The 230,686-nt window shown below is 54.7% G+C and carries 177 protein-coding genes, 6 tRNA genes and 3 pseudogenes (1 of these 186 running past the window's edge); 37 read left to right on the forward strand and 149 right to left on the reverse strand.

All coding sequences use genetic code 11. The features are described from left to right. The 29 genes from infA to PT275_RS05115 all read right to left on the reverse strand — a co-directional run bounded on the left by infA (window position 1) and on the right by PT275_RS05115 (window position 19,288). Entirely contained in the window at window positions 1-219 is a 219-nt protein-coding gene (gene infA, locus PT275_RS04975; RefSeq protein WP_003808114.1) for a translation initiation factor IF-1, read from the reverse strand. Window positions 220-420: 201 nt separating this feature from the next. Next, complete coding sequence (locus PT275_RS04980) at window positions 421-981, reverse strand: adenylate kinase (RefSeq protein ID WP_277152909.1); 561 nt, start codon at window positions 979-981, stop codon at window positions 421-423. 150 nt (window positions 982-1,131) lie between these two features. After that, window positions 1,132-2,469, reverse strand: coding sequence for a preprotein translocase subunit SecY (secY, locus tag PT275_RS04985; protein WP_277152911.1), 1,338 nt, complete (start codon window positions 2,467-2,469; stop codon window positions 1,132-1,134). Window positions 2,470-2,953: 484 nt separating this feature from the next. Next, window positions 2,954-3,415 carry a 50S ribosomal protein L15 gene (gene rplO, locus PT275_RS04990; protein WP_277152913.1) on the reverse strand — a complete coding sequence of 154 codons (462 nt, stop codon included), beginning with the start codon at window positions 3,413-3,415 and terminating at the stop codon, window positions 2,954-2,956. Window position 3,416: 1 nt separating this feature from the next. Continuing rightward, window positions 3,417-3,596: a 50S ribosomal protein L30 gene (rpmD, locus tag PT275_RS04995; protein WP_277146295.1), complete on the reverse strand. Its 180-nt coding sequence runs from the start codon at window positions 3,594-3,596 to the stop codon at window positions 3,417-3,419. Next, window positions 3,596-4,366, reverse strand: a complete 771-nt coding sequence (rpsE, locus tag PT275_RS05000; protein ID WP_277152915.1) for a 30S ribosomal protein S5 — start codon at window positions 4,364-4,366, stop codon at window positions 3,596-3,598. Before rpsE ends, rpmD begins: the two co-directional genes overlap by 1 nt. Then, a complete protein-coding gene (gene rplR / locus PT275_RS05005; protein ID WP_277152917.1) occupies window positions 4,363-4,734 on the reverse strand; it encodes a 50S ribosomal protein L18 in 372 nt (123 codons plus the stop codon). Before rplR ends, rpsE begins: the two co-directional genes overlap by 4 nt. 1 nt (window position 4,735) lies before the next feature. After that, window positions 4,736-5,275, reverse strand: a complete 540-nt coding sequence (gene rplF / locus PT275_RS05010) for a 50S ribosomal protein L6 (protein WP_277152919.1) — start codon at window positions 5,273-5,275, stop codon at window positions 4,736-4,738. A gap of 17 nt (window positions 5,276-5,292) precedes the next feature. Continuing rightward, window positions 5,293-5,691 (reverse strand): 30S ribosomal protein S8, encoded by a 399-nt coding sequence (gene rpsH, locus PT275_RS05015; protein ID WP_277148871.1) that lies wholly within the window; start codon window positions 5,689-5,691, stop codon window positions 5,293-5,295. Window positions 5,692-5,779: 88 nt separating this feature from the next. Further along, window positions 5,780-5,965, reverse strand: a complete 186-nt coding sequence (locus PT275_RS05020) for a type Z 30S ribosomal protein S14 (RefSeq protein ID WP_091847705.1) — start codon at window positions 5,963-5,965, stop codon at window positions 5,780-5,782. 1 nt (window position 5,966) lies between these two features. Next, the gene (gene rplE, locus PT275_RS05025; protein WP_277152921.1) at window positions 5,967-6,539 is read right to left on the reverse strand and encodes a 50S ribosomal protein L5; all 573 of its coding nucleotides are present in this window, start codon (window positions 6,537-6,539) and stop codon (window positions 5,967-5,969) included. Then, window positions 6,536-6,871 carry a 50S ribosomal protein L24 gene (gene rplX / locus PT275_RS05030; protein ID WP_277152923.1) on the reverse strand — a complete coding sequence of 112 codons (336 nt, stop codon included), beginning with the start codon at window positions 6,869-6,871 and terminating at the stop codon, window positions 6,536-6,538. Before rplX ends, rplE begins: the two co-directional genes overlap by 4 nt. A gap of 1 nt (window position 6,872) precedes the next feature. Continuing rightward, complete coding sequence (gene rplN, locus PT275_RS05035; RefSeq protein ID WP_091847708.1) at window positions 6,873-7,241, reverse strand: 50S ribosomal protein L14; 369 nt, start codon at window positions 7,239-7,241, stop codon at window positions 6,873-6,875. A 74-nt stretch (window positions 7,242-7,315) separates the two neighbouring features. Further along, complete coding sequence (gene rpsQ, locus PT275_RS05040) at window positions 7,316-7,582, reverse strand: 30S ribosomal protein S17 (RefSeq protein WP_277143842.1); 267 nt, start codon at window positions 7,580-7,582, stop codon at window positions 7,316-7,318. 2 nt (window positions 7,583-7,584) lie between these two features. Beyond that, window positions 7,585-7,842 carry a 50S ribosomal protein L29 gene (rpmC, locus tag PT275_RS05045; protein WP_277152926.1) on the reverse strand — a complete coding sequence of 86 codons (258 nt, stop codon included), beginning with the start codon at window positions 7,840-7,842 and terminating at the stop codon, window positions 7,585-7,587. Beyond that, on the reverse strand, window positions 7,842-8,261 hold the full coding sequence (rplP, locus tag PT275_RS05050; RefSeq protein ID WP_277152929.1) for a 50S ribosomal protein L16: 420 nt from the start codon (window positions 8,259-8,261) through the stop codon (window positions 7,842-7,844). The genes rpmC and rplP overlap by 1 nt, the downstream gene beginning before the upstream one ends. Before the next feature lie 6 nt (window positions 8,262-8,267). After that, window positions 8,268-9,104, reverse strand: coding sequence for a 30S ribosomal protein S3 (rpsC, locus tag PT275_RS05055; protein ID WP_277152931.1), 837 nt, complete (start codon window positions 9,102-9,104; stop codon window positions 8,268-8,270). Window positions 9,105-9,106: 2 nt separating this feature from the next. Beyond that, on the reverse strand, window positions 9,107-9,466 hold the full coding sequence (rplV, locus tag PT275_RS05060) for a 50S ribosomal protein L22 (protein ID WP_277143833.1): 360 nt from the start codon (window positions 9,464-9,466) through the stop codon (window positions 9,107-9,109). A 15-nt stretch (window positions 9,467-9,481) separates the two neighbouring features. Next, entirely contained in the window at window positions 9,482-9,760 is a 279-nt protein-coding gene (gene rpsS / locus PT275_RS05065; protein WP_277143831.1) for a 30S ribosomal protein S19, read from the reverse strand. Window positions 9,761-9,774: 14 nt separating this feature from the next. Next, window positions 9,775-10,605: a 50S ribosomal protein L2 gene (rplB, locus tag PT275_RS05070; RefSeq protein WP_277148880.1), complete on the reverse strand. Its 831-nt coding sequence runs from the start codon at window positions 10,603-10,605 to the stop codon at window positions 9,775-9,777. 35 nt (window positions 10,606-10,640) lie between these two features. Next, a complete protein-coding gene (gene rplW, locus PT275_RS05075; protein WP_277143827.1) occupies window positions 10,641-10,937 on the reverse strand; it encodes a 50S ribosomal protein L23 in 297 nt (98 codons plus the stop codon). 5 nt (window positions 10,938-10,942) lie between these two features. Next, the gene (rplD, locus tag PT275_RS05080) at window positions 10,943-11,602 is read right to left on the reverse strand and encodes a 50S ribosomal protein L4 (RefSeq protein ID WP_277152933.1); all 660 of its coding nucleotides are present in this window, start codon (window positions 11,600-11,602) and stop codon (window positions 10,943-10,945) included. 6 nt (window positions 11,603-11,608) lie between these two features. Further along, window positions 11,609-12,262, reverse strand: coding sequence for a 50S ribosomal protein L3 (gene rplC / locus PT275_RS05085; RefSeq protein ID WP_277148886.1), 654 nt, complete (start codon window positions 12,260-12,262; stop codon window positions 11,609-11,611). 14 nt (window positions 12,263-12,276) lie between these two features. Continuing rightward, window positions 12,277-12,585, reverse strand: a complete 309-nt coding sequence (gene rpsJ / locus PT275_RS05090) for a 30S ribosomal protein S10 (RefSeq protein ID WP_277143821.1) — start codon at window positions 12,583-12,585, stop codon at window positions 12,277-12,279. 429 nt (window positions 12,586-13,014) lie between these two features. Further along, window positions 13,015-15,753, reverse strand: a complete 2,739-nt coding sequence (gene adhE, locus PT275_RS05095) for a bifunctional acetaldehyde-CoA/alcohol dehydrogenase (protein WP_277152935.1) — start codon at window positions 15,751-15,753, stop codon at window positions 13,015-13,017. A 476-nt stretch (window positions 15,754-16,229) separates the two neighbouring features. Further along, complete coding sequence (locus PT275_RS05100) at window positions 16,230-16,628, reverse strand: VOC family protein (protein ID WP_277153669.1); 399 nt, start codon at window positions 16,626-16,628, stop codon at window positions 16,230-16,232. Window positions 16,629-16,820: 192 nt separating this feature from the next. Continuing rightward, entirely contained in the window at window positions 16,821-17,312 is a 492-nt protein-coding gene (rpsI, locus tag PT275_RS05105) for a 30S ribosomal protein S9 (protein WP_277148890.1), read from the reverse strand. Window positions 17,313-17,333: 21 nt separating this feature from the next. Then, window positions 17,334-17,783 carry a 50S ribosomal protein L13 gene (gene rplM, locus PT275_RS05110; protein ID WP_277143808.1) on the reverse strand — a complete coding sequence of 150 codons (450 nt, stop codon included), beginning with the start codon at window positions 17,781-17,783 and terminating at the stop codon, window positions 17,334-17,336. 194 nt (window positions 17,784-17,977) lie between these two features. Beyond that, window positions 17,978-19,288: an InlB B-repeat-containing protein gene (locus PT275_RS05115; RefSeq protein WP_277152937.1), complete on the reverse strand. Its 1,311-nt coding sequence runs from the start codon at window positions 19,286-19,288 to the stop codon at window positions 17,978-17,980. Window positions 19,289-20,075: 787 nt separating this feature from the next. Between PT275_RS05115 and PT275_RS05120 the strand changes: the two genes are divergently transcribed. Further along, a complete protein-coding gene (locus PT275_RS05120) occupies window positions 20,076-20,288 on the forward strand; it encodes a hypothetical protein (protein ID WP_277152939.1) in 213 nt (70 codons plus the stop codon). A 649-nt stretch (window positions 20,289-20,937) separates the two neighbouring features. Here PT275_RS05120 and PT275_RS05125 read toward each other — a convergent pair. Together PT275_RS05125 and PT275_RS05130 are read right to left on the reverse strand one after the other, a co-directional pair. Next, on the reverse strand, window positions 20,938-21,588 hold the full coding sequence (locus tag PT275_RS05125; protein WP_277153670.1) for an AbrB family transcriptional regulator: 651 nt from the start codon (window positions 21,586-21,588) through the stop codon (window positions 20,938-20,940). Window positions 21,589-21,897: 309 nt separating this feature from the next. After that, a complete protein-coding gene (locus PT275_RS05130) occupies window positions 21,898-22,500 on the reverse strand; it encodes a YigZ family protein (RefSeq protein WP_277153671.1) in 603 nt (200 codons plus the stop codon). A 595-nt stretch (window positions 22,501-23,095) separates the two neighbouring features. Here PT275_RS05130 and PT275_RS05135 point away from each other — a divergent pair. After that, on the forward strand, window positions 23,096-23,734 hold the full coding sequence (locus PT275_RS05135; RefSeq protein WP_277152941.1) for a GNAT family N-acetyltransferase: 639 nt from the start codon (window positions 23,096-23,098) through the stop codon (window positions 23,732-23,734). A 110-nt stretch (window positions 23,735-23,844) separates the two neighbouring features. On the opposite strand, the gene PT275_RS05140 is transcribed toward PT275_RS05135, so the two are convergent. The 4 genes from PT275_RS05140 to PT275_RS05155 all read right to left on the reverse strand — a co-directional run bounded on the left by PT275_RS05140 (window position 23,845) and on the right by PT275_RS05155 (window position 32,945). Beyond that, window positions 23,845-30,486, reverse strand: coding sequence for an FctA domain-containing protein (locus tag PT275_RS05140; RefSeq protein ID WP_277152943.1), 6,642 nt, complete (start codon window positions 30,484-30,486; stop codon window positions 23,845-23,847). Between the two features lie 665 nt (window positions 30,487-31,151). Continuing rightward, entirely contained in the window at window positions 31,152-31,598 is a 447-nt protein-coding gene (locus tag PT275_RS05145; RefSeq protein WP_277152945.1) for a DUF2165 domain-containing protein, read from the reverse strand. Between the two features lie 77 nt (window positions 31,599-31,675). Continuing rightward, window positions 31,676-31,762: transfer RNA gene (locus tag PT275_RS05150), tRNA-Ser, on the reverse strand. 289 nt (window positions 31,763-32,051) lie between these two features. Further along, the gene (locus PT275_RS05155) at window positions 32,052-32,945 is read right to left on the reverse strand and encodes an EamA family transporter (RefSeq protein ID WP_277153672.1); all 894 of its coding nucleotides are present in this window, start codon (window positions 32,943-32,945) and stop codon (window positions 32,052-32,054) included. 435 nt (window positions 32,946-33,380) lie between these two features. Between PT275_RS05155 and dinB the strand changes: the two are divergent. Beyond that, window positions 33,381-34,547: pseudogene (gene dinB, locus PT275_RS05160) on the forward strand (DNA polymerase IV); the annotation flags it as partial. 957 nt (window positions 34,548-35,504) lie between these two features. Here the strand turns inward: dinB and PT275_RS05165 are convergent. Then, window positions 35,505-36,485 carry a CPBP family intramembrane glutamic endopeptidase gene (locus tag PT275_RS05165; protein WP_277152947.1) on the reverse strand — a complete coding sequence of 327 codons (981 nt, stop codon included), beginning with the start codon at window positions 36,483-36,485 and terminating at the stop codon, window positions 35,505-35,507. Window positions 36,486-36,966: 481 nt separating this feature from the next. Between PT275_RS05165 and PT275_RS05170 the strand changes: the two genes are divergently transcribed. Beyond that, window positions 36,967-37,947, forward strand: coding sequence for a hypothetical protein (locus tag PT275_RS05170; protein ID WP_277152949.1), 981 nt, complete (start codon window positions 36,967-36,969; stop codon window positions 37,945-37,947). A 164-nt stretch (window positions 37,948-38,111) separates the two neighbouring features. On the opposite strand, the gene PT275_RS05175 is transcribed toward PT275_RS05170, so the two are convergent. Further along, the gene (locus PT275_RS05175) at window positions 38,112-39,533 is read right to left on the reverse strand and encodes an aminotransferase class I/II-fold pyridoxal phosphate-dependent enzyme (RefSeq protein WP_277152951.1); all 1,422 of its coding nucleotides are present in this window, start codon (window positions 39,531-39,533) and stop codon (window positions 38,112-38,114) included. A 538-nt stretch (window positions 39,534-40,071) separates the two neighbouring features. Next, window positions 40,072-40,395: a ferredoxin gene (gene fdxA / locus PT275_RS05180; RefSeq protein WP_277152953.1), complete on the reverse strand. Its 324-nt coding sequence runs from the start codon at window positions 40,393-40,395 to the stop codon at window positions 40,072-40,074. A gap of 237 nt (window positions 40,396-40,632) precedes the next feature. Between fdxA and PT275_RS05185 the strand changes: the two genes are divergently transcribed. Beyond that, window positions 40,633-40,785: a hypothetical protein gene (locus tag PT275_RS05185; RefSeq protein WP_277152955.1), complete on the forward strand. Its 153-nt coding sequence runs from the start codon at window positions 40,633-40,635 to the stop codon at window positions 40,783-40,785. Window positions 40,786-40,798: 13 nt separating this feature from the next. On the opposite strand, the gene PT275_RS05190 is transcribed toward PT275_RS05185, so the two are convergent. The 13 genes from PT275_RS05190 to PT275_RS05250 all read right to left on the reverse strand — a co-directional run bounded on the left by PT275_RS05190 (window position 40,799) and on the right by PT275_RS05250 (window position 51,798). After that, window positions 40,799-42,418: an amino acid permease gene (locus PT275_RS05190; RefSeq protein ID WP_277152957.1), complete on the reverse strand. Its 1,620-nt coding sequence runs from the start codon at window positions 42,416-42,418 to the stop codon at window positions 40,799-40,801. Between the two features lie 104 nt (window positions 42,419-42,522). After that, entirely contained in the window at window positions 42,523-44,112 is a 1,590-nt protein-coding gene (locus PT275_RS05195) for an amino acid permease (protein ID WP_277152959.1), read from the reverse strand. A gap of 193 nt (window positions 44,113-44,305) precedes the next feature. Then, on the reverse strand, window positions 44,306-45,706 hold the full coding sequence (locus tag PT275_RS05200) for an FAD-binding protein (RefSeq protein WP_277152961.1): 1,401 nt from the start codon (window positions 45,704-45,706) through the stop codon (window positions 44,306-44,308). Window positions 45,707-45,985: 279 nt separating this feature from the next. Further along, the gene (gene rpmG, locus PT275_RS05205; RefSeq protein WP_277143788.1) at window positions 45,986-46,156 is read right to left on the reverse strand and encodes a 50S ribosomal protein L33; all 171 of its coding nucleotides are present in this window, start codon (window positions 46,154-46,156) and stop codon (window positions 45,986-45,988) included. Window positions 46,157-46,205: 49 nt separating this feature from the next. Then, window positions 46,206-46,279 (reverse strand) — tRNA-Met (locus PT275_RS05210). Window positions 46,280-46,283: 4 nt separating this feature from the next. Continuing rightward, window positions 46,284-46,355: transfer RNA gene (locus tag PT275_RS05215), tRNA-Thr, on the reverse strand. 1 nt (window position 46,356) lies between these two features. Then, window positions 46,357-46,438 (reverse strand) — tRNA-Tyr (locus tag PT275_RS05220). 121 nt (window positions 46,439-46,559) lie between these two features. Then, a complete protein-coding gene (locus PT275_RS05225; protein WP_277152963.1) occupies window positions 46,560-46,724 on the reverse strand; it encodes a hypothetical protein in 165 nt (54 codons plus the stop codon). Window positions 46,725-46,745: 21 nt separating this feature from the next. Continuing rightward, window positions 46,746-47,828, reverse strand: coding sequence for a histidinol-phosphate transaminase (locus PT275_RS05230; protein ID WP_277152965.1), 1,083 nt, complete (start codon window positions 47,826-47,828; stop codon window positions 46,746-46,748). Between the two features lie 407 nt (window positions 47,829-48,235). After that, the gene (groES, locus tag PT275_RS05235) at window positions 48,236-48,529 is read right to left on the reverse strand and encodes a co-chaperone GroES (protein ID WP_277152967.1); all 294 of its coding nucleotides are present in this window, start codon (window positions 48,527-48,529) and stop codon (window positions 48,236-48,238) included. Between the two features lie 529 nt (window positions 48,530-49,058). Next, window positions 49,059-50,678 (reverse strand): hypothetical protein, encoded by a 1,620-nt coding sequence (locus PT275_RS05240; RefSeq protein ID WP_277152969.1) that lies wholly within the window; start codon window positions 50,676-50,678, stop codon window positions 49,059-49,061. Window positions 50,679-50,733: 55 nt separating this feature from the next. Continuing rightward, on the reverse strand, window positions 50,734-51,324 hold the full coding sequence (locus PT275_RS05245; protein ID WP_277153673.1) for a GNAT family protein: 591 nt from the start codon (window positions 51,322-51,324) through the stop codon (window positions 50,734-50,736). A gap of 165 nt (window positions 51,325-51,489) precedes the next feature. Continuing rightward, window positions 51,490-51,798 carry a hypothetical protein gene (locus tag PT275_RS05250; RefSeq protein ID WP_277152971.1) on the reverse strand — a complete coding sequence of 103 codons (309 nt, stop codon included), beginning with the start codon at window positions 51,796-51,798 and terminating at the stop codon, window positions 51,490-51,492. A 165-nt stretch (window positions 51,799-51,963) separates the two neighbouring features. Here PT275_RS05250 and PT275_RS05255 point away from each other — a divergent pair, with 165 nt between their 5' ends. The 3 genes from PT275_RS05255 (at window position 51,964) to PT275_RS05265 (ending at window position 54,109) form a co-directional block, all read left to right on the forward strand. Further along, window positions 51,964-52,662 (forward strand): 5-formyltetrahydrofolate cyclo-ligase, encoded by a 699-nt coding sequence (locus PT275_RS05255; protein ID WP_277152973.1) that lies wholly within the window; start codon window positions 51,964-51,966, stop codon window positions 52,660-52,662. A 177-nt stretch (window positions 52,663-52,839) separates the two neighbouring features. Further along, window positions 52,840-53,040 carry an FmdB family zinc ribbon protein gene (locus PT275_RS05260; protein ID WP_277152975.1) on the forward strand — a complete coding sequence of 67 codons (201 nt, stop codon included), beginning with the start codon at window positions 52,840-52,842 and terminating at the stop codon, window positions 53,038-53,040. Between the two features lie 262 nt (window positions 53,041-53,302). Continuing rightward, window positions 53,303-54,109, forward strand: coding sequence for an SAF domain-containing protein (locus PT275_RS05265; RefSeq protein WP_277152977.1), 807 nt, complete (start codon window positions 53,303-53,305; stop codon window positions 54,107-54,109). Between the two features lie 54 nt (window positions 54,110-54,163). On the opposite strand, the gene PT275_RS05270 is transcribed toward PT275_RS05265, so the two are convergent. The 13 genes from PT275_RS05270 to PT275_RS05330 form a co-directional block, all read right to left on the reverse strand. Further along, window positions 54,164-54,388, reverse strand: a complete 225-nt coding sequence (locus PT275_RS05270) for a hypothetical protein (RefSeq protein WP_277152979.1) — start codon at window positions 54,386-54,388, stop codon at window positions 54,164-54,166. Window positions 54,389-54,415: 27 nt separating this feature from the next. After that, complete coding sequence (locus tag PT275_RS05275; protein WP_277152981.1) at window positions 54,416-54,622, reverse strand: hypothetical protein; 207 nt, start codon at window positions 54,620-54,622, stop codon at window positions 54,416-54,418. Next, complete coding sequence (locus tag PT275_RS05280) at window positions 54,622-58,239, reverse strand: helicase (protein WP_277152983.1); 3,618 nt, start codon at window positions 58,237-58,239, stop codon at window positions 54,622-54,624. The genes PT275_RS05275 and PT275_RS05280 overlap by 1 nt, the downstream gene beginning before the upstream one ends. After that, window positions 58,236-60,293 carry an FHA domain-containing protein gene (locus PT275_RS09220; protein ID WP_277152985.1) on the reverse strand — a complete coding sequence of 686 codons (2,058 nt, stop codon included), beginning with the start codon at window positions 60,291-60,293 and terminating at the stop codon, window positions 58,236-58,238. The genes PT275_RS05280 and PT275_RS09220 overlap by 4 nt, the downstream gene beginning before the upstream one ends. A 273-nt stretch (window positions 60,294-60,566) precedes the next feature. Beyond that, complete coding sequence (gene rplL, locus PT275_RS05290) at window positions 60,567-60,950, reverse strand: 50S ribosomal protein L7/L12 (RefSeq protein ID WP_277152987.1); 384 nt, start codon at window positions 60,948-60,950, stop codon at window positions 60,567-60,569. 124 nt (window positions 60,951-61,074) lie between these two features. Further along, complete coding sequence (rplJ, locus tag PT275_RS05295) at window positions 61,075-61,596, reverse strand: 50S ribosomal protein L10 (RefSeq protein ID WP_277152990.1); 522 nt, start codon at window positions 61,594-61,596, stop codon at window positions 61,075-61,077. A 669-nt stretch (window positions 61,597-62,265) separates the two neighbouring features. Continuing rightward, entirely contained in the window at window positions 62,266-63,660 is a 1,395-nt protein-coding gene (locus tag PT275_RS05300) for an NCS2 family permease (RefSeq protein WP_277152992.1), read from the reverse strand. Window positions 63,661-63,906: 246 nt separating this feature from the next. Further along, on the reverse strand, window positions 63,907-64,686 hold the full coding sequence (gene pstB / locus PT275_RS05305; RefSeq protein WP_277152994.1) for a phosphate ABC transporter ATP-binding protein PstB: 780 nt from the start codon (window positions 64,684-64,686) through the stop codon (window positions 63,907-63,909). A 202-nt stretch (window positions 64,687-64,888) separates the two neighbouring features. Then, window positions 64,889-66,019 (reverse strand): phosphate ABC transporter permease PstA, encoded by a 1,131-nt coding sequence (pstA, locus tag PT275_RS05310; RefSeq protein ID WP_277152997.1) that lies wholly within the window; start codon window positions 66,017-66,019, stop codon window positions 64,889-64,891. Continuing rightward, window positions 66,016-66,915 (reverse strand): phosphate ABC transporter permease subunit PstC, encoded by a 900-nt coding sequence (gene pstC / locus PT275_RS05315; protein WP_277153674.1) that lies wholly within the window; start codon window positions 66,913-66,915, stop codon window positions 66,016-66,018. Before pstC ends, pstA begins: the two co-directional genes overlap by 4 nt. 412 nt (window positions 66,916-67,327) lie before the next feature. Then, window positions 67,328-68,452, reverse strand: coding sequence for a phosphate ABC transporter substrate-binding protein PstS (gene pstS, locus PT275_RS05320; protein ID WP_277153675.1), 1,125 nt, complete (start codon window positions 68,450-68,452; stop codon window positions 67,328-67,330). Window positions 68,453-68,905: 453 nt separating this feature from the next. Next, window positions 68,906-69,598, reverse strand: coding sequence for a 5'-methylthioadenosine/S-adenosylhomocysteine nucleosidase (gene mtnN / locus PT275_RS05325; protein ID WP_277152999.1), 693 nt, complete (start codon window positions 69,596-69,598; stop codon window positions 68,906-68,908). A 162-nt stretch (window positions 69,599-69,760) separates the two neighbouring features. Further along, complete coding sequence (locus PT275_RS05330; RefSeq protein ID WP_277153002.1) at window positions 69,761-71,008, reverse strand: 3-deoxy-7-phosphoheptulonate synthase; 1,248 nt, start codon at window positions 71,006-71,008, stop codon at window positions 69,761-69,763. Between the two features lie 177 nt (window positions 71,009-71,185). On the opposite strand from PT275_RS05330, the gene PT275_RS05335 reads away from it, so the two are divergent. The 6 genes from PT275_RS05335 to PT275_RS05360 all read left to right on the forward strand — a co-directional run bounded on the left by PT275_RS05335 (window position 71,186) and on the right by PT275_RS05360 (window position 80,240). After that, a complete protein-coding gene (locus tag PT275_RS05335) occupies window positions 71,186-71,935 on the forward strand; it encodes a hypothetical protein (protein ID WP_277153004.1) in 750 nt (249 codons plus the stop codon). 92 nt (window positions 71,936-72,027) lie between these two features. After that, a complete protein-coding gene (locus tag PT275_RS05340; protein WP_277153006.1) occupies window positions 72,028-72,801 on the forward strand; it encodes a VWA domain-containing protein in 774 nt (257 codons plus the stop codon). Next, window positions 72,798-74,234, forward strand: a complete 1,437-nt coding sequence (locus PT275_RS05345) for a protein phosphatase 2C domain-containing protein (protein WP_277153008.1) — start codon at window positions 72,798-72,800, stop codon at window positions 74,232-74,234. The genes PT275_RS05340 and PT275_RS05345 overlap by 4 nt, the downstream gene beginning before the upstream one ends. After that, on the forward strand, window positions 74,225-75,319 hold the full coding sequence (locus PT275_RS05350; protein WP_277153011.1) for a hypothetical protein: 1,095 nt from the start codon (window positions 74,225-74,227) through the stop codon (window positions 75,317-75,319). The genes PT275_RS05345 and PT275_RS05350 overlap by 10 nt, the downstream gene beginning before the upstream one ends. A 33-nt stretch (window positions 75,320-75,352) precedes the next feature. Then, the gene (locus PT275_RS05355; RefSeq protein WP_277153013.1) at window positions 75,353-77,074 is read left to right on the forward strand and encodes a hypothetical protein; all 1,722 of its coding nucleotides are present in this window, start codon (window positions 75,353-75,355) and stop codon (window positions 77,072-77,074) included. Window positions 77,075-77,096: 22 nt separating this feature from the next. After that, window positions 77,097-80,240 carry a DUF3825 domain-containing protein gene (locus PT275_RS05360; RefSeq protein WP_277153015.1) on the forward strand — a complete coding sequence of 1,048 codons (3,144 nt, stop codon included), beginning with the start codon at window positions 77,097-77,099 and terminating at the stop codon, window positions 80,238-80,240. 89 nt (window positions 80,241-80,329) lie between these two features. On the opposite strand, the gene PT275_RS05365 is transcribed toward PT275_RS05360, so the two are convergent. The 9 genes from PT275_RS05365 to PT275_RS05405 all read right to left on the reverse strand — a co-directional run bounded on the left by PT275_RS05365 (window position 80,330) and on the right by PT275_RS05405 (window position 94,103). Then, complete coding sequence (locus PT275_RS05365; RefSeq protein ID WP_277153017.1) at window positions 80,330-81,814, reverse strand: protein kinase; 1,485 nt, start codon at window positions 81,812-81,814, stop codon at window positions 80,330-80,332. Between the two features lie 34 nt (window positions 81,815-81,848). Next, complete coding sequence (locus PT275_RS05370) at window positions 81,849-83,378, reverse strand: Hsp70 family protein (RefSeq protein ID WP_277153020.1); 1,530 nt, start codon at window positions 83,376-83,378, stop codon at window positions 81,849-81,851. A 283-nt stretch (window positions 83,379-83,661) separates the two neighbouring features. Then, the gene (locus PT275_RS05375; protein ID WP_277153022.1) at window positions 83,662-84,801 is read right to left on the reverse strand and encodes a 3-deoxy-7-phosphoheptulonate synthase; all 1,140 of its coding nucleotides are present in this window, start codon (window positions 84,799-84,801) and stop codon (window positions 83,662-83,664) included. A 613-nt stretch (window positions 84,802-85,414) separates the two neighbouring features. Beyond that, complete coding sequence (locus tag PT275_RS05380) at window positions 85,415-86,752, reverse strand: C1 family peptidase (protein WP_277153024.1); 1,338 nt, start codon at window positions 86,750-86,752, stop codon at window positions 85,415-85,417. 210 nt (window positions 86,753-86,962) lie between these two features. After that, window positions 86,963-88,603, reverse strand: a complete 1,641-nt coding sequence (locus tag PT275_RS05385) for a cell division protein (RefSeq protein WP_277153025.1) — start codon at window positions 88,601-88,603, stop codon at window positions 86,963-86,965. A gap of 188 nt (window positions 88,604-88,791) precedes the next feature. Then, window positions 88,792-89,505: a pyroglutamyl-peptidase I gene (locus PT275_RS05390; RefSeq protein WP_277153027.1), complete on the reverse strand. Its 714-nt coding sequence runs from the start codon at window positions 89,503-89,505 to the stop codon at window positions 88,792-88,794. 136 nt (window positions 89,506-89,641) lie between these two features. Next, the gene (locus PT275_RS05395) at window positions 89,642-90,886 is read right to left on the reverse strand and encodes a polyphenol oxidase family protein (RefSeq protein ID WP_277153029.1); all 1,245 of its coding nucleotides are present in this window, start codon (window positions 90,884-90,886) and stop codon (window positions 89,642-89,644) included. 338 nt (window positions 90,887-91,224) lie between these two features. Beyond that, complete coding sequence (locus PT275_RS05400; RefSeq protein WP_277153676.1) at window positions 91,225-92,715, reverse strand: U32 family peptidase; 1,491 nt, start codon at window positions 92,713-92,715, stop codon at window positions 91,225-91,227. Window positions 92,716-93,230: 515 nt separating this feature from the next. Beyond that, complete coding sequence (locus PT275_RS05405) at window positions 93,231-94,103, reverse strand: aldo/keto reductase (protein ID WP_277153031.1); 873 nt, start codon at window positions 94,101-94,103, stop codon at window positions 93,231-93,233. A 356-nt stretch (window positions 94,104-94,459) separates the two neighbouring features. Between PT275_RS05405 and PT275_RS05410 the strand changes: the two genes are divergently transcribed. The 7 genes from PT275_RS05410 to PT275_RS05440 all read left to right on the forward strand — a co-directional run bounded on the left by PT275_RS05410 (window position 94,460) and on the right by PT275_RS05440 (window position 109,275). Continuing rightward, window positions 94,460-95,926 (forward strand): serine/threonine-protein kinase, encoded by a 1,467-nt coding sequence (locus PT275_RS05410; protein WP_277153033.1) that lies wholly within the window; start codon window positions 94,460-94,462, stop codon window positions 95,924-95,926. A gap of 80 nt (window positions 95,927-96,006) precedes the next feature. After that, entirely contained in the window at window positions 96,007-102,192 is a 6,186-nt protein-coding gene (locus PT275_RS05415) for an Ig-like domain-containing protein (protein ID WP_277153035.1), read from the forward strand. Between the two features lie 143 nt (window positions 102,193-102,335). Further along, complete coding sequence (locus tag PT275_RS05420; protein WP_277153037.1) at window positions 102,336-103,481, forward strand: MoxR family ATPase; 1,146 nt, start codon at window positions 102,336-102,338, stop codon at window positions 103,479-103,481. 10 nt (window positions 103,482-103,491) lie between these two features. Further along, a complete protein-coding gene (locus PT275_RS05425; protein WP_277153039.1) occupies window positions 103,492-104,835 on the forward strand; it encodes a DUF58 domain-containing protein in 1,344 nt (447 codons plus the stop codon). Beyond that, complete coding sequence (locus PT275_RS05430) at window positions 104,832-107,417, forward strand: transglutaminase-like domain-containing protein (RefSeq protein ID WP_277153041.1); 2,586 nt, start codon at window positions 104,832-104,834, stop codon at window positions 107,415-107,417. The genes PT275_RS05425 and PT275_RS05430 overlap by 4 nt, the downstream gene beginning before the upstream one ends. Window positions 107,418-107,419: 2 nt before the next feature. Then, window positions 107,420-108,277 (forward strand): serine/threonine-protein phosphatase, encoded by an 858-nt coding sequence (locus PT275_RS05435; RefSeq protein ID WP_277153043.1) that lies wholly within the window; start codon window positions 107,420-107,422, stop codon window positions 108,275-108,277. A gap of 143 nt (window positions 108,278-108,420) precedes the next feature. Next, window positions 108,421-109,275, forward strand: a complete 855-nt coding sequence (locus tag PT275_RS05440) for a hypothetical protein (RefSeq protein ID WP_277153045.1) — start codon at window positions 108,421-108,423, stop codon at window positions 109,273-109,275. A gap of 198 nt (window positions 109,276-109,473) precedes the next feature. Here PT275_RS05440 and PT275_RS09225 read toward each other — a convergent pair whose 3' ends face one another. From PT275_RS09225 to PT275_RS05465, 5 genes are all read right to left on the reverse strand, one after another. Then, window positions 109,474-110,244, reverse strand: a complete 771-nt coding sequence (locus PT275_RS09225) for an FHA domain-containing protein (protein ID WP_348519507.1) — start codon at window positions 110,242-110,244, stop codon at window positions 109,474-109,476. A 167-nt stretch (window positions 110,245-110,411) separates the two neighbouring features. After that, window positions 110,412-114,494 carry a DNA-directed RNA polymerase subunit beta' gene (locus PT275_RS05450; RefSeq protein ID WP_277153047.1) on the reverse strand — a complete coding sequence of 1,361 codons (4,083 nt, stop codon included), beginning with the start codon at window positions 114,492-114,494 and terminating at the stop codon, window positions 110,412-110,414. Between the two features lie 125 nt (window positions 114,495-114,619). Further along, window positions 114,620-118,186 (reverse strand): DNA-directed RNA polymerase subunit beta, encoded by a 3,567-nt coding sequence (gene rpoB, locus PT275_RS05455; RefSeq protein WP_277153049.1) that lies wholly within the window; start codon window positions 118,184-118,186, stop codon window positions 114,620-114,622. Between the two features lie 267 nt (window positions 118,187-118,453). Further along, window positions 118,454-119,290, reverse strand: coding sequence for a hypothetical protein (locus PT275_RS05460; RefSeq protein WP_277153051.1), 837 nt, complete (start codon window positions 119,288-119,290; stop codon window positions 118,454-118,456). A 61-nt stretch (window positions 119,291-119,351) separates the two neighbouring features. Then, window positions 119,352-120,227 (reverse strand): A/G-specific adenine glycosylase, encoded by an 876-nt coding sequence (locus tag PT275_RS05465; RefSeq protein WP_277153677.1) that lies wholly within the window; start codon window positions 120,225-120,227, stop codon window positions 119,352-119,354. Between the two features lie 388 nt (window positions 120,228-120,615). On the opposite strand from PT275_RS05465, the gene fucO reads away from it, so the two are divergent. Next, entirely contained in the window at window positions 120,616-121,773 is a 1,158-nt protein-coding gene (gene fucO / locus PT275_RS05470) for a lactaldehyde reductase (RefSeq protein WP_277153053.1), read from the forward strand. 158 nt (window positions 121,774-121,931) lie between these two features. After that, window positions 121,932-122,591, forward strand: coding sequence for a tRNA (cytidine(34)-2'-O)-methyltransferase (locus PT275_RS05475; protein ID WP_277153055.1), 660 nt, complete (start codon window positions 121,932-121,934; stop codon window positions 122,589-122,591). 236 nt (window positions 122,592-122,827) lie between these two features. Here the strand turns inward: PT275_RS05475 and PT275_RS05480 are convergent, their stop codons facing one another. The 13 genes from PT275_RS05480 to PT275_RS05540 form a co-directional block, all read right to left on the reverse strand. After that, on the reverse strand, window positions 122,828-124,192 hold the full coding sequence (locus PT275_RS05480) for a PFL family protein (RefSeq protein ID WP_277153057.1): 1,365 nt from the start codon (window positions 124,190-124,192) through the stop codon (window positions 122,828-122,830). 253 nt (window positions 124,193-124,445) lie between these two features. Beyond that, complete coding sequence (locus PT275_RS05485) at window positions 124,446-124,718, reverse strand: ACT domain-containing protein (RefSeq protein WP_277153059.1); 273 nt, start codon at window positions 124,716-124,718, stop codon at window positions 124,446-124,448. A 135-nt stretch (window positions 124,719-124,853) separates the two neighbouring features. Continuing rightward, window positions 124,854-126,053 (reverse strand): hydroxymethylglutaryl-CoA synthase, encoded by a 1,200-nt coding sequence (locus PT275_RS05490; RefSeq protein ID WP_277153061.1) that lies wholly within the window; start codon window positions 126,051-126,053, stop codon window positions 124,854-124,856. A gap of 32 nt (window positions 126,054-126,085) precedes the next feature. Then, window positions 126,086-127,480, reverse strand: a complete 1,395-nt coding sequence (locus PT275_RS05495; RefSeq protein WP_277153063.1) for a hydroxymethylglutaryl-CoA reductase — start codon at window positions 127,478-127,480, stop codon at window positions 126,086-126,088. Then, window positions 127,477-128,652, reverse strand: a complete 1,176-nt coding sequence (locus PT275_RS05500) for a thiolase family protein (RefSeq protein WP_277153065.1) — start codon at window positions 128,650-128,652, stop codon at window positions 127,477-127,479. Before PT275_RS05500 ends, PT275_RS05495 begins: the two co-directional genes overlap by 4 nt. Window positions 128,653-128,949: 297 nt before the next feature. Next, window positions 128,950-130,215 carry a galactokinase gene (gene galK / locus PT275_RS05505; RefSeq protein ID WP_277153678.1) on the reverse strand — a complete coding sequence of 422 codons (1,266 nt, stop codon included), beginning with the start codon at window positions 130,213-130,215 and terminating at the stop codon, window positions 128,950-128,952. Window positions 130,216-130,275: 60 nt separating this feature from the next. Next, window positions 130,276-131,529, reverse strand: coding sequence for a galactose-1-phosphate uridylyltransferase (galT, locus tag PT275_RS05510; protein ID WP_277153067.1), 1,254 nt, complete (start codon window positions 131,527-131,529; stop codon window positions 130,276-130,278). Between the two features lie 123 nt (window positions 131,530-131,652). Further along, entirely contained in the window at window positions 131,653-132,450 is a 798-nt protein-coding gene (locus tag PT275_RS05515) for a DeoR/GlpR family DNA-binding transcription regulator (RefSeq protein WP_277153069.1), read from the reverse strand. A 230-nt stretch (window positions 132,451-132,680) separates the two neighbouring features. Then, window positions 132,681-135,047 (reverse strand): transglycosylase domain-containing protein, encoded by a 2,367-nt coding sequence (locus tag PT275_RS05520; protein WP_277153071.1) that lies wholly within the window; start codon window positions 135,045-135,047, stop codon window positions 132,681-132,683. A gap of 184 nt (window positions 135,048-135,231) precedes the next feature. Then, window positions 135,232-135,945, reverse strand: a complete 714-nt coding sequence (locus PT275_RS05525; protein ID WP_277153073.1) for a Crp/Fnr family transcriptional regulator — start codon at window positions 135,943-135,945, stop codon at window positions 135,232-135,234. An 85-nt stretch (window positions 135,946-136,030) separates the two neighbouring features. Then, complete coding sequence (locus PT275_RS05530; protein WP_277153076.1) at window positions 136,031-137,104, reverse strand: lipoate--protein ligase family protein; 1,074 nt, start codon at window positions 137,102-137,104, stop codon at window positions 136,031-136,033. A 119-nt stretch (window positions 137,105-137,223) separates the two neighbouring features. Beyond that, window positions 137,224-137,943, reverse strand: coding sequence for a TM2 domain-containing protein (locus PT275_RS05535; protein WP_277153078.1), 720 nt, complete (start codon window positions 137,941-137,943; stop codon window positions 137,224-137,226). 200 nt (window positions 137,944-138,143) lie between these two features. Continuing rightward, the gene (locus PT275_RS05540) at window positions 138,144-139,187 is read right to left on the reverse strand and encodes a 3-isopropylmalate dehydrogenase (RefSeq protein ID WP_277153080.1); all 1,044 of its coding nucleotides are present in this window, start codon (window positions 139,185-139,187) and stop codon (window positions 138,144-138,146) included. 419 nt (window positions 139,188-139,606) lie between these two features. Here PT275_RS05540 and PT275_RS05545 point away from each other — a divergent pair, with 419 nt between their 5' ends. Further along, window positions 139,607-140,332 (forward strand): ATP-binding cassette domain-containing protein, encoded by a 726-nt coding sequence (locus tag PT275_RS05545; RefSeq protein WP_277153082.1) that lies wholly within the window; start codon window positions 139,607-139,609, stop codon window positions 140,330-140,332. Window positions 140,333-140,522: 190 nt separating this feature from the next. Beyond that, entirely contained in the window at window positions 140,523-141,446 is a 924-nt protein-coding gene (gene fetB, locus PT275_RS05550; RefSeq protein WP_277153084.1) for an iron export ABC transporter permease subunit FetB, read from the forward strand. A gap of 330 nt (window positions 141,447-141,776) precedes the next feature. On the opposite strand, the gene PT275_RS05555 is transcribed toward fetB, so the two are convergent. The 7 genes from PT275_RS05555 to PT275_RS05585 form a co-directional block, all read right to left on the reverse strand. Then, complete coding sequence (locus PT275_RS05555) at window positions 141,777-144,641, reverse strand: prolyl oligopeptidase family serine peptidase (protein WP_277153087.1); 2,865 nt, start codon at window positions 144,639-144,641, stop codon at window positions 141,777-141,779. A 58-nt stretch (window positions 144,642-144,699) separates the two neighbouring features. Then, window positions 144,700-145,932: a phosphatase domain-containing protein gene (locus PT275_RS05560; protein ID WP_277153089.1), complete on the reverse strand. Its 1,233-nt coding sequence runs from the start codon at window positions 145,930-145,932 to the stop codon at window positions 144,700-144,702. A gap of 183 nt (window positions 145,933-146,115) precedes the next feature. Beyond that, window positions 146,116-146,592: a glycine cleavage system protein GcvH gene (gene gcvH, locus PT275_RS05565; RefSeq protein ID WP_277153092.1), complete on the reverse strand. Its 477-nt coding sequence runs from the start codon at window positions 146,590-146,592 to the stop codon at window positions 146,116-146,118. Window positions 146,593-146,852: 260 nt separating this feature from the next. After that, window positions 146,853-148,382 (reverse strand): L,D-transpeptidase, encoded by a 1,530-nt coding sequence (locus tag PT275_RS05570; RefSeq protein ID WP_277153094.1) that lies wholly within the window; start codon window positions 148,380-148,382, stop codon window positions 146,853-146,855. Window positions 148,383-148,564: 182 nt separating this feature from the next. After that, window positions 148,565-149,845 carry an NAD(+) diphosphatase gene (nudC, locus tag PT275_RS05575; RefSeq protein ID WP_277153096.1) on the reverse strand — a complete coding sequence of 427 codons (1,281 nt, stop codon included), beginning with the start codon at window positions 149,843-149,845 and terminating at the stop codon, window positions 148,565-148,567. 139 nt (window positions 149,846-149,984) lie between these two features. After that, the gene (locus tag PT275_RS05580) at window positions 149,985-150,839 is read right to left on the reverse strand and encodes an alpha/beta hydrolase (RefSeq protein WP_277153098.1); all 855 of its coding nucleotides are present in this window, start codon (window positions 150,837-150,839) and stop codon (window positions 149,985-149,987) included. 151 nt (window positions 150,840-150,990) lie between these two features. Next, entirely contained in the window at window positions 150,991-151,623 is a 633-nt protein-coding gene (locus PT275_RS05585; protein ID WP_277153100.1) for an NUDIX hydrolase family protein, read from the reverse strand. Window positions 151,624-151,793: 170 nt separating this feature from the next. Here PT275_RS05585 and trxA point away from each other — a divergent pair, with 170 nt between their 5' ends. Next, window positions 151,794-152,144 (forward strand): thioredoxin, encoded by a 351-nt coding sequence (trxA, locus tag PT275_RS05590; protein WP_277153102.1) that lies wholly within the window; start codon window positions 151,794-151,796, stop codon window positions 152,142-152,144. Window positions 152,145-152,557: 413 nt separating this feature from the next. Further along, window positions 152,558-153,559, forward strand: coding sequence for a G5 domain-containing protein (locus PT275_RS05595; protein WP_277153104.1), 1,002 nt, complete (start codon window positions 152,558-152,560; stop codon window positions 153,557-153,559). A 145-nt stretch (window positions 153,560-153,704) separates the two neighbouring features. On the opposite strand, the gene PT275_RS05600 is transcribed toward PT275_RS05595, so the two are convergent. From PT275_RS05600 to PT275_RS05625, 6 genes are all read right to left on the reverse strand, one after another. After that, window positions 153,705-154,991: a Fic family protein gene (locus PT275_RS05600; protein ID WP_277153106.1), complete on the reverse strand. Its 1,287-nt coding sequence runs from the start codon at window positions 154,989-154,991 to the stop codon at window positions 153,705-153,707. Window positions 154,992-155,279: 288 nt separating this feature from the next. Next, the gene (gene galE / locus PT275_RS05605; RefSeq protein WP_277153108.1) at window positions 155,280-156,299 is read right to left on the reverse strand and encodes a UDP-glucose 4-epimerase GalE; all 1,020 of its coding nucleotides are present in this window, start codon (window positions 156,297-156,299) and stop codon (window positions 155,280-155,282) included. Window positions 156,300-156,529: 230 nt separating this feature from the next. Next, on the reverse strand, window positions 156,530-158,266 hold the full coding sequence (locus tag PT275_RS05610; protein WP_277153110.1) for a polysaccharide deacetylase family protein: 1,737 nt from the start codon (window positions 158,264-158,266) through the stop codon (window positions 156,530-156,532). A gap of 182 nt (window positions 158,267-158,448) precedes the next feature. Next, window positions 158,449-159,471: a dTDP-glucose 4,6-dehydratase gene (rfbB, locus tag PT275_RS05615; protein WP_277153112.1), complete on the reverse strand. Its 1,023-nt coding sequence runs from the start codon at window positions 159,469-159,471 to the stop codon at window positions 158,449-158,451. Window positions 159,472-159,631: 160 nt separating this feature from the next. Then, the gene (locus tag PT275_RS05620; RefSeq protein ID WP_277153114.1) at window positions 159,632-160,357 is read right to left on the reverse strand and encodes an NUDIX domain-containing protein; all 726 of its coding nucleotides are present in this window, start codon (window positions 160,355-160,357) and stop codon (window positions 159,632-159,634) included. A 161-nt stretch (window positions 160,358-160,518) separates the two neighbouring features. After that, window positions 160,519-161,985 carry a hypothetical protein gene (locus tag PT275_RS05625; RefSeq protein WP_277153116.1) on the reverse strand — a complete coding sequence of 489 codons (1,467 nt, stop codon included), beginning with the start codon at window positions 161,983-161,985 and terminating at the stop codon, window positions 160,519-160,521. Window positions 161,986-162,608: 623 nt separating this feature from the next. Between PT275_RS05625 and PT275_RS05630 the strand changes: the two genes are divergently transcribed. From PT275_RS05630 to PT275_RS05640, 3 genes and pseudogenes are all read left to right on the forward strand, one after another. Next, window positions 162,609-163,796 carry an acyltransferase gene (locus tag PT275_RS05630; RefSeq protein WP_277153118.1) on the forward strand — a complete coding sequence of 396 codons (1,188 nt, stop codon included), beginning with the start codon at window positions 162,609-162,611 and terminating at the stop codon, window positions 163,794-163,796. A gap of 271 nt (window positions 163,797-164,067) precedes the next feature. Continuing rightward, window positions 164,068-165,141, forward strand: coding sequence for an acyltransferase (locus tag PT275_RS05635; RefSeq protein ID WP_277153120.1), 1,074 nt, complete (start codon window positions 164,068-164,070; stop codon window positions 165,139-165,141). A 178-nt stretch (window positions 165,142-165,319) separates the two neighbouring features. Continuing rightward, window positions 165,320-166,527: pseudogene (locus tag PT275_RS05640) on the forward strand (IS256 family transposase). A gap of 125 nt (window positions 166,528-166,652) precedes the next feature. On the opposite strand, the gene PT275_RS05645 reads toward PT275_RS05640, so the two are convergent. The 4 genes from PT275_RS05645 to PT275_RS05660 all read right to left on the reverse strand — a co-directional run bounded on the left by PT275_RS05645 (window position 166,653) and on the right by PT275_RS05660 (window position 171,389). After that, window positions 166,653-167,645, reverse strand: coding sequence for a glycosyltransferase family 2 protein (locus PT275_RS05645; protein ID WP_277153122.1), 993 nt, complete (start codon window positions 167,643-167,645; stop codon window positions 166,653-166,655). Between the two features lie 86 nt (window positions 167,646-167,731). After that, window positions 167,732-168,850, reverse strand: coding sequence for a glycosyltransferase family 1 protein (locus tag PT275_RS05650; protein ID WP_277153124.1), 1,119 nt, complete (start codon window positions 168,848-168,850; stop codon window positions 167,732-167,734). 61 nt (window positions 168,851-168,911) lie between these two features. Next, entirely contained in the window at window positions 168,912-170,072 is a 1,161-nt protein-coding gene (locus PT275_RS05655; protein ID WP_277153126.1) for a glycosyltransferase family 1 protein, read from the reverse strand. Window positions 170,073-170,348: 276 nt separating this feature from the next. Then, a complete protein-coding gene (locus PT275_RS05660; protein WP_348519508.1) occupies window positions 170,349-171,389 on the reverse strand; it encodes a glycosyltransferase family 2 protein in 1,041 nt (346 codons plus the stop codon). A 148-nt stretch (window positions 171,390-171,537) separates the two neighbouring features. Here PT275_RS05660 and PT275_RS05665 point away from each other — a divergent pair, with 148 nt between their 5' ends. After that, window positions 171,538-172,980 carry a flippase gene (locus tag PT275_RS05665; protein WP_277153129.1) on the forward strand — a complete coding sequence of 481 codons (1,443 nt, stop codon included), beginning with the start codon at window positions 171,538-171,540 and terminating at the stop codon, window positions 172,978-172,980. A 389-nt stretch (window positions 172,981-173,369) separates the two neighbouring features. Here the strand turns inward: PT275_RS05665 and PT275_RS05670 are convergent, their stop codons facing one another. The 3 genes from PT275_RS05670 to PT275_RS05680 all read right to left on the reverse strand — a co-directional run bounded on the left by PT275_RS05670 (window position 173,370) and on the right by PT275_RS05680 (window position 180,305). Further along, entirely contained in the window at window positions 173,370-174,614 is a 1,245-nt protein-coding gene (locus PT275_RS05670) for a nucleotide sugar dehydrogenase (protein ID WP_277153131.1), read from the reverse strand. Between the two features lie 456 nt (window positions 174,615-175,070). Beyond that, complete coding sequence (locus PT275_RS05675) at window positions 175,071-176,612, reverse strand: MATE family efflux transporter (RefSeq protein ID WP_277153133.1); 1,542 nt, start codon at window positions 176,610-176,612, stop codon at window positions 175,071-175,073. 1,860 nt (window positions 176,613-178,472) lie between these two features. Further along, a complete protein-coding gene (locus PT275_RS05680; protein WP_277153135.1) occupies window positions 178,473-180,305 on the reverse strand; it encodes a DUF4012 domain-containing protein in 1,833 nt (610 codons plus the stop codon). Window positions 180,306-180,553: 248 nt separating this feature from the next. Here PT275_RS05680 and PT275_RS05685 point away from each other — a divergent pair, with 248 nt between their 5' ends. Both PT275_RS05685 and PT275_RS05690 read left to right on the forward strand, forming a co-directional pair. Continuing rightward, window positions 180,554-182,293 (forward strand): sugar transferase, encoded by a 1,740-nt coding sequence (locus PT275_RS05685; protein WP_277153137.1) that lies wholly within the window; start codon window positions 180,554-180,556, stop codon window positions 182,291-182,293. Window positions 182,294-182,662: 369 nt separating this feature from the next. Next, on the forward strand, window positions 182,663-184,426 hold the full coding sequence (locus PT275_RS05690; RefSeq protein WP_277153679.1) for an MFS transporter: 1,764 nt from the start codon (window positions 182,663-182,665) through the stop codon (window positions 184,424-184,426). Window positions 184,427-184,507: 81 nt separating this feature from the next. On the opposite strand, the gene PT275_RS05695 is transcribed toward PT275_RS05690, so the two are convergent. The 18 genes from PT275_RS05695 to PT275_RS05780 form a co-directional block, all read right to left on the reverse strand. Continuing rightward, window positions 184,508-185,185 (reverse strand): HNH endonuclease family protein, encoded by a 678-nt coding sequence (locus PT275_RS05695; protein ID WP_348519515.1) that lies wholly within the window; start codon window positions 185,183-185,185, stop codon window positions 184,508-184,510. Window positions 185,186-185,566: 381 nt separating this feature from the next. Continuing rightward, a complete protein-coding gene (rplA, locus tag PT275_RS05700; protein WP_277143605.1) occupies window positions 185,567-186,262 on the reverse strand; it encodes a 50S ribosomal protein L1 in 696 nt (231 codons plus the stop codon). Between the two features lie 13 nt (window positions 186,263-186,275). Then, window positions 186,276-186,704, reverse strand: coding sequence for a 50S ribosomal protein L11 (gene rplK, locus PT275_RS05705; RefSeq protein WP_277153139.1), 429 nt, complete (start codon window positions 186,702-186,704; stop codon window positions 186,276-186,278). A gap of 391 nt (window positions 186,705-187,095) precedes the next feature. Next, window positions 187,096-188,067, reverse strand: coding sequence for an amidohydrolase family protein (locus PT275_RS05710; RefSeq protein WP_277153141.1), 972 nt, complete (start codon window positions 188,065-188,067; stop codon window positions 187,096-187,098). A gap of 88 nt (window positions 188,068-188,155) precedes the next feature. Then, entirely contained in the window at window positions 188,156-188,944 is a 789-nt protein-coding gene (locus tag PT275_RS05715) for an IclR family transcriptional regulator (RefSeq protein WP_277153143.1), read from the reverse strand. Between the two features lie 311 nt (window positions 188,945-189,255). After that, entirely contained in the window at window positions 189,256-190,026 is a 771-nt protein-coding gene (locus tag PT275_RS05720) for an HpcH/HpaI aldolase/citrate lyase family protein (protein ID WP_277153145.1), read from the reverse strand. A 63-nt stretch (window positions 190,027-190,089) separates the two neighbouring features. Continuing rightward, the gene (rhmD, locus tag PT275_RS05725) at window positions 190,090-191,316 is read right to left on the reverse strand and encodes an L-rhamnonate dehydratase (RefSeq protein ID WP_277153147.1); all 1,227 of its coding nucleotides are present in this window, start codon (window positions 191,314-191,316) and stop codon (window positions 190,090-190,092) included. A gap of 280 nt (window positions 191,317-191,596) precedes the next feature. Continuing rightward, window positions 191,597-192,499, reverse strand: a complete 903-nt coding sequence (gene nusG, locus PT275_RS05730) for a transcription termination/antitermination protein NusG (protein WP_277153149.1) — start codon at window positions 192,497-192,499, stop codon at window positions 191,597-191,599. Window positions 192,500-192,529: 30 nt separating this feature from the next. Continuing rightward, on the reverse strand, window positions 192,530-192,757 hold the full coding sequence (gene secE, locus PT275_RS05735) for a preprotein translocase subunit SecE (protein ID WP_277153151.1): 228 nt from the start codon (window positions 192,755-192,757) through the stop codon (window positions 192,530-192,532). 29 nt (window positions 192,758-192,786) lie between these two features. Continuing rightward, window positions 192,787-192,862: transfer RNA gene (locus PT275_RS05740), tRNA-Trp, on the reverse strand. 173 nt (window positions 192,863-193,035) lie between these two features. After that, window positions 193,036-194,241, reverse strand: a complete 1,206-nt coding sequence (locus PT275_RS05745) for a pyridoxal phosphate-dependent aminotransferase (RefSeq protein ID WP_277153153.1) — start codon at window positions 194,239-194,241, stop codon at window positions 193,036-193,038. A 362-nt stretch (window positions 194,242-194,603) separates the two neighbouring features. Continuing rightward, the gene (gene proB, locus PT275_RS05750; RefSeq protein WP_277153154.1) at window positions 194,604-195,737 is read right to left on the reverse strand and encodes a glutamate 5-kinase; all 1,134 of its coding nucleotides are present in this window, start codon (window positions 195,735-195,737) and stop codon (window positions 194,604-194,606) included. 400 nt (window positions 195,738-196,137) lie between these two features. Beyond that, window positions 196,138-197,838, reverse strand: coding sequence for a GTPase ObgE (gene obgE, locus PT275_RS05755; protein ID WP_277153157.1), 1,701 nt, complete (start codon window positions 197,836-197,838; stop codon window positions 196,138-196,140). Window positions 197,839-198,173: 335 nt separating this feature from the next. Next, window positions 198,174-198,425: a 50S ribosomal protein L27 gene (gene rpmA / locus PT275_RS05760; RefSeq protein WP_277149079.1), complete on the reverse strand. Its 252-nt coding sequence runs from the start codon at window positions 198,423-198,425 to the stop codon at window positions 198,174-198,176. Window positions 198,426-198,464: 39 nt separating this feature from the next. After that, window positions 198,465-198,773 (reverse strand): 50S ribosomal protein L21, encoded by a 309-nt coding sequence (rplU, locus tag PT275_RS05765; protein ID WP_277153159.1) that lies wholly within the window; start codon window positions 198,771-198,773, stop codon window positions 198,465-198,467. Window positions 198,774-198,982: 209 nt separating this feature from the next. Continuing rightward, the gene (locus PT275_RS05770; RefSeq protein ID WP_277153162.1) at window positions 198,983-202,135 is read right to left on the reverse strand and encodes an Rne/Rng family ribonuclease; all 3,153 of its coding nucleotides are present in this window, start codon (window positions 202,133-202,135) and stop codon (window positions 198,983-198,985) included. Window positions 202,136-202,633: 498 nt separating this feature from the next. Further along, window positions 202,634-203,821, reverse strand: coding sequence for a succinyl-diaminopimelate desuccinylase (gene dapE / locus PT275_RS05775; RefSeq protein WP_277153164.1), 1,188 nt, complete (start codon window positions 203,819-203,821; stop codon window positions 202,634-202,636). After that, the gene (locus tag PT275_RS05780) at window positions 203,818-203,976 is read right to left on the reverse strand and encodes a hypothetical protein (protein WP_277153166.1); all 159 of its coding nucleotides are present in this window, start codon (window positions 203,974-203,976) and stop codon (window positions 203,818-203,820) included. The genes dapE and PT275_RS05780 overlap by 4 nt, the downstream gene beginning before the upstream one ends. Before the next feature lie 179 nt (window positions 203,977-204,155). Between PT275_RS05780 and PT275_RS05785 the strand changes: the two genes are divergently transcribed. Continuing rightward, the gene (locus PT275_RS05785; protein WP_277153168.1) at window positions 204,156-205,097 is read left to right on the forward strand and encodes an AEC family transporter; all 942 of its coding nucleotides are present in this window, start codon (window positions 204,156-204,158) and stop codon (window positions 205,095-205,097) included. A 244-nt stretch (window positions 205,098-205,341) separates the two neighbouring features. Here the strand turns inward: PT275_RS05785 and PT275_RS05790 are convergent, their stop codons facing one another. The 5 genes and pseudogenes from PT275_RS05790 to PT275_RS05805 all read right to left on the reverse strand — a co-directional run bounded on the left by PT275_RS05790 (window position 205,342) and on the right by PT275_RS05805 (window position 209,272). Next, complete coding sequence (locus PT275_RS05790; RefSeq protein ID WP_348519516.1) at window positions 205,342-206,742, reverse strand: Maf family protein; 1,401 nt, start codon at window positions 206,740-206,742, stop codon at window positions 205,342-205,344. Between the two features lie 240 nt (window positions 206,743-206,982). Continuing rightward, window positions 206,983-207,189: pseudogene (locus PT275_RS09230) on the reverse strand (Maf family protein); the annotation flags it as partial. Window positions 207,190-207,408: 219 nt separating this feature from the next. Next, entirely contained in the window at window positions 207,409-207,621 is a 213-nt protein-coding gene (locus tag PT275_RS05795) for a type II toxin-antitoxin system PemK/MazF family toxin (protein ID WP_348519509.1), read from the reverse strand. A 48-nt stretch (window positions 207,622-207,669) separates the two neighbouring features. Then, entirely contained in the window at window positions 207,670-207,948 is a 279-nt protein-coding gene (locus PT275_RS05800) for a type II toxin-antitoxin system RelB/DinJ family antitoxin (protein WP_277153172.1), read from the reverse strand. A 181-nt stretch (window positions 207,949-208,129) separates the two neighbouring features. Further along, window positions 208,130-209,272: an ATP-binding protein gene (locus PT275_RS05805; RefSeq protein WP_277153174.1), complete on the reverse strand. Its 1,143-nt coding sequence runs from the start codon at window positions 209,270-209,272 to the stop codon at window positions 208,130-208,132. Window positions 209,273-210,073: 801 nt separating this feature from the next. Between PT275_RS05805 and PT275_RS05810 the strand changes: the two genes are divergently transcribed. Beyond that, on the forward strand, window positions 210,074-211,507 hold the full coding sequence (locus tag PT275_RS05810; protein WP_277153177.1) for an ATP-binding protein: 1,434 nt from the start codon (window positions 210,074-210,076) through the stop codon (window positions 211,505-211,507). A gap of 82 nt (window positions 211,508-211,589) precedes the next feature. On the opposite strand, the gene PT275_RS05815 is transcribed toward PT275_RS05810, so the two are convergent. From PT275_RS05815 to PT275_RS05860, 10 genes are all read right to left on the reverse strand, one after another. Next, complete coding sequence (locus PT275_RS05815; RefSeq protein ID WP_277153179.1) at window positions 211,590-212,768, reverse strand: InlB B-repeat-containing protein; 1,179 nt, start codon at window positions 212,766-212,768, stop codon at window positions 211,590-211,592. A 974-nt stretch (window positions 212,769-213,742) separates the two neighbouring features. Next, window positions 213,743-214,057: a hypothetical protein gene (locus PT275_RS05820; RefSeq protein WP_277153181.1), complete on the reverse strand. Its 315-nt coding sequence runs from the start codon at window positions 214,055-214,057 to the stop codon at window positions 213,743-213,745. A gap of 215 nt (window positions 214,058-214,272) precedes the next feature. Beyond that, on the reverse strand, window positions 214,273-214,524 hold the full coding sequence (locus PT275_RS05825; RefSeq protein WP_277153183.1) for a type II toxin-antitoxin system YafQ family toxin: 252 nt from the start codon (window positions 214,522-214,524) through the stop codon (window positions 214,273-214,275). After that, the gene (locus tag PT275_RS05830; RefSeq protein ID WP_277153185.1) at window positions 214,517-214,786 is read right to left on the reverse strand and encodes a type II toxin-antitoxin system RelB/DinJ family antitoxin; all 270 of its coding nucleotides are present in this window, start codon (window positions 214,784-214,786) and stop codon (window positions 214,517-214,519) included. Before PT275_RS05830 ends, PT275_RS05825 begins: the two co-directional genes overlap by 8 nt. A gap of 337 nt (window positions 214,787-215,123) precedes the next feature. Beyond that, window positions 215,124-216,431 (reverse strand): homoserine kinase, encoded by a 1,308-nt coding sequence (locus PT275_RS05835; RefSeq protein WP_277153682.1) that lies wholly within the window; start codon window positions 216,429-216,431, stop codon window positions 215,124-215,126. A gap of 248 nt (window positions 216,432-216,679) precedes the next feature. Further along, window positions 216,680-218,071 (reverse strand): homoserine dehydrogenase, encoded by a 1,392-nt coding sequence (locus PT275_RS05840; RefSeq protein WP_277153187.1) that lies wholly within the window; start codon window positions 218,069-218,071, stop codon window positions 216,680-216,682. Window positions 218,072-218,180: 109 nt separating this feature from the next. Then, window positions 218,181-219,899 carry a diaminopimelate decarboxylase gene (locus PT275_RS05845; protein ID WP_277153189.1) on the reverse strand — a complete coding sequence of 573 codons (1,719 nt, stop codon included), beginning with the start codon at window positions 219,897-219,899 and terminating at the stop codon, window positions 218,181-218,183. Between the two features lie 195 nt (window positions 219,900-220,094). Beyond that, window positions 220,095-220,505, reverse strand: coding sequence for a GNAT family N-acetyltransferase (locus PT275_RS05850; protein WP_277153191.1), 411 nt, complete (start codon window positions 220,503-220,505; stop codon window positions 220,095-220,097). Window positions 220,506-220,615: 110 nt separating this feature from the next. Further along, window positions 220,616-222,550 carry an arginine--tRNA ligase gene (gene argS / locus PT275_RS05855; RefSeq protein ID WP_348519510.1) on the reverse strand — a complete coding sequence of 645 codons (1,935 nt, stop codon included), beginning with the start codon at window positions 222,548-222,550 and terminating at the stop codon, window positions 220,616-220,618. 11 nt (window positions 222,551-222,561) lie between these two features. Continuing rightward, window positions 222,562-222,635, reverse strand: a tRNA-Arg gene (locus PT275_RS05860). Window positions 222,636-222,780: 145 nt separating this feature from the next. Here PT275_RS05860 and PT275_RS05865 point away from each other — a divergent pair. Beyond that, on the forward strand, window positions 222,781-223,431 hold the full coding sequence (locus tag PT275_RS05865; RefSeq protein ID WP_277153193.1) for a hypothetical protein: 651 nt from the start codon (window positions 222,781-222,783) through the stop codon (window positions 223,429-223,431). 385 nt (window positions 223,432-223,816) lie between these two features. Here PT275_RS05865 and PT275_RS05870 read toward each other — a convergent pair whose 3' ends face one another. The 3 genes from PT275_RS05870 to PT275_RS05880 form a co-directional block, all read right to left on the reverse strand. Further along, complete coding sequence (locus PT275_RS05870; protein ID WP_277153195.1) at window positions 223,817-224,815, reverse strand: tetratricopeptide repeat protein; 999 nt, start codon at window positions 224,813-224,815, stop codon at window positions 223,817-223,819. A gap of 106 nt (window positions 224,816-224,921) precedes the next feature. Beyond that, entirely contained in the window at window positions 224,922-225,926 is a 1,005-nt protein-coding gene (locus PT275_RS05875) for a hypothetical protein (RefSeq protein ID WP_277153197.1), read from the reverse strand. Further along, a complete protein-coding gene (locus PT275_RS05880; protein WP_277153199.1) occupies window positions 225,923-227,773 on the reverse strand; it encodes a hypothetical protein in 1,851 nt (616 codons plus the stop codon). The genes PT275_RS05875 and PT275_RS05880 overlap by 4 nt, the downstream gene beginning before the upstream one ends. 224 nt (window positions 227,774-227,997) lie before the next feature. On the opposite strand from PT275_RS05880, the gene PT275_RS05885 reads away from it, so the two are divergent. Next, window positions 227,998-228,972: an FKBP-type peptidyl-prolyl cis-trans isomerase gene (locus PT275_RS05885; protein WP_277153201.1), complete on the forward strand. Its 975-nt coding sequence runs from the start codon at window positions 227,998-228,000 to the stop codon at window positions 228,970-228,972. A gap of 160 nt (window positions 228,973-229,132) precedes the next feature. Here the strand turns inward: PT275_RS05885 and PT275_RS05890 are convergent, their stop codons facing one another. Continuing rightward, window positions 229,133-229,990: a hypothetical protein gene (locus PT275_RS05890; protein ID WP_277153203.1), complete on the reverse strand. Its 858-nt coding sequence runs from the start codon at window positions 229,988-229,990 to the stop codon at window positions 229,133-229,135. Window positions 229,991-230,159: 169 nt separating this feature from the next. After that, window positions 230,160-230,686, reverse strand: partial view of an AAA family ATPase gene (locus PT275_RS05895; RefSeq protein ID WP_277153205.1) — the 3' end only. The gene runs 1,336 nt beyond the window's last position; 527 of the gene's 1,863 nt are visible here — the last part of the coding sequence; its start codon lies off the right edge, out of view; it ends in the stop codon at window positions 230,160-230,162.

Raw genomic sequence — 230,686 nt, forward strand, 5'->3', positions numbered from 1 at the left:
TTACTTATAACGGTACGTAATACGACCACGGTTCAGATCATAAGGGCTCATTTCGAGGACCACACGGTCCTGCGGGAGGATACGAATATAATTCTTGCGCATCTTGCCCGAAATCGTGGCAAGCACGATGTGCTTGTTTTCAAGTTCCACGCGAAACATCGCGTTCGGTAGTGCTTCCACTACCTGACCTTCGACTTCAATCACACCGTCTTTAGCCATGAGCCTCATTCCGTTCTTTGGCCGATATTACATTGGTGGCGCATCCGAAAACACACCAACTTATTACTATAGCAAAAGTAGGGACCAAATTCGACACGGCGTGTTGCATTCAGCCCCTACTTGTGGTAATGAGCAAAAATGGTCTTCAATCACCTGATTGCATATCCGGCAGCGAGCAGATTGAAGACCCTACTCGTCCAATCAATCCAAAGCGTCGAAAATGGCCTTCGAAATATCTTCGATATCGCCTTCGCCATCGATGGGCACCAGACAGCCGCGTGACTTGTAGGTATCAAGCAGCGGTGCGGTTTCTTCGTCGTAGGTCTTGAGACGCTGGGCAATGGCTTCGGCATTGTCATCAGCGCGCCCCTCTTGCTCAGCGCGCTTGGCGATGCGACCCATGAGGATATCGCGGTCGGCGTCAAGAGCCACCACCTTGTCGAGCGGGGTGCCGAGTTCTTCAAGCATCTTGTCAAGCGCCTCGACCTGGACGGCATTGCGAGGATAGCCATCGAGAATCCAACCGTTCTTGGCATCGTCCATGGCCAAGCGATCCTTGACGATCTTGTTGGTCAGCTCGTCAGGAACGAGCTTGCCCTTGTCGGTATAGCTCTTGGCTTCCTGCCCCAGCGGAGTGTTGTTTTTCATGTTGTAGCGGAAGATATCCCCCGTCGAGATATGCGGGATGCCGTAATGCTCGGCGATCAGCTTGGCCTGTGTTCCCTTGCCCACTCCTTGCGGGCCCATGATGAGAAGACGCATATTGCTTCCTTTTGTAGTTGTGATTTTCTTATTGCAATTTTAGATTCGGCAAGTGCTTGCCTGCCAGACAGCACTTAATACGGTTCATCCGCCCACTGCAAAGCAGCAATGGACGGATGAATCATCAGAGGTAACCAAGAGCGCTCGAATCTACTTGCCCTCGACATGATCGGTGTCTTCAAGCAGGAAACCAGTGTACTGGAACTGCTCGGTCTGGGCCTTTGCCTGGCGCAGGGTATCAAGGCCGACGCCTGCGATAATCAGGATGGTTGTGCCACCGAACGGAAGTCTGTTGTTGAGCTTCAGCATCATGATGAGCATGGTCGGGATCAACGCGACAAAAAGCAAGTAGATGGCGCCGACCGTATTGAGCCTGTTCATCACGTAGCTCAGGTAGCGGCTGGTGGCACTGCCGGCACGAATGCCAGGAATGAAGCCACCGTACTGTTTCATGTTGTCGGCCGTCTCGTCCGGGTCGAATGTAATCGACGTGTAGAAGAAGCAGAAGAACACGATCATCACGGCATACAACGCGATGTACCAGATCGAGGTCGTATTGGCCAGGTTCTTGTTGATCCACTTGACCCATGACTGATCAGATTTGCCGAACTGCGCGATCAACGTAGGAATCGCCAGAATCGAGGAGGCGAAGATCGGCGGGATGACACCGGACATATTGATCTTCAACGGAAGATACGTGGAGGAACCGCCGTACATCTTGCGGCCGATCATACGGCGCGTGTACTGCACCGGAATGCGGCGCTGGGCGAGTTCGACGAAATCGACGAAGATGAGGATGACGATGAGGACCGCGACGACGATGCCGAAGTACTCCCAGTTGCCGTTCTTGCCGTTAGTGCCCCAGCCGATTTGCCACAGCTGCGGAAGGAAGCCGGAGCAGATGGACATGAAGATCAAGACGGACATACCTTGGCCGATGCCCTTGTCGGTGATCAACTCGGCCATCCACATGATCAGGCCCGTGCCGCCGGTCATAATCATCACCATGACCGCAAGGTTCCATACGGAACCGTCAGGCACCACCTGGCCACACTGGTAGTTGAAGAGTGCACCGGAACGAGCCGTGACCAGAATGGTAGTGGACTGCAAAATCGCCAGGCCGATGGTCAGATAACGTGTGTACTGCGTCAGCTTGGTCTCACCGGACTGGCCTTCCTTGTGCAACGCCTCGAAACGAGGAATGACCACACGCAACAGCTGAATGACGATGGATGCCGTGATGTACGGCATCACGCCCAACGCGAAGATTGACAGCTGGAGCATGGCGCCGCCAGAGAAGAGGTTGACCAACCCCACGAAGTTCTCTTGTGCCGTCTTCATGGTGCCTACGCATTGCTGGACCACCTTGTAGTCCACTCCCGGGGTCGGTATGAACGAACCGATGCGGTAGATGACAATGATGCCGAGCACGAAGAGGATCTTATGGCGAAGTTCCTTCGTCTTCAGGGCCTGGATTAACGTCCTCACCTGGATTTCCTTCCCTATTCGGTACATCTCATGTACCGATGCAAACACACTAAGCAATAATCTTAGCGTCAAGCGTCTACCAAACGCGGGACACGACATTAGCCGACACGAAGCCGACGCCAATGCCCATCAGATTATCCGACTTTCGCAACCTCATGAACACTGCATACGGCGATGTGCCAGCATACAGCCTTTACAGCCAAACATCCAACATCCATAACACTATCGTTTTACCAGTTATCTGAGGATTTCTGGCGCACATTCTGCTCAATTCTGTGCTTGAATTCATGCTTGTGCATCAATCAAGAAATTCAAGCACATCTTTCGGCTTATTTTATGCTTGGATTCTCACACTGATCGTATAGCCAAACGATTTGTTCGATCTGGTTTCAGACATTCCCGCAAAACAAGTGGTCCCTTCCGCTAATGCGGAAAGGACCACCATCAGTGTAAACGAAATCCGTTCACACTACAGACATCCGAATTACTCTTCGGAAATGGAGCCGCCAGCGGCCTCGATCTTGGCCTTGGCGGACTTGGAAGCCTTCACACCCTTGAGCGTGAACGCAACCTTGGTCTCACCATCGCCGAGAACCTTGACAGGGTATCCAGCGCGAACGGCACCGGCCTTGACGAGATCCTCGACGCTGACCTCTCCACCCTTCGGGAACAGCTCAGAGAGAGCAGAGACGTTGATGACCTGGAACTCCTTCTTGAAGGGGCTCTTGAAGCCGCGAAGCTTCGGCAGGCGCATGTACAGAGGCAGCTGGCCGCCTTCGAATCCAGGACGAACCTGATAACGCTTCAACGTGCCCTTGGCGCCACGGCCCGAGGTCTTACCCTTGGAACCTTCACCACGGCCCACGCGGATACGGTTCTTTTTGGAACCAGGAGCGGGGCGCAGATCATGCATCTGCAAAATCGTGTTTTCTTCTTGTTCTGCCATATCAGGCCTCCTCAACCGTGACCAAGTGGCGAACCGCATTGATCAGACCGCGGGTTGCAGGGGTGTCTTCACGGACAACCGTCTGACCGATCTTGTGCAGGCCGAGCGTGCGAACAGTGTCGCGCTGGGCAGGCTTGCGGTTGACCAGACCTTTTGTCAGTGTGATCTTCAGATCTGCCATTACTCTTCACCATCCTTGGCTTGTTCGGCTTCGGCCTTGGCATCCTCACGGGCCTTTCGGGCCTCGGCAATGCCTTCGGCGCGAGCACGGAGCAGGGTGTCGGGAGCGACTTGTTCAACGGTCAAGCCACGGCGTGCCGCGATCTCTTCGGGCTCCTCGAGCTGCTTCAACGCATCCACGGTGGCGCGAACCACGTTGACGGCGGTGGCGCTGCCCATGGACTTGGTGAGAATATCGGAAATGCCAGCACATTCCATGACGGCGCGGACTGCACCACCGGCGATTACACCGGTGCCGGGAGCGGCGGGACGCAGCAGGACAGTACCTGCAGCGTCATGGCCGATGACCGGGTGGGTCACGGTGCCACGAACGCGCGGAACGGTGAACATGTGCTTCTTGGCGTCAAGCTGGCCCTTGGCGATGGCGGCAGGAACCTCACGGGACTTGCCATAGCCCACACCAACGGTACCGTTGCCGTCGCCGACCACCACGAGAGCGGCGAAGCTCATGCTGCGGCCACCCTTACGGGTCTTGGAAACGCGGTTGATGGTTACGACGCGATCGAGCAGCTCATCGCCACGATTTTCCTCGTGACGGCCACGGCGTTCACCGCGACGCTCCCCTCGACGGCCTTCACCGCGGCCCTCGCCACGTCCGCCACGGCGTGAACCGCGACGGTCCTCGTTGCGCTGACTCTGGTTATTGTCGTTGGACGCCTGCGTGTTCTGATTGTTTTCAGCCACTTGGGTTTCCTTTTCGTTGTCGCTCACAGTGCAAGACCTCCCTGACGGGCGCCCTCAGCAACGGCTGCGACGCGACCATGATACTTGTTGCCGCCACGGTCGAAGACGACGGAATCAATACCCGCGTCCTTGGCCTTCTTGGCAATCAGCTCGCCGACCTTCTGCGCGGCTTCGGTCTTGGTGCCCTTGAACCCATCGAAATCGTGGGTGATGGTGGACTCGCTGACCAAAGTGATGCCCTTGGTATCGTCGACGATCTGAGCGACCATGTGGCGATTCGAACGAGTGACGACCAGACGCGGACGCTCTGCAGTGCCGGTGAGGTGCTTGCGCAGACGTGCGTGACGGCGAAGCCTTGCGACTTTCTTGCCTTTACCGAAAATCTTGACTGTCATATCACTTACCAGCCTTTCCAGCCTTGCGCAGGATGTGTTCGTCGGTGTACTTGATGCCCTTGCCCTTGTAAGGTTCCGGCTTGCGAAGCGCACGGATATTGGCCGCGGCCTGACCGACCGCCTGCTTGTCAATACCCTTGACGACCACCTGGTTGGCATTCGGCAGCTCGAAGGTGATGCCTTCGGGCGGGTTGACGGTGATGGTGTGCGAATAGCCGAGCGAGAACTCAATGCCCTTGCCCTTCATCTGCGCACGGTAACCGGTGCCGACGATGTCCAGCGTCTTGCTGAACCCTTCGTGCACACCCTGAACCATCGAAGCGACGATGGAACGGGCCAGACCGTGGTCTGCGCGGGTCTGCAGCTGGTCATCGGCCGGATCGAAGTAGATGGTATTGTCTTCGACGCGAGCGGTGATGCCGTCGGGGATAGTGTAGGAATCAGAACCCTTGGCGCCTTTGACGCTGAAGTTCTGTCCATCAATCTTGACTTCCACGCCTGCCGGAATGGTGACGGGGAGCTTACCAATATGTGATGCCATGTTTTAGCTCTCCTTCCTCACCAAACGAAGGCGACGATTTCGCCGCCGATGCCCCGGTCGAGGCAATCTTTCTGGGTCAACAATCCTGCACTGGTCGAAATGATCGCGACACCCATGCCACCAAGTGGCATCGGCAGCGCGTCCGACTTCGCATAGCGACGCAGGCCGGGCTTCGAGATGCGCTTGATGCCCTGAATGGCACGCTCGCCATTGGGACCGTACTTCAGCGTGATCTCAAGGTTCTGGCCGACGCGAGCATCCGTAGCGGTGAAGTCTTTGATATAGCCTTCGCGTTTGAGGATCTCGGCAATCGCCGCCTTGAACTTGGAGTACGGCATGGAAACGGTCTCATGCTTCGCCGCACTCGCATTACGCAGACGTGTGAGCATGTCTGCGATTGGATCTGTCATTGTCATGTGGGCTAACGCCCTTTCTCGCCGTGGTTTCCTCCGCCGGAGCAAGTCGATATGACCTGCCCCGGCCGAGGACCTTCAGCGTCGATGTTTACCAACTGGACTTCGTAACTCCGGGCAGCTCGCCACGATGAGCCTTCTCGCGAAGGCAGATGCGGCACAGGCCGAACTTGCGATATACGGAGTGGGGACGGCCGCAAACCTGGCAGCGCGTATAGCCGCGCACCTTGAACTTTGGTTTGGCAGCAGCCTTGTTTCTAAGAGCGGTTTTTGCCATTTCAGTTCTCCTTGAAGGGGAAGCCAAGGTGCTTGAGCAGTGCCCGAGCTTCCTTGTCATCCTTGGTGCTGGTCACCACGGTGATGTCCATACCACGCTGATGATCGATCGCATCCGGATCGATCTCGTGGAACATGGATTGCTCGGTGAGACCGAAGTTGTAGTTGCCCTGGCCATCGAACTGCTTGCCGCTGATACCACGGAAATCGCGGATACGTGGCAACGCGAGAACGAGCAGCCTGTCGAGGAACTCCCACATGCGGTCGCCACGAAGCGTCACATAGGCGCCGATGGCCTGGCCTTCACGCAGATGGAACTGGGCGACGGACTTCTTGGCCTTGGTGACCTTCGGCTTCTGGCCGGTGATCGCGGTGAGGTCGCTGACGGCGCCCTCGATGAGCTTGGAGTCACGGGCCGCAGCGCCGACGCCCATGGAGACGACGACTTTCTGAACCTTGGCGACCTGCATCGGGTTGGAATACTTGAATTCCTTCTCGAGCTCGGGCACGATCTTGTCGATGTACTGCTGCTTCAGGCGCGGTGTTGCCGGCGCTTCGACTGTTGTATCGCTCATGCCAGCTCCTTTCCTGATTTCTTGGCGATGCGGGTGCGCACGGTCTTGACCTTGCCGTCCTGGGCCTTGGTCGTGACCTTGACACCAACGCGGGTCGCTTCCTTGGTCTCGGGGTCAATGACCATCACATTGGAGCGATGAATCGGCGCCTCAACCGAGACGATTCCGGACTGCTGACCCTGCTGAGTGGCGCGCACGTGCTTCTTGACGATCTGCACGCCCTCGACGATCAGACGGTCGTTGGCAAGCACCTTGGTGACTTTGCCTTCCTTGCCGCGATCCTTGCCGCGAATGACCCTGACCTGGTCGCCGGTCTTGATCTTGGCTACCATCTCAGATCACCTCCGGGGCGAGGGACACGATCTTCATGAAGCGCTTGTCGCGCAGTTCACGTCCGACCGGTCCGAAGATACGAGTGCCCTTGGGCTCATGGCCGGAGCCAAGAATAACCGCAGCGTTCTCGTCGAACTTGATGTATGAGCCGTCTTTACGACGATGCTCTTTTACCGTACGGACGACAACGGCCTTGACCACGTCGCCCTTCTTGACCGACCCGCCAGGGATCGCGTCCTTGACGGAGGCGACGATCACGTCGCCGATGCCGGCATAGCGTCGCTTCGATCCGCCGAGCACTCGGATGGCCAAGATCTCCTTGGCACCCGTGTTGTCGGCGACATGAAGCCGCGTTTCCTGCTGAATCATTGATTCTCCTTAGCCGCGCTGGTTCTCCCCTGCCACCCGTAGTAAAGGTGAGCAGCGGAGCCTTGCCGAACTTGTTACTTGGCGCGTTCGACGATGGAGTCGAGACGCCAACGCTTGGTCTTGCTCAAAGGCCGGGTTTCCATGATACGCACGAAGTCGCCATTGTGGGCATCATTGTGCTCGTCATGAACCTTAACCTTACGAGTGGAGCGGACGACCTTGCCGTACAGCGGGTGGGTCGAACGCTGCTCGAGCTCGACGGTGATCGTCTTGTCCATTGCGTCGGACACGACGTACCCGCTACGAGTCTTGCGGAAGTTGCGCTCTTGCTTTTCAGCCATGCTTACTTCTCCTCAGTCTTCGTGTCGCCCGACTCAGGCTCCTGGCTGATGCCGAGTTCACGCTCACGCAGGACAGTGTACATCCTGGCAATGTCGTGCTTCACGGCCTTGAGCCTAGAGGAGTTGTCAAGCTGACCAGTGGCGTTCTGGAAGCGCAGGTTGAAAAGCTCTCCCTTGGACTTCTTGAGGAAGCCCTCGATTTCGTCATTGGTCTTCTCGTTGAGATTCTTGATGCTGTAGTCTGCTGTTCCGACTGCCATCAGAGATCACCGCCTTCACGTGCGATAATACGGCACTTCATCGGCAGCTTGTCGATGGCGCGACGAAGGGCTTCCTTCGCGGTTGCCTCGTCGACGCCGCCGATTTCGAACATCACGCGTCCAGGATGCACATTGGCGATCCAGGACTCCGGGGTGCCCTTGCCGGAACCCATTCGGCTTCCGAGCGCGTGCTTGGTCAAAGGACGATCAGGGAAGATCGTGATCCACACACGGCCGCCACGCTTGATGTAGCGGGTCATGGCGATACGAGCAGCCTCGATCTGACGGTTGGAGATGTAGGCAGGGGCCAGAGCCTGAATGCCATAATCGCCGAACGCGATCTCGTTGCCGCCCTTGGACATGCCGCGACGCTTCGGACGCTGCTGTTTACGGTACTTAGTCCTCTTTGGGATAAGCATATCTGCTCACTCCTTTGCTTCCGAGGCGGCAGGTGCTGCGGCTGCTGCGGGCTCGGCTGCTGGTGCCGCCGCAGCCTCAGGGGCCTTGGCTTCCGGCTTGGAACCGCGAGCACCGGACGGACGGCCACCACGACGCGGGCGACGATCGCCGCCACGGCGTCCACGGTTGTTGTCCTGCTGGGCCTGCTGCTCATCGAACTGACGTTCGGTCATATCGCCCTTGTAGATCCAGACCTTCACACCGATACGGCCATAGGTCGTACGGGCTTCGAAGAATCCATAATCAATGAGAGCACGGAGGGTCTGCAGCGGAACGCGACCTTCACGATAGAACTCGGAACGGCTCATCTCGGCGCCTCCAAGGCGGCCGGAGAGCTTGATGCGGATACCCTTGGCGCCAGCACGCATCGCGTCCTGCTGAGCCTTGCGCATGGCACGACGGAACGTGACACGGTTGGTCAGCTGCTCGGCGATGGACTGAGCGACAAGCTGGGCGTCCAGAGCGGCGTTCTTGACTTCGAAGATGTTGAGCTGAACCTGCTTGCCCGTGATCTTCTCGAGCTTGGCGCGAACACGTTCGGCCTCTGCTCCACGACGGCCGATGACAATGCCCGGGCGGGCGGTGTGGATATCCACACGCACACGGTCACGGGTGCGCTCGATGATGATGCGGGACACGCCTGCACGCTCGAGGTCCTTGTTCATGGCCTTGCGAATCTTGTCGTCCTCGAGGACGAAGTCGCTGTAACGCTCACCAGGCTTGTTGGAATCGGAGAACCACTTCGAACGGTGGTCTTCAGTGATACCCAGGCGGTAGCCTAACGGATTGATCTTCTGACCCATCTTTAGCGGGCTCCTTCCTTGCTGGCGACAACGACGGTGATGTGGCTGGTGCGCTTGTTGATGCGTCCGGCGCGGCCCTGTGCACGAGCACGGAAACGCTTGAGCGTCACGCCTTCATCCACATAGGTCTCTTTCACATACAGGTCGTTCTCACGGAACGCTTCGCCTGCCTTGTCGGCCTTGACGCGCGCGTTCGCGGTGGCGCTCTGCAGAACCTTGAGCACTGGCTCAGAGGCGTCCTGCGGGGCGAATTTCAGGATGGTGACGGCTTCGCTCACTTTTTTGCCTCGGATGAGGTCGACCATGCGGCGAGCCTTGCGCGGCGTCACACGGACGTGACGTGCGATTGCTTTAGCTTCCATAATCTTTCTCTTCCTTTAGCGGCGAGCTTTTTTGTCGTCATGAACGTGACCGCGGAAGGTCTTCGTCGGGGCAAATTCACCGAGCTTATGGCCGACCATGGCTTCGGTCACGAAGACCGGGACATGCTTGCGACCATCGTGCACGGCGAACGTGTGACCGATGAAGTCCGGGGTGATCATCGAACGGCGCGACCACGTCTTGATGACGTTCTTCGTGCCCTTCTCGTTCTGTTCGTCGACTTTCTTCTGTAAATGGGCGTCGACGAAGGGGCCCTTCTTGATGCTACGTGACATCTATTCGACGCTCCTTACTTACGGTTCTTGCCATTGGGACGACGACGAACAATCATCTTGTTCGAAGCCTTCTTCGGACGGCGAGTACGAACTTCGCCCTTGCCCCACGGCGACACTGGCGGCTTACCACCGCGAGTGGTACCACCATGCGGGTGGTCGACCGGGTTCATGGACTCACCACGAGTGATCGGGCGCTTGCCCATCCAACGGGCGCGACCAGCCTTGCCGAGCTGAACGTTGGCGTGATCGGAGTTGCCGACCTCACCGACGGTTGCGCGGCAGCGTGCGTCGACGTTGCGGATTTCTCCGGACGGCATACGCAGCTGGGCGTAGGCACCGTCCTTGGCGACAAGCTGAACGCCTGCACCAGCGGAGCGCGCGATTTTGGCGCCGCCCAAAGGACGGAGCTCAATGGCGTGGACGATCGTACCGGTCGGGATATTGCGCAGCGGCAGATTGTTGCCAGGCTTGATATCGGCATTTTCGCCGGTCTCGATGACGTCGCCCTGCTTGACACCCTTCGGCGCCACGATGTAGCGCTTCTCGCCATCTGCATAGTGCAAGAGGGCGATGCGGGCGGAGCGGTTCGGATCATATTCGATCTCAGCAACCTTGGCGGGCACGCCGTCCTTGTCCCAACGCTTGAAATCGATGAGACGGTACTGGCGCTTGTGGCCGCCACCGCGATGGCGGGAGGTCACACGGCCGTAAGAGTTACGACCGCCGGTGCTGTTGAGTTTGCGTACCAGCGACTTCTCAGGCGTGGAGCGCGTGAGGTCGGAGAAATCCGACACAGACGCGTTGCGGCGGCCCGGAGTCGTCGGCTTATATACGCGGATAGCCATAATTAGTTCTTCCTTTGACTTTTTCGGCTATTGCTTCAGTTGCCGAAGATGTCGATCGACTGGCCCTCGGCGACCGTGACGATCGCGCGCTTCTGATTGACGCGCTGACCGAAACCGGTACGGGTGCGCTGGCGCTTGCCGGCGCGGTTGAGGGTGTTGACGTTCGTCACCTTGACGTTGAAGATTTTTTCGACGGCCTGCTTGATCTGAACCTTGTTGGCATCAGGAGCGACCACGAAAGTGTACTGACCACGGTCGCCGGCGGCGTAGCTCTTTTCGGAGACTACCGGCTTGATGATGACGTCGTGGGCGGGATTGTGAATAGCTACCATATCGTTCAGGCCTCCTTGGGCTCAGTCTTGGCGGCGACGAAGGCATCGAAGCCTTCCTTGCTGAAGACGACATACTGAGCGGTAACCACATCGTAGGTGTTGAGCTGATCCGCGAAGATCATGTGCACCGTCGGAATGTTGCGAACGGAAAGCCACAGGTTGACATCGTCACGCGAGAGCACGACGGTGGTGAACTGATTGTTGCTTACCGGGGTCAACGCAGCGATGGCGGCCTTGGTGGACGGAGTGTCCTTGATGCCAAAGTCGACAACGGCGACGCGACCGGCGTTCGCACGGTTGGAAAGCACATAGCGCAGTGCGCCGGCCTTCATCTTCTTGGGAGTGTGCTGGGAATAGTCACGCGGCACTGGGCCGTGAGCGATACCACCGTGAACCCACTGAGGAGCGCGGATCGAGCCCTGACGAGCGCGACCGGTGCCCTTCTGCTTCCACGGCTTCTTGCCGCCGCCGGATACAGCTCCACGGTTCTTGACCGCGTGAGTGCCCTGACGAGCAGCAGCGAGCTGAGCGATGACCACCTGATGAATCAGCGGAACGTGAGCCTCGACCTCTTCATTGGAGATGCCGAAGATATCTGCAGGCGCCTCGACGGAGCCGGCAGACTTGCCCTTGGCATCGGTGACATTGAGTGTTACGTTAGCCATGATTTATCAGGCTCCCTTCACAGCCGAACGAAGCAGGACGATGCCACCCTTGGGCCCTGGAAGAGCACCCTTGATGGCGATGACGCCGTTCTCCTTATCGGAGGAAACGACCTCAAGGTTCTGCACGGTGGAAGTGACATGGCCCATACGACCGGCCATACGCTTGCCCTTCAGAATACGGCTCGGCGTAGCGCATGCACCGACTGAGCCGGGGCGACGCTCGTTCTTGTGAGAGCCGTGAGTACGACGATAGGACTTGAAGCCCCAACGCTTGATGGTTCCGGCGAAGCCCTTGCCCTTGGTCGTACCGGTGACGTCCACTTCCGAACCATCGGCGAACAAGTCGGCGGTCAGTTCCTGACCGGGCTTGAAATCGTCGACGTTGTCCGTGCGGACCTCGACCAGATGACGACGCGGGGTGACGCCCGCCTTCGCGAAATGACCAGCCATGGGCTTGGTCACCTTGGTGGGATCAATCTGACCGTAGCCGAGCTGAACGGCCTTATAGCCGTCACTCTCTTCGGTCTTGACGCATGTGACCACATTCGTGGACACATCAACGAGCGTCACGGGAACGAAGAAACCCTGCTCGTCCCAAACCTGCGACATACCAAGCTTGCGGCCCAGCAGTGCAGAACGATTTGCTTTCTGCAACGACATGCTTCTCCCCTCCTTTACAGCTTGATCTCGATATTGACATCCGCAGGCAAATCGATATGCATCAGTGAATCCACGGCCTTGGGAGTCGGGTCCACGATGTCGATGAGGCGCTTATGAGTGCGCATCTCGAATTGCTCGCGAGAATCCTTGTATTTATGAGGAGAACGAATTACCACAAAGACGTTCTTCTCAGTAGGCAGAGGAACCGGGCCCACCACAGTGGCACCCGCGTTCGTGACCGTCTCGACGATTTTCTTCGCCGATTGGTCGATGACCTCATGGTCATAGGACTTAAGCCTGATGCGGATTTTCTGTCCCGCCATTGCCGTCCGCCCTTTCTAGCGATTGTTGACATTACCAACCCATTTTAAGGACACCGGCGCGTACGACCCCCGGGAAATCCCGTGGCCGAACCACATCAGTGTGCAGCACTACAGCGCCTTCGAGAGGACGGCACCGGGCTGCACTCGCTCTTTTTCTTACAATTTGCGAGCCCAAAACAGGCAACTGTTCTATTAAAGCATCGGGGGGCTACTAGAAAAATTCGGGCGTGTCGTTGACATTGCTTGGTTTACAGGACATTTGCATACTACTTCCATGTAGTTTTCATCACTTCAGAATAGTTCAAATTTTTTAAAAAAAGTCCTATACAATAATTACATTTTCGGCAATAAATCATACAAATTTTTAAAAAAATAATTATGCCCACCGTCACGTAAACGGCAGGCATAATCAACTTTTATTTGAAGCTGTCAGCTTTCAACCACTTCCACTTCGGTGACCGACGTGGTCGCTTCGCGTTCCTGGCGACGGGCGTGGCCCTCGGCCTGGGAAATGCCGTAATAGGCGGCAATGGCGATGTCCTTCATGTCCTCGATCTGCGGAATGCGAGGATTCGCGGGGGTGCACTGGTCTTCATAGGCGCGCATGCCAATCTGGTCGAGAATGCTCCAGAAATAGGTCTCATCGACGCCGCACTGCTGGAAACTGGAATCCATGCCGAGCTTGTTGTCACGGTAGTCCTCCACCGCAAGCGCAAGGTTCTCCACTCCTTCTTCCGGGCTTTTGCCGGGGTCGACGCCGAGCACACGGGCGAATTCCTGGTAGCGCTCGGGCGCAACGTACTTGTCGTACTTCGGCCAACTCGTGGGCTCCTGCGGAATCGAGCCGTTGTAGCGGATGACGTACGGCAGCAGGATTGCGTTGGTGTGCCCGTGGGCCACGTCGCAGAGCGCACCGATGGTGTGGGCCATGCCGTGGCACATCCCCAAGAATGCTGAGCCGAAGGCCATGCCGGCCATCGTGGCGGCGTTGTGCATCTTCTCCTGGGCCTTGATCTTGGCCTCACCGGGCTCGGCGCAAACCGAGGTGGCGAGGTTGTCCCAGATGAGCTTGGCGGCGTGCAGGGCCATGCCGTCGGTAAAATCGTTGGAGTAGACGGAGACGTAGGACTCCATGCAGTGCGTCAGCGCGTCGAAACCGGTGTTGCTGGCCAGCGTCGGCGGTTGGGTGCGGGCCAGGACCGGGTCGACGATGGCAACGGACGGGGTCAGTGCATAATCGGTGATCGGGTACTTGTAGCCGGTCTTGTGATCGGTGATCACGGCGAAGGGCGTGACCTCGGAACCGGTGCCGGAAGACGTCGGGATGCACACTAGCTTGGCCTTGCTCCCGAGCGGCGGAATACGGAAGGCACGCTTGCGAATGTCGAAGAACTTCTCGCGAACGTCGTCGAAGGAGATTTCGGGGTGCTCGTACAAAAGCCACATGATCTTGGCCGCATCCATCGGAGAGCCGCCACCCACCGCGATGATGGTGTCGGGGCGGAATTCGTCGCGCATCATGGCCGCGCCGCGCTCCACGGTCTCGACGGACGGTTCCGGCTCGATGTAATCGATGGTGCGGAACGTGACCGGTTCCGGGCGAGAACGCAACTGGTCGATGACCTTGTCGACGATGCCAAGCTGTTCCATAACCTTGTCGCAGACGATGACCACCCGGCGGATGTTGTACATGTCATGCAGATACCGGATGGCGTTGGGCTCGAAATAGGTCTTCGGCGGGACTTTGAACCATTGCATATTGTTGTTCCTTCGCGCGATGCGCTTGATGTTCAGCAGGTTGACGGCCTGGACGTTGCCGGAGACGGAATTGCCGCCGTAGGAGCCGCAGCCGAGCGTCAGGGACGGGGCGATGGCGTTGTAGATATCGCCGATGCCGCCCAGTGCCGAGGGCTGGTTCCAGACGATGCGGCAGGCGTGCATCTTCAGGCCATACCGCTTCACGAGGTCGTGATCGTCTGAGTGAATGACAGCGGTGTGGCCGGCGCCGAACTTCAGCATGCCTTCGCACATGTTGAAGCCCTGTTCCTCGGTCTCAAAACGCAGCATGGCGTGGACCGGGCAGAGCTTTTCGAGCGTCAACGGCTCCTGCTCCCCCACTTCCTTGCATTCGGCGACCAGAATCGTGGCGTCATCGGGAACAGTGAAACCGGCCTCACGGGCGATGTACTGTGGGGATTTGCCGGGGACGACGGAGTTGAGCTTCGGTTTGCCACCGGAATAGGCCGTGCAGCCGAACATGTACTGCTCAAGCTTGGCCTTCTCATCGGCGTTGACGAAATAGGCCTTGCGACGCTTCAATTCGTCGGCGAGACGCTCGTAGATGTCGGCGTGGGCGATGATGCCCTGTTCGGTGGCGCAGATCATGCCGTAATCAAAATGCTTGGAAAGCACCAGATCGTTGGCCACGCGCTTGACGTCGACGTTCGCGTCCACATATGCAGGCGCATTGCCGGCACCCACGCCGAGCGCGGGCTTGCCGGAGGAATACGCGGCCTTGACCATGCCGGGGCCGCCGGTGGCGAGAATCGTGGCGACATCAGGATGCGTCATCAGTGCGCCCGTAGCCTCAACCGAGGGGTGTTCGATCCACTGGATGCAATCCTTCGGGGCGCCGGCCGCCACCGCCGCGTCACGCACGATGCGCGCTGCCTCAACCGAACACTTCTGGGCGAACGGGTGGAACCCGAAAACAATCGGACAACGCGTCTTCAAGGCGATCAACGACTTGAAGATCGTGGTGGACGTCGGGTTGGTGACTGGTGTGACGCCGGCGACCACGCCAACCGGCTCGGCCACCTCGTCGATGCCCATCACGTCGTCTTCGCGAATAATGCCGACAGTCTTCTGCCCGGCCAGATAGTGGGTGACATGTTCGCAGGCGAAGATGTTCTTGGTGGCCTTGTCCTCCACCAAGCCACGGCCCGTCTCATCGACGGCCATCTTTGCCAGCACCAAATGCTTGTTCAGGGCGGCGACCGACGCCTTGGCGACAATGCGGTCGACCTGCTCCTGGTTGAGTTTCTCGAATTGGTTCAGCGCCTCGACCCCGCGTGCGACCAGTTCGTCGACCTCGCGTCTGACATCGGGCGTTTCGTTCGTTGCAGTTTTCTTGGTGGGTGAAGTCCCAGCATTCTTTTGTGCCGTCATGACTTCCCTTTCTATTCGCAGTCATATCGTGCTGCACATCGTTACTTCAATGTGACTCAGGTCACAATATAACAGGCAATGCTACGTTTGCCGTTTTGTTTCGGCTTGAAATCTTAAGTCGTACATTATGTTCGTTTTTGCGCAGAACCGTATGCGAACTTGCGCAAATTTTGTTCGAAATCAGCATTATCGTGTTCAAACGAACAAAACAAAACATTCCACTATATAAAAATCAAGGTTACGTTAGCGTTCACATACCCATCAAATAGCCAATTCTCCCGGCGTCTATGCTGTGAGCCGATAAGCAAGCCAATATAAAGAAACATCAGTATTTGCAAAACAAAACAAAAACCGGCGGCAACCATGAACATGCATCATCATGATTACCGCCGTCACAGATAAGCCAGCACGTAAGCCGAACCGGCCGCCTAGGTTCTTGGACGCTAAGAATGCGTTACGCGCAGTGAACCATCGTCTCAGACGATCTGGCAGAACTCGATGGTCTCGCGGTTGGGGCCGTAAACGTTGAAGTAACGGATGCCGTTCTTCCAGAACGTGGAGATCGACTGAATCTCCTTGTCCTTAAGTTCAAGGCCAATCGCCTTGGCATTTTCGAACGCGGCCTCGATGTCGGGGGTGTCGAATGCCCAGTGGTTGATGGCGCCATCCTTCATCGCCACCGGATCGCCTTCCCAAGTCTCGATGGTCAGGTGGCCATAACGCAGGAACGCGCAACGGTTCTTGCCGTTCGGGAAAACGCCGACCAGCTCGAATCCCATTTTCTTGGTGTAGAACTCGATGGTTTCGTCAAGATCCTTGGCCGGCATGCCGGAATGTTGCAGATCGGTGGTGAAATCGGACATTGGTTTCATGATGGCTCCTTTGAGCTTGTTAAATGTCGTGAAGCTGAATCTACTTGCAGACCTTGACTACCGGCACGAGCGGTTGATCGGCTGATTTTCATCGCATACCAGGCAGAAATCGCGTCCACAGACCGCCAAGAATACAAAAATCCCTCCACAACCATTCGGGTTGGGAGGGATTGAAAACAGCTTTGAAGACGAAAATCAACGCTTCGAGAACTGAGGCGCACGACGTGCCTTGTGCAGGCCTGCCTTCTTGCGCTCCACGACGCGGGCGTCGCGAGTGAGGAAGCCGGCCTTCTTGAGCGCGGCGCGGTTGGCGTCACGGTCAATGGCATTCAGTGCACGGGCCACGCCGAGGCGGATGGCGCCGGCCTGACCGGTGGTGCCGCCGCCCTCAACGAGGACGATGACATCGAACTTGTTCTCAAGCTTGAGCAGAACGATCGGGGAGTTGACCTCACGCTGCTGCAGACGGGAGGGGAAGAACTCCTCCAGGGTGCGGCCGTTGATGGTCCACTTGCCGGAACCAGGAACCAAACGCACGCGGGCGATGGCTTCCTTGCGACGACCCGTGCCGTAGCCCGGGGCGATGGTGGAAGCACCGGTGCCAGCACCGGCGTTGGTTTCAGTAGTAAATGAAGTAAGTTCCTCTTCGGTCTCTTGAACCGCGGAGTTATTGGTATTTTCAGCCATGATTCGTTATCTCCTCTCGGTTCACTTGGCCTGCTGCGAAACCGCAGCGATCTCAACCGGCTGGGGCTTCTGCGGGGTGTGCGGGTGATCGGGACCAGCGAAAACGTGGAGACGATCGAGTTCAACCTTGGACAGGCGGTTCTTCGGCATCATGCCCTTGACCGCTTCGCGGACGATGCGCTCAGGATTGCGCTTGAGCAAATCGGCGTAGCTATCGGCGCGAAGGCCGCCGGGACGACCGGAGTGCGCATAGAGCACCTTGTCCATCTTCTTGCCAGTCAACGCGATCTTCTCGGCGTTGATGATGATCACGTGATCGCCCAAATCGGCGTTGGGAGCGAAAGTCGGCTTGTTCTTGCCGCGCAGCAAAAGCGCTGCCCTGGTTGCAAGCTTACCCAGCACCACGTCGGTGGCGTCAATGATGTACCAGTCGTGAGTCAGATCAGCTGGCTTCGGTGTGAAAGTTTTCACGAGTGTACCTTTTCTTTATATTGTGTTCCCGGCCAAATCGGCAAAACCTTGCGATGATGCCTTTCCGACCGCTTTATCCGTGGGCTCCCTGAAAGTCCTAGTGCGAGTGGGAAAGCGCTTTGAAGGACCCCTCTAGGGAAACACAACAACTCACCATTGTACCTAAACCCCCGACTAACTGCAACACGGAGAAATCAGCGCTTCATGGCGAGGCGCCGACGGCGAGCGCCGACCACCATTGCGAGCATGCCGGCAAAGATCGCGGGGAGCAGGATGTGGTGCCACCACGCGGTTGGGGCATCGCCACCGGTCATGGGCAGCGAGCTGACCACGGGCAGCGTGGTATCGAACGTCACCGCCGCTGAGACGTTGGGCTCGCCAGTGCCTACCAGCGTCGGCTCGGCGGCGGCAGGGGCGTCCTTCGCCTGCATCTGCGAATTGCCGTTGAGCACTACACCATCACTGGGCACCGGCAACATGAAAGTGCCTTCACCGGAACCTGAAGTTGGACAGGTCGCACCTGAAACGGACGCGGTTCCATCGGTACAGGTCAACGTCGTGGATGAAGTTGACGAGCCGGTCGGCCAAGTCACCGTCACAGTGAACTTCGTTTCCTTGACACGACTGGTCTGCTTGATGGCATCACCACTCCACACCACGCCCGACACCGTGCGCGCGTTCTTGTTGAACGTCGTATCCGCAATCACAGGAGCGACCACATCAGCCTGCTTGCCCGCAGAGAACGCGTAATCCGAATTACCGGCGGACCCTGTCACCAGCAGTGCGCGGAACACATACGACATACCTTGGCCGACATGATCGGCATCAGATAAGGCTGACATGGGGAATGTCGCCGACCAATTGCATGCGGTCGACGTACACAATGTCGTGTTCAGAGTCACGTCATTCGCCGCCGCAGCAGTACCTACACTCGGCGTAGTCGAGCTCGGGCTGTCTTTCGGCATCAACGAAACTTCGATCTTGTCGCTTGCCTGCAAGGCATAAATATTGGCCCCTTGCGGAACGGTTCCTAAAACCTTTACCTTGTCAGCAACACCGCCGTTCATCCAGGGGAACACCAGATCATTCGACACGGTGGGAGTAGGCATCCACACTGCATAAAGTATCCGGTCTGCTACTCCGCCCAAAGGCAAGTCCACTACTTGTCCGGCCATGTAATCAGCACTTGAAGGCGTGGAAGTCTTGCTCCACCCGGAAAAGCGATAACCTGAACGAGACATTACCGAGGCTGCCGGCAACGTTACTGAACTGTCAACCTGATCCGGCCAGTTAATCTGCAAACGTGTTGGGACATCAATCGTCGAACCACCATTGACATCAAAAGACACCGATGGCGAGGACACAAGCCCATACCACTGCTTGGGAGAACCAGCATTGGGATGGATACCGTCAGAAAAAGGCTGACCTTTCCACAGACCATCTTGTGAAATCCACTGCTGGTTGTTCCAAGTTTGATCATCACCGTGCAGATATGAATTTTTCAATGGCCGCAGCCAGATGTTTGGATTTAGCTTCAAAAAATGAAGATTCCCACCACAATGTTCAAAAACACCTTTAAAACCAGTATCCGGAACATTCCTGATATCCCAAGACGACAAATCCAGTTGTGTCAATGAGGTATCCTCTCTAAACATAGTCTGCATATCCCCAAACTTGGAAGTGTCCCATTTATCCAAACCGATAATCTTGGTAAGAGATGACATCGTATCGAATAGACCCATGGTATCGATACACTGCAATTGGGAAAAATCCAATTTACCGACATCGGCAACGCGAACTCCCGCCAATCCTAGAAACAGAGACCATGCATCTAGAACCTTGATATTCCCAGTCACTTCAATTTTCGTAATGTCGTACCGCTTGTACCAAGCCCATTGACCTCCATTACTGACCCACGGCGCGAAATATCCTTGATTCCCAAAATTTGGAATGGTTCCGCTTTCAAGCTCAAGTACGCAATCATTGCCGTCACTACTAAGTTGAATGTTATAAAGTAACGTTCCTCCAGAACCTGACCACGGATGATGTCGCGGAACCGTATTGCATGTGACCCCTTGTGGTGAAACCACTGTTGTACTTTGCGGCGGATCAGATTGGGGACCTACCTGCGGAGAAGTGTCAGTGGCCGGGGAATCGGGCTGATTAGCAGCCCCCCCCCGTTCGAATCTTCATCTGCAGAAGACGCATGATTCGAATCAGATGAAGTGGAAGCCGTTGACGAGGAACTTGAACCGAGCGAAGCATCGTTTTCAGACACCGAAGCAGAGGAAGATGCTCCTGAAGATGAAGGGGCCTTCGCCGACGAAGGATCTTTTTGACCAGAATCTGAGGAACCGGGCTTTTTACCATCCGCGACATCTTTCCTGCCTGAACTCGAAGCACCAGAAGACGCGGATGAACCAGCAGGTGCAGCTGGTATCGAAGATGGAGACGTCTGATTCTGAGATGAAGAACCCTGTTGAGGTGCGGATTGTGAAGGATTAGATACCGTTGACGAATTTGCAGCCGTACTTGTAGTCCCTGTAGCAGACGGATTTTGTGCCGAAGACTGGGAAGTAGTGGAGACATTAGGGATTTCCGACGCGAACGCAGCTGGCTGGGCGACACTGAACGTGACAGCCAGGGCGACAAGCCCCGTCAGCAATTTGCCAGCCATTCTACGCACACCCATATCAGACTCCCCTTGTACACACATCACGACTACAACACCAAACAACTCTGTAATAAGTATCTAACTAATACAATACTGCACATGCCTATCACTTAAATATACACAACCGTGGGCATATTTTGCCATACGCCTTTTTAATCAAAAAAGACCGGTAACTGATTAACAAAACATCAGAAAAATTATCCGATACAACCTACTCCTCTTGTACCAGCAATCGGCGGAATCTAATACTTCTAAACTTTCAAATACAAAAGCATGCGCTCCTATGCGCAACCCATCATTCATCACACAACAACACAAGCAACACGATTAAACGTTTCGGCACTCCTCTGGGCGAACCTTTTAATCAGCGATTATGCCGCTCACAAGACAATCCTGCTGGAAAACATATGTTTTGAAAATTCAACACATACGAAAATCAGGGGGAAATATCTTGCCGTCAGTATTAATAATGCACTACCCTCAAGCGAGGCGTTTCTGGGCGGCATGCTGGACATCGACGGAGGGATCCTGCGCAAGCTTGGACAAAGTGGCCTGCGAGCAGTTCGGGTTGAGCGCGACGGCACGACGGACCATTGCCGAAAGGATTGCTGGGGCGTCCGGCTCTGATTCGACGCCGAGTTTGCCTAGGAAATCAAGCGTATCGGACGTGGTTTCAGGGTTCTGCGCGCCCTCAAGTCGCATCTTCCACGAGGTCCGTGGATTACGCAATGCGGCCTCACAAACCTCGCTTACCTTGTCTTTGGTAAGTCTGCCGACCAGCCAGTTCTTGTCGGCGGTATTGGCGGCGACGGCCTTGCGGACCTCATCGTTCTCGTCTTCGGAAAGCTTGACCAGAATGTTCGGGAACGGCATGGTTTCTGCCAGGAAAATGCGGTCTTCAAGCGGGGTGTGCTGGTTGCCGGCCACCGCCTCAAGCAATGCCGTGGCACGGGAGAATGCTGCCTGATCGGACTTCGGAGGCAGCGGCTTGCGGGCGGCAGCGCTCAATTCGGCGGAATCCTCCGTATGCCGGAGTTCCTCGTAGCTGTCGGTCAGCGGCTCGAAATCGACATTATCAGCCCCATCATCACTGCCGGAATCGTTGGAATCATCGGAATCACTGGAATTCAAAGTCTCGTCGGAACCGGAATCATCCAAATCCGATGAATCATCATCGTCATCGTCGAAATCATCCGAGGTATCGTCAAAATCGTCGTCCTGCCCGTCCGAAAATTGCTGCTCGTCGTCGCTTCCGGCCATATCCGACTCTTCCGAAGGCTCTGCCCCACCAAGTGAAGCCTCATCAACCGGCGTTTCGCCCGTCTCTTGACCCATATTATCACCCTGTTCCATTTCACTCATGGCTCCAGCTTAACGCGAGGCGGAGAGCCCTTATCAAGACAGAAACAAAGTTCGCAACAATAAAATAGGCATCGTGCGCTAAAGACGCAACAATCTTGCGCGGGCGTTGAACGCCTCGCGGACGCGCGCCTCAAACGCTTCTGCCGCGGCCGATGGAATCGCAAAACGCATGGTTACTCGGTCGGTGAATTCCCTGGATTCCTCGTTGCCGCCGACCTCTGCCAGCAACTGCTCGAAACGGCCCAGCCACGGGTATTCCAGCACGACGCGATAATGCTGCATCGGCACGATCCGCTCAATTTTTGCCGCCTTGACCGCCATCGAAGCGGCTGTGGAATAGGCGCGGATCAGGCCGCCTGAACCCAGAAGAATGCCGCCAAAATAGCGAGTGACAGCGATGACGCAATCGGTGAGCTTGCCCATGCGAATCACGTCAAGAATCGGCTTGCCCGCGGTACCGCTCGGCTCCCCGTCATCACTCATCCGTTCCTTGGCCGAACCTTCAGTAGCACCGAGGATCGCTGCGAAGGCGACGTGACGGGCCTTGGGATGCTTCTCACGCACGGATTGCACGAACGCGAGCGCCTCGTCGAGGGTCTCGATATGGCAGGCATCACCGATGAATTCGGACTTCTTTTCGATGAACGAATCCTCTGCGGGTGCGCTGGTGGGATTGTCAATCGTGGAAAACCCATCGATGATGTCGTTGTGACTGCTGCCCACCAATGCCCCTTCCGGTTCCTCAAAATGAAAAATACCGATAATTCCACTTTACTTTTAGGCTCGGGCACAATGTCAAAATTTTTCCATTACCGCACTATGAGCCGCTACCGGCCTACGAAACCGCGGATTGACGCCGTTTGTGCCGTCAAACGCGCACCCAATCCAGATAAGTCAAATGTGAAAGTTTCTAATCTAAGATATCAAACCATGGATTTTGAACCGCTGCGGGCAAAACGTCTGCTAGACTGGCCGACTAAGGAGCAGAGGACAAGGGTGTACCTCAGCTCCCCATACAACCCAGCGACACCGGCGGAATCCTTCGACTTCCATGAAAACTGTCAGTGTTTTTCAATTGCCGCGCTCCCCCAATTCCCGCGGCTGCAAACTGCGACTTGCGTGATTACCGCTTTGCCGCTTAAGGTGAATCGCTTCCATGGTAAGTGACATCCCGGCCACATCCCAACCGCTGCATTTGCCGTTTACCTTAAAACATTCCCAGGGTAAACGACATTCCGGCCATTCCCAACCTCACGTTTGTTCCTATAATAATGCTATGCAAATCACCACCGAACGACTCATTCTGCGTCCTTGGAAACATGACGACCACGCCGAGGCCGAATCTCTGTTCCGTTATGCCAGTGACCCCGAAATCGGGATTCGCTGCGGGTGGATGCCACACCGCAATGTCGAGGAAAGCCTGAACACTCTCGATAACGTCTTCACCGGCGACGAAAACTATGCCATCACTTTGCGCGGCAACGACAGCCCGATCGGGGCCATCGAACTCAAGAAAGCCGAGCCCGGCGACCATGCCGGCGAATTCGTGCGGGAAGCCATTGACGGACATAGCCTCTTCGAAGGCGTTGACGAAAGCAAGCTGGAACAGGCACTCGCCCACGACGACGGCGACCGGGTGCTCGGCTACTGGATCGGACGGCCGTTCTGGGGGCAGGGCATGATGACCGAAGCGCTGCAGGCGATGATCCGGCACGCGTTCGTAGACCTAAAATGCAACGCCGTGTGGGGCGGGCACTATGTCGAGAACCCCGCTTCCGGCAAAGTGATGGAGCATTGCGGGATGCGGGCAGTGTGCCGCAAGGACGGCGACTACTTCCCGCTGATCGACCGCAGCTACGACGCCATTTTGCGGGTGATTACGAAAGATGAATGGGAACAATCTCAAAACGCATAGCGTCGGCCAGTTTGCATCATTTTATTGTGCAACAGGCAAAACCCTCAAAACGTATAGCGTCGGCTCTCAACGGCAGCGGTCGATGAGAGCCGACGATGATCAATGAGCTACTATTGATCGGCGTGTTTTCTGCGCAGGATGATGGAAATCCCTCCCAGTCCAAGCGAAAACGCAGTAACCAACGCAATCAAAACCGCTTCACTTCCAGTGGTGGCCAATGCCGTATCCAGATGCGAAGCTGTCACGTTCTGATTGCCGCTAGGAATTCCGTCATTGCCCGGAAGCCCATTGCCACCAGGAATCCTGCCATTTACCGGGAGACTACCGGCGCCAGGAATCTTGCCAAGCACAGAGAGTCCGCCATTGCCGGAAACCCCACCATTGCCGGGTTTCTCCCCGGAACCTGGAGCCTCACCGCTGCCAGGCGTCTCACCTGTGCCGGCCTTGATATACTCGTCGACAAATACCGGGTACTTGCCGTCTTTGGTGTCGTACGCAACCGAGGCAACGTAACTGCGAGAAGCTGAGTCATACTTGACCCTTACCGTAGCAACGTACTGGCGATTGTCATACATGACATGTTCCTCGTTGCCGGCAACGTTGGAGATGGTGTATTTCCAAACGCCCCCATGCGTAAACCGGATACTGCCGAACTCGGCATGACCATCGGGAACGCCAAGCGCACCTCTGAGCGACACCGGATTGGCATCCACAAAATACTTGGAACCGTCAACCGCGCTGCTACCCTGCGGATTGGCCTTATCCCCGACCAGCCGGACAGAGTACTTGTTGTTCTCCATCATCATATTATGAAGCACCAAATCGGCAGGCAACGTGACTTCAGCGGCCTTGGGAACATATTTGTCGACCATGTCCAGAGTGTCCTTGTCCGTATCGTACTTGGCGGATTGCACGGTCAATACTCCGCCGCTGTCGGCAACCACCACGGTAAGCGTGTGGTCGGCGGTGTCGCAGGTCAAGGTGTCGTCCGTGCAATGATGCTGGCGGATAATGTAACGGTAAGTGCCGCCATGATCAAACTTGATACCGGCAAACTGGTATTTGCCGTTGCGATCGTTGTGCTTCGTCTCAAGACGATTACGAGAAGAATCCAGCAGATCAAAACCGAATTCGCCGTTTTCGGGGTTTCGCTTGGCATCGTCGGGAGAGCCGATGGACACCGAGCCGGAAGGCGTGTAGGTCACCGAAGAAGGATCGTAGACGTTAGTGAACGTGATGCCGCCGACAGGGACGCCGGTACGGGTCAGCGACAGATGGCCCTGCAGGTCGTCGGTCACCACATCCCGTACGTCGAATGTCTGCGGATCGCAACTGATGCCGGGAACCGAATTCACCATCTCGGAAACCCGGTACTCGCGCGTGCCCGCGGTGGCATAGGATATGGTGCCCAGATCGATACGACCTGCGGCGTCGTTGGAGGCCGTCCGGTCATAGGACGTGCCGTTGACGCCTTTCATCGCGAAGGTGAAATCATTGCCTTTGAGGTTATACGTACCGATCCCGCGATTGCGAATCAGCTTGTGCGCGATCAGAGCGACGCTCACGGGAGTCGGCACATATCTGTTGTTGAAGGTGGGGACGTTGCCACCACCGTCATTGGTCGCGCGGGCCACGAGAGCATGTGTATCGGGATTGTAGGTGACGGTCACCGTCTGGGTCACGGTCTTGCCGTCATACGTCACGCCGCCTAGGGAACCTTGGGTTTCGGTGTAGGTATACGTATGGGTACCCAAGTCCGTATACGTTTCGTTGGCGAACTTCACGCTTCCGTCGGCGTCATTGGCCTTGGCTGCCGCGACTCCGCCGTCGTGCTTGACAACGGTGAACTCATCGCGGTTCAAGTTCCTGCCCGTCAGCGTTACCTTAGCAGTGGGCGTGAACGAGGCAGGAGCCGGCGTGAAGCGATTGACGAAATGCGTCTTGGCGGGAGTGGTGGCGACGAGATTGCCGTTGCCGTTATCGGTTACCGTTACCGAATAAGTCTCGGTATGACTGTCGTAAGTCAACGTGGGATCCGGGTGCGATGGAATCGTCTGACGGAACGTATACGTATAGGTCCCGGGGTCGGTAAAGGTGATGACGCCGATGCCTATACTGCCGTCAGCGGCATTGGAGCTATGGGACGCGGAACCCGGACTCGTCGTGCTGGGCATTGGTTCCGTACCGGTGTCACCGGTCAACGCGAAATCGAACTCATTGCCCTTGACCGGACGGCTGACCGAACTCAGCGTGGAATCGATCTTGACATCGGACTGAGGAGTAACCGACACGGGGGCGGGAGTATAGACGTTCTCGAAATAGTTCCCGGTCCTGCCGGGCGAGGCGCTTGTGGTTTGCGTATCGTGGAGCTGACCCATACCATCATCCGTTACGTGGTCGTGAACGGTATAGACCGTATTGTCCTTGCTCACCCCGCCAAAGGAATTATTCTCCTGTTTCAGCGTGCATTCATAATCCCCGGCCGAAGTAAACCAGGTGGTCGGGAGGGTTATGTCGTCTTCGTAGGAATAGATGGTATCTGGAGCTTCCTGCCCACAAGTGAAGGTGTACGCGAATTGTTTGCCGTCAAACGGCCTGTCGGTGCCATCGGCATTCTTGAACTTCTGGGTAAAGTGCAGCCGATTGCTTTCAACCGACCATGCCTCATAGGTGTTGGTGAATGCAAGCACTGAAACCGGATTCCCGTCAGAATCTTTACAGCTGACGCTGACGGCTCTCTTGAATGTGGAAAGATCGTCGGTAATCTTTACGGCCACATAATAATTTGAACTATCAGAGGTAATTCCATGTTCGTAATACGAAGCTTCCGAAACCGTATAGGTGTAATAACCCGTACCGGGATACTTGGAAACATCAATGGGAATATCCTTCTTATCACCGTTGGTCACGGTAACCGTTGAAGGTATGGCATCGTTATCATAATCACCAGTGCGTTGGAAGTTGAAATCAAATGAATCGCCAGGTCTCCAGTCCCTGCCCTTCAACGTCTTGCGAATGAAAAGACTATATGATCCATCCACAGTAAACGAGGCCTTAAGGGCGAGATTGACATCGTCGACATGGAATTGGGAATCATACATGGTATCTACCGTTGGGAACGTTTCGGAAAGATCCATATACGGGGTGTGGTTGTAGCCGAACCTTGCAGGTTTCGTATATTCACTTCCCGTTGCGCCCAGAGAAACGTTGGACGGCACCTGGAATGTCTTCACCGAATACCCGGAACCTGGCGGAATATTGCTGAAACTGTACTCTCCGTCCTCATCGGTGGTGGCGGTCTCGGGGGCGCCCAAGGTTGAGCGCACGGTATTGCCGGTGTCGTCGACCAATGTGACGGATCTATGGGACATCACTTCGTCATGGCCATAATCGAATGTGCCATCGTCATTGACATCAACCCAGATTTTGCCAGAAACCGTACGATTGACAAAGTCATAGTCCGCCTGGGAATCATTCAGATTGTCATACCAATAAAAAGTACCTGTCTGGCTTGCCCGATTGGTGTTGTATTCGATGGAGACGTTGTACCTGCTATTGGGAGACATGGTGGGAGGAACAATGCCTATCACCACGGGATTGAACGATGCAGGGACAGTGACCGTCCCGTCAGGATTGACCGGCAGGGTATCCCAGCTTTTGATGGTTGCTTCACTGAATTGAACATGGGTAGTCCACTCGTCACATTGATAAGACTGATCATTGGAATAATAGATCTTATCGACAAGAGAACCACCTGTATTACTGATACGAAGCGACCTGACCTTGTTCAACTTGTCATAAGGAAGGCCCTCAACAGCGTAGGAGCTTTCGTTGGTTCCGGTGAAATTGCCGAACATCGTCTGGCTTTTCACCGTGCCGTTGTACTCATTGATGGGACTTGCCTCGATTCCTATGGCTGACTGCGAGGTCTTGGAAACCTTTTGATCGGCGCCTCCACAGTGTGCTGAAGTACCGGAATCATCTGTCAGATCGAAAGAGATGCCGGAAAGGGAGTCCGCATTATTCACATCTTTATCAGGATCAAGAACACTGCCTATTTTCAGTGCGACTCCCAGGGCAATGCCATAATGACCAGAATTGCCTATCTCTCCTATGGACTTGTTGAATTTCCATGTCAGGACCGTCGCGGTATCAGCGCTGTTCCTCGACTGACTGAATTGGTAATCCATGCTCATCGGGTCAAAAGAATGTTCCCCATAATCCCAGCATCCCCAACTGGACGAAACATAACAATCATGGGAATAGAATTTGGTGGAATTGGGCTGGTACGACAGCTTCACGCTATCAGGCAACGTCAGCTTAAGCGTGAAGGCCCTCGTGATATCAGGGGAAGAACGAGGTACTTCGATACTGAGCAGATGGTTGGATGTTCGTTCCCCATTATCGATGTCATACACCCCGTAGTAGTTATCTACATCTCCCCTATCATTGATCCGAAGTTCTTCCTGATATCTTTTAAAAGTGTTCGTCGCTTTGCAAACGTCGGTGGTGACGCTCGGAGTGCTGGAGAGCATCTTGTCGACATTATCGGACAGATACGAATACCATGCCGAATGTTCCGTAAGGCTTGAATCGACCGCTTGCAAATCCGGCAGTGACCACACAGCGCCGAAATCCCCAACTGTAAATGTATCGCCTACATGCAAAGAGGCATTCTTGGTATACGCTGTTTCGGCGTGCAAATCATTCGGGCTATAAGACACACCATACATGTTGTCGTAGTGAAAAACAGCCTTGGCGACGACAACGCCATGGCTCTTGGCATCAGCGAAATTGGCGTACCAATGATACCCGGAAATATCCGTGGAGGCAGCTTCTGCAGACGATAATCCTTTGCCATTTGACTGAACACCATAAAAATCAGAATGGTCTGCGACAAAAGGAGTCATCATATGAGGATTTGCGTCCACCATATCGATATTTTTGCTGATTTTAGTGACAATCACCGCCAGAGGAGGCTTATCGCCATGATAGGTCATATTGAGACTGCACATACTGGAAACATATCGGTCAGTCGAATACTCCGGTATCGCTTGAGCAGAGCAGCCAGCAGTGGCAAACTGAAGATTGGGCTCAGGCTTCTTTTTAATCGTGACGGTTATCGAGTTGCGCTCACCGTCATACATATCGATGGTTCCATTAACCTTTCCGGAAAAGCCCCAGGAATCTACAGTATTGGATGAAGCCTCCGGAGTCGTCAGATCCGGATTCAACTCGACAAACATCCTATATTTTGTATGCATCTTGGATGCGGTATCGCCTTCGCCTTCAGAGGTATCGCTCATCCTCAGATTCGTAACGGTAATACTCGTGGCCCCAATGGAATAAGGATTGGTATGATCAGCAATGGAATCCTGATTGTTCTCAAGTACCTCCGTCAGGTATTCATATCTGACATCCATCGTGGAAGGCTTGTTCCGATTATCAAAATCCCTGGAAAAGGTCGCCGTATAATTTTCATCGCTTTGAGGCTGATATGCCCCGATCGCATTGGTATTAAAAGTAACGGTATTGGTGACATCTACGAAATACCCATAAACACTGGCGCCCTTTTCCGGGTGAAGCGTGTGGGACAGATCATGATACCCGACCTCAGATTGGTTGTCGAGATTGGCATTGGCAAACACACTTTTTAGACCTGAGCTGACCTTAAACGAGGCGACGGTATTCGATATGTAGCGCGAATCGTCATTGTTTTCCAGCTTGACGGAAACCTTTGGCGTGATGACAGTCCCGTTTTTATTGGTCGAATCAGGCTTGTAGTTGATGTAGAACTTGCCATCGCCCGGAATGACATTAGGGATGGTGTCCGTGTGCTTGATGTACTTTTTAATCAGATACGTGTCAATCCCATGAGAACTGGATGCCGGACGTTCCTGCCAATCCTTGGCAGCAGCATCAGTGGCCCAGAGCATGCCGCCGATTGTGACTGAACTGGGAACCTCAATCTTGACAACCAAAGTCGCATCCTGATACGAATCCGTATTGTCGTGGGGCTGCATGGCGAACTTATAATTTACCGTAACAATGTCATTGGTGCGCACGGTGCCATTGGTGTAACTGCTATCGTGACCAGGATTGTCATCCGAATCCAGGGCAGCACTGCCATCGTGCATAGGCAAATCGCTATCGTAGGTAAACGAAGAAACGTACGCATAGTCTTCGCCATAATATCGCAGTAGCGGAGAATTGCCGGATCGCTGGGACTGTGCGCTGACGCTGCTGTCCCTGCTTTTCAATGAAGGATAGACGGGAGAAATGGCGGACGACGCTGTATCGCTGGCGGGAGCGCTCCCTGTCTTCTGACCCTGAACCTTCACTGCGCTGGAGGCATCCTTGCTGGCACCAGCATCCTTACTACCGTCAACATTCTTGCCGCCAAAGGTGTCTTTATTGTTGGTCTCGCTGTTGCCGGCACCGGTTTTGCCGACAACAGCATTTTTATTGCCATCATCGCTTCCATTACCCTGGGGCTTTACGGCATTGCCAGCGTCCTTGCCGCTGCCCGATGGACTTTCGCTGTTTTGAATCTTCGCAGAACCGGTAGCGGCACTTTCCCTATTTTGAATTGTTGTTGAATTGGCAGCGCTATCACTGCCGACCTTCCCCGTATTGCTATCCTGAATCTTGGTACTGCCAGCAGCAACCTCACTGCTCATACTGGATTGAGACTCGGGAACCGCTGCCGGTTGTGCGGCAGAAGCAGACGAAACACCCAATCCCATAGCCATTGCGGACGCAATAATTACAGCTAATTCCTTACGGAATCTCATTTTTCCCCCAATTAAACCACCAAAATAAATTAATCCCCTTAATTTATTGGCTTTTCCTATCTTATATGTTGAAAAATATAAAAGGGTTTATTGTGTAGAAATAGATAAAAGTATTGCAGATAGCTGAAATATATGACAACTACAGAATTATTATAGACTAAAGTTTTAATAATCAGATTAAAGAATTGCTGTTCTCGCCATTTTAAAAAGCCTTCGAAATGACCAACAATCTTCAAAATGAGATCATACTTCTGATCTTCAACGAAAATCCCAGCTTCCAATGCTTGATATAACGGGCCTAACCCCACGAATCTAAAACAAGCCCCCACTTACACACGTGGTTCATGGATTGAGATGCAAAAATCGCATAGAAGCTTTAAAGAATGTTCACACTCGCTTTGAATCCACCGCTTCATGGTTAGAAAAAAGCGGCCATGCACAAAGCCATTTTTGATTCAGCAAGCCTTCGGTCCAATCGGTATTCTCACTCCATAATCTCAATGAAACGAATGCAAAGCGCGGCTAACCAATGCAGGGAAATCCAACAGGGATGCGATTAAACGCAATGTGCGCGAGGCATAACTTGTAAGGAACAATCTTATAAACGAAACCTGTAGGTCAAATCAAGATTCAGCGTTTTTCTCAGCCTTTTCCGCCATTCCGGATTCTTCAGCATTTTCGGCCTTCTCTCCGCCGCTAGGTTTGAATACCGGAAGCGTATAGAAAATAAGGAAACCGATCATGATATTGGTAATTTCCATCGCGATAGGCTGGCCGTTCCACGTTTTCGACTGCCACATATCGAACCATTCCGAACCGATGATTTCGAATCCGCCATACCAAATCAGAATGGACAGAATGAACATGATATAACCGCAGGTCTTGGCTTTCGAAAACTCGGCGTCGCTCTTGTTGACCGCGCGGATCAATTTATAGGTACCGATGAAGCCAGTGATCGTAATGGCAAACTCGCAGCAAATCAGGAAAAGATACGAGACAATCCAAAGCGCAGGATACGGCAGCGCTCTCCACAAGACGGTATTGGTTGGAGGAAGCGTGTCCATCGACATAATGGGGTTATAGGCCAAAAAGACAGGCAAAACGGCATGAAAAAGGCTCCCAAGGAAATCCTTGAAAGCCCTGTTCGCGGAGCCGGAGAGATTCGAACTCTCGAACCGCTTGCGCAGTTAACACCTTAGCAGGGTGCCCCTATCGGCCACTCAGGCACAGCTCCGAGCTGCGGACGCATGCGCGAACGCAACATTTCATTACTATAACAGCATCCGGCGACTCGCGCCACCCCGAATTTCGCTCGTGTCTTCTTCCTTCGTGGTTTCCAAGTCCATGACGACAACGGATGCGACCGATGACACTGCATGTGCACCTCTACATCATTTCTCGGGCAAGCAAGACGGACGAACGCCTGTCAGCACACTTGGCGTCCCAGTTTCCTGCATCACTCCATCATTCCCACCGCCAGCAACGGCGATAAACTTGACTGTCAAACGTACGGCGCCCGACTCTCACATCGTTTCCGGATCAGGCACGTGGTGGCCGGAGAACGTAATCACCACGGCGACAATGACCAGCGCGACGCCTGCCAAATCCCCCAACGTCGGAATCTCGCCAATGATCAGGCCAACAAGCAGAGCCATCACAGGATTGATGGCCTGAATGACGGAGTATCGGGCAGAACTGACCCGGCGCATGATGACCTGGTCGATGATATACGGCACGAATGAAGCGAAAACAGCAACCACCATCATCACGCCGAGCAACTTCAACGCACCAAACCCACCGCGTGCCCATGTCGCACTTGGCTTGGGACTGATGACGCCTTTGACTGCCGGAACGGCAAGGAAAACGGACTGCACCAGCCAGCCAATCAGCATGCTTACGGTCAAGGAATCGAGCGGATTTGAGCGCCGAGCGACCATGCGGCCGAAAATGATATACCACCCCCACATCGCGCCATCAATAAGAATGGCGATGAGACCGATCATAAAGTGCGGATATTTAGCGGGATTTGAGAACGATACGCCAGCCAGCAGCACCACGCCGCCTGCCGCGAGAAGGATACCAACACGTTCACGCCAGCTATGGCCGGTGATGACGGCGACGCCAAGCGGGCCGACGAACTCGATGGAGACGGCGATGCCCATATCCATGTTGCTCATGCCCAGATAAAACAGCGTGTTCATCAGCATCACGGAAATGCCCGCGAGCGCGACAATCCACCACTCGCGCGAAGTGTGCGGCAGGCCGCCGCGTTTCGCTTTCGAAAACGGATGACGCCAAATCAGCATCAGAATTGCCACGAAACCGACGCGGTACCAAGCCGCAAGCAGCGGGTCGAGCTGGGTAAACGCCAGTTTGGCGACCGATGTGGCCAGGTAAATCATCAGGCCTTCGCCCATAATGATGAGAACCACCGGAATGCGATTGAACACGACATCCAGGCGGGAACCGGGAGGTTCGATACGCGCGGATCTCGGCTTTTCGGATTGTTCGGACTGCTTAGACTGTTCAGACGGGTTTTGAGACGAAACTGATGAGGGCGGCATAATCATCTAAACTACACCACGTTGACTAATAGTTGAAGTGTGTTTTACCGCACGGTGACAACGAAACGAACCGGCTCAAACCAGGTGGATTCATTATGTCGCAATGCAACAATCCTGTTTTGATATTTTTTATAACATAGCAGGACCATTGCTTACACGACAATGACGTTGCTTGTCCAATTCCCTTTCGAACGACTACGATTGCCGTTGCCCTACTTTCGGTATGCTATCGAGCATAGAATTTCACGGCCAGAAAGAACCGTGCCACCCCGCAATTAGAATGGGGGCATGAGCACAGCACCAAGAAACGCCGCCGCGAAACGCGACTGGGGTCACGACGAGACCGGTTGCACGGTGCTGCATATCGACATGGATGCCTTCTACGCCTCGCTGGAAACCGCGCGACACCCTGAGCTGCGCGGGCGGCCTGTCATCATCGGTTGGCCGGGTCCGCGAAGCGTGGTGTCGGCGGCCAATTACGAAGCGCGAAAATACGGGGTGAACTCGGCAATGCCGATGGTGCGGGCGCGGCAGCTTTGCCCCGGCGGCGCGTACGTGCGGGTTGACATGGCCTATTACCGGATGATGTCAAAACGTATCTTCGACGAAGTGTTCCGGCAGGTCACCGACCAGATCGAGCAGGTTTCCGTCGACGAGGGCTATATGGACGTTTCGAGCGCACTGCTGCGCTGGAAGTCGCCGAGCGTCATCGGGGCCTGGATTCGTGCGCAGGTGGCGGCGCGGTTTGGCATCACCTGCTCGGTGGGCATCGCGGCCAACAAACTGGTGGCGAAAATGGCCTCGACCAACGCCAAACCTGACGGGATGCTGCTAATCCCGAAGAATCGGCACGCCGAATTCGTGCAGATGATGCCGTTGCGCGGGATTCCCGGCATCGGGCCATCGCTGGAGAAACGGCTCAACGAATGGGGTGTCAAAACCGTCGCCGATCTCGCCAAAATGGACGAGACCGCGCTGCTGCAGGCGACGCGTTCGAAAATCACCGCACACAATCTCTATCTCGCCGCTCGTGGTCAGGACGAGCGGCCCATCGTCACCCACGCGCCGGAAAAATCCATCGGCGCGGAAATCACGTTTGAACAGGACACGCGGGATGCTTCACAGGTTCGCGAACTACTCCATCACTGCAGCAACGAGGTCACGCATACCTTGCGCAAAAAGGGTTTGGTGGCGCGGACGGTGACCGTAAAACTGCGGTTTGCCGACATGAGCTATTCCACCAAAGCGCATACGCTCGGGCGACCTATCGATACCGCAGCGGCGATGTATCCAGAATCCGTGGCGCTTTTGAAGGCCATGCTCGGGATGGCGGCCGATGCCGGCGACGACACTCCCCTGCCGCGCGAAATCCGTCTGGCCGGTGTCAGCGCCAGCTCCCTGAGCGCCAAAGGTTCCACACCTGTGCAGCTCACCATTGACGATTTGCTGGATGATACTGGTGGCGATGGCAATAGTGGCAATGAAGCAGCCGGCGGCAAACGCGACAACGCCAGCGATGACAACAATGTCAGTGATGGTGCACTTAATAGCAATGGCGAGGTGCAAAGCGACAAACACAACACTCCCCACACAAGCAACGGCTATGGCATGGCTCAGGGCGACAATCGCAATAACCTCAACGCAAGCGACAACAACAGCCGGCAAGGTAATGACTCCGGCAAACGCGGCAATGCGAGCAACGCGGACAACGCCAACCACAACGATAATGATTACGCCGATACTTCTGGAAGCGATAACAACAAGCCGAAACACAGCATAGCCGCAGATACCTCCGATGGCTCCCGCCAATGCAAATTACCCGATAACGGGAATATCCAAAATCATAGTAACGTAATATTGAATGCAAGCGTTCCAATAGGCGCTAATTCAGCTGCGGGAAACGCCAATTCAAATGGTGGCCGCCAAGCACTAACCGGGATTAAACCCGAAGAAAACCGTGTCAAGCGTGAAGAGCGCATTCGCAGTGCCGAAACCGTACTGGACGCCGTGCGCGAGCGCTACGGAACGGGCGCGGCCACCCTAGGACTGGAGCACGGCGACTGGAAGGCCAAACAGATCGCCAACGACAGCAAACCGGAGCAATAGCAGACCACATTCTTGCATAAGATGCGACGAAAAGCACAAAAATCGAGGCTAAAACGTGCTTTTCGTCGCAGCAAACTCGTAACCGCGACCAAAAGCACGGAAACGCATGCTTTTGGTCGCGGTTAGGAGTTTGTGTTATGGGTTGATCGCACCTTCAAAGGCACTTCGTGCAGACTGGATCGCAAATATCGGCTTCCGGACATCATGCAAGTTCGAAGACATACTACACAACCCACAGCTCGCTCCCAAACGACATGCAATGAAAATCAGCTTTTACTCGTGATTCTTTTGACTTCTATCGCATCTTCAGCAATCCACCATATGGCGTTTGCGCACCCACGCCGGTCGAACCAACATACCCTTGCGCTGGGCATAGACCATCAGCGCGATGCCGGCGACACCCATAAGAATCACCGGAACGATGCTGGCTTCGAGACCGAAACTGCCGCCAGTTATGATGTCGGGACCGGACCATTGAGCCACGAGCCATGAATCCTGCTTGCCATTGCCGGAGACGATGGATCCAAAAATCGGACCCTCAGCGATGTTCCACATCGCATGCTCCCCTATGCACACCCACAGTGAACGGGTGACAAAATACAGCGCCGCCGCCAATATCCCGTCTTCGATGGCAATGGCCAGCCCGCCCCATAGCGAGCCGTCCTGATTGGCTATGTGCATCAGCCCGAACACTAATGCTGAAACCGCAAGCGCACCCCATGAGCCAAGCCACTCCTCGACCAGACGAAGCAGCATGCCTCGCATTATGATCTCCTCGGCGATGCCTGCGCAAATGCCCATGGAGATGATATCGATCCACGGATTGTAACGTGTGGCAAAGCCCGAAACTCTATAGTTTCCCGTCAGAGCGAGGACTCCAACGCATAGTGCAATGGCGGCAAAACCTATGAGGCCGCCAACAATCAGCCCTTTCCACCTGACAAGCCGAAACTCGAGCGGACGGGAACGGTGTTCCATGCCGTAAACAACGACCAGATAACCGGCAATCGCAGCCGCAACTTCAGCCAACATCTCAAAAAACGTAACAGGAGAATGGACGTTGGGCGTTTTCACGGCTTTCAAATTGCCGGTCGTCAAGAGGTATGCGACAGCAATGACCAGCGACGCGACAATCTCCACCAAAACAAATACGCTGAGGAAAGCGAGTCCGCGCAGCAGCGGGTTGAGCCTGCGAGGTTCGGGCGTGCCAATTTCCGCAGCCCGCATACGCTCAGGATGATCTTCAGTAAGTAGATCGCTGGTTCTTATTCTCTGTTTGATATGCATATTCCATAGAATAAAACCACGGATTTACCGACATTATCCGATGCCACGTATGCCCAGAAATCCCCTCATCGAACTGACTCCTCACGAAGCATAGCCGAAGTTGCGACGAAAAGCACGTAAACAGGGTTCTAAACGTGCTTTTCGTCGCGTTGATGGATTGACTGCGACCAAAAGCATGCGTTTCCGTGCTTTTCGTCGCAGTTATGAATTAACACTATCGTTGAATGCGCGTTCAAAGGCACTTTTGCGGTCCAGATAGCAAATATCAGTTCCTGTCCATCGATCAAGACATAAAATTAAACCATCGCTCAATCCAATTCTCGAAGCGTCCTTATCGTTATCCACAACATTGTCCACAGTGGCCGAAGTTTTCTAAGAGTTATCCACGAAACGCCCGGATAATCGTAAAAGAGGCATCATCCGACCACATAACCCCGATTGAGTTGACACCGCCCCCATAGTGCACTTTAACGTGGTGTTCATGAAAATAAATTCGCACCTTTCCGAATTACTGAGACAAACAGAAGCCCATCATCGCTGTCTTCACGCTTGCGAACATCGAGATCAGCAGCGGCTCAGGGTCTTGGTAAAATCCGGCGAACTAACCAGACCGTGGCATGGACTTTACGTACGTACAGCAATCTGGCAAGGACTTGACTCCAATGAACAGTATTTGTGGATAATCAGAGCGTTACACGATTGGCATCCGGAATGGGATTTTGCTGGAATCAGCGCCATAAGCGTTTACGGAATCGAACATCCTTATTGGTTGCACGATCATAAAGAAGTGTTCCTAGCCACCGCCAAATCGATGAGTTCCAGAAAATCAAAAGGGATTCGATATATTCATGTTCCTGAAGTCGTTACGATTCAGTCATCTCAGACTTCGATAACATCCGTTGCAAGATCATTATGCGATTGCGCGACTAGATATGAGTTTCATGAGGTGCTGCCAATGTTCGATTCCGCAATGAGGAAAAATCTGGTCAATGAACAAGCCATCATCAAAGCCAGTGCGAGTGTACGGGTCGCTGACAGTAAAATCCAATCGCTTCTGCACTTTACCGATTGGCACAGCGAAAACTGCGGCGAATCAATATGCCGTGCAATTATGCTCGAAGAAGGATTCAATAAGCCCGATCTACAGAATGAATTTCGAATTCCAACCGTCAATGGAGACATACTTACTTACCGAGTCGACATGACATACCGTTTACCGAACAATGCGCTTATAGGAGTGGAATTCGACGGAATGGACAAATACATCAACCCCGACATGACAAATCATCACAGTATCCGCCAAGTCGTATATGAAGAAAAGGAACGCGAGCACAATCTGCTCACCGCGACCCCAATCCAAAGAATAGTCAGACTCGATTTTAACGATATGATGCAACGTACACCACTAATAAAGAAGCTCAGCGATGCAGGGGTGCCACGCAGCTTTGATTACAAACACTAATGCGACCAAAAGCACGAAAATCACGGTTAAAACGTGCTTTTCGTCGCAGCGAAATCGAAAACGCGACCAAAAGCATCAGAATACGTGCTTTTGGTCGCGTCGGAAAGGCTCCTCTACGAGCGACGGCCCAAGTAGTCGACCCATTCCGGCGTGAGGCCCCTTCCTCAGCCACGCAGACGGGCGACGACCTCGGCGATGGAGGCATCGGTGGCGGTAGAGGAGAAACGAAGGTGGGTGGGGTCGCCATAGAACTCGCCGGGACTGGCAACAATACCCAGACGCGCCAAATCGGCCATGTCCTGCCAGCAATCGCCGCTTTTCGCACGAACCCAGACGTAGAGCGCGCCTTGCGGCATGCGTGCGTCGTAACCATTGGCACGCAGCCCGTCGACGAGTTGGTGCAAGCGCTTGTCGTAGCGAGCCTGCTGCGTCTTGACGGCATCGGAATCCTGCAAAGCCACCGCCATCGCAGCCTGAACCGGACCGGGGATGATTTCGCCGATCTGCTTGCGATAGACCGTCATCGGACGGACAAGATCGGGGTCGCCGGCAATCAGTGCGGTGCGGTAACCGGCCATGTTGGATTGCTTGCTCAGAGAATAGAGCACAAGAATGCCTTTGGCGCTTCCGTCACAAACATCCGGTTGCAGCATGCAAGGAGCCGGCGCGGAGAAGCAAGACATCGAATCTTTCTCATTGGTGTCGTTAGATTGCAGCGCATAAGAGGCGAAAGAGAACTCACCACCATCTGACAAATCACGCACGCCGCCTCTACCGTGCTGCAGCACGCACGAAGTGGGTTCGGAATCAGCGTCAGAACTGGAATTACGCTTCTCACCATCGTTGGACTGTAAGCTGCGCGAGACTGAGCTCGCACCTCTGGAAACAACGTTTTCAAACGACTCATCATTCGGCTGCTTGGCCGGCTGACCGTTATCCGCAGCAACATTGACACCATCAGCGGCATTATTATCCGCCCACGTCAGCAGGCCGTAACATTCGTCGGAAAGGACCACAGCACCGATTTCGCGGGCGGCAGCGACGATACCGTGCAGCTGCGAGGCGGAAAGCACTTCGCCGGTCGGATTGCTTGGGGAATTGACCCAGATCGCCTTGACCCCAGGAACGCAACGCCACGAATCGACGTCGGCGATATCGGCGGCTTTGTAGGCCTTGGCACCGGCCAGTTGTGTGCCGATCTCGTAGGTCGGGTAAGACACCGCGGGCTGCACGATGACATCGCCGGGACCAAAATGCAGCAACGAGGCCATCAGGGCCACGCCTTCCTTGGAACCGACCGTAGGCACGAAGTCAGCGTCAATGGCCTCGAAATCGACACCACGATTGGTACGGAACCATCCGGCAATAGCGTCACGTAAGGCCGGCATACCGACCACCGTGGGATACCCGTATGCATTAGGGGCATCGGCGGCATCGGCAAGCGCCCGCTGCACGCTGGCCGGCACCGGGTCGACCGGCGAACCGACGGAGAGGTCGATCATTCCACCGGGAGCCTTTTTCGCGGTTTCCTTATAAGGCGCGACGCGATTCCAATCATAGGGAGAATCAAATCTGTAAAAACCCATTGCCGTCGCCTTTCACGTCGCTTCGGTCAAAGAAAGATACCTAATAGCGATAATACCGACAGCAGCGCCAAAACGACATGCAACGTGTAGCGGATTCCCCAGGTACACGGACTTTCGGATAACTCTCGGCATGGCAAGGATCAAGAGATATTGGCTTTTCAAGGAAGAAATGGATGGATAGATGGAGTCAAAAGACGAATAACCATCGAGGATACGGAACGTTATGTCGTTGGACCCGACGAACTTTTGAGGCATATTGTCGTCATTCCAGAAATCGCCCGGAAAACGTCCTAGTCACCGAATCACAATTGTTGCAGCACAAGTCCCCGCTATATTTAGGCCGGCATGCACGCCTGGTACGTAATACAGCATTGCTATGGCTCCATCCCAAGTAAAACGACAAGACAAGCACATAGTCATCAACATACGTGCACCGTAAATAGAACGATGTAAATAGTACGATACGACAAAACCCACGAAGCTCACTCGATAAAGTGAAATTCGCGGGTTTGAACGTCTTAAACGCGAGGTCTGAGAATCAGTCCTGATTCTGCGGGGGAAGCGCGGCGATACGGGCCTCGTCCTTGCCGGACGGGCCTGCGGCCTGAGCGCCGCCCAGATCGCCGATATCGTTGAAATACGTGACCGCAGCATCCTTGTACCAAGCCCATTCCTCAGGCACGTCGTCCTCGTAGAAAATCGCCTCGGTGGGGCACACGGGCTCGCAAGCGCCGCAATCCACGCACTCGTTGGGATTGATGTAGAGCGTACGATCTCCCTCGTAAATGCAGTCGACCGGGCATTCGTCCACGCACGCCTTGTCTTTGACGTCAATGCAGGGCTGAGCAATCACATAAGCCATTGAGGAGGCCTCCTTACAACCTTCAAGTAGTATCAGCCTACGTTGGAGCAACGACGGGCCGAATTCGGCCATAGGCACGACAAAATGTCGAAATACCCATACCCCGCGTTTACCGGTGGACACCGTCACCATGAAATAAAGAAACCTTGCTCTTTCCATAGCGATGAACACCATAGAAAACTGCCAAAACAAGAACATGTCCAATCATCAAACTGATTTACACGCCAGCTTGAATGTTTGAGCAAAGGTGCAGACAAATCTGTTCCGCAAGCCTTTCAGATACGCGGTCTTCATCACCATTGTTTGGCTACGCATGAAGAAAAACTCAAACGCAAAGAATTCATTCTTTGTTCAAAATCGGTTGCGGCAAAAGATGTCACAATACAATGACCTCGAAGTAGGTTCAGGCCCGTCGGCTTTCGGTGTTCTCTTCCGTCAAGCCGGCCAAATCCAGGTTTTCCTCGCCCTTCTGCGCATCGGCCTTCTGCACGTCCGCCTTTTGCGTATCCGCCTTTTCCTCCATGGCCTTTTCCATATCGGCATCGAGCTGGCCTGTGCCGAGAAGCGAGTGGCGGTAGGAATAGCCGAAATAAACGCAGAAACCGATCAGCAACCAGACCACGAAACGAATCCAGGTCAAAACCGTGAGATTGAGCATCAGCCAGAAATTGGCCACGGCGATCAGGATCGGAACCCATGGGCTACCAGGAATCTTGAAGGAACGCGGCAGATCCGGGCGCTTCCTGCGCATGATTGGCACCGAAATCGCAACCAGCGTGAAGGCCGAAAGCGTGCCGATATTGACCATGTCGGCCAGAATCGAAACATTGAAGCAGGACGACACGATGGCAACGAGCACACCGACGGCGATCTGCAGCTTGGCCGGCGTGCCGTGCCTGCCCACTTTGGACAGGCCGCGCGGCAACAAGCCGTCACGGCTCATCGCAAAGACCACGCGGGTCAGACCGAGCAAAAGCACCATGACCACGGTGGTCAGACCGATGACAATGGCGAAGGAGATGATCTTGGCCGCCCAGGTCGCCCCCGCAAGCTCGAAACCGGTGGCGAGCGACGGGTCCTTTGCCTTGGCGAGATCCTTATAAGAAACCATGCCGGTGGTGACGACGGCGACAAGCATGTACATCACGATGACCATCAGCATGCCGATGCCGATACCCAGCGGCACATTGCGCTTCGGGTTCTTCGCCTCTTCGCTGGCCGTGGCCACCACATCAAAGCCCAGGAACGAGAAGAAAACGAGAGCCGCGCCGGAGATGATGCCGGAAACGCCATAAACGGTGGGCTTCTGGCCGGTGACCCATTGCAGAAGCGGCTGGGTCATCACGCCTCCGGAAGCCGGACCCAGCACCTTGCTGGCAGGTTCGGACGGCGGAACGAACGGGGTGTAATTGGACGGCTTGATATAGAAGAAACCGACGATGACCACGAAAACGACAATGCCGATCTTGAGGATCGTGAATGCGCCGTCGACACGCGCGCCGATCTTCGTGCCGAGTACCAGGAGGATCGTGAAGAACGCGACGACAATCAGCGGAGCCCAATCAAACGTGAACCAGCCGAGATGGACTTCGGTGCTGGAATTGAAGCCCATCAGACGCAGGAAATCGTTAAGATAGACGCTCCAGTATTTGGAAACGACGGAACCGGCCATCAGCATCTCGAGGATGAGATCCCAGCCGATGACCCACGCCACCACCTCGCCCACCGTCGTATACGTGAAGGTATAGGCGGAACCGGCCGCGGGAATCATCGAGGCGAATTCCGCGTAGCACATCACCGCAGCCCCGCAAATGACCCCGGCGATAAGGAAGCTGATGATCGCGGCGGGCCCGGCATGGAAGGCAGCGGCCTGCGCGCCGATGGAGAAGATGCCCGCGCCGACGGCAACGGCGACGCCCATAACCGCCAAATCCCACGCACCCAGATTGCGCACCAGCTTGCGATCGCCGGTAGTCGTTTCAGCCAACGCCTGTTCTACCGACTTGGTTCTGAACAGTTCCATTTTTCTTTCCCTTTTAGCTTCCTAATCACGAATTCGCCCGTCTTAGAACAACAAAACGAACGAATCCGGTTGAAACCGCGACACGCAAAGGTACGCAGCCAGACCTACGCCCTGCGGCTTTCGGTATCCTCTTCCGTCAAGCCGGCCAAATCCAGGTTTTCCTCGGCCTGTTCCTCATCTTTCTTCTTTTCCATGGCCTCTTTGACGTCGGCGTCAAGTTCGCCGGTTCCCAAGCGGGAATGTCGGTAGGAATAGCCGAAGTAGATGCAGAAGCCGATCAGCAGCCAGACCACGAAACGAATCCAGGTCAGCACTGAAAGGTTGAGCATCAGCCAGAGGTTGGCTATGGCGATGAGGATCGGAATCCACGGGTTGCCCGGAATCTTGAACGAACGATGCAGGTCGGGGCGCTTCTTGCGCATGATTGGCACCGAAATCGCGACCAACGTGAAGGCCGAAAGCGTGCCGATGTTGATCATGTCGGAAAGGACGTTGATGTTGAAGCAGGAGGCGACGATGGCCACGACGATGCTGGCGGCGATCTGCAGCTTGGCAGGCGTGCCGTGCTTGCCCACCTTGGAGAGGCCACGCGGCAGCAAACCGTCACGGCTCATCGCGAAGACCACGCGGGTCAGGGACAGCAGCATGACCATGACCACGGTCGTCAGTCCCAGCACGATGGCAAACGAGATGATCTTGGCGGCCCAAGTGGCACCGACTAGCTCGAAGCCGGTGGCCAGCGAAGGGTTCTTGGCTTTGGCGAGATCCTTATAGGAGACCATGCCGGTGGTGACGACGGTGACGAGCACGTACATGATGATGACGAGAATCATACCGAGGCCAAGGCCGAGCGGCACGTTGCGGGCAGGGTTCTTGGTTTCCTCGCTGACCGTTGCGACCGCATCAAAGCCAATGAAGGCGAAGAAGACCAGAGCCGCGCCGGAGATGATGCCGGAAATGCCGTAGATGGTGGGCTGCTGGCCGATGATCCATTGGAAGAGCGGTTGGGTCATGATGCCGTCGGACGCGGCTCCCGGTACGGAACTGGCCGGCTGGGACGGCGGAATGAACGGGGTGTAATTGGACGGCTTGATATAGAAAAAGCCGACGATGACCACGAAAACGACGATACCGATCTTCAAAAGCGTGAACGCGCCGTCGACGCGAGCGCCGATCTTGGTACCAAATACCAAAAGGACGGTAAAGAACGCGACGACAATCAGCGGGGCCCAATCGAAGGTAAACCAGCCAAAATTGATCTCGGTACTCGAATTGAAGCCCATCAGGTGCAGGAAGTCGTTAAGGTAGACACTCCAGTATTTGGCGATCACCGAGCTGGCCATGAGCATCTCGAGGATGAGATCCCAGCCGATGACCCACGCCATCAGTTCGCCGACGGTCGTATATGTGAAGGTATAGGCGGAACCGGCGGCGGGAATCATCGAGGCGAATTCCGCGTAGCACATCACCGCTGCTGCGCAGATGATGCCGGCGATGAGGAAGCTGATGATTGCAGCAGGACCGGCGTGGAAGGCGATGGCCTGGGCCCCCACGGAGAAGATGCCAGCCCCGACGGCGACGGCCACGCCCATGACCGCCAAATCCCACGCGCCCAAATTACGAACCAGCTTGCGGTCGCCGGTGGTGGTTTCGGCAAGCGTCTGCTCCACCGACTTCGTTCTGAACAGATCCATAAGTTCTTCTCCCCTTGCCTGCTTCGTGCGTCTGCGCGAGTAGATCTACCGAAAGGATAGGAAACCGATATGACAACCGCGTTACCGGCTTAACAGGAAATGTTGGTATTTGACAGGAACGGAAAATCCTTGAATTATATGAGAAGAAAATCCATTCTACGACTTTCGCCTTGTCTCCTCGCAATATCGCTTTTCAACTCAGATCAAGACCGACGACCACCGGCTCAGGTTCCAGACGGATACCGAATCGTTCTTCCACACCGTTCTGGACCGTTTTCGCAAGTTCGGCGATATCACTGGCCTGAGCGCCGCCACGGTTGGTCAGCGCGAGGGTGTGCAGGGTTGAGAGCCCGGCTTTGGCATCGGGGCGCACCTTGTAGCCCTTGTGGAAACCGGCGTGGTCGATCAGCCATGCGGCCGAAGTCTTGACGCCGGGCTTGCCATCGGGCAACAGCGCATCGAATCGCGGGGCATCGGCGGGCAGCTTGGCCGCCTGCTGGCTGGTCAGTATCGGGTTGGTAAAGAAACTGCCGCAACTGTGCCGGTCGAAATCCGGCTGGTATTCGACTACGCCGCTTGCCGCCTCGCCCTGAATGGCATCTATTTCTGGCGGTTCCTGAGCATCTGACATATCTTGACCATTTGAATTTGCCGGGTCTTCCGCTTTGACGGCGTTGACAACGTTATGCCTATCCTTGCAACCGCGCATCCACCGGGAAGCGTATCTGCCCGGATCCTCCAGCATGCCTTTGGTGGCACGGATTTTCAGTACAGTCTCACGGATTTCGGCAATCGGCATCCGCTCCCCCAGCTCCACGCCAAGAGCCTTGGCCAACTGGCCGAACGCCACTTCGCCGGTCCGACTGCATTCCAAGGTAAACGTAGCGGAAAGCACCACGTAACGCGAAGTCGGGAAATAATCGTCTGTATCGTCTAATGAAGCCGATGACGCTGCATGTCCCAAGGTTTTGAGGGCTGAAGAGCGATAGCCGAATCGCATATCGGCAGGACTGAGCATGTCTATTGTGCCGGCTTTACGATCAAAGACCCTGACCGAAGTAACCGACGAACCGACTTCCTGACCGTATGCGCCGATGTTCTGCACCACTGCACCGCCTACGGTCCCGGGAACCCCCGACAGGCCTTCCACACCGGAAAAACCTGATTTTATGCAGAAAGCGACGAAATCATCCCAATTCGCCCCGGCATCGGCCACGATTTCGACGATTTCACCAGCTACAGCAGATTGGCTGGATCCGGCAGATCCGCCATCTACGTTTCCAGTGAATGCGTCGATTCCCGAAATTCCGACGACTTCCGCAACCCTGCCGGTTCCGGAAGTTTCGACGCCTCCATCACCCGCATTGGCACTGATATCAGTATTTAATACCGAAATACCGCGCCGGGCGTCACGTATGACAACACCAGGGAACGGGTCGTCGGCCGCCAACAGATTCGATCCACCGCCGATGACCAGTAACGGAAGACCAGCAGCATCGGCACCACGCACAGCCTCAATGAATTCCGCTTCACTTTGCGGCTCGATGAACCGATCGACCGACCCGCCCACATCGATGGTGGTCAGCTGTGCCAAAGTTGGCGTCCCGGCTGTTGATGCCGTAGACGCTGAAAACCCAGACGCCGGTGTCTCGGACGCCGGCATTCCGGATATTGGTGTTCTCAAGTTTGGCGAATCCGTTTGCCTTGTCATGCCGTCGTCACCTGTCTCCGTTTTGTGTCTGCTTTGTATCTGCTATCTGCATATGACTACTATTTGAACACAGCAACCACATGCGGCATTCTCCTCTGCAACGTTTGTCTGTCCAAATATGAAAAAAGCCCGACCGAAGTCAGGCTTGTATAGCTCTAAAACTCAACGAGTCTCACGATGCACAGTTTCTTTGCCGCAACGAGGGCAGAACTTCTTGAGCTCGAGACGATCTGGGGTATTGCGACGGTTCTTGGTCGTAATGTAGTTACGCTCCTTGCACACCGTGCATGCCAGCGTGATGCCCGGACGGACTGCGGCGCTTTTGCTTGCCATTGGTTCACCTTCTGCGTGTCGTTTCTTGCCGACGTATGTCGGAAGTTTGTAGCGGGAAAGAGGCTTGAACTCTTGACCTTACGATTATGAGTCGTACGCTCTAGCCAGCTGAGCTATCCCGCCAGAGAGCCTCGGGTGAGAATCGGACTCACGACCTCTTCCTTACCAAGGAAGTGCTCTACCACTGAGCTATCGAGGCGTGGCGGATAGTGGATTCGAACCACTGAAGCTATCAGCGGCTGATTTACAGTCAGCTCCCTTTGACCGCTTGGGAAATCCGCCAATTACTCACTTCGCAACTTTAAAAGCCTTGAAGCAGGCAACTTGACTATAATGCCATGAACCGCAGACGGATGCAAGCCCACGACACGCCTAGTGTGTCGGGAACAGTGCCGCGACACCTTCACAGCAGGGGCTTTCCACGCTGCAAATCCGACTTGTTCATTGGTTTTTGAAGCTTCTCGATGAGCCAAAGACCGGGTTCGCCAATCAGATTCGCCGCAAACATGAACAAGCACGCCTCAAACACAAAGTGGCCGTCGGCAATATTCCCGACGGCCACTTTCAACGATTACCTTCTACGCCGCTTTCAGGCGATGCCGTCAGCCTTCAGGTCCTTGCAGACCTCAATAACCCGGTCGTTGGCTTCCGTCTCTCCAATGGAGATACGAATGCCCTCGCCGTCGAAGACACGGGTGGAAAGGCCTGCGGCGATGAAGCGCGCGGCCGCCTCGCCGGTCTTGCTGCCAAGGGGCAGCCAGAAGAAATTCGCATACGGTTCCGGGAAGTCCCAGCCCTGCTCACGCAACGCCTTCACCACACGGCCACGTTCGCCGATCAGCGCCTGCACGCGCTCCATCAGCTCGCCCTTGGCATCGAGCGAAGCAATGGCCGCGATCTGCGCGGATTGGGTGACACCGAAGGGCAGCGACATCTTGCGCATGCCGGTGATGACATCAGGCTGGGCGATGCCATAGCCGATGCGCAGACCCGCCAGACCGTAAGCCTTGGAGAAGGTGTGCGCCACGACGATGTTCGGGTACTCACGGTAGAGCTTCATGCCGACGCTGGTGTCCGGTGCGGTGTTGAAGTGGATATAGGCCTCGTCAAACAGCACGATGACGTCACTGGGGACGGCTTCCATCAGACGGCGGGCGTCCTTGTCGCTCACCGATGAGGCGGTCGGGTTGTTCGGGTTGTTGACAATGATCATGCGGGTCTTGTCGTTGATCGCGGCGATCATCGCGTCGATGTCGTGGCCGCCGTCGGGACGGTTGGGAATCTGGACGCTGGTCGCACCTGCGCCTGAGACGATGATCGGGTAGGCCTCGAAGCTACGCCACGGGTAAATCACCTCGTCTCCGGGACCGGCCAAGAGGTTGGTCAACTGGGTGATGACCTCGGTGGAACCACAACCCAAGACGATCTCGTCCTGGCCGACCCCGTAATCCTTGGCAAGGCGTTCGATGACCTGCCAGCCGCCCATGTCCGGGTAACGGTTGATGCGGTCGAGCGCGTGGTCTTCGATGGCCTTGCGCACGCTGGGCAGCGGCGGGTACGGATTCTCATTGCTGGAGATCTTGTAGGAACGCTGGCCCGCGACTGCGGGGGCCGGCTTGCCCTGCTTGTAGGCGGGGATGGTATCAACTATGGCACGATGTTTGAAAGTCATAACCGTCATTGTAAGCCGCAATAAGCGATATTGCACACGTTGCGGCTCGCTTTTAAGACGGACATTACGATATGCTTATCACTATCGAACCAGACCGGAAGACTTACACTTACGAACCGCGATAAAAGACGCAAGAAAAACGAATGTCAGCCATATTAAACCGGAAATACAATCGCTAAAACCTATACCTCTCACAGCATTGCAATAATTGTCATTCCTTTTCGATTCGAAGATTGTCTGGTCGGCACAATCTTCGAATCGAGGCGCCAAAGGTTTCCCGACACATTATCGATTTACTGATTCCTGGCCGCGCAAAAAGTTTCCGCACAAAACAAACAATGCGCCTCAGCCACCATCTGCATGGCTGGGACGCATCGTTATCAAATCAAACTTGGCGATTACGGCAATCAGTTCAGGATCGCGAGCACGTCGCGGGCACCGACGATGAGGTAATCCTCACCTTGATAGTGCACCTCGGTGCCGCCGTACTTGGAGTAAAGGACCTTGTCCCCGACCTTGACATCCATCGGGATACGGTTGCCGTTGTCGTCGCGACGACCCGGACCGACGGCCAAAACTTCGCCCTGCTGCGGCTTCTCCTTGGCGTTGTCCGGAATGTAAAGGCCGGATGACGTCTGCGTCTCCGCTTCGGCTTGCTTGACAATAATCTTGTCTTCCAACGGTGTAAGTGAGATCGACACTGTGGACCTCCTCTTTCTTAAGTGAGAGTTTATTTCCTCGCGCGAGGACACCGCTTTCAGAGGCTGACGATCACTTTCGGCACCGTCCCTTTGCGCTTACCTATATATCGTAGCGCGAAAATTAGCACTCTGCCAACCCGAGTGCTAACGCTCTGAGTGAAACCTTCACAATTGAAGCTGATTATGTTGTATTTCCAAGAAATATCGCGGAAAATAAATGTGCAGATGCACACAAATGTGCGATGAGCACGAATCCAATATTCTGACGCTTCAGATGCGCACCTGAATGCCTGGCCGTCAGCGGATCGGCAGAAACCACATGCTTCTACACGAGACCTCGGAAGGAGCCAATAAGCCGACTTGAGCGTCGAGCACATACCCTAAACACTGAGACAAATGCAGGGCCTCACCATCTGGCTAGGCCGCGCTGTCTGGATGGGCCCACCATCTGGCTAAATTGAATCCGCAAAAGGCCATCTTGCCATTTGCTGCCAATGATGGGAATCATCAAAAGGCTACGTCATCCACCTCAGACGTTGCGACGTTCGAGAATCTTTTCCAGACCCGTCCCCAACGAGTCCGAGGAGACCGCCGGCGCTTCCGTTTCGGCAGAGACCTCCGCAGCATGGAACTTCTCAGGATCGTTGGTATACGTCGGTTTCTTATCGGTCGTAGTAGCGTTGTTACGCTGCGTGGCGTTATGTATCCGCTTGGCCGTCGCCCGAACGCGCTTGTGATTCTTCTTCCGGACTCGCTTCCCCGAAGAAGAATCGTGAGCGTTGGTTTCGTTCCCAGATGCCGATGAAACCGCCGAATCCGAATCTTCTGCTTGATTCCGGCCAATGCTTCCGGCTGATTCCTCGGATTGTTGCGAAGTCTGAGAAGATACCTTTTCAGTGTCTTTGGATTCGGTTACAGCCTTGGAAACCTGACGGGTGGACTTGATTTCCAGACTCTTCGGCTCCTCGTGCTTGACCTCAACACCATTGCGCGGCGCACCCAACGAGAACGAAATCAAATCTTGATTCGGTGCCAGATCGACGACATCCAAAGCCTGCGCCGGATGAACCTGCTTCAGCTCATGCGTGGCATCGCTGACCTGATTTAGCTGGTTTTCTTTGGTTTTGCTGGCCTTGACAACCTTTTTGTCAGTCGTATGCTGACACTGAGCATGCGAAGACTTTTCGGCATTCTTCGCTTTCGCCTTCGCCGCGTTGTCATCTTGAGGCTGTGAATGATGAGCCGAAGCCGAGTGCATCTGCTTCTGAAGTGCATCGGACTTCACCTCGTCACGCGACTTGGTATCCAAAGTTGGTGCTGCTGCCGACTTTTGGGAAACGTCAGCAGATTTATTCGTCTGTTTATCAGAAACGGGCTTGGCCTGTTGGCGGTCGACTCGAGACTCGCGCTTGGCGCGACGCTTTTCGACACGGTCTTTTTCGGCCTGCGTCGCCTTGAGGGCTTGTTCGATTTCGTGTTCGGCCATCATGCCGGTAGGTTGCTCATCGGTAGAAGCAGAAGCGTTAGCCTTAGCCGAAGCCGTAGCCTGACTACGCTGCTTGACCGCCTGAGTATGGGCATGAGCATCATCGCGGTGGGTAACAGCCTTGGTCTGCTCGGTATGCTTCGCCTTGAGATTGCGTTCCCACGCACGCGCATGATTGGCGGTACGGATCCCCAACGCCACGACGACTGCCAGCAAAGCGGCAGGAATCAATGCGAATAACGGGCTGAACTTAAGCGGGAATGAAATGCCGAGCACTACAACAGTGACAAGCAGCAAGGTTGCGGAAATAATGGCACGTCTGTGTGCCGCCTGACGACGAAGTTCACGAATGTGAGCGATTTTCGCCCGTTCTTTCGCGGCCTTTGTGGATTTTCGTGATTGCGCAGCCGGCACGTGGGATACCCCCTCGGCAATGCCTTTTTGCTTTGATTGCACGACAACCCCTTCCGACGAAGGTCGGCGATCATCCGAAAATCGAGTACCGCTGTCGGCATCAACCAGATGCAACGACGGCGAATACTTGTCTTCGCGATGCTCGACCACTCGTTTCATACTATCCTCGGTTTGCCGTGGCAGCCAACCGAGTATCAGGATAGCAAGAATGACCAGCACAACAACGCCGCTCACCCACGCATAATCCATACACTTAAGAATAGATAGAGTTAGTGACTTTTCACATGCGTGTAATTCGGGCGCGTCATGCGAGCAAACGGCCTGTAAATCCTTGCGGCACATCCTCAGCCAGCAAACTATACACATCATGGTCTCGCCACTGATTGTGGATATACATGCTCTTAAGACGAAGACCCTCGTGATGGGCCTGCAATTTCTGTGCTACCCGACGGGAGCGTTCGTTTTCGGGCAGCATCGATATCTCGAGACGATGCATTTGGGGGCCGGTGGGGCTGAACATCGCCCAGTCCGCAAGCATCGCTACCGCCAACGGCGCCACACCAAGCCCCGCATGGCCTTGGTCGACCCAGTAGCCGATGTTGCCGCTGCGCATCGATCCGTAGCACATCGCGCCCACGGAAATCTGGCCGATGATTGCCATTTGATATTCAATGACGAACAGTGCTCCAGTCCCCGACTCCTCATCAAGACGCTGACGCTGCAACCACGTGTTGAAGCTCAAAGATGGACCATGCATCGGATCGTTGGAATCCCAAGGCGCAAGCCACGCCGCATTGCGCTGTCTGGTTTCGTTCCATCCAGCCTCGTCTTCGGCGACCATCGGGCGCAGACGAATCTGGATGGCACCGTCGGGAGGCACCAACTCACGCGGCATGACGATGGCATGGGGGTTGGGCGTAAGCGCATTGCGCAGCGATCGAAAGACTGACACACGTTCATGATACGCTTCGGGCCGCTGCGGTGACCCGATACATAGGCGACCAACCTACTAACCATAGGAATCCACTGCCATCCATAACCGGATGCGTTTATGGATCCTTTACGACTGGGTGTTTCCCGGAATCTTTATTTTTATGAGTGCGTCTGGCGAATGATTGTAATTTGTGGAATCAATGCTGATACGATTTACGGCATTGATCACAACGGAATCGAAAATATTCGCAGCGTCATTTGTCTCTTGATCCGCAGCCGCCGACCCCCTTGCCAGCACCGGATTGGAGTAGCCCACGGCAATCGCATTGGCATCGGCCTTATGGCTGCCGTCGGACTTGACTACCGCCGGCACCACCATCACCATACCGACTATCGCAGCCGCCGCGAACGTCAGCACCTGTCTCATCTTTATCATCGTTTTCTCTTTCCAGCACCTCATCGAACCGAAATTTATCTATTTAATTCTTATGCAAACTCAAGACATAGAAAGACTGAAAGCGACATCGTTCCTATATGTATTTGTATTGCGTTTATTGTTTCGGACTCTTGCTCTGACTCCGCTTGCGCATAGGATTGGAGCATGGCTAACGATGCTGAAACAACTCTCATGTTGAAACAAGCAATGAGACATGCCGCCATCAGTAAACGCAAACAAATAGAAGCTGCAGCACGTGCAGAAGCATCAATCCGTCTTGCTGAAAACACAAAGATGCTATTGGACGAACTTTCCACTGATACCACGAAAGTCGTATCGCCCAAACCTGCCTTGTCACTGTTTTCCGGAGGAGAACCTGCGACTTTTCAACCCGGAGATACGGCAGTAGCGTACGTTTCGATGGGAACGGAAGTGCCGACGCTGGGGTTGCTTGATGCGCTCACCGGGCAGAAGCTGCGGGTGCTGGTGCCGCGGCTCGGACGCGGACGCGACATCGGTTGGAGTGAATATTGCGGGAAAAGCGGATTGCGTGCAATGCCACGCACCGCTGCAGGCGGGCTGAGGCCGGAGGAACCTGAAGGCGAGGTTCTGGCGCCAAGTGCCATTGCCGATGCCAAAATCGCATTCATACCGGCATTCGCGATCGATCTGGACGGAACCCGGCTTGGGCGCGGCGGCGGGTGGTACGACCAAGTGCTCGGGCTTTGTCGGAGCAATACGCTGAAAGTCGGGGTCTGTTGGGATTGGGAATTCATTGACCGCCATGACGCGGTGCCATGTGAAGCGCATGATATACCGGTGGATGCAATCATTACGCCAGAACGCCTGATTCGGCTTCATTAGCCAATGCCGGGAAACATCTTGTCCCGATAGTCCATATTCAAGCGTCGTTGACCGATTTTATGGCCGATAGGCCGTTGCGCGAAGACTTCTGGCTTCACCTGAAACGAACGGGCGTCAGGGCTGGGACTAGGATATGAACAGTTGAATTGTTGAGCTTTTACTTTTGTGGAGGGACCGTTGCCTACTTATCATTACCGTTGCAAGAACTGTGGATACGATTTCACCGAGCAGCAGTCGTTCTCCGACGACCCGATTACCGTCTGCCCGAAATGCGGCAAAGAGCAGGTGCGCAAGGTCTATTCAGCGGTACCCATCGAATTCAAGGGTCACGGCTTCTATCGCACTGATAAGGGCGGCTCGTCATCTTCGAAAAAATGATTGCACCCATACTGAATTTTCTTAAAAACCGATAATCTGCATTAATTCGAATGCTGGTTTTTGATTTTTGTGTTCTGCGTTTTTGTACCTTTACCGTTAGACTATTGTGCCCAAATTGGTATGCAAAGCTCAAAATCTGTGTTGTGGATAACTTGTTTGCACTCTCCACAGCGACACGCCTCAATTGTTGATAAGCCATGGCATTCGACCACACTACCCGTTTTTTACCCGGTAATTTCTAATTTTGGTTCATCATGGAGTCATGAACCTTTTCCAAAGCAGAAGCAAGCAGCGTTTGAACGTCAAGAAGCCGACGCTCAAACAGCGGCGAACCCTGCGTCAGACACGCACCATACTCGCCGCATTATGCGTGGGACTTGCCGTTTTCTTCGCGCTTCAGTCCATTTCCAGCAGCGTCGCCACCAAATCGGCAGTCACGGCGACCCATGCAATCAAGCGAGGCCAAACAATACACGCGGATGACCTGCGAACAGTGCATATCGCTGATAGCCCTGCATTGGCGGACGTTTTCGCCGCTGAAAATGACGTTACGGGACAGATCGCCCAAGTGGATATAGAATCAGGCAGTGTTGTCTGCCGGCCCATGGCTCGCGCCTCTCCCGTAATCAAGCCGGGGTTGACGGTGATCGATGTCAAAGTGACCGGTTCCGGGACCGCATTGATTCCCGGTGATCGAGTTTCTCTTGTCGGCAGCGCCGGATGCGACACTCTAGCGAATATGCCTGCTCAAAAAGACTCGGCAGCCCAGCAATCAGACGTTGCTGCCATGGACTTTTTTACTGCGAGCAATGTTGGAAAAGACTCAGCTGGACCGAGGCGACAATCAGAAACTGACAACAGCAAAGTCGGCCTGCATACCAAAAATGTGTTCGCAACAAACCAGTCAAACGGAGAAACCTGCATGCTGGCACAGCAGGCCACGGTAACCGGAAGCGCACACCGCGATGACAGCGGTATTACGACAACGCAACTTGCCATGCCACCACAAGATGCCGCACGCATCATGGCGGTCCAGGAACGTATGCCGATCATGGCAGCCAAGCGCTAAAGAAATCAGCACACTGCCTCAGGATGCAAATCAACCAACCAGGCCAAGCGATTTTTAAGTGGACTCACCATGAAGTCTTCCGGAGTGAAAAGCGGCAATCCACAAGATTCCATGCCTCACCATGCTTTTAGCTTTTTCTGAAAGGAAAAACCATGACCCATGCGCCATAATCAAAAGACCGAGAAACAATTCAAAGCCTCTGAACCAATCTGATGACCACAAACCGATGTTACGATTCGAATCACAAACAGCAACGAGTAATAGCCCAACTGCTGCCATTACCCGTTGCCATCGAACCGATATCGGTTACCTGTCCCGCTCACTGAAAATACCCCAATGCGGAGGCAACTCACTCAGAATGCGTTTGTCGTCATCATCCTGCTTGCGCCCCTGAGTATGGCGATCGGAAGGGTCAGGTTCCTCACCGTCGACGTCGAAGCGCTCATTGCCTTCACGCACCACACGTCGATGCGTACGGGACGACCGGCGATTGGGATTGTAAGCGCCAGCCATCAACGTACCTCACGATACAGATCACTGATGCGGCTGACGATACGATCGACTTCCTTATCCGGGTTGACGAAAGCGGCCACGCTCCATACCGTCATCACCGACCATCCCAGTGAAGTCAGATCCTGCATCAGCACACGGTGACGTCTGCGCGTGGACTGGATGCCCATGAAGCGCGCGTCATCGGTCATTACCGCCAACGAGAACGGCTTGTCCTTCAAACCGACAACCAGAGGAATGGAGATGCCACCATCGAAACCATAATTGGCGGCCACTTTGAGCCCGCGTGCACGAATGCGATCAGCCAAATCATCGAAGAGCACATTGTCGCCCTTCAGCGACATCGGGGGCCGTACCACTTCCTTGCCCAAATGTTCGGCCCAATTCAGCATAACCTTCAAAAGCTTCGGTCCTGGCTGGTGGAGACGATCGTCCTCCATGTCCTCGGAACCGAAAGCGGAAATGATATCGAGATTGCGGTCGGCCAGTGCAAGGGCGTCGAGCAGTTTGCCGTCCCCGCCTTCGCCTTCCAAGGAACCGAACTGCTGGAGGAGACGGCCATGAGTCGTCTTGGCAAAACACAGCGAAAGGATTACATCAGTGGCGCGCACACCGGCGACATCATCGATATCGACAAGACGCACATGACGGAGGAAACGACCCATCGCCTCATTTTTGCTGGCCAAGGATTTGAGTTCGGCACCCAGCCTGGTGCGAAACACCGGAGTCAATGTGACCACGGCAAGCAGATAATCGGTTGGCACCACAGTGAAGCTCGCGGCACGTTGCTTGATGATGGCAAGGACCTCATCAATCTCCTGTTGGCTGCTTTCCACCAATCCGGTGGCAAGTACAGGAACGCCATTCGCCTCGACCCGATGCAGACGAGTCCTACCTTCCATCGATTCGGTGGACACATCCCTTTCAGCACTGCCATAGTCTTGGGCCGAAAGGAAAAGCGAAAGACGCGGATCGCGGCACACAGGTCGGGAACCAACCGTGATTTTTGGCAACAGCGCCACCAACGCCTTCAACGATTCACAAGTGATGGTGGGTTGATGTGCGATGGCCACCACACGCTTGGCACGACTCAAAACGCTCAGCAACTCAAGCGCGGGAATATGGGAAGCGGCATCGACGATGGCCACATCAGCCAGCGGATCGGGGTTGCTCAGCACGGTAAGCGTAAACGGAGTAGCCATGATCACTGGCTTGGCAGCAGCGAAAATCTGCGGATATTCCTGAATGATACGATTCAATGGGACCCGCGCATTACTGGCCAAAAGCGTGTGCAGTTGATTAGCCTCCTGCGTATGCGAGAACAACATATCGCACAGGCGACGCATCGACTCCTGCTCAAGCATGGGCCCCACGGAATTGACATGGTCGATGTCGACTTGCACAAAGCGATCGGCCGCGGACTGCAACGCGGAACCATCCTGATTCGAGATGATGGCAGAAGAACGAACAATGTCTTCAAAGACCGTCGTCCACCAGGAAAGCTGAAGCTCGCCTTCCACAGCATTTACGTCCACATGCCTGTTGCGCAGGTCATCGATCAGCGCATCAAGCCCCACGGAATGAAAATCGCGTTCGAGGCAGGCACGATTCGGCAATGTATCGAGCGCCTTGCGGTCGGAATACAGGCTTTTAAGCCTTTCTTCCAACCTCGCCAGATTGACGTTTTGCAGGTCGCCGCCTTCCACGGTGGTGGACAAGATGGTGTCGAGCGCGGTGATGTCGCGCATCAGCGATTCCTGTGTCTCCACAATATCGTCCAGTTTCGGCGGCAGCACCGGCCAACCGCCATGGGGAACGATTTCATGCCACTGCGCCGACTGCTTGTCCACAACCTTCAGCGCATCGTGCAAATCCTCAACTTGGGATCCGGCGCGAAGCAGACTCTTGGCTTCTTTGATATGACGACGCCGCTCCCAGAAGCCCATATTCGTCCCCTCGGCCTTGCGTTGGGCCTTGGGCTTGCTGGCCTCGATCATGGAGTCGATGTCACGTTCGAAAATCTCAGGTTGGAACACATCAAGCACGCGGCGCAGGTTCTTCAAAACCGTCACCTGACGGCTCCATTCCTGAACCGTCAAAGGTACCGGAAATCCGCAGGTCTCAGCCACCGATGCCACTTGGTCACGGGTTGCAGGCAGAAGGCGCTGCAACAGATTCTCAACCTTCTGATAGGCCTCGATGGCCTGATTCTCGGAAAAGATCGACGCTCCGTACCAGGCTGTGTCTTGCGGTCCGATGGTGAATTCACCGCATTCGCCTGCCTGGCGCAGCTTCTTGACCCAGTCTTCCATATGCGGGGCAATGGCTCTTGCCGCCTGGTTGGAAAGCCGAACATGCGTGGCAGGATGGGTCGGCATCGCCGAAATGCTGGCAAGGTTTTGAATGGTCTGATAGGCGGAAACGCCCCATTCCTGACTTACCCCGTGCAGGTCACCGAGGTATCGGGTCAACCGCGAGCGCACCCCTACCAGCTCGTCGGACACTTGGTCGAAGCGGGCGACGGAAGCCCCGGGTTGGAAACCGACAGCCGCGATCAACTCTTTGTCGATCTGCTGCGTGGCCTTCGAATCGGCCATGTCGATGACTCGGCTGCCCATACAGAAGGAATCCATTTCACGGCTGAAGCGCTTCTTTTGCGCAGCCACTCCGGGGACATAGAGCACAGTCCGTCCGGCGGATACACAACGCGAAGCGATGGCAGCTGCAATCTGCGCGGTGTCGTTGCCAGAGGCGTCATCGACAAAGATCGAATGACCCTGTGCTGCCATGTTGGCAGCATAACGTACCGAGTTGTCGACATCCCCGGCTTCATGCTCACCGTGAGGATCGGCATCAAAAGGACTGAAACTGGGAAGCTTGGCGTCCTTCAAGGCGCTGATGGCATCAGCGTTGCCGGCCAAAGCGTCGAGCGCCATGTTGCCGCTTGGCCTAGTGCTCAAGGAGTCGATGATATGACGGCTTTCGGCAAGCATCTTGGTGGCGGGGTCCATGAAACAACCCAGAATGATGTTGCGCTCGATATCGAAATCCGTGATCTTGGGCTTCACTTCGTCGGTGATGGCAGTGAATACCGAAGACGTGTCAGGAGTCCCGCTGGCATAATTTCTGCCGTCGAACAGAGCAGACTCATTGATGTCGATGTGTTGTTCATGCATCGCTGTGGTGAAAGCGGGATTGAGGCTCACGTGTCCGGTGAAACGAATAACGGCATCGGTTTCCCGACCACCCGGCTTACGGCGTACCTCGACGGGATAGAGCAGGACCGGCACCGAGTTACCCTGCCAAGTGGCAACGCCGACCACCAACGACAATTCAGCCACCCCAGTAGCCCTCGTCTTGACGGCCTTGTCGTCGAGGACACGTTCAAGCCTGCGCCCGGCGGCTCGAAGCATACCTGCATCACGAAACATGGAATCAAGCGTCGTGTGACCGCTGGCGAAAAGCTGCGCTATCCCCGAAGGATGTGCATGGGTCAGGTCAAGCTGCGCGGCAAGCTGTCCAACGTCTTCCAAAGGCGAGGGAACAAGTCCGCTACGATAATCGTCGTACCATTTGCGCATCGATTCGATGCCTTTTTTTGTCTGGTTCGTCTCGCTCATTGCTTGCGTCCCTCCCCGACCTCGCTACGATACTCGAGATATCCTGAATTCTGCGACAACGCGGCATCGATATCATCGTTGCCTACAGCTGAAAGCCACGCATACAAATCGTCATACAGTGAAGGATTCATTGCAAGGAACGGCAAAAGCTCAGGATGCTTCGCCATTTCAAATTGCACGCCGAAATCAGTGGTTCGTTTGGCTTCTTCCGAATTCATGCCCTCCACCTGAACCTCAGGTTGGGGCTGGTCGAATTCTCCGTTCGAGACCTTTTCAAAAACCGAACCGGCCTCAAACACAGGCTTGAATGTTTGCGTCGCATCAATCGCACCACCATCGCTGATGGTAGGTTCCGATATCTGCGTAGCGGAGGTATCGACTTGCACTGGAGGCATGAACTTATTGCGTTCCTCAGAGACTTGGGCCGTTGTTCTGCCGTTCTGCGAATTGACGAAAGGCGTTTTGCCACGGGCACCGCCACCGGCCGACTGCTGGGGGTTGGCATTCATGGGAACGAATACCGCTTCATTCTGGTCGCCAGAGGCCTGGAACGAACCAGAAAAAGCATTCGAACGATTACCTGCCTGATCCGTTTGCCGCGGCGCTACGTAACGTGCCGGAGCCTGTTGCCCTGCAGTGACACCAACCTGTTGATTCGTCTGCTGCGTTTGTGTTTGCTGTGGCACGGATTCTTGCGACTGCCTTTGCTGCCGCATGGCTTGCTGTGGCTCGGTTCGTTGCGACGCGGTCTGTTTCACAGACGTTGGCTGCGCCATAACGGCTTGTTGTGATGCCGCCTGTTGGGACGACGACTGCGGCATCGGCATCGCTTGCTGGTGCGCTTCGGGCTGCTGTTGCGACTGCACGCCTTGCTCTTGCGGCATGGTTGCTTGCTGCGTTTGCGCAGTTTGTTGCCCGGCCATGGTTTGCGGCCCCAGAACCGCTTGTTGCGACCGCATCTGTGAAGCTTCCCCGTCATTGCCATTTACCGCTGGCTGCGTACCGGCTTGCCTGTCCACAGGCCGATGCTCGGCAGAAACCTTCGACGGGTTGTGCTCGTCACCGAGCCTCGTTGGCAGTGAGACCTGCTGCATTCCCTGTTGCGATTGGTTCTGATTACTTTGTGATGATACGTTTCTGCTTGCGTCAACGAAACCGGCTGAGGGTTGACCATTACCTTGCCCGGCAGCAAGACTTTGCTCGGCGGAAATATTCCCTTGACCGGCATCAGTCCCAGCCGCTTTTTCCGCTGCTTCACTTTGCAACGCATCCTTGAACAGATCGCGTGCCTGAACATCAACGGGGGAAGTCTGCGGTGCCATTACATTGAGCGAAATCTGATCGATGGCATGATCGTTTTGCCCGTTGCGGATACGTCTGCCATCAGAACCGTTATTGGGCAACGGAGCCTCACCGGGTGCTTGCTCAACGTTGTTCTTCGCATCACCCGTAGTCGCTCCATTGGATTTCTGTGAATCCAGACCGGATTGTGCGCTAGCCGATTCCGAAGCGCCAAGACGGCTGGCCACGTCTGCCGCGCTGAAAGCCATAGTGGGTTCGCCGGCACGCAGGTTCAGGATGTCGTCCACCGACATATCGGCCATATCCGGCTCGATATCGGCGTTTTCACCACCATCCAAGGCATAATCGAACAAATCGGTTACCGGATTGTCATCCACGGAATGTTCCTCAACGTCAATCCGCACGAAATCAACTGGTACATCCCCGAACTGCAATCTCATCGGTGAATCCGGAAAAATAAAATCCCGATTGGGGGTAAGGGGCTTCAAGCCGTTTTCGCCCACGACATATGAACCATTGGTGGAATTCATATCGGTGACCGATGCCCCACCATTGGCGGCGACGGTGAAGACCGCATGGCGTTTCGACATCGAACGGGTATCGTCGTCGATCTCCAGCCTTCGATGTCCGTCATCAGCAAGCGGACGCAGAGGTCTACGGCCGATCTCGACGTTTTCGCCGGGGCCGACATCGACTTTCGTAGAGCCATTGACTTTGATGACCCAATGTTTCGTCGTTCGCGGATCAGACACCTTGCGGCCTCCCCTTATACACAATTGTTGCGCTAATGCCATTCTGCCATGTTTTCAATGAATTCAACAGAAAAATGACAGACATTGACAACCTTTACGCATGAGCCTGCTCTGTTTTCATTCGGAAACAGGCCACAGATACTACGATAGCCGACAAAATGAACAAACCCTGCGAGCGGAGGTTCCGCACACAGGGTTTGCGACGATTGTTGAAACTTTCAGGCAGCCATCGGCTTTATGCCGCTATTGCCTTAAGCCTGCAACAGGAAGGAACTACTTGAGTTCGACAGTGGCGCCGGCCTCTTCGAGCTCGGACTTGGCCTTCTCGGCGTCGTCCTTCTTGGCCTTCTCGAGAATGGTGGTAGGAGCACCGTCGACGAGCGCCTTGGCGTCAGCCAGGCCCTTGCCGGTGATGTTCTTGACAGCCTTGATGACCTGGATCTTCTTGTCACCGAAGGAGGAGAGAACGACGTCGAACTCGGTCTTCTCTTCTTCGGCAGCGCCTGCACCAGCGGCAGGAGCAGCGGCAACGGCGACGGCCGGGGCGGAAGCCTCGACGTCGAACTCGTCCTCGAACTTCTTGACGAAGTCGGAGAGTTCAACCAGGGTCATTTCCTTGAACGCATCGAGGAGCTCATCGCTTGAGAGCTTAGCCATAATGGCTTCCTTTCAATCATGGCGGCGGATGTTTTGTTGGTTTCCGTCACCTAAATTCTTAAAATATCTTTAATTATTCACTGCAAAACTGCTTGGTGTTCACGCGGCCGAAACCGCGAGAAAATCAAGCGGCCTTTTCCTGCTTTTCGCGCAGGGCGTCGAACGTACGCACAGCCTTGGTGGGCAGAGCGACGAACGTGCGAGCGGCCTTGGACATAGTGCCCTTGAGGTCGCCTGCCATCCTGGAGAGCAGGGTTTCGCGAGATTCGAGGCTCGCGAGTTTCATGAAGCCTTCGGCGTCGTACATGGTTCCGTCTGCGAAACCACCCTTGATGACGAGGGCCTTGTTTTTCTTGGCAAAGTCACGCAGGACCTTCGCTGCCTCGACGTAATCACCCTTGACGAAGGTGATTGCGGACGGACCGGCGAGTGCTTCATCGAAGCCCTCGTACCCAGCCTCTTTGGCGGCGATGCGAGCGAGCGTGTTCTTAGCCACTGAGTAGGAAGTATCGCGGCCTAGCTTTTCGCGCAGATCGGAAATCTGCGGAACGGTAAGCCCGCGGTACTCGGTAAGGTAAACCGCATCGGCATTACGGAATTGATCCGTAAGCTCGGCGATCACCGCTTCCTTTTCGGGCCTTTTCATGGCGTTCCTTCCTGAGTCGACCATTGATCGGGAAATCCGGAACGTTTCGGCGTTTATGGGCATTTTACTGCGTTGCTGCAAAACTTGCAGCCCTACAAAAATGCCCTGCACATAGGCAGAGCACCATATCGGCCGCTTGCGCGACCCAGCCTTCTAGAAGGCTTATGACATTCAACCTATGCTGGCTTGGCGAACCAAACTTCGAGAGGCTTGCACCTCTAACCAACAGTCTGTGGTTTACAGGTAAACAGTATACGGACGCCGCCCGACCGCGCGACACGCGCACGCACTAATCAGCGAGAAAAGCACCAAAAACGGACCAGAATGACGCTTTTCGCACTGATTTAGGGCCTCATTGAGAAGAAAAGCACCTTTTTGTGGCGATTTTGGCGCTTTTTCTCACTGGATTATGACGCTAACGCGACCAAAAGCACGAAAAACGGGATCAAAACGTGCTTTTCGTCGCGTTCCACAATAGACTGCGACCAAAAGCACGAAAAACGGGGTCAAAACGTGCTTTTCGTCGCAACCGGCAATAAGCTGCGACGAAAAGCATACGATCAAAGAGCCGGACGACTGAGCAACTCGACGACTGAACGGTCAAACGACCGTACCGTCAGACAACCAGCCCGTCAGACAACCAGCCCGTCGAGCGGTCTAGGCCAGCGCTTAGAGCACGGCCTGAAGCGCGAAATCGAGAATGAAGAGGGCGGTGACGATCCACATCACCGGATGGACTTCACGAGCCTTGCCCTTGCAGATCTTGACCAAGCAGTACATGACGAAGCCGGCGGCGATGCCGTAGGAGATCGAATAGGAAAGCGCCATGAACACCGAGGCGAAGAGCGCCGGGATGGCTTCGGCGAGGTCGCCCCAGTTGACTTCCTTCAGGCTGGAGGCCATCATGCAGCCGACCACGACGAGCACGCCGGCTGTCGCGGCGGACGGAATCGCGGAGACCAGCGGCGAGAGGAACATCGAGATGATGAAGCAGACGGCCACCGTCACGCTGGTCAGGCCAGTGCGGCCGCCAGCGGCGATGCCGGCCGAGGACTCGACGTAGGTGGTGATGTTGGAGGTGCCAAAAAGGCCGCCGACGGAGGTGGCGATGGAATCGGCGAAGAGCGCCTTGTCCATCTTGGAGCTGAAGCCATGGCCGTTGGCCATGTTCTTGATGTCCTGATCGGAGAAGATGCCGGTCTTGCGGCCGGTGCCGACCAGTGTGCCGATGGTGTCGAACATATCGGACATCGAGAAGGCGAAAATGGTGACGATGACGAGCGGCAAACGGCCGAGGTTGCCGAACAGGGCCGGGAAACCTTGCGGGCTGAAGATCGCGAGGAAGGTGGTGGGCAGCTGGGCGAAGGTCGCGCCGATCGAGACGGAATGGCTCATGCTGGTCACACCGAAGGGGATGCCGATGATGGCGGCGGCGATGATCGAAATCAAGAGCGAGCCGCGCACATTGAGCAGGGTGAGCACGATGGCGATGGCCAAGCCGATGAGGAAGACCCAGAGCTCGGGATTGTTGAGCGTCGAGAGACCAGGAGTCGCGTGGATCGGGCCGCCTTTGGCCGCGGCCTTCGGATCGCCGGGAGTGAAGGAGATGAAACCGACGTTCAACATGCCGACATACATCACGAACAGACCGATGCCGCCGCCGATGGCGTGTTGCAGGGATTCGGGGATGCAGGCGATGATGAGCTTACGGATGGAGGTGACGGTGACCAGAATGTTGATGAGGCCGCACAGGAATGTCATACACAATGTTTCCTGCCAAGTGAACCCAAGCCCGGCGCAGACGGTGTAGGCGAAGAACGCGTTCAAGCCCATGCTCGCGGACTGCGCGTACGGAACGTTGGCGAAAAGGCCCATCACGAGCGTTCCGGCGACGGAGGCGATGATAGTGGCCAAGAACACGGCGCCCCACGGCATGCCGGTAGTGCTCAGGACTTGCGGGTTGACGACGATGATATAGCTCATCGCGAAGAATGTGGTGATGCCCGCTGTGATTTCAGTGGATACGTTGGTGTGATTTTCCTTGAGATGGAAGAACCTGTCCATCGTTCTCTCTTCCTTGGTTTGAGCACCGCCAAGTCAGAGGTTGCAAAAAGGGGGCGGTCGGCGCTCATGGCGTTCAACACGACAAGACCGACGAACTTCACTAGCTGTTGATAGATGAATTGACGATACGGAGGTTGCTGCGACTCGCCCGCGTTTCCACGGACGTCTCAAACATAACACCGGCACTAGCCATGAATTTTCTAGTGTGTTTGGCGATTTTTGCACTAAAAATTTCGCAAACTGAACTCAGCCGAAACGACCGGAGATGTAGCGCTCGGCCTCCTCGTTTTGCGGGTTGTTGAACATCGTGGTGGTATCGGCGAAATACTCGAGATGGCCGGGCTTTCCGACGGCCTTGAGGTTGAAGAAAGCAGTGTAATCGGCCACGCGGGCGGCCTGCTGCATGTTGTGGGTGACGATGACGATGGTGTAGTCATGCTTGAGCTCGTCGATCAGGTCTTCGACGGCCAAGGTCGAAATCGGATCGAGGGCGGAGCACGGCTCGTCCATCAGGAGCACCTGCGGATGGACGGCCACTGCGCGGGCGATGCACAGGCGCTGCTGCTGCCCGCCGGAAAGTCCGATGCCTGGCTTGTCAAGCCTGTCCTTGACTTCGTTCCAGAGGTTTGCCCCGCGCAACGCCCACTCCACCAGATCGTCGGCGTCGGATTTGGAAATGTGCCGGTTGTTGAGGCGGATGCCGGCCAAGACGTTCTCGCGGATGGACATCGTCGGGAACGGGTTGGCCTTCTGGAAGACCATGCCGACGTCGCGGCGCACGGCCACCGGGTCGACGCCTTTGGCGTAGAGATCTTTGCCGTCGAGTAGCACCTTGCCTTCCACGCGCGCGCCAGGAGTGATCTCGTGCATGCGGTCGAGCGTGCGCAAAACCGTGGATTTGCCGCAGCCGGACGGGCCGATAAAGGCGGTGACCTTGTTGGCCTGAATGTTGATGTTCACGTCCTGGACGGCCAGAAAATCACCGTAATAGACGTTGAGATGTTCGACATCGATGCGTTGCCCCATGATGACCCGCTTTCTCTGTTAATGACGTTTTGATAATGCTGTACTGGTTGTTTTTGCTATCTCGTTGCGATAATCGTTATCCCCTGCGTATCGCTTGTTTATATTATTTGTATTACTTTCATTGCTTGATCACTTATCCAATAGCCACCAGACCGTAATCCTGCGGCCGCACGATAAACCAACGAAGTATTCGACATATTGCTCATTTCGCCTCCACGCTGAAGAGGTGCTGCACCAGGCGGCCGATGAGGTTCAGGACCAGCACGATGGCAATGAGTACCAGCGCTGCGGCCCACGAACGTTCGGAGGGAATGGACGCAACGCAGCCGGGGCCGGCGCTCGCCGGGCAGGTCACCGACATCTTGCTGTATTCCTGGTAGACGAAAACCGGCAGCGTCGTCATCTGACCGCTAAAGAGGTTCCAGTTGGTGGTGACGATGAAACCGGCGGTCATCAGAAGCGGCGCGGTTTCGCCGATCACGCGGGCGATGGCGAGGATGACGCCGGAAACGATGCCCGGCAGTGCGGTGCGCAGCACAACTTTGACGATGGTGCGGGATTTGGTGACGCCAAGCGCGTACGAGGCCTCGCGCAGGTCGTCGGGAACGATTCGCAGCATTTCGACGCTGGAATTGACAACCGTCGGAATCATCAGAATCGAAAGCGCGACCGAACCTTCGAAACCGTTGGAAATGCCCGGTCCCATCAGAATCGCGAACAGTGAGAAAGCAAAGAGGCCAGCGACGATCGAGGGAATGCCGCTCATCACGTTGACCAGCAGCGAAATGGCCTTGGCGAACTTGCCGCCTCGCGCGTATTCCGTCAGATAAATCGCGCACATCAGGCCGACCGGCACGGAAATCAGCATTGCGCCAAGCGTGACTTCCAGCGTGCCGATGATGGCGTGCTCGATGCCGCCATGGCCGCCGCTGGGCGTCGGCATGCCGCCGATCACGCCGGACATGTTGTAGGCAAGGAAGTTCAGATTAAGCCGTTTGACGCCGCACGCAATGGTGGTCCAAAGCAAGGAAATCAGCGGAATCATCGCGACGACGAACGCGAGCGCAATAATCCCGGCCATGATTCGACTCTTCCATTCACGCCGCTTGAGCAGCGCTTCCGACGGCTTGAACTTTGAGAAATCGGGGGTCGAGCCAGCCGATTGCGAAGATACCGTTTCCGAATCGGCCGATGCATTCTCCACGATTCCGGCGTTCTGATTTTCGCGGATATTGCCGCCTGCCGCTTCAGAAGAACGTATGGCGTCAAATTCGGCTTCGGCGTCGACACCGCGCTTGCCGGAATCCGAAGAAGGACTGGTTTTCAAACTCATCGCGCACCTCCCTTCCGCGTAATGCGTCGGGCCAACAGATTGACCACGAACGTGATGACGAAGAGGACCAAACCGGTGGCGATCAGCGCAGAGACGCCGAGTGAATCGGCCTCGGGATATTGCGTGGCGATGTTGGCGGCGATGGTCTGGCTTTTCGAGGCCTGAAGCCAGTGCCACGAATAGGTCATACCCGGCGAAAGCACCATCATCACGGCCATGGTCTCCCCCAGCGCACGCCCGAGCGCCAGCATCGAGGCCGAGACCATGCCGGACTTGGCGAACGGCAGGGCGGTCAGCTTGATCATTTCCCATTTGGTCGCCCCGAGCGCGAGCGCCGCCTCCTGGTTGAGGCGCGGGGTCTGCGCGAAGATGTCACGGGTCATCGAGGTGATGATCGGCATGATCATGATGGCCAAAATCACCGCGGCGCTGGCTACGGTGCGCGGCGGGTTCGCGGCGGGCCCGGCGAACAGCGGAATCCAGCCCAAATGCACGGAAACCCAGTTCCAAAACGGGTACGTCGCAGGAACCAACACCAGCGCACCCCACAGCCCATAAATCACGGAAGGAATCGCGGCCAGCAGGTCGACGACATAATTGAGCACGGTACGGATGCGCTTGCGGGCATAGAACGTGATGAACAGGGCGACACCGACGGCGACAAAAAAGGCGATTGCCAGCGCGAGCGCCGCAATCACCACCGTACCGAAAACCAAGGGGCCGACATATTGCCAGAACCCATGCGCCTTGCCACCGCTCAAGGAGGCGAAGACAGCGGAAGTCTGCGCGTACGGACCGGCGAAAATCGGCCAGGCACGCAGCAGCAGGAAGAGCACCACCGCACCCAGAGCCACCAGAATCAGCGCTCCGGAACACAGGGCCACAGCGTGGAAAATCTTGTCCTGACTATGGCGGCCGGCTTTCGCGTTTGGCTGTGTGAAAGCATCGTTGTGACTTCCTTCACCACCAGCGCCGACGACCCCGCTGTTGCCGGTGTCGCTACCGACACCATTGCCATTGCCCTCGCTTTCGTGGGCAGCGCCGGAAATACCCTGCATACTGTCGGAATCACGACTAGTCTGATCGCGGCAGTCACTACGTTCACGAATGTTCCCGCCATCTGCCGACACGCCCGAACCCGTGAACGAGCGCGACACAGCCATCGGTATGGCTTGACCGGCACCGCCACTTGTTGATGTCATCGTCACACCTTTCCTTACGTTTGGAGCAAAGCCTTGCCGAGCCACCCCGGCAATATTTGCAGCCCTGTTGGTGTTCCAGAGAGAAATGGAATAAAAGTCGGTTATGTTATCTTTCCTGTATGGCATTCACGGATTTCAAGGCTTCCTGCGTGAGCATGCCGCCCAAAGGTGCCGAACCGGTGTTTTCAGCGGCCACTTTCTGTCCGCTGTTGCTCAAGACATATCCCAACCAGTCACGCACAAACTGGCCGGTTTTCGCGTCCTTGTAGGCGGGGCACGCCACGGCGTAGGAGGACGAGACGATCGGGTAATCGCCAGCGGCATCCGTAGCGTAATCGACGTCAACCACCACCCTGTCGCTGCCCTTTGGCATCGGACGTAACGGCGAGGCATTGACCGTTTTCGCGGCGGCGTCGGCTGCGGGCGCAACGTAATCGGGACCCACCTTCACCGCAACGGTACCAGAATTGCCGGCCTTGGCCACGTCGGCGTAACCGATGGTGCCGTCGGCCTGACCGATGCTGCTGACCACGCCATCGGTGCCTTTGGCGGCCTGACCGACCTCATTCGGCCAGTTTTCCTGCGGATCGTGAGGCCAATCGTTTGGTGCGGCGGCTTTGAGGTACGACGTGAAATTGTTGGTGGTGCCGGATTTGTCGGAGCGGTGAACCACGGTGATCGGCGTGGCCGGGAGGTCGACCTTGGGATTTTGCGCCTTGATGGCATCGTCATCCCATTGGGTGATTTTTCCATCGAAAATGCGGGCGATGACACTGGCATCCATGTTCAGATGCCTGCCCTGCCCGGAAATCCCCTTGAGATTGAAAGTCACTGCTATCGGGGAAACGTAAACGGGAACGTCGAATGCGGTGCCGGACTTGCAGACGGCTTTGGACTGCTCGACCTGCTGGTCGTTGAGCGGTGCATCGGTCCCCGCCCAAGCGATGGCGCCGGTCAGAAACGTGCTGACCCCTGCCCCGGAGCCGGAAGGGTTATAGGCAATTTTCGTGTTGCGGTTCCTGCCTTGATACGTGGCGATCCAGGCTTCCACCGCCCCTTGCTGGGAAGATGCCCCGGCACCGTGGAATTCACCGGATACCCCGGTCGCCTTGTGTTTGGAACCATTGGCGGAATCGGTTGGGCTGACATTATCGCCACAGGCCGTGAGTGTGGCCATCATCGCCAACGACGAAAAAACGGCGATGAGGCGCTTCAAGGAAGTGCTGTGCATGATGTTGGTCACGGTTTTATTATGACAGATAGTATGCCGTCAGCCACTAGACACTTCCCGATTATTTACATGACCTGTCCTGCCGGAACGCCGACCAATCGGGAATCAGGCCTCCGACCATGCCCGAAGCCGAAAACCGACCTTTCCCGCTGCTAACGATAGATGCATCCTCATAAATAGTGTCAATATGTTATTTTTTATCGTTCGACATTGCCGACCAAATTTTTTGAGCAGAACCGACCGCTTCCTGCACACAATGCCGACCTTTTATGACGGAAAGGTTCCAAAAGCAATACCCCGCCACCGTTTCGTTTCTCATTGGGCGAAAAGCGGAACGGCGACGGGGCTGACGTTTTGAGGCGTGCGCGGATTCGAACGCCCAGAAGTTCAGAAGGCTGAACGCTTTCAAAAGCCCACACGTCCAAGCGTCCTAACGCTCAGAAGTTAAAGGCTTTAGAGGCGGGTGACGATGTCGACGGCAATACGTGCGGCGGTATCGGCATATTCGGAAATGTCGAACTCATGGAACTGCTCGTAGGAGGTGTCGGCCTCGTCGGAAAGCGCACGAATGACCAGCGCGGGTACGTCGTTGCGGGCGGCGACATGGGCCACGGCCGCGCCCTCCATCTCCACCGCGTCGGCGTGCGTCTGTTCGGCGACCACAGCGGCGGCTTCAGGAGTGCCGATGAAATTGTTGCCGGAAGCGATGATGCCGGTCATGTGGTGGATGCCCAACTCGTCAAGCGCGGCCTCGGCCACGTCAAGCAGGTGGCGGTCACTGTGGAATTCGTCGGTTTCCGGCTTCCACTGGGCGATCATGCGCATGTCGGAATCGAGGTAACGCAGGGTGCCGCCCAACACCACGTCGTTGACATGCATGGACTTGTTGAGCGAACCGGCGATGCCGGAGAAGATAATTGCGTCGGGATGATAACCATCAACAAGGAACTGTGTGGTGGCGGCGGCGTTCACCAGACCCATGCCACCGACCGTCGCGGCGACGGCGATCTGCTCGCCGGACTTGGAGGTGAGCGTGCCGACGTTTACATCGAGGCTTGCCGCCTTGTTGTGCTTGACGCCGTTCAGCGACTTGGCAATCAGCGCGACTTCCTCTTCCATGGCTCCGATGATGGCGATGGTCTTCATATTGATATTTCCTCATTTCTGCGGCGACTTTTGGATTCTAAGATTATACGGGCCACTGGTCCTGACTGCGGCTTCTGACTACGCGTAAAGACTGAAGCCCACTTGCTATTAACGCCATTGACGCAAATCGGCAATCCGTTTTCATATATGTGAGCGAATACTTCACGCACTACGACGGACGTCGACCGCGTTGGCGAGCTCGCGCAGAAGACGTTCCGTTTCGGGCCAGGCGATGCACTTGTCGGTGATCGATTTGCCATATTCAAGCTGCGAAAGCGGGGCGGCTGGCTGGTTGCCGCCGGCGATGAAGCTTTCCATCATCAGCCCCGTGATATCGGGCTCGCCGGTGGCGATGCGACCGGCCAACTCGCGCGTGACCTGCGCCTGTCGAATCTCGTCCTTGCCGGAATTGCCATGGGAACAATCGATGACAAGTCCGTGGCAGGCGGCGGAATCCGCCGGCATCTCACTGCGAATCGATTGCATTGCCGCCTGCACCGAAGCGGTGTCGTAATTGGGTCCATGTGAAGAACCGCGCAGGACGACGTGGCAATCGGGGTTGCCCAGCGTCTCGACGGCGCTGGCCCGGCCAAGATGGTCGATGCCAAAGAATGTGTGCTGCTGCGTGGCAGTATAGCACCCGTCGATGGCAGCCTTGACCGAACCGTCGGTGGCGTTTTTAAAGCCGATCGGCATCGACATGCCGCTGGCCAGTTGCCGGTGGATCTGCGATTCGGTATTGCGAGCGCCGATGGCACCCCAGCTTATCGCGTCCGAAATGTATTGCGGGCTGGTAGGCTCCAGAAACTCCGTGGCCGCCGCGACCCCTTGATCAAGCACGCCGAGCAGCGTCTTGCGAGCGAGCAGCAGGCCCTTTTTGATGTTGTGGCTGCCATCGATGTCAGGATCGTTGATCAGCCCCTTCCACCCTACGGTGGTACGCGGCTTCTCGAAGTAAACACGCATGACAATCAGGAGACGGTCGCCAAGCTCGTCCTTCATTTTGGCGAGACGATGCGCGTAATCGAGCGCCGCATCGGGGTCGTGGACGGAACACGGACCAACGATGACCAGTAACCGGTCATCCTTGCCATAGAGGCAATTGCGGATCTCGTCACGGGAGCGGACAACCAGATCCGTCGCCTCGGCACTCAGCGGCATGCTCGACAGGACGTCGGCCGGGGTCGGCAGCGGCTCCAGCTCGAAGACGCGACGATTGACGATACGGCTGACGCCGACTTCGTCTTCCCAGCGCTTGACGCCGGCGACTTTCAGCGGATTTTCGCCGTTTTTGAGCGCCTTTTCGAAGGCGGCACGGTTTTTGACATCGTCGATGCCCTGCTCGGATTGATCTGCCAACCCGTTTCCGCCACCACTCTGTGGTGCACCATTCGCTTCATTATCCGTCATCGGCCGCATGCTCATGTTCTTCTCCAAGAATGTAGATTACTGACTACTCAATATAGTACAGAATCCGAGAGGAGAGACACCGAATCTCGGCCTCTGTTTTTAGTCGAAAATATCTGCGCCTCATGAAATACTTTAGTTGTAATTTCACTTGTGCAGTGCGGCAGAAGAAGGTGAAAGATGAACTCATACAGCAAGTATCGTATCTTGGTTACCGCTGCCGCCGTCGTGGCCATTGTCGCCCTCATCGTAGCCAAATTGCAGTCCTTCGACAGCGTCATCCAAAATGCGATTCGACCGGTCTTCGTCACTACGAGCGCTATGTCGAAAAAGCCTACCCCAAAACCCATTCTGGAACCAACCAGTGATGCCACCAAAACCCAATTGCCACAAGGATTTTCTTATAATAATATAAAGAAAAATGGACAGCCATATCTTGTTAATCCTTGTGCACCGATTGAATATTCTATCGCAGACCCTCCTTCACCGACTGAAAGCGAAAACCTAGTCAAAGCAATCAATACAACAGGCAGTTTCACTGGTATCACATTCAAACTGGTTCCAGAATTGAGCAAACAGCGATTCAAACCTTTAACGACGCAGTTGCAGTTTAAATTTATCGACGACGAAAGCATGAAAAAAAAGACCGAAGAAGACAACATAGTCTCTATAGCTGAAACATTAGACGCCTCAGACAATAGAAATGATATTGCGACTTTTTATAACAGAAGCTCCAATATTTCATCAACATATATCCAGCAAAATCCAGGCACTGAAGCTAGTTCTGAATATTTTACAGCAATATTAATAGCCCTTGGTCTAAAAGACACGGATTCTCTAGATACACTTAGCTACAATCTCGTAAAAAACACCCCAACCGACACGGACAAACAAGCCCTCAACGCATTGGTGCGCACCTGCCCGGCATAATTCATGGCCTTGAATAATCAAGAAACCAAATTTCGCATCATCAATGACTTTAACCATAATCACGTGCTCAGTAACCAGCGGAAGGAACTCTAATGGCAGACCCCGGACTTATGTCTATCTATCTCGTCCTTGATACCTCTCAATCTATGGGTTGGGAAGAAGAAGGGGAACCAATCAAAGAACTCGATGGCATCATAGAAAAAATCGTGAGACAGTGTGAATCCACACCAGAACTCGCCGATAATCTTCAGATTGAACTTATGACGTTCAGCACTCATGCAAATGTTTTACTGGATCTTCAGGACTGGACTGGGCTCGAAAAAGAGCTCACCTTTACCCCAGACGGAGCGACCTGCTACGGTGAGGCCTTCAACAAAATCGCGGATGAGCTATCTGCCAATGACGAAGGTCTTGCAAGATTGGAAAAAAGCAGAGGAGCCAAGCATGTTGACCCAGTGGTGTTCTTTATAACCGACGGACAGCCAGGTGGAACAATCGACGACCATCCCGCCGAAACCGCAGAGCAGCGAGATGCCGCTTGGAACAGAGTGCTGGAGTATTCAAATCGGTCCAATGTAAACTTTTTCGCCTTGGGTTTGGGGCTGGATCAAGAAGCCCGTACGATACTCGAACAATACCATTGCGGCAAACACGGTCGGACCGTAGCCCCTGAAGGCGGGGAAGCACAGGCAAGAGCACAGTTGGCCAAATTTATAAGCCTTATCGTCGAGTCAGCCACAAGATCGGCAATATATGGTATCGACCTAGGTGAAGTAGCCGAAAGAGCATTCGATCAAAGAAAAGTCATCAATGCCGGCGGTTTCGACGGTGTACCGGCAAAGAATGGTTTTGGAGCCGTGAAATGACAATTGGAAACCATAAACGACATAAAGAAAACCACGACACAGCTGTAGCTCCTAGCGAAGTCAAAGATCCAATGGCAAAAGAACCCATTGATTCCGGCGATACTCAACAAACGAAACACGCCGCCAATGGAGATGCCTTTGAAAACCGAGTCGAAGAACCATCTAAAGAGATGCTCGACACCACAAGCACGGGAGATGCAGGACTGGCACAACTTGTATCGTCCGTAAAAGGCCAATCAGCTGAGTTTCCTGCAACGCCAACAATAAATTCCGCTACTTCCTCAAAGGCTAGTCTTATGCCGCCTCCACCTTCTTCACCCCCCAAAGAAATAAACAAAGAAGCCCATACGCCACGCACGGTGGAAAAAGTAGATAAACCGTCAGACAATGGGATGTCGAAACCCGATATCGACCATGAAGCCTCTGCAACTGTTTCCAGCCACGATATTCCAGCAACATCTTCCAATCAATACCCGCAAGTGGAATCGGGGTTTAGAAAAGGCGCCGCCTTTCTGGGGACAAAGGATCAAAAAAACGACAACAGCTATGTTCGTTGGATTCCACATGAAGCGTATGAGGAAAACCAGCAACGTGACATGATGGGATCAGTCGTAGACGTAGTTAACATCAACGGTCTTATTGTAGGCGCCGCAGCAACAAGAGGGTTCAACCATTTCGGTTCAAGGGAACGCCAAGTAGCAAAAGTTCGGGAAGATGCCATCGCCTTTTCAACCGCCTGCAATCATCGCTACATCGTCGCGTCGATAGCCGACGGGGTCTCTGCTGCAGATTCCTCATCTTACGGCGCTCAGGAAGCTGTGAAATTTGCTCTTTCGGACGTGCAATCGCAATTGGACTCCTCCACCGAAATGAGCAACATCAATTGGGAGGAGGTCTTCGAGTATGTTTGCAATGGTTTAGGTGGATACTACTTATCCAAACAAAATGACTTCCCCAGCCGCGATCTCATGGCATTCCGCATAGGCACCACGTGTGAAGTGCTTGTGGTGGATACCCAAAGAGGAAAACACGGAGAGGTGCCATTCATAAGGGCAACTCTCGCCGGTGATGGTGCAGGATACATCCTGCACCGACCGAAATCGCACCCAGAAGTTGAGCTCATCGGTGAAATATGGAAACTCAAGGATGCTGACTTCAATACAGTCGGCGCTTTGCCAGAAGAACCCCCAGAAGGATTCCCCCACATCGTTAAGCCTTCACCGGCAAAAACCGGTGAGTGCATCATGCTCACCAGCGACGGGATCGACGAGGATATGAAAGAAGGAAATACCAAGGAGGCCCGCTATCTTTACCATCAACTCATCAGTCATAGCGCCGATAATCCGATCACGCAGCCGGAACTTCTGCAAACCATTCAATACGTGACGGACTGTTCGGGAGACGACAGGAGCATAGTAGCGATATGGTGCTGAAAATCACGGAGGAAAGCGTGCTTTCCGCCTCCACTGATCTCGGGAAAAGAGGAAGTCAAGGCAAACTCTACCGCCTTGATCGCTTGCAAGAGTTAGATTTTATTCCTCCGACAACTCAAGGCGAGCGCATCAAGACATGGAAAAGACTCGACGCTTTCCCCATCATCCTGTACAAACAGTATCTAATAGAACAAAGCGAAACAACAGAAAAAACAACAGGAGAAATAACAGGAGATATATTAGGCCACGAATCTTCAACAGCACTGCATCTGAATCGCCTTATCAATCTGTATCGTACAGCTTCTCAGCCGATTCGTGACATATTGGACGAATACAGCGCTTGGCCTATAGCCGCAGTGTATCGAGGTCATGCCTGCACCGGCTTCCTCATGCCAGACGTCAATCTCGATAATTACAATCAACCAGCCAAGCCCTGCAAATTGGATGAAAAGGAGTACACAACAACTGCCGGACTGTCATCATGGCTTCGTAGTACCGAAGCTATACAGAAGTTTAAACTCTGCCACTACTTTCCACTGAGCTGTGAAGACAAAACCAATTTCACTTTCAACGCTCTGACGTATGTCAATACCATGCATACGAACGGCCTGATCATCGGCGATCTCAGTTCCAGAAACATCCTTGCATACGTACCCAATCCCAATGAATCACGACAGGCACGAGCCAGAATCCATTTCATAGAAGTCGACACCACCCGTTTCATAGACAGTGGACCCGCGATGCCACAACGTGAAACACCTAAGTGGATACCTCCGGAACATGGCGATCCCAACGATTCCACAGAAGCAGAGTGTTCAGCAAAAGGACGATACCCCACCACTCAAACGGATGTTTGGAAATTAGCCCTACTCATACTGCGACTCTCCGATTCGGAAGACCACGTATTTCGAACCCAGTATGATCATCCCGACGAGATGGAAAGGATGAGAAACGTCTTTTCCAATCAATTCAGTGCCTATTCGGAATCATTTGTCGACATGGTCTTTCAGGCGTTTAACGATTATCCACAGAACAGGCCATCAATAACCGATTTATACGATGAATTTACCAACAATTGCCGTTAAATCACCCACCAACAAGAAAGGAGTCGACACGATATGAGCATTCAAATACTACTGGTTGACTCCCTTTTTGCGGCTGAAAATAGCTCAGATCGGGTGCAAAAACAAGTCAACGATGCCGTTAAGCAGCTGCCAGACGAAGATCATCTTCTCGCCGCAGTCATAGACAACACTTCATTCAGCGTAGTCGTTCCAGGCACGCCTATCCAAAAACTCCCTGATGATTGGATCGACACTCTCATCGATCAGGCACACCTAATGCGTGAATCTGGCGTCATTCCCCGTAGTTTAGCATTCAGTGAATTAGGTTCGACACTCAGCACACTCTGCCTAGCATGTGGCGATTTCTTTGACCATTCGCTTACTTGGATCAACCTCCTCAACAACGATTATGGCGCTGCGATCAATGATGTATATCCGGCACTCGCTGCCAAATATCCAGCGCTTGATGCCGCATACCCTGCAATCAAACAGAAGCTCCTTAAGGCAGAACAAATCCTCCGCGATAGCCGTAATACAGACAATATTCAAACCGATTCCGATTTGGAATCGCACACACGAGAAGAATTAATAGAGAAAAGCCATGAACTACAGGAAAAAATAGGGAAATTGATTGCAGAAAACGAGCCTGCAAACAATACTACGGACAAACCTGATACCGAAGCTACGGCGTCAAACGAACAGGCGCAACCACAGCCAACGCAAATTTCCACGACGGCAGCCACTAAGACACCAGCGTCAGGCAAGCAGGTGCAACAAACAACCACTACTACAACTTCATCATCTGGATCAACTTCAAACGCAACATCGAAACCGCCTTCATTCCCCCCATCCACCACCCATTCTGAATCAGCTTCGAAACAACCCGAAACTTCATCAAACGCATTACATCAACCAAAGTACAGTTTTATTCCCATCATCTTGTCATTGCTGAGCTTGCTGGTACTCGGATGCGCCATGGTGATTAATAATCTTCCGGAATTGGGAATCAAAACCTGGCCGAGGTTCATGGATGTTCCAATCAATACCGTAGCCGCTAACAATCTTCCCGAAACAGTTGCACTGATGGCTATACTCATCTCCTGTATAGTAGGGCTACCTAGAACGGTATCTATTCGAATAGTACTAGTCATCGCCGCCGATCTCATTTATCTTTTAGTGGCCATATGGCCGGTACCCATTACTTGGATAGCTGTTACATTATCAATCTTGGCATTTGGCGCATTCCTATGGGATCGATATGACAGCGAATATTGGGAAGATGGCAGTTCGTATAATTTTATGAAAAGCAAATCTTCAGGAAGGGATTTTTACCGGTTTACCTCGACAACCAAAATATTCGTTTACGCCATTATCATTTGGGCGATTACTATATACCCATTATCTATAGCTGCCACACGGATGTGCTTACCAGACGCGCAAAGAACAGCATCCACCGAGAAAACCCAAACACTCGAAGGCTTGGGCGTAAAGGAATTGATTCTATGCGCGGGAATCGGCTTGATATTTGCCCTTTGTACAGCATGTATGATGGCAGTCCATCGTCAAGAAGGCTTTTGGGGCAGTGGGATAGGAGCTCAGACGGGACTCATTATCTGTCCACTCATCATCGCCGTATTTTCCTGTTTTCTTTCCGCTTCAATCAACGCTGATTCATTCTGGGAAAATCTGCTCTGGTCTATCACGATTTTAGGCCCAATCGCTTGCATTTCTTACATCGTCGATGCTGAGGACTTCGAACTTACATGCCTAAATTAGATACCAACATTGAGAGGAAATCATGAACAATTCTGCAAAAACACTTTTCATTGCTTATGAAAACACCAAAGACCACAACGGCAAACCACAAGGCGAAAATTTCCAGTTTGCCATTGATGAGTGGAATGAAGACTCTGCCAACGCTGTCAAATTCAGAATCATTCCTTCAGACCAAGTGCTCTCAGGACAGGCGACTGTAGATATTGCCGTTGGTATTTTCGGTTGGAGCACCAACAATTCCGAACGATTCGCCTATAGCCTTCCTGCATTGTTGCTCGATGCCGCGGCATCACACGGGTCACTTTGCGTGCCTGTTTTCTTCACTCCGGAATCAAAATCCAAACGTCAACAATTCGACATCAAACAAGGATTTACGACAGACGCCCAGCTTAAAGATCTCGAAGAATATCGACAATTATTGGAAAAAGACAGAGGTTGGAAAACCTGGCAATATCAAGGTGGTCGAAGCCTGACTCCTTGGATCAAAAACCTTTCCGATTTTATCGACGAATATCAAATCCATTTGAATCAGCCCGTTCCCGATTCAACAAACACGTTCTTCTCTTCCACTCGGAGCACGCCAAGCAATCCCGATACTACCCAAAGTCAACCCTCGAACGCAAATGCCAAAAAACAAGCGTCCAAGCCTCAACCAGCAAAAAGCAAGACCACCCAAAAACACCAATCTGCGCCAGCACAAAGTGTTGTAAATCCACAAACCGTACCAACGACAGCCGGTGCCAAAGACCATCAATCAACTCCAGATACGGAAGAGACCAAAACGCAACCGCGCGTGCTTCGCAGCACTTCTACGGCGATTCCGGCTTTTATCCCTAAAAACCACAACCCCTCAGATTCCGCGCAGCAAGCGACATCATCTGCTCCGGAAACAAAGCAGGTACCATTGCCTGCCCCGCGGACAAAAAAGACCAACAAACAACAGCCGACTGGCAAGACCACTCCACTTGCGGAAAAGCCACGCACAACTGCGACCCCGACGGATATGCCGGCGAAACAAACCAAGCGAGCAGCCGCAACACCACCATCCATTGCGCCGGTCAACCCAACCACGCGGCCAACTACTCCGGCAAAATCCACTCAATCCGCTGGACCGGTCAATCCACCGATGACCACTCCGGCTGCACCAGCCAAGCCCATGGCCAAACAACCGTCCAAAAAGACTCAACCAGCAAAGCCTTCGAATCCTGCGAATCAGAAAGACTGGCTGGAGAATGCAGCAGACCAGCATCATCCCAACAAGTCGTTCCACGATATGTTGCGACAAAACCAGGAATCCGCTACCCCCCAACCTTCCGCCAAAAAACCGTCGCCGCAAAAGCCGAAAAACACGAGCACACCAGCGATCAATGCTGTCAATGCCTTGAGCCCAAAGACCGGAAACAGCGCACCCAAAGCCAAGCCAGAAGTCAAACCAGAAATCAAACCATCGGAAACCGGCAAAACCGAAATGGCAGCCGAGCCCAAACAGTCCAACTTCAAGGTGGCCAACAAACCGCAGGCGGCAGCTTCCCGCAAAATCCCCTTGAAAGCATACGACGATGATTACTTTTACAGGAAGGTCTACGAATTATGCGAGCATAAAGACGCATTACGCGGGAAGATGACAATCGATCATTCCAATCCGCCTGCAACGTGCAAAGCCCCGCTTCCAAACGTCTCCAGCTTCTTCGATGAGGTAGAAATCCTTACGAAAGACCTCGATTCACTGCAACACATGCTCATCGAAGGCATAGAAGCCGATACTCTTTTAGGCAATGCATGGAAATCCAGTGTCAAATACGGCGACTTGAAAACCGATCGAAGCGGAAACCAGATATGGTTCCCCATCGATCCGATATACATGCGCGATTCTCATATCAGGCTCGCCTGCATACACAAAAACAGCCGTACAAGCGGGAAGCGATGGAGTCTCAATACCATTCCGACAACACTTAACAAGTACCGCAACGAACTGGGATTTTTCAGGTCTCCAGCGAACCAACTTGATAATTTCGCGTTGATGCAGGCCCGGAAAGGCGACAACAAAATCATCCGTTCCAACAAACGAGGCAAAGCGTTTGACAACGTATACGACGAGCAGGAAGTCTATGCCAAACTGGCCGAATTCGCCGACTTCGATCCATTCATCGAACACGAATGCTGGGATTCGAAAGAAGAACCGTACGATATTCTGCGCACTTATCTCAGCCTCACCCTGTGCCGCTGCCGCAACGAAAACAAACTCCATGTCTCATTGGGTGACAAATCAGAAGGCGACTACGCGATTTTCAACACAGGTCTGCTCGGGCCAGGAAACGAACCGATCTACGCTTGCTTCGAACGTTGCAGATACAGTGATGAACTCAAGGGCAACTGGATACTACAGGATTTCGGCACCAAAATGGAATCGGCCATCAACAAGGGAATATGCTTTGCCATTCACGAGGATTCTCTTCCGCAAGCCCCCAGCCATATACCGGAATTCGATCTGGAGGCCTTCAGGAAAAACCCGAAGATCATTCCCAATATCGACCACTTCGTCTTTGACCATCCCGAACGCTTCCCACGTTCGTTCTGGCGCAATTCGCTTCAGGAGGCCGATATAGAGGATGACGAAAGCAAAGAGGTGATCGAACAACTGTACTCTGCGACAACACACGCAAATCTCAACAAAGCAGATCAGCAATTCGTAAAACGTTTCAGTTGGAACAACGAAAACAACGGCAAAACCGAAGGCGAGAACAAAGTCTTCAAGGATGTAGTAAACAGGAACTTCAAAAAGTTCCTCAATCCTGCGTTCACCGCAAACAACGCCTCATCCATCATCCTTCCCAACTATTACCCGCAGGACATGTACTATGACATGCAAACCGATACTTGTAATTCCCATGACGGATCAGAGGAATTCTTCATACCCATCAAGCTCGGATACGCCAACGATACGGTGCGCGGGCTGGTCGTGGCACAAAAGCCTGACGGCTCGATCGAAGTCCGTTCACTGTTCCCGCTGGATTTCGTCTATGAAACGGCACGCTTGTTCGGGCCGGTGAAAACCAGTTGGCTCGATTACGAGAAAGCCTTTGGAACGCAGGCGTCACGGGCGAAACAGGGTTCTCAAGTGCCGCAGCCAACACAGATCCCTCAGACAAAACAGGCTACAGACTAGCAACCAATCGCTAACATCCTGCCGGGGATTTCAAACGAAATCATTTTCTCCGGCAGGATATTTTCCATTCCTCTCTCATCCAGGTCCTGCTAATCAGAATTACGCGGATCAGCGCCACGCTGGCCGGAATTCGGGTCGATGGAATTATCCGTCGTGGAATCTTCTTTTGAATAGACAACCGACTTGGTCTCTTGGACATCTGCAGGGTTGGGCGAGTGCGCAACGCGAGTATTCGCCGGATCATTCTGCCGCAGGGACCAACGCACCTTACCCGTCTGAGTCTTGACGGCATGCGTGGGGCTCGTATCCAATGTCATCTTCAAGTCCGAATCGGCATTGATCAGATCAGCTGCGGCTTTCTGGTATTCCCGTTCCTCTCGTTGGTAGGTTTCGCTATATCCAACAGTGGTTTCTCGGGGCGCCATCATGGTTTCCGCTACCGTCGGCCCCTCGCTTTCATTCCAGATTTTCGTGGAATTCAGCCCACTTGGCTGGGCGAATTGTCCATCTGCCGCCCCTTTTCCAGCCTGCCCGCCATCACCGGAACCATGGCTTTGAATCCACGACCGCGCCTCCTGCAACGCTTTTGCAAGTTCAGCCGTTGTCTGATATCTGTTTTCAGGTTGATCGCTTTGGGCTTTTTCACTGATGGATTTCAAAAGACCCATATCGGAATCAAGATTCCTCAAAAAACGCACTTTCTGGATTGTCGCCTCGATCCCTTCGGATTTCACACCAAGGCATCTGTCAATCACCTTTCCGATACTGAAAATATCAGCCCGCTCATCGTATGGTTTGCCCCTCAAAACCTCTGGGGCCTCATAGCGGAACGTCCCTGCAGCGGTGGTGGCCTGTTCATCGCGTTCAAGAATGCGGGAAATGCCAAAATCGGCGAGTATGTAGTGACCGCTCAACTCATCATAAAAAATATTCGCCGGCTTGATGTCCCGATGGCAAAAAGATGCGTCTTTGGAGATGGACTGCGAGCACAACTGCAAGTCCCTGCACAAATCGAGGCCGACTTCGATGGTCTGTTCTGTGGTAAGCGGATCTGAATTCGCCAACTCATTTTCAAGCGTAAGCGGATAATATTCCATAAGCATGACCAGGTCCTCGCCCATCCAGGAACCGTCTTGCCAAGGCAGGGTAAAATGCCCGTAAATATTGACGGCACAGCGTTCTGATATGTCGCTGACCTTGTCCATGATCTCGCACTCCCGATGGGATCGGCGATAGATGTTACGTATACGTTTATCGCTATAAGGCCGGTCCGTTGCGCAGGCGAAAATATTCACCACTTTCAGCACGGCCGGCTGAGGTTCCCCATAACCGGCGTGGGAAACGAGGAATACGGCCGTTTTCTCCTGTTTATCTGCAGATTCAGGATCGTAAAGCGAGTCGACATAGGACCATGGACCGTTATCAAACGGGCGTGTATACCGTTCCCAATATTTGCGGGCCCTGTCATCCGCCGTGGTTACCGGATGACGTGGAATGGCGCGGCTCGGCGTAATCCCCAGCTTGAGTTCCAGTTTCTTTTCCAGCTTTTGTTCCGCTCTCTTTTTCCTGTCCATTTCGGTTCCTCCATTGGATCACGTTTTCAAATCGTCAATCGGTTTTTGGCTGGCTCCATACCACATTGTTTGCTTCGTCAAGCACCTTCACCCGAAGGATTCCTTGGACATCCATATTCATCACGCACCGATAGCGGGCACCTGCGGAAACAGACTCGTCGAAATCCATCTGACCCGAATAGACAGGTGCGTTAGGGTCGGACGCCTGGTACAACTCACAACGCTCACCGGCGACATCATCGGCAAATATTCTGATCGGGGCCCTAGTACAGCGATTGTTGGAGGACGAGAGAAACACATGGGTTTTTTCGACAGGCAGATGGTCCCCTATGACGATGACATTTTGTACGTACGAATTGCCTTTAATCGGATCGAATACGCCGATACCATAAGACTCCGGAGCTTTCAGCATCTTCACTGAGCCCATATCCGCTGAGCCCCTGTACGATTGCGCGTATAGCGCCGCCCCTCTCGCCACGCTCAGTTCCGGGTCATCCGCGACCTGCACGTTAATCTGAGGATACAATTTACGCAGACTTTGCACGATCATGGACATATTCGCACCCCCACCCACGCAGATGATATGTCGTATCGGTTCTTGGTCCAATGTGTTCGAATCGTCGATGACCAACTTCACCAGCTTCATGGTTTCACCAAGCAAATCACCGGTCTGCTTTTCAAAATCGGAACGGCGTACTGTAGTCGTTACGTTTACCGCTTTTCCATCGACGCAAGTCTGATATTCAGCGTTTGCCGATTGGCGGAAGCACAGCTCCCTCCGAACTTTTTCGGCAACCCGGGCAAGCAACTGCTCCTGTGCTGCAGAAAAATCGCAATTCGCATATGCCTTCCTGCATTCGTCCATCAGCGACTGCTTGAGACGCATTTGCCAGTCCTGCGTACCGCCACGTAGCGTTGTGGAAGACACGACATCGAAAAATTCACGAGAGCCTTCACACACCTGCACCACGGCCACATCACAGACCTGGCTTCCCAGATCGTAGACGAGAACCCGCTCATTTGCCTGAGGATCAGCGGCCTTACTGTAGTAATCCCACGCCGCGGCAACCGGCTCCCTGATCAGCCCCAACACGGGCAGTCCCGCCCCGCCCTGCTCGCGCGGGAAACGCAATGCATCACACAGGACATTGATTTCCGTCTTGGTGAACCCTGCCGGAACCGCCAACACCACACCGTTGATATTCTCTTGGATACCCGATTGACGCACTGCTTCCTGCGCACTGTCGCAAACTCCTCTCAAAAGGGAAGCAACGATCTGCCACGAAAGAAACGACTGGTTGTCGACATGCCATAACGAGTTTTCTCCTCTTTCATCGGTCAAACTCATTTTGATCGAAGAAACAAGATTCTTCTCCTCATCATTTTCCATGGCATATTGTTGCGCGGCGAAACCGACGAGCGCACCCTGTCCGTGATCGTAGTAAAACGCGGTGGGAACACTCCGGTCACCGGCCTGCGTCTGCGGCAAAACCACCACTTCCCCGTCGAGATTGCAAATTGCGACTTTAGAAAAACCAGTACCAAAATCAATGCCAATATTCAATGTACGGTCTTCCTATCTCTTCATCGATCCGACAAACCAACATCCAATCGTTCCATCTCATCTATGAGACATCCGCGTAACAACCCTCAGAATCTATCTGCAAGAATGCCTGTACAAGCTATCATAGCCTGAAATACGATAATGGCATCAATTCCGAACGTAAATAAGGAACGGTAAAACCGTCCAATGTCAATCTTCAACATCAGATTTGTTTTACCGTTCCTCCATCAGGTTCTTGGCCATTCAGCTTTACCGCAGAATGACCCCGCCTTCTAATGAATCGTCACTCGCCGTCAAGCTTACGACGGGAGGTGACGGCATCGGCGAGAGTGTGCAGCAGCTCATCGGTGCGATCCCAAGAGATGCACGGATCGGTGATGGAACGGCCGTAGACCAGCTGGTCAAGCGGCGCAGGCGACTGGTGGCCGCCGCGGATGTTGCTTTCCATCATCACTCCGAAAATGCCGGGCTCGCCTTTGGCCAGACGTGCGGCGATTTCCTCGACCACTTCGGCCTCGCGCACCTCATCCTTGCCGCAATTGCCATGGGCGGCGTCGATGACCAGGCCATGCTCGCTGGGACCGGTGACCTTGGATTGCTTCAAGGTTTCCAACGCTTCGGACACGGATTTCGCATCGTAGTTGGGACCGGTAGTGGAGCCACGCAGAACGATATGGCAATCTGGATTGCCCTTGGTTTCCGCGGAAATGACGCGGCCGTCAAGGTTGATCGACAGGAAATGGTGCTCGTTGGCCACGGCGTAACACGAATCCGCGGCAACCTTCACGGAACCGTCGGTGGAGTTCTTGAAGCCGATCGGCATCGACATGCCGCTGGCCAGCTCGCGGTGCACCTGGCTTTCGGTGTTGCGTGCGCCGATGGCACCCCAGCTGACCATATCGCAGATATACTGCGGAGTGATCGGATCAAGCCATTCCGTGGCCGTGGGCAGGCCTTCCTCCAAAACATCGGAAAGCACCTTGCGGGCCAGATACATGCCCTTGCGGATGTTGAATTCGCCGTCGAGATCGGGGTCGTTAATCAGACCCTTCCAGCCCACAGTGGTACGCGGCTTCTCAAAATAGACACGCATCACGATCATCAGGCGGTCTTTAAGCTCATCGTTGACCTTGGACAGACGTTGCGCATAATCCTTGGCTGCGGCCGGATCATGAATCGAGCAGGGGCCGACGATGACAAGCAGACGATCATCACGGCCATGCAGGATGTTGCGAATCTCCTGACGGGACTTCAAAACCAAATCGCTCATCGGCTTGGTCAGCGGACGTTCCTTCAGGAACTCACGCGGCGCAGGAATCGGGTCAAGCTGACGAATGTTGACATCCACTGTTTCGGGGTAAACGGCGCTGTCGCTAAATCGCTGTGCGTCCTCAGAACTTCCAGGCCCTCGCATAATTGCCATTATTCCCTCCTCTACTTGACATGGACTTCATTGCCACCGCTGCCGGTTTAAACAGCAACGGGCTCTTTATTATAATCGATTAAAGATTGCAACACAGCCGAATAATCACTTATTAATCTTCGTGCCGGTCCAACACAACAACGCATAAAATATGATCGCGGCCAACACCGACTTGACACCGGATGACAAGAGCACTCTGACATTCTCGACACCGATAAGCATGCCGATGACATCGATGCCGAACATGATCAACGCAAAAACCAGCGCCTAAATTGCCGGATGACTCCAGAAATAATTTCTCATCGAGATACTTCCTTGTCTGCCCGATGCTGCGTGGCCCCGTCTTAAGACGCGGCCACGGGCGCACGCACGAAAAGCCCGCAGGGCTTTTCTTATGCCCGAATCAAACTCTTTTTAGCTCCAACCGGTTGCCTGAAACCGGCAGGTGCCGGTTTCAGGCGCGTATTGGCCGAAAATAGCCCGCTGGGCTATTTTCTTCAGGCCAATGCGCCTGCAATTTTTGAGTTCGCTAACGCGAACACCCAATATCGCGTGGCCTTGTCTTAGGACAAGGCCACGGGCGCTTGCGAGAAAAGCCCACAGGGCTTTTCTCTTATGCAAGCGCCCCCATTGGATCCCAAGCCGGGAGCATTGTCGCGGGCTCAGTGAGCGCAGCCTGGTATTCGGCGGGGAGCATCGACTTCGGGACGGCGACCTCGTAGACGTATTCGCTGAACCAATCGTCGCTCATGGTGAAGTATCCCTTGTCGGCCACCTTGCAACCCCAGGAGTTCTCCACGCGCCAACGGTTGGTGGTCTTGCCGTCGTCGGCCACATCCACGCCGACGAACGCCATCGCATGGTTCATCGCGGAATCACCATAGCGAACGCGCGCTTCCTTGTCCATATCGAAATCAACGCCGTAAACCTTGCCGTATTCGTAAAGATCGGTGGCCCAAGCGCCGTTGTCGCGGTCCATCATCGGGTGGCAATCCGCACCGAACCAAGCCGGCATCTTAAGCTCGGAAAGGATGCGACGCACGCAGTCCTTCATAAACTGGTTCGGGACGTTCAAGTACTCGGTCGGGTCTCCCCCGACGACGTTGCCCAAGTGCTCGATGCCGATCTTCTTGCCCTTGGCGTGCTCGGCTCGCGGATCGTCGACGAGGCAAACGTAATCCTCAAGATCCGCGGACCCCACGTACTTCTTCCAGAACTCGACCGGCGTGGTCTCGCCGTCGCGGTGGAAGTTGCCGTCCTTGTCGGTCCACTCCCAGTCAAAGCTCTTCGGCGGCTCGCCCAAGTGGATGGTGAGCATGCGGTGACCGGCTTCGACGGTCTGATCAACGATGTGGTCGATTGCCGAAGGATCGGCATACATATGAGCCACAGCAGTGTGCAACAAACGACGCAGCTGCGTGTTCATTTCGCTGGTATTGGTCGACGAAGCAGTCTCAGGGAAGAAGTCCTTGGGCACGGCACCGTACTTCTTGTAAACGTTCATCGCCATCGTCCATTGGCCGCCGTCGCCCATCACATCGGCAAGCAGATGCTGCATCAGCTGAGAATCGGCAGGTTCACCGGCACGCACCAGATTCGCAACATCGCGTAGGAAGTAGTTGATGCGTTCAAGCTTATCGTAATACATTGCGTAATTCTGCGAGAACTCGAACTGCTCCAGATTGAGATTCTTCTTGGCCACGAAACGTGCCACGTTCAGGGAGCTGAACAGCCAGCAACGTCCGGAATGGTTCTGGTTGGTGACTTCGCCATTGTCGACAGTCACCGAGAAACGACGCTGAAGCCGGCGGGCGCGGTCATAATTGTGCGCCACCGGATTGATCCCGGACGTGGTGACGGCGTTCATCGCCAACGTGTTGACAGGCTGGGCCTCGAAATCGTCTTGCAACGCTTCCAGACGGTCGGCGCTCAACGGCTTCATTTCATTCATCAGATAATGCTCCTTTGATTGGTTTATATTCCACCATATTCCCTGCGCTGTATCGGACACTCACAATGGTATCGATAGCCACGCGGAAGACTGTGTACTAACGGAAAATAATAGAGTCGTACATAACGTTGCGCCGCAGCATACTCACCACGGCGCATCAAAGAATAAAACAACTAGGGACTAGCCAAAAGCCAACGAATCCGCCGGAATCTAGCGTTTCATATCGGATCCGCCCGCAGGCTCACCGCCGTTGTAATCGGAATCGCCATAACCGGCGCGATTGCGGTTATCGGAATCGTTCCGGGTGCTGGTCTGAGCGGCCGCATTAACCGGAATGCTCGGAGCGGCAGGAACCTTCAACGAGGCGGGAGCCTCGCCACCCGCGGCGGAATTCCTGTTTTCAGTGGTATTCACCAAATGCGAAAGCTGTTGCATGCCTTGTTTTGATTCACCGTCCGTGGCAGGCTCAGGCGAATCGTCGTCATCACCTCTGCTGCTTTCCTCTTTTTTGCTGTCTTCCTGCGCAGCGTCATCCAAGTCATTGGCCACAGCGTTGGCCACTGGGACATTGACACCTTGCTGCTTCTCATCGGTAAATCCGAAGCCGGAGAACGCATTGGTGAACATCGAGCGAAGCTCGGTGACACGCTGGGTGATGGTGGATTCACGTTCCTGAAGGTCCTTGATGCGTTGTTGGAGGTTGTCAAGTTCGCCCTGTGCGGCCTGACGGCGCTCTTCCACGCGCGCCTCGGCGTCCTTCTTGGCTTTGGAGACAATCTCTTCGGCCTGACGGTCGGCTTCCTGACGCTTTGAAACCGTATAGCTGTCAGCCTCATCACGCAGATCCTTGGCCTTGGAGACTAGGTCGTCGGCTTCCTTCTTTGCAGCGGCTCGGCTCTGTTCCAATTGCTGCAACAAATCGTTGACTTTGCTGGTAGCCTCTTCCTGCTGCTTGGAGATGTCGGTGCGAATCTGCTCGACCTCGGCGTTGACCTGACTCATCGTCTTGGTGCGCTGTACCTCAGCCTCGTCGGTGATGCCCTGGGCTTTCGCCTTCGCGTCATCGGTGATTTCCGTCGCCTTGCGCTGTGCTTCGGTGGTCATACGGGAAACCTGCTCGCGGACGTTGGCGAGCTTCTTGTTGGCTTCGGCCAGAGCAGTCTCGATCTGGTCGCTTGCGTCACTTTTGAGCTTGGCGACCTCATCATTGGCGGCCTTGCGCTGTTCAGCAATCTGCTGGGTGGCTTTGGCCTTGAGTTCGGCAATCTCGCGATCCTGCTTGGCCTTCTCGCTGGCAAGACGCTTGTTGTGTTCCTCACGGGAGTTGGTCAATTCGATTTCGATGGTGTCACGCTGCTCGGTGACCTTTTTCGCCGTCTCCTCGCGCAGCCTGGTGGCATCCTGCTTGGCCGAAGTGGTGATCGATTCGGACTCGGTCTGTGCCTTGGCCAGAATGGTGGCGGCCTTGGAATTGGCTTCATCGGTGATGTGCTGGGCATCGAGCTTGGTGTTGTTGATCAGGGTTTCCGCCTGATGCTGGGCGGCGGCACGGGTGCTTGCAGCGTCCTGCTTGGCCCGGTTGACCAGTTCGGTGCTGGTCTGTTCAGCGCTGGCGAGCATCTGTTGGGCGTTGGCACCGAGCGAGGCGAACGAATTGCCTTGCGAGGCCTTCTTGGCGTTCTTCTTTTCCTCTTCAAGTTGGGCACGCAATTGCAGGATGGTCTGATCGCTGGAACTGACCTGCATACGCATACGGTCAAGCGTCTGCTGCATCGAAGCCAGCGTCTGGTCTACTTGTTCTTTGTTATAGCCGCGCAATTCCGTCGTGAAGCGATCATCCGCCATGCTCATTCCTTTCGCCTTGCGACCTCGGTCGCAGATTTAAAGCCTACGAATACTAACTGATAACTGTAGTGTATTTTTGAAGTAATACATGCCTCGAATCATTGAATCCACACAGACACCACGCGAATCGCGAAGTCAGGCTGATAACGATTGCCGTAAACGGCAGATCAACGGTTCGAATTCCGCCTTCAAGGTCAGGCAATGAGAATGTTGGACGATGTCGGCTCAAGGAAGTAGCGGGCAGTCTGGCGCACCACCACGCGGCATGCTTCGATCTGCTGGGCCAACGGAAGACCATGCTGGGGATGCGGCTCCTCGTTGATGACTGGGAGACTGACGAAGCCCGAAAGCATGTTGTGCTTGGCAGAAGTCCATTTCATCAGATTGTAAAACAGCGAATTGCAGACAAACGTTCCGGCATCTGAGCTCAAAGCCGAGGGAATCTCTTCGGCGGCGAAATCATCCAAAATAGACCGAAGCGGCAACCGCGTCCAGAAGGCTGCAGGCCCATTCGAAGCGATGGGTTTACGCGATGCATCGTTGGGGGCCTGAACCGGCAGACCGGTCATCGTTCCCAAAATCGTCGTACGGGCCGTGTCGATGATGTTGTTCGCACAACGTTCCAAAAGAATGCCGCGAGCCGCCGCCTTGAGCCCGGTGGCAATGACAATGTCCGGATGCGTCGCTTCAAGCGTCTGCTGAAGCTGCGGCCAAGATTCCTGGACGCTCACCGGCAGATCGACGGCGGTAATCGAAATGTCAACGTCCCTCAGCAGGTCATCACTTTCGAGGGCGGAGGCATCGCCTAGCCCCTCGTCTGCCAACGCGTGCGGCACCACATGTGAAGGGTTGTCCTTAATCCCTTCATAGGGGTCAAAGCCGGAAATGACAACGTTCAAGTGTTCCATGGTTCCAGTCTAGCGCGAGCGGTGTGCGAAGTCACAAGCATGAAAACACATCGGGAATAGCCAATAACGACGTCGCCGCTCATTGGCTTCCCATTCAGCGCGGCGGATACCCGCATCCAAGTCGCCGGCGAACCACCTATTCACGCACAATCAGGGCGAGCAGACGGCCTTCGTGCTTTTTGTGCGCAAGACTTGCGCGGCGATGCGAATACCAAAGCGGGTTTTCCAACGTGCACAGGCTGTGGCGCACTTCGCCGATACGCTCGGACAAGTCGGGACTGCCTTCGCCGTCTTGGGCGCATAGCGCGGCGAGTTCGGCATCCTGGTCGAGATATTGCGTTGCGGCGCGCACGCGCGGGGCCGAATCGATGACATTGTCGCGTGGGATACCTGCCTCGGCCAGTTCCTGCAATGCGGCTTTGGCGATATCGATGCCGGGGCCACCGAAACGCGTCAGGGTGAAGGTACCGGGGAATTGGGCATCGAACTCGTCGGCGATTCCCTCGCCTACCTCGTAGCAATCGCCGCAGACGCAGGGGCCAAGTGTGGCCACGATACGTTCCGGTTTCGCGCCTTTGGCGACCATCAGATCGACGACGGAACCGATAACACCGCGCTGCAGGCCCTTGCGTCCGCAATGCGCAGCGGCGATGACACCGGCCTGCGGGTCGGCGAGCAACACTGGAAGACAATCGGCGGCGAACATGCCAAGCGCCACACCGGTTTGTGCACTGACTTCGGCATCGGCCTCGAGACGCGGGTAGGACGCTGGTTGATTCATGTCATGCTGCGTCTCGGATGGCGACTCGTTGTTGTTGTCAACTTGAGATTTGCGGTTTTCGTTGGGCGTGTTGATCGGAGAATCCTCGATCTCATCGCTTGATTCGGATTCGCGAATTTCCGTACGGACTTCGGTTTCGTTGATCTCAGCCCCATCGACGGTTTCGATTTCCTCGATTCCTTTTTGCACTACAATTTCGTCGTCCTCGGCTGCAGTCTTTCTTTGTCCGTGCTGCCCGGAATCGATAACCGTTCCGGAAAAATCGCAACCATACGGCGCGTTGCGCTTGAAAATCTCGTCAACGTCGACGGCGCGGCCGGAATGGACCTGGGCCACCAATGAAAGCGGCGCCCCGACGGCCTTGGCCAATGCCACTCGATTCGCCTCGACCACCGCAGGATCGTCGCCCGACTTGCCTCCGAGGTTGAGATCGCTCCAATCGCCGGTGCTCAGACCACCGAGACGGGTGGTGTAGACGATCTTGACGCCGGGTGCCAGGTCGATGGGAATAGTGACGGGAATGGGATTGCCTTTCCCGTCAACCGGCGAGATGGCATTGCTGTCGAGAATTGCGTCGTCATACTGCGTATGCTTGCTCATACCTTCGAGACTATCCTGAGGCTACGTCCGGATTCCATGGCATCCCGTCGCCCGGGTGCCCCATATTCTTTCATTTTGGCTCTCTTGGTGCGCCAAGAAGGCCAAAAATCAATGAATTGATGAGCAAACTCAAGAAAAACGGTCTCTTGACGCGCCAAGAAGGCCAAAAATGAAAGAATCAGCCCGCAATCTTGCGAAAAGGGGCATCTTGGCGCACCAAGAGGGGACAAAATGCGACATTTAACATGCAGACGCGTTTATGGCGCACCCATATTCATGGATATTTGACATTTCGACCCGCCAGAAAACGGTTTCATCCCTCAAAGAACAACAGGATGCTATTCAGCCTTGAGCGTGCGCTGTTTGGCGCGGGAACGAATCATCGAATTTTCTGGAACCGCAAATGGCAATGGCATCGAGAAAACGTGCGCGGGATTGTTGATCTCCTCAACGGACTGCCCGTCGGCATCTTCCATTCCACCTTCGACGACTGTATAGTCGACCGGCTCGTGCCCAGGAATCAGGAATTCGATCAACTGGCCGGGCTCGATCTTGTTACGGCTCATCAGGGTAAGGCGTTGCGTGGCTTCGTCGTAACCGATAACCTCGCCGACTACCAACCAATCGCGGAAATAACCGCCACGGTCGGTATTCTGGCCGACTTTGTGCTCCGGGTAGTAAAAACCAGTGGAATAGTCACGATGCGAGACCTTGTATGGTTCGTCCTTGAGCCACTGCGGCAGTTCTACATGCCTGGCATCGGCATACCCCTGCGCTTTTGTGGCTTCCTGACCTACCAACGCGGGCACAGACGCCGAAATTGTCGTCTTGGCGGCGGCTTCGGCTCCGGCGCTCTGCACGCCATGGAAGCCGATGGAACCGCTGGATTCGAGCTGGCCGACAGCCTTGGTGACCCGCACGACGTCGGAACGGCGCACCATGTCGTGGAAGGGCTTGAGCTTGTTGCCGTCTTTGTCTTCAAACCCGCGCTGCATCATATATTCATCGACCGCACATTTGTAGGCATTGGCCATCGACGCAACGTAATACGCGCTTTTGGCGCGTCCCTCGATCTTGAGGCTCGTGGCACCGGCGTCGATCATGTCGTCCAAGTGGTCGAGCATGCACATGTCCTGCGAATTGAAAAGGAACGTGCCCTCGTCATTCTCCTCAACCGGGAAGAACCGGCCGGGGCGCTTCTCCTCGACGACGTGGTATTTCCAGCGGCAGGGCTGGGAGCATTCGCCGTGGTTGGCGTCGCGCCCGTTCATGTAGTTGGAGATCAGGCAACGGCCGGAGAACGCCATGCACATCGAGCCGTGCACGAAGCACTCGATGTCCATGTCCTCGGGGATGTTGGCGCGGATGTCGCGAATGGCCTGCAAGTCGAGTTCGCGGGCGAGCACCACACGTCGGGCACCCAGCTCGTACAGGGCGTTGGCGGCCAGATAATTGGTGACGCCGGCCTGGGTCGAAACATGCAGCTCCAGTTGCGGAGCGATGGAATGGGCGGCCATCATCACCCCGATGTCAGTGACGATCAGCGCGTCGATGCCGGTCTGAGCGAGGCGGGCGATGTAGGTCTTGATGTCCTCGACCTCGTTATTATGCGGCAAAACGTTGCAGGTGACATAGACCCGAGCCCCGCGTTCATGGGCATACTCCGCCCCGGCCTTGAGATCGTCCATCGAAAGGTTCTTCGGCGCCGAACGCATGCCGAATTCCTTGCCGCCGCAGTAAACCGCATCTGCACCGAAGTCGATGGCCGTTTTGAGGCTTCGCAAGTTGCCTGCCGGAGCCAGCACCTCCGGTTTGCGCCGCCTCACCATCGTCGTCTGGACCGGCTTGCTTTCACTATTCTCGGCCATCACGTTACCTTTATTATCCTCGTACTCGCCTAATTGCACCGTTTCAGTCTAGACCAATGCTGGCACGGCAATGTGTGGCACGATGCCACAGTCCGAAAGGTGTCGGGGCACGCACCAGGCATCCCGTTCGTGTGCTGCAACGGAAATCGAATACGTGTTTTCCTGCACCAACTTGGCCTATTGTGCTGGAAACAACGCATTCTATGCCATCTTTTACGTCTTTTCCAGCACTAATAAGGGTTATGCTGCTGGAAACAACGCATTCCTGACTTATTCTTACGTCTTTTCCAGCATAAATGTGTGCAGAGTGCTGGAAACAACGCGTCTACCAATACCACCGCAAACAAAAAGGTGCAACATGATCTTCTCAAATTACACCTTCCAAGAGCTGATTACGAAGCGTGCCGGCCCACCAGCCATTCAAAAGTTGATGTCGACCGGCAAAATCGAATCAGCCTTGTTCGCCAATCAGCGGCTCAGCCGTTGAGCTTGGCGAGTTCCTCGTCGGCGAGTTCGAGGTCACCGGCCTTGAGGCTGTCGAGAATCGTTTCGGGGCGATGGGCACCGGGGATGACGAAGACATGCTTGCCCAGACTCAGCTCCCAAGCGAGCACGACCTGCTGATGGCTGACGCCATGTGCACGTCCGACCTCACGGAACGGATCGTACTTGGTCTCGTCCTTGGCCTTGCGGTAGCCACCGAGTGGGCTCCAGCACACGAACGCGAGCCCCAGCTTCTGGCAATAATCGAGCGTGTCACGTGTGGACTGATAAGTCGGCGAGAACTGGTTCTGCACCGCGATCAGTTTGTCGCCCAAAATGCCGCGGGCGATATCGATCTGCTCGACGGAAGCGTTGGAAATACCAGCTTCCTTGGCCACGCCTTCATCCAAAAGCTCTTTGATGGCTTCGACGGATTCGTTGTAGGGAACCGACGGATCGGGACGGTGGAAATACAGCAGGTCGATGGTGTCGACGCCGAGGGCGAGCGCCGACTGCTTGCCGGCCTCGATCAGGTGTTCCGGCTGGCCGTTGACGCCCCACGTCGGGGTGGTGCCATCATCGGCGAAGTTGCGGAAGTGGCCGACCTTGGTGGCGATGGTGACTTCGTCCTTCGGTCCGTCCCAGCTTTCCATGGCGCGACGCACCAGCTTTTCGCCGGTCTCAACCTCGCCGCCGGAGCAGTAATAGGACCACGCGGTGTCGATATGACGGCATCCGGCGTCGAGCGCGGCGTGGATGGTCTCGATGCCCTTGGCCTCGCCCAAATTGTTTTCGATGGTCAGCGGCATTTCGCCCAAACCGATGGCGGTGGTGTCGAACGGACCGAGATTACGATGCAATACCATATTGCTCCTTTGTCAGCTTTTTAGATACCGATGCCTCCAGCCTACGGAGCCAATCGGATTTTCTGTATCATTTTCTCTTGTTATCAATACATGCCAATAACGACGAGTGAACGTTCTTTTACACCCAGCGGCACTATGTGAGAAAACAATCGCTGACGCCAACGAGCTGAACGATTTCTCACACGTTGACGAATTCTCACAAGAAAATGGTCGCCTAAAGGCTAAATCACAAAATATCAAGATTCCCTGAATTCGATTCAAGGTTTCTTGATATCCCTTGACAAGCTCCGACAAAACTTACAAGGTTGACTACTACAGACGAAATGTATGGCAACTGATTGTGAGGGAGGAAAGCGATGACGGCACCGACAATACCGGATTGCGATTTCATCCGCGAACTTGACTCAGGCTCGACAGCCGACGTGTACCTGTATCATCAACGCAATCCGAACCGCGATGTCGCCGTCAAAGTAGGCAAGTCGGAACAGGGCCGCAGATTCTACGAGGGGTTCAGAAAAGAGGCTCAAGTCATGGCCTCGCTCTGCAACCACCCGTATATTATCTCGATTTACGGCTCAGGACTGATCTCACAAACCCGCCTTCCCTATCTTCTCCTTGAATATGCGCCGCATGGCTCATACAAGATGATCATGCGCGACCGCAGGCTTGAAGTCCACGAAATGCTCGACCTCGGTGTAAAACTATGCGGAGCCTTGCAGACCGCGCACAGCCACGGTGTGATCCACCGCGACATCAAACCTGCCAACATTCTCGTCACCTCGTCCAATCAGCCCGCACTGTCCGATTTCGGTATTTCGACGGGAATTTACGAGGCACAATCACGCACCGGATTTTCAATACCCTGGGCACCGGCGGAAGTGCTGACCGGCGAAGGCGGTGGCAGGGAAACCTCCGACATCTACTCGCTGGCGGCCACCCTTTATGGCCTTTTGGTGGGAAAATCGCCTTTCGAATACGTTTTTCATCCGAGTACTCAGAATGAATTGGCACAATGCATCGTCTCGAAAACACTGCCTAGGCACGCCCTTCCCGATGTGCCGGAAAAAGTGGAACGGATTCTCCTTAAAGCTATGGCCAACGATCCGGAAAACCGTTATCTTTCGGCTTTGCAATTCGGGCGCGCCTTGCAGCAGGTGCAGAAAGATTGTGGATTCAACACAACTCCTCTGATAGCCGAAGGCCGCTCGCGATTCCCGACACATCATCAATTGCCACATTCACAGCGGCAAATCAGAGTGCAAAGCGCACCCATGCACCAGCACAAACAGTCGGAAAAGCCTCTGATCATAGCTCTGGCAACGGTAATCGTGGCGGCAATCATCGTGGCTGTCTTTGCGCTCGTCATCATTCCGCGCACGGATACCGGCAAATCCGGCGAGCGCATCCATATCGACACCACGGTAGCAGCGAATCCCAAAAGCCCGTCAAACATCAGGAGCGAAGGGAACAAACAGGAAGATGACAACAATCAGGACAATCAAAAGGATGGCGTCACTCGGCAGGATGCGAACCTCGCGGTACCACAGGCCGTGAATCTCATCGGAACATCCGATGGTCGGAACGTGACGTTCACCTGGGACAACCCGAAGCCGGAAGAGGGCGACGCTTATGCATGGGCCGAAATCGAAAACGAATCGACGGCACCCGGTACGCACATGACCGTCGTCCATGACACCAAAGTCTTAGTAAAATCCGAGGAGACCAAGCCCCAGACATGCATTCAGGTGAGCATCATAAGGCCTGACGGACGCATGTCCGATTCACCAACGACAGCCTGCGCCATCACGAAACAAAGCCCATAAAAGAAGCCATAAATGCAATACAGCAACGGGTTCGGTTGAGACCCTGCCATAGAGAACAAATGACGAGAAAGAGGCATCCAATGACGGTACCACATAATGATCGAGACAATAGACCCATCCGCCTGACTTTGCGATGCCTGAATTCAGGGAAAAACCGACGCTGGCTTACTCCGGCGCTCGTCCTGCTTATGCTGCTCGGCATCGTCGCCGGGGCCATCATCATCAACACCTTGACCCGCACTCACGTTCATCTTGACGACGGAACGGTCTGGGTCACCTCTTTGAAAGACCGCAAGGCCGCACGCTTCAACGTCAAGCTTCAGCAGGCCAACGGAGCCGTCTCGCCAAACACCGCAACCTTCGACATAAGCCAGTACGATGACGACGTGGTGCTTTCCGGCACAGCCAAGGCACAGGGTATCCGCGCTTCGAACCTCACCATCCACGGCGAAAGCGAAATCAACGATTCCATCCTGACATTCACCAACGGAGGCACCACTGCGTTCGCAAACCCAAAAACCGGCAGCGTCTGGATCGGTAATTCCGCCAACCTAGACTCCATAACGCCAAAGACTTCTTCACCCCAAATGCGGCTTGGGGCCCATGGGCTTGTCACAATCGACCGCAACGGCACGGTCTACGGATACCGCCCTGCAGACGGGACCGTTCTGAAAATGAAAAACATCCGCGGCACCATAACAACACTCGAATCGCTCACCGGCGGCAAACGGGTCAACGCCGAAAGCTTCACCGTGATCGAGAACCGACCGGTCATTGCAGCGAAACAACACATCATGTGGCCAGGCGGCAGCGCAAAGATTGATTCGCAAGGACCGGTCAGTCTGCAAGCTCCCGCCAGCGACAACGCCCAAGGAGACTGGGTGGAAGCGAGCGCATGCAACGGCGTTTTCACTGTGGATTTCAGGCACGGCGGCAAATCCTCCGCATTCATGAACGCAGGCACCTCAGACCCTGCACAGCCCGTATCTTCCAACGGTTGCGTCTATGCCGCATTCTCACAGGAGGCGCACAACTATATCCGCCTGTGTTCACCGAGTAGCGCCTCCGGGAAATCCCAAGAAAAAGACTCCGGCAAAGCCCAATGGCAGACGCTGCAGTCCATCAGCCCAACTTCCCAGCTCGTTTTCCGCACCAACCACCGGCTTGTGGTCCTCAACGACGTGACCAACGGCAACGTGTGGAACCCCGACGAATCCAACAAAGTCATCAGACTTCAGTGGCGTCAGATCAAAACCAAGAAGACCACGGATCAAGAGAAGAATTCCGATTCCGCCGACAACCAGGCGCAATTTAGACCTACCTGCTCGACCAAATCCGGCGAGATCAAGGCACAGGACGATGATCTCGGCACACGCGTGGGCGCCCAGCAAATCCTTGACGTGCTGCGAAACGACGAGCAAAGCGACTGCTCAGTGCTGCATATCACCAAAATCGGCCCCGTTTCAGGCACGTCAATCATCGTCTCGCCGATCTATTCGGGCCGTTATCTGCAGCTAGACACCACCGGCGCCAGTATCGGCAAGGCAAGCTTCACCTACGAAATCAACGATGGACGGGGACAGAGCAGCGCCGCGACCGTGAATCTGAACATCACCGGCGGCACTTCGAACCTCGCACCATTGCAGAGCGATACCCCTCCCGAATACGAGGTGGAGCAAGGCGCCACATTCACGTTCAACGCCTTGGGAAGCTTCACCGACCCTGAAGGCGACCCGATGACCCTTGTTTCGGCCGCGGCACAAAACAACAACCAAGTCATCGTCTCCACGCGCGCCGACGGACAGCTCATCTTCAACACCGGTTCACTGACGGGCGGCCGTGTAGGCGTGGAGGTCTTCGTTTCCGACGGAACGCATGTCGGCAAAGGAGTGGTCTACTTCTCGGTACGACCGGCGAACACCTTGCCGGCACTGATCGATGCAGTGAGCAGGAACACCATGCCGGACACCTCCACAACCGTTGACCTTAAACCCTACGTGCATCGAACCAGCATCCAACCACCAACGCTTTCGGCGGTAAATACGCCAACCGGCACAACCACCTCAACGAATCCGGCAGATTGCTCCTTCACCTTCAAGGCGAGCAACCCGGGCACCTACTATGTACCGTATACCGTCAGCCAAGGCAGCATCGAAACTCAAGGGCTAGCGCGCTTGGAAGTAGCGCCGGTGGCCGGCCAGTCCGCAAAACCTGTGGCCGCCAACGACGTGGGGCTTCTGGGAGCCGATCGTACGGCCATTGTCGAGCCGCTGGATAACGACACCGACCCCATGGGCGGCGTGCTTTCCATCTCTTCGGTGAACGTCGATCCGAAGTTGGGAATCAAAACCGGTCTGGTGGCACACAAGCGCATTTATATGACCGCCCATCAAATCCCCACCAAACCGGTCAAACTCACCTATACGGTGACCAATGCCGCAGGCTCGTCACGGGGCACCATCGTACTTCAGCCGCCCGCCCTGACAACCGCCAACGCCACGCCGAAAGCGGCCAACGTCAATGTCAATGTGCGCACCGGCGGCATCGTCGGCGTCGACGCAATCGATCACGTCTCGCATCCCGACGGCACCACCATAAAGCTGCAGAACACACTGCAATTCGACAAGAAGACTTTCAAAGGACTGGTTTTCGTCTCAGGCGACAGCGTACGCTACCAGGCTTCTGATATCCCCGGCGTCTATCCGGTGATCTATACCGTGCACGACAACATCGGCAATGTGGCCTCCGGCGTCATCACCATCACCGTGCATGAAAAGAATGTCGACAACAAGGCGGCCCCGACCCCGCAGGATACGCAGGCGCAGGTAGCCGCCGGACAGAAGGTCCGCATCCCCATCACCTTGACGGGCATCGACGCCGATGGCGATGACGACACCCTGCTCGGTCTGGGCGACAAATACCCGAAACTAGGACGTATCAACGAAGTCGGCGCCAACTACATGGTTTATGAGGCCTACGCCGATTCGTCGGGCACCGACACTTTCTCCTACGCCGTCGAGGATTGGACCGGTCAGCGAGCCCAAGCCCAGATTCGCATGGGCGTCTACAAAGGCACCTCCGATTCAGGGGTATACGCACGAGACGACCAGGTGATGCTGCGGCCAAATACCGAAGCCAACGTGCCGGTGACCCAGAATGACATCTCTGGCAACAACACCGACCTTGCAATCCGGAAAAATCTGCAGACCCAAGGCGTCGATGCTATCGCCAGTGACAACATGATCTCATTCAGGACCCCATCCCAGGCAGGAACGTCATACATCATCTATACCGTCGAAGACAAGGCAGGCCTGACCGATACCGCAACCCTGACCATTGTCGCCAACCCGAACGCACCGATCGAACCGCCGACGGCCTACGATTACCGGGTGCCCCCAGCAGCCACGCTTGACAAGAAATCCGTGGACATCAACCTTTCCCAGTGGATCGCGAACCCCTCCGGCACCGCCGAAGAACTCAAGGTCGGCATCGATTCCACAGCTTCCGACCATGCGAGACTCAAGGATGGGGCCAAATCCACCACGGTGAGCATCGACCTGACCGACGAGGCCAGAAGCGTGCCTTACACGGTGACGAACACCACCTACCACACCACCTCAATGGCATTCGTACAAGTTCCGCAGTATGGCGTCTTCCCGCCGATGCTGCGGCCCAAAGCACCGCCGATCAAGGTCAACGCCAAAAACAGCGTCACCATCGACCTCGCAGACTACGTGCGTGTCGGCCCAGGCAAAACCCCTTACGTCGACAAGAGTTCGATCAGCGCCACCAAAAGCGGCAACATGGATTATTACATCAACGATCAGACCTTGAAGTTCACCGCTCCGCGTGATTACGCCGGCCCGGCCTCCATCACGTTCACGGTTTCCGACGCCAAACGCGACGACCACAGCAAGGATAAGAACGGTTCCAAACAAGCCAAAATCATCAATTCGTCCGTGCTGACCTTGCCCATTACCGTCATCGGCCGTAAGGTGCCGGCGCCGACGTTTTCCTCTCCTACCATCAGCGTCGCAGCCGGCGAGGACGCCAAGACGATCGATCTGAAAGTCCTTACCCATGCCCCGAGCAGCCTTGACGAAGACGAAAAGGACTATTCATATTCCGGCGGTCAGGCCTCGGGGCCGGTTGAATCACACCTGAATAGCGACGGCAGACTCACCATCAAGGCCCCGGCCGACGCCACCGTGGGATCGATTGTGAGCATCCCGATCACCATCAAATACTCCGACGGCACCGTTTCGGCAGGGCTTACAGCACAGGTGGTGCAATCCACACGGCCACTGGCTCAGATCCCCGGAACGCACAAACGTATGAACGCCGGAGATGATGCTTCCATCGACATTCTCTCCGGAGCATTCAATCCGTTCCCCGGCACGCCGCTTACTGTAGTCGGCTGCCAGGCCGACGACACCGCAAAACTTAAAGTCGGCTGCGGGGCCAAGGGCACCATCTCAATCCACGCCGCCACAGATATCGGTGCTTCGTCGAATACGGTGGTGGTCAATGTGCAGGACGCCACACACACCAAGGAGCGCGAAGCCAGCACCACCATCACCATCTCAGTGATCGACAAGCCAGACCCGCCACTGCTCTCTGCAGTCGCCGGCCTGCCAGCCGATGGTGCCGTCAACCTGAGCTGGACGCCGGGAGCGGCCAACGGCAGCCCCATCAGCGAGTATGAGGTCGATTATGACGGGCAAAGCCAATCCTGCGGGTCCGTGACCACATGCACCATCACCGGGTTGACGAACGGCAAGACCTATTCGTTCAGCGTCAAGGCAAGGAATGAAGCAGGCTGGTCGAACCCTTCGAACGCCGTCGACTCGATTCCCGATAAAGTGCCCGATGCACCAGACGGCATCGTGGTCACCGGCGGCTACCACAAAATCACGGTCAGTTGGAATGCGCCCAGCTACACCGGAAGCCAACCCGACGACTATACCGTGAGCATGAACGGGAAAATCAAGCATACGAGTGGGCTGAGCCAGACCTTCGAGCTCGGAAATGGAGAGATCAACGACGGTTCCACTTTCATCGCCACCGTACGCGGCCACAACCGCGCCGGAGACGGACCGATAAGCCCAGTGGCGTCTGCAGGTGGCATTGCGGCCTGGGGCGACCCGGATGCCCCAGAAGTCGCCCTCAGTCAACCGGACGAGAATCGCATGAAAGTGGTCGTCAAACCCGGCAATATGCATAACGCCGGCTGCCAGGCAATCACAGTCGCCGGACACGGCACGCTCGACTGCAACGAATCAAACACCACATTCGGTCTGTCGACCGACGACTATGACAAGCCGATGAGCGTGAACGCGACAATCGTCCCGAAAAGGAACGCCCATCAGTCCAGCGCCGACAGCAACACCTACACTCCGCATTACAATATCAAAACGCCCTCAAACGCAACCTTGAGGCTCAACGACGGCATATGCACGCTGAGTTGGGACGGCAACGGTCAACGCACCGGTTACCGGATCTCAGGAACACACCAAGGCTCGGTGGGTGACGCCGAACATACAAGCTTCAGCTACCCCATCAGTCCGTGGGCAGGCTGCGGCAACGAGTCCGTGGCCCAAATGCTGCATGAAGCCATCGGACCGACTGCCGACGCCAACGCCGTAGGCGAGCAGATTTACAAAAAGCAGGCGAAAATCAATACCGCTGGTCTGAATTTGACCTGGTCAAGTACCGATCGCAATATCCTGAACATTTCCGGCGGATCCGTTGAGGACTATGGTCATGGCCAGGTCGTATTCGCCCTCCACGCCAAAGGCAAGGATGATGTGGCATGCCATGGATGGCCCGGCACTCCGGCCACTTGCGTCATCCCGGAACCTGCAAGTCCATCAGCGTCACAGAAATACCCTGATGACAATGCCGCCTATTCCTGGACCATCAATGTCATCGGCGACGGCGGGGTCGATCCCAATGCCTTCAACGCCAGCAAAGACGGCGGCAACAGCGCCTTCGCAAACACGCGCAAGATCCTGCCCCAATTGCCTTCCCCACCCAGCGAGACAACGCCGCCGGACACAACACCGCCCGAAGAAGGTACAACACCACCCGACGAAACCACACCACCCGACGAAACAGTACCGACTACACCGTCGGACAACACTGAACCCGTCATTCCCGCAACGCCGCAATCGCTCAATCTCGCCGACGCCTTCCCCACCCTTCAACGACGCCTGGTGAGCATGAGCATCGCCAAGGATCCCAACCAACGTAGAGCTCCAACATGAACGGCAATACGAACGGCACAACGCGCAACAGGAAAGCAAAACCTTCACGCGTGTGCCCCCTACGCACGCGTGCATGTCCTCGAATCCGAAAGTAACGAAGAGCCTACACATCAAACAGTCACGACAAATGTAAAGGAGAACCGATGAGCACGAACCAGGCAGATCAGGCCAGCGAAGAGACAGAAATCTCGGATGCCACGCATCTGTCCGAAGCCACCCATTTTCCGCGTCTCGGTGAAGGTCCGAACGCAACGCACGAGCGCAAGGCAGCGACTTCGTCGGATACGTCCGCGTCGTCGAAAACCGCGACCGAATCGGCGATTATCGAGCCCTCGGATGCCTCCATTCTCGAATTCAAGCGTTCCTTCGACGCATTGGTCAGCAACGTCGGCAAAGTCGTGGTTGGTAAGCCCGATCCCATCAAACTGTGTGTCACAGCGCTGATGGTCGGCGGTCACGTCCTGCTGGAAGACAACCCCGGCACCGGCAAAACCCAGCTGGCACGCGGTCTCGCCAACTCCATCGACACCTCCTTCAAACGCATCCAGTTCACCCCCGACCTGTTGCCCAGCGACGTGGTGGGCGTGACGTTCTACGGCCAGAAATCCGGTGAATTCGAATTCCGTCCCGGCCCGATCTTCGCCTCGATCGTGCTGGCCGACGAAATCAACCGCGCCTCGCCGAAAACCCAGTCCGCTTTGCTTGAGGTGATGGAAGAGCAAAAGACCACTGTGGATGGCAAGACCTATGCCATGCCACAGCCGTTCATCGTCATCGCCACCCAGAACCCGTTGGAACAATTGGGCACCTACAAGCTGCCCGAAGCGCAGATGGATCGTTTTCTTATCAGGACATCGATCGGCATTCCCGGCCACAACGTGTCGATCGGTATCCTCAAAGACCTCGACATCAGCGACCGAGCCGAAACCATTTCTCCGATCCTCGCCGGCGAGGACATCGTGCGCCTGCGTAGGACGGCGAGCCTGGTACACGTCGACGACCGTATCCTCGAATACATCGAACGCATCATCGAGGCGACCAGATTGAACGAGAAGCTGCGGGTGGGTTCCTCCATGCGCGGGGCCTTGGCACTGACACGCTGTGCACGGATCTGGGCCGCCGCCGACAGTCGTGATTACGTGATCCCTGACGACGTGCAGGATCTGGCAGTTTCCGTGCTCGCCCACCGCATCATCCTGAATGCCGAGACCGCCTTCCGCGGAGAAAAAGCCGAAACGATCGTACGTGAAATCGTCGAATCCATTCCGGCCCCGACCATGGCAGAGTGAAAGCAACACCATGTACTCCTCTTCAGACCAACGCCAGATTCCGATTGCAGTGTCCGAATTTTCCGCCACTGCCCCAGGCTCCCATGAAAACCACCTTGAAGGCGGTCTGTCAGGAGCGGCGCAAGACGGCGACACCCGCTTTTTTCGCTTTTCACGCTTGCGGCTGAAGGCGCGTCGGGACATGGACAAATGGCGACAGACACTTCCAAAATGGCTGACCTCCTATATCTCACCGCTCGGCTGGTCGGTAACAGGCATCACGGTGGTATGCCTGGCGGCATTCCCAGCCTTCGGATGGCATGAGCTATTGGCCTGTGGCGTCATCGGGCTTATCCTACTCGGCTGCGGCATCCTGATGTCATTGGGCAATACAAGATTCCACGTGATGCTTTCCGTTTCCGAAAACCGGATCCAGGTCGGCGATACGGTCAGCGTGTATCTCAACGTCTCGAACCACACCAAAAGCCCGACCATGGCGGTACGCAGCGACCTGCCCATGGGCGGCAGAAGTGAGCATTCCCGCATTCCCATCCTTGCCCCCGGAAAATCTAAAGACCGGCAGGTCGCTTTTCGCGCCACCAAGCGCGCGGTGCTTCCGGTCGGCCCGCTGAAAATCAGCAAAGGCGACCCTTTCGGCATCGTTCGTCACGAGCAATCGCTCACCCAATCATCCACCGTCTTTATCCACCCGAAAACCGTCGTTCTCAACACGCTGGCTTCCGGAATGTTTCGCGATCTGGAAGGCAGCCTCTCCGGACAAGTGGTCGACGATGACCTTGACTTCTACGGATTGCGCGAATACCGCCCTGGAGATGACACCCGCAATATTCACTGGCTTTCTTCGGCCAAAACCGGCACGATGATGGTCCGGCAATTTCAGGCGAGCAAACGCACCGACACCTCGATCACGCTCGGCGTCAACCCGATCGATTATTCCGGCGAGAACGAATTCGAACTGGCCGTCAGCGTTGCTGCGTCCATCGGTGCCGAATGCCTCATCGAAGACCGACCGTTGGCTATTCATGCTGTCTCGGAAACGCTGGTTGCGCAGTCGGTAACACGGTTCCTCGACTGGATGAGCGCCGTCAAACCGGATATGGACGAGAATCCGAACCTCGCGCTGACCACGTTGGCCGCAAGCCCCAGTGCCTCGTTCTATTTCTTCGTCATCGGCTCAGGGACCAACCTTGAACGCCTGCACCGAATCGCCTCGGCACTTGACAGACAATCAATCTGTGTCATGCTTCAAACCGATCCCGCAGCCGAAAACACCATCCACCAATACGATGATTTCACCCTTGCCACGTTTTCGGCCCTCAATGACCTGCCGATGATCATGGAGGCACTGAAATGAGCAGCGAGAACGCCCGCAAAACGAACCTTCCGCCCACCTGGTCTGGCACAAGCACAAGCCCCATCATGCCGATATCCGGCGGAACCGACCTACATCAACGTGCATTGGCCACCGTTCATCATTCTTGGGCCACCGCTGCCATCGGCGTTCTTTTCGTGTCAATCATCACCTGCCTTGATTCCGCCAATCTTATTGATGTCTACGGCAGTATTCGCGTCTGGACCGTAGCCGCCATTCCATCCGCTGCATTGGGTGCTCTCATCGCGTTGGCCGGCGTGAATCCGGCTTTGAGACTTTGGTGGCAGATCGTCTTTCTTGCATTTGCGCAATTCATCGTCGGCCCGGTCTTCACCCTGAACGCCACTACCATTGCCCATATCATGCCGACCCTGACCACCTTGAGTCAAGGGTTCACGCAGACGTTCGGCGCGTTCAAATATGTCATCGCCGTTTCCCCTCCGATCGGCAGCGCCAATGGGAGCCTGATGGCCTTATGGACGCTCAATCTCTTCACAGCATTTCTAGCTGGAGTCTTCGCGGTTTCGACAAACAGCAAAATCAACCTGATCACTGTCTTTCCTCTGGCGCTGAATCTTGTCGCGAGCGCACTTTTGGGAACCTCCCACGGCGTCGCCCGCCAGGCATGCGGCATCGTAGCCATGCTTGCGCTTGCCGTCTGGCTGGCCTGGCGCTGGCAATCTTTCGACATCCGTCGGCCGGTCAGCATCGTCGTCATCCTCGTCATCACCATTGCTCTTGCCTTCGGAGCCACCTTCGTGGCCCCTCAGCACCGCCTGATACTGCGCGACCACTACAATCCGCCGCTCGACCCGCATCAATACACCAGTCCGCTAAGCGGCATGCGTTCCTATGTCAAGTACCACAAAAAGGAAACGTTGCTCACCGTCTCTGGCCTTCCAGCAGGCACGCCGGTCCGTCTTGCCGTCATGGACCGCTTCGATGGCAACGTCTGGAACTTCTCCGATTCCTCGGATGCCGACGATTCCTCCGACTATCGCAAGATCGGCGAGAACATTGCCAGTGGTAGCAATAATGGCAACAATAGCGCCAACACAAACGGCGACCGGTTCAAAGCCACGTTCAAAGTCGGCAAAGGGTTTTCGGAACAATGGCTGCCACTGGCGGGCACCGCCTCGTCAATCAGGTTGGACGGAAGAAATCTTTACTACAACACCGGCACCCATTCCGCTATTGTGACGGGTAGCGATGCAAGCGGCATAATCTACACCGAATTCGGCACCATCGCCAATCCCCCAACCGAACAGCAGATCGCCCGATCCCACGCCCAGCGCATCGGTCAGCCAGAAGCCAGGGACGTACCCGACAACGCCAGCAAATTCGCCACCGCGCTGACCGGCCGACAATCGAGCGACGGCACCACCGCCCAATCCCTGGCCACTGCACTCAAAACCAAGGGCTGGTTCTCCCACGGCCTTGCCGGCGATTACCCGTCCCTGCCCGGCCATGGCAATTTCCGTATCGATTCGATGCTGGGCGAAGGTGCCATGGTCGGCGACAGCGAGCAATACGCCTCGCTGATGGCGATGATGGCGAGAAAACTGAACCTGCCCTCACGCGTGGTGCTGGGATTCGTCCCCAAAGACAAAGACGGCAATATCTCCAAGTCGCGCACCACACGCGACGCCACCGGCATCAGCGAAATGACCTTCACCGGCAACGACATCGAAGCCTGGGTCGAGATCAATTTCAAAGACTATGGCTGGGTGCCCTTCCACCCCACGCCCAAAGAGACGAAGACGCCCGACAAAAACCAGAATCTGTCACTGCCCAAACCCAAAACCCTCGTACATCAACCGCCAGTGCCACTTGTCGATCCTCTTCACGACCAGGCCCAGGCGCGCGACCAGTCCTCGCTTGGCGGAACGGACGCGGGGAACGAAAACAGTAATGCTGTTTTGATGAAAATCATCGAAATCTCAAAGAAAGTCGCCATCTGCGGCAGCCCGCTATGGATTTTTCTGATTATCTGCACGCTGATCCTTGTGATCAAGGCGATTCAGTTGGCTGTCATGGCCCGGCGTGGCACTCCGGAACAACGCATCGCGTCGGGCTGGACAGCGATCGACATGCTCGCCAAACAGAGCGGCATCGCGGTCCAAGGGACACGTCGGCATCGGCTGAAGCAAATCGAAACGGCTCTTGAAAGCGAGGAACAGACCATGACCGCCGGCAAATCAACAATTCGCAAGCCTGTTGATTTGCCGGAGCTGAAATTGCTCTCCCGCGAGGCCGATTGGGTGATCTTCTCAGGCAGAAAACCTGAAGACGACACTTCACAAGACTATTGGCAACGGGTGAAGTCGATGCGCAAATCCATGCTTGCCGCCCAACCACACCTGCGCCGCCTGCGTACCCGGCTTTCGCTTAAAGGAGTGTTACGCATGCCGCATCCGCACCTTAAAAAGTCAAGGAGATCAGCATCAACGACCGCCGGCGGCAACATCGAGGAAACCTTGGCAACAAATACGACAAAACGCACGTATATACTGGCAGATGTACATAGCGCAAAACGCAAACCAGCCGGGCGGAAAGGTCAATGACGATGACGGAACATCCACATATTCATGCGGCCTTGGGCACCGACACCGGCAAAAAGCGTAACAACAATCAGGACAGTGCCCTCAACGCACCGGGTGTCTACATCGTCTGTGACGGCATGGGCGGAGGCATTGGCGGCGAACACGCGAGCGCACTTGCCATCGAGCGTTTCAAGTCGGTCGCCAATGAACCGATACGCTCCAGGAAGATTATCGAATCCGCACTTTTTGACGCCCAATACGACGTGTCACAATTGGGGCAGAAACTTGGGGGCGTGTCCGGCACCACCGCCACCGGCATCATTCTTCCCGCACACCCCACGGCGGACGGCAGTGAACAGGCTCCGCTTTGGTACGTGATCAATGTCGGTGATTCGCGCACCTATCATTTCGACTGCGACGAGCAGGGCAAGCCGATAGCCGATTCGATAAGCCATATCACCAAGGACCATTCCCAGCGCCAACAGGCCATCGATTCCGGGCTCATGTCGCCGCAAATGGCCAATGCCGTCATTCCCCGTAACATCATCACCCAATGCATAGGCGCACCGCAAGGCATCAAGCCGGACTTCTATGCGGTCGTACCGCAAGGTCGCTTCCTTGTCTGCTCGGACGGTCTGTATTCGGAGGTCAGTGACAAACGGATCGCGGCGATCAACGCGGCGAATCCCGACCCCCAACAAGCCGTCGATACCCTTATCAAAGCCGCACTCAACGCCGGCGGCGACGACAACATCACCGTCATGGTCGTCGACGTGTGGCCAAACGAAGGGTGCGGCAGGCCTTGGCGCGCCAGCAAACTTGATGACGGAGAGGAATTAGAGACCATCGGCGATGTCACACTGGACAGCCTCCACACGTAGGTCAGGTTGGCCTGGTTTCACGCTTCTGTACCCGATGACGAATTAGACAAACCAACCGTTATAATCATAAAGCGGATCAATACTGCCAACAAGAGCAGCAAAGCAGGATGGCGCCAAGAAGTCCATCCGACAAGAAAAGAGCAATGAACGCCATGGTTGATTACGACACTGCCGTCGCAACGGTTCAGGATCCCAACGCCGACCCTGTCATGCTTGCGAAAATCGCCTATGAAAACCCGGATTTCGGCGCCAACGTGGCAGTGAACCCACGCGCCTATCTAGGACTCAAACGATGGCTGGCGCAGTTCGGGGACAACCGTGCCCGGCAGACCCTCAAGGCCATGGGGTTCGATGTGCCGCAACAAGGCGTCTCGCCGCGTGAGGCAGGTCCGCAAGCCACCACTCAGGAAGCATCTCAAAACTTGCATCAGGCCCAAACTCAAGATCCATATCAAACCTCAGACCAATGCCAGACTCAGGCCGCATTTCAAGTCGCTGCTCAACGCCAATATCAGAACCAAGCCCAAGCGCATGCTCCGGGCCAAGCTTCACCGGCGGCCAACGCGTCGTATCCAGCCACAGGCGCGTCGTATCCAACTTCAGCTCAACAACAAAACCCCGGCATGGGCTATTACGCAGACCAGCGCGAGGCCCAAACCCAATACAGGGGCACCAATCAATATGATTTGCGATACGATCCCCAATCTGATTCCAAATTTGATTCCCAACCAGACACTTCAGCCGCCCCAGCCGCCTCAATTGCCCCCGCCGACAGTTACGCACACCAGACACCGGTGACCACGAATGCATACGGGTACACAGCCGAACAAGCGCTCGATCCGCACACCGATCAGATGACCATCGCAAAAATCGCCCAATACGCCCCAGAGCTGCGCCCGTGCCTTGCCCGGAACCCCAACACCTATCCCGAACTTCTCGAATGGCTCGCCCAGCTGCACGACCCGGCCATAGACGCGGCACTGGCCATACGTCAGTGATCGGCAATATTGTTCTGAAATTGAACCATTATTATGGCCAACCAGCCCGCTGCCCCAACAATATTCAAGTCAGTTCATAACCGTTAAGTAAATACATGTCCCGCTATCTTCCGAAAAGCCGAGATAACGGGACATGTATTATTCCATGCATCACTAAATGCCAGAAGCAGTCCGCGCTCCGAAAATGCGACGGGCGAATCAGTCTTTGTCTTCAGTCAACCTGAAGAACTGGTCGCCGAAACGCAAGACCATGGGAGCGGTGAGCCGGACAGGGCTGCCTTTGACCTGCTGCTCGCGATTGCCGTCAATGATATACGTGCCATTGAGCGAACCGTAATCTTCGACCCACAGCGCCCCGTCCTTGTCATAGCTCAAAGCGGCATGATTGCGCGAAACCGTGCGGGTGGGATCGGCGATCTTCACGGACATCGCACCTTGTGGCACCGTGGCCGAAACGTGGCGGCCGAGCAACGCACTTTTGTCGAGAAGAATATCCTGACCGGTGACGTCGTTGTGCAAACGGTACCTCTTCTGGGGCTTTTGCGACATAAAGGACGCCGAGAGCACCGTCCCGTCCCAATCCTTGATACCACCATTGCTGTTGATTGTCGGAACAGACAAAGTCTGCGGGCCATCCGATGCAGATTTCTGACGAACCGCCACGACCTCACTTTCCAATGTCTGCGGAGGCTGTGTGGAAACCGAACCATAGACAGATTCGGCAGGCTGCTCCTGACCTTGCAAGAATTCTGTGTCCGGTTCTCGGTCAAACGATCTGTATTGCGTAGACTCCCCGAACTGGGCTTGGTCGGACGATCCCTGAGAAAGCTGCCCCTGTGCAGTCGGTGCGGTCGGCTCAAACTGCCCCTGTACAGACCGAACGGTTACACGCTCACTCGTGTATGCATCAGCAACATCATCGTCGCACCATCCGAATTCCGGAGGCGGCGGAAAAGGCAAAGCGCTCATATTTGTCATATTATCGTAGAACCACAACATCCCCAGCCGCAATGACGGAAGCACCGGCGCATTTCAGCACATATGAATTTACCCCGGTGCACCAAAAGCACATCGGGGCAAATTCAGACGTTTAACCGGTCCGGTCTTTCAGCCGAACCGAGCACCCGCCCTACAAATCAGGCCTGCGAACCGGAGTTGTCCGCACCACCATCGGAACCAGCGTCAGAACCGGAACCTGCGCCGAAATCGGTGTCGCCACCGAGTTCACCAGCCCCGCCCTGATCATTGAGGAAGTCATCAGGGTTGAAGTCGTCGCCGAGCTTCAGGTCGCCGAAGTCGATATTGGAGAAGTCCATATCGTCCATGCCACCCTCGCCGAAGTCCGTGGCCGCCGTGTCGCCGCCCAAACCGAAGTTCGGGTAGATGGTGTCGCGGATGGCCTTGTCGGGCTCGACCGTCGCGTTGCGATAACGCGCCAGTCCGGTGCCGGCAGGGATGAGCTTGCCGATGATGACGTTCTCCTTCAAGCCCTTGAGCTCGTCGGACTTCTGCTCCAAAGCGGCCTCCGTAAGCACACGGGTGGTCTCCTGGAACGACGCGGCGGAAAGCCAGGAATCGGTGGCCAGCGAAGCCTTGGTGATGCCCAAGAGCTCCGGACGACCGGCGGCGGGCTTGCCACCCTCCTTGACGGCCTTCATATTGGCGTCGCGGAACTTGGCCTGATCGACTAGTTCGCCGGGCAGGAGGCTCGTCGTGCCGGAATCGATCACCGTGATGCGGCGAAGCATCTGGTGGACGATGACCTCGATGTGCTTGTCGTGGATATCCACACCCTGGGAGCGGTACACGTCATGCACGCCCTCGACGATATTGACCTGCGCGGCACGGGGGCCAAGAATGCGAAGGATCTTCTTCGGATCGACGGAGCCTTCGATCAGCTGGGTGCCGGTGTCAACGTGGTCGCCGTCCTTGACCAAGAGCGGTGCGCGGCGCGTCACCGGATAGGTGATCGGCTCGACGGTCGAATCGTCCGGGGTCAGCGTCACGGTGCGGCCATGGTCGGAATCCTCGACCTTGACGGTGCCGGGATACTCCGTGATCGGCGCCTCGCCCTTAGGCGTACGCGCCTCGAAGAGCTCGGTGACACGGGGAAGACCCTGGGTGATATCGGAAGCGGAAGCGACGCCGCCGGAGTGGAAGGAACGAAGCGTGAGCTGCGTACCAGGCTCGCCGATGGACTGAGCCGCGACGACGCCGACGGCCTCGCCGACATCGACCAGGCGATTGGTGGCCAGCGACCAGCCATAGCACTTCGCGCACACGCCGCGCTTGGATTCGCAGGTCAGCACGCTGCGTGCCTTGACCTCTTCGACGCCATGGGCGACCATATCGCGCAGCACGTCCATGGACATCGCATCGCCACGCTTGTAGAGCACGGTCTTGCCGTCCTTGGGGTCAATGACATCTTCGGAAAGCAGACGGGAATAAGGACCACCGTCAGCGTCCTTGACGAGCACGAGATTGCCGTCCTCATCGCGGTCGGCGATCTTCATCGTCAGGCCCTTCTTGGTGCCGCAATCCTCCTCGCGAACGATGACCTCCTGGGCCACGTCGACGAGACGACGGGTCAAATAGCCGGATTCCGCAGTACGAAGTGCGGTATCGGCCAGACCCTTGCGGGCGCCGTGCTGGGAGATGAAGTACTCCAGGACGGAGAGGCCTTCGCGGTAGTTGGACTTGACAGGACGGGAGATGATCTCGCCCTTCGGGTTCGCCACCAGGCCTCGCATACCGGAAATCTGACGAATCTGCATCCAGTTGCCACGGGCTCCGGACTGGACCATGATGTTGACGTTGTTGTCGTCCTTGAAGTTCTCACGCATGGCGTCCGCGACCTTGTCGGTGCATTCGGTCCACAGGTTGATAAGCTCCTGGCGGCGTTCCTCTTCGGTCAACAGACCCATTTCGTACTGGTCGTTGACCTTGTCGGCCTGGCCTTCGTAGTCGTGGATGATCGAGAGGCGTTCCGGCGGCTCGACGATGTCGGAGAAGGACATGGTGACGCCCGACCACGGGGCGCGGGTGAAGCCGAGATCCTTCAGGGCGTCCAGCGTCGCGGCCACCTGGGCGGTGGAGTAACGCGTGGCGATGTCGTCGACGATCGTGGAGAGCTTGCCCTTGGCGACCTGTTCGTTGATGAACGGGTAGTCGACGGGCAGTGTCTCATTGAACTTCAAACGGCCATAGGAAGTGGCGAAGAGAACGGAACCGTCCTTGAAACGCTCCTCCTTGACCACGTCGGGGCTGCCTGGCTCGGGATTGACGACCTTGAGTTCGCCCGGCTCCCAATCCTTGGGGAGCACGAAATCCTTGGGCAGGCGCACCAGCACTTTGGCCTGCACGTCGACGTCATGACGGTCAACGGCCATGCGCAGTTCCTCAGGGGAACCGAGCACGCGGCCCTGGCCCTTGGCGCCTTCCACAACGGTGGAAAGGAAGTAAAGACCCAAAATCATATCCTGAGAAGGCATCGTGACGGTGTGGCCGTCTGCCGGCTTCAGGATATTGTCGGAAGCCATCATCAGGGAACGGGCCTCGGCCTGTGCCTCGACACTCAGCGGAAGATGGACGGCCATCTGATCGCCATCGAAGTCCGCGTTGAATGCGGCGCACGCAAGCGGCGGCAGGTGAATGGCCTTGCCCTCGACCAGAATCGGCTCGAAGGCCTGGATGCCGAGCCTGTGCAGCGTAGGCGCACGGTTCAGGAGCACCGGGTGCTCGGAAATGACATCCTCAAGCACGTCCCAGACGGACGAGTCCTGACGGTCGACCAAACGCTTCGCGCTCTTCATGTTCTGCGCGTAGTTCTGATCCACGAGCTTCTTGATGACGAAGGGCTTGAACAGCTCCAAGGCCATCGGCTTCGGCAGACCGCACTGGTGCATACGCAGCGACGGACCGACGACAATCACGGAACGGCCGGAATAATCCACGCGCTTGCCCAAGAGGTTCTGACGGAAACGGCCCTGCTTGCCCTTGAGCATGTCGGAAAGCGACTTCAGCGGGCGGTTGGAAGCGCCGGTGACCGGACGGCCACGACGGCCGTTATCGAACAGGGAGTCGACGGCTTCCTGCAGCATGCGCTTTTCGTTGTTGAGCATGATCTCGGGGGCGCCGAGCTCAATGAGCCTCTTCAAGCGGTTGTTACGGTTGATGACGCGGCGATAGAGATCGTTCAGATCGGAGGTGGCGAAACGGCCGCCGTCGAGCTGGACCATCGGGCGCAGATCCGGAGGGATAACCGGAATGGCGTCAAGCACCATCGCCTCAGGCTTGTTGTCCGTGGTGAGGAAGGCGTTGACGACCTTGAGCCTCTTCAGGGCACGGGCCTTGCGCTGGCCGGAGCCGGTGTCGATCTCCTCGCGAAGCTGCTTGGCGGCACCTTCGAGGTCGAAGTCCTGCAGGCGCTTCTTGATGGCCTCGGCACCCATGCAGCCTTCGAAATAGTCGCCATAGCGATCGACCATTTCCTGCCACAGGTCGACGTCGCCTTCCATGTCGCCCGGCTTCAAGGTCTTGAAGCGGTCGAACACGGCGGCCAGCCTCTGGGCCTGGTCGTCGTAACGCTGGCGGATGGCCGCCATCTCGCGCTCGGCGGAGTTGCGCATCTTGGACTTGGCGCTGCCCTTGGCCTCGCCGCTCGCCTCGAGCTCGGCCATATCGGCCTCAAGCTTCTTGGCGCGCTCTTCGATCTCATTGTCGCGACGCTTGTTGAGCTGCGCGATCTCGGTGTCGAATTCGTCTTGCAGATCCGGCAGATCCTGCTGACGCTGGGCGTCATCGACACTCGTGACCATGTAGGCCGCGAAGTAGATGACCTTCTCCAAATCCTTCGGTGCGATGTCGAGCAAGTAGCCCAAACGGCTCGGCACACCCTTGAAGAACCAGATGTGCGTTACCGGTGCGGCCAACTCGATGTGGCCCATGCGCTCACGACGGACGCGGGATTTGGTGACCTCCACGCCGCAGCGTTCGCAGACGATGCCCTTGAAACGGACGCGCTTGTATTTGCCGCAGGCGCACTCCCAGTCGCGGGTCGGTCCGAAGATCTGCTCTCCGAACAGGCCGTCCTTCTCAGGCTTCAAAGTCCTATAGTTAATGGTTTCCGGCTTCTTGACTTCGCCGTAGCTCCACTTGTGGATGTCCTCGGTAGTGGCGAGTCCGATCCTCAGTTTGTCAAATGCGTTGACGTCCAGCACTATGTTGTCCTGTCTTCCAATTGGTAACAATTACGATTTTCGGCCGGCTTGCCGGGGCTGGTTATTTGTAATATTTATTATTACTTACCAAGCCCCGGGCCAAGCCGTATGTTTAAGCGTTGCCTCTAGCGGTATTCCGGCTGAGGTGCCGCCTGATCGTCCTTGGCCGAGGCGTCCGGGCGGGCGCCAATGTTGAAGCCGAGATCGTTGGAGGAGCCCGCAGGGTCATCCTCGGCGTCGTTCAGGTCGATGGCCACGCCGTCGGCGTTGAGCACTTCGACGTTGAGCGAAAGCGACTGCATTTCCTTCAGCAGCACCTTGAAGGATTCGGGAATGCCGGCCGGCGGCAGGTTCTCGCCCTTCACGATGGCACCGTAGGCGCGCACGCGGCCGTCGACGTCATCGGACTTGGTGGTCATCATCTCGTGCAGCGTGTAAGCGGCGCCGTAGGCCTCGAGGGCCCACACCTCCATCTCGCCGAAGCGCTGGCCGCCGAACTGCGCCTTGCCGCCTAGCGGCTGCTGGGTGATCATGGAGTACGGACCGGTGGAACGCGCGTGGATCTTGTCGTCCACGAGGTGGTGCAGCTTGAGCATGTACATGTAGCCCACGGAAATCGGCTTCGGGAACGGCTCGCCGGTGCGGCCGTCGAACAACGTCGCCTTGCCGTCTTCGCCCACGAGCTTGTTGCCGTCGCGGTCGGGCAGGGTGGTCTTCAGCAGGCCTTGGATCACGTCGGGGCGCACGCCGTCGAAGACGGGGGTGGCCACCGGGGTGTTCGGGTCGCCGTGTTCCGCGCCCTGAGGCACGTACTTCTTCCATTCGGCCTCGAGATCCGGGTCGAGCTTGATGTCCCACCCGGCGTGAGCGATCCAGCCCAGGTGCAGTTCCAGCACCTGACCCAGGTTCATTCGGCTTGGCACGCCCAAAGGATTGAGCATGATATCGATCGGGGTGCCATCGGGCAGGAACGGCATGTCCTCTTCCGGCAAGATGCGGGAGATGCAGCCCTTGTTGCCGTGGCGGCCGGAGAGCTTGTCGCCCACCGTGATCTTGCGGTGCTGGGCGATGTAGACGCGGATCATCGAATTGACGCCGTTGGGCAGCTCGTCGCCGTCCTCTTCGGCCTCGTCGCGGGTGATCTCCTTGATGGAGATGACCGTACCGGTCTCACCATGAGGCACACGCAGCGAAGTGTCACGCACCTCGCGGCTCTTCTCGCCGAAGATGGCGCGGAGCAGACGCTCCTCAGGGGTGAGCTCGGTCTCGCCCTTGGGCGTGACCTTGCCGACCAGGATGTCGCCGGCCTCGACCTCGGCGCCGATGCAGATGATGCCGCGCTCGTCAAGGTTGGCCACCGCTTCCTCGCCGACGTTCGGCAGATCACGGGTGATTTCCTCGGCACCGAGCTTGGTGTCGCGGGCGTCGATTTCGTACTCTTCGATGTGGATCGAGGAAAGGGTGTCATCCTTCACCAGACGCTGGGAAATGATGACGGCGTCCTCGTAGTTGTAGCCGTTCCAAGGCATGAACGCGACCAGCACGTTCTTGCCCAGCGCCAGGTCGCCCTTCTGGGTGGCCGGGCCGTCAGCCAAGACGCTGCCGCGCTCGACGCGCTCGCCGTCCTTGACCAGAGGCACCTGGTTGTAGCTGGTGGTCTGGTTGGAACGCTGGAACTTGGCGAGCTTGTAGCTCGACTGGGTTCCGTCGTCGTTGGTGACGCGGATGATGTCGGCGGAGACGTAGGTGACCACGCCGTCCTTGTCGGCCAGGATCGTGTCGCCGGAATCGTAGGCGGTGCGCCATTCGGCGCCGGTGCCCACCAGCGGGCGCTCGGACTTGACGAGCGGGACGGCCTGACGCTGCATGTTGGTGCCCATCAGCGCGCGGTGGCCCTCATCGTGCTCCAGGAACGGAATCAGCGAGGCACCGACGGAAACCATCTGGCGCGGGGAGACGTCCATGTAGTCGACTTCGGAGACCGGCACATCGACGGCCTCGTCCTCGCCTGCACGCACAAGTGCGGTCTTCTCGACGAAGTTGCCGTTCTCGTCCAGCTTCTGGTTGGCCTGGGCGATGACGTGTTCGGCATCGCGGTCGGCGGTCATGTATTCGATGTCGTTGGTGACGTGACCATTGACGACCTTGCGGTACGGGGTCTCGATGAAGCCGAACGGGTTGACGCGGCCGAAGGTCGCCAGCGAACCGATCAGGCCGATGTTCGGCCCTTCAGGGGATTCGATCGGGCACATACGTCCGAAGTGGGACGGGTGGACGTCGCGGACCTCCATGGAGGCACGGTCGCGCGAGAGGCCGCCGGGACCCAGCGCGGAGAGACGACGCTTGTTGGTCACGCCGGAAAGCGGGTTGTTCTGATCCATGAACTGCGAGAGCTGGGAGGTTCCGAAGAACTCCTTGATCGTCGCGTTCACCGGGCGAATGTTGATCAGGGACTGCGGGGTGATGGCCTCGGCGTCCTGGGTGGTCATACGCTCACGAACCACGCGCTCCATACGGCTCAGGCCGGTGCGCAGCTGGTTCTGGATGAGCTCGCCGACCTGGCGGATACGACGGTTGCCGAAGTGATCGATATCATCCGTTTCGACGCGGAGGTCGACGTCCTTGCCGTCACGCTTGCCCGGGAAGGTCTTATCGCCGGCATGCAGCGCCACGAGGTACTTGATGGTGGCGATGATGTCTTCACGCGAGAGGCTGCGATCGGTCGGGTCGGCTTCGAGGCCGAGCTTGCGGTTGATCTTGTAGCGACCGACGCGCGCGAGGTCGTAACGATGGTTGTTGAAGTAGAAGGACTCCAACAGGTTCTTGCCGGCTTCCGGAGTGGCGGTATCGGCCGGACGGATCTTGCGATAGAGGTCGGTCAGGGCCTCGTCCTGCGTGTTGATGGTCTCCTTTTCGAGAGCATCAAGCACAAGCGGATAATCCTTGAAGGACTTCGCGATCTCGTCCTTGGTCATGCCGATGGCCATGAGAAAGACGATGGCGGACTGTTTGCGCTTGCGGTCGACGCGCACGCCCAAGACGTCACGCTTGTCGATCTCGAACTCGAGCCATGCGCCGCGCGACGGGATGATCTTCGCGCCGAAGACTTCCTTGTCGGAAGTGCGGTCGGGGGTACGGTCAAAGTAGACGCCCGGGGAACGTACGAGCTGCGAGACGATGACACGCTCGGTACCGCCGATGATGAAGGTGCCGTGCGGGGTCTGCAGCGGAAAATCACCCATGAAAACGGTCTGGCTCTTGATCTCGCCGGTGTCGCCGTTCTCGAATTCCGCATTGACGTACAACGGTGCGGAATAGGTGTAATCCTTCTCCTTGCACTCCTGGACCGTATGGCGCGGTTCCTCAAAGTACGGGTCAGAGAATGTCAGGCTCATGGTCTGCGCGAAGTTCTCGATCGGGGAGATCTCCTCGAAGACCTCCTGCAGACCGGAAGTGTGGGCCACATTGTTGGTGCCGGCCTTGATATCGGCTTCGGCCTTCTTCTGCCAACGTGCGTTGCCGATGAGCCAATCGAAGCTATCGGTCTGCACCCCCAACAGGTAGGGCACATCGATGGGTTCCCTGATGGAACCGAAATTCACACGGTCCGACGCCTTATGCAACTTGATGTCGTGCTCATCGGCACGTGCGATGACTTGTGTGGTGTTCGTCTTGAGCTTATTTTCAGCCAATGGACGTTCCTTATCGCTCGCTAGATCTTTGAATATTCATTTCGAGGAAACGCGCCGCAAACGGCTACACTACGCGGGCGCTTCGTCGTTAGAGCATGCCCGCAATATGACACACCTTATGCAAAATATTCATTATAGCATACAGTTCGACATTCCGCCATACAACCACGGAAAACATAGAGCATAACCGCATTGAACAGCTGATGGTCTTATCTATAATGTCCAAGCCGTCTCGAGAACTCTCAAATGGCGAAATGAACTTAGCATCTACCTGACGACGACGGGGACCTTTTCGCTTTTTATGCTTGGATGGTCCTTCAGACTCAGCTGGGCCATATAGGTGCCACGTTTGACGCGCGGGAGCTGCTGGTCTGGAACACAGGTCGCGCCGGTTCTGTCGGCCGGCCAGGTGATTTTCTGCACGTCCTTGTCACCCTTGGCCAGCAGGAGGTTGCGCGTATCGGCCGGGCAGGCGGCAGAGCTCCAGACGGTCTCACCACTGGAAATCGCATTCGATTCTGGATTGTCATCTGCATCAGAGTTCGACTTTGCATTGGCATCGGAACCGGACTTTGCTCCAGAGCCCGAACCTTGTTTGGAATCCGAACCCTGATTGGAGCCGGAGTCCGAATCGGGAATCGAGGAAATCGTAAGGATGCGGGAAGCGTTCGAGCCATCGACCAGGCAGGAACCGGTTCCCTGATATCGGATCGTCGCTTGGAAATCGAGCGAACCGCCGACTGCGACACTTTGCGAGGCGGAACTCAGCTCGAGCTTCACGTCCTTTGCACCGCATTTTTTGACGGTGCTCTGATTGCCTTTGCTGCCCTGATTGTTTGTACCGGATTTTCCAGCATCGGAACCATTCGATTTTTTCGGCGCCGAAGCTTTTTTGCGGGCCTTGGCGACGGACGAACTCGATACCATATGCCCGACCTGCGGCACAATGACTTTGCTGACCAGCGCATACACTCCGAAACCGATCAGCGCCACAAGCGCAAGCGCCACGACACCCACGATGACGCGGCGACGCAGATAGACACGCTGCATCTCCTTGCTGGGCTTGCGCTTGGTCGGGCGCTTCTTGGGCTGCTGAGAGGTCATAACTCCAAGTGTAAACGACCTTCCTGAATTCGCTTACCTTCCTATCGTCGAAAATGCAGATTCAAACAGGCAGCTTCAGCGATCTATCCGGATTGATTTCGATGAAGCCATCCTCATCAAGACTGGCGATGCAGGCATCCAGCTGAATTTGGTCATCCCAGAGCTTTTCGACCTCGGGGCGCGACAGAATCGTTCGACCTTCTTTTCCGGCCTCGCGCAGGGCGTTCAGGATAATGCCGCGCACCTGACGGTTCGTGCCTTTGTAACTCTGGCGCGGTCGGGTGCGTTTCTGCCCTATGCCGGGGCAACCAGCGGCGTAAAAACGACTGTACGCAGCCCACGGATCCTCGTCTATCTTCGGTTTTTTGGCGGTGCAGACCAGCGCACCCAGCTCGATCAGCGCCTCGTTCCAAACCACGCTTTCCTTTGGATTTTGCGGCAACACGTCGTTGGCAAGTCGACGTTCGGCGGGCTTGGTGGCACCGCCGAAGGATTCCTCGCCTTTGAACGTGCGCCAGAGCACACGGCGGACGTTGGTGTCAATGACAGCGATGCGCTCGCCGAACGCGAAGCTCATCACCGCGCTGGAGGTGTAATCGCCGATACCGGGAAGCGCGATAAGCTCATCATACGTTTTCGGCAATTCGTTGTGATATTGCTCGGCGACCACCTTGGCACATTCCTGAAGCCGCAACGCACGCCGAGGATAGCCGAGCCGGCCCCACGCGGTGACGACCTCGGCCGTACTTGCCTTGGCTAGGCTCGCGGCATCGGGCCAGAGATCCATCCAATCGGTCCAATATTGAACGACGCGGCTCATCTGCGTCTGCTGGCTCATGACCTCGGAAATAAGGATGCCCCATGGCGTCGTACGGCCGAAGCGCCACGGCAGATCGCGTGCGTTCTCATCCCACCACGAAAAAAGCTCATGCTTCATCTGATCAAGTTCGTCCGCGCTGAAGCCCTCGACCAACTCGCGCGAATCATCAGACTGGTTATACAAATTCTCACCCGCTTTTAAGAGTTTTGGCCCTTTATCTAAAGCAATACCCATATCACGTTTACTGCCGAACAATCCGGTCGATTTTCCTCTGCAACCTGCAAGTTCCCGGCTTCACCACGAACGCAAGCGTTTATCTACGTTGTGTGAGGCCTCTCCAAGTTTCACCATATCCATATCTTTTCGATCATCCGACCATTCTGCCTTGATGCCACTACAGCCGTGAAAATAGGATACTGTTAGCGCTAACGTACTAAATAAGGTCTTACCGTTATAATGGTTTTCGATGTGAGCTACATCACAGAAACCATACAAGGAGTGAACAATGGTGTATCGCATGATCTTCAACCAGGAAGCCTATTTCGGGCGCGGCGCAATCAAGGAGATCCCGAACGTCGCCAAGGCACACGGCTTCACCAAAGCCTTCATCGTCACCGATCCGGTACTACTGAAGACGGGGACAGTAAACAAGGTCACCGACGTCCTCGACGCGGCCGGAATGCCTTATGAAATCTTCGACAATGTCAAGCCCAATCCGCCTGTGGAATGCATCCAGGACGGCGTTGAGAAGTTCAAGAGCGCCGGCGCCGATTTCCTGATCGGTCTGGGTGGCGGTTCGCCGCAGGACACCTGCAAGGGCATCGGCATCATCACCGCGAACCCCGAGTTCGCCGACGTGCTTTCGCTGGAAGGCACCGCAGCCACCAAGAACCCGTCCATCCCGATCTTCGGTGTGCCAACCACCGCCGGAACAGCTTCGGAAACGACCATCAACTATGTGGTCACCGACACCGCCAAGAAGCGCAAGTTCGTGGCCGTCGATCCGCACGATATCCCGCTGGTCGCCTTCGTTGATCCGGATATGACCGACTCGATGCCACGCAGCCTCAAGGTGGCCACCGGCCTCGACGCGCTGACCCATGCCATCGAGGGCTTCGTCACCCCGGGCGCCTGGGAGCTTTCCGATTGCCTCTCGCTGCAGACGATTCGCATGATCGCCGCAAACCTCGCCAAGTCCGCTGACGGCGACGTCAAGGCCGGCGAGCAGATGGCCTACGCCTCCTACATCACCGGCATGGCGTATTCCAACGTCGGCCTCGGCCTCGTTCACGGCATGGCCCACGCCCTCGGTGGCCTGCTCGGCGTCGCGCACGGCGTGGCGAACGGCATCCTGCTCGCCCCCGTGATGGAATACAACAAGGATTACACCGGTGAGAAGTACCGCGCCATCGCCCATGCATTCGGCGACCAGGATTCCTACAATCCCGACCGCTCGATCGAAGAGGTGCGCGAAGAGGCCGTGCAGAAGATCCACCAGCTCACCGTCGACCTCGGCAACCCGACCACCATCAGCGAGGTCGGCGCCAAGGAAAGCGACATCGACGGCCTGACCGAGAACGCCTTCGTGGACGTCTGCACCGGCGGCAACCCGCGCAAGCCTACCAAGGACGACATTCGTGCCATCTATGAGAGCCTGATGTAAGACTCCTCCAAAAGACAGTCATTCCGCCTCTGTGAATGCGTGAACACACGCAAATAAATTGATTATTGCCAAAGGCCCGCCGATATTTTCGGCGGGCCTTTGTTATGCCGGATTGACGACGGCGTTTTCGTGTCTGTTCGCGGGATTAGTTTTGAACTATGACAGACGCAGTGCAGACGGCGGGAAACGCCACAAATCCCGAAAACAAAGTCACCGATATGTATGAATACGGCTATCGCAAGTCCAATTACGGGCCGGACGAGCTCGTAACCGACGCGCATGGCAACCCGATCAGCGTGGTCGACGCGATGATGAGCGCCAAGGATGCCAGCGAGGCCAAAACGGTGACACCGCACCTATGCTATTATTCCCCGCGCATCCCCGGCAATACCGGCTCCGCGATTCGCCTGTGTGCGGTGACCGGGACGATCCTGCACCTGATCGAACCGCTCGGCTTCAACCTCAAAGACACGAAGCTGCGTCGTGCCGGCCTTGATTATCACGATATGGCCCACGTCGTGCTCCACCCGGATTTCGACGACCTGGTGAAGTCCATGCCCAACTCGCGCATCATCGCCTTCACCGCGCACGCGACCAAGCTGTACACCGATGTGCGGTACCGCCCAACCGACATCCTGCTGTTCGGCCCGGAGCCGGGCAACATCCCCGATCCGATGGACATTATGGAAGGCCCCCACGTCGCCGAGCAGGTGCGTCTGCCGATGCGACCGAGCTTGCGCTCACTAAATCTCACGAACTGCGCCTCCATCGCCATCTACGAGGCCTGGCGCCAGCTCGGATTCAAGGGCGGGGAATAATTGAAAACCGGCCTTTAGCCTGATATATTGGAAATGTCGGTTGGAGCCGGTTCGCTTCAGGGCATCAGCCCGGATCTCCAAAGCTTCGCTCCGTTGGGCTTCATCGGTAGGGCGTTTTTATTATTTTTCGTCCTCTATCATTACGAATTGGGTCGCTGGTTATTCCATCAGCGGCCCAATTACTTATCGGTTAAGATCTCCGATACTTATACGAGTTATACACCCATTCGCAACCTTCAGTTCTTGAAGCTGTGGATCGGGGCGGGAATGCGGCCGCCACGGGTGACGAAGGCCTCGCACGAGGTCTGGTTGACCGGAATAATCGGAGCATAACCCATGAGGCCGCCGAAATTCGCAACCGCTCCAACACCCTTGCCATAAACCGGGATAACGCGCACGGCGGTGGTCTTTTGGTTGACCATGCCGATGGCGGCCTCATCGGCGATCATGCCGGAAATCGTGAAGGCCGTGGTGACGCCCGGAATGGCGATCATGTCAAGACCGACCGAGCAGACGCAGGTCATCGCCTCGAGCTTTTCGATGGTCAGGCAGCCGGACGCAGCCGCGTCAATCATGTTCTTGTCTTCGGAGACCGGGATGAACGCACCGGAAAGTCCACCAACGTATGAGGAGGCCATGATGCCGCCCTTCTTGACCTGGTCGTTCAGCATCGCGAGCGCCGCGGTGGTGCCGGGGGCGCCGACCTGGTCAAGGCCGATCTTCTCCAAGACCTCGCCCACCGAATCGCCGACGGCTGCTGTGGGAGCCAACGACAGGTCGATGATGCCAAAGGGCACGCCAAGCCGCTTCGAGGCCTCCTGCGCGACGAGCTGGCCGACACGGGTGATCTTGAAAGCGGTGCGTTTGATGGTCTCACACAGGAATTCGAAATCCTTGCCCTTGGCTTGGTCGAGCGCGCGCGAAACCACGCCGGGACCGGAGACGCCGACGTTGACGACCACATCGCCCTCGGTGACCCCATGGAAGCCGCCGGCCATAAATGGGTTGTCGTCGGGGGCATTGCAGAAGGCGACGAATTTCACACAGCCGTAGCTGTCGTTGTCGCGCGTGACGTAGGCGGTGTCTTTGATGACGTGGCCCAGAAGCTCGACGGCGTCCATATCGATACCGGTTTTGGTGGAGCCGACGTTGACCGACGAGCAGACGATATCGGTTTGCGATAGTGCTTGCGGAATGGATTCGATAAGCATGCGTTCGGCCGGCGTCATCGATTTGGAGACCAACGCCGTATAGCCGCCGATCAGGTCGACACCGACCTTCTTGGCCGCGCGGTCGAGCGCATGCGCGATCTTGACGAAGTCGTCCGGCGACTTGCAGGAACTCGCCCCTACCAGCGCGATCGGGGTGACGGTGATGCGCTTGTTGACAATCGGAATGCCGAAGTCGCGTTCGATGGCCTTGCCGACCTTCACGAGATCACGCGCCTTGTCGGTGATCTTGTGGTAGATGTTGTCGCAGACCGTGTCCACGTCCGAGGCAGCGCAGTCAAGCAGCGAAATACCCATGGTAATGGTGCGTACGTCGAGCTTTTCCTGCTCGATCATCTGATTGGTCTCGTGGACCTCCATAATGTTCAGCATTGCTACCCCTTTCATAAAATTCTGACGCAAATCTCTCTATACGGCACCTCTTGGTGCGCCAAGTAGGCCATTTTTTACAGAATCATACTCAATTCATCAATTTTTGACCCTCTTGGTGCACCAAGAACCCCGAAAAATACCACAATTGCCTTCATTTACACTTTATAGGGCCACTTGGCGCGCCAAGAAGACTTAAAAAGAGAGATTGCTTAGCGGACAAAAACAATTATTAGGAAACGAACGTCGTTTTTACTCAGACGCGGTGCATCTTGGTGAAGATTTCCTCACGCTGGCAGCGGATGCGCACGCCGATCTTCTCGCCAAGCGCTTCGAGGCCGTCGACCAGCGTCGAAAATTCCTCGTCGGACTTGGAGTGATCGACGATCATCATCATGTTGAAGAACCCGTCGATGATAGTCTGCGAAATGTCGAGGACGTTGACTTTATGCTGCGAAAGGTAAGTGCAGACCTGCGCGATGATGCCGACCGTGTCCTGCCCGACCACCGTAATGACCGCTTTATCCATGGGAACCCCTTAAACCGATGCTTTTTGAAACCGCCGATGGCAAACGCCCGCCATACCGAATCCAAGTATAAATGAAGGTCGGGCGTCGGAGGCAATTGTGTCCGGAATATTAAAAATGAACAGGACATAACAACCTCAGCGATACTGACGCTCGTGGTTCTTGACACCGGCCAGATAGTGCGGGGCGGCGACGCTGTGATCGCTGCGGCCGAGATCCTGCTCGGAACCGTCCGTCACCAAGGCGGCGCTGAACATCGCCTCGTATTCGCGCATGTCCAGCCGCTCGCGGTTGTCGAGTAAAGTGCGGTGAGCCTGCACATCCAAACGTTGACGGTAGTTGGGCTGCAACGTACCGAAATAGAGCTCTGCCACGGAACCGGAGCCGTAGGAATAGAAGCCGATGCGATCGCCGGCCCTGAGGCTTTCGTCATTCTCAAGCAACGAAAGCAACGCGAGATAAATCGAACCGGTATAGATGTTGCCCACCTCTTTGCCGTAGACGATGCTTTGCTCGAAACGCTCGGTCAAGCGCACATAATCGGCCTCGGCGATCTTGCCACCTCCCAGCGTTCGCAGGCCCTTGCGCCCCATTTTCGAGAACGGGATATGGAAAAGCAGCGCCTGTAAATGTTCCGGATTTGCCATCTCCTGATCCTGCGCTTTGGCCCAGAGTTCCTCGAACATCCCGATGTAGACTTCCTCCGAGAATTTGCCGCGTGCGAAGGCGAGCGTGGAATAGTTCGGCCTCCAGAAGTCGCCGGTGCTGCGGCTTTCGTACAGCGATTCCGGTTCGATGGCGAGGATGGCGGGATCACTCGCGACAAGCATCGCCACCGCGCCTGCACCCTGCGTCACTTCGCCGGGCGTATCGAGGCCGTAACGCGCGATGTCGGAAGCGATGACCAGTGCCTTGCGGCCGGGGTGGCTGCGCACGTAATCGCACGCCAACTGGATGCCGGCGGTCGCGCCGTAGCAGGCTTCCTTGATTTCGATGGCACGCAGATTGCCGGTGAGTTCCAGCAAGTCCTGCACGAACAGTGCGGCGGCCTTGGACTGGTCGATGCTGCTTTCCGTGGCGACGATCAGCAGACCGATTTTCTGCCTGTCATCGGCAGAAAGCATGGGCTCGGCGGCGTTGGCGGCCATGGCGACGATGTCCTGGTCGAGCGCTGCGACCGACATTTTGCTCTGCCCGATGCCGATGAGGAATTTGTTCGGATCTACACCGCGTGCCTGCGCCAAATCAACCAGATCGAGATAGTGGTTGGGCGTGTAGAAGTTGATTTTGTCGATGCCGACGGTGGCATTGACGGTTACGTTGGTTCCTTGCATCATATTCGTCCGTTTCTTGTTTGTCCTTACTGGAATCATTTCAATGTATTACGCAGTTGATTGACCAAGTTTGTCGCAGTTTTTAAACTGGCTTTTGCAGGATCGGCACGGAGTCCGGCGACGATTTGTTGCAGTTCATCCGGCCTGGCTCCAGCCGACATTGCAAGGCTTTTGTATTGCAGATTCATGTGGCCGTCCTGGATGCCGCGCGTCACCAGCGCCCGCATCGCCGCAAGGTTGGAGGCGAGACCGACGCTGGCGACGATGCCCATAAGCCGCGAGGCATCAGGGTTATGGAGGAATTTCAAGCTGAGTTTGGCCATCGGCAATGTCGACATCGCACCACCGACACTGCCCAACGGCAGCGGAATATCGATATTGCCGACCAGTTGGCGATGTTTTTTATCGATGGTCCAGTTCGTCCACGTCCGACGCTGCTCATTGAGGTCGGCATAAGCGGCGGCGTTGATGTTTCTGGTATCGTTGCCGGTCGCCAGCACCACGGCACCGATGCCGTTCATGATGCCCTTGTTGTGCGTAGCCGCGCGCAATGGTGAAATCTGCGCGAATCGGGCAGCCGCCACAATACGCCGCGCGACCTGTTCCCCATCCATATCGCGGGTAGGCAGATTATCGAAATCAATACGCGCCTCGGACTGCGCCCGTTGGTCACGCGCATCGTTGGAGAGTATCGCCATCAGCAGGTCGAGTCCGCCAAGCCGCTCGGCACAATATCTGGCAACCGCTTCAGCGATGGTATTGACGACGTTGGCGCCCATCGCGTGGCCCGGGTCGACCAACAGGTCGATTTCGGAGAATCCCTCAGCCGACGCGGAAACACCGATCTTGCGCAACCCGCCTCCATGCGTCTGAAGACTGGGGTGTGCGTCGTGCGCGACCTTGCGGATTTGTGCCTCATGCTCACGCACAAATGTCATAAGGCCACCGTTATCAGATTGTAAGGAATCGTGATTTTGCTGATTATTTATCGCAAAACCATCGGCATTTTTATTAACCTGACGAACTTGACTTGGCATTTGCACAGATACATTCTCGTCACCGTTATCCGAACGCGATGAGGAATCATCTTTCATAAACACAATCTGCGCGGTGATGCCGTCACGTCGAACAGACGTACGGAAACCACCTGCACGAGCGATGCGGTGGGCGGCGTTGCTGGCGGCGGCAATCACCGACGGTTCCTCGACGGCCATTGGTACCCGTAAAGCCTCACCATCTACCACAAAATGATCGGCCAGGCCAAGCGGTACCGGAAAATTACCGATCTGGTTCTCCACCATATTGGTGGCCACGGCGGTCGGCAGCGCCGGTTCGTCGCTCAGCACACGCAGATCATCGTCACCGATCGCGCCTTCGGTGTGCAATTGCGCAATCCGCTCGGCCGTGGAAAGCTCATAGAATTTTGTCATCGTATGTTCTCCACCTCCATGGCCACGCCCTGCCCGCCGCCGACGCACAGCGCCGCGACACCGAGCGCTTTGCCGGTTCGCCGCAGGTTATGGACCAGCGTGGTCAATATCCTCGCGCCGGAAGCCCCCAACGCGTGCCCCAGCGCAAGTGCCCCGCCGCAAATGTTGTAGCGTTCCGGGTCAATACCCAACTGTTCGCGAGTCAGCCACGCCTGCGTGGCGAAGGCCTCGTTGACTTCGTACAGATCGATATCGGCAACCTTCTGGCCACAGCGTTCCAGCACTTTTTTGATAGCCGGAATCGTGGCATACCCCATCTGGTCGGGCCGATACCCCACCTCGGCATACCCGCGAATTACGGCCTGCGCCTTAAGGCCAAGTTCGCGCGCCTTGCCAGCAGTGGTGACCACCATCACGGCCGCCCCGTCACTCAACGGCGAGGTGTTGCCAGCGGTGACAATACCGTCGGAGTCAAAGACCGGTTTGAGCTTGGCAAGTCCTTCAATGGTCGTCCTTGGCCGCATCGTTTCGTCTCGTTTCAGACCGGCGACCGGCAGCACCTCGTCATCGAAATAGCCGGCCTCCCAAGCCGCGGCGGCCTTACGCTGCGAATCGACGGCGTAACGGTCCAGCTTGTCGCGACTGACCTTGAACCGTTGCGCAAGATTTTCGGCGGTGACCCCCATGGCGTAGCCGCCGAACGCATCATTGAGCGCGTCGTGATGCAAGGTGTCATGCCAGTGATCGACGTCGAATTCGTTCTTGCCGGTACGGCGTGCGAAAGCGGTCGCGTTCGACATGCTTTCCGATCCGCCCGCCAGCACCACGTTGGCGTCACCCATTGAAATGGCGCTTTGGGCCAGACGAATCGCCTTCAAGCCGGAGCCGCAGACCTGATTGATACTCATCGCCGTGCCGGTCATCGGCATACCGGCGCCGAGCTGGACCTGCCGTGCCACATTCTGTTTGGAACCGGTGGCCAATACATTGCCCAGAATGACCTGGTCGAATATTCCGGCATCGATGCCGGAACGCTCGAGCCCGCGCCTGACCAGTTCAGTCGCCATATCCACCGCACTCATGCCGCTTAGCGCACCACGGAACTTGCCGGTAGCCGTACGCCACGAAGCGGCGATGACCACATCATTCTCGCGAATTCGCACCCCGCTCATCGGGCGGCTCCAGCTACTCCGTCGGCACCAAGGTCCACGAAAACGCCGAGCCTCATCAAATCCGTATCTCGCAAGCACATAAGCACAATCCTTCCTAGCGTCTGTCAGGTTAAGCGGAGAGGCCATAGACGTGAAAGGGGCGGTGACGCTATCTCCACCAGCGTTCACAGCCCCTTTACGCATATCGCAAGTTCATCACAACTTCAACGGCATTACCACGAATTTGTATGGCAACCAGTGTTCCGTGCTTGCAATATCGTCACAATTTTGTGATGTTTATTGATTTATCAGCTTCACTTACGCCTCTCGATGTGCCGAATCCGAGGCAACCGCCGCCAACGCGCGCGGGGCATGGAAGCCTTGATTCGCAAATTCGTCGGCGACCGCCTGCGCTACGGCACGGCCCTGACCTTTATCGACAAGCGCAATGATGGAACCGCCGAAACCGCCACCGGTCATGCGGGCACCGTACGCACCGTGCTTGCGGGCGACATCAACTGCCACATCCAGCTCGGGGACCGTGACCTCATAGTCCTTGGCCAACGAATCGTGTGAAGCGTTGAACAGACGCCCCGCCCTCTCGACATCCCCGGCCGCGAACGCCTTCACAAATTCCGGCACACGCCAAATCTCCGTGACGACGTGACGTACGCGCTTCTTCGTCGTCTCGTCCGGCAGCTTGTCGAGCACGCCCTGCAACGCGACTTGGGCGGCATCCGCATCGTCGCCCGCGCTCTGCGAAATCCGATCGGCGATGACGCGCAGGTTTTCGACACCGAGCATCTTCGCGGCTTCCTCACACATGCTGCGGCGAGCCTCGTATTGACCGTCGTTGAGCTGGTGATTGGCCTGAGTGTCGACCACGAGCAGCTCAAGTCCGAGTGAATCGAGATCAAAAGGCTGCTGCGAGACGCTGTGCAGTGCATCGAGTTCCGGACGGCAATCCAGAAGCAGGGCATGGTTCGGCGTGCAGCGCATCGAGGCGTTCTGGTCAAGACCGCCGGTGGACGCTCCGGCCATGTCGTTTTCGGCCTTCATTGCGGCTTGGATCAGCGTGAAGCGGCCTTCATCGCTTCCGCCGAAACCAAGCTTGTAGATGTCATCGAGCGCGAGCGCCGTGGAGCAGGTCATCGCCGCCGACGAGCTCAGCCCGCCGCCGACCGGCACACACGAGACGAATGCCGCGTCGAAGCCCTTCACCGCGTCGTACCCGGCCTCGCGCAAAGCCCAAGCTACGCCGATCGGATAGGCGGCCCAACCGTCAACATCCCCGGCCTTGAGCCCGTCAAGATCGACGGTTACCGGATTTTTGTCGCCGAAGCTGGAGACGACGCGAGCCACGCCACTGTCCTTCGGGGCAACCGCGACGAACGTGCGGTATGGCAGCGCGATGGGCAGGCAAAGCCCGGCGTTGTAATCGGTATGTTCACCGATGAGGTTGACGCGGCCCGGCGCGGACCATACGCCAGCGGGGGCCTCGCCGAATGTATCTACGAACAGTTCGGCAACTTCGCCGACAGCCTCCTTGGCACTCAATGGCTCAAGATATTGAACGTCTCTGATGCTTTTGCTCATTTGATTTCCTCCATGAAATACGTGTGTTGATGATGCGGCGGTGAAAAGTCAATCGATGTCGATCGGGCCGAGCTCCTGGAAGCGGGCGGCGATGCGCTCCGGCGTCGTGTCAGAAACCCAAGCGGCCATGCCCGACTCGGAACCGGCCAGATACTTGATTTTGTTGGTGGCGCGACGGAAGGAGAAGAACTGGAGGTTGAGCCGGTAGTTCTCGCGGCGCTTGTCGTGGATAGGGGCCTGATGCCAGGCCGAGATGTATGGCAGATCCATACCCTTGCCGTCGCCCTTGTCGAAGAAGGCGTTGCCGCGGCGCAGCAGATGCGAATACATCGAGGCCAGATCCCAGCGTTCCTGATCGTTCAGTTCGTCAATCGTGAGCACGTCACGCACCGGAGCGACATGAACCTCCAACGGCCAGCGTGCGGCGGCCGGAACGTAGGCTATCCAGCTGGAATTGCGCATCACCACGCGCGTTCCGGCCTCAAGTTCGCCGTTCATGATGTCGCGCAGCAGGTTGCCGCCGTTCTTTTCGTGGTAGGCCTGCGTGTGCTGAAGTTCGGTTTCCATCTTCGGCGGGATGAACGGGTAGCAATAGACCTGGCCGTGCGGATGGGCCAGTGAAACGCCGATTTCCGCGCCGTGGTTCTCGAAGGGGAAGATCTGCTCGATGCCGTCCATATGCGAGATTTCAGCGGTGCGGAAGGCCCACGCCTCCACCACCGTACGCAGGCGAGAAACCGGTAGATCGGCAGGCAGCCCGTTTTCGTTCGGGTCGAAGCAGATGACCTCGCAGCGTCCGGACGCAGGCCGCTGCTCCCAGAGCGGATTGCCGTCAACGTCGGTGACCACATTCGGCACGCCGGGTACCTGAACCATCGAGGGGAACCGGTTTTCGAAAATGACCACGTCGTAATCGGTATCAGGCACTTCCCCGTCCTGATACGGGTCGCCGGGCTTGCGGGCGGCGAGCGGATTGCCTTTGGCTGTGGCTCCTGGGCCGGCGGTGATCGGCCGGTTCATGCGGGCCGCCGCCATCGGGATCCATTCGCCCGTCAACGGATCACGGCGCATGATCGGCTCGGCGTACGGCACCTCATGCCCGTCGGCGGCAAGGTGCGGGGCGAACCGATCGGCCAGCGGGCGCGGGTCTTTGAGCTCACGGGTTTTGGCGCCAGAAACGTATTCGGGATCGTCGTCCAGATAGAAAAAGTCACGCCCGTCCGCCAGTGTCGTCGGCGTGATACGAATATGCTTCGACGCATAGTCCGAAGGATGGTAATACTTGAATTCCTGCTGCTTCATTGCTGTTTCCTTTGTAGTGGGTATGCCACCCGTCCCTTTACACTCCGGTTTTTCGTTGTGTTTGGCCGCTGGCACTTGATTATTGGTAATTGTTTGTCAGATCATTGCCGCGCGTTCTGCCGTTCAGTCCTCGATCTGGCCGGGACCTTTGGTCAGCACCAGGTGATTGACCAGTTTGCGCGTCTGTTCGGCCGAGGTCGGGTCGAGCCCGCTGTCGGTGATGAGGGTGTCGACCTGGTCGAATCGTGCAAAAAGCGAAAGCGAGGTGCAGCTCCACTTGGTGTGGTCCGTGAGGATCACCGTCTTGTCGGCGATGTCCATCATCGCCATGTCCGTGGCGGCCTCAAGCGAGTTGGGCATGAGGAAGCCGCGCGGTATGGAGACCGAATGGGTGCCGAGAAACACGGTGTTGACACGCAGGGATTCGATGACCTTGTCGGAAATCGGGCCGACCAGCGAGTTCGAACGGGTGATCACGCCGCCGGTGACGATGACCTCGACGTCCTTCGATTCGAGGGCCTGTACCAGTTCGGCCACGGGAATCGAGTTGGTGAGGATGGTGATATTGCTCGCGCGCTGGCTTTCCAGCAGATGCTGGGCGAAGATATAGGCCGTGGTGCCGCCGCCGATGGCGATGACATCGCCGGGTGAAACGTATTTGACGGCTTCCTGGGCGATCGAATCCTTGAGCCCGATGTCCATCTGCGATTTGACGGAGAACAACGGTTCGCTCAAAAGCGTGCTCGTCGTCACCGCGCCGCCGTGGACGCGCTTGAGCAGACCTTTGTCGGCGAGGTCGGCGATATCGCGGCGCACCGTCATGGCAGAGACGCCGAGCTCCTTGGAAAGCGCGGTGATGCGCACCGCGCCTCGGGTACGCAACCGGCTCAAAATCAGATGCTGACGCTGTGAAGAAATCATACGAACATTATCGCACAAATAAGAGCACAAAACAAACTCTCGTGAGCGTTTCATTCGGTGTACTTATCAAAACCTAACAAAAACCCGACGACCGAAGTCGCCGGGTTTCATGTCCAGTACAACGCAGATTCACGAACGAATCACAAGCAAACAGCACTGCTTTTCATCAGCCAAAACAACTGGAAATTCAGACTTACAAGATTTGCAAAGGTCCAGGCTTTTTACTTTTCTCACTGCCCCCCAGTGGTCGGAGCCTGTGGCTGAACGCTGCTGGTTGTTCCCTGTTGGCTCTGCGGCTGCGTCTGGCCCTGCGGCTCAGCTTGTGTTTGCGGCTGAGCCTGTGTCTGTCCTTGGGCTTGTGTTTGCTCCTGCTCGAAGCCCTGCGTGCTGTTATTGCTGCGGTTGCCTCCCGTGCTCGCCTGGTTGGCGTCATCGGTGGAAGTGGAAGCACTGGCTCCGCCCATGTACTTCGGGTCGGGGGTGCCGTAGTTGTTGTCGATGGGGATGTTCGCATCGGCAAGATACTTGTTCATGAACTCCTTCCACGCCGGAGTGGCGATGTAGGAGCCATACCAATAGTTGTGGTACTGACCGTTGAGGGTCTTGTTGTCGAAGTACACATCGTGTTCCGCGTTGCCCACCGAAACGAACGCCGCCACCTGGTTGGGCACGAATCCGGAGGTGAGCATACGTGTCTGCTCGTTGGTGCCTGTTTTGGCGAACGTCTTGCGACCGTTGTCGAGCTGCGCAAGCTTGGCCTGGCCGTCGGAACGCACCACACCCTGATTCATCGCGTAGGCCGTGGTCTGGGCGATGGCGGGGTCGATGGCCTGATGGCAGTTGGCGCTGGGTACCTTCAAGGACTTGCCTTGCTTGGAGACGACCTTCTTCAGGGCAATCGGCGTGCATTCGACACCATTGGCGGCGATGGTGGCGTAGACGTTGGCCATCGTCAGCGGCGAAGCCGCGACAGAGCCGATGATGATAGGGCCTGCCCAGGTTTTGGAAGCGAGCGTATTGTCATTGATCGGAGAATTGTGATAGCCCATGGTCTTGGCCGCATCGATGATTGGGCACATCCCGATCTGTTCGGCCATGGCCGCCTGCGTGGTGTTGTGGGAGTGAACAAGGCCGTCAAGCACAGATTCCGCGCCTCCCGGGCCACCTTCCGAGTTGTGCACCGGCCAACCGCTGTCCGTACCGGTATACCCCGGGCAGGCGAACGAGTGCTTCGGGTAGAATCCCCTGGGATGCATGATATCGGTGATGGAACGCCCCTGCTGCATCCACGCCACCATGTTGATGGGCTTCCACGTCGAACCGACGCCCCAGCCCCCGCCGCCGCCGTCCTTCTCGTCAACTGCGTAATTGATGGCCGTGTGCGTCGAATCGTTTTTCGCGTCAGCGGTCGGGTCATACGTACGGTTGATGCCGAAACCAAGTACCTCGCCGGTGCCGGGCTTGATGGCCGCTATCGTCACCTCGAACCCGCTCGGGTCATTGACGGGGATCGTGTCACGCGCGGTCTGCATGGCATCGGCGTTGGCGTGCACGTCCATCGTGGTGTAGATGTTGAGGCCGCCCTCGTTGAGCAACTTGGTACGGTCTCTGGCGGTCTTGCCGAATTCCTTGGAATTGAGGATCTGCTTGGTGGCATAGTCGCAGAAGAATCCGGCGTCGCCGGCGACCTGGCAACCCACCTGTGTGGAATTTGCCTGGAGGTTGAGCGTCTGCGCGATGGGCTGGGTGCGGAACTTGTCGTGGTCGGCCTGCGAGATGAAATGCTGCTGCAGCATCAGGTCGAGCACGATGTTGCGTTGGTTCTGTGCCTCCGGTTGGTTCTCCGGCACCGAAGGATCATAACGCGAAGGGTTCTTGGTGATGGCCGCGATGGTGGCCGCCTGCCCGATGTTGAGGTCGGCAGCGGAAACGTTGAAGTATCGCTTTGCGGCGGTCTCCACACCATAAAGATTGTTGCGCCCGAACTGAGCGATGTTGAGATAGCCCTGCAGAATCTCAGGCTTCGAATATTGCTTCTCCATCTGCACCGCGATCAGCATCTCACGTATCTTTCGGGCGATGGTGTCTTCCGAGGCGTGGTATTCGGCGATCGGATCGTTCTTTTCCTTGGCCTGGATAAGCAGCACGTTCTTGACATACTGCTGGGTCAACGACGAACCGCCCTGGGTATCGCCGTGCTTGATGAAGGTCTGCACGAAGGCTCGGAGCACACCCTGCATGTCGACGCCGGAATGTTCGAAGAATCGGCGGTCTTCACGGGCGACCACAGCCTGCTGCATCGGCTGCGAGACCTCACGCAACGGCACCACCGTACGGTTCTGCGCATAGAAGGAAGCGATGACGGTTTTGCCGTCAGAAGCGTAGATGGTGGATTTCTGCGGAAGGCTGGTGACGTCGAAATCGATGTCTTCCACCTTAAGCGACGGCGCCACGGTACGGGCGACGCCATTGAGACCGAGCACGCCGGGGATGAAGAACATGCCACCAACCACGCCGCCGGCGATGCAGAGGGTCACGTAGGTCAGCAACAGAGCGATGACACGTCGCGCAGTAAGGTTGTTCTTCATTTGAGGCATGGTGTCATTCTAGGATATCGCCTCTACCGAAACGGCCAATTGCGTAGGGTTATCGCCCACTGCGTACACGCCCCGGAGAGTCTGAAAGGATGCGGGGAACAATCCGAAAATGATATGTTCCCATAACAATTTGCGGTCCGGAGCCACAAAGCCCCGAACCGCAACAATTAATACGGTGTGATAATCAGTGACGCGAGCGACGAATCAACGCCCCCGGCTGGTAGATGATGATCGAACGTCCCTCACGGGCGATCCAACCGCGGTTGGCGAAGTCCATCAGCGCCTTGTTCACAGTCTCGCGCGAAGAACCGACCAGCTGGGCCATCTCCTCTTGCGTCAAGTCGTGCGGCACCTTCACCCCGGATTCGACGGGCTCGCCGAAACGTGATGCAAGGTCGAGCAGCGTCTTGGCCAGACGCGCGGGAACATCCATAAACACCAAATCGGAAATCTGCTCGTTGTTGGCACGCATGCGGTTGGCCATCACCTGCAGCATGTCCACAGCCACGCGCGGATGCTTGTTGAGCCATGAAAAGAGGACGTCGTGCTCAAGCCAGCCGACCTGCGTTCCGTTGTTCATCGCAATGGCCGAGGCCGTGCGCGGCCCACCTGCCGGGTCGAAAACAGGAATCTCGCCCAAAATCTCGCCACGGGTATGGATGCTCAGAAGCTGCACCCGATTGTCGCTGGCCTCACGCGTGAGCTTCACCTTGCCGCGTTCGAGCAGATACATGCGCTGATCGGTGGAACCTTCGTGGAAGATGTAGTCACCCTTCTCGAATTCCGCGCGCTTCATGTAAGGCATGAGCTCCTCTGCATCGGCGTGGGAGACATGCTTGAACAATGCCGTCTGCAGAAGTTCATTGTCCGCTTCACTTACCCCATTCGGACTAGCCACGAGATCGCACCTCCAAATATTGACTGTGTCGCCACCAGAAATTCATTGCCCTTTAACTGGCCGACCCTTAAAAAAACTCGCTTTCCTAATTGTAGCTCAGCTCGACTTGGGTTTCGAGGTAGGCACAAAGCGCTTCAAACCCCATTTGCGTTTGCCGTTTGAGGGGTGCGACACGTTTGACGGCCGATTTGACGGACTTGTCCCGCATCTTTTCCGAAGAGGTCTTGAGTATTCTCGCCATCTTTTCCTGGTCGATGTCATAGGCCATGGTGACATGGTGCAAAAGGGCTCCAGGACCGCCGTTTTCCGGCGAAAAATAGCGCTGTGCCGCCCCGGCGATCTTGCCTTGCGCACAGGAGACATCGTTCGTCCCGCTGAAGAACGCGTCTATGCCCAATCCGCGCAACGCATCGAGCAGCCACTGGTCGCAAAGACGGAACGATTCATCGACGCTGAGCCCTTTGACAAAGCCCTTCGTCGCATAGAGCGAGTAGGTGATCGCCTTACCTGGTTCGACGAACATCGCGCCCCCGCCGGTGCTGCGGCGGACGACGTCAAAGCCCTCGCGCCGCGCGGTTTCAACATTCACTTCACTTGCGATCGACTGAAATCTGCCGACTACCACGGCCGGCCCGCCCCATCGCCAGAACCGCAGTGTCGCAGACCTCTTGCCGGAGGCGACCTGTCTGCCCCAACGATCGTCGACATCCATTTGCTCGGCTGGATTACGGGCGATGTCACGCACCACGACCGGGCGCAACAGACTCCAACGCTTTCGACAGCGTTGATGAAAAGCGTCATTATTTGACGTCAATATGTCTGAAACGTCAAGCGCCCCAACATTTGCGGAAATTGAACGGCCCGTTTCGTTTGAAGAACCGTTCGTTCCCTGCCGCAGCGCACGCTTAAAGGCCGTGGATATCGCAACGCCATCGACACCCACCAATTGCACCGTGGGGTACGCCCGAAACACCGGTGCCAATGGATTGCCGCCAATCAAGGCACGACCGATATCCGCGAGCATGACGTGAGCGGCATCATCCTCGCCAAGAACGAAGAAATCGCCGTCAATGGCGCAGGACACGGGGTTGCCGCCTGCGTCGACCACCACGTCGACTCCGACCAATTTGCCGCCGGGGGTCTTGTATTCGCCACGCATAACATCACCATATCAAAACGCGGTGCGAACAGCGTCACAAAACGTTGCGGGCACCGCAATCAAAACATCATGGGTATCCGCCTACCCGACCAGAGCGGGCAGGCGGATGATGAACGGCGTCATTCGCGCAGTTCGACGCCTTTGGCATCCCGGTGCCAAGGCGAACCATAGTTCGAGCTCAAAATGAGCACGCCTTCGATAAGACCCCAGATGAAGGACGCGATGGGTCCCAACCCCAGGAAAGGCCATCCGAGCAAGGTAAGCAACAGCTGAGCCACGGCTTTACCATAAAAACCGAGGTAGAAATTGTGGACGCCGAGGCATCCCAGGAAAATCCCCAAAAACCCTGCCGCGATCTTGTTGCGGGGCTGATAGCCATACGGCAGGAACCGGGACTGGCCATATTGCGGAGCATACGGCTGGCCCTGCGGATAGCCGGGCTGACCGGAATATGGCTGGTAGTAGTTGGACCAATACTCATACCCCGTCTGGCCGGGCTGACCATACTGAGACTGGGCGTAACCGGATTGGCGATAACTCGACTGTTCAGATTCCTGTTGGGAGTAACCCGATTGGCTGTAATTGGGCTGACCATACTGGGACTGACCATAAGCCGGCTGCTGCTGGGACTGGCCGAACTGGCCATAATCAGGCTGCACATGGTGCTGCTCGGCACCGTTTTGACCGTAATCTGGCTGTCCACCACTGCCTGAGCCATAGCCCTGACCCTGCTCCTGGTACTGTCCGTAAGACGCCTGGTACTGCCCCTGCGGGTTGTAGGAACCCTGCGAAGATTGCGACTCGGACGGCCTGCCTTGGGGATCTGATGCATTGTTCATGCTCTTAAGCGTAGTCCAAACGATTGATTCGGCTATGCAAAAATGCTGAAAATTGACTGAAAATAAATGAGCAGCAGTGCAGGCGGAAATATGGATCGGGTGTCTTCCGTCATGGAGGACACCCGATTCATGAAGCAGGCTTAAACACCTACTAATGACACCTACTAATGGCTTAAGTCAGTTCACGATGGTCCCGAGACCTACAGCCTTGCCAGAATGCCGCGTCCGACTTCGGCCGTGGTGCGCTGCTTCTGCGCGTTTTCGGCGATATCGGACTCGACGACATCTTCGATATGTTTGGCCGGCTCGTCCATGCCGAGGTGACGCAGCAGCATCGCGGTGGAGAGGATGGTGGCGGTCGGATTGGCGATGCCCTTGCCCGCGATGTCGGGAGCAGAGCCGTGGATGGGCTCGAACATCGAGGGGTATTCATTGCTCGCGTTGATGCAGCCTGACGCGGAATAGCCGACGCCGCCGACCACGGCACCAGCCTCGTCGGTGATGATGTCGCCGAAGAGGTTGTCGGTCAGGATGACGTCAAAGCGGCTCGGATCGGTGACCATGAAGATGGTGGTCGCGTCGATGTGCAGGTAGTCGTGGCTGACCTCGGGGTATTCCCTGCCCACTTCGTCGACGATGCGCTGCCACATGTCGCCCGCGTTGATCAGCACGTTCTTCTTGTGAACGAGGGTGACGTGCTTCTTGCGCTTCATCGCCAGGTCGAAGGCGTAGCGTACCACGCGCCCGACGCCGTAAGCGGTGTTGAGGCTGACCTCGGTGGCCACCTCATGCTTGGTGCCCTTGCGGATGTCGCCGCCGGCGCCACAGTAGAGGCCTTCAGTGCCTTCGCGTACCACGACGAAATCGATATCACCGGGATTCTTCAGCGGGGATTCGACGCCCTTGTACAGCTTGGACGGGCGCAGGTTGACGTATTGGTCGAGATCGAAACGCAGCTTCAACAACAAACCGCGCTCAAGCAAGCCGGCCGGTACATCGAGCCGAGGGTCGCCGATGGCCCCCAGCAGAATGGCGTCGGTCTTCTTGATTCGCTCGAGATCCTCGTCGGGCAGCACCGCCCCATCACGCACATAACGTTGGGAGCCAAGATCGAATTCCTCGTACTCGAAGTCGGCCACGCCTTGCGTAGCCTTCTCCATGACCTCTTGTGCCGGCGGAATGATTTCCTTGCCGATGCCGTCACCGGGGATGACGGCGATATGATATGTCTTTTTAGTGTTCATAGCCGCGAGATTAGTCCCGAATTCGGCACTGTCCACTATTCGGTCCGGTAAATGGACATTCTTCCCGTCTTCATTCCTCCATTTATAGACCTCTTGGCGCACCAAGAACCCCTTTTAACGACAATTGACCCCTCAATCTCATTATTTTGGCCTACTTGGCGCGCCAAGAGGGCCATTTTTGCAACAATCCCCACCCAATCTTGCGATTTTGACCCTCTTGGCGCACCAAGAACCCCTGATTTCGCAACAATTGACACTCGATCTCGCGATTTTCGCACCGCTAAAAGCATCCGCATACATTCCCTTTCAAACCAACTCCGAAAGCATGAACTGCCTGTCTACGTATATACGAAACGTTGGTATGCTTGGGGCAGGTTTGGGTCGGCACGAAACCGACAAGGGTGAAGGGCGGAGGAATCATGGAATTCGAAGCCAGTGATTTGGCTTGCGCAGTGCCGGATGCGCACGACACCGGTGGTGAAAAACAAATCTTTTCCGGCTTGTCAATCAGCCTAAACACCGGCGAGATCGTGGATCTCGTAGGTCCTTCCGGTTCCGGCAAAAGCATGCTGCTCACCACTCTGGCCGCATTGAACCCTTACGGCCACGGGAAAATGAGCATTGACGACGAAAAATACAGCCAGACGACACCGCAATTGTGGAGACGGAAGGTGATGTATCTGCCGCAACGGCCCACGCTCGGTTCGGGTTCGGTACGTGATGCGATTTATTTCCCGTTCACGCTGCTGGTATTCAAAAAAGCCACGGCACAAAGCGGAAACGTTACGGCACCGGCCGATGCCGACATCCGCAAAAGCCTTGACGAACTGGGACTTCGCGATGTGGAGCTCGACCGGCCGGCGCAGGACCTTTCGGTAGGCCAGCAGGCGCGGGTCTGCCTGTTGCGAAGCGTGCTGACCAACCCCGAAGTACTGCTTTGCGACGAGGTGGACGCCGGCTTGGATGAGGCGAGCGCGGAGCTTGTCTCGTACATGCTGCATCAGTGCTCTCAAAACGGGATGATTATCCTTCGTGTTCGCCACCACGGTTCCGACGGTCTGGCCGTGCGCACTCTGCAACTCGCAGACGGGGTGTTGAGCGAGATCACGGCACCGCAAGGCAACGACGGAGAGAGGCAGAAATAATGACGATGATTTCTGCAAGCCACATTATTGACGGACGGCAAACCCTTCAAAGGCGTTTCACCACAAAACAGCAGACGGAGAAAGCAGCCATGACGGCAATTCTTTCCGGCCACACGCTCAGCGGACAACGAGCTCGGCAGAATTGTCTTGACACAAAACCTTGCCAAACTTGCCAAGGAGGAGAGACACAATGATGATTCCAACATTCCCCACGGCTTCAATCACTTCCGGCACCATCACCACGGCCGTCACCGCACATCAGGGCGTTTATACCATCGACGCGCTCGGGCTTACGGTCACGCTGGTTCTGGTGGCGGTTTCCGCGCTGGTCGCCTATCTGCTCAAGTTGGACGTCGGCGGCAAGCTCATCTGGGCCGCTATACGCTCGTTCGTTCAGTTGATGGTGATGGGTTTCATCATTACGTATATCATCACCGCCAACAACCCATGGTTCGTGATCGCCGTGATCGCCGTAATGATTCTCGCCGCCGTCGAAATCACCCTGACCCGCACGTCGAACATCCCCCACGGGCTTGCGTTGCCGGTGCTCCTGACACTCGCCGTCACCGCGACCTTCATGGTCTCCGTGGCCACCGAACTCATCATCAAGCCGGACACCTGGTATTCGCCGCAGGTGCTGGTACCGATGGCCGGCATGCTTCTGGGCAACCTCGTTTCCGCCGTGGCGGTGGCGATGAGCCGTTTCTTCTCCGACATGGAGAACCGGCGTTACGAGGTCGAAGCCTACCTGAGCCTCGGCGCCACCCCGTTCGAGGCCGCGCGCCCGTCGATTATGGAAGCGATACGTTTGGGTCTGGTGCCCACAATCTCAAGCCTCGCCTCAAGCGGCATCGTGCTGATTCCCGGAATGATGTCCGGGCAGATCATGGCCGGCGGCAATCCGCTGGAAGCCGCGAAATATCAGTTCGTGATACTTGCCATTATCAGCGCGCTGACCTTGCTTGGCGACACGATGATCATGCTGTTGATCTACCACCGCTGCTTCACCAAGGACGGCCAATACTTCCAGCCGAAGCCGCGCGGCGAAAGCCATCTCTTCGAATGGTTGAAGGTCCACGTCCATCATCACGAAAACAAAGTCAACGCAAAATAACAGTCTCGCAACATGGCTGTGACGATAATTCCGGATTAGACGCTATCCATTATTTTGATTTCGATCTGGAAAATGAACGTCCTTTCTCGCCCTTCTCGCTTATTCGACGGTTCTTGGCGCGCCAAGACCCTCATTTCACGACGATTGACCACCCAATCTCATCATTTCGGGCGTCTTGGTGCACCAAGAAAGCCATTTTCGCAACAATTAACGCTCAATCTCATTATTTTGGCTCTCTTGGTGCACCAAGAGAGCCAAATATTCAACTTTTATCATGAAGTGCAGCGTCGAGAACCATGGGCAGGACTCTGGACCACTCTGAAAAACAACTCAGCGGTCAATTCCCATCACGTTGAGACACCAGGCGTTTTCGTCGCTGACTTCCTGCCACTGCTTGTAACGGCCGGATGTCCCGCCATGGCCGGCTTCGACCTCGATGCGAGCGATGGCGTCCACGCCCTGCGATTGCAGACGCGCAATCCATTTGAGCGGTTCCACATAGAGCACGCGGGTGTCGTTGAGCGAGGTGGTGGCGAAAATCTTCGGGTACCACACGGCAGCATTATCAGAAGCATGATTGTCAGAGACATGGTCATCAGAAACATGGTCACCGGCGTCTCGGTTTTCGGTTTTCTGATTTGCCGCGCTCTGATTCTGCAACGGCTGCTGAGGTTGCTCATCTCCCTGCCAATGCCCGAACGGCGCGTTTTCGTAGGGAGAATACGATTTCATATACTCGTAAACGGTCTTGTCGTGAAGAGGGTCGCCCCACTCGTCCCATTCCGTGACCGTCAACGGCAGCGACGGGTCGAGGATCGAGGTGAGCGCGTCCACGAATGGCACATCGGCTTCAATTCCCGCGTAACATTGCGGAGCTATATTCGCCACAGCCCCCATCAACAGGCCGCCGGCCGAACCGCCATTGGCAACCGTACGTTCGGGGTCGGCCAGTCCGACCTGCTGCAAGGCTTTGGTGGCATCGACAAAATCCTCAAACGTATGACGTTTGTTGAGCCTTCGCCCCTGTTCGTACCACGCGCGGCCCATCTCGCCACCACCACGCACGTGCACCACGGCATAGAGCACGCCACGGTCGAGCATGCTCACGCGCGCCACCGAGAAGCCAGGATCGTTGTTGGACTCGTAGGCGCCGTAACCGGTAATGAACATCGGGCCACCGGCGCAAAGCCCACCATTGCCTTGTTGTGAAGCATTGCCCAATGCCGGGGCGAGTACGTCGCCCACTACACCCGTCTCAGTGACGTTGCCCAGGGCCGGGTTCCGCGCATCGGCAATCGCGGCGCTCGCCTCAGTTGCGTCGCCTCGCACATCACCGTTTCGATTCGATACGCCATTGCCAGCCGAAACAGAATCAGACGGCATCGGTGAGGGCATAGGATCATCCGCAGCATCCAGCATATCGAGGCCGCTCAAATCGTCATCCAGAGCCGTCATGGACTCGCAACGATCCGGCCTCCAGACCAGCGAAACCGGCACCAGCTCGCCGTCGCGAACCCGCACCCAGATGCGCCGCTCGCGGTAATCGACAGCATTGAACCCGCCATGCACCTTCGCACGCTTCAGCAACCTGCTTGCACCGGTGGCCACGTCAAGCTCGCGCAGCTGGCCAGGTTGTGTATAGCTCGAGAACGAATAGCGCATGCGCGGCACGTCGTAGGACGGGTTGCCGCCCGCCCCGATAGAGTACAGATGTTCGTCATCAGACGTGCTGCCATCATGGATGTCCCGCATGGACTTCACATTGTCATACGAACTGCTATTCCCGGAATCTTCGGCTTCTTGCGAATTCGTTTCATTGTCAAGTCCATTTCGCCGTTCGTCTGTGCCGCCGATGTCCGGTTTCAGCTCACGAAACCGCCAAGGCCGGTGTGCCAGGAAGTCCTCCAACGCTTCGTTCTTGGTCATCACCGCAACATGCGGCAGGCTGTCCTTGCGATAGCTCAGCACCACAAAGTTGCGATACATTGCGATACCTTCGATACCAAGCCCACGGGAGCCTTGCAATATGGTCGGGTTCGCTATACTCCAATAAGGAGTATCCACACGCTTGCCGGAAGCTCCCGTTTCCACAAGATTGCCGTGTTCGCAGCCATAAGGCGACCCTTGCGCGACAACCACTCCTTCGCCAAGTTGATATGGTGGCTCATGCAACTTAAGATCGAGCACATCCACTTCGAAATTGGGGTTTCTCGCGTTGTGATAGACCAAAGCCAATGGAACATCGCCCCCGCCGACGCCACCGCCCTCGAACCGCGCGAAACTGACATCGTATTCAACGCCTTCCCGCCGCGGGATGAAGGCGCGGAATTCACCTTCCGGCTGGTCCACCGGCAGCATCAGCACTTCGCTGGTGGTTTTGGACGAGGAACCGATGACCACGTTACGCTCATCAAAGCTCATCCCCACACCGACCCAGAACCGCTCATCGTCATCACGGAAGACTTCGACGTCATCGTCAACCGGCGTACCGACCTGGTGCCGGCGAACCGCATACGGCCGCCATGAAGGGTCAAGCACGGTATAGAACACCCACTTGCCGTCAGGGGTGAAACACGCTTCCGAAATGCCCTTGAACACTTCAGGCAGTTCATGGCCGTCTTCAAGGCTGCGGATGCGGTAATCATAACGTTCGCTGCCGGCAGTGTCGACACCGTAGAGCAACCAGCGCCCGTCACGGGTCAGGTCAAGCCCGCCCAGACGGAAGAAGTCATGACCTTTCGCCTCAATGTTCGGGTCAAAGACGACCTGCTCCCCCGGCATCGAGCCAGGTGCATCGTCCGCGCTGATTTGCGGCGGATCCCAATCATCGGGACCGGCAATCGGCAGGCGGCATTGCACGCCATATTGCAGGCCTTCCTGGGTCCTTACGAAATACCAATACCCATCCATTCGTGTCGGCAATGACATATCCGTCTCGTCGACGCGCGACTTGAGCTCTTCGAAAAGCTTGTGCTTCAAGCCGTCGAAACCGGCCGCACGCGCCTTGTAATACTCATTTTCCTCACGCACGAACCGCTGCAGCTCCGGTGAGTTCTTGTCACGCATCCACTCGTAGGGGTCGACGAAGGTGTCGCCGTGCGCCGTGCGTGCGTGCGGCTCGCACTTGGCCTGCGGAACAGGCGGAATTGCACTGGTTTGCGGGGACGTCGTCATGGGGTTCGTTTCGTCAATCATAAGCATCAAGACTATACTCAGCGAGCGAATTACGGCAAGTGCCGACTGTCGTATCGACCTATTTGATCCCCAGCTCGTTGCGCAGATACGGCAGCATCGTTTTCATGATGTTCGCGCCCGTGGTACCGGTGAAGACAGGCACATCGGTGACCGGCATCGGCTGGGTGGCCGTCAGCCCCGCGACCTCGGCCAAAGCCGAAGACTCGTGCGGGCTCAACTCGCGGATGGCGATGGCCAGCACACGACCGGGATGACGACGTGCGATGGTGGCGTAGGTCACCGGATCTTTCTGCCCGTCATCGCCGATGAGGATGAACTTCATATCCGGGAAATCCTCCATCAGCTGCTCGGCGAACTCGAGTTTGTGCTCGACTCCGGAAGGAATGAAGGTTTTTGGCCGTGGGTCAAGGTCACGCAACAGCAGCGGACCGGCAGGATAGCCTTGTTCGGCGATGAAATTACGGATCGAGCTTTCGACGTTCCACGGCGAGGTCGACAGATAGAAGAACGGCGCATCCGGCATCATATCGGCCAGCCTGGTGAACAGGGCGCTCATTCCGGGCACGGTGCTGCGTTTTTTGGGGTTGAGCAGCAGCAGGTTGTAGGCGGCCTTCACCGGGCTTGGCGCCTGCGTGACCATGATGGTGTCGTCGACGTCGGTGATGATGCCCACTTTCGCGCCGGCAGGCACCACGAACAGTTCGGAAGTCACCCTCCTGCGTCTGGCCACCTGATACGAGACCAGATGGATGCCCGGCGTATTCCCCCGTTCGGCAACAAGGTCGAGGTAGCCGGCGCTGTCGGACATGGCATATTGGGAACTGGTTTTCCTTGATGAATCGTACGGATCATAGACTTCGGAGACCCCGATCTGCACCTGGTTGACCGGCACCCCATCAATCTCGATTTTGACCCGTACTCCGGCCGCCGGTACCGCAAGCATGCCACGGATGCCACGCATCAGTTCGCCGGAACGGGAGCCGCCCGGCGCCATCACTGTTCGACAGACCAGCCGCGCATAATCGTCGGTGCCATAACCCGCGTATGGTTCGACCTTCGGGTACCAGCCCCACTTGCGCACCAACTTGGTCGAGAATCGGGTCCACGCGCCGAATCCCTGGGTAATCGCCCTTCTCGTGCCTTGGACCCAAGGACCGCTTACCCTCGGCTGTCTGATTTCGGTGGAAGGAGAATCAAACGAGGTGGAGGCGCGGTGTACCTGAATCGGCACGGTGGGCATGTCGCCGGCCCGTGGCGGTGCCTCGCGCTGGTTCATCCGTCTGCGTGCCATCTGTCTCCGTTCGCTCGTAGTTAATTATGCCTATGCGTTCTTATAAACGTACATCTGTCGTCTGCTGATGGTGCGTTCATCGGAATGCCACGCCCTATTGCGTTTCGTGTTCCGTCCACAGAGGATTTGTCACCAGCGCTTTCATGCATCCCGACTGGCGCAAATCCCTATCCTCGAAAGCTTTCATTGCGCATGCTTGACCATCGCGGCGTACTGTTCGGCGTCCATCAGCTCGGGTTCGTCGTCATCCATTTCGATTTTGAGAATCCAGCCTTCGCCGTACGGGTCATTGTTGATGACCTGCGGATCGTCGGCAACCGCTTGGTTGACGTATTTGACGGTGCCTTCAACCGGTGCGATAAGGTTCTGCACGGTTTTGGCGCTTTCCATTTCGACGATCTCGTCTCCGGCACGCACCGGGGTGTCCGTCTCGGGCAGGTCGACGTAGACGATTTCACCCATTTGCGAGGTGGCGTACTCGGTGATGCCGATGACGGCCAGTCCCTCCTCGTCATCGACCCACACGTGGTCACCCGAATATTGCAGATGATCCGGCACATCCAAGGAAGCCGGTTTGCCGCTTACCGTGCCCGCCTCAACGGAATCGTCGACTACGTTCTCGTCGGTCTGGTCAAAATTATTGCTATTGTTTTCGCTCATACTGCCAGATTACAGCATCGCGTGCTCGTTTGTCTTGCTTGCCGCGAAACCGATTTCAGACAAGCCAAAATCCTTCAAATCCGATATCTTCCGGTAGCCGTCATTGCCATCGTCTTCTGACACCTGCCGCTTGTTCCAGTACGATTACCTCCGAATAAAATCCCGTATTTACGCAAGCCCTACAGTCAACATAAAAGACACCTTGCTCGAAAGAACCGAACAAAGTGCCTTAATAAAAACCGCTTATCGAATACGGATACTCACCGTACCGGCGCACTGGGCTGATTGCCGACCACCTGCACCAGCGATCCGCGTGGGCAATTGTCGTAGATCCATTTCGCGTCGTTGACGTTCATGTTGACGCAACCATGCGATCCGTGACCGGCCGGGTCACCGGTGCCGATGCCGGTCGGGTTCCAAGGAGCGCCGTGGAAGCCCTGTCCGCCGTTGAAATAGCTGACCCATTGCACGCCCGGGGTCACATAGCCCGGCCCACGCATGGTCTGTGTGTCGTAACGGATGTTGATGACGTAGGTTCCCGGCGTCGTCTCGTATCCGGGTTTGCCGGTGCACACCGGGAAGGACTGCACCTGCTGGTCGTTCTTGAAGACCGTGGCGGTCTGTGTCGACCTGTCGACGACGATGCGCATTTCCGGCTTCTGTTGCTGCACGTCAAATTTGGTGACATCCGCCGCGGCCTGAATGGTGGCGGGTTGCGAGTTGGAAAGGGCGCTGTAGACCTGATCGGCCACTGCACTGCCGTCCTTGACCTTGACGCCGTTGACGCCCTTGGTCATGGTGAGCAACACCTTGCCCGTACTGTCAACGATGTCCTGCTGGCTGACCATGTCCTGATTGAGCTCTTTGGGCATTTCGGCGTTGAGGTAATTGATGATGGCGGTTTTGTCGATGTCGAGCTTGATGGTTCCCTTTTCGAGGTCGACATTCGGCTTGATCCAGGAAGCCAGTTGCGTAGCGGACACCTCGAACTTGCTGGCGTCGCCGTTGTTGATGACGATCTTATTGGCCAACAGCTTGTTGGCGGCATCGGCTGCGGACTGCGCGTTGCTTTGCGAGACGGGAGCATCGATGGTTTTGTAGCTGATCTGGACGGACTTGACCTGGCCCGGATCGGCAATCAGGGTATTCACGGAATTCTTGACCCCGCTCATTTCCGGTGAACGGCCGCCGTGCCCGGCATTGGCGACGAATTTTTTTGCGTTGCCATCATACGCCACACTCGAAGGAACGGCCTTATCGCCGTCCTGCACGAATGTGTTGGTCAGGTAGGTGTCAATAGGCAGATCGGTGACGCTCGCGACCAGTTTGACATCGGTCTTCGAGAATGGCGAAACGCGAGACGCGCCATTACCCTTGGCGGCCAACAGATCCTGCACCGTCTTGTCGGTATCGACGTTCACGCCCAGGTCCTTGAATCCGGCAGTGGCTTTCTTGCCTTGCCCGTCGGTGATGATGACCTTCGAGTTCTGGACTTCGTGGTCAACAGTCTGCTTGAGCTGAGCCGCATTCTGACCTGCCACGGCAACATTTCCCAGACGCACTCCAGGTGCAGCCTTGTCTTTGTAGTACATACGGGCACCAAAGAACGACGCCACAAGCGCGACGATAAGCACTGCGAGCACCACAGCGGCGATGATAACACCAAGATGGCGCTTTGCATGCCGCTTAGGTTTTGCATGGGCGCCAACACCGAGCGCCGCCATATCGGCTTGACTGAACTCGCCCGTCAACGCCTCCGGCTCAGTACCGCTACTGATCATGTTGTCCATTACTTCCTCCAGATACCCTTCTCAGCGTACTGAATTAATAGAATATCCCAAAGATATGACGTGCGGTAATGCCCAAAGCGATAAACGAAGGCCATCTTCCATATAGCGAAAAACGAAACGCCCATACAGTTAATCGATGCCTATCTAAATATTTTTCTTGGCAGACGCGCCGATTCTTCGCATTACAGCTTCTGTCCGTACCACTCTTCGATCATGTACCGCGCGATGGTCGCCTTACCGGGTTGCACTACCTGCCCTTTGGTCAGGGCATCAGCAAATTCATCACGGGTGAAGAATCTGGCATCGACGGTTTCACTCCTGTCGACGTCGACATCGATGCTGAGCGCACGGGCCTTGAACGCGACCATCAGTGAAGCTGGGAATGGCCAAGGTTGGGAGCCAAGGTACTTGATTTCTCCCAAGTCAAGCCCATCCTCTTCGCTCGCCTCGCGTCTGCAGGCATGTTCGAGGTTTTCTCCCGCTTCGACGAACCCTGCGCACACCGAGTACAATCCCGGATTGGCCCAGGCCTTGTTGTGCTGGAGTAGCAGCCGGTCCTGTCCGTCGACAATCGAGGTGATGACGGCCGGTTCGATGCGCGGGAAAAGCAGTGAATGATGGACCTTGCAACGTTCGTTGCCACACTGCTGGGCCCATCCCGACATGGCCAGGCGCACCGGCGACCCGCAGCACGGGCAGTATTTCTGGTTGGCATGCCAGTTGCTCAATGCCACCGCCGTGGTCGCCTGACCTGTCTCACGGGCCGAAGCATGGGGCGCAAATCCCAAAAGCGACACCCAATCGAAACGTTCGAGGGCCCGTTCAAGCACATGGTTTTGCATGGGCTTATTGTTTGGAATCGACGCGGAACCAGGCCGACGTTCAGTATTTTTTTCGGTGGTTTCACGGGCACCGCCGCCTGTAACCGATTCCCGTCCTTCATCAACGGTTTCAGCCGTGATATCAGATTTGCCATTGGCTACATCAGCCCCCACACCGTTCGCAAATCCTGAGACATCCAGAGCCACGACGGCCTGAGGATGGTCGCTGCCGACGCCGTAGCTGCCGAGGAACATGGGAATAAGACCAAGCTTGCCTGCAATTTGGTTCACGGATTCATAATCGTCTTGATAATTGCCTTTCGAGGAACTCTCGTTCGTCGGCCTTGGTGAACCATCCAACTCGCCACCAGACTCCCCCGCAAGCGCACGCAAGACATATTCCCCCGGCACACCGGCCAAGCGTATTTTCGCGGTTTCATAATCGACCCGCGCCGCCTGTCCGTCGGGTACCGCCACAAGTCCGTCACGCACGAAAACAACCGTCGTACCCGGCTGCCCCAGTACCTCGGCAATCAGATTCGGATTGCTTCTGCGCTCGGTCTGATAGTCGATGTCACCCTGTGCCAACGGCAGAAACGGCAAGACCTGCGTCAATGCCAACGATGAAAACGAAGCGACCATATTGAACCTCTTTATATACGCTCAGCTTCTTGCAATCCCTACGTTACGCCGATACATCAAGGCAGGATTTCCTGAAAAACGAGCAGATGCAATGATTGATACCTTATTTATTATTCGATATTAATTATCTTACGATAATTCAGACAGCCTGTACACGTTCGACCAAGTCGAGCAATGCATTCGCGACGATATCGGGATGTTCGACGGCACTGAAATGGCCGCAATCCGGAATCGCAGTAAACGCCACGTCCGTAGCGGTCATCGCCTCGGCAATCGGCCGCATCTTTTCGGGCGGACTCGAAGGATCGTTTTCCCCGCTGACAATCGCCGCTGGAACGCTAATGTGCGCCAACTGATCGGTGGTGTCCACGCGGCCGGCGGCCATGCGCTCGCGCCAAGCCAGACCTTCGGGGCGCTGGTCATGAATCCATCCGGTTAGCAGGTCTTGGAATTGCTGGCTTTGCTTCACGGTCGAATCACCGGATTGTGGACGCGCAAAATGCATCACCGGTTCGACGGTGTTGTCCTCCTCGCAGGTTTTCGCGATATTGAGCCGATTCGCGCGGGCCTCATGGCTATCCGCGATAGTAGTGGTGTCGCACAAGGCCAGACCTGCAACGGTTTGCGCAAACAGCCGCTGAATATCCATCGCTATGTAGCCGCCCATCGAAAGCCCTACCCAAACGGCCTTTTCATGGCCAGTTATATGCAGCATGGAAACGTAGGCTTCGGCCAGTTTGTCCATCGCCTCGGCATAGGCGCCGTCATCGGCAACCGCTCCAGTGGTCTGCTCGTCAGGAATCGAGGCATCGCCGGCACCCGGCGTATCCGGTGCCCAAATCGGGAACGGCGCCACCCCGCGCTCATCGCCCAGCCTGATCAGGCTCGCGGCGCACTCGTTCCACATCCTTGCGTCCACCGGAAAGGCATGCAGCAGAATCAGCGGAACGCCTGCCCCGGAACGATAGACCTTGTTATTAATGCGAATATTCATGCTGTTCTTTCCTGCCGAACCCCGGAATCGGAGTCGCAAGTTTTTTACTTTGCAATATTTTCTGCTTAAATCAACAAACACAAGCCAGCAAAGACGTCATCCAAAAATGTCGGACGCCAACAACGTCGCCGGCTGCCGCTTTATCAGACGTCTATTCGCCTACACCGGCCCATGCCAGCGCACGGCGTACGATCTGGCCGTGTCCGCCGGACATCTGGGCGATGAACGTGTCAAGCTGCTTGCTATCCACATCACACCACTCCACGTCCAACGCCGGGTCGAGCGGCTTGCAATCGCCGGAAATCTGGACCACGTAGCACAGCGCGATGGCGTGCTGGCGCGGGTCGTAGAATTCGGAGATGCCGGGCGTCGGGAAGAATTCCGCCACCGTGAAGGGCTGCAGGCTCGCCGGCAGGATCGGCAAGGCGAGGTCGCCCAGATCCTTGGCAATATTGCGCGCGATGGCCTCGCGGATGGTCTCATGGAAAAGGATACGGCCGGTAATCAGCGTACGTTCCACGGAACCGCTGTCACGCACGCGCAGAAGCGAGCCAACCTCGGCAACGCGGCCCATCTCGTCGGTGCGCACCGGCACCACTTCGGCGTAGACGATAGGCAACTTGGCGCGTGCCTCGTCGATATCATGCGGCGAAAGCCAACCCGGAGGATTGCCATTGCTGCCTCCGCGCACGAAGTCCTCCGGCGTGATGCCGTCGAACTCGCCACGACGACGCCCAGCATCGAAATCGCCCTCGTCGGGCACTTCATCATTTAAGACTGCCATGGCTCCATTATCGTGTTACTGGGTGACGAATGCGCGAAACGACCGGCCTTTTCGTCACCGGCTTACCAATGTTGGGGTTTACTGCGAGACTTGATATTACATCGGATTCGCGGGCGTCAGACAATCGCAGCCGGATTCGATACAGCGGACAAACGAAAGGAGCCATGATTATGGCAACGCAGACTTTGACGGCAAAGAACTTTGAAGAGACCATCACCAACAACGACCTTGTGTTCGTTGACTTCTGGGCCACCTGGTGCGGCCCGTGCAAGGCGTTCGGACCTGTGTACGAAAAGGCCAGCGAGGCCAACCCCGACATCGTCTTCGGCAAAGTCGATATCGACCAGAACCAGGATCTTGCCACGGCGGCCGAGATCCAGGCCGTTCCCACGCTGATGATCGCCAAGAAGGGACAGATCATCTTCAAGCAGGCGGGTGCACTGCGCGCCTCCGACCTTGACGAGGTCATCAAGCAGGCCCGCGCCCTTGATGTCAACGCCAAGGAAAGTGCCAACGCCTGAGACCTGAACTAGGGAAATGCTTAAGCCTTTGAGGACTTCGGTCTGACCGCTTAGGCAATTTCCAAACCTCGTTCTTACAAAGCGATATGCCGATAGCCGACAGTGTTTGGCTATCGGCATATTCATTGCCTGAGCGCCGGAATAGTGGGATTCCAAGACGTCATACAAAAATGGCATGTGGCCGATACCGGCCTTTTTGTCACCGATTCGGAAGATTTTTCATACCAATGCGTTATAATTATGGTTGTTTTGTGATGTAGTGATGTACCCGCCACGGCGGATAGAGAAAGTTGCGGCGTTGCATCCCGCACGCAAGAGACGTGCGAAAGAGATTTGAAGAGTTGAGAGTTGAACGGCGCGTATGTTGTTGACGCGCCAGGAACTGTAGGACTACCTAGGAGCATTTAAGGCAAATGGCTAAGGCTAACCACCGTAAGCAAACCAAGACCTTGAGGTCGCTGAGCAAACGCCAGTGGCTGAAGATCGCGGCCGGCGCAGCAGCGGTTGTGGCATTAGTGGGCGGCAGCGCAATCGCCGTCCATTCCCATGATGCACGGCAGGATTCCCTCACCCGTGTCACTTCGTATTCGGCCACCGACAGCAACGCGCTCAGCGTCTCCCGTGGTACGGATCGTGAAGACCTGCGCGGCGGCAAGAGCGGCGACACCTACGTCACCGTCAAGATCAACGGCAAGAACCGCGCCGTGGTCGGCTCACACTTCACCGACGTCAAGTCCGTCCTCGATCAGGGTGACATCACCTTGGAGACCGGCGACGTCGTCAAGCCCGACCTCAAGGCAAAGGTCAACGAATCCACCGTCATCACCATCGAACGTGCCGACGCGAATCTCGAAACTTCCGACGCTCCCATTGGTTTCAACGTCGTAACCAAGGAAACGTCCGATCTGCCCAAGGGCCAGCAGAAGGTTCAGTCCGAGGGCCAGGAAGGTGTGATGGAGACCACGAGCCTCGTCACCAAGGCCGGCGACAAGACCATCTCATCCAACGTGTTTACTTCATTCGTCAAGCAAGCTCCTGTCGACAAGGTCATCCTTGTAGGCACCGGCTCCAATTCGACCGTTTCCAGCGCTGCTGCGAATATCGGTTCCACCGTCCCTGTCGGCGAGATGCAGCAGTGGGCGCATGACTATCTGCTTTCCACCGGCGGCTCCGAAGCCGACTTCACCGCCACCGTCTACATCATCAGCCACGAATCCGGCTGGCGCGTCAACGCACAGAATCCTTCTGGCGCCTATGGCCTGCCACAGGCATTGCCCGGCAGCAAGATGGCGAGCGCCGGCGGCGACTGGGCCACCAACTACCAGACGCAGCTCAAGTGGTTCTGGGGTTATTGTGCCCGCTACGGCGGCGTGCAGGGCGCCTACGCCCATTGGCAAAGTGCTCACAGCTACTAAATCGTCTTATTAGAAACGATGAATGGGGCCACACCTTAACCGATGTGGCCCCATTCATTTTCGAACTAGATATTCAAGGCAAAGCGCTGTTACAGGATCTCAGTTGATATTGTCACTGCCTTGTACTTGTTTTAATTCTTGTCTGCTACATCGAATCATCTGAAGAGATCCTTGCCCTCAAATCAGGTGATGCCAACAAACGCAATGGTTTCTTACTGACACGAACAATCAGGCCTTCCTTTTCCAATTCCCGACAGTAACGCCGAGCACTCTGTTTCGATAGATTCAGCATCTCGGCTGCATCATCGAGGGTAAAGCCTTTCTCATTATCAAACAACTCTTCCTGCATGACTTTAAAGAGCAGATTATCGGCGTGAGAGCTGAGATGCCGCTCCTTGGTAATAATCTGGCAAATTTTGTCTGCATGACTGACGTGGTTGAGTTCAACGGTCAATGCATCATTAAGATTATGCTGAGCTTGCGAAATAAAGTCCAGCATCGTGAGGACGAATGATGTCAGCTCGCCCGCATTGAGCGTATCCTCTGCCTCGGAGAACGCCTTATAATAGACGTTTTTATTCTCGGCAATGATCCTTGCAAGAGACAATACAGTAGGTAATTCCAATGCCTTGCACAAATACAAGGCAAGCAGATATCTTCCTGTTCTGCCATTACCGTCATAGAACGGATGAACATATTCGAAAACGAAATGCGAGACAATGGCGCTCAGAACCCGCGGGAACTCATCCGAATTCGTAAGATACAGCATGCTGGTAAGCATTGAGCTTATCCTTGCCTCACCTGCCACACCACGATGCACAACGCCATGCGGACCAGTGATTTCAACGTCCTCTTTACGGAATATCTCACCGTCTGGCAAATTTTTATCGTCTATCTCGCCTTGCACAGCCTGATCATAAATCATCCGCAAATCCTGAAGCGTCTGTGGCAAATCAGTTTTCTCGTCAGTCAGATTCATATAGAGCTTCGCAAACTCACCAAAACGAACGTTGTTATCTTTCTTATATCCCGACCCACGCGAATCCTCAGAAGCATTCACCATTGCCTTGGCAGACTTCACGGCAAGATCTGCTTCCTTCTTTGTAGAGTGGACTCCTTCCATTTCATTAGTAGCCACCAGCTCTTCAGCGATGAAATTATAGATATAGTTCCACCGCATCACGCCAGGAAGTCTTGACCACAATAATGCGATATCCCGCTCTTCATCCAAAATGGATTCGAGTTTGACGCTCATTTGTCTGGGCACAGCTACAAACAACTCACCTGAATCAGCCATGATTCCAGTGCGAAATGTCGAATCAGCCTCAAGCCTTTGCCTTACTGCCCGCTCATGATTGGATTTAATGTTGGCCGAGCTGTCGGCATGGTACATGCTGGCCAATGTTGGATAACGCTGAGACATATCGACCATGATACACGCTTATTTATAGTTTCTATAAAATAGAGGTGAAATATTTTCATTTACTTCCTATAATTACTATATAAATTATAGTTCCTACCAGTAAACTTCAATTTCTGATTTACCGTTCCTGTCAAAAGTGTAAATTCTCTTAATTCATATCTAATAGCAACACAATAAATACAAATAGGCGGCCAGTACTCACGATACTGGCCGCCTATAGTATTGTATTTATCTTTTAGCGATGGCTTGAACATCCCGCAGAAACGGACAGCTCAAAACATCCCACCGAAGTGAGTATCAGTCCTTGCGGAAGCCCTTCGGGTTCTTGGTCTGCCAGTTCAGCGAGGAGGCAGCCATCTCGTCGATGCCCAGCTCGGCCTTCCAACCCAGCTCGCGCTCGGCCTTGGAGGAATCCGCGTAGCAGGCCGCAATGTCGCCAGGGCGACGGGGCTTGATGACGTAGGGGATCTTGTGGCCGGCGGCCTTCTCATAGGCCTTGATGACCTCGAGAACGGAGTAGCCGTGGCCGGTACCGAGATTGTAGGTGTAGACGCCGGGCTTGGTGATCTTGTCGATCACCGCGACGTGCCCCTTGGCCAGGTCGACCACGTGGATGTAGTCGCGCACGCCGGTGCCGTCCGGGGTCGGATAATCGTCGCCGTAGACCTGGACTTCCTTGAGCTCGCCCAGCGCCACCTTGGCGATGTACGGGGTGAGGTTGGCGGGAATGCCCTTCGGGTCCTCGCCCAAAAGGCCGGAAGCGTGGGCGCCGACCGGGTTGAAGTAACGCAGCAGCACGATCGTCCAGGTATCGTCGGCGACGTAGACATCGCGCAGGATCTGCTCCTGGAAGAGCTTGGAGGTGCCATACGGGTTGGTAGTACCGCCGACAGGGCTCTCCTCGGTGAGCGGCAGGTGCTCGGCCTTGCCGTAAACAGTGGCGGACGAGGAGAAGATGATCTTCTTGACGTTGTGATCACGCATGGTCTTCAGCAGCACCATCGTACCGGTGAGGTTGTTGTCGTAGTACTCGATCGGCTTCGCGACGGACTCGCCCACCGCCTTGAGGCCGGCGAAATGGATGACCCAGTCAACGTCGTTCTCCTCGAAGATGCGGTTCATCAGCTCCTCGTCGCGCACGTCGCCGTCGTAACGCTTGACCTCCTTGCCAGTGATCGTCTTGACGCGATCGAGCGCTTCCGGCACCGAATTAACGTAGTTGTCGACGCTGATGACGTCGTACCCTTTGTTCAACAGCTCAACATCGGTGTGGGTGCCGATATATCCGGCTCCTCCGGTAACCAACACAGTTGTCATTTTTGCTCCTTATTGTGCCGTAACCTAACAAAACATAACATTAGCACACATATAGTACACAGATTTTGTAACAATCTGCAACTTTTCTTTTACCCATACGTTGTCGATGTGGGCTGCAAAGGCCCAACAACAAAGCCCATCGTAGCATTATCAATACCGAACGAATCAAAGTCCAATAGAAAACACCAATCCGTAATCTTCCACCGCGACGCATCAACGACCGATAGCCGTCATTGACCATTCATCGCCATGAGTTGGTCGATGGTGACGAACTCGTAGCCCTGTGCCTTAAGGCCGTCGATGATCCCCGGCAGTGCCGCGATATCCTCGGTACGGTCGCCGCCGCCGTCGTGCATGAGTATCACGGCACCATTGTATGCCTTCGAAAGCGCGGCATTGGAGATCGCCGGGGCACCAGGCATTTTCCAGTCTTTGGTATCAATCGTCCAAATCACGTTGGAATCAATCAACCCATTGGTATAGCGCCACTGATCCGCACCGAAATTGCCGTATGGCGCCCGCAGCATTTTGGTACTGACCCCGGAGGCCGCCTTGATATTCGCGAACCCTTGGGTGATGTCCGCGCGTAGCTGGTCGGGATTCAGCTTCTTCATATCGGGATGCGTATTGCTATGGCTGGCCACCTGATGCCCCTCGGCCACCATACGCTGCTCGAATTGCGGGTATGCAGCCGCACCGGTGCCGATATCGAAGAACGTGGCCTTGACACCTTCCTGTTTCAATATGTCAAGAATCGGTCCGCTGTATTGGCTGGGACCGTCATCGAACGTCAGCGCGATGACCTTGCGGTTCGCGGGCTTGGGCGAGAACGTATCGACGATAAGGTCCTGCGGCTTTTCAACGACGTTTTTGTCCACCTTTTCGCCGGAAGTCTGTCCGGTCCAAATTTCGCTTGCGCCCTCTTTGCCGACCTGCCTGAGCTTCTGGATGACGCCGTGACCGTTGATGACGACATTGAACGGGATCATCGTGCGTTTGGCGGTGTGCTTCTCAGTCACGTCCTTGCCGCTTTTCACGGTTATTTTCGCGTTTGCCGGCAACTTGATCGACTCAAGATTGGCGGGGACTTCGGTTGCGTCCGCCTCGTCATCGTTTTCGTCCTCACCGGCCGCCGCATTGTCTGACTTGTCGGCAGAGCTATCTCCTTTGATTTTTTGGCCATTGAGCGTATACACCACCGGCTTGCCGCCGGTTTCCTTAAGCACCTTGCCCGACAGCGAGAGCAACCTGCCCGGTTTCGCTTCGAAATTGTCGTTGTTCCTCATTAATTCGCCGAGCGTCGTTTCGGAATGCACCTGCTGCTCGACACCATTGACACTCACCGTGATGCGGCCCCAACGCTCGTAGCTCCACACTCCCACGCCGACGGCGGCAAGCACGACGGCCAGCACCACAGCGACGATGATCGAGATGCGGGCCCATTTGGGCAGCTTATGCGGCTTAGCGGTCTTGATGTTCAGCTCTTCAATGACTGGCGCTGCAGACGCGGCATTTTGCTCGGCCGAATCACCGGCCTTTTCGGTCTTGGCGCCGTCGGTAATGCCAGCTTTTTCATCGTCAGAATGGGCGCCGCCATTGGTTTTGGAAACCGTGTCGATATCGACCTTGTTATTCGATTCTTTTACGCCTTCGTCGTGGGGTTCCGGAATGCCCTCATCATCTGTGTCGGCGTCGAGCTGATCGTTATCGTGGACACTGGCTTCTTCATTATGGCAGGTGTCGGTTTTGTCGGCGTGATTTTGATCAGTGTCCACATCACCGTGGCGCTCGGCGCTTCCGTTGTCAACCACACCACCGTGGCTGGCACCATGCTTGGTATCCGGTTTGTCGCCGGGCACAGAATTGGGTTCGGCATTACGCTGAATATCAGCGTTATTAGCCGCCGCAGGCTTCCCGCTTTTCCTGCGCTTCCTGCTTTTACCTTTACGGCTCATTTTTCCTCTCATAACTATAATTATGCACTGCCCTACATACGCTACGATAATCGCAACCCGCCGGAAACGCTACCTACAAATCGGCAGAAACAAAACGATTCGCGGCAATTTTCGGCAACGCCAGTAGCGTTTGTTCCTACTCTTATTGGGACCCGTTTTCATCCATCAATTCCGGAGTATCAAAGTACGTCGAATCACTGGCCCTGTTCCTTGTATTTGGCCTCGGTCGCCGCTTTCGCCGGTCTCCACCAACCCTCGTTATCCGTGTACCACTTGATAGTTTGTTTCAGACCGGATTCGAAATCAGTATGCTGGGGCTTCCAGCCCAGTTCGGTCTCAAGTCTGGTCGGATCGATCGCGTAACGGCGGTCATGGCCTGGTCGGTCGCGCACCCAATCGAACGCATCTTCGGGCTGGCCCATCATGCGCAGAATATCGCGCAGCACATCAAGATTGCTCCGTTCCCCATTCGCGCCAATCAGGTAGGTCTCCCCGATCCTGCCCTCGGTAAGGATGGCCCAGACCGCGCTGGAGTGGTCTTCGGTGTGGATCCAGTCGCGCACGTTCAGACCGTCACCATATAGCTTCGGACGGATGCCATCAAGAATATTGGTGATCTGGCGTGGAATGAACTTCTCGACATGTTGGTACGGGCCGTAGTTGTTGGAGCAGTTCGAGATCGTCGTCTTGAGACCGTAGGTGCGGTGCCAGGCACGAACCAGCATGTCGGCGCTGGCCTTGCTGGCCGAATACGGCGAAGACGGGCGGTACGGAGATTGCGGCGTAAAACGGCCTGGATCGTCAAGCGCGAGGTCGCCATAGACCTCGTCGGTGCTGATCTGGTGGTAATGAAGGTCGTATTTGCGCGCCGCCTCAAGTAGACGGTACGTGCCCACGATGTTGGATTGGATGAATGGCTCGGGGTCGGCGATGGAATTGTCGTTGTGGGACTCGGCCGCGTAATTGACAATGGCATCGTGGCCGGGCACGATCCGGTCAAGCAAATCGGAATCGCAAATATTTCCGTGTATAAATTCGACCTGGCTTTTGGGCAAACCAACAATATTCGCGACATTGCCGGCGTACGTCAACGCGTCCAATACCGTGACATGCGTCTGGGGATGGTTCTTCGCCACCCAGCGCACGAAATTCGAACCGATGAACCCGCAACCGCCGGTGACGATAATATTCCCCGGCGTAAACCGCTCCGTACCCATTACAGAACCGAACCTTTCAAACCAAGCAGACACCGTGCGATTTGCCCGCAGCAACCGCCATGCTCTGTTTTCTGCCAGACCGAAACCGAACGCCTTTCGTCATTACGTATGTATCAACATATCAAGCGAGTAACAATCCGAAACTAACTTGCACACAAATTTACCGATACAGCAGGTACAGGAAGAATGACGACAACGTGACCCCATCAACAATCCCACCCTGCGCGATATAGCATTTAAGATCGGACTCCGTGACCCAACGCATATGCGAAAGTTCCCAATCCGTCTGCGGCCGAGAATCCGCCTGGGTCTGATTACCAGCCCGGTCGCCGGACGACGAACGTTCCCCGCTATCCGCAATTTCCATAGGCACCCGAGCCAAAGCCCTTCGGCGCTCGTCGGCACTCGAAAATTCGATCACCGTGACCGTGACATTGTCGCGCAACACACCGGTATCCGCATGAATGGTTTGCAAAACACGGACCTGTGAGCAATCGGCAAGAATCCCCGTTTCCTCCTGGAACTCACGTACCGAAGTCTCTTGCTCCGTTTCGCCGGGCTCGCCCATGCCTCGCGGAAACTCCCACTCCCACTGCCTCACCGCCGCACGCCAATGACGTGCGACAAGGAAACGCTTGTCGCCATGAGGATTTGCAGAATCATCCAATACCGCGACGCACACCGCCCCCGGCCTGTCATCCTTGACCGAAGCAAAATGAAGCGTCATCCGCTGCCCGGTTCCTTTCACCACCGCATCCACAGCCGTAACAGTGAAATTCGCTCCGCCCTGCTCGCGAAAAACCTGCCGCTCATGGCTCAAAGCCAACGGCACTTCGTCGTCGTGAACCTCGAACGCACGATTGCTCGCATTAGATTCCTCAGCCATACCCACAACCTTCCACTATGGCTAAATACTACGCCTAAACACTATGTCTAAACCGCGGATGCCATACCAAATCCGCATTGATTCACTTTTATTACCAGAATAGCCAACCCACACCGCTTTCAAGTTCAGACAGGCCGAAAACAATGACTTTTGTATGTCCCTCAGCCATCGATGAGGACGGTTTCGCCGCTGGACTTGACTTCTTTCCCCCACCGATAAAGATTGATGAAACTGGGTATCGCCGAAATCATCCAGGACAGGATCACCATGACAACGAGGGGCAGCGCGTCGCTGCGACGGCACATATTCGTCTCGACCACAAATCTCGCGGCTGCGGCACGACGATCGGCAGATTCGTAGCTGGCGATTGTATCGGTAACCTTCTGATCGTCTTTACTGTTTTCGACTAAACCGAACACCCTTTGGCCAACCGCTTCATAAGAATCTTCATCGTAAACGAATCCTTTGGCCGCGGTCTGAACCGGTTCGGATTCGATGACTCGAGCAAATTCTTTCCAGAATGCCGGGCCTTCTTGCTTCCGATATACGATTTCCCCGTGCCTTTCCGCTTCAAGCCATTCCTGCCAGCGCCTCGCCAGAAATTCGAAGCACGACAACGCCTGCGTTGTCCCACTCGAAAGCTCGTCCCATTCCTGCTCGGAAACGCCCGATTGATCGGGAGTAAAGGATTCCTGCTTTCTTAAGGTCCTGACGAGCGCGTGGACCAAGGCCTGCGCAATGGATTTGGAGCTTGCCCTAACCTCCCCCTGGCTTTGAACCAAGTCTGTTAATCGAGATTCATCCGAGTCCAGCGCCCTTGCGTAAAGGTGAGTACCCCAGCCGAGGGAAGCCCGCTTCAAACCAGGCAGCCCAATCAGTCTGCCGTTCAGCGTGCAGTATGTCTTCTCGCTGGTTCCGATATTTTCAAGCTTGCCTGTTTCATCATTCTTCTTGCCACCGGCAATGAAGGAAACCAGACTTTCCGCGAACGTGTCTTTGACCCCGGATACCACCAGTTTCGCGCCGTCTTTATATGAGGTCCCAAGGATGCCGTTGACCGCCTTCGGCCCCAGCACCACGAAAAACACCCCGTCGAAAAGATCGGCGACCGTCACCACGATTTTCGGAGCATACAGATATGCAGTGCGGATGATGCCGGCAAAGCACGATGCGAATTCAGGATACGTATTGAGCAGGTTCTCGCAATTGTTTTCGAAGTCGGATTGCGCCCAAAGGCCAGTGGTTAACGAGTGGGGTTGGGGTGGGACTTGAGTCTTGACATTTTCGCCGGGTCGCTGAGGTTGAGATAAAGCTTGAACCTGGGGGCTTTCACTACGCTGCTGGGATTGAGGAAAATTACCGTCGATACCGGTTTCGCCAGATTCCTGAGACCGAGACGAGACTTCGATCGATTGATTTTCCTTGAGAGATTGGCCGATTGGCGATATTATACCCGCATTAGTTGCATCTGTATTAGTTTTACCGGCATTAGCGACGCCAGCACTGCCCACAACGTCCGGCAACCCATTGGCCGAAATCTCAAGCTTCCCAGCGATCCGCATCCACTGTTTCAGCTGCTCCATAGAGTCGAAATTCGCCACCATCGTGGTTTGCTCAGATTCATTCATAATGCCAAGTCTAGAAGAAATCAAGTAAGTTCAAATACCACGGAGTAAGAAGTGAATAGAAACTCAGACATACTTTTATCACATTCCCGTAGACGTGCTAGCACAATTGAGCATTCTGTTATTTGAAAAAGCAGGAACCGCACGGACTGTTGTCTTCCGGATTCATTCTGCAAGTCACTATGCCAAATGTTGCGATCATACTGCCCTGCCCACTAATAACTCAATAACACCGTTCTAGCAGCCTCAGATTGGAATGAACTATTCAATACGGGCAAAACCAAAATCTAGCATACTCGCTGAAGAAATAAATACCGAAAAACGAAGACAAACGAAGGAAGCCTGTTCCAGCTTTTTGGCCTAGATAATCTGCCAGCAGGCAGACTCTCGGCTTTTAACAGAAATTATCTACTTCGGTTACCAACAACTCTACATAGGGAAGAGACCATATCTCTAAACCCGATTTGCGTAAATTGCTGAGCACCACTACGAAAGCACTGTTTTCTGCAACTAAAAATTAGATCAATTATTGTATTATATTCTATTTATTTATCATTTTTTCTTTAGTGTGTGTAAAATATAAACATTATTTATGGCCTTTGTCCTATTAAAAAGCAGGGAACACAATGCATCAAAGCAAGAACCATTCAACAGTTTCCCGGCGTAATTCCAGTATCGAGTTACTCCGAATTATTGCAATGCTAGCTATACTCGGACATCATTTGTACGTGAGCGGCCTTGGACAGGCAATAGAAACATCTGCAAATAATGTGACCCGTTTCCTTTTCCAAATGACCTTTTTACCAGGCGGATGGGTCGGTGACATTCTTTTTTTCTCAATATCGGCATGGTTTATAGCTGATGAGGTGCCCTCATTAAAGAAAAATGTGACAAGAATCTGGAATCTGGAACGAGAAGTGCTTTTCTGGAGCATTACACTTTTTGCTTTGTCGATATTCCTAAAGACAAAAGGTGTAAATCCACTTCCAGAAAACACTGGCTGGAAAGTCTTTTTACTAAAATCTCTATTGCCAACCTCGACTAGATTGTGGTGGTACGTCACAAGCTATGATTTATTTTTACTTTTTTCGCCATTTATTGTCTCAGGACTAAAACGCATGAAACAACGAAACCATGCTTTACTCGCGCTAATCACCTTCGGACTTTGGGGCGTTGGTACATTGTTTCCACTCTTCACTTTTGATTTTGCTAAGCTATCGGTGTTTACTTTCATCTTCTGGTTCATTTTGATTTCATATTACAGATGGTACATGAAGCCCTTAAGTACCAAAACGTGTTGGCTAATGATTATAAGCGGAGAAATGATCTATCTAATATTTTGGGTTGGATCGTTATTTATTCCTTGGCTACATTCTCAGCAACGATTCATCTTCATTAATACGCAATTACCTCCACTTTTGGTAAGTTTCGGACTTTTCCTTCTATTCGAACGTTTCCATTTTTCAAGCAAGATAATTAATTTTATTGCCCCATCAACGTTCGCTGTGTATTTAATTCATCAACACTCTTCCATAGGAAATTTATTATGGCAAAAGGTCCTTGTCCCTACAACCATTCTAAAGAACGGCCATCCGTTCCTATTTTCCTGTGCGGCTGTCATCGGACTGTTCGTCGTATTCATATTGGCTGATTTTATAAGAAGACTGTTCTTCCATATTACGATTGATCGGCATAAAGATAAGTGGTTGTATCAATTACTCGGTAGCAAGAATTTCAATCGGATTAAACAGTCGTTTATGAAACACACCGCCTCTTCAGGCAACAACTCCCCGCTCCCAAGTACTCAAGCATAGAACAAAGGATGCTCCGCAAAATCAAAAATAAGGGGTCATAATAGACAATTCCTGCGCCAAATACCTGAGCACTCCGCTGCTCCATTAAGCAGTTGAATCGCGACAACCCGATATATCATCATCTAGAGCAGCAGCCTAACTTTTCAACCTATGACTTCAGATATGTCCAAACCAATATTCAAACTATGAATGAGAGAAAAATGATGCTCGTATTTGGTCGGGCAATGAAGCGTAGCTGGCAATTGTTATGAGTAATAAAACTAGGAGCAAAATGATTAAAGAGAGAAGATCTAATTTTGAAGCTTTGCGTCTATTAGCTATTTTCTTCATAACAGTCCATCACTTTATGTATTACGGCATTAATTCTATTAATGGCTATCCGCATGGAGCCAGTAGGACTCTCATGACTATTCTTTTCCTTTCGCAGGGGAAAGTTGGCGTAACTTTATTTTTCTCAATAACTGTATATTTTTTATGCACCTCTGAGGCCTCATTGCATAGAAGTTTTAAAAAAGCGTGGTCCCTGGAAAAGACTTTGTTGTTTTGGTCAATAATTTTAGGTGCGTTCAGTCTCTTCATGGGACTGTATAAAAATCTAAACCAGAAGAATACGATTAAAACTGTTATTTCTTTCTTTTTGCCCACTACATCTAATTGCTGGTGGTTTGTTACCAGCTATATGGGTTTTCTTTTAATTTCGCCTTTCCTGATTAAAGGGATATCCGTCCTACCCCAAAAATGGCATTTAACATTATGCATATTCCTTTTAGGCATCGAATTTGCAAGCCATTTACCAATACTTAAACAATCCGTGGCAGTAACCGGAGGTCTCCTCAACACAGAGTTTATTATTTTATTTGTAGTAATCGCTTATATCAAACGCTTCCATTCTGGTGTTTTTACTAAAAGAACTATCGGTATCCTAGCCCTCCTCATAGGATATTCTTGGATCATAGTACGTGCATTGATGGGGAAACAAGAATTTGGCATATTTGATATTGGTGTGTTATGCGAATCCTTTGGATGGTTCGTTATTTTCAATAACTTACAATTTAGAAGTAAAAGCATTAACTTTTTAGCTTCTCATGTTTTCGCCATCTATCTTATAACCGAATTCCCTGGGTTGAGGATGAGCATCTGGACACACGTCCTGAAACCTGTATCATTCCTATATGGCAGTTGGTGGATGCTACTGTATGGTCTCCTTGCAGTAACAGTAATCTGTTTTATATGTATCGGTTTAGACACCATTAAGAGCTTTCTATTTAAATTTATTTTTGATCGGAATCCAGAACGTTGGTTTGAAATCCTTTGGAATAAAACCAATAGCTTGTTATCCAAATAAAAAAATCTGTGTGCCCCTATTGATATGTCGGAATCGTGTGGACGGGAAGTTAAAGAGGTAGTGTCCGGCAGTTTGCGCAAATTGGGTTTTGGGATTTGATAGGGGGCGTGGCCTCTTGCCTGTGTACGATTTTCAATCGCCAGATCAATAATCGCTGATTGGAAAGCAGGCGGGAACCATGCCCGATAACAGAATCATACAGGTCGACGAGTCCAAGTCCGAGACCGAGCTCGACCGGCTCGTCTCCTCCAAGGTCGAGGAGATCCTGAACGCGATGCTCGACACGGAGACCGACCAGGCCGCCGGCGCCACGCGCTATGAGCGCAGCGGCGGGAGGAAGGCCTACCCGCGCCGGCCATTACGAACGCAGCCTGACGGTGAAGGACGGCAGCATGACCGTCAGAGTGCCGAAGCTGAAGGGTACTGAGTCGGCTGTGATCCAGCGCTACCGCACGCGCGAGTCGAGCGTCGAGGAGGCGCTCATGGAGATGTACTTCAGCGGGGTCAGCACGCGCCGGGTCGACGACATCAGCCAGGCGCCCTGGGGCCGGCCGCATGCCGCCCCAGACGCTCTCGGACGACCTGAAGGGGGTCTACTGGGGCATTGACGCATGGCGGGACAGGCCGTTGGGACGGGCGTTCCCGTACGTGTTCATGGACGGCATCTGGCTGAAACGCTCCTGGGGCGGGAGCATCGAGAACGTGAGTATCCTGGTCACCATCGGCGTCGGCGACGACGGGCGCCGCGAGGTCATCGGTGTGGCGGAGGGCATGAGGGAGGATTCGGCCAGCTGGGAGTCGTTCATCCGGAGCCTCATCGCCCGCAGGCTGACCGGCGTGCGCCTGGCCGTGGGCGACCGCAACCCGGGGCTGGTGCGCGCGGTCGGCGAGCTGTTGCCCGGAGCCCGCTACCAGCGGTGCATGGTCCACTTCCAGCGCAACGTGCTCGCCAAGACGCCTAGGAGGAAACGCAAGCCCGTCGCCGCCAAGCTGAAGGCCGTGTTCGCCATGGAGGACCGCGACAAGACGCTGGCCAAGGCCGAAAGCGTGGCCGCCGAACTCGACTCGATGAGGCTCAAGGAGGCGGCCTCCTGCCTGCGCGAGGGCATCGGCGAGGCGACGACCTACCAGCTGCCCGAATACCCCATGGAGCACTGGCGGCTCATCCGCACCAACAACATGATCGAACGCCCCGACCGCGAGATACGGCGCAGGACAAGGGTGGTCGGCCAGTTCCCCGACGGGCGCAGCGCCCTCCTACTCGTCACCGCGAGGATCCGCCACGTCACCCAGGACTGGCCGGACCGGCGCTACCTGGACATGTCACTGCTCGAACCGATAATGGACAACACGGTCGAAACACCGCACACAGGCAATCAAGGATGAAAACCGAAAGTGCGCAATCCACCGGACGTTATCGTTAAAGATATCCCGCCTCCCCTGTACCTCTTCTCAATACATTTTGACAGACCGCTTGCAGCATGGAAAACTTAAAATCTATTACAAATCATTCATTTTCGAAGCGTTCTTGTCTTCCGATGAAGTTTCAAGAAAAGAGGATATAAATGCAAATCTAGACATAAAACTTTAAGTTTCAGATGACTGTCAAATCGGCTAAAGTAGCTTGACGATAAACCTATTATGGCTTTTTCAACCTCATGATAAAGCGACTTACTATCAGAGTCTGTCAAACTCGGTAAGCATGAAATTAAAAAGAACAACAAGTTAACTGCATAGTTGGGAAAATCTGCGTCGGTATTTTTGCGTTCCGTAATCACTCTCTGCAACATTGAAAATGCACTACGCACTTGTTTGACACTTTTACTATTTGTCAACGAACCGGATCTATTACATTTGTATATATACAAAGGTTCTGACAAATATGCAATCCGTTCAATATGAGGAAGGATCGAGTTCACGAAATTCACATCTTCCAGGAAAAGCACATCACTGGAAAAACGAAAACCTCCCTTTTCAAATATTTCTCTCCTATAAAAAAATCCTGGTGCATAGTTACCTATATGACCGGAATATATCTGGTGCAGGCATCCTTCGCCATTACTCTGCTTGATTTGAGGAAAGGGAAGAGGGTTCATCACAGTCCGAGGTAATAGCTCACCAGTTTGGGAATCAACTGCGCATAAATCAAAAACCACTAAATCACTGTTATGTAATGTAGCGCATTGAACTAATTTTTCAACTGCCGTCAGTCTGATAGTGTCATCTCCATCAAGCAGCATTATGTACTTGCCCCGGGCAGATTCGATGCCTTTGTTCCTAGCAGACGCCAAACCTGCATTGTCTTCATGAATGAGACATATGCGTGAATCTGCTTGCGCCAGCACATTGCATCTTTCGAAAGTGTTGTCAGTAGAACCATCATCAACTATAACAACTTGTAAGTTTTTATATGTTTGATTAGTTGCACTCGCAATGCATTCATCAATATATTCAGCAACATTATATGCTGGAATTACAATGGTAACTAAAGGCGTTTGGTCCATGTTTTGCCTTTCTGCTATTGCTCGGATTTAGTCAAATAATAGAAACAATCAAATTTTTATGGTTTCAATCTAACCATTAATGTAGGCTATGATGCAATTTCTTCATACCATTCACAAAGTGACTGGGCGCTGTCTCGAATTTCATAACCCGCTTTTTGGAAATGGTCCAAATCAGCAACTTGGCGATTCCCCGTTTTTACCTGATCAACAGTATCAATCCAAGTATCAATATCATTATCAAGAGAAAGTCTATGAATCAAATTCGGGCAAATATCCACCTCATCACTGACTACATCAGACATGATAACCGGCAATCCAGCAGCCTGTGCTTCGACAACAGTCAAAGGTAAACCTTCATATCTAGAAGGAAACAGTAGCGCATCAAACGCCTGATACAAACGTTCAACATCATTGCGTTGCCCCAACAGATGCACATTCTGTCCAAGTTGTAGTTCTTGTATCTTGGTTTCAATTTGAGACCGTAATTCTCCATCACCCACAAAAAACAGCTGCGCATCAGGATGCCACTTCACTACACCTTTCATGACCTCAAGCGCAAAAAGATGGTTTTTGGGATAACAAAATCTGCCCACTTGCCCCAAGGCAAGCTGACCTTCCTTCAGATTCAACGACTTACGTATTTCTTCTCTAATCGATAAATCATATGAATATCTGTCCACGTCAATGGCATTCTTGATAAAAAATACTTTATGGTTGTCCACGGCTTTTTCCCCAAAAAGCCACCGAGCAGTAGCTGGCGTGCAAGCCGCCAAATGTGTTGGAAAGACCTTCGAAAAAGGACGAAGAATATCTTTCAACACTGTACGCAGCCCTTCTTGCATGACTCCAATACTGTGATTATGAGCAATACGCACAGGAACTCCTGCCTTTTTTGCTGCCCCAAGAGGAAATACACTGAGTGCATTGAGGTTGGAATGCACAATATCCGGCTTTTGTTGGGCAAATAGCTGTTCGCAAGATCGCAAATATTGAGGTAAACGCTTGTACGGAGGAACGACGAAAACATTTCCGCCTAGCTCCTGAATCTCTTGACGCGGCACGACTGTGGAATCTTCGTCAATAACAAAATCAAATTGAACTTTTGATTTATCAATAAAATGATAATGGTTCATAATGGTCGCTTCCACACCACCACCGGCCATATGACCCATAACCTGCATAACGCGAATTGGCGCATTCTTCATAATCACTTACTCACAATCTATGAACCAGTTATTCATTTTAAGCTTGCCATCCTTTATAAGGTTATGCCCTGCTGACAGAATCCAAGTAGTACTTTTGCAACTTTGGAGCCTCAACATTTATATCAAAACCAGTATCACTCAGATTTACCAGTCCTCTGGCTTCCTCATCAGTCTTGACAGCGAATCGCATAATCGTTTTTGACCACTCATCAAGAGGGCTTGATAACGGAACAAACTCAATCCTCCCCGTCACATCAGATTCCGATGAAACAACATCAGAAACCACACACGGCAAGCCACTAGCCTGCGCTTCTACCAGTGCCAATGGAAGACCCTCATGCAATGAAGGCATAACAAAAACGTCCATTGCCTGGAGAAAATCCCACGAATCGGAAACGATTCCTGTGAACCTGACCGCATTGCTAAGCCCCAGTTTCTTTACCTTTGTTTCAAGCTCCTTATGCAAATCACCGTCTCCGACTAAAAGAAGAGAAGTATTTGGATGATGCTTATGGATTTCTGAAAAAACGTCCAAGAGAAAAGTTTGATTTTTTTGGACGGCAAATCGTCCAACATTACCTATCACGAATTCGTCATCCGGAATTGAAAGCATGGCTCTCATACTTTTTCTTCTAGTGTCAGAGTACTGATATTGTTGAAGATCAATCGCGTTTTTGATTGTACTTATTTTGCCGCTTTGCATCAGTTTTTTACCGTATAACCAATTTCCGGCACTTTGCGAACATGAAAAACCTTGGGTCATATAGGGTGGAAGACGCTTTTTAAAGTAATAACGCATTGGAGTTTTTAGATCAAATCCCGGATATTCATTATGTGCATGTGCAATCCTTACCGGTACATGCATTTTTGATGCAACTTTTAGCGGGAAATAACTTCGCTCTTCAAGGTTGGAATGAATGATACGATATTCAGGATGTGCTTCCAAAAACTCTTTGAATTCATGTTTGTAGCGAGAAAAATACTGTGGATACATAGGACACATACGAAAAATCCTACCGCCCAAATGCTTAATCTCGTCTTCGTAATCCCCGGGCTCCTGCCGATTAACCATGAAATCATATTGCACTTTCGTCCGGTCAAAATGACGATAATAATTCATAGACATAGTCTCAGCGCCACCGCGGTCCATCTTGGTGATTAGCACCAACACACGTTCAGGATTACTCAATTTACTTCCCTCCAGCGCCAATGAACTTTGCATAATTACAGCTTTCCTAATTCTACAAAGTCCTCAGACTTACCACAATTTAATACTTAAACATAAAATACAGCCATAAGTATTTCCGAAAAATCTTATGAATTTTCTCTCCGGAACATACTCTACGGAATCGGTGAGATTCTTTAAGAGTCCATTCCGCTGTTGGGAAAGGGTTCATTCTATATTGACCATATACTATCCGGTGATTTGCTGAAATATAAGAAACCCGAATGCAGCACAATTTCCGTGTCGGTTTCGAAAACCACCTGACACAAATCACTACTTCAAAAGCAAAGTAATCGGTTTATAAAATCCATGAGCACTAAGCTTCACTAAGAGTAACTTTATGCGATTCTTCCATGAAAGATTATTCAAAGATACGTTTTCCAGGGATTTATACAAACCACTCTTCAAGATTACCTTTGAATTAATGCAGTTTCCTTGCATTTGATTCCTTATTTCTTCTCTAACTACGTATACACCGAAGCGAACATATAAATTTTTATACAACTCATTCAAACCCCATGCAGAAATATCTTGTTTGACAGCGTTTACCGCTTTCATATCATTAAAGAATCTATCAGCCCTATAACTTGACCTCACAGAACCTGGCCTATTCAAGGAATAGCGATAACCTATATCCTTAATTGCTGCAGAACGTTTCATATTACGGTATAATTCCCAACTGAAAACTGCATCCTGCCCTGCCCGCATTTTGGGGAAAAGAAGCCCATTCTCTGTCAGATAGCTTTTTCTAATTATCTTATTCCAAACAGAATTTGCGCTCATATTGTTACAAACTGATTTCAAAAGTCTGGTACGGAACTCTTCAGAATCTGCTGAGAACATTTCCTCAGGCATAGTACAAGAAGTTTCTGACCCATCGTTCATATCTTTTTGAATGTATCCGAAAAAGAGTAAATCTAATTTTTTTTGGTCCATAAGTGACAAACTTCTTATAAATGGATCTCCAATAAGTTCATCATCAGGATCCATGAAATAAACATATTCACCGGCAGCAGCTCGCAACCCGCAATTCCTTGCCGGCCCGGATCCTTGATTCTTCGTAGTAATCATTCGAAAACGAGAATCAGGTCGCTGACTCTCAAAGACCTTACTCGTCTTATCCGTCGAGCCATCATTGACGAAAATAACTTCATAATCGCTAAAAGACAAATTCAAAATGGAACGAATACAACGTGCGATATATTTTTCAACATTATAAGTCGGAAGAACTATACTTAGCTTGGGACTCGTTATCAATTCGTTGTCACTCCTGCCGTCTGAGCAACACATCGTAGAGCTACAGACAAGAAACATTTTGTATGGTTTACTAATTGAGATTATTGCATGAAGTCTGGAAAATTATAATTATAAGATATATTTGTGATATTAATTATGAAATTTTTCAATATCTGCCATAATAACTAAAATTAAAAACTAACGGAAAGAAAGGTGCTTTAGGAACTTGAAAACAAAAAGGGAACCACGCATTCGATCGGTGAAGTTTAATGTTTTAATGAACATGATTGTAGTAACCTCTTCTTTTCTGTTTCCGTTAATTACGGTTCCATATGTTTCTCGAGTTCTCTCCCCGAAGGGAATGGGTGCAGTTAGCTGGGCTCAAAGCATACTAAATTATTTTTCAATTGTTGCACTTTTAGGCATACCATCGTATGGAATTCGAGAATGCGCAAAGGTTCGAAATGATAATGAAAAATTAAGCCAAACCGTTCAAGAATTACTGACTATCCTACTGATCTCCACTTCAGTAGTATATGCTGCTTTTCTTGCTGCTGTTTTCTTTATTCCTCGCATGAGACAAGATGCTCCAACGATGTTTATCTTCAGCATAGGTATATGGCTCTCTGCTTGTGGAGTTGAGTGGTTCTATCAAGCCATAGAACAATATGCGTATATCACCGTAAGAAACGTAGCCATGAAGTTAGTCAGCTTAATACTGATGTTTCTACTCATCCACTCTGTCTCTGATTATCGCATTTATGCAATCATTCTCGTTATCGGTTCCTATGGATCGAACATCATTAATGTTTTGAGACTCCATAAATTTGTTACTTTCAAGAAAAGAAAACTGAATTTACGCAGGCACTTTAAACCAATGGTCTCATTTGCCATTTCGAAAATTTCTTCTGGCCTATATGCGCAAATGGATATTGTACTCGTTGGCTTCATGTGCACCAACACCGCTGTCGGACTCTACCAGCTTGTAGTAAAAATCAAAAACCTATCTGTTGTCGCTGTAAACTCGGTAAGTGATGTAATGTTACCGAGGCTTTCATATTACAAGTCAAACGCAGACGAAACAAAACTAGCAGACTTAATGGCCAAAAATCTAAATTTTCTGATGATTTTAGGACTGTTTTTGCTATCAATCATTTCTGTATGTTCTAAACCACTGATACTGGTAATCGCAGGATCCCAGTATGTAGAAGCGACGAAAGCTTTAATAGTGGTTTCACCAGTAATCCTTTTTTCCGCATTGAACTCTTTACTGTCACAATTCCTTATTGTTCAAGGACGAGAAAAAGTATATGCCATCATCAATTTTTTGGGTCTTGTGTCCAGCATCATCACTGGCCTGCTTTTAATTCCCCGTTTTAATATCATCGGCGCAGCTTTAAGTATAACTCTATCTGAATCTATTACCTTAATTATCAGAATCATAGCGACTCGCCGACTTCTGCTCAATTTAAATGGAAAATTTGACTTTCTAAAAATTATCGGCGCCTTTGCTTTGTCTCTTGCCGCACTATTTATCATTCGTCCCATTGTGCAACAGCAACTCAATATTGTTCAAATTGTAATATATACACTAGTATATTTATGTATTGATTTATTCAGCCTGTTGCTTATGAAAGAGAACTTTATTACCACTACTTTAAAGCGATAATACACCAGACCACGTCTCGTGGTGTTTCCACGGACTGGCGACTTACCATGCCACGAGTGGTAACACGAATTTGCACGCATCCGGTCTGCTATTAGTGCTTGGCTATCTGCTCATCCCTTCAATTGGTTTTTAGCTTCATCCATACCCGCATAAAAGGTTGAATGGAATGCGTATTTGAATTAGGCCTCGAACAGCCTTCTGCTATATGGCAAAACTGTTCGAGGCCTAATTCAGAGGTTTTGAACACCCCACCTAATGCTCTCTCAATTATCAGTGCTAACTTCGGACATATCTTATCTAACTCGTATGCCTATAAAGTAATACAGTAAGCTAAACAAGCTATCATAAACCAGTATCTTTGGGTCCGACGTCATGCCTTTTAGAGTAAATCACTGATTCCTTTCAAGATCACGGGTATAAACCTTATCATTAACGTCTTTAAGGTCATCGTTCCAACGATTGGCGACAATAAGATCACACCGTTTTTTAAAGTCATCAAGATCATGGGTAACCTCACTACCAAAGAAATCGGGTGCATCAAGCGTGGGCTCATAAACAAGCACAGTAATACCCTTTGCCTTGATTCGCTTCATGACACCCTGAATTGAAGACTGACGATAATTATCAGATCCGCGTTTCATGGTAAGGCGATAAACGCCGATAACCGGCTTAGCGATGCCTTCCACAAGCTTGATTGCCTCTTCAGCGATAAAATCTTTACGCGTACGGTTGGATTCGACAATAGCCGCAATGAGATTCTGCGGAACCTTATCAAAATTAGCGAGCAACTGTTTACTGTCTTTCGGCAAGCAGTAACCACCATAACCAAAACTGGGGTCATTATAATGCGATCCGATTCTGGGATCCATGCCCACCCCCTTGATGATGGCGGACGTGTCCAGCCCACGAACCTCGGCATAAGTGTCAAGCTCATTGAAATAGGCCACCCGCAAGGCGAGATAGGTATTCGCAAACAACTTGATTGCTTCTGCCTCGGTACACCCAACTACAAGCTTCTGAATGCCCTTGGAACCATCATGATTGATGCGGGAGTGCTCTTCGGGTGCAGCTCCCTCATCAAGCAGATCGGCGAATTTTTCAGCGGCACCAACAGCCTGTTTATCGTCCCGGGGAGCACCGACAACAATTCGTGTGGGATGCAGATTATCGTAGAGTGCCGTACTCTCACGAAGAAATTCTGGAGAGAAGATAATGTGATTATCACCAAAACTCTCCCTTATCCCATCTGTATATCCCACGGGGACGGTAGATTTGACAACGATCCAAGCAGTGTTATTGACCTTACGCACAGCACGGATAGCGTCCTCAACACTTGAGGTATCAAAATAATTTTTCTGTGGATCATAATTAGTTGGTGTTGCAATCACAACGTATTCGGCATCGGAATATGCCTGATTGGTATCAAGAGTGGCCACAAAATTCAAAGGCCGTTCTCCGGAATCGTTCTTTGTAAGGAAATCGCTAATCTCATTATCGACGATTGGGCTTACACCATGGTTAAGTAGTTCAACTTTTCTAGGAATGATATCGACTGCTGTCACTTCATTGTGCTGAGCTAGCAACAATGCAACCGACAACCCAACATATCCAGTTCCGGCTACTGCGATTTTCATAAGAACCTTTCTTTAAAATAATTTAGACATTTTTAGTATATCTCCCTACTTAGAAAGAAAGCTTCTTCTGATATTTCCAAGCTCAATATGCCTACGCTCAGTGACCGACAGGTAATTTGGCATATAAATAAGTAAGAAAGGGGCAAAAAAATAAACATCAAGATAAAAGTTCGGTTACTCAAAACATCTAGCTTAAAGAATGAACGCTATTCCCCATATAACTGGGTAATTCACGGCCGAGACGATGAGCACCATCAAAAAATAAACAGAGTTTTTAAGACTGACCTATATTGAATCGTCAACTAGTTCCCTGGCGAGTTGCGGATCACTCATACCCTCATGGCCTACGTCCAGCATCGGCCCGACTGGGACCACATGGGCACGTCTCACTGATCGAACTCAGAATCGAAGGATCCGTATACAGGCAACCGGTATTAGAAACCAAAGGCGCACAACTTACCGGACATTATTACTTCGTATTTTCATCGAAATCTTTTTAAAAAGTCTTAGTCTTTCAGACTTGTTTAAGAGCATTAATAATGTAATAGCTAAAGCAACACAGGCATAAAAAATACAGGCCAATATTAATGAAATCCAGTTGGTGACAGATATTCTGAAAAAGAATTTGAAACTATAAACTACAAATACCGAAACTAACAAAGCAATGACATATTGAAAATAAATCGAATAAAAAGTTAAGACATTGACTTCAAGTTCACGTGCTGCATACATAGGAACGAAAAAAATATTTGCAATTATTTCTATAACTGTTGGGACAAGTGCAACAGCATAGATATCTAGATTAGTTATTTTTAATAGAAGAAGAGTTACCGGTAATGAAAGTAGACTGAATAATAACCATACAATAGAGTAAAGCTTTAATCGATTAACAATCAAAGGAACATTTTGCAAAGTAGAAGCTGCGCCCGAAACCAAAAAGCCAGATAAAGTAATAAGCATTAATGAATAAAGCATTCTTGTATCTTGATGAGGCTGCCACAAAACAAAAAAATCTTTACCAACTATAAGGGATGTAACAATAATTGGTACAGCAAAAAAACCGCACGTCTTCATCCCCAGCCTTAGTTCTGCAATCAATTCTTTTTTCTTGCCTTGTGCATAGTATTGCGTCTGATTTGGATAAAAAAGACTCGACACGCTACCGAATAACGTCAATATCATATTCGGTACAGTTTGCGCAATCGACATCATTCCCATCTTGTATGGGCTTATTGCCAAATTCGCAACCAAAAGCTTTAGTCCAAAGGAAATCACTTGCTGAAGCTTAATTATTACATTCCAAATTCCTGATGCCAACATCTCTTTAACGGTTTTCCAAGAAACCATTGTTTTATGGAACTTTAATTCAGGCGTAAGTTTCTGGGTATAAAAATAGTTTAAAATTACCGATACTATAGTGCCAAGAACAGCCGCAAAGCTTACGTATGCTACAAATGGTGGGAAAAAACCAAAACAAATAAGCATGACTAGCACTCTGACGATGCTGAATAATGCGTTAGCTATACTGGACAGATACAATTTATTGGTAATAAAAGTCGCAACTGTTAGTACGGTTGATACACTCGTTATTACAAATTGAATAAAAATAAAAAGAAAAAGAAGCTTTACATCATTAATTAAATGCGGTGAAATGTTGATGATTTTATCTAGATCAGCGATCAAAGGCAACGCCACTAAAATAAGGATTACTGCAATAAGACAATCCGCTGCCAGAGTAGAGGAAAAATAGCGATCGGCTCTTTTCTTGTCCCCTTGATGATAAGCCACGGTTATGAATCGCCCTGCAACTGAATCTAAAGCCACCGTCAGCAACGAAGCATAGTTAATAACATTATTGGCAAGACCAACATAGCCATATGCCTCAGCCCCTAGCTTATTAACGATGAAGGGTGTCAGGCAGAAACCGATACCCAAGTTGATTGCGAATTGAATCAAGCTAGCAACCATATTGATTGCCAACATATGTTTATCCTTCATATCACCTTCAGCGAGTATCAATCCATTATCTATTGTTTTAGAATACTTTTTTATCACTTTATGTTTTTATACAATACTGTTTTTGCCTTGAACTTAATAATTAATATATAATGGTCGCTAACGGTGTCTAATAGCTTTGTATCACTGTTGTCTAGTTAACTGACTTAGGCTGTCGAGCGCCTGAACGAAACAAGGCAATCTTCTCATTGAGTATTATCTGGACAAAAGTAATCTGGGACAGGTTGGCTATAAAGATACTGGACAATGTAGCAGGGACCGGAAGAACACAGAAACCATAATTGCCACCCCATCTCCTCCACCAAATCGCTCCTTAGAGAGTTCAAGCACCCCTGTGTGCAAGGACGGCAAACCTGCCAAGGAAATCCAGAAAAATGATCCACCACACTCAAATCTGCACCCGTCGATCAAGGGCATCTACGCAAACAGAATGCCACAAGAACCTCCGAAAATATAAAGCGGAGCACAACAAACTAATCAAGCTATGCAAACGCAATAGATAGCTAAAGATAAAAGCAAATGTTTAAAACAAGTAACAACGATGTTGTAACAACCACTAAAGCCGCTCTCAATTTACGTAAACCAACAAGCATTACCCAAGAAAATGCGTTTGTCACAAATACCACAGATTATCAACAAACCCTTTTCTTCCCCTAGGCATAAAATGGAGTAATCTTAGAACGATTTTAAGAGAAATGATACATATGACTGCTACCAACACCTCTGGCGCCTCTCTTTTGTCAAAAATGTTACATATAAAAGTTGCGCCGGTAGTATTGGCTGCATGCATTCCCATACTACTGATAATGGGACAACTTGTTCGTATGATATTGCCTGCAAAATACTTTTATGACAGTTCGTCCATACTTAATATGGTCAATGGCGATGCTGCCGAATATAAGTTTCGCGATATTACATATCGGAGAACAGCGGATTTCTACTCAGCAATCAATATATTCCATTTTTCAACCTTAACTCAATGGAGTCTACTATTAGCCATAATTGGCAGTATTATGCTGGTACCAGTAATACTCAAACTTCCTAAACTGTCACTTATCGATTTTACCTTTGCCTTATGTTTCATAGGCGTACTGAATATCTTCACATTTACAATCAGTAAAGATATGATTCAATTCTCAGTATTTTACATAGCAGCAATTTGCACTACATTGAAAGAGCATTCCAAAGTCATTCCAATTGTGTCTATATCAATACTCTTATTTTTGGAATCAATATTTTACAGACAATATTATCTTCTTGTTTTCGTTTTCTTTATGTTGTACGCTGCAACCACCATCTATATTTCTCGGCGATGCTCAAAATCATCCAAGTTAAGGCGACAAGCAATTATAATAGGATATTTATTCCTAATTGTAATTGTCTTTTTGATTCTAGTTTTTTTGATTGTTCCATCTAAATATAATCAACTTATAATGGTACGATCAGTCACCAATTCTGGACGCTCAGGAAGCCCAGACTCTAACTCTTTAATTACAGAAATTTTCCATAGTACAAACCCGGCAATCGCTGTAGTGAACTTCGTCCTTGATGGGTTCCGTATGATGTTTCCTTTTGAGCTATTGAGAATAAGCCTCAAATATACACCATTCATCATCCTGCAATTGTTACTGGTATTTGAAATATACAAGCAAATCATTGGCAAAAAGCTTTCACAACCTAATAGAAGTTACTTCGCTTTTTGCCTCCTCATGGCTTTTTTGATGGTCTCTTTCTTCTTTGAGCCAGATTTTGGATCATGGATTCGCCATGAATCATGTATCTTTCCACTTATCTGTTCTATGCTCTCTAATAAGCCTGAACATTTAGATTCCGAGCGAAATCTTAATAGTTCGCTCGAGTCACACCAGGGTCTTCCCATCCCATCGGAGTCTGATCAACACTAAGATCATTGACCGTCTTGGGGGAAGTCGTTACATCGAAGGAAAAGGTTACGGAGGCTCCCGGCATCACTGTAGCTATAGCAGCGTAGACATTTTTACCATCAAGAGTCATTTTCTTGGGAGATTCTGACTTGCCACTGACTGAAACATTGGATATGCTTCCTCCAGCAGGCGCATAAATCAATGTTTTCTCAGTTCCACTTCCAGAAGGTACAATGTAATAGTTCTCTCCACTGATATAACGGGGAACTGCACTAAGTTCCTGATTCGTGACGGTATTGGTCATAGTGTAGTTCACATGGTAAGTTCGAGCGCCAGTTGAGTTGGTACTAGTTCTTGTGATTTTTGATGTCCGCTTTACATACCAGTCCATCTTTGAAGAATTCTGTTCAGTAACGTACACGCCGACCTGCGGATTTTCTTCGCTGTTAGGAGTCTGTGCAGTATAGCCGCTGGTCATATAGTTCTGTTCAAGGTTCTGATCGAACGAGTAGATGGAGAAGTGGCGACCTTTGGCCATCTCCCCTAATAGCCCGCCAAGTTGTGCCATTTTATTGAGATTCAATCCCGAAAACATGCTATTGACCGATTGCGTAGCGACCTCGCCAAAGACCAAATCCTGCTGAGCCGGCGAATACGTCTTATATATAGTATTAAGCAGGAACTCAGCAGTATTGTCCCCAGTGAGTACTTGCCCGTTTGCCAGCTTGACGTTTCCATTGAGCTTGATAAGCGCCTGAAGAAACACCGGATCCATGGTTACCACACCATCTATGGGCTGCTTTTTACCCCAAGAAGTACGGCTCCAGATGGACTGCATCGCTTCCGCGGTTCGGGATGTGTCAGGGAACACCGCCAAATCACGAATATCAAAAGACATTGGCAACGGACCCCAGGAATGGAACATCGCACTTTCGCTGCTGGTGACGCGAGCGCTTCCATAAGGTAGATAATCTGCATTCGGCCTGAATTGCCCAATCGAGATTTTCCCGTTACTCGTGGTCATCAACCCGACCGAGCCGATGAGTCCGCCTGCTGAGCGTGCCTCGGAAGTAGTCATCGACATTACCGCGTAATTATGAGTCTGGTTGGCACCTAGGAAATCAGGTAGTATCTGGAAGGTTTTGGCGAGGTCATCGACCTTTTTTGCCAAATTGCTGAGTTTGTCGTCGGAAGACTTATACGTGGTGCGTATGACACTTAACTTGGCCCTCTGTGCCGGCAGCTGATGGAAATTCCCTACTTGAGTCTGCATGGCCACGTTAGCAGTTTTCATACCGTTCTGGGCCTGAATGATCGGCTGAAGGTTGATCTGCCCGTTGCCATCACTCAACTTTGCCGACTTCAACTGGGTGACCACGTTGAGGAACTGCGGCACCGAATCGCGCACGATGCCATCCACTGAAGAGGTCATTCCTTGAAATGTCTTGATGTCATTACCAATATAGGGCGCTTTCGCAGCCATGTTCCACAGTTTGCCATGCGAAATTTCCTTAGCCTGCTGCGTCTCACTCTGAATCGCGGGCAGCTGCTGCGAAACCTGGTCAAGCGAATTGAGGTCATTCGTGCCTGAGAACCCGCTGAGCATGGTCACCGCATTCTGTTCATGCGTCTTGACCTCTTTGGCCTGGTCATACATGGTCTTGCCGAAATACCCGCCGATGCACACTATGGCAAGCAGCAGAACGAATATCACCAACAGCACCCAGCGCCAGACATGATGCCGACGCATAGGCCTGGTAGCTGCCAAATGCCTGCCTCGTGGTTCACGCATGAAAAATCCCTTCGACGATACAACAAAGAACCATTATGCACGACCACCTTAAAATTCGCATCCACAATGCGAATTCTGCACAGATTCGGTATAAGTTCAATACGACAGTCAAAAACAAATAGTCGAAACATTAGGATGTTGAACATAGTAAAACAGGCGTACGCCAGAGAGCATGGGAAAACGAATTTTTGCCTATCCCCTATGTATTATGGAGTGGGCAATTTAATGGAGATAGAAGAGGTTACGCCGTGGCAAAGAAAGTAGAATCAGGTCATTTGGCACAGGCCTCTGCCACCACGCACCTTGACGATGAAACCTTGAATCTTGGCCAGGGGCTCAACGCTTCTATTCCACCGTCGCAAGTAAAACGAACCGCTTCTTCTTCTCCACATCATGATGATGAATCCATAGGCAACAGTTTCTTCGACGGATCATATTTCCTCTCAGATAGCAACGGCGTATTCCATTCCAAGGCAACCGGTTCCAATCATCACTTGCTGAGTTATTCCATCCCTAAATGGAGCATTCTCTTCAATGCAACACTTATCGCGCTCGATGTAGTGATGACGCTTCTGGCTACGGCAATAGTGTTGTTCTTCGATAAAGCCGCCTTCCAAAACCTTCAAGGACAATCAACCGATTCATCACGTCTGAGCGAATTCCTTCTGCTGATTTGCATTGCCTGGATTGCTAGCCTCGCTTCGCAGCATATCTACCACCGCCACGCCATGGGCGAAGGCTACGAGCTCTATAGCAAAATCCTTAATGCGACCTTGGTCGATTTCGTCATCATCTGCATGTTCAGCTATATCTTCAAGCTCGACATTCCTCGTTCCCTGACGATTCTCATTCCCCTTTGCTCATGCGTTCTGGAACTGTTCGAGCGCTGGATTATGCGGCGCTCCTTGCACCGTCATCGGCGTGCAGCCACGTATATGTACGATACAGTGATCGTGGGCTCTCCTGAAGGCATTCACAAGGTCATCGCGCAACTCAAAGAGAACCCTGGTATGGGCTACAAGCCCGTCGCGGTTTGCCCCGTCGTTTCCGTTTCCAAACCTAGCGGAGATTTGAATTCCTCTGAGGCGCAACAACTGGTCTCCGTGCCATTCAGCAGCACTTGCCCTGAAGAAAAGGGTCTGATCGTGATGTCGATGGACTCCCACCTGCCAAAAAAGGCGAAAGAGCTTGGCGCCCAGGCCATTCTCATCGCAGATGTCATGTCCCGGTATTCCGAAACAATGCGAACCTTCTCACTGGCCGTCGAATCGATGGGCATCGAGTTGGCGTTCATGGCCAACGTCGCCGATATCGCCTCTTCGCAGCTCCACCTGCGCAGCAATCCTTCGATGCCGATGCTCACCGCCCGTCTGCCGCAATATTCCACGCTGACCAGGGTGCTTAAGAGGGTGTTCGACATCATCGGTTCCACGATTGCCATCGTGATTTCCTCACCGGTGATGGCCTACGTCGCCATCCGTGTCAAAGCCCAGGACGGCGGCCCTGCGATGTATTCGCAGCAGCGTATCGGGCTTTACGGCAAGCCGTTCACCCTTTATAAATTCCGCTCGATGCTCGTCAATGCCGACAAATACGACGAGAAGGTAGCGGAAGAGACCGGTAATTTCCACGGCATCCTTTTTAAAGCCGAAGATGACCCGCGCATCACCAAATTCGGGCATTTTATCCGCAAGACCTCACTCGATGAATTCCCGCAGTTCTTCAACGTGTTCAAAGGTGACATGAGCCTTGTCGGCCCTCGCCCCCAGCAGCAGTACGAAGTGGATCAATACGGATCGCTGTATTCGGCACGTCTGCTGGTCAAGCCTGGCATCACCGGCCCATGGCAGATTTCCGGACGTAACGCGTTGAGCCAGGAGGAAAGCGAACAGCTCGACATCTCGTATGTGGAGAACTGGTCGTTTACCGGCGATCTCGCCATCCTTTTGAAGACCGTAATGGCTGTATTCCGTGGCACCGGCGTCTGATTCAGCAACAACCGGCGAGTCTTATAAAATAGTTATGATTACCGAAATGAAATAGCTCATTGGCAATCACTTTTGCTCAACATTTGCTCGAATCGAAAATCGGGAAAGATTCCAAGGAGAGCCAAGATCATCCATAATTTGCACTACAATTTCGCAAGTTTCCGTTCGTCTTCCATAATGAAACACTGCCCCCTTGCCCATCCTATTGATGGTGTAATCTGAACCGAGTTATGATACGGCGGCGATGGCAAATCTTCTTCGCTGTCGTGAAAATCGAATGTTTGTTGGATATAGTGGAATACGTATGCAGGTAATAATAATGAAAATTTCAGCGCAACAAGGAAGGAGCGACTGATCGTGTCTGATCCTATGCAAACACCGGCAAAATCTCCCTCCAAACCATCTTTGTCGAAAGCACTCACCAAAGAAGAATCCTACGTCGACGGGCACCTGAGCCACGCAGCTTTCGTTTCCATCGCCATCCTGACCTTCATCACCTTCATCGGCAACTTCACCCAGCTGCAGCTAAGCGCCGCCCTGCCGACCATCGTCCGCGAGTTCAATATCAACGTGACCACCGGCCAGTGGCTCACCTCCGTCATCCAGCTTGTGCAGGGCGTCATGGTGCCGCTTACGGCCTACCTCACTCGCCGCTTCTCCACCCGCCAGATCGTCATCACTTCGATGAGCATCTTCACGCTGGGGTCGATACTGGCGTGGTTCGGCCCGACCTTCATCCTCGTGCTCGCCGGGCGTACGCTCGAGGCAATCGGATCCGGCGTGATGTGGCCGGTGCTACAAATCATCGTCTTCTCGGTCTTCCCCATGTCGAAGCGGGGCGTGGCCATGGGCACCGTGGGCGTGGCCATGAGCGTCGCCCCCGCCATCGGCCCGACCTTCGGCGGCTGGCAGACCGACGCCAACGGCTGGCGCTCGATTTTCGTTTCGCTGACCATCGTCGGCGCGATCGCGCTGGTGCTCGCCATCTTCTTTCTGCACAACTTCGGCGAACGCGACAACGAGGCCAAGGCCGATTTCTTCTCGGTCTGCCTTTCCGTCATCGGTTTCGGCGGGCTTCTTTTCGGTTTCACGAACATCGAGGCCTATGCCTTCACTGCTCCTGTGGTCTGGCTGCCCATGGCCGTTGGTCTGGTCGGCATCGTCTGGTTCGTCACCCGCCAGCTCAAGGGCGCCAAGCGCTACAAGGCCGAGCTCAAGGAGCTTCTTGCTGGCCTCGAAGAGAACGAGCATTTGCAGGAAGAAGCCAATCACCCGCAGAGTGTGGCCGAGCTTCGCGCCGCCATCAAGCGTTTGAAAGCCGACCCGGATTCCGCCGCAAAGCTTGAGGAACACTTCAAGACGCCAAAGGTCCGCGAACAAATCGAGAAAATCCGCAGGCTGCAGCCGCCGCTGCTCGACTTGACCGTGCTGAAAAACAAGAATTTCAGGGTCGGCACGATTACCGCCGCCATGAGCTTCTTCGCCTTCAGCTCCATCACCGTCATCATCCCGCTTTTCATCCAGAACGACCGCGGCTATTCCGCCACGATTTCCGGCCTGGTGATGCTCCCCGGCGCACTCGGCCAGTGCATCTCGCAGTTCGGTGGCGGACGGCTTCTGGACAAGTTCGGCGCGCGTCCTGTGGCATTGATCGGCTCCATCACGCTGATGACCGGCACCATCATGATGAGTTTCATCGGCATGGGCGTGCCGATCTGGTGGGTCTCGATCTGCCAGTTCACCCGTCAGATAGGCATGGGCTTCGTCCTGATGCCCATCACGACGTGGTCACTCAACTGTCTGACTGCGGGAAGCGTTTCCGCAGGTTCGGCCGTCACCAACACGGTCCGGCAGATATCCGGGGCCATTGGCGCGCCGGTTCTGGTCATCCTCATGGAGGAATTTACCAAGATTTTCCGCCACTCGACGGGTGCCGGCCATGCGGGAGCCGTACTTGCCAACGTCTATGGCATCCGTGCCTCGCTCATCATCAGCTCGGTGATCGCCTTCGGCATGGTCATGCTCGTGCTCTTCGGTGTCCGTGGCCAAGGCGCCGGTTCCGCCCGTGACCTCGCCAACCGCACCCTGCGTCACGTCCGCGTCCCCCGCTTCCACGCACACAAGCAAGGCTGATATGCCACTGATTTACTAAATCACGGTTAAATCTAAAATGTCGATGCGCGTCTTGAAATCCAAGGTCACGCGTCAGCATTTTTACTTTTGGGGAATTTCTTGTGCAGGGCATGTTCGAAGCACTTTTGAAATGGCTTGTTTTTCAGCGGTCGTGACGGTGAGGTTGTATTTTTGCTTGACGCCGACCTGGCGGGCGACATAGGCACAGCGGAACTTGCGATTGGCCGGCAGCCAGTACGCGGCGGAAGCAGACCCCTTCTGTTGGTTGGCTGGACCGTCGACAGACAAGAGATTGTAGGGATCGTTGCCGTATTCCTGCTTGGTGGCCGCGTCCCACTTGCTCGCGCCGGACTGCCACGCATTTTCCAGAGCCACCACATGGTCGATCTGCACTGCAGCACTGGTCCGCTTGCCTCGCACGAAACCGATGGTTTTGCCGGTGTACGGCTCACGCAAACTGCCCGACTTGACCTGACAGGCGCTTGGTGCCCTGTATCTGACAGCGGTCATGTCACGTTTGAGGATATCGTCGCGGATAGTACAGCCGTCGCCATCGTCGTCGGTGGTGTTGTAACCGAACGAATCACGGTCGTAACCGCGCGTACTCGGATGATCGTCGACCGGCAGCGTCGCCAGCACTTGCGCCACCGGCCCTGTGGCCACGTACTGTCCGGTCATCTGCGCCAGCGGGCTGCTTACTTTCGGCAACACCAATCCCACAGCGACACCGATAAGGCACGCCGCTGCCAGCAAAATCAGAAATCTCGTCAGCAGCCTGTCGAAGTTAATCCATCGCCGCCGAAAATGGGCGCCATCGCCCCGTCTACAGCCTTTGCAGGGTCGATAGCCGTAGTTGTTAGGTTCCGACCGTATCGTCGCTCTGATGCCCCGAATCGCCATGTCTATCACCAGCTCTTTCCCAATAATTTTTATTACTAAAACCAATCAATGCAACAACCAAATGAATGATGATTCAGAAATACAAAAATCTCAAAGGAAAAGCAAGGATTCGGAGCCGATTTAAAGAAAAATCAAGATTTCTTGATATTACGTTTGAAAGAAAGAACTCACAAACGAAGTTGCCCGGCACCTCTTGCGAAGTACCGGGCAACGTAGCGATTCAACTACGCTTCACACGCTTCAGGAAAGCGGGGCGAGGTCCAGCGGAACGCCGGGGCCCATCGTCGAGGTGAGCGTCGCCTTGGAGATGTAGCGGCCCTTCACGGTGGAAGGACGCAGACGCTTGATCTCGTTGGCAACGGCCTGGAAGTTCTCTTCCAGAGCCTTCTGATCGAAGGACTTCTTGCCGATGATGAACGACAGGTTGCCGTTCTTGTCGACACGGAACTCGATCTTGCCGCCCTTGATGTCCTTGACAGCCTTGGCCACATCCATGGTCACGGTGCCGGTCTTCGGGTTCGGCATGAGGCCACGGGGGCCGAGCACGCGGCCCAAACGGCCGACCTTGCCCATCATGTCGGGAGTGGCGACCACGGCATCAAAGTCGAGGAAGCCGCCCTGCACCTTGGCGACCATATCGTCGTCACCGACCATGTCAGCGCCGGCTTCGGCAGCTTCGGTGGCCTTCGGACCACGTGCGAACACGAGGACCGTTGCGGTCTTGCCGGTGCCGTTGGGCAGATTGACCACGCCACGGACCAGCTGATCCGCCTTACGCGGGTCGACACCCAGGCGGTAGGTGGCTTCGATGGTCTCATCGAAACCGCGCTCGGGCATGCTCTTCAGCAGCGCGATAGCTTCGGAAGCGGTGTACAGATTGCTGCCGTCGACCTTTTCGGCCGATTCACGATATTTCTTGGAATGCTTGTTAGCCATCTGTTCTCCTCCCTCAGCCTTCGACCGTGATACCCATCGAACGGGCGGTGCCCGCGATGATCTTCATTCCGGCCTCGACGTCGCGAGCGGACAGATCGGCCATCTTGGTCTCGGCGATCTCACGGACCTGAGCCGAGGTGACGGAGCCGACCTTGTGGGTCAGCGGGTTGTCGGTGCCCTTCTTGATACCGGCGGCCTTGAGCAGAAGCGCTGCGGCCGGCGGGGTCTTCAGAACGTAATCGAACGAGCGATCCTCGTAGACGGTGATTTCGACAGGAACGACCTGCCCCATCTTGTCTTTCGTCGCTTCGTTGTAGGACTTGCAGAAGTCCATGATGTTGACGCCATGCGAACCGAGGGCAGGACCGAGCGGCGGGGCAGGATTGGCCTTGCCGGCCTCGATCTGCAGCTTGATCAGCGCAGTGACCTTTTTCTTAGCCATAAAAATGGCTCCTTTTCGTTGTCCGTGCGGTAATGACGGTCGCCCACGACACCCTGCGACATATCGGATTTTTGCCGTTTCGGTGAGTCGACATCTTGCGATATCGAACAAACCGAATCGTGAAATGCCGAAATCGACATATCACCGATCTTGGTAAAACCTTGGTATATCAAGTGTCATGGGTCTCCTCCCGCAACTGATATTGCTGTGCTGTGCTAGCGGGTCTCCCCTCCAGACACAAGCCTTTCTATTATTCCAAGTAAGCACGACAATGGTAATGCTGATTCAGCGACGGTTACCACTCAAATCAACAACAACGAACCTGAAACGAATGATGCCGCAGGCTTGGTAATTTACGGCATCATCACTGAAATCCTGACAAACCCACGAATCAGAACTTATAGAACTTTCTCGCGTTTTCCACGAAAAGCTTGTCCTGTTCCTCGTCGGTGAGCCCTTCGCAGGCCCTGACATAGGCGTGAATGGTGTCGACGTACGAACCGTGCAGCTTGTCCACCGGGAAGTTGGAAGCGAACATGCATTTGTCGATGCCGAAAGCGTCGAGCGTGGTATAGATCGCCGGCTTGAAGCTTTCCAGCGTCCAATAGTGGTCCATGGAGGCCAGACCGGAGATCTTCACCGCGACGTTGTCGCGCTTGCCGAGCTCGTACATGCCGTTCTTCCAGATCCGCCAGCCGGAAAGATCGCGATCGGCCCACATACCGTCATGATTGACGATGAACATGATGTCGGGGTTGGAATCAATGACCTGCAACGCGCGCTCGAACTGGGTCGGGTAAAGCTGCAGATCGAACGCAAGGTTGTATTTCGCCAGAAGCCGCAGGCCCTTGAGCCACTGCGGATCGTTCATATAATCCTTGTCGCCGTAAGCATAAAGCGGATGCGCATGGATATTCAGAATCTGGCGAACGGTGTGGAAATTCCTGTATTCAAGCTGTTTGACCAGAAGCTCCTCCACGTTCTCATCGCTCAGGTCACCGCCGCCGACGATCGAAATCGGCAGGCCCGACTCGTCGGAGAGCCTTTGCATCTCGCGGGTCTCGGCGAGCGTGTCATCCGCGTTGGCCTGGACGTGGACGGCACCGATCACTCGGATGTTGCTGTCCTCTGTTTCGGCGATGAGGTCGTTCGGCAGGTAATCGTGGATGATCGGCTTCCAGTCGCCTTCGAAGGTCAGTCCCTTCTTCTGTACGTCGAACCACGAATACAGGTCGCTTTTGAGGATGTGGACATGCGCGTCGATGATGGTGCGCGTCCGCTTCTTGATCTCCTCGTCCTGCGGAATGATCGTGTAGAGACGACCGGGAACCTTGGCTCCGGTGTATTCCTCATTTTTTGTCATATGGTTTCACTCCTTTGTTGCGCCAATACGAATGTTGCCGATTACTCCAAACTTTGACGGGACACGGGTTTCTGTACTTGCCCCACTATCATTTGTCGACCTTGGCGGAGGGACAATAGCCGATTTCTTCCGAAATGATTGCGGCGTAGGCCTTGATCCGGTTGCCCAACTGCTTCATGCGCTGCGTGGGCATGAACGTGGCGATTGCGGAAACCGAAATGGCCGCAACCGTCTTGCCTCCCCCGCCTTTGATGGGTGCGGCAACGCAACGGATGTATTTTTGGTTCTCTTCCAGATCGTAAGCGAAACCCTGCCTGGCAAACTTGTGCATCGCCGTAACGAACGCCGCGCAATTGGCGTAGTCGCGTTCGGGCGAACGATCCTGAAGGGTTCGATCCTGCAAATATTGGGATGCCCAGCGCGAATCGTCGTCGATCAAAAGCGCCTTGCCGATGCCGGTATAGGTCAATGGCATCCGGCAACCTGGCCACGAGAGAATCTCCACACCTCGCGTTCCATGAATCTTGTCCAGATAAAGCACGGCACCGGAATCCTCCACGGCCAAGTGAATCGTGTCTTTGGTCTCGTGCGCCAAATCGACGAGTACCGGATGGGCGATTTCCTGAATGGAAATACTGTCTCGGGCTTTGAACCCCAGATCAATCAGCGCTGGGCCCAGGCAAATTCTGCCGGTAGCGTCTTCCCTGAGAAAACACTCGCTGCGAAGCGCCTGAACCAAACGGTGTGTGGTGCTTTTGCTGAGCTTCGTGGCCTCCATCACTTCTTTGAGACTGCAGGCCCCGCCAGACACCGCTCTGAGCACATCGATGCCATGAATCAGCGTCTGTGTGCCGGCAGGGGCATCGTGTCCATCCATATAGCCCAATTTCTCAATCCCGTACATTGATATTTCAATACATGAGTTTTTTATATCTAATCATAGTATGACCTTTGGTGATTGCACAATATACTTATTTATATTGCAATTCGATATACGTTTGCATCAATAACGACAAAAGCCGCGAAAATCATTGGGAAATCATGACATTGCAAGCACCTGATTGACATACCGACAACGATGCGGCCTCAGGATTGTCATTCCCAAAACCGCATCGTTGTTGGGTTGATAGATAGACAAAGGCTAGTCACCTATTACCCGTAACCGTCAATGTCGCCTGTAAGCAACGCTCAGCGGAACTTGCGCACCTCATCCTCCAGTGCGTGTACATACAGATCCGTGTCGCCGGCGACTGCGATGAAATTCGCACCCCACTCGAAATATTTCTTCGCCAAATCAGTGTCGAAAGCGAGCGAGCCGATGGCCTTGCCATGCGAGGCGATGACATCGAACGCATGGTGAATCGACTCCTGCACGTCGGCGTTTGCCGCATCGTCGGGATGCCCCAAAGAAGCCGACAAATCCGCCGGTCCGATGAACACACCATCGATACCGTCGACAGATGCGATTTCATCGATGTTTTCCAGTGCCTGTCTGGACTCGACCTGTACCAGGACGCAGAGATCATCCGCGGCAACGCGCATATAGTTGGGAATTCTGCCCCAGCGACCGGAGCGCGCGATGGCTCCGCCAACGCCTCGGATTCCTTCGGGCGCATAACGAGTGGCACGAACCATCGCTTCGGCCTGTTCGCGCGTATTGACCATCGGCAACAGCAGGGTCTGGGCGCCGAGGTCGAGAACCTGCTTGATAAGTACCGGATCGGAATTGGCCGGACGCACAATCGGGCTGATCGGATAGCCATACAACGCTCGCAGCTGCGCAAGGATGGTGGTCAGGTCGTTGGGCCCATGTTCACCGTCGATCAGCACCCAGTCGAATCCGGCATCCGCCGAAATTTCAGCTGTGGTGGCCGAGCCGAACGCGAGCCATAGGCCCAGCAATCGTTGGTCTGTTTTCAACGCTTCCTTAAAGGCGTTATGCGGATTCTTGTATTCCATAAAATTCCTTTCCTGATTCACTTTCCTTTTCCACTGCTGTCATCCACTCACGATCAACAACGATCAGTGGGTGTACGGACGCTCCAACGGGCATTCCCTATTGAGCTCGACACCGAAGCCGGGCTTGTCAAGCTCTTCGGCGGTGATGATGCCATCGTGCGGCACCGGCTCGCCGATGAGAATCGGGTCGAACTGCGGACGGATATGGTCGGCCTTGGGCGCGGTCATGAGCATTTCGCTGAACGGCGTGTTCGTGAATGTGATGACGGCATGATGCGAATAGACGGAGGAACCATGAGGCACCACCAGCTGGCCATGCGACTTCGCCAACGCGGCGATCTCGCACAGCGAAGTGATGCCGCCGCACCAGCCGACATCGGGCTGCAGGATATCGACGCCGGCGTCGCAAAGGTCTTTGAAAGCGCTCAAGTTGCCGGTGTGCTCGCCGGTGGTCATCATCATGCCTTTAGGCATATTGCGCTTGAGCTCACGATAGCTCTCGACATCCGCAGGCGGGAAGCACTCTTCCATCCACTTCAACTTGTAAGGCGCGGCCGCATAGGCGAACTTGGTGGCGTAATTGACGTCCATGCTCATCCAGCAGTCGTACATCAGCCAGAAGTTGTCACCAACTTTCTCGCGCATATCCGCGAGCGTCGCGATGTCCTTCTCGATACCCTCGTCGCCGAACGCCGAGCTCCAGTGGGTCGGCATCTTGCCACCGATGAAGCCCATCTTCTGGGCCAGATCCGGACGGGCACCGGTAGCATAGAAGTGGATCTCGTCACGGACCGCGCCGCCGAGAATCTTATAAACCGGCAGGCCAATCACTTTGCCGTAAAGATCCCACAGCGCCAGGTCAACACAGGAAATGGTGTTCATCACCACACCGCCGCCGCCGGAATAGAACCAGGTGGCATTGAGCATCTGATCGTGGATCAGCTTGATCTGGTCGACACGCTTGCCTTCGACGAAGCGGTTCAGGTGCTTTTCAACGATGAAGCACCCAATCTGGCCGGCAGTCGAAATCGCGAAGCCGGTGGTACCGTCGGAAGCCTCGACCTCGACGACCAGCGTGCCCAGCACGTTGAGGCCGAAGGACTGGCGCGACTGCTCGTATTCCTTGTATTTGGTCATCGGCGTCGCAATATGGTTGTCAATCCAATGGCCTTTGGGCTGATCGTGATAATCGCCACCGCCTTGGCCGTGGATCTTGGCCGCGGCACCGCCCATGCTATAGGCTCTGATCGCGGTGATCGTCGGTAGCTTCCTTGCTGCTTGCAACGACATTTCAATCTCCATTCATAAACATACAAGATGGCGACAGCACCATCCCAAATCATGCCCTCCCGAAGCTTTCGGAATAGACACTTGCCACTATAAACGACTGGAGAGCGTCGTCCCAATATGTGAAACTTCCACCGACGAAATAAGGATTCGCATTTGCTGGCTTTACCATCCTCGGTCTTCTGCCATATAGGTACCAGTACCAACTATCGGGACGCCTAAAACAATGATGCCGCAGACCTTACGACCTGCGACATCATTACAAAAACTTGAGCGGAACTGATCAGACGATCTTCTCGACTTGGCTGAAGCCCAGCTCGACCGGCGTATCGCGGCCGAAGATGGAAACCAGAACGGTGAGCTTCTGTGTCGTGGGCTCGACGTCGGAAACCGCGCCGGCCATCGTGGCGAATGGTCCATCGATGACGGTGACCTGATCGCCGACCTTGTAGGAAACCTCGACGGTGCGCTTTTTGGCGGCGGCAGGCTTGTCGCCCGCTTCTTTTAGCGCCTGCGAAGCAATCATCGGCGCCATCATCTTGACAACGTCCTTACGGCTCAGCGGTGCCGGCTCCTTGGTGGGGCCTACGAAACCGGTGACACCTTCCGTCTCGCGGACGATACGGCGGGCGTTCTCGTCTGGCCACATACGGATAAGCACATAACCAGGCACACGCACACGGGTGACAACCTTCTTGCCCTTGTCGGTATGCTTCTCGACCTCTTCCATCGGCACTTCAATCTGGAAGATCTGGTCTTCAAGACCGTAGCTCTGGATACGGGATTCAACGTTGGCCTTCACGCGCTTTTCATAGCCGGAATACGTATGGAGCACATACCATTTGCCGTCCAGACCGCGCAGACTCTTGGAAAATTCCTTGACGGCCTTGGCACCGGCATCGTCAGCATCCGTACCGTCGGCGTTTGCCGGGGCATCGGTAGCTGTTTCGGTAGCATCATCTGAGGCATTGGCGTCGTCTCCAGACGGCTCACCGTCCGCCGTGGATTCGGCGGAAGCCACGTTTTCGGTGTCCGCGGAAGCCTCATCGGCACCATCCGCAGGCTTGAGGTCCGCAACCGCGTTTTGCGCAGCGGCATCAGCGTCGGAAGCAGCCGCTGCCGACTGATCATCGCCCGAAACGTCAGGCAATGAGTCCAAGCCTTCGAGATTTACTTCATTATCCATGCTGTTAGTCACCTTTAAAATCGTTTACGCTCAGCCGAAGATCCAAAGAGTCAATCTGCCGAGACCGAAATCCATAGCCGTAACGAGGGCCATCAGGAGCACCACAAAAATAAACACGGCAATCGACCAACCGGCCAGCTCCTTGGCACTCGGCGTGACAACCTTACGCAGCTCGTCGATAACCTGCTTGATGAACAAGCCGATACGCATAAAAATGTTCGGCTTGACGCTCTCTTCAGACTCGTGTGCCTTCGCCATATCCGTCCTTCGTTTGGCTTGTCATTACTTGGCAGGGAAGGCGGGACTCGAACCCACAACCTACGGTTTTGGAGACCGTTGCGCTACCAATTGCGCCACTTCCCTAGGTGAACTCTGTCTACGATACTCGAAGCACGAGACCATACGACATAAACCGCCGAGGAAATAGTTTAACCGAAAAATCGCTTTTCGTCCACTCCACGTGTCGCGGCGCAATCACCGGCACCGGTCGTAAAAGAAAGTTCAAGCTCGGCTAATCTCGCGAAAATCGATAGATTTCAGCCAACCCATTCCTTGAAGCGGCGCATCCCCTCGGCGAGCGCATCGTCTTCAAGTGCATAGGAGAAACGCAGGAAGCCGGACGCGCCGAACCCTTCGCCGGGGACGGCCGCGACATGCGCTTCCTCAAGCAGCAGCTCTGCAAGTTCGGAAGAGTTCTTGGCAACGTTTCCGTTCTTGCCGAGCGGACGGTTCAGCAGCGCCTTGACATCGGCAAACGCATAGAACGCGCCCTTGGGCATGCGGCAGGTGACGCCGTCGACGGCATTGAGACCAGCGACAATTGCCTTGCGACGCTTGTCAAACGCCTTGCGCATCATGGCGACCGCGTCAAGCGAGCCGGACACAGCCGTAAGCGCCGCCTGCTGGCTGACATCGGCCACATTCGAGGTCATGTGCCCCTGTAGTTTGGCGGCGGCCTTGGCTACCGGAAGCGAACCGATGAGCCAGCCGACACGCCAGCCGGTCATGGCGTACGTTTTGGCCACGCCGTTCAGGACAATGAGCTGGTCGCGGATTTCCGGCACCACCGCGCCGATATATGCGGTCTTTTCACCGTCGTAGGTCAAGTGTTCGTAAATCTCGTCGCTCAAAACCCAGACGTGGCGTTCTACGGCCCACTCGCCTACTGCACGCACCGTCTCTTCACTCCATACAGCTCCAGTGGGATTCGAAGGCGTGTTGACGAAAATAGCCTTGGTTCGCGGGGTGCGCGCAGCCTCGAGTGACTCTACGGTCGGGGCGAAGCCGTTCTCGGCACCACTGAAGACGGTGACCGGCTTGCCGCCGGCGAGTTTCACGGCCTCGGGGTACGTCGTCCAATACGGGGCGGGAATGATGACCTCGTCGCCAGGGTTGATAAGGATCTGCAACGCTTCGTAAACGGCCTGTTTACCGCCATTGGTCACCACGACCTGATCGGGCGAAACCTCATAACCGGAATCGCGCAGCGTCTTTTCGGCGATGGCCTTACGAAGCGGCGGAAGACCAGGGGTTGGGGTGTAATGATGGTTTTTCGGATCGTGGCAAGCTGACGCGGCCGCGTCAACGATGTAATCAGGAGTCGGGAAATTGGGTTCGCCGGCTCCAAAACCGATGACGTCGATGCCCGCGGCCTTCATCGCCTTCGCCTTGGAGTCAACGGCCAAGGTAGCGCTCGGCGCCACGGAATTGATACGATCACTCAAGGTCTGCCACTCTGCCATTTTTATCTCCCGCGTTTTCCGGTGGTGTTTTACCACCACCAGATTAGACCGCAGCCACGAATTGGCGAGACGGATGTGCATATATCGAAAATTGGGACGTATCCACAAATTTTATGGTGTACCCACTCCGCAAATCCTTGAAATCAATTAATCACAGGCAAATAACGCTTTGGGCTCCAACAGCTGCTGGGCTCATGATGCTGCCGCTTTGTCTCCAAGCCTCCACGACTGGCGAATCACACCCAAACTCCGAAATGAATTTGAGATTCACTTCCAAATGCATGATCGATACTACGAAAATGGGTTATCACTGCGAAATTCCAGTAGCCAACAGCCGGGATTACTATCACTTTGCGGGAATATTACAACAAGACCAGATTGTCACGATGGACCAAGGGATGGGCGTATTCCTCGCCCAGCAGGCGCTTGAGCTGGGAAGTGTCGCGGCCAAGGGTGTGTGGGATCTCGTCGGAATCGAAACTCGAAAGGCCTTTGGCGATATGGTTGCCGGCCTCGTCATCGATCCAGACCGGATCACCGGCGGAAAAATTGCCGTGAACTTCAAGCACTCCGGCCGCAAGCAGGCTCGCTTTTCCGCCGAGCACCGCTTTGATTGCACCTTTGTCACCGACCAGCGAACCACGCGGGTTCGCGGCGAAACCGATCCACAGACGACGCGAAGAATCGCGGTGGGCCGCCGGCGCGAAAGCCGTGCCCGTAGGCTTGCCGCTCAGAGCGGCTGCGACGTTGCCGGCATTGGTGAGCACGACGGGAATACCGGAATTGACCGCTATACGCGCCGCCTCCAGCTTGGTGACCATGCCGCCGCTGCCGACGCCCGACGAGCTGCCGCCGACCGAAACACGGTCCAAAATCTTGTCGACGTCGGGAACGAAACCGACCCGTTCAGCTCCCGGTTTGGAAGGTGGGGCGGTATAGAGGCCGTCGACGTCGGTCAAGAGAACCAACGCGTCCGCACGCACGAGATTGGCGACCAGAGCGGAAAGATGGTCGTTGTCGCCGAAACGGATCTCATTGGTGGCCAGCGCATCGTTTTCGTTGACAATCGGCACCACGTTGAGGTCGAGCAGGCGCTGGAGCGTGCGCTGGGCGTTGCGGTAACGCGAGGCGTGCATCGTGTCGTCGGCGGTCAGAAGAATCTGACCGACACGCACGCCGTAACGTGCGAAACCGGTCTCGTAATGCTGCATCAGCACGCCCTGGCCCACGGATGCCGCAGCCTGCTGGGTCGAGACGTCATCCGGCCTTGCATCAAAGCCAAGCGGACCGAAACCGGCGGCGATCGCACCAGACGAGACCAACACCATGCGAGTGCCGTTTTTAGCATGCTGCGCCAAAATCTCAACAAGCGCACTGACCTTATCCACATCCAAATGTCCGGAAGGCTTGGTCAGCGAGCTTGAGCCGACCTTGACCACAACGGTTCGTGCGTTCGCCACCGATTGCCGAACCTGCGACTCACTTGCCTTGTCCATTGTCAGTCATCCATTTCGCTTCATTATTATTCCGCCAGCACCAGCTTACCGGTTGAGACGATATCTCACGCGAGAGCAACCGAGAAAGCATCCAACCATAGCTATTGCAGAGGAATTCGCCAACTTATAGCCAGTTGCTGTTGTGTACCAACGCTTTATACGCAATGTCGCGCTTATGCAATCGATTTGGTGGCAAACAGGCGCGTGACTGGTGGCCAAGCATTATCGCAGCTCGATCACACCCTGATGTCGTTGAACGCTTATTAGGAATTTAAACACGTTTTCATTCAATTTTTGCGCTTAAAATGCTTCCGAACTGCACTACTAGGAATCTAAGCATTTTTTAAGCCGTTTTTTTGCGCTTAAAATCCCATTTATGGTTCACCCTCTGCCCTGATCCTCAGAGATCGCTTTCACCCTCATCATCTGACTCGTGACCGCCGAGAATCGCGTGCTCGTCGTGCCGATCGTCATCGACGCTCGGATCGGCCCAGTGACCGGCCGTTCGTTCCTGACGCATGGCCGCGCGCACGGCGGTTTTGGCGTCCATCATTTCGTGATACTGGCGGCGACGTTCGGTGTTGGTGCGGCGACGGACGCGGTTGCCATCAGCCCCGTCATCCAAACGCAAATCCTTGCCTCGGGCACCCAGCTGGGCACCGTCGAGCATTTCCGCACCGGCGGCGATGGTCGGGTCCCAATCGAAAGCGACTGCATTCTCGCCTTTACCGATACGAACTTCGTCGCCTGGTTTGGCACCGTGACGACGCAAATCATCCTCGACGCCCAGGCCGGCCAGACGATCGGCGAGATATCCCACGGCCTCGTCGTTGTCGAAATTGGTCTGGCGCACCCAACGTTCCGGCTTTGCGCCGGTGACGGTGAACCACACGGCTCCTCTGCGGTTGCTTTCGCGCTCGACATGGAAATCAAGCGAGGTGCCGCGTTCGTCGTCCGCGCGGCGGCGGCGACGCGCGGGCTGTTCCAACGGCTTGATGACCACGCGCTCCTCGTCGCGTTCGGCTTCTTCCTTGACCAACTTCGCACGAAGTTCGGTGACCATCTTGCCCAAAGCGAAACCAAGCTCCTTAAGGCCTTCGTGAGACGCGGTGGAGACGATGAAGGTTTTGAGCCCCATCTTCTCGAACTCAGGGCGCACGAATTCCGCCAATTCCTTGGCCTCCGGCACGTCGGCCTTGTTGAGGATGATGACGCGCGGGCGTTCGGGAATCGGGATGACACCAATCGGCAGCTTGAGCTGGGCGGCATATTTCGCCAGCTCCTCTTCCAGCGCATGATAGTCGGAAATCGGATCACGATCCGGCTCCAGCGTGGCGCAATCGATGACGTGCGCGATGATTTCGGTGCGCTCGATATGACGCAGGAACTCAAGCCCCAAACCCTTGCCTTCCGAAGCTCCGGGAATCAGGCCCGGCACGTCGGCGATCGTATAGCGATATTCCTCAAGCTTGACCACACCGAGGTTCGGGACCAGCGTGGTGAACGGATAATCGGCGATCTTTGGCTTGGCGGCGCTCATCGCAGCAATCAAGCTGGACTTGCCGGCGGACGGAAAACCTACCAACGCCACGTCCGCGATGGATTTGAGCTCAAGGATTACATCGCGTTCCTCACCCGGCTCGCCAAGCAAGGCGAATCCGGGGGCTCGGCGTGTCTTGTTGGCCAGCGCGGCGTTACCGAGACCGCCCATGCCACCCGCGGCGGCGACAAACTTGTCGCCGGCGTGACGCAGATCGGCCAGCTCACGTCCAGGATGCTTGGCCTTGCCCTGCGCACCTTTGGCCTCGAAAATCACGGTTCCCGGCGGTACGGGCAGCACCACGTCCGCGCCTTTCGACCCGTCTTTGGTGTCGCCCAAACCCATTGTGCCGCTTTCGGCCTTGCGATGCGGGACGAAACGATAATCCAAAAGGCTGTTGGCGTTGGCATCGGCCACGAAGATGACGGAACCACCATCCCCTCCGTTGCCACCGTTCGGACCGGCCAACGGCTTGTATTTCTCGCGCTTGACGCCTGCGGACCCGTTGCCGCCATCCCCGCCCTTGACGTGGACGGTCACTCTATCTACAAAGTCTGTCATATTTCCTTACCTTACCGGTGGGTATTCATCTTCCCATAACCCTACCGACGAGCCGAGCAATTATCGTTTTGGGCAAAACAGCAACATAGCCGAACACAGCAAAAGGCTTATACTCATGCTCCCGGGCACTTCAAGCTAATTCTCTGACGCCTTGATATACGCAATGTTTCAAACCAATCGTCAATGGTCACCGGCGTATGTCTGTCAATCGCCTTCCAACGCCAGAATGTTCGGCACTTCGGTATCGATATCACACACCCATTAAAATCAAAAGGCCGTACCCGCTGGGGTACGACCTTTTATTAAAACTAATTGAGCTCGTTAAGCTCGGGGTCTCACTCGGAGACGACGTCGACGACCTTGCGATCGCGGCGAACGCCGAACTTCACGTTGCCGTCGGACAACGCGAACAAGGTGTGATCCTTGCCGGTGCCGACGTTCTGGCCGGCGTGGAACTTGGTGCCACGCTGACGAACGATGATGTTGCCGGCGACGACAGGCTCGCCACCGAACTTCTTCACGCCGAGGTATTGCGCGCTTGAATCGCGACCGTTGCGGGAAGCGGATGCGCCCTTCTTATGTGCCATTGTCTGTTCCTTTCAGTCCTTAAATTACCGTTGCTTGAATCAGGCGATTGCCGTGATCTTGATGACGGAAAGCGGCTGACGATGACCCTTGCGACGGGCGACACCAGTCTTGTTCTTGAACTTCTGAATGTTGATCTTCGGACCCTTGGCCTCGTCGTCAACGACCTCGGCCTTGACGGAAACCTTGGCAAGATCCTTGGCGGCAAGCGTCACCTTGGCGCCGTCGACCACGAGCGCGACCGGGAACTCCACGGTATCGCCCTTCTTCGCATCGAGACGGTTGACCAGGATGACGTCACCGACCTCGACCTTTTCCTGATGGCCACCGGCCTTCACAATCGCGTACATATCTCGTTCCTTGCTATTTCGAAAGCTAAACTGCCCAGCACGTCTTCGACTTCCACGGCCAGACACCAGTCTTTTAGAGTACACCGACCCACGTACTAACGTCAACCAATACTAACGGCATGTCGGTACGTTTCGGCCGACCTAGGGTGTTGTGTTCCCGATTTCACAAAAGACAAACGAGAGCAAACCGGGAACCCTGATCCGATTCCTCAATCCTTATCAGCTGAGGAATCGGCACTGGAACCAACATCCGAAGCCGAGTCCGAATCAGAAGATTCTTCCTTGTCCTCGTCATTGGCTGCCACCGCTGCCGCGGCGATCTGCGCCAACTTGGCCTTGACCGCCGGGCTTGAGCCTTTCGGGGCCTGCACTTCGGGAGTGGTGCCGTGGCCGTGCTTGTTGGTGTGGACGAACGGGTCGCCGCCCTTCATGGCATACGGATCCGCGTAATCAGCGGAAATCGTGGGCTCGTCGTGAAGGATGAAGCCGCGGCCCTTGCAGGTCGGGCACTCCTCGGAGAACGCTTCCACCAGGCCCTGTCCGATGCGCTTGCGGGTCATCTGCACGAGACCCAGCGAGGTGACCTCGGCCACCTGGTGCTTGGTGCGATCGCGCGCGAGGCACTCGACCAAGCGCCGCAGCACGAGGTCGCGGTTGGCGGGCATCACCATGTCGACGTAATCGATCATGATCATGCCACCGATATCGCGCAAGCGCAGCTGACGCGCGATCTCTTCGCTCGCTTCGAGGTTGCAGCGGGTGACCGTTTCCTCAAGCGACTTGCCTTTGCCGATGAAGCGGCCAGTGTTGACGTCGATGGTGGTCATGGCCTCGGTGCGGTCGATGACGATCGAACCGCCGCTGGGGAGGTAGACCTGGCGTTCCATGCCCTTGCGCAGCTGGGAGTCGATCTGCCACTTATCGAAGACGTCCTTGCCCTGATGTTCCTCAGGGTCCCACTTTTCGAGGCGATCCTTAAGGTCGGGGGCCATGGTGTCGAGGTATTCCTCGATGCGCTCGTAAACCGTGTCGCCTTCGACGATGAGCTTGGAGAAGTCGTCGTTGAAGATATCACGCACCACGCGGATGGCGACGTCGGGCTCGCCCTGCAAGAGCTTCGCACGCTTGCCGTTGTGATACAACTTGCGCTTGTCCTCGATCTTGCTCCACTGGCGCTTCAGGTTCTCAAGGTCCTTCTTCAGCGCGTCCTCGCTGGCACCGTCAGCGGCGGTACGGATGATGACGCCCATGTCCTTCGGGGCGATCTTGGCGACGATGGACTTGAGCCTGCCACGTTCGCGTTCGGGCAGCTTGCGGCTCACGCCGGTCATGCCGCCGGAGGGAACGAGCACAAGGAAACGACCCGCGAGCGTGACCTGCGAGGTCAGGCGGGCGCCCTTGTGGCCGATCGGATCCTTGGTGACCTGCACAAGCACCGGATCGCCGGACTTGAAGGCGAGTTCGATGCGGCGCGGCTGGCCTTCAAGACGCGTAGCGTCCCAGTTGACCTCGCCGGCGTAAAGCACGCCGTTGCGCGGCTGACCGATGTCGACAAACGCGGCCTCCATGCTGGGCAGCACGTTCTGCACGCGGCCCAAGTAGATGTTGCCGACGGTGGCGACCTCCTGGATATCGGAGACGTAATGCTCGACGAGCACGTTGTCTTCGATCACGGAAATCTGAGTATGCTGGCCCTTTTCGCGCACGACCATCAGGCGGTCGACGTTCTCGCGACGGGCGAGGAAGTCCTGCTCGATCAGCTGGTTCTGGCGGCTGCGTTCACGACGGTTGTCGCGACGACGCTGCTTCTTGGCCTCAAGACGCGTGGAGCCTTCGATATCGGTGATCTCGTCGATATACTGCTGCTTACGCGAACGGCGGGAAATCGAACGCGACGAATCACGCCCGTTATCGTTTTCTTCGCTCTTGGAACCGCGATGGCGGCGACGACGACGGGTCAGCGGCTGTTCTTCGCTTTCGTCGTCGGATTCGCGCCTGCGACGACGACGGATTGCGGTGTGCTCTTCGTCATCTCGGTCATCGCTATCGTTACGCTCATTGCGGTCATTACGTCGGCCGCGATTGCCGCGACCCTCGTTTTCTTCGTCATCAAGCTCGTCATCGTCACGGTCAGCGCGTGAAGAACCCTTGCCGTTACGAGTGCGGCGGGAAGACCGGTCATTCGATCGATCGCCGCCACGTCCACGACGTGTCCGCGTTGCGGATTGCTCAGCCTCAACGTCATCGATCGGGCGATAGGTGATGTCATCGTCCTCAAGGTCCTCCTCGATCTGCTCGACTTCATCGGCAGCATGGCGTTCCTCGGCGTTGAGCCTGCGACGCCGATGCGTACGGCGTTCGGTGCGTTCGGCGGCTTCCTCGTCGTAGATATCGTCGTCATTCGACCGGCGCGAACGGCGGGTGGTGCGCGATGAATCCTCGTTGTCCTCCTCGTAGCCGCGATCCGAATCATTCGACCTGCCACTTCGCGAATCAGACCGTCCCCGACGCTCGTCCGAACTTTCGTCGTCATCCTCGTCAACACGTTGCGCAACACGGCGTGAACGGTTCCCACGAGCGGAACGCGACGATCTGCGGTCATCACTTCCGTCATCTTCGGCACCGCGGGAACGTGAACGCCTACGAGTCGTCGTCTTGGGCTCGTCATCGTCCTCGCCTTCCCCAGGGAGCACCGGTTCCTGGAAGAGCAGCGAGGTCATCGGACGCGGGGTGTGGCGGCTTTCATGACCTTTGGGTAGACCTTCTACAGCGTCAATGACACGTTCCTCAGCCGATTCGATTTTGGCTTCCGTATTGGCCTCACTCGCGGACGCCGAATCCTGAGACCTGACACGCGACCTTGACCTACCGGTACGACGGCTCGGCTCGGAAGCGGAAGATTCGTTCGTATCATCATCGAATTCACGGCTTCTTGAGCTCCGCCCACGCGCCTGGGAACCCTTGCCCTGTTCCTCATCATCGCGGACACGGCTACGCGTGCGCGTGCGGGTCCTTCTTGCTGTCGCGTTCGAAGCGGAACTATCCGCACGACGTGAAGTGGACGCAGACCTACGGGCTGCCGTTTTCTTTTCCTCTGAAGCTGCGGATGATTCGCCCTCATCGGGATTTTCTTCGCCACCAGCTGATTTGGCGCTTTCACGCTCTTCGACTTTCAACGCGACAGCGGCGCCAGCGGCACCGGCACCACGTACGACACGACGACGTACGACACGGCGATGGAGCGCCGGTTCGCTATCTGCAGCGGAAGATGAAGAAGGTAAACTAATATCGTTTTGTTTGGCGTCGTCGACTTGGCCGACCCCGCCTCGGGTTACTCTGGGCACAATGCTCCTTGGCGACATGCTGCAATCATGTCGGTTTATCCGGCCGTCTACGGCTCTCACACCGCGCTCCCACCGCGGCCACGCAACAGCTGCGCTCGTAGCCGGCAATCTAAAAGTCATACGTTCAAACAGCGGACACCGGCACCCACGGATTAGCACGTGAGGGGATCAACGCCATCGGAATTCGGCAACTTGCAGAACTACCGCCGTTTATTATACGTCAACGTATGCAAAAAAGTAGCCAAACCCATGGCCTTGGCGCTCCAAGAGCCTTAAAAATGAGAAAAACCATCCATATTTCGACAAAAGCAACCTTCTTGGCGCACCAAGAGGCCAAAAAACACAAGAATGTTCTCTAATTCTTGATAAAATGGCCTTCTTGGCGCACCAAGTGGGCCGAAAATCAAAGAATGAGGGCCATATCTTTAAATTTTGAGGGTCTTGGCGCACCAAGAGAGGGTATACGGGACAATTAACAAGACAAAAGTCATGGCAACGAGGCTTTACCGACCGAAGCTAGCGCAACCATTCCTCAAGGATGTCGGCAAGCAACATAAGTTGGCTTTCGGGAATCTGCTCGTCGGCCTTGTGAGCCAGAAGCGGGGAGCCCGCGCCGAGGTTGACGGCGGGGACACCGATGGACGAGAAGCGCGCGACATCGGTCCAGCCGAGCTTGGCCTGAGGGGCCAAACCGGTCTTGTCTTCCACCAACTTGGCCAGTGAAACAGCAAGCGGGGCGTCCATGCCGGGACGCGCGGACGGCGATTCGTCCTTCATTTCGATGTCGAAGCCTTCGAACATGCCGCCAGTGGCCTTGTGCTCGCCGTTGCCCATTTCCGCACCAGCGTCAGCCCCCATCATCAATGCTTTCGCGGCCTTCAGATCCTTGTCAGGCGCAAAACGATAATTGACGTGCACCCGGCATTCGTCGGGAATCACGTTGGTGCCCTTACCTCCGGAAATCAGGGTGGCGTTGAGCCCCTCGCGGTAGGTCAGACCGTCCACTTCGACATCCTTGGGAACGTAGGCGGCAAGCCGATTCAGGACTTCGGCAGCCTTGTGAATGGCGTTTTCGCCCATCCATGCGCGGGCGGAATGGGCGGCGACGCCGTGGGTGACCACGTCGAAACGCATGGTGCCATTGCAACCACCCTCGATACCGCAATCGGTAGGTTCGCCGATAATCGCGAAATCGCCCTGTATCCAATCGGGGTGAGCCTTGGCCACCTTGCCAAGCCCGTTCTTTTCGGCCACGACTTCCTCGTGATCGTAGAAAACGTAGGTGAGGTCGTACTTCGGAGACGTCAACATCGCCGCAAGATACAGCATCACCGCGTCGCTGGCCTTCATATCCGTCGCGCCACGGCCGAACATCACACGCTCACCTGGATTTGCTGTAGCCACGTCCTCGCGAATGCGTTCGTCGCCCGGTTCAAGCCAAAAAGGCGGGAAATTATCGATAACCGGCACCGTGTCGAGGTGGCCGGCGAGCACGACCCGCTGCGAGCGCCCAAGCGAGGTCGACGCCACCACTGTGTCACCCATGCGATGAACCGTCAGGTGCGGCTGCTGGCGCAGGAACGCCTCAACCTCGTCGGCAAGTGCTGTTTCGCTGTCGGAAACGGAATACGACTTCATCACTTCTTCGAACAATCCACTCAGCGCAGCCTCGCGCGCGGCTCCTTGTTGTATCGTCAGACTCATGGCTTCATTTTAGCGATACGACGGCCAGAGCTCATGGCAATTCTCATGACGGACATACCGGTCATGTACTGCTGCCGTTTGCCTGTGTCATTCGTCTGACCTGCCAAGCGCTGCGGGCCGCTGGTGCCACTCACTGCTGCCGTCCCTTCAGCCATTCACCAATCGTAAATAATATGGTCGCCACAACGCGATATCCGCATAAATCATTATCAATGTCGATTTTTGTGTGTTATGTCATGAGATTTGTCTTCACAAATCATGAAAAATGAGGCACTATATTAAGGTACACGGAGGTTGGCCTGTTGGTTTCAGCCTCATAAAAGGGAGAAAATTCATGGGTCTGTTGAGCGCGATGCAAGGATTTGTGGTCATTGCCATCATCATCGGCACCGGCTACGTGGCAGCACGTTTCAACATCGGCGGTCCGAGCGCGCAGATGGTGCTCAATCGCTACGCATTCTTCGTGACCAACCCGTTTTTGATGTTTGCGATTCTTTCCAAAGAGCCGATTCTGGAGATTTTCCACCCCTCGATCATCGTCGCGTTCTTCTCGGCGCTGGCTGTGGGCGTGCTCTTCCTGATTCTGAACAAACTGTTCTTCCACATGGGACCGGCCGACGCGACGGTGGGCGCACTTAATTCGCTGTATCTGAATTCCAACAACATCGGTCTGCCGATCGCCACCTACATTCTCGGCAATCCTGCGTTGGTCGCGCCGATCTTGGTGATGCAGCAGGCGATTTTCACGCCTATCGCGCTGACGGTTCTGGACTACACGACCACCGGCAAGATGTCGCTGAAAAAAGCGTTGATGCAACCGCTGCACCAGCCACTTCTGATTGGTTCGCTCGGCGGGATCCTCGTCTCGGCCATAACCGCTTGGGTCGGTTTTTATCCGATTCCGAAGTTCATCTATGACCCGGTCAACATGATCGGGCAGGCTGCGGTGCCGATGATCCTGATGGCGTTCGGCATGTCGCTGCACGGCAGCCAGCCGATGCAGAACAAGAGCTCGCGTTCAGCGGTCATCGCGGTCACCGTCTTGAAGAACGTCGTGATGCCGATTATCGCTTTCCTCATCGCGTTCTTCATCATGGGCTTCCGCGGCAAGGTGCTTTACGCCTGCGTCGTGCTCGCGGCGCTGCCTGCCGGCCAGAACGTCTACAATTACGCGGCGCGGTATAACGTCGGTATGACCTTCGCTCGCGATGGCGTGCTGATTTCAACGATTACCAGTCCTATCGTCATCGCCATCATCGCCGCGCTCTTGAGCTGAAAAACGTTCAAAAATCAGGCTGACTGCGGCCGTCTCACATTTCGTCTCGCACTTTTTCTCAGTTTCCCTCTCACGTTCGAGAATTATCAAACTTTTCACCGACACTTTATCTATGTACTACACCAATAAGTGCGGAAACTTGACAAAACGCGATAAAAACTCCACCAAACAATGCAACAAACGTAAGATACTACCGTCAGAGAAACAAGTCATTCAACGACACAAAATCCATCAGCCATATGCTTCACTTGTTGCGATAATCGTTGGCCAAGAGGCCGAGTCGGTCGACGAAATGGGGCCAATCGGCATTCATCGCGGTCAACAGCTTGCGTTTGGGGACCTCGTCAATCGGAATCCAAGCGATTTCCATGCTTTCGTCGTCGTTGGGATGCGGATTGACCTCGTGGCCTGGTTTTTCGAAGGCGAAAACCGTGGTGTAGGCCCACGGACCGTGTTCCTCGCGATGCGTGCCGACCACCTCGATATCATCCGGGGTGATGTTGGCTTCTTCATAGCTTTCGCGCAACGCGCCTTCGATCGGGCTTTCACCGTCCGCGAGCGCACCGCCGGGAATGCCCCACGTGCCGCCTTCCGCGCTCCACATCGCTCGATGCTGCATTACAATATGGGTGACTTCGCCGGTTTCCTTGCTGCGACGGGCAACCAACACACCGGCGGCACCGTTCAGCCCCCAGTGACGACGGCCGCAGGCGCAATCCACCCATCCGTCGCCTGGCTGGTGGACGTTATCTTTCGGAGGAATCACCGATGCGGCCTGCGCTTGGGCTCTCGCCTTTGCCTTGGCGACAGCGGCTTTGGCCTTAACTTTCGGAGATAGTGATTTTTCACTCACACCACTATTCCCGGTATGCGACTTGAGCTTTGCCGATGACGATTTGGCATCATCACAGATATTGTCATCACCTGCGGATGCAGAACCCGCAACATCGACAGACTCCGGATTGCTCTCGGATTGCGACGCAGTTCCCACAGCCTTTGAAACCACATCATCCTGCGACTCCGCGCCACCCGCAACTTGCAACTCGGTCTGCACGCTGAGTTTTGTCGCAGCCACCTTGCCAAGACCGACGTTCCACAGATCCGTCCACGCGACGCCCATCTTTTCGACCATGCGGCGCAGCAGCGGCAAGCTCAGGCCGAGCACACCGCTCGGATCGCCGTCGACGCCGTCGATAAAGGCACCGCCGAGGCCTTCCAGCGTAAAGCATCCCGCCACTTCCAACGGTTCACCGGAAGCGATATACGCCTCGATATCACGCTCGGAATAATCGCCGAAACGCACTGTGGCATGGCTGGAAGCCAGTTCCTGCCGGCCGGTGGCGAAATCGATCAGGCAATGGCCGGTCCACAACTCCCCCGACTTGCCGCGCATCGCGCTCAGACGTTCGCGCGCGACTTCCGGCGTATGCGGCTTGCCCAGCGCGACGCCTTCGAAAAGAAACATGGAATCGCAGCCAATGATCAGCGGGCCGACTTTGGCCGCAGCGAACCCTGGGTGCTCGGCCAACGCCTGCTTCATCGGTTCGGCTTCGACCGGAACGGAGACATCCGAAAAATCGCGGGTCCGCGTCGAATTATGATCGTATGCTTTTTCAACGTATTTGCCCTCAGCAGAAGTAGCCAGGGCGGCAGAAACAGCGACTTCAGCTTGGCCTGCGCGTTGGGCGTGGGCATTGTGTTCGGTGTTGCTTACATTGTCGGAATCGTCGGTATCGCTGACGTTGCTTACATCGTTGATATTGCCCGCACCTGCGGATCCGCTATCGCCATTCGAATCGGTTTCCTCGGCCTCAAGTGGATAGGCGATCACCTGCTCGCCGCTGGCGTCCCGAGCGGCTTTGGCGACCTCAAGATATGCCTGATAAACGCTCTGCGCCTTAGCCTGCGCCAGAATCATCACACGCTGCTCGCAGCTCAAATCCTCAACCGAAACGCCACGGGACTTCGCCTCGGCAGCAACAGCAGCCGGCTCATCGACGTGCGAAACGTGGATGGTCGGGCTGATACCGGCGGCATTGAGCACGTTGCGCCGCGAAGGCGACTGCGAGGCGAGAATCAGCGGAATCGACATAACACTCCAAACATTTCGCCGGAACAACCGGCATAGAACGTATCTACGTCTACCCTACCCAAATTTCGCGCCGGGTGTCAGGGCAAATCATATAAATGCAAAAAATGCAGAACAACAAACGCCAACGACACGACACCACGTATAGCGAATAACCATGTGGTTTTAACGCAAAGTCAGGCCTAATACCTCGGCTAAAGCAGCATTTATATCTTTCATCGCTCAGCTTTCGACAACGCCTATTTTCTTGCCAAGCAGCTCTCGGCTAACTGTAACAATCTTATCGGTCATGGCATAGCTCACCTTATTGAGACCAGTGCGAGTCGAAGGCTCGATACGCACTCTCGTTGGCATGTCTTGAGAATCATACGATGTAAGCAGACATGTCACCACCGACTGAAAACCGGTCACCTTGTCGCTTCGCACAATCACCACTGGCCGGGGCTCTTGCTGGCATATCCGTCAGCCCTGACGGTCCAGATTTCACCGCGTTTCATCCATCATCCTTCCCGCCATCCGGGAAGCGAAATCTGTCGCCTCGCGCTCAGAGGCAAACGGTTCGGCCTCGGCGATGTCCCGCTCCAACGGCGTCAAGCTTGCGCGGAAAGGGAGCCCGCCGTCACGTACCGATTGCGCCAAAAACATGTTGATTGCGGTTCCCATGTCAAGCCCAAGCTTGTCAAACAGCTGTGTCGCCTGCTCCTTAAGGCTTTTTCTTGTCCTGATTTGAATACGAGAGATATCCTGCGCAGCCTGTGCCATTTTGACTCCTTAAAGCAAATTTATATAAGATATAGTCTGATTATAGTCATAAATGAGCCATTTTGGCTTTTAAAAGTGAAATATGTTTTCTATTTAGCAAGCGGAACGAATAAAGAATTTATATTACATATTATGCAATATATAACACACCACACTAAAGAATATTTTAGAACATCTGAAATCACACGACCAGCTCGCCAAGGTCCGCGACCTGCAGCAGCCTTCCGAAACGGGTGGTCAGAGACCGGTCGCCGCCATATACCACCACCCGATGAGCCAAATCCAGCCCGAATTTTTCTCCCAACTCGTTGACCATGGCAAAGGCATGCTGGTCGAATACAGCCGAGGCCTTGATCTCCACCACATAGCAGATCCGGCCACCCCTTTCAATCAACAAATCCACTTCCTTACGCTCAGAATCTCGCCAGAAATACAGTTCCGGATTGCTTCCTCTTGCGTAATACCTCTTGACCAATTCGGCAATCACCGCATTTTCGAAAAAAGCCCCACGCTGGCGACTCAGCAGCATCTGTTCGGCATCCTGAATCCTAAGCAAATACGCCGCGAAACCCGTATCATGAAAATACAGCTTTGGGCTTTTCACCAATCGCTTGCCGAAGTTGGTATGGTACGGATACAGCCGAAACACAATGAAACTTGCTTCCAATACCGACAGCCATTCCTTCACCGTCGGCACGCTGACATCACATGCTACAGCCATCGCGTTGTAATTAAGAGTCTGGCCGCATCTGACCGCACACTGTCGAAGGAACTTTCGGAATGCATCAAGCTTACGAACCCCCAGTTCTTGTCGCACATCGCGCTCCAGATAGGTGCCGACATAACTACGGAAATAAAAATCAGGCCTCACCGCTGTTTCCACAGCCTCATCGAACAATCTCGGATAGCCACCCCTGACCACCCATTCATCCATGTTCCCAGGCCGCAAACCCGACGCTTCAAGTTCGGCATATGAAAGCGGCAGAAGATGAAGCAGCATGACACGCCCGGCCAACGATTGCGATATGGATCTCATCAACAGAAAATTCTGCGATCCGGAAATGATAAACTGCCCCGGCCTTTGCCGTCTCTCGTCAACCAAAACCTGCAACTCCGAAAAAAGATCGGGTACCCGCTGTACTTCATCGAATATCACACGGTCGTCATACATTCCAAGGAAAGAAACGGGGTCGCTTTCGGCAATCCGACGCTCCTTTGATTCCTCCAATGAAACATAGCGAAAATCAGGAAACATCTCTTTAAGTAGCGTCGTTTTGCCGCTTTGTCTGGCACCGGTCAATGACACAATCGGGAATTGCCCCATAGCGTCTCGTATCGTACCTGATATTGCACGGGGTATCATTGATTTGCTCCTATCAACTCGCTTTGCCACGGTCTGACATGCCTTCTGTGCAGCATAGTCAGACACAGCAAGGAGCAGAGCGATTCACAGCTGGACTCTTTCATTATATTTCAGTTTTTACAGTACTTCAACTTTAGGTTTTGCACAAGTTCTACTTTAGGATTTACAGATAGTCTACTTTAGGATTTGCAGGAACCTTACTTCACGATTTGCAGAAATGCCGGCAAAAAATCAACACATCGTCTGCGCCAGCCCCCTGAGTCGAGAAGATGAAATGCGATAAAGAGGAAAAGAGATGAGACCAGGATCTAAACTCAAGGATCAGGCGACGCAGTTCGAGCGGCGGCGGGAAACGGCGTTGACGACCGCGACGCCGGCGGCGGCGAAGATCGCGTAGAACCACGGCTCAGTCCACCACGGCTTGGCAGTCGTCCGTCAGCGGTTCACCTACAGTCCACCTCTATTATTTGCGAACCAAATCAGAATTTACGACTATTACGGATCAACGAGCCTCCACTCAATAACAAAACCGAACGTTCGGTAATTGCTCACGTATCATCAGCCGTCGCTAGATAAGAACTGAATTTTATATCTTTTATATTTCTTTATATTTTGTTATACATTTTACGATTATTCTAATCATAACTAAGATAAGTATGTTATCCTTATTTACCAGTTAGCGATTTTCAATAGGCGCCGAGCAGCACAAACCGAAACCTGCGGAAACATGCTGCACCACTTACGAAGGAAAGGCGGCAGACGATGTTCGTCGGACGGGAACACGAGCTTGAGACCATGCAACGGCTCTATGAAAGCAACAAATTCGAGATGATCGTGGTCTACGGACGCCGCCGGGTCGGCAAAACGGCGCTGATCGACCAATTCACAAGCGACAAACGAACGTTGTATTTCACCGCGACGCAACAAAGCACCCAGCTCAATCTGACGGAATTCACCCGTACGGCATGCAGGTTTTTCGATGAACCCGAAAGCACCCCTACCTTCGCCTCGTGGAGGGCAGCGTTCGATTTCATTCTCAGACGAACCCAACGCGAAAAGGCAGAAGGCGCCAAACCGTACGTATTCGTTTTCGACGAGTTCCCCTATGCTGCACAAGCGGAACCCGGCCTGCCTTCTACCTTGCAAATCGCCATCGATCACGGCTTCAAAAGCACGGGGGTGACGATGATTCTCTCCGGAAGCAATGAAGGGTTCATGGAAAGCAGGGTGCTCGGCGGCAAAAGCCCGCTGTACGGCCGACGCACGGCGCAGATCAAGCTGAAGCCTTTCGATTACTACGATGCCGGCAAATTCCTGCCCGACACCCCCAACGAGGAACGGGTGGAATATTACGCCGCCTTCGGGGGCACCCCCTATTATCTTGCGGCAATTGACCCCTCGGCCAGCTTCAGCGACAATGTGAAGCGACTGATGTTCGACCAGCTGGGCCTGATCTACGATGAGCCGATGATGCTGCTGCGCGAGGAAATGCGCGAACCAGCCCTCTACAATTCCGTGCTTCAGGCCATTGCCAACGGCAACTCAACGCCCAAACGTATCGCCGAACACGCTGGTATGGAGGTATCGAGCGCCTCGCAATACCTCCGCACGCTTGTCGATCTTGGCCTGGTCGAGCGCAAAATCCCGTTCGGGGACAACCCACAGAAATCGCGGAAGGGGATGTATGTCATCGCCGATCCGTTCTTCGCCTATTGGTTCCGTTTCGTCGGGCCGAACGTCGACGCCATCGAAAGGGGCATCGGCGCGCAGGCGGCGGAGAACAACGCGTTGGGCGAGGCGTTCTTTACCTACGTGGGGCAGCAATTCGAAAACATCTGCCTGCAATGGGCGGTGCGCCGTGACGGAACGGACGATCTGCCGTTTTTCGCCACACAATTCGGCAAGTGGTGGGGCAACGACCCCGTGGCCAAGGAACAGACGGACATCGACATGGTGGCGGCAAATCCGACAAGCGGGCAGATCCTTCTCGGGGAATGCAAATGGCGCAACTCCTTCGACGAGAGCGACGCCATCGCAAAACTGCAGGCTCGGACGGGCTTGGTTCCGGGATTCCCAGCCGAAAAAACGCAATACATCCTGTTCGGCAAACGCGAGGTCGACAAAGCCACGCGCAAACGATTCGAGGGCAACGGCACCATGCGGTTCGTCTCCACAGACGACCTGTACAGACCGTAAAAGAGGATATGCAATGCCTAGCTGCCAAGCATAAGGCGAACGCTGCTTTATGGATCTTTCACTCCATATTTTTAAGCGAAAATCAGCATGACAGGACATTGGTTCCGCTCAGGGAGCGGCGACGTAAGACAATGTTGACAACGGCGACGCCGGCGGCCGCAAAGAGCGCGTAGAACCACGTCTGCGTCCACCACGGCTTGGTGTAGCCAGTCATCGGCAGCGAGGACACGGTTTCGGCGGTAATATCCAGCGTCGAGGCCAACGAGACGTTCGGCGTTCCCTTGCCTGTCAATGTGGGCACATCAGTATTTGGATGATCCTCAACCGTCAAACTTGCATTGTTCTTGAGCATTACACCCTGTGGAATTCCCAATGTGAAGGCACCATCCGTCGCCCCCGACGCTGGGCACGTTGTTCCCGGAACAGATGCGGCTGTACCTGAAGCCACACCATCCACACAGGTGAGCGTCGTGGAAGTCGTGGAGGAACCGGAAGGCCAAGTCACCCTCACCGTGAAATATGTTTCACCAGTGCGCGCCGTCTGCACTCCAGTGTCGCCTGAACTCAACGCATTGCCGGAGACCGTGCGCACACGCTGGTCGAACTTCAACGAATTCGCTTTGAACGCGGGCGCAACCACATCTGCCATGACCGGCGAAGAGAAACTGTAATCGGAATCACCATCACTGACCGTCGTCAGCCGCGCCCTGAACATGTAGGAGGCACCCTTCCCGACCGTATCCGCAGCAGCAAGAACCGAAACCGGGACCGTCGCCGCCCATTTGCCGGTTCCCTTATCAAATGAGGTTAACGTCGCCGCAGTGCCAGCATTATCGGCAATGGAAGCCTGATCGTTTTGCGGCATCAGACGGACATCCAACGAATCACCGGTCGCAAGCACGGGCTTACCTGCACCAATGGGCACACTTCCGCTTATCTTCACCACGCCGACCGAACCGCCGCCCATCCCTGGTGTCACCAATCCGGCATCATACTGAGGCTTCTCAAGCCTCTGCCAAACAGCGTATAGAGTCAGGCTGCTCGTTGGCGTGTAGGCTTCACCCGATCGATACGTTGGACTGACGGCACTTGCACTTTCATCCCAGCCAGCCGCTCGATAACCTGTTTTGCCGATTCCCGAAAGCGACGGCAATGCAATGGTCGGTTTGTCAGGCCACGGACCGGCAAGTTTTACAGGAGTATTCCCACTAGTGGCACCGTTCAGATTGAATTCAACGATAGATGCCCGCCCATACCACATTGTGCTTGAAGGAGCAGGAAGTCCCGATCTAAATGGCGTATAAGACCCTGCATCAACTTCCCGAGTCCATTGAACCGAATCGCCCCACGTCTCTTGTGTCGTATTTATTACCGAATCATAATTCGAAAAAGCTTCTGCCGGAATCGTCATTCCCTGATGTAACTTGACATATTGTAAAGAGGAGCCCGACCCCATAAACATGCAGTCAAATGTGGTTACATGCGACGTTGACGTATCCCAAGAGGATAAATCGAGAGAGGTTAATGGATTATTCTCAAAAGCACGAGCCATATCTTTTACTTTCGACGTATCCCATTGTTCAAGACCCGTTATCGAAACAAGGTTCGGCGTATAAGCAAATACCCAACGCAGACTGAGGCACTGCGAGACATCCAACCCACCAACGTCAGCCGTACGCATCGCAGGCAACTGGAATATTCCCAGCAAATCAAGCGCTGCTACTTTTGTGGGGGAGGTCCTGTCAACCACCACTTTGGTAACAGTTGAGTCCTTATACCAAGGAACTCCATTGGGATGCGAAGGATACATATCATCACCGTCATTCAAACCATAATTTGGTACAGTTCCCCTCTCCAACTCAAGTACGCAATCATTGGTACTGGCATCAGCATGGATATTCCAGAACAACGTATTACCTTCAACAGTCCACGACTGCGAAGGTTTCTCATTGCAGGTCACTTGAGAAGAAACACCGGAACGGATGATTGGCGTAGGCGAAGAAATCCCTGAACTAAATTCTCCTTTATCTGAAGTATCAGATTCCGCTGATTCTTTTGATTTCGAAGTCGAAGGACTTTTTGAAGGATCGGACGACGAAGAGCCAGAAGAAGCCGCTGACAACGAAGAATCAGGGTTTGAAGTAGTCGGAGACGTCGTTGATGTTGTTGCAGTAGGGGACGGCTCAGATCCAGCCGTAGATGGAGAAGAAAGCGAACTCGCCTGCGAAGGCGGAGTTATCTGCCCCCCCCCGTTAATTTCTCTTTGTCGGGAGAGGAAGCCGTCGATGCGGCTAAAACCGGGTTAGACGCAGAAGAAACCTTCTGTACAGATGAATCCTGATTCGAAGCGGAGGAAAGCAGCTGCGTAGGCAAAGCCGGATTGGAGGTAGAGGAAACGCCCTGCGAGGAAGGAACCCCCTGCACGGACGATGCAGCAGGAACGGAATGAGAGACCTCGTCGGCCATAGCGGAACCAGCCGGAAGCGCGAACGCGAGCACCGACGCAGCCACCGCGGCCACGACCCTGAACGCCACACCACGCTTACCCATTGATGCCCCCAACAACACTGATAAAGACCGCAACCGCCGGGAACCGCCCCCGTACGGATCACACCAAACTGCCCACGCCCAACATCAGACGCGATACATACCAGATAAGTCTAAAAAACACGACGGACACCATCAACAAGCCCACAAAACCGGCCATCTTATGAGTTACCTGCTCAGGAAAATCTACAACAGATCATCGTGACTTCCAGAACGCATCATGGCGATAAGCAGTTCCTTGCCGTCACATCAATGCGATAAATCAACAGCCAGTCAGCAGCGACGTGTAGCTCCCGATACTGCTTGAGGTTTCCCTTAAGCTGATGATCGCGGTATCGGCGGCGCCAAGTGTCAGTATCACCTTGTCCAAGAATATGAAAGACCTCATACAGTCTACTCATATCGTAGTGCTTGCGCTTCAAACGCTTGGCATCGCGCAGGAACTCCTTGGAGAAGGAGATTTCATACATCTTCAATCATCCTTCGGGCGGCATCTGCATTTCCGGCATACACAAATCCGCTGTTCTCAGCCTTACGCACCGACTTTTCAAGCGGTGTCAGCGAGGTGGGACGGAAGGGCATGCCACCTTCCTTGACAGCCTGAGAGAGAAACATGTTGATAGCAGCCGTCAAGTCGATGCCCATACCGGCAAACACCTTGACAGCCTGCTCTTTCAACGTTTTGTCCGTACGCACCTGAATACGTGTCTGCTGCGATGCTGCCTGTGCCATAAAAACCACCTTAGCTACTTTTGAAGTCTTTTGTCAGTATAAACGACTCCAATATGAGTATAATGGCATTTATAATTTTCGACAATCCATCGAACGAAAATCAGCAGAATCGGCTATCAACATGGCAAAAGGGCTGCAACCAAGCCCGACGGTCCTGTAATCATTCACGCATTATCTGCCCTCATCAAGATTAAGAATTGAGTTTTATATCTTTTTTATTTCTTTTTATTTTGTTATACATTTTACGATTATTCTAATCGTAACCACAATAAGTAAATTATTTTCACTATTCCTCGATGCCGATAACTACATCCGCGAGAAGAACAGATAGCAGCGTTTAGGAAAGTTCGACCTCAACACCCTGTGCACTCACGGGAAGATGGAGGACACGCCAATGGCCACTTTTCAGCTGGGGGGCGGCGACTTCGTCGATTTGCGCGGAGGCGTCGCCATAGTGAAGAACCAGGACGCACGGGCCGGCTCCGGAGACGGCGGCGGCAAAACCCTTGGAGCGCAAGGTTTCAATCAGCTTCCATGAGGGGGCCATTAGTCCTTTGCGATAAGGCTGATGGAGCCTGTCTTGCGTAGCGGCGAAAAACAGGGCATTGGAACGCGAAGCGATGGCGAGATTATCGTCGTGCTGATCTTGCTGAAACTGGGGAGACAAATCACAATCTGCGATGCTCCCGTGTCGGGATTGAAGATTGCTACCGGTAGAAATCGTGCGCGAATCAGGATTATCTTCATTATCACGAACAGATGATTCACCGTCTTGCGATTCGCCAACCGAATCGCCGCGAAGACCCACCGGATTCATCGCGGCCGGGAGCAGCGCGACACGGGAGATGTTGAACACCGCATCCTTGTACGGCAGCTTCTGGGGCAAGGCCTCGCGCGCCTTTTGCGTGGAAAGCTCGAAATCGGGGACGAAAACGGCGGCGGTCATGGCTTTCGCCACCGGATAGTTGACGGTGTGGAATCCGGCACGCAGCTGTTCGCCGCCGGGGATAGCTACGGAGTCTACGCCTTCCGCAGTCTCGAAATTCCACGAAACCGTAAGGCCGCCGTAAACCGCGGGGGCCACGTTGTCGGGATGGCCTTCCATCGAAGCGGCCATCTGGAAAATCGTTTCGCGGTTGAAATCGGCGTCGCCTTGCGCAAAAGTGGCAGCGGCGGCGATGCCGGCGACGATGGCCTCGGCCGACGAACCCATGCCACGAGCCTGCGGAATGTTGTTCTGTGCCTCAAGAGTAAAGCCGAAACGGCGCAGGCCGAATGCCTCGCACGCACGACGGAAGGCCGAAACGACCAGATGTGTTTCGTCACGGGGCAAGGTGCGCTCACCTTCGCCGTGGATGATCACCTTGGCGGCGGTGTCAGGAAAATCGTGCGCATTACGTTCACTGCGTCGACTTTGCTGTCCTAATTGGCCGGTCTCGCCGGATCGGATGTGTTGGCCATCGTGATTTACTTGGTGATCCCGGTCGTTTCGATTCCGCTGATCATCAATCGGTTCATCTTCATTAATCGTAAAAGTAAGCTCGTCGTGATAATCCAGCGCCAAACCGACGGTGTCGAAACCGGAACCGAGATTCGCGCTTGTGGCCGGCACCCGCACCTTGACCTGCCGCACTTTCGGCATCATTGACGCCATAATCGTCTCCCCGTCTCGTATTGACCGACTATTCCCAACCGATAACAACAGGATAACGCCATTGCCTCGAACGCGGCAAAAAGCGCCCACAATTGCGAATCATTCATTTTTCCCTGCATTATCGAGCGGTGAATCCGAGGCTGAAAATCGTAAAAGAAACCCACGTATCACACCGAACGAACGCGGGTCCGAACCTTACCGTCGAAAACCGGCGGCAAACCGATGGCAAAGGCCGAACCTTACATCTCACGCAGAATCGAGGGCTCGCCAATGACGAAATCGAACTTGCAGACGTCATCGACCGTCTCGCGCAGGGTGGTTTCGCTGCACTGATGCGTCACCACGCGCAGGGTCTGCAGCTCGCCCGAATAGCCGGGGTCGTGCGGGGTAGGCTTCAAGTCCTGGTTGATGCCGTTGATGGAAACATTGTGATCGGCGAAAGTCTTGGAAATCGCGGCGAGGATGCCGGGGCGGTCGCAGACGCGGAAGCGCACGGCGAACGCGGCGTGGGAAGCGCTCAACGGAGCCTTGGGCAGGTTCTGGTACATCGAGATCTGCGGGCCGGTGCCGCCCTGGACGATATGGCGGGCGACGGTGACCACATCACCCATGACCGCCGAAGCCGTGGGGGCGCCACCTGCGCCACGGCCATAGAACATCAGGTCGTCGGCCGCCTGCGCATGCACGAAGGCCGCATTGTAGCTGCCGTGGACGCTGGCAAGCGGGTGGCCATTGGGAATAAGCGCCGGATAGACGCGCGCGGAAACACCGTTTTCGTCGCTGGTGACGACGGCGAGGAGCTTGATGACCTTGTGCTCGGCCTTGGCGAGGGCGATGTCGTCGGCGGTGATACTTGTAATACCTTCCATCGTGACGTCATCGATGCTCACCGGCGTATGGAACGCGAGCGAGGCGACGATCGCCGCTTTGTTCGCGGCGTCCTCACCCTCGATGTCGCCGGTCGGATCGGCCTCGGCGTAGCCCTTGGCCTGCGCATCCTTCAGCGCAATCTCGAAATCGAGACCCTTGGTGGTCATCTCGTCAAGAATATAGTTCGTAGTGCCGTTGAGGATGCCCAGAACGCTCAAGACCTTGTCGCCGACCAACGATTCGCGCAAAGGACGAATCAGCGGAATCGCACCGCCTACGGCCGCCTCGAAGTAGATATCGACGCCATCTTCTTCGGCCGCACGATAGATTTCAGGGCCATATTTCGCCAGCAGCGCCTTGTTGGCGGTGACCACGGAGGCGCCGCTGTCGAGCGCCTTCAATACCAGCGTTCGTGCCGGTTCGAGGCCGCCGATGAGCTCGACCAGAATGTCGCTATGGGTGGCGACGTATTTGGTATCGGTGGTGAGCAGTGTTTTGTCGATCCAGGGGAAAGTGACCTTTTCGGGGTCCCGGCAGGCGATTCCGGAGATTTCGAGCGGCTGGCCGATGCGCTGCTGAAGCTCGTCCTTCTGCTCGGTAAGTATTCTCGCGACTTGCGAACCGACGGTTCCAACGCCCAAAAGACCCACGCGGATCGGGGTCAAGCTGTTGTGAATCCCCTTGGACGGGACTTCCGTTTGATTGTTATCGTCCCGATCTTCCTGCGCATGTCGCCGCAACAAACCTTCCACCTGACCCATACCACTCTCCCATTTCAACCGCTTTTATTACATCGCGCTTATTCAGACTTACCAATCCTAGAAAATGAATCCGACAGACGGCAAAAGGCGAATCAGAGTACGACTATCGTCAGCTCACATCAAGGGCGAGCAGGTCATCGATCGTTTGGCGGCGAAGCATGAGGTGCGCGTCTTTGCCGCTGACGGCGACGACGGCGGGAATCAAGGCCTGGTTGTAGTTGCTGGCCATCGTGCGGCCATAAGCGCCGGTGACGGGGATGGCGAGGATGTCGCCACGCTTGAGGTCTCGGGGCAGGTGGCATTCTTTCACGAGGATGTCGCCGGATTCGCAGTGCATGCCAACCACACGGGCGAGCATGGAATCCTTGAGATTGCCGTTTTCGTCTTTTGCGCCGCCGCAATCGCGATTGGCAAGCAGAGCCGTATAATCCGCACCGTAGAGCGCCGGACGGATGTTGTCGCTCATGCCGCCGTCTACCGAAACGTACGTGCGCTCGTCAATCGGATTGCCGGCTTCATCTTTCGTCCCCTTCGGCAGCGCGACGTGCTTGATGGTGCCTACACGATACAGCGTGACACCAGCGGGCGCGACGATCCAGCGACCGGGTTCGAAGGAAATGACCGGAGCCGGCATGCCGAGCGCCTTGTTGATGGACGTGACGGCTTGGGCGAGGCGGCCGAGTTCGGCGTCGATGTCCATGGAATCCTCGGCGTCGGTGTAGGCCACGGAATAGCCGCCGCCCAAGTCGACCTCGGGCATGGTGCAGGCGTCAGTGGCGTAGAAGGTCTTGCGCAAGAGCATCATGCGGCGCGCGGCCTCGATGAAGGCGTTGGCATCGTGGATCTGCGAGCCGATATGGGAATGGATGCCGACCAGCTCGAGGTCTTCCTGACGGGAATAGATGTCTTTGAGCACCGCGAGCGCCGGACCATCCGCCACGGCGTTCATGGCCTCGGCAAGTTCGCGGTCCTCGTCGGAGACCTTGACATGGCTCATGTCGTAAGGGTATTTGACGGAGTAATCGAGCTTGGGCGTATATGTGGAACCGGCAACGAGGCCGGAATCGGCGGTGACCGGGCTTACGTGATTTTCCGAGCTAGCACTACCGGCGTCGACAATGGAATGGTTAGCGTTGCTCCTACCGCAGCCATTCTCAGAACCGGCATTTGCGGCAGAATCATTGCCATTGCCGTCCCTGTCGCCTATATTTTCATTGCCGAGTTTGCCAAGAATATCAAGCATTTCCGGGCCAACGCCGGCCGGCAGCAGCGGCACGCCGAACTTCTGGTCCTCGTGCGCGGTGGAGATGTATTCGTGGCCACCGGCGTGGATGCCGGAGGTGACGCGCAGCATCACGCGGGCACGCTTGCCCAAGCGATGGGCGATGGCGGCGATGCGGGCGGGTTCATCGGGCGAATCCACGACGATTTTCGAGAAGCCTTCTTTGATGGCCAGTTCAATCTCTTCGTCGGATTTGTTGTTGCCATGCAGCACGAGTCTGCGGCCTGGAGCGCCGGCGGCGAGCGCGATCTTGATCTCCCCCATCGAACAGGTGTCGACGTGCATGCCGGCCTGAGTGACGATGCGCACAATCTCCTTGGAGAGGAACGCCTTGCCCGCGAAGCTGACATGGGTGGTGTTGGTATTGAAGGCTTTGGCAGCCGCGGCAACGAACTTTCGCGCGCGATTGCGCACTTCGTCGGTGTCGATCAGGTAGAGCGGCGAACCGAACTCATCCAGCAGCGATGCGGCGCTGTGGCCATGGAACATCAGTTCACCGTCTTTATTGAACGCCGTCGCTTCCGGCCAAATCGGAGTGATGCCCATATCTTCCGCCTCTTCTTTTCGTCTGTCACAATATTTTTAAGCTGTACATAACGATAGCGAATCGGCGTGAAAAATAGATTGTTCTCTCTGATTTTGACTTGGAATTTAAATCATTCTTCCAAAATCGACTTCGTGGATTGGCCATATTCCATTAATCCAATCATCTCGAAACACACGGAATCAATACCAGACTATTCACCCATTGCAAATCTGCATGGCAACGCCGTCCGGCATGATCTCGAACCCATGCTTTTGGTAAAACGTCGCGTTTTTGCTTTCTTCGGGCATGACTTCGATGTAGAAATAATCGGCGTAACGCTGTTTGACCATCTCGACCATATGGCCGGCAATTCCCCGTCCTTGGTATTCGGGGTCGACCAATACGTAATGCATATAGGCCATCATCGAAGTATCGTCAAGCACGCGAACCAGTCCGACAAGCCTGTCGCCGTCCCAAGCGGAAAAGACCGTCGAAGAACCCATCAGAGCCTTGTACAAGCGTTCCGGGTATTTTCCTGAGACCCAGTCGACGGAAAGAAAGAGATGCTCAACCTGATCGCGCGTGAAACATTTTTCGTCCGTGAATTTGATGCCTTCGTCGGCCATGCTCTCTCCTTTGATTTGCTTTTTGCACATTCAGTTTATCCGTCGCATACAAAAATCGGCCGCGCCGTTCCATAATGGAAAACGCGACCGATTCGCTACATATTTCAGCGTTACATCTTGTCGGGTGCAGTCACGCCAAGCATCGCAAGACCGGAGGCGATGACACGCTGCACGGCATCGTTCAACTGCAGACGGGCTGCGGCACGAGCCGGCTCCGGGTTCTTGGCGACGCGCACGGCCTCGAGTTTCGCGGCGTCTTTTTCGCGGGCCTCAAGGTCCGTCAGATCCATCGGGACAACGCGTTCGAGGTTGTACCACTTGTGGTACGTGCCGGCCAGCGCCTCGAGATAATGCGCGATCTTGTGCGGAGCACGCAGGTCGCCAGCGTCCGAGACAACGGACGGCCACTGGGCCAGTGCGCCAAGTACTTCGCCGTCGGCAGGAGTATCGAGCAGCGACAGATCGGCGGCATTCGCGTCAATCTTTGCGGCTTCGGCGTTACGGTCGACGTTGCAGCTGCGGGCATGCGCATACTGTACGTAATACACAGGGTTCTCGTTGGTGTGTGAAGCGAGCACGTCAAGGTCGATGTCGACGCTGGTGTTGTAGTCGGTGCGCGCGAGCGAATAACGCGCGGCGTCCACGCCGACGGCCTCCACCAAATCATCAATGGTAACGACGTTGCCGGCGCGCTTGGACATGCGCACGGCCTTGCCGTCCTTCATCACGTTGACCATCTGGCCGATGAGAATCTGCATGTTCTCGCCGGGCTTGTCGCCGAACGCGGCGCACATCGCCATCATGCGGCCGATGTAGCCGTGGTGGTCGGCGCCGAGCATGTAAATCGCGATGTCGGCAGGTGCGGAAGGCGAGCCCGCGCGGTGACGCTTGTTGTAGTAGTAGGCGATATCGGCGGCAAAGTAGGCATACTCACCGTTGGACTTGATGATGACGCGGTCCTTGTCGTCGCCGTGCTTGGTGGAGGCGAACCAGGTGGCCCCGTCCTTCTCGTAGATGTCGCCCTGCTCGCGCAGCTTGGCGATGGCCTCTTTGACGGCACCGTCCTGATACAGGCTGTTCTCGTGGAACCACACGTCGAAGTTGACGCGGAAATCCTTCATGGACTGCTGGATTTCGGCGAACATCATCGGCACCGCGCGCTTGCGGAACTCTTCGCGCTGTTCGGAATCGCCCTCGCCGAGATCGTTCCCGTCCTTGTCTTTGCCGCCATCGACGCGCGGCAGGTTCAGCACGTCAATGCCGTCGGCCTTGGCTTCGGCAATCACACGATCGGCAATTTCGTTGATATACGTGCCTTTGTAGCCATCGGATGGGGTTTCCTCGCCATGGGCAGCAGCGACAAGCGACTTGGCGAAACGGTTGATCTGCTCGCCATGGTCATTGAAGTAGTATTCGCGCACGACCTTGGCGCCGTTGGCTTCGAGCACGCGGGCCATGGAATCGCCGGTCGCCGCCCAACGCACGCCACCGATGTGGATGGGGCCAGTCGGGTTGGCCGAGACGAATTCGAGGTTGAGGGTTTTGCCCCCCAAGTGATCGTTCAGGCCGAATTTCGTGGAATGAACGGTTTTCGCTTCAGTCTCAGTTCCAGCAACTTCAGTATCGCTGTCCTTGCCCTTCCAGACCTCGACACCCTTATCGACGGGTTCCATCTCAACGCTCTGCTCAAGAATCCGCGAAACCACGGCAGCCGCCGAAGCGGAATCAAGCGTGATATTGATGAACCCGGGACCCGCCACTTCCACGGCTGCAATACCATCGGCGTCCCGCAATTTCGCGGCAAATGCTTCAGCCAAATCGCGTGGCTTCATGCCTGCTTTTTTGGCCAGCTGCATCGCCACATTCGACGACCAGTCGCCGTGCGCGCGATCTTTCGGCCGCATCACCGCCAGTCTGTCAACCGACGGAATCAAATCAACGGTCAGCTCGCCGGCGTTCCCCGCCGAAACCAGCTCATGTGCAATATCAGAAATAAGTTCACTTAACGCTTCAGGATTCATGTTCCACAGTTTACTGTGCGTCATGAACCAATACGTGGGCCCAACGGGATTCGAACCCGCGACCTTTCGCTCCGGAGGCGAACGCTCTATCCAGCTGAGCTACGGACCCAAACAACATTCATCAGTCTACACGGCCATGTGACTTATCTGTGCTCACACTAACCCATGGTTACCAAAAGAAACCATGGAAATACGTACAATATCTTTTGGTAACCATGGGTTAGTGTGTGCACAGTTCCGTCTAAACTTGGAATATGTCTCCTGAAATGAACGACTTCGAATTCGACCGGCGGTTTTTCTGCCGGCATATGCCCGAAGAACTGGACGACGGCAGCATACCGACGCTCATCGTGCAGAGTTATTACGTTCACGCCGACAACTACGCGCTGCGCGTACGGCTCACCAGCCGGAAAACGCGCGTGGCCATGAACGCTGATACCGACGCGATGGCGGTGCTCGACCAATACCGCGACGATTTCACCGATGCATCCGTCGCCATCAAAGGCCCGTCGGTGGGCGGCACCCGTTACGAGGCCAAGCGCGACATCGACGCCAACATCGCGGCGGAACTGATCAAGCGCGGCGGCGAGATCATCATCAAAAACCGTTTTTCGGCATGGATCGGCGAGGATGGCTGGGACATCGACGTTTTCGGCGGGTCCAACGCACCGCTCGTGGTGGCCGAGGCCAAGCGTTCGAGGCCGGTCACGAACCTCATCATTCCTGATTTCTGCGTCACTGAGATCACCGACCAGGCGCGCTTCTCCAACGATGGATTGGCCAGCAGGCCATTCGGCACCTGGAGCGAGGACTTTGAACACGAATTGGCCGAACAAGGTCCTCATTTCGAGCAGATCTACGGCCGAAATCGGCGCGAATCCTCGACCTCTGACGTCTCCTTCTGACAACAGAGCCACAAAGGTGCGTTCCACCTAACCCTTAGAGCATATTGCTGAAGGCGGTGTCTGAAAAGTGAACGTCGCAAAATTCTAAGCGCATTTTCAGTCGCCGACTTTGAGACGGTGCATTTTATTGTATTCTCAATGCACTTTCCCAACAGAAGCATCAGAATGATGCATTCTACAGAGCCTTAATGTATTTCTTTGACAGCAGTGTCAAAAGCGCGTTCTGCTGAACCAAAAATGTATGTTTTTTAACGATAGTGCTATAAAGTGCGATTTTTGTATGGGCCGCTGAGCTCAAAAACGGCACGATTCCAGTCACCGAATTTGATTCGAATGGGAATCATGCCGTTCGCTTTACAACACGAAAAGCGTAGAGGCCCCAACCTCAATACATCAGGGTCGAAAGGCGGCGACGGGCGGCTTTCAAACGCGGGTCGTCGGGTTCGGGGATGACGAAATACTCAAGCAGGCGCTTGCGAACCGGTTCCAGATCCGCCTTATGGCCGGCGGCGAGGTAATCGAGCAGGCGTGAGCATGCATCCTCGATCTGCCCGCCGATCATATCGATATCGGCGACGGCAAGCTGCGCGTCCACATCATCGGGGTGGTCGGCCGCAGCAGCACGGACCTCGCGCACATCGGCGTTGCCGGAACGCGCCAGCAGCAAGGCCTTGGAACGTTCACGGGCGGCCAGCGTGTCATTCGGATTCGCCTCGAGCACCTGGGCATAGGCCTCGGCAGCACCGGCATAGTCGCCGTCGGCGGCGAGCTGGTGGGCCTGCTGGTGTTCGGGTGGCACCTGATCGACCCCATCGGCGCCCTCACCGGAATCAGCGTCCGCATCAGGGTCTCCGGAATACGGGGCGGTGCCGGTGACGCCGGCCTGTTGGGCCAGCTGCACGATCTGCGGCAGCAACGTGTCGGTGATCTGCGTCAATTCCTCACCGCTTGGCAGCCCTTCGAGAATCGGCATCGGACGCCCGCCGATAAGCGCGAACAACGCCGGCGCGCCCTTGATCTGGAACGCCTGGGCAATGCCCGGTTCGGCGTTGATGTCAACGCGGGCGAGCTGTAACTGGCCCTTCATGCCATTGATGGCATCGCCCAACTTCTTGGCCATGGCAAAAAGACGGTCGTCAGTCGGAATCCACAGCAGCAACACCACCGGATAAGTGGCGGAAGTCTGCAAAACCGCTTGGAAAGTGGACTCCGTGACGTCAATGACATAGCCACCGGCACTTGGAGCACCACCGGCCTGCCCAGGCTCGGCCTGCACCTGATGCTTGATCGAACTCAAATCGACCGCACCCGCCAAAGAAATGCCCGGATTGTCCTGGGGCTTGTTCGCTGCTGCCAAAAGTGCCTTCTTTCTTCCCCGCACCATTGCGGCGCAGGGCGACTACCTACCCGATAACGTATGTGACAATGTCTAATCTACCTGCCGCCCGACCCCACAGAACGCGGCTTTGTCTGTTGGCGGACCAGGATTTCTACAGCGCTTCGACCTTGACCGGCTGACGCTCGGCGCCGACGGCCACGACTTTCTTGCCTGATTTGGCCGGCGGCACGTAGAAAGCCAAGACGTTGACATAGGTCACTTTCATGGTGGCGGTGGCCCTCCCCTGCCCGAAAAGCGCGCGTTCGGCGTCACTGGCTGGTTGCGATTCGCGGCCCTCCCCGGCGCTTCGTGTCCATTCGGAATTGATCTGCGCAACGACCAGATCCCCGCCTTGGGTGGAACGCATCACCGAAATCTGGTCTTTGACCGGCGTGAACGTTTGGGTCTGGGTGCCGTGGTTGCGCTCCATGCCCTGCTGCACGGTTGCGGAAAGCTTGGCGAGATCGTCGCGGAAATAATCGCTGTCGAATTGCGAGGCGAATTTGCTCTGCTGGCCGTGCGTCAACACGTCCGCGTATTCGTCAACCGTCTGTTGCGGGGAAAGCGACAAACCGGAATCGTCCGGCGAGCCCATGGACGAGCCAATCGCGGGAATGGCGAATTCCGGCAACTTAGCGCCCTGGAAAAGCCTCACCACGCCCCACAGCTTGTAATTGCTGCGAGGGTTTTCCTGATTCAGCACCAAAAGACGCTTGGACTGCTGATCCTGTGTGGTGGTGGTGATCGAGAAAATCGAACGCGGCCAGCCGGACTGGGTGGGGATGATCGTCTGTGCGATGTCCTTGGGGATGGTGGCTTTCGGGTCCATGACGCCGGTGGCCTGGGCAATCGCCAGTTCGCTGGTCCTGACTTCAAGTGCCGGACCGGTGACACGCGCCGCAAGCCCATCCGGAGATTTCGCATTGTCTGAAGCATCGAGAACATCAAGGATCGATTTGCGCACCGCTTTTTCCTGCGCCTCTGTGATGTCCGGGATCTGGGTCGACGATTGCGATTGCGGCTGTGGGGGTTGGTCACCGCACGCGGCGACGCCAAGCATGGTGGCTGCGGCGAGCGTCATTACCGTCAATGTCTTCAGTATTTTCTTCGTGCTCATGCCGTTTCCCCGTCCTGGCCAGCAACCGATGGATTGCCGCTCATCTCTTGTGCCGCTTGTGCCGTTCTGGATCGATCATCCCCGTCTTTCTGGTCGATGCCAGCACCTTTTGGCTGATCAGCCTGTCGCCGTGCTGATTTCTGTTCGTCTGTGTTACCTACGCTGGCATCTGCGCTATCGTCTTCGCCGGTACCTGCGTCTTGGCCCTGACCATCTGCCCGCGCCAAGGTCTCGGTCTTTCCGACCGTTTCCTGCGAGAAGCGGGCGAAATAATCGCGAAGATCATCCATGGAGATGACATCGGTTTCGTCGGTCGAATGACCCCTGTCGATCAGCTCATCGGCGCTCGATGCCCGGCGCGCCTCGCTGTTGCCATGTTCCGCGTGTTCACCGGTACCGGGCTGAGTGCCCGAATCCGGTACATTGAGTGAGACGGCCACGCTGGCGGCTGCGGGTTCGGCGTCTCGTCTGGATTGCCCGCTTTGTCCGAACGGTCCAGGCTGTTCAGACTCAACCGATATATGCCGCGAATGCCTGCCGGCAGGCGTGGGTTCCTCGGAATCGGACTGAAATTGTGTTTCCGGTTCTGGCTCCTGCTCCGCCTTGCCACGATGGCGGCCAAATTTCTTTTGAAGTTGCTCAGCTTCGCCGGTGCCAACGGTTCCGCCAACTTCAGCGTTTTCGCCGGTATCACTGGTGCCGCTAACATCACCAGCATTGTCCGTGTTCTCGCCGTCCTCGTCCGTATCGTTCTGCATCTGCATATCGGCGACGAGATTACGTCTGGTCGGATCAATGATGCTGGGTACCGCCGTGGTTTCCTCATCGTCGGCATCACTGTCTGCCGTGAACAAAAGCGCGTCGTTCGACGGGCTGCCAATGGCAGTCTCGCCCACAGGCTCGGCTGACGTGCTATCGCCGACCGAACGGACTTTATGCGATGGCCGATGATTATGGCTCGTATGGACCAGACTCGTACGAAGTACGGCGATGCTTCCTGTCATGGCCTCCGAAATGGAGACCTCCTCGGCCTTTGCCTTCTCACGCAACTTACGACGTTGATCGCGCTTGCGCCTGAATGATTCGTTGGCCGTAATGGCAAAAATGGAAGCCGACAAAATGGTCAGTAGTACGCAAATCCCGCCTGCAATGAAGAACGGCGTGGCGTGGTCGGGAACCTGGTCACGCACCCAATGCATGGTGATGGAGACGGACGGCTGTGTGGATTTCCTGTTGTCCGCAGACCCCGCGGCGGAAGCCCCCATATCGATGATCATTACCTGATCGCTTTTCGCGTCATTCAACGTCAATGCAATCGCGTTGTCTGCGCAACGAACGCTCGTCCACATATCCGAATCCTTGAAAGCGACTTCGTCCCCGCCGTTTTTCGCATTCGCAAGTTTGGGACCTGTGGCGGTTTTGGTGGAAAAGGCCTTCCAGCCATCGAGCCCGGTGACACGTGTGTAGTTCTGACCTGCCAGCCATCCGGTGGCGTCTTTCGCACTACCCAATGCCACACAGGTCTGTGGGTCGGCCTTCGGATCCCCAGTGTTATCGGATTGCGATGAAGCTTTTGCCGAACCTGCGTTAGTCTTGACCTTCAGATTCACCGACTTGCTCAAAAGGTTCAGCATCCCCGGATCGGTGACCACATAGCGTGTGCCCGAAATCGCAGCATTCGCGTTCACTTCACGGGCAGACTTCCAGACGGTTGCGTTCAGCGCGCCCAGCACGATGAACAGCACCGCGAGCAAGCCGAAAATCGGCGCGACGACGCCACGCATGATGGTCGCATGCTTGGTCGGCTTTGCGTTGTGTTTGTGCTGTTTATCGTGTGTTAAAGTCATATTGAATTATATTCTACAAGGCCTATCCGATAGAATTCTGAGAAAACCTGCCCTATCGTGATTAAAGCAAAGTCAGCAATCCCGAATAATCGGCACAAATCCGTAAGGTTTGGATACAAATTTGACGACAACTCTTTTTATCGAAAGACGAAAGAAAATAGCATTATCCTCACACGGTGATGACCTGGCTTCTAAATCAGGGTTCGGGGCTAATGTGGTGGGTTATGAGCAACAATCACTCGCGAAAACTCGGTCGCGTCCTCGCCGCAGTCTGCGCCATCGCCCTGTCGTTCGGCATGGCCGCATGCGGATCGAACAACGGCAACAATTCGTCAAACAAGCCATCAAGTTCCTCGGACGGCACACAGATGGCCGGGGTCAAAGCCACCGGCACACTTGGCCAGAAGCCGAAAATCACATTCCACACCCCGATGACGGTGGTCAATAATTCCTATGCGGTGCTGCAAAAGGGCAATGGTGCGGCGCTCGGCAAAGACAACCACATCTGCGTACAGGCCGTCGCGCTCAACGCCAAGGACGGCAGCGAGATGATGAGCACCTGGGAAAAGAACACCCCGGATTGCTCGATGGTGATGAATGCAGAAGGCATCAACAAGACGTATTACGATGTGTTGAAGGACCAGAAGATCAATTCGACCGTGGCCTTCGGCATCAATGACCACAACAAGGCCAGCACCTCCTATATCATGGCGCTTACCCTCGTTTCGCAGTCCAAGCCGATTACGCGCGCCGAGGGCGACAAGGTCACGGACGTCCCCGCGAATCTGCCCAAGGTGACCCTCGACGAAAAGGGTGCGCCGGCCATCGACTTCAACGGCTACAAGCCCGGCAATGACCTCGTCGTCCAGCCACTGATCAAAGGCAAGGGCAAGAAGCTGGCCGAAACCGACACCATCGATGCCCAATACACCGGCTGGGTAATGGGCGAGGACGGCAAGCCGTCGAAGTTCGATTCCTCATGGGATCGCGGCAAGCCCGCAAACTTCCCGCTGCAGGGTGTCGTCGCAGGCTGGAGGCAGGGCTTGGCCGGACAGACGGTGGGCTCGCAGGTGTTGCTGGTCATTCCTCCGGCCTTGGGATACGGCAACCAGGCGCAAGCCAAGATTCCCGCCAATTCAACGCTCTATTTTGTGGTCGACATCCTCTACGATTACGGCCAGACGCAGTCCCAGCAGTGAGTCGATTGATAGAATCCGATAAGTAAGTCAAAACAAGAAAATTCCCGGACATTCCACGTTTCACGGTGTCCGGGAATTTTATATCGCGACTTTTCCAAGAAAGCGACCCAGATGCCAAGCGGCTCAGGATTCTTGGCAAGTCCGGTCTTTGCACATCGACCTATAGGATAAACACAATATAGAGGAACATCAAAACCATCAGAATCACAAAAATCACCTTGAGCGTTTTTCTGCGAGACCCGCTTTTCTGATAGGCCTGCAACTGAGGCTGAGGAACATACGACATAGCCTGCTGATATACGGAATAGGCTTTTTGCATAGCGCCTTTGTTGTTCTCATAATATTGAACATTTTGCCTGGCTTGCTCTATATCGTCCGTATCATTTTCAATGGCATCCAATTCTTTTTCCAACTTGGCGATCTCGTTGTCGTTGTCCTGCTTGACTTCATCCATATTCGACGATGAGCGTATAACATGATCTGCAAATTTTCGGGCTTCGTCCTCATGGTCGGGGTCACATTGAATCGACATAGAATTATGTGACGTCTGCAACGTAATAAACAGGTTGCGTTTATCATGAACCGAATTTTTGGTCTCGACCTTGTTTTTCTTTCCTCCGGCCACGGCTCCGATCTTCCCCGCGACCACTCCACCGACTGCGGCGCCCAGGACGCTTACGCCAACCTTGCCTCGAGTCTCGGTTGTCACGTACACATTGCCCGAAGCATGAACCTCAGCGGTCATCCCTTCTTCCAAGGCCATCGACTGGCCCCTGTACTCGACATGGTCCCAGTAAAGCTCCGCATCGCCGATCGTTGAAACCGGTTTATGCAACTCTTCCCTCGCGTTGTCCAAGGCTTTATCGGTATGCTTGAGAGATTTGTTGTGTTTGTGCTGAGATGATATGAGTTTCAGGTTCGCATCCGTCAACGCCTTGTCGTACGCCTTTTTCTCATTGAGATACTGCTGCTCCGCAGCTTCCATATTCAGAATGGCCTGAGATTTTCGTTGCGACATTCCTCATCCCCCGTTGACTTGCTCTTCTTGCTATTACCCTAACATACGTCAAAATCGTACAACGAAATCATAATCATATAATTCCAGGTATGATGCCCAACGTCTTTTATCAGACCTTTCGAAACCTACCGGTCATTGCCAAACATTTTCCGTTCATGGCATCCCTGCGTTAAACTCCGAAATCTTCACTGATAAGCGTTGTGAGATCGCCGTCCTCGCCTTTTTCCATCTCACGCGCCGCCTTATTAGTAATGGCTACCTCGTAGATATTGCGCGCCGAACGAGCATTGCCGAAGTGTTCTTCGTTGCGGGCACTGGCGAAATAATCCTTGAGCTTGGCTCCGACACCATCCCCGAAGACATATCCTTCACGGTCGGCAAAGCTTTTAGTGATGGCCACCAGCTCATCGGGTGTGTAGTCCTCGAATGCCAGCCAGTGTGGGATACGGGACTTGAGACCGGCGTTAGCGTTGAGGAACTGCTCCATCTCGTCAGTATATCCGGCGAGGATGAAGACCATGTCATCGCGATAATCCTCCATCGCCTTCAACAGTGTCTCCACGGCTTCATGGCCGAAATCATCCCCGGAACCATCATTGTGCACCAGGGTATAGGCCTCATCGATGAACAGCACACCGCCGCGGGCGCTGTCGATCACCTCCTTGGTCTTCAAAGCCGTCTGTCCGGTGTACCCCG

This window comes from Bifidobacterium sp. ESL0745 (genome assembly GCF_029433335.1).
In the GTDB taxonomy this organism is placed as follows: Bacteria; Actinomycetota; Actinomycetes; order Actinomycetales; family Bifidobacteriaceae; genus Bifidobacterium.

What these genes read in the sequence shown, in the direction of transcription:
- infA (WP_003808114.1), bottom strand. Translation starts at nt 219, where the DNA reads ATGGCTAAAGACGGTGTGATTGAAGTCGAAGGTCAGGTAGTGGAAGCA.
- PT275_RS04980 (WP_277152909.1), bottom strand. Translation starts at nt 981, where the DNA reads ATGCGTCTTCTCATCATGGGCCCGCAAGGAGTGGGCAAGGGAACACAG.
- rplO (WP_277152913.1), bottom strand. Translation starts at nt 3,415, where the DNA reads ATGGCAGAACAAGAAGAAAACACGATTTTGCAGATGCATGATCTGCGC.
- rpmD (WP_277146295.1), bottom strand. Translation starts at nt 3,596, where the DNA reads ATGGCAGATCTGAAGATCACACTGACAAAAGGTCTGGTCAACCGCAAG.
- rplR (WP_277152917.1), bottom strand. Translation starts at nt 4,734, where the DNA reads ATGACAGTCAAGATTTTCGGTAAAGGCAAGAAAGTCGCAAGGCTTCGC.
- rplF (WP_277152919.1), bottom strand. Translation starts at nt 5,275, where the DNA reads ATGGCATCACATATTGGTAAGCTCCCCGTCACCATTCCGGCAGGCGTG.
- rpsH (WP_277148871.1), bottom strand. Translation starts at nt 5,691, where the DNA reads ATGACAATGACAGATCCAATCGCAGACATGCTCACACGTCTGCGTAAT.
- PT275_RS05020 (WP_091847705.1), bottom strand. Translation starts at nt 5,965, where the DNA reads ATGGCAAAAACCGCTCTTAGAAACAAGGCTGCTGCCAAACCAAAGTTC.
- rplE (WP_277152921.1), bottom strand. Translation starts at nt 6,539, where the DNA reads ATGAGCGATACAACAGTCGAAGCGCCGGCAACACCGCGCCTGAAGCAG.
- rplX (WP_277152923.1), bottom strand. Translation starts at nt 6,871, where the DNA reads ATGGTAGCCAAGATCAAGACCGGCGACCAGGTCAGGGTCATTCGCGGC.
- rplN (WP_091847708.1), bottom strand. Translation starts at nt 7,241, where the DNA reads ATGATTCAGCAGGAAACGCGGCTTCATGTCGCCGACAACACGGGTGCC.
- rpsQ (WP_277143842.1), bottom strand. Translation starts at nt 7,582, where the DNA reads ATGGCTGAAAAGCAAGAGCGCAACTTCCGCAAGACTCGTAGCGGGTAC.
- rpmC (WP_277152926.1), bottom strand. Translation starts at nt 7,842, where the DNA reads ATGGCAGTCGGAACAGCAGACTACAGCATCAAGAATCTCAACGAGAAG.
- rplP (WP_277152929.1), bottom strand. Translation starts at nt 8,261, where the DNA reads ATGCTTATCCCAAAGAGGACTAAGTACCGTAAACAGCAGCGTCCGAAG.
- rpsC (WP_277152931.1), bottom strand. Translation starts at nt 9,104, where the DNA reads ATGGGTCAGAAGATCAATCCGTTAGGCTACCGCCTGGGTATCACTGAA.
- rplV (WP_277143833.1), bottom strand. Translation starts at nt 9,466, where the DNA reads ATGGAAGCTAAAGCAATCGCACGTCACGTCCGTGTGACGCCGCGCAAG.
- rpsS (WP_277143831.1), bottom strand. Translation starts at nt 9,760, where the DNA reads ATGTCACGTAGCATCAAGAAGGGCCCCTTCGTCGACGCCCATTTACAG.
- rplB (WP_277148880.1), bottom strand. Translation starts at nt 10,605, where the DNA reads ATGGCTATCCGCGTATATAAGCCGACGACTCCGGGCCGCCGCAACGCG.
- rplW (WP_277143827.1), bottom strand. Translation starts at nt 10,937, where the DNA reads ATGGTAGCTATTCACAATCCCGCCCACGACGTCATCATCAAGCCGGTA.
- rplD (WP_277152933.1), bottom strand. Translation starts at nt 11,602, where the DNA reads ATGGCTAACGTAACACTCAATGTCACCGATGCCAAGGGCAAGTCTGCC.
- rplC (WP_277148886.1), bottom strand. Translation starts at nt 12,262, where the DNA reads ATGTCGTTGCAGAAAGCAAATCGTTCTGCACTGCTGGGCCGCAAGCTT.
- rpsJ (WP_277143821.1), bottom strand. Translation starts at nt 12,585, where the DNA reads ATGGCGGGACAGAAAATCCGCATCAGGCTTAAGTCCTATGACCATGAG.
- adhE (WP_277152935.1), bottom strand. Translation starts at nt 15,753, where the DNA reads ATGACGGCACAAAAGAATGCTGGGACTTCACCCACCAAGAAAACTGCA.
- rpsI (WP_277148890.1), bottom strand. Translation starts at nt 17,312, where the DNA reads ATGGCTGAAAATACCAATAACTCCGCGGTTCAAGAGACCGAAGAGGAA.
- PT275_RS05120 (WP_277152939.1), top strand. Translation starts at nt 20,076, where the DNA reads ATGCTCCTGAAGATGAAGGGGCCTTCGCCGACGAAGGATCTTTTTGAC.
- PT275_RS05135 (WP_277152941.1), top strand. Translation starts at nt 23,096, where the DNA reads ATGCAAATCACCACCGAACGACTCATTCTGCGTCCTTGGAAACATGAC.
- PT275_RS05140 (WP_277152943.1), bottom strand. Translation starts at nt 30,486, where the DNA reads ATGGCTATGGGATTGGGTGTTTCGTCTGCTTCTGCCGCACAACCGGCA.
- PT275_RS05145 (WP_277152945.1), bottom strand. Translation starts at nt 31,598, where the DNA reads ATGTCGATGGACACGCTTCCTCCAACCAATACCGTCTTGTGGAGAGCG.
- PT275_RS05155 (WP_277153672.1), bottom strand. Translation starts at nt 32,945, where the DNA reads ATGGGCGAAGGCCTGATGATTTACCTGGCCACATCGGTCGCCAAACTG.
- PT275_RS05165 (WP_277152947.1), bottom strand. Translation starts at nt 36,485, where the DNA reads ATGCATATCAAACAGAGAATAAGAACCAGCGATCTACTTACTGAAGAT.
- PT275_RS05170 (WP_277152949.1), top strand. Translation starts at nt 36,967, where the DNA reads ATGAAAATAAATTCGCACCTTTCCGAATTACTGAGACAAACAGAAGCC.
- PT275_RS05175 (WP_277152951.1), bottom strand. Translation starts at nt 39,533, where the DNA reads ATGGGTTTTTACAGATTTGATTCTCCCTATGATTGGAATCGCGTCGCG.
- fdxA (WP_277152953.1), bottom strand. Translation starts at nt 40,395, where the DNA reads ATGGCTTATGTGATTGCTCAGCCCTGCATTGACGTCAAAGACAAGGCG.
- PT275_RS05190 (WP_277152957.1), bottom strand. Translation starts at nt 42,418, where the DNA reads ATGGAACTGTTCAGAACCAAGTCGGTAGAACAGGCGTTGGCTGAAACG.
- PT275_RS05195 (WP_277152959.1), bottom strand. Translation starts at nt 44,112, where the DNA reads ATGGATCTGTTCAGAACGAAGTCGGTGGAGCAGACGCTTGCCGAAACC.
- rpmG (WP_277143788.1), bottom strand. Translation starts at nt 46,156, where the DNA reads ATGGCAAGCAAAAGCGCCGCAGTCCGTCCGGGCATCACGCTGGCATGC.
- PT275_RS05230 (WP_277152965.1), bottom strand. Translation starts at nt 47,828, where the DNA reads ATGACTTTCAAACATCGTGCCATAGTTGATACCATCCCCGCCTACAAG.
- PT275_RS05240 (WP_277152969.1), bottom strand. Translation starts at nt 50,678, where the DNA reads ATGGATTATGCGTGGGTGAGCGGCGTTGTTGTGCTGGTCATTCTTGCT.
- PT275_RS05245 (WP_277153673.1), bottom strand. Translation starts at nt 51,324, where the DNA reads ATGCCGCGTGAGTTGGTGCCTCCCGACGGTGCCATCCAGATTCGTCTG.
- PT275_RS05250 (WP_277152971.1), bottom strand. Translation starts at nt 51,798, where the DNA reads ATGATAAAGATGAGACAGGTGCTGACGTTCGCGGCGGCTGCGATAGTC.
- PT275_RS05255 (WP_277152973.1), top strand. Translation starts at nt 51,964, where the DNA reads ATGGCTAACGATGCTGAAACAACTCTCATGTTGAAACAAGCAATGAGA.
- PT275_RS05265 (WP_277152977.1), top strand. Translation starts at nt 53,303, where the DNA reads ATGAACCTTTTCCAAAGCAGAAGCAAGCAGCGTTTGAACGTCAAGAAG.
- PT275_RS05270 (WP_277152979.1), bottom strand. Translation starts at nt 54,388, where the DNA reads ATGGCAGCAGTTGGGCTATTACTCGTTGCTGTTTGTGATTCGAATCGT.
- PT275_RS05275 (WP_277152981.1), bottom strand. Translation starts at nt 54,622, where the DNA reads ATGGCTGGCGCTTACAATCCCAATCGCCGGTCGTCCCGTACGCATCGA.
- PT275_RS05280 (WP_277152983.1), bottom strand. Translation starts at nt 58,239, where the DNA reads ATGAGCGAGACGAACCAGACAAAAAAAGGCATCGAATCGATGCGCAAA.
- rplL (WP_277152987.1), bottom strand. Translation starts at nt 60,950, where the DNA reads ATGGCTAAGCTCTCAAGCGATGAGCTCCTCGATGCGTTCAAGGAAATG.
- rplJ (WP_277152990.1), bottom strand. Translation starts at nt 61,596, where the DNA reads ATGAAAAGGCCCGAAAAGGAAGCGGTGATCGCCGAGCTTACGGATCAA.
- PT275_RS05300 (WP_277152992.1), bottom strand. Translation starts at nt 63,660, where the DNA reads ATGGACAGGTTCTTCCATCTCAAGGAAAATCACACCAACGTATCCACT.
- pstB (WP_277152994.1), bottom strand. Translation starts at nt 64,686, where the DNA reads ATGGGGCAACGCATCGATGTCGAACATCTCAACGTCTATTACGGTGAT.
- pstA (WP_277152997.1), bottom strand. Translation starts at nt 66,019, where the DNA reads ATGAGTTTGAAAACCAGTCCTTCTTCGGATTCCGGCAAGCGCGGTGTC.
- pstS (WP_277153675.1), bottom strand. Translation starts at nt 68,452, where the DNA reads ATGCACAGCACTTCCTTGAAGCGCCTCATCGCCGTTTTTTCGTCGTTG.
- mtnN (WP_277152999.1), bottom strand. Translation starts at nt 69,598, where the DNA reads ATGAAGACCATCGCCATCATCGGAGCCATGGAAGAGGAAGTCGCGCTG.
- PT275_RS05330 (WP_277153002.1), bottom strand. Translation starts at nt 71,008, where the DNA reads ATGACGGATAATGAAGCGAATGGTGCACCACAGAGTGGTGGCGGAAAC.
- PT275_RS05335 (WP_277153004.1), top strand. Translation starts at nt 71,186, where the DNA reads ATGAACTCATACAGCAAGTATCGTATCTTGGTTACCGCTGCCGCCGTC.
- PT275_RS05340 (WP_277153006.1), top strand. Translation starts at nt 72,028, where the DNA reads ATGGCAGACCCCGGACTTATGTCTATCTATCTCGTCCTTGATACCTCT.
- PT275_RS05345 (WP_277153008.1), top strand. Translation starts at nt 72,798, where the DNA reads ATGACAATTGGAAACCATAAACGACATAAAGAAAACCACGACACAGCT.
- PT275_RS05350 (WP_277153011.1), top strand. Translation starts at nt 74,225, where the DNA reads ATGGTGCTGAAAATCACGGAGGAAAGCGTGCTTTCCGCCTCCACTGAT.
- PT275_RS05355 (WP_277153013.1), top strand. Translation starts at nt 75,353, where the DNA reads ATGAGCATTCAAATACTACTGGTTGACTCCCTTTTTGCGGCTGAAAAT.
- PT275_RS05360 (WP_277153015.1), top strand. Translation starts at nt 77,097, where the DNA reads ATGAACAATTCTGCAAAAACACTTTTCATTGCTTATGAAAACACCAAA.
- PT275_RS05365 (WP_277153017.1), bottom strand. Translation starts at nt 81,814, where the DNA reads ATGGACAGGAAAAAGAGAGCGGAACAAAAGCTGGAAAAGAAACTGGAA.
- PT275_RS05375 (WP_277153022.1), bottom strand. Translation starts at nt 84,801, where the DNA reads ATGGCAATTATGCGAGGGCCTGGAAGTTCTGAGGACGCACAGCGATTT.
- PT275_RS05380 (WP_277153024.1), bottom strand. Translation starts at nt 86,752, where the DNA reads ATGAATGAAATGAAGCCGTTGAGCGCCGACCGTCTGGAAGCGTTGCAA.
- PT275_RS05385 (WP_277153025.1), bottom strand. Translation starts at nt 88,603, where the DNA reads ATGAGCATGGCGGATGATCGCTTCACGACGGAATTGCGCGGCTATAAC.
- PT275_RS05390 (WP_277153027.1), bottom strand. Translation starts at nt 89,505, where the DNA reads ATGGAACACTTGAACGTTGTCATTTCCGGCTTTGACCCCTATGAAGGG.
- PT275_RS05395 (WP_277153029.1), bottom strand. Translation starts at nt 90,886, where the DNA reads ATGAGCAAGCATACGCAGTATGACGACGCAATTCTCGACAGCAATGCC.
- PT275_RS05400 (WP_277153676.1), bottom strand. Translation starts at nt 92,715, where the DNA reads ATGGTGAGGCGGCGCAAACCGGAGGTGCTGGCTCCGGCAGGCAACTTG.
- PT275_RS05405 (WP_277153031.1), bottom strand. Translation starts at nt 94,103, where the DNA reads ATGGTATTGCATCGTAATCTCGGTCCGTTCGACACCACCGCCATCGGT.
- PT275_RS05410 (WP_277153033.1), top strand. Translation starts at nt 94,460, where the DNA reads ATGACGGCACCGACAATACCGGATTGCGATTTCATCCGCGAACTTGAC.
- PT275_RS05415 (WP_277153035.1), top strand. Translation starts at nt 96,007, where the DNA reads ATGACGGTACCACATAATGATCGAGACAATAGACCCATCCGCCTGACT.
- PT275_RS05420 (WP_277153037.1), top strand. Translation starts at nt 102,336, where the DNA reads ATGAGCACGAACCAGGCAGATCAGGCCAGCGAAGAGACAGAAATCTCG.
- PT275_RS05425 (WP_277153039.1), top strand. Translation starts at nt 103,492, where the DNA reads ATGTACTCCTCTTCAGACCAACGCCAGATTCCGATTGCAGTGTCCGAA.
- PT275_RS05430 (WP_277153041.1), top strand. Translation starts at nt 104,832, where the DNA reads ATGAGCAGCGAGAACGCCCGCAAAACGAACCTTCCGCCCACCTGGTCT.
- PT275_RS05435 (WP_277153043.1), top strand. Translation starts at nt 107,420, where the DNA reads ATGACGGAACATCCACATATTCATGCGGCCTTGGGCACCGACACCGGC.
- PT275_RS05440 (WP_277153045.1), top strand. Translation starts at nt 108,421, where the DNA reads ATGAACGCCATGGTTGATTACGACACTGCCGTCGCAACGGTTCAGGAT.
- PT275_RS09225 (WP_348519507.1), bottom strand. Translation starts at nt 110,244, where the DNA reads ATGAGCGCTTTGCCTTTTCCGCCGCCTCCGGAATTCGGATGGTGCGAC.
- PT275_RS05460 (WP_277153051.1), bottom strand. Translation starts at nt 119,290, where the DNA reads ATGACCTCTCAGCAGCCCAAGAAGCGCCCGACCAAGCGCAAGCCCAGC.
- PT275_RS05465 (WP_277153677.1), bottom strand. Translation starts at nt 120,227, where the DNA reads ATGAAGCATGAGCTTTTTTCGTGGTGGGATGAGAACGCACGCGATCTG.
- fucO (WP_277153053.1), top strand. Translation starts at nt 120,616, where the DNA reads ATGGTGTATCGCATGATCTTCAACCAGGAAGCCTATTTCGGGCGCGGC.
- PT275_RS05475 (WP_277153055.1), top strand. Translation starts at nt 121,932, where the DNA reads ATGACAGACGCAGTGCAGACGGCGGGAAACGCCACAAATCCCGAAAAC.
- PT275_RS05480 (WP_277153057.1), bottom strand. Translation starts at nt 124,192, where the DNA reads ATGCTGAACATTATGGAGGTCCACGAGACCAATCAGATGATCGAGCAG.
- PT275_RS05485 (WP_277153059.1), bottom strand. Translation starts at nt 124,718, where the DNA reads ATGGATAAAGCGGTCATTACGGTGGTCGGGCAGGACACGGTCGGCATC.
- PT275_RS05490 (WP_277153061.1), bottom strand. Translation starts at nt 126,053, where the DNA reads ATGATGCAAGGAACCAACGTAACCGTCAATGCCACCGTCGGCATCGAC.
- PT275_RS05495 (WP_277153063.1), bottom strand. Translation starts at nt 127,480, where the DNA reads ATGACAAAATTCTATGAGCTTTCCACGGCCGAGCGGATTGCGCAATTG.
- PT275_RS05500 (WP_277153065.1), bottom strand. Translation starts at nt 128,652, where the DNA reads ATGAGCGGGGTGCGAATTCGCGAGAATGATGTGGTCATCGCCGCTTCG.
- galT (WP_277153067.1), bottom strand. Translation starts at nt 131,529, where the DNA reads ATGAAGCAGCAGGAATTCAAGTATTACCATCCTTCGGACTATGCGTCG.
- PT275_RS05515 (WP_277153069.1), bottom strand. Translation starts at nt 132,450, where the DNA reads ATGATTTCTTCACAGCGTCAGCATCTGATTTTGAGCCGGTTGCGTACC.
- PT275_RS05520 (WP_277153071.1), bottom strand. Translation starts at nt 135,047, where the DNA reads ATGCCTCAAATGAAGAACAACCTTACTGCGCGACGTGTCATCGCTCTG.
- PT275_RS05530 (WP_277153076.1), bottom strand. Translation starts at nt 137,104, where the DNA reads ATGCGTGGCGAATACAAGACCCCCGGCGGCAAATTGGTCGGAGTCGAC.
- PT275_RS05535 (WP_277153078.1), bottom strand. Translation starts at nt 137,943, where the DNA reads ATGAACAATGCATCAGATCCCCAAGGCAGGCCGTCCGAGTCGCAATCT.
- PT275_RS05540 (WP_277153080.1), bottom strand. Translation starts at nt 139,187, where the DNA reads ATGAACACTAAAAAGACATATCATATCGCCGTCATCCCCGGTGACGGC.
- PT275_RS05545 (WP_277153082.1), top strand. Translation starts at nt 139,607, where the DNA reads ATGGAATTCGAAGCCAGTGATTTGGCTTGCGCAGTGCCGGATGCGCAC.
- fetB (WP_277153084.1), top strand. Translation starts at nt 140,523, where the DNA reads ATGATGATTCCAACATTCCCCACGGCTTCAATCACTTCCGGCACCATC.
- PT275_RS05555 (WP_277153087.1), bottom strand. Translation starts at nt 144,641, where the DNA reads ATGATTGACGAAACGAACCCCATGACGACGTCCCCGCAAACCAGTGCA.
- PT275_RS05560 (WP_277153089.1), bottom strand. Translation starts at nt 145,932, where the DNA reads ATGGCACGCAGACGGATGAACCAGCGCGAGGCACCGCCACGGGCCGGC.
- gcvH (WP_277153092.1), bottom strand. Translation starts at nt 146,592, where the DNA reads ATGAGCGAAAACAATAGCAATAATTTTGACCAGACCGACGAGAACGTA.
- PT275_RS05570 (WP_277153094.1), bottom strand. Translation starts at nt 148,382, where the DNA reads ATGGACAACATGATCAGTAGCGGTACTGAGCCGGAGGCGTTGACGGGC.
- nudC (WP_277153096.1), bottom strand. Translation starts at nt 149,845, where the DNA reads ATGGTCGCTTCGTTTTCATCGTTGGCATTGACGCAGGTCTTGCCGTTT.
- PT275_RS05580 (WP_277153098.1), bottom strand. Translation starts at nt 150,839, where the DNA reads ATGAATATTCGCATTAATAACAAGGTCTATCGTTCCGGGGCAGGCGTT.
- PT275_RS05585 (WP_277153100.1), bottom strand. Translation starts at nt 151,623, where the DNA reads ATGGCAGTCTTAAATGATGAAGTGCCCGACGAGGGCGATTTCGATGCT.
- trxA (WP_277153102.1), top strand. Translation starts at nt 151,794, where the DNA reads ATGGCAACGCAGACTTTGACGGCAAAGAACTTTGAAGAGACCATCACC.
- PT275_RS05595 (WP_277153104.1), top strand. Translation starts at nt 152,558, where the DNA reads ATGGCTAAGGCTAACCACCGTAAGCAAACCAAGACCTTGAGGTCGCTG.
- PT275_RS05600 (WP_277153106.1), bottom strand. Translation starts at nt 154,991, where the DNA reads ATGGTCGATATGTCTCAGCGTTATCCAACATTGGCCAGCATGTACCAT.
- galE (WP_277153108.1), bottom strand. Translation starts at nt 156,299, where the DNA reads ATGACAACTGTGTTGGTTACCGGAGGAGCCGGATATATCGGCACCCAC.
- PT275_RS05610 (WP_277153110.1), bottom strand. Translation starts at nt 158,266, where the DNA reads ATGAGAGGAAAAATGAGCCGTAAAGGTAAAAGCAGGAAGCGCAGGAAA.
- rfbB (WP_277153112.1), bottom strand. Translation starts at nt 159,471, where the DNA reads ATGGGTACGGAGCGGTTTACGCCGGGGAATATTATCGTCACCGGCGGT.
- PT275_RS05620 (WP_277153114.1), bottom strand. Translation starts at nt 160,357, where the DNA reads ATGGCTGAGGAATCTAATGCGAGCAATCGTGCGTTCGAGGTTCACGAC.
- PT275_RS05625 (WP_277153116.1), bottom strand. Translation starts at nt 161,985, where the DNA reads ATGAATGAATCTGAGCAAACCACGATGGTGGCGAATTTCGACTCTATG.
- PT275_RS05630 (WP_277153118.1), top strand. Translation starts at nt 162,609, where the DNA reads ATGCATCAAAGCAAGAACCATTCAACAGTTTCCCGGCGTAATTCCAGT.
- PT275_RS05635 (WP_277153120.1), top strand. Translation starts at nt 164,068, where the DNA reads ATGATTAAAGAGAGAAGATCTAATTTTGAAGCTTTGCGTCTATTAGCT.
- PT275_RS05645 (WP_277153122.1), bottom strand. Translation starts at nt 167,645, where the DNA reads ATGGACCAAACGCCTTTAGTTACCATTGTAATTCCAGCATATAATGTT.
- PT275_RS05650 (WP_277153124.1), bottom strand. Translation starts at nt 168,850, where the DNA reads ATGAAGAATGCGCCAATTCGCGTTATGCAGGTTATGGGTCATATGGCC.
- PT275_RS05655 (WP_277153126.1), bottom strand. Translation starts at nt 170,072, where the DNA reads ATGCAAAGTTCATTGGCGCTGGAGGGAAGTAAATTGAGTAATCCTGAA.
- PT275_RS05660 (WP_348519508.1), bottom strand. Translation starts at nt 171,389, where the DNA reads ATGTTTCTTGTCTGTAGCTCTACGATGTGTTGCTCAGACGGCAGGAGT.
- PT275_RS05670 (WP_277153131.1), bottom strand. Translation starts at nt 174,614, where the DNA reads ATGAAAATCGCAGTAGCCGGAACTGGATATGTTGGGTTGTCGGTTGCA.
- PT275_RS05675 (WP_277153133.1), bottom strand. Translation starts at nt 176,612, where the DNA reads ATGAAGGATAAACATATGTTGGCAATCAATATGGTTGCTAGCTTGATT.
- PT275_RS05680 (WP_277153135.1), bottom strand. Translation starts at nt 180,305, where the DNA reads ATGCGTGAACCACGAGGCAGGCATTTGGCAGCTACCAGGCCTATGCGT.
- PT275_RS05690 (WP_277153679.1), top strand. Translation starts at nt 182,663, where the DNA reads ATGCAAACACCGGCAAAATCTCCCTCCAAACCATCTTTGTCGAAAGCA.
- rplA (WP_277143605.1), bottom strand. Translation starts at nt 186,262, where the DNA reads ATGGCTAACAAGCATTCCAAGAAATATCGTGAATCGGCCGAAAAGGTC.
- rplK (WP_277153139.1), bottom strand. Translation starts at nt 186,704, where the DNA reads ATGGCTAAGAAAAAGGTCACTGCGCTGATCAAGCTGCAGATCGAGGCC.
- PT275_RS05710 (WP_277153141.1), bottom strand. Translation starts at nt 188,067, where the DNA reads ATGACAAAAAATGAGGAATACACCGGAGCCAAGGTTCCCGGTCGTCTC.
- PT275_RS05715 (WP_277153143.1), bottom strand. Translation starts at nt 188,944, where the DNA reads ATGGATGGACACGATGCCCCTGCCGGCACACAGACGCTGATTCATGGC.
- PT275_RS05720 (WP_277153145.1), bottom strand. Translation starts at nt 190,026, where the DNA reads ATGGAATACAAGAATCCGCATAACGCCTTTAAGGAAGCGTTGAAAACA.
- rhmD (WP_277153147.1), bottom strand. Translation starts at nt 191,316, where the DNA reads ATGTCGTTGCAAGCAGCAAGGAAGCTACCGACGATCACCGCGATCAGA.
- nusG (WP_277153149.1), bottom strand. Translation starts at nt 192,499, where the DNA reads ATGGATAATGAAGTAAATCTCGAAGGCTTGGACTCATTGCCTGACGTT.
- secE (WP_277153151.1), bottom strand. Translation starts at nt 192,757, where the DNA reads ATGGCGAAGGCACACGAGTCTGAAGAGAGCGTCAAGCCGAACATTTTT.
- PT275_RS05745 (WP_277153153.1), bottom strand. Translation starts at nt 194,241, where the DNA reads ATGGCAGAGTGGCAGACCTTGAGTGATCGTATCAATTCCGTGGCGCCG.
- proB (WP_277153154.1), bottom strand. Translation starts at nt 195,737, where the DNA reads ATGGACAAGGCAAGTGAGTCGCAGGTTCGGCAATCGGTGGCGAACGCA.
- obgE (WP_277153157.1), bottom strand. Translation starts at nt 197,838, where the DNA reads ATGACAGACTTTGTAGATAGAGTGACCGTCCACGTCAAGGGCGGGGAT.
- rpmA (WP_277149079.1), bottom strand. Translation starts at nt 198,425, where the DNA reads ATGGCACATAAGAAGGGCGCATCCGCTTCCCGCAACGGTCGCGATTCA.
- rplU (WP_277153159.1), bottom strand. Translation starts at nt 198,773, where the DNA reads ATGTACGCGATTGTGAAGGCCGGTGGCCATCAGGAAAAGGTCGAGGTC.
- PT275_RS05770 (WP_277153162.1), bottom strand. Translation starts at nt 202,135, where the DNA reads ATGTCGCCAAGGAGCATTGTGCCCAGAGTAACCCGAGGCGGGGTCGGC.
- dapE (WP_277153164.1), bottom strand. Translation starts at nt 203,821, where the DNA reads ATGAGTCTGACGATACAACAAGGAGCCGCGCGCGAGGCTGCGCTGAGT.
- PT275_RS05780 (WP_277153166.1), bottom strand. Translation starts at nt 203,976, where the DNA reads ATGGCTGAAGGGACGGCAGCAGTGAGTGGCACCAGCGGCCCGCAGCGC.
- PT275_RS05785 (WP_277153168.1), top strand. Translation starts at nt 204,156, where the DNA reads ATGGGTCTGTTGAGCGCGATGCAAGGATTTGTGGTCATTGCCATCATC.
- PT275_RS05800 (WP_277153172.1), bottom strand. Translation starts at nt 207,948, where the DNA reads ATGGCACAGGCTGCGCAGGATATCTCTCGTATTCAAATCAGGACAAGA.
- PT275_RS05805 (WP_277153174.1), bottom strand. Translation starts at nt 209,272, where the DNA reads ATGGGGCAATTCCCGATTGTGTCATTGACCGGTGCCAGACAAAGCGGC.
- PT275_RS05810 (WP_277153177.1), top strand. Translation starts at nt 210,074, where the DNA reads ATGTTCGTCGGACGGGAACACGAGCTTGAGACCATGCAACGGCTCTAT.
- PT275_RS05815 (WP_277153179.1), bottom strand. Translation starts at nt 212,768, where the DNA reads ATGTGGTATGGGCGGGCATCTATCGTTGAATTCAATCTGAACGGTGCC.
- PT275_RS05820 (WP_277153181.1), bottom strand. Translation starts at nt 214,057, where the DNA reads ATGGGTAAGCGTGGTGTGGCGTTCAGGGTCGTGGCCGCGGTGGCTGCG.
- PT275_RS05825 (WP_277153183.1), bottom strand. Translation starts at nt 214,524, where the DNA reads ATGTATGAAATCTCCTTCTCCAAGGAGTTCCTGCGCGATGCCAAGCGT.
- PT275_RS05830 (WP_277153185.1), bottom strand. Translation starts at nt 214,786, where the DNA reads ATGGCACAGGCAGCATCGCAGCAGACACGTATTCAGGTGCGTACGGAC.
- PT275_RS05835 (WP_277153682.1), bottom strand. Translation starts at nt 216,431, where the DNA reads ATGATGCCGAAAGTGCGGCAGGTCAAGGTGCGGGTGCCGGCCACAAGC.
- PT275_RS05840 (WP_277153187.1), bottom strand. Translation starts at nt 218,071, where the DNA reads ATGGGTCAGGTGGAAGGTTTGTTGCGGCGACATGCGCAGGAAGATCGG.
- PT275_RS05845 (WP_277153189.1), bottom strand. Translation starts at nt 219,899, where the DNA reads ATGGGCATCACTCCGATTTGGCCGGAAGCGACGGCGTTCAATAAAGAC.
- PT275_RS05850 (WP_277153191.1), bottom strand. Translation starts at nt 220,505, where the DNA reads ATGGCCGACGAAGGCATCAAATTCACGGACGAAAAATGTTTCACGCGC.
- argS (WP_348519510.1), bottom strand. Translation starts at nt 222,550, where the DNA reads ATGACGCACAGTAAACTGTGGAACATGAATCCTGAAGCGTTAAGTGAA.
- PT275_RS05865 (WP_277153193.1), top strand. Translation starts at nt 222,781, where the DNA reads ATGTCTCCTGAAATGAACGACTTCGAATTCGACCGGCGGTTTTTCTGC.
- PT275_RS05870 (WP_277153195.1), bottom strand. Translation starts at nt 224,815, where the DNA reads ATGGTGCGGGGAAGAAAGAAGGCACTTTTGGCAGCAGCGAACAAGCCC.
- PT275_RS05875 (WP_277153197.1), bottom strand. Translation starts at nt 225,926, where the DNA reads ATGAGCACGAAGAAAATACTGAAGACATTGACGGTAATGACGCTCGCC.
- PT275_RS05880 (WP_277153199.1), bottom strand. Translation starts at nt 227,773, where the DNA reads ATGACTTTAACACACGATAAACAGCACAAACACAACGCAAAGCCGACC.
- PT275_RS05885 (WP_277153201.1), top strand. Translation starts at nt 227,998, where the DNA reads ATGAGCAACAATCACTCGCGAAAACTCGGTCGCGTCCTCGCCGCAGTC.
- PT275_RS05890 (WP_277153203.1), bottom strand. Translation starts at nt 229,990, where the DNA reads ATGTCGCAACGAAAATCTCAGGCCATTCTGAATATGGAAGCTGCGGAG.